Source organism: Microbacterium sp. CGR1 (assembly GCF_001266755.1).
In the GTDB taxonomy this organism is placed as follows: Bacteria; Actinomycetota; Actinomycetes; order Actinomycetales; family Microbacteriaceae; genus Microbacterium.
This window is the reverse complement of the sequence record NZ_CP012299.1, coordinates 676,831-905,256: the sequence shown is the minus strand read 5'-3', so window position 1 is coordinate 905,256 and position 228,426 is coordinate 676,831. Positions and strand designations below refer to the sequence as shown.

Here is a 228,426-nt window from a genome sequence, read left to right as displayed (position 1 = left end):
GTGCGCAGTCCATCGATGTGGGCCGCGAGATACGGGGTGAGGGTGAACCATTCGCCGCCCTCCCGGATGTCGGCGAACTCGCGGTGTCTCGATTGCTCCACCGCACGGCCACCCGGCTCGAACGCGAGGAGCTCGTCGTGGCGGATGCTCGCGAGTCGTTGACGCGGCCGGCGACTCGTGCCGATCTTCACCCGACGGTCGTAGCGGATGTAATAGACCACCTCGACCACCGGGCGGGGGAGGTCGGGGTCGGGGGAGTCGCCGTAACGCCACCCGCACCAGTCGCACAGCAGCGCGGTGGTCACGTGCACCGCGTCTCCATGGCCGCAGAGCGGACAAGGGCTCGGGAGCGGAGTGCGCGGCATGGTCGGAACGCTACCGCCGGCCACCGACGTCAGACCTCTCCGCGACTTCTCTTCACCCCGCGCGGCACCCATCTCCACCACATGAAGTGATGGTCCCCCTGCTCGACATCGAACAGCCTCCCGCACACGGCGCATTCGGTGACATAGGTCATCGACCAGCCAGGATCGCTCGTCGAGAGGATGCTGACGTGGCCGAGCGCCTGTTCCTTCTCGGGGTCATTCGTGAGCAGCCCGGGGTAAGCGGCGCACCAGCACTCCCTGTCGCGATACTGTTCGAGTTTGGTGAGCGCGTTCGCCAAATGGGCGTTGTTCGAATAGATCATCCCGCCCAGATCGAGCCTCGTCGCCTCGCGCCGGAGCTGCGGAAGCGCGGCGACGAGGGGGGCGAGAGTCGCGGCATCCCGCGAGCGGATCGTCTCCCACACCGCGTGCATCACGCGTCCGCGATCTCCGGAGAGGAAGTCGTCGAGCAGGGTGGGCATGCCGCAACGCTAGCAATCGAAAGATCGGCGCTGGCTCCCGCGCCCTCGCGACATGAGAAAACCCCGCGGCATCTCAGATGCGCGGGGTTCTGTGGTGGGCGATACCGGACTCGAACCGATGACCTCTTCCGTGTGAAGGAAGCGCGCTACCAACTGCGCCAATCGCCCATACCTGCGGGGTACGTCAACCGATACTACCCGACCGTCGGAGGCCAAGTTGACCACCCTGCGAGACACGCGCGAGATTCGGTTTCGGTTTGGACAGTCGCCGATCATCGGCTAATGTTTCATAAGTGCCCGGGACAACAACCGGGAACAACGCGGATGTAGCGCAGTTGGTAGCGCACAACCTTGCCAAGGTTGGGGTCGCGAGTTCGAGTCTCGTCATCCGCTCAAGTGCAGGGGCCTTCTTCGGAAGGCCTTCGGCACGTGGGGTCAATCCACACGGTGGCGTGGCCGAGCGGCTAGGCACCGGCCTGCAAAGCCGTTTACACGGGTTCGAATCCCGTCGCCACCTCTCAGTAACTGAATAGCCCCAACGGGCGCGATTGGCGCAGCGGTAGCGCGCTTCCCTGACACGGAAGAGGTCACTGGTTCGATCCCAGTATCGCGCACAGACAAAACCCCCGGTTCTCCGGGGGTTTTTTGTTGTCCCATGACGGGGCGCAGCCGTCACCGGCGGCGGTCACCCCGAGACCGGGGACGACCGCTTGACGACCTCGTACGCTGCGAGCGCCGCTTTGCGGGTGGCCGCGAGATCGACGATCGGCTCTGTCGGGGCATCCGACGCCCACTCCGAGATGTACAGGCCGTGCGGGTCGAACTTCTTCGCCTGCAGCTCGGGATTGAAGACGCGGAAGTACGGGGCGGCGTCGGCGCCGGATCCTGCCACCCACTGCCAGTTGAACGGGTTGCTCGCGCCGTCGGCGTCGACCAGGGTGTCCCAGAACCACTCCTCGCCGCGCCGCCAGTCGATGAGCAGGTTCTTCACGAGGAACGAGGCCGTCACCATGCGCACCCGGTTGTGCATGAAACCCGTGTGCCACAGTTCGCGCATCCCCGCATCGACGAGCGGGATCCCGGTATCGCCGCGCTGCCACGCCTCGAGTTCCGACGGCTTGAGCCGCGGCCAGGGGAAGGCGTCGTACTGACGGCGGAGGTTCTTCGTGGCGATGTCCGGTGCGTGGAACGTTGTGTGCCAGGCGAATTCGCGCCAGCCCAACTCCGAGAGGAACCCGGCCGCGCCATCGGCCTCCACCGCCGCGTGCCACACGGTGAACGGGCTCAGCTCGCCCCAGCGCAGACGCGGTGACAGCAGTGACGTCGCGCCCGCCGACGGCTCGTCCCGCGCGCGATCGTACGAGCCGATGTCGTCATGCAGGAACGTACGCAGCCGAGCTCTGGCCGCCGGCTCACCGGGCTCCCAGGCGTCGCGGAGTCCGCCCGCCCAGTCGGGGCGGGTCGGCAGCAGATTCCAGTCGACGAGATCGTCGGACGCCGGGGGCTGGGGCACCCCAGCGAGACTCCGGGGCGCAGGGAGGGGCGCTCGCGGCGTGGGGAGGGAGAGGCATGCCCGCCAGAACGGCGTGAACACCGAGAAGTGGGTGCCGCCGCCGGTCTTCACCGTCCACGGTTCGTGCAGCAGCGACGCCTGGAACGACGTGACCTCGTGGCCGTCCGCACGCAGCGCCGCCTTGAGCGCGGTGTCGACCTCGCGTTCGGCGCCCCCGTATCGCCGGTTCCAGAACACGGCAGTCGCGCCGGAGTCTGCGACGGTCTCGCGGACGATGCGTTCGGCAGGACCTCGACGCAGCGTCAGAGTGGCGCCGAGTTCCCGCAGCGCATCGTCCAAAGACGCGAGGGAGTGGTGGAGCCACCAGCGTGCGGCTCCGCCGAGCGGTCGGATGCCGGGGGACTCCTCGTCGAGGACGAACAGCACGACCAGTGGTTCACCGCGATCGATCGCCGCCCTGAGCGCCGGATTGTCGGCGAGTCGAAGGTCGTCGCGGAGCCAGACGAGCGAGGGAGAGGCCATGGCTCCATTCTGACGGGGTGGACGGAACGAGTGGGCGGGCTTGCGCTGCCGGCTGCTCAGCGGATACGAGGCACGGCGCGCATCCGCGGTCGAGCCGGCTCAGTCGTCGCCCACAGCGCCCAGACGACGAGAAGAGGCTGGAGGAAGAGTCGTCCCAGACGCCGCGCCTCGGTGTCGAGCCCCGGGGTGGACCGGTGAGTGCGCCACTGGTGCACGTTTCCCGGGAACACGGCGACGAAGAACGCGGCGGTGGCGATTCCGACACGCCGTCTCTCGTTCGGCAGCAGGAGCAGCCCGGCGGCGAGGGCGACCTCCGCCGCGCCCGACGCGATGATGATCGCCTCCTTGTCGAGACGAGTGGCCCGAGTCGCCCAGTCAGGCACGACGACGCGGAAACCGCGGGTGCTCGTGAAGTGGACGATGCCGATCGCACCCAGGGCGAGTGCGAGGATCCAGCGCGCCAGTGGTCTGATCATCCGCTCACGCTACCCCGGCGGAATCGGAGCTCACGGGTGTCGCCCGGGCGCGTCGCGGCAGGTCTGCCCGCCCAAGTGGCGGCCTTTGCCACACTGAGTGCATGACCGTCCTGCGCATCAGCATCCTCTTCGTGCTCGCCGCCGTCGCCGAGATCGGCGGCGCGTGGCTGATCTGGCAGGCCGTGAAGGAGAACCGTGGCTGGGTCTTCGCTGTGCTCGGCGTGATGGCTCTCGGTGCGTACGGGTTCATCGCGGCGCTCCAGCCTGACGCGAACTTCGGACGTGTGCTCGCCTCGTACGGCGGGGTGTTCATCGCCGGATCGCTCGCGTGGGGCATCATCGTCGACGGCTTCAAGCCGACCGTCTGGGACTGGGTCGGCTCGGCGATCGCGCTCGTCGGCGCGGCGATCATCATCCTCGCTCCCACGGCGGCGAACACCGAGTCTGAGGTGGCGTCGTAGCGGTCAGCGGCCCCCGGGCATGCGAGTAGCCTAGATCCAGACCCAGATGGAGTGTGCAGTGCCTGAAAATGCTCAGCCGAAAGACGGCTTCGCCCTGTTCTCTGACCGTTCAGTCGTCGCCATGCGCGTCAACGGGACCCTCAAGGACCTCGCCGCGACAGTGACGGATGCCGACGAGGTCGAGCCGGTCACGATCGACAGTCCCGACGGGCTGAACATCCTGCGTCACTCGGCCGCGCACGTGCTCGCGCAGGCGGTGCAGCGGATCAACCCGCAGGCGAACCTGGGCATCGGGCCGCCCATCACCGACGGCTTCTACTACGACTTCGGCGTCGACACCCCGTTCACGCCCGAAGACATCAAGGCCATCACGAAGGAGATGCAGCGCATCGTCCGTGAGGGGCAGCGCTTCGTGCGTCGTGTCGTCACGGACGACGAGGCGCGGGCAGAGCTGGCCGACGAGCCGTTCAAGCTCGAGCTCATCGGTCTCAAGGGCGGCAAGGAAGCCGCCGAGGGCGCCTCCGTCGAGGTCGGCGAGGGCGAGCTGACGATCTACGACAACACGACCCGCGACGGCGAGGTCGTCTGGAAGGACCTCTGCCGCGGGCCGCACCTGCCCAACACCCGCATGATCGGCAACGGCTGGGATCTGACCCGCATCGCCGCCGCATACTGGCGGGGCAGCGAGAAGAACCCGCAGCTGCAGCGGATCTACGGCACCGCCTGGCCGTCGAAGGACGAGCTGCGTGAGTACCAGCACCGCCTCGAGGAGGCCGCCAAGCGCGACCACCGCCGTCTCGGCAAGGAGCTCGACCTCTTCTCGTTCCCCGAGGAGATCGGTTCGGGTCTGTCGGTCTGGCACCCCCGTGGCGGCATCGTCCGCGGCGAGATGGAGCAGCACGCTCGCAGGCGCCACATCGAGGGCGGCTACACCTACGTGTACACCCCGCACATCTCGAAGGAAGACCTCTTCCTCACCTCGAACCACCTCGTGACGTACAAGGAGGGCATGTACCCGCCGATCGTCATGGACGAGGAGCGCGACGACGAGGGCAACATCACGAAGCAGGGCCAGGACTACTACCTGAAGCCCATGAACTGCCCGATGCACATCCTGATCTACAAGGAGCGCGCGCGCAGCTACCGCGATCTGCCCCTGCGGTTCGCCGAGAACGGCACCGTCTATCGCAACGAGCTCTCCGGTGCGCTGCACGGCCTCACCCGAGTGCGCGGCTTCACTCAGGATGACTCGCACCTGTTCGTCACCCCCGATCAGCTCGAGGGCGAGGTCGCGAAGGTCCTGGAGTTCATCCTGTCGATGCTGCGCGACTTCGGGCTCACCGACTTCGAGCTCGAGCTGTCGATGAAGGATGACGAGAAGTCCAAGTGGATCGGCTCGGACGAGTTCTGGGAATCGTCGACCGATGCTCTCCGCCGGGTCGCCGTGGCATCCGGCCTGAAGCTCACCGAAGTCCCCGGCGAGGCCGCGTTCTACGGACCGAAGATCGACCTCAAGACGCGTGATGCGATCGGCCGCACCTGGCAGCTGTCGACCGTGCAGGTCGACCCGAACCTGCCCGAGCGCTTCGAGCTCGAGTACATGGACAAGGACGGCCAGAAGAAGCGTCCGATCATGATCCACCGTGCGCTGTTCGGCTCGATCGAGCGGTTCTTCGCGATCCTCCTCGAGCACTACGCCGGCGACTTCCCGGTGTGGCTGTCGCCCGTGCAGGTCGTGGGAATCCCCGTCGCCGACGAGTTCGCCGACTACCTGGGCGAGATCGTCCAGACGCTGCGCACGCAGGGCGTGCGCGCCGAGCTCGACGCCTCCGACGACCGGATGCAGAAGAAGATCCGCACGCACACGACCGGCAAGGTCCCGCTGCTGCTGATCGCGGGCGAGAAGGATCGCGACGCGGGCACCGTCTCGTTCCGCTACCGCGACGGCACGCAGGAGAACGGCGTGCCGATCACCGATGCAGTAGCGCGCATCCGCGCAGCGATCGATGCACACACTCTCGTGCAGACAGCAGGGGACCTGGCGTGACGTCCTCGGAGTCGTGGGAGGACGCCGGCGAGTTCGCGGGCGTCCCCGACGAGTTCCAGCGGCTCTGGACGCCGCACCGGATGGCCTACATCCAGGCTGGTCCTGAGCCACTGCGCGAGGAGTGCCCGTTCTGCGAGGCTCCGAAGTTCCCGGATGCCGAGCGGCTGATCGTCGCCCGGGGGGAGACGGCCTATGTGCTGCTCAACCTTTTCCCGTACAACTCCGGACACCTGCTGGTGTGCCCGTACCGCCACATCGGCACCTACGACCAGGCAACACCCGAGGAGGTCGCCGAGATCGGGGCACTGACCCAGATCGGCATGCGCGTGCTCCGCGAGGTCTCGCGCTGCGACGGCTTCAACATCGGGATGAATCAGGGTGCCGTCGCCGGTGCCGGAGTCGACGGCCACCTGCACCAGCACATCGTGCCGCGGTGGACGTCGGACGCCAACTTCTTCCCGATCATCGCCAAGACCAAGGCCCTGCCCCAGCTGCTCGGCGAGGTGCGCGAAGCCGTGGCGAACGCCTGGCCGACGACGGCGTAGGCCACGGCTCGGAATCGCGGGTCAGCGCACCTGGCGTGCCGTGAACTGCATCCGAGGGTTGGCGTAGAACTCCTGCGCTTCGACGAGCTGCAGCTCGCGCGCACCCGACTCGAGGGTCGCGGCGAGCAGGTCGAACACGCTGGACGCGGTGCGCTCGAGCGCCGTCTTCGCGTCACCGGATCCGACATAGTGGGCCGTGAAGAGCGCCGCGGTGACGTCGCCCGAGCCGTTCGCCTTCATCGGAAGCCGAGGCGTCTGCACGATCCAGGCTCCTGCGGCGTCGGCCACGAGCATCTCGATCGTGTCGTCCTCACGGTCCGGCCGCTCGACGCTCGTGACCAGCACCGTGCTCGGTCCCATCGCCATGGCCAGGTCGACCGAGGCCAGGGTGGACTCGAGCGTGTCGGGCTCGGTGCCGGTCAGGAACCCGAGCTCGAACTGGTTCGGGGTGATGATGTCGGCAGCCGGCACGACCTTCTCGCGCAGCAGGATCGGGATGGCCGGGGCGACGAAGCATCCTGACTTCGCGTTGCCCATCACCGGATCGCAGGCGTACACGGCGGCGGGATTGGCGGCCTTGACGCGCGCCACGGCGTCGATGATCACCTCGCCGATGCCCTCGCCGCCCTGGTAACCGCTCAGCACCGCGTCGATCTCGCCGAACACGCCGCGCTCCTCGATGCCCGTGATGACCTCGCGCACGTCGTCCGGCGAGATGAGCGGACCGCGCCAGGCGCCGTAGCCTGTGTGATTGGAGAAGTTCACGGTGTAGACCGGCAGAACCTCGACGCCGATGCGCTGCAACGGGAAGACCGCGGCGGAGTTCCCGACATGCCCGTACGCGACGGCGGACTGGATGGAGAGGACCTTCATTCCCCGATCCTTTCTTTCAGAGCGGGAATGCTCCCGCGGCGGTGGGTCATCGTGCGGCCGATACGAGGTCGGCGACGAGTGTCGCAGTGTCGTCTTCGGACAGATCATGCACTGTGAGGCGCAGATGGCGCGACGGATCGGCGCGTTCGTCGAGGGCGAAGTCGTCGCCGGTTCGAGCGAGCCAGCCCCGACGCATGAGGCGTTCGGCGACGATGCGCGCCGGCTTCGGCAACTCGATCCACAGGCTCAGACCGTCGGTGGCGGGGGAGTCGAGGCCATGCTCACGCAGCCGCGACGCGAAGGCCGCATTGCGTGCCGCGTAGTGCTCGCGGGCGTCGGCGATGCGTGCGAGCACCGACTCGTCGGTCAGCTGAGTGAGGGTGAGACGCTGCAGCAGGTGGCTGACCCAAGTGGTTCCGGGACTCAGACGCATGGCGAGGCGCTCTGCCGTGGTGGCATCCGTCGCCGCGATGGCGAGGCACATGTCCGGCCCGAGGAACTTCGAGACCGAGCGCACCAGCGCGAACCGCCGGTGGTCCGGGCCGATCAGCGATTCGTATGGACGCTGCGACAGCATCGAGAAGTGATCGTCCTCGATGATCAGCACGTACGGATGAGCGGCGAGCACGGCGCGCAGCTCCGCCGCACGAGCGGCCGTGAGACTCGCCCCCGTCGGGTTCTGAGCGCGCGGGGTGCAGATCACCGCTCGCACGCCGGCATCCAAGGCGGCGCGCAGCCCCTCGACCGTCATCCCCTGTTCGTCCACCGGCACGGGAACGGCCCGATACCCGCCGAGTCGGACCGTGTGGATGCTCGCCAGGAAGCAGGGATCCTCGAGTGCGACGGCATCGTCGCGCATCAGCGCCTGCGCGAGCAGTCGCTCGACGGCGTCGACGGCGCCGCTCGTGACGGTGATGCCGAAGTCGAGGTGACCGAGATCATGCGCGATCCATTCGCGCGCCCAGTCCTGCAGCCCCGGGTCGATGACGGGCTCGCCGTAGAGCACCGGACGACCGGCCACCGTGGCCAGCGCAGGCGATGGATCGGGGATCAGTCGAGGGTCCGGGTTGCCGGTCCCGACGTCGCGCAGCACCGTATCGGAGGCGTAGCCCTCCTGGGCCACCGACTCGAGACCGGCGATGACCGTGCCGGCGCGACCTCGGGAGATCACGAGCCCGGCCTGAGCGAGCTGTCGGTATGCGGCGACCGCGGTGTTGCGATTGACTCCGAGGGTCGTGGCGAGCTCCCGCACGGGAGGGAGGGGACTGCCGGCGCGCAGCACACCGCGCTCGCGCAGACCGCGCACGCTGTCGGCGATGTCCGCTGCGGTCGTTCCGGTGATCTGGTCGCTCATGTGTCCTCACCACCGATTCTAGGTCGTTCCGGACAGTGCTACTGTTTGGCCTAGATCAAACGAGACATCGTTCGACACACTCATGCACATCGTGCTTCCCCGACAGGAGCTTTCATGACCGAACAGACCACCACCGGATCCTCGCGCGTCAAGCGCGGTCTCGCCGAGATGCTCAAGGGCGGCGTGATCATGGACGTGGTCACCGCCGATCAGGCCAAGATCGCCGAAGACGCGGGCGCCGTCGCCGTCATGGCGCTCGAGCGGGTTCCCGCCGACATCCGCGCACAGGGCGGTGTCTCGCGCATGAGCGACCCCGACATGATCGACAGCATCATCGCGTCGGTGTCGATCCCCGTCATGGCGAAGGCACGCATCGGCCACTTCGTCGAAGCGCAGGTGCTGCAGGAGCTCGGCGTCGACTACATCGACGAGTCCGAGGTGCTCTCTCCCGCCGACTACGTGAACCACATCGACAAGCACGGCTTCGCTGTGCCCTTCGTCTGCGGTGCCACCAACCTCGGTGAGGCGCTGCGCCGCATCAATGAGGGCGCGGCGATGATCCGCTCCAAGGGTGAGGCCGGCACGGGGGATGTCTCCGAGGCGATGAAGCACATCAGGAAGATCCGTGGCGAGATCGCGGCTCTCACGTCTCTTCCGAAGGACGAGCTGTTCGTCGCGGCGAAAGAGCTGCAGGCGCCGTACGAGCTCGTGGCCGAGATCGCCGAGACCGGCAAGCTCCCCGTCGTGCTGTTCGTCGCGGGTGGCGTCGCGACCCCCGCGGATGCAGCGATGATGATGCAGCTGGGCGCCGACGGCGTCTTCGTGGGCTCGGGCATCTTCAAGTCCGGCAACCCGGCGGAGCGCGCCAAGGCGATCGTCAAGGCGACCACCTTCTTCGATGACGCCAAGGTGATCGCCGAGGTCTCACGCGGACTCGGCGAGGCTATGGTCGGCATCAACGTCTCCGACCTCCCCGCGCCGCACCGCCTGGCCGAGCGTGGCTGGTAGTCCACGGGTCGGCGTCCTCGCGCTGCAGGGCGACGTGCGCGAGCACGCCGCCCTGCTCGCGGGACTCGGAGCCGAGGTGGCGCTGGTGCGCCGCCCGGAGGAGCTTGCGTCTGTCGACGGTCTCGTCATCCCCGGCGGCGAGTCCAGCGTGATCGACAAGCTGTCGCGCACATTCGGGATGCAGGAGCCGATCAGGGACGCGATCGCTGCGGGACTCCCCGTGTATGGGACATGCGCCGGGCTGATCCTTCTCGCCGATGAGGTACTCGACGGCATCGAGGGACAGCAGTCATTCGGCGGCCTGGACATCGCCGTACGCCGAAATGCCTTCGGACGCCAGACGGAGTCCTTCGAGATGGACCTCGACGTTCCGGCGCTCGGTGAGGTGCCCGTGCACGCGACGTTCATCCGAGCTCCGATCGTCGAACGCGCAGGCGAGCGGGTCGAGGTGGTCGCCTCGCTTCCGGACGGCAGAATCGTCGCCGTGCGGCAGGGGCCACTCGTCGGCACCAGCTTCCACCCCGAGGTCGACGGCGAGACGCGCTTTCACGAGCTGTTCCTCGCGGGAGTCCGGGAGCGCACCTCGCGCCGTTGACGCCATGCCGTGCGACCCGCCACGGACCGGCGCGTGACAGGCGAGGGCCCGAGGTCGGACTATTCTCGTTCGAGTGACTGGATCCAGGGCTGAGGCCGCGTATGCGCGTGCCGTCACCGCATTCAGCACCCCGACACTCGATCTGCTGCACGGTCGGTTCGCCCCGTTCGTGGTCGCGTCGCTCACTCTTCTGTTCACCGCCGACCGGGCGTCTGTCGCGGTCGCGGATGCGCACGCCGAGCTGGGCGAGGTGCTCGACGAACTCCGAGCGGCGGGGTACGACGACGACAGGCGGCTTCCGTCCGGGAGCGGCCGGGACGTGTGCCGGAACTGGGTGCGCCTCGGCTGGCTGATCCAGCAGATCGACGACGACGTCGAGGTCTACCGCCTGTCTGCGCATGCCGTCGCAGCACTCGAGATATCCGGCCGCACCGGCGGAGGGCGCACGCGCGTGTCGAACTCCCGCGTGCGCACCCTCCTCGACGCGGTCGACCACCTGTCGGTGAGCGCGGAAGTCGACCCGGTCCGGCGGCTGGCGCGGCTGTATGACGAACGCGATCTGCTCGACGCAGAGATCGCTCGCATCCAGGAGACCGGGCATGCCGACCCTGCCGACGATGAGGAGCTCCTCGAGGAGGCCGAGAACGTCCTGCACCTGGCACGCGAACTGCCCGCCGATTTCACGCGCGTCGCCGAGTCGCTCAGGTCGATGCAACGCGACGTCGTCGCCCACCTGCGCAGGGACGAGAGACCGACGAGCGAAGTGCTCCGCGAGTATCTGCAGCGCGCCCAGGATGTGATGCAGTCGACACCGGAGGGGCGCGCGTTCGCAGGAGCCCTGCGTCTGATCGGCGACCCCGATCGCATCGATGCCCTCACAGAGCAGCTTCGCGGACTGCTCGGCCGGCCCTTCGCCCGTATGCTCGACGGCGCGCAGCGCGCCGAGCTCGACGCCATCGGTCGACGCGTAGAGCAGGGGGTGGAGGAGGTGCTGGCCGCGCAGCGCCGCGCTTCGCACGTGATCACCGGCCAGGTGAAGACCCACGATCCGCTGCGCGATCGTCAGATCGACGACCTCCTGCGCGACGTCATCGCCGGGCTCCATGGGTGGTCCGGCCCGGCGACGGTCGTCGACCCGGTGCGCAGCATGCCGCTGATCGATCTCGGGCATCTGCGTCAGACCACCAGCGATATCCGCCCGCCGCGTGCACCGGCGCCCCTCGCCGACGCCGATGACGTCGACTTCCTCGATCACGACACGCGCGCCTGGGGTGGTCCGAGATATGCCGAGCTCGAGGAATACGTCGCCGGACTGGGGACGGACTTCGACCTCGCCGATGCCTTCCGGTCGGTGCCCGACGCGGCTCGGCGCCCTGTCGATCTGCTCGGTCTGCTCGAGATCGCGCACCGGAACGGCCTCACCGAGGGAGATGGCATCTCGACGGTCGAAGCATTGCGCCCGGACGGCACGAGCAGGCGATTCGCATTCGGCGCCGTGACCGCCCGCAGCACGAAAGAGGATTCAGATGATGAGTGACGACGACCTCACCACAGCCGGCGCGGATGAGGGGTTCATCGCTCCGACGGCGATGGAGGACGACCTCGAGGCGCACTTCCCCGGCGATCGCGGCACGCTCGATCCCGAGATCAGACGCGTGCTCGTGCACCTGCTCCAGCGGCGTTTCATCTCGATGGAGCGCAACCGACGTGAGTGGACGCTGCTGCTCGAGCACCAGCAGGTGATCGAGTCGCGGCTCAACGACATCTACCTGCGTCTGATCATCGATCACGCCAGAGGGTTCGCGTACAAGCAGCAGCTGCGCTCTGACGAGGTCGAGATGCCCGTGCTGCTGAAGGACTCTCCGTACTCGCGCGCCGAGACGCTCGTTCTCGTGCACCTGCGGACCGTCTACCAGCGCGAGTCCGCGTCCGGCGAGGGTTCAGTGCGGATCGACATCGAGGACGTCGAGCAGACCGTGCTGAGCTACTTCGCGGACGTCGACGGCGGAACCGCGAAGCAGCAGCGCGCCATCCGCAGCGCATTGGATCGGCTGGATCGAGAGGGCATCGTGCAGGAGGAGACCAGCGGACGCTACCGGATCACCGCGCTCGTCGAGGTGGTGCTCAGTGCGGAGACGCTCAAGGAGCTGCGGGAGTGGCTGCGATCCCAGGCGGTGGTGGCGCGATGACGATGATGGACACGCTCTTCGGGATGATCCCCGCGAGCTCACGCGGTCAGCAGTGGGTCGCGGAGGAGCTCCAGCTCATCAACTGGGGCGGCTACGACGGCGGTCCCCACCGCGTGCGGTTCTCGCCCGATGCGACCCTGCTGTGCGGCGGATCGGGGTCGGGCAAGTCGACGCTCATGGACGGCTACATCGCGCTGATGATGCCGCACACGACGCCCTTCAACGGCGCGTCCAACGGCGGCGTCACGGGCCGTCCCCGCGGCGACGAGCAGCGGAACATCCTGTCGTACGGGCGCGGCAAGATCGACGAGTCCCGCACCGAGGAGGGGACGAAGCTCCGCGTGCTGCGCGGCGACGGCGAGGACACCTGGAGCGCCGTCTCGATGACGTGGTTGGATCACGACGGCTCGCGCTTCACGGCGGTGCGCGGGTGGTACATCCCCGCGGACGCCCGCACCCTCGAGGACACCACGCGATTGCGGGCCACGATCGACGGCGCCTTCGACCTCTCGCAGCTCGAACGCGCTGCGGTCCAGCGACTCAGTGACGCGTCGGTGCGCGCCGTCGGGCTGGAGCCCGTGGCGACCGACCGCGAGTTCTCGGCTCGACTTCACGCCGTGCTCGGCATCGGCGCGGCCGGTTCGGGGGCGAAGGCGATCAGTCTTCTCGCCCGCATCCAGGCCGGTCAGCAGATCACGACGGTCGACGACCTCTACAAGAAGCTCGTGCTCGAGGAGCCCGAGACGATGGCGACCGCGGACGCGGTGGTCGCTCATTTCGATGAGTTGGAGAGCACCCGGACGCGGATGCTCGTCGCCAAGCAGCAGGTGGCGGCTCTCGAGCCGATCCGCGAGATCTCGCAGCGCATCGAGGCGGCGTCGGCGCGGATGAGCGTCGTGGACGAGGTCGGGGTCTTCTCGGAGCCGACCTCCCTCGCGTCCCTGTGGAGCGCCGAGCGCCGCCTCGATCTGCTGCGCGAGGTGGAGGCGGATCTGCGTGACCGCACCCAGGCGCTGCAGCTGGCCGTCCGCGAGAAGAACGCACTGATCGCCGCCGCCGAGGTCGAGCGGGAGGGGCTGCTCGACGTCCTGCGGCAGTCCGGAGGCGACCGCCTCGAGACCGCTCAGCGCGAGCTGCGGGGTGTCGAGCGCCGACTGGAGGACGTCCAGCGCGAGCGGGCGCGCTTCGACAGCGTCGCCAGGGAGCTCGGCGCCGAGGTGCGCACCGCATCCGATTTCGAGGAACTGCTCGCCCGCGTCGGCCGGGAGCTCCCGCAGAGCGGACTGCGCGGAGCCCGCGCCGCCTTCGCCGATGCAGAGTCGTCGCGCCGAGCGGTCGAGAGCGAGCTGAGTCGCGCGCGTGCCGAGCAGGACCGCACCCGTGAGCTCCGCGGGAGCATTCCCGCGCATCTGCATGAGGCGAGAACTCTCCTCGCCCAGGCGGCCGGGCTCACCCCGACGGATCTGCCCTTCGTCGGTGAGCTCATCGAGGTGCGCACCGAGTTCGAGCCCTGGCGGGACGCGTTCAACCTCGCCCTCGGCGGGTTCGCGCGGACATTGCTCGTCGATGTCGCGGACCTCGGGCGGTTCCGTGCGGCCATCGAGTCGGTGCGCATCGCTGAGCGGATCAGCTACGAAGGCGTCCCGACGGGCGTCGCCGAGTCTCGGACGGCGGACCCCCGCACGCTCCCCGGTCGTCTCGATCACCGATCGACGCCGTTCACCGGATGGCTTCAGCAGCGACTCCGTGAGCGGTTCGAGTACGTGTGCGTGGACTCGTCGACCGAGCTCGCCGAGCACCCTCGCGCGCTGACGCTCGCGGGGCAGGTGTCGCACGGAGACCGCGGGTCCCATGGCGGGCATGGCCGGGCGAACATGCTCGGATTCTCGAACGCGCGCCGTCTTCGCGAGCTCGACGAGCAGATCAGCCAGCTCGAGAGCCGCCGCGATGCTGCGACTCAGGCCGCTGCGGACGCCGAGGCCGACCTCGACTGGATCGAGGCGACGTCCAAGGCGCACGCGAAGATCGAGGACCTCACCTGGGATCAGATCGACGTCGAGGCCGTCACGGCGGAGCGCGCGCGATGGGTCGCAGTGGAGGCGGAGGTCACCGACGAGAACCCGAAGATCGCCGAGCTGAAGTCGCAGGCCGAGGAGCTCAGAAAACGGGTCGGCCGTCTGCGCGACGAGAGCTCCCGACTCGGGGGAGACCTCACACTCGCTCAGGACCGTTGGGTGGAGGTCACCGACCAGGTCGACGACTGTCAGCGGATCGTCGATGCGGCTGAGGCGGCCGAGATCGCGCTGGAGGAGCGGCATCGTTCGTTCCTCGACGCGCGCTTCCTCGGAGCAGACGCGGCCGTCAGCGTGACGGCGTCGGAGCGCCTCGCTCACCTCGACGCCGCATTGCGCACGGCCGCGACCAGACTGCTCGAGGACCGCACGTCGGCAGCCGCGGCGCACGCCGAGCAGCGTGAGCAGATGCGACGCCTGATGACCGGTTTCCTCGAGCGCTGGGATACGCTCACGATCCTCCCCGACCCCGACGAGTCGGTCGCGGAGTTCGAGAGCATCCTCGTGGCGCTCGAGACCAACGGCCTGCACGAGCTGGAATCCGAATGGCGAGACAGCCTCCTCAAGCTCTCCGGAAACGATCTGACGAGCCTGGATTCGACGCTGGGTCGTGCACTGCGCGAGATCAAGAACCGCATCGACCCGATCAACAGGATCATGGAGGAGCTGCCGTTCTACGACGATGATCACCGTCTTCAGATCACACCGCGCGAGAACCAGTCCGAGGCGCGCAGGCGATTCCGCAAGGAGCTTCGCGAGGTGCGCAGCCTCATCGACGCAGCGGAGACGGATGTCGATCGTGAGAGCGTCTACCGGAGGATGAGCCGTCTCATCGGTCGGATGCGACGCACAGCTCCCGACTTCGCCGAGCTCATCGACGTGCGCAACCATGTGCGGGTGAGCGCGGAGCGGGTCCATGCGACGACCCGGGAGCATGTCGCGCTCTACGACCACATCGGCGAGAAATCGGGTGGAGAGTCGCAGGAGCTGGTCGCCTTCATCGTGGGCGCGGCACTGCGCTACCAGCTCGGCGACGCGGGTGCCGAGCGTCCGAGGTATGCACCCGTGTTCATGGACGAGGCCCTGATCAAGGCGGACGCGCACTTCACGAAGCGTGCGATCGGAGCATGGCGGGGTCTCGGCTTCCAGCTCGTGATCGGTGCGCCGAACGACAAGTACAGCGCCATCGAACCGCATGTCGACGTGGAGTACGACATCCTCAAGGACACGCGCGGCCGCTCCTGGGCACGGCCGAAGGTCGGTCTGCCCGCCGAGTGACACCGGCGATGCTGGTCAGCGCGACACGAGAGTTCGGATCGCGCCGACCGTGCGGTCGATGTCGTCCCGGGTCGTCGCCCAGGACGACATCGAGCAGCGCAGCGCAGCGCGACCTCTCCACTCGGCCCCGGTCATGGCGGCGGTGCCCTCCACGAGCACGGCCTCACCCAGCCGTCGCGTCGCCTCATCGGAATCGAGACAGAACATGACCTGCGTGTAGTCGACGTCGTTGAGGATGCGGATGCCGTCGATCGTCGTGAGCCCCTCGGCCATCGCCACCGCGTTCTCGTGCAGCCTGTCGATCAGGTTCGAGATGCCGTCCCGTCCGAGGCTGCGCATCGCCGCCCACGCGGGCACGCCGCGTGCGCGACGGGACAGTTCCGGCGTCACGTCCCACGGGTCCAGACTCGTGTAGATGAGGTAATCGCCACCCGTGCGGAACGCGGCGATGGAGTCCGCAGGGTCGCGGACGATCGCCATGCCGCAGTCGTAGGGCACGTTGAGCGTCTTATGCGCATCTGTCGCCCACGAATCGGCGTCGGACATGCCCGCCGTCAGCGGCTGTAGCGACTCGGAGGCCGCGGCCCAGAGGCCGAATGCGCCGTCGACGTGCACCCAGGCTCCGTGCCGATGGGCTATCGGTATGAGGGCTGCGAAGTCGTCGAATGCGCCGGTGTGCACTTCTCCGGCCTGTAGACAGACGATGGTCGGTCCTGAGCCGTCCGCGAGGACGCTGTCCAGGGCGTCTGGTCGCATGCGCCCCTGCGCGTCGGATTCGACGGCAGTGATGCCGGTGCGTCCGATCCCGAGGAACCGCGCTGCACGGTCGATCGACCCATGGCGGTCGGCACCTACGACGAAGCGCATCTGCGGAGATCCGTGCAGTCCCTTCTCGCTGAGGTTCCAGCCGACTCGAGCGAGAACGGCGTTCCGTGCCGTCGCGAGGCAGGTGAAGTTCGCCATCTGGCCGCCGGTGACGAATCCGACGCTCGCGTCGTCGGGCAGGCCCAGGATGTCGAGCATCCACCGGCCGGCTATGCGCTCCAACGCCACGGTCGTCGGCGTGAGCAGTGCGGATCCCGAATTCTGGTCCCAGGCGGACACGAGCCAGTCGGCGGCGAGGGCAGCGGGATGCGTGCCGCCGATGACGAACCCGAAGAATCGTCCTCCGGGGATCGCGACGAGACCGGGGTCCGCCCGCGACACGATCTCGTCGATCACCTCTTCCGGGTCCATGCCTTCGGCGGGCAGGGGGCCGCCGAAGGCGTCGAGCATCTCGGCGAGGGTCGCCCGCGGCCACACCGGTCTGTCGTCGAGCGACCCGAGGAACTCGAGTGCTGCTCGGTGGGCGGCGTCCAGTCCGCGGATCCTGTCATCGTCGACGCTCTGGTCCATGTGTCAGGACTACACCCACGCCTGCCCTCACACCAGAGCGATCACGGGAACAGGAGGCCGCCGCTCCGTGTGCGGCCACAGGCCGCGGGCATGGTTCGATAGAATGGACGATGCCCTGGGCCGTGCCCACGGGCGGATACGACGAGCGGAGAATTATGTCCGGGCATTCCAAGTGGGCCACCACGAAGCACAAGAAGGCCATCATCGACTCCAGGCGCGCCAAGTCCTGGGCCAAGCTCATCAAGAACATCGAGGTCGCGGCCAAGCTCGGCGGAGCCGACCTGCAGGGAAACCCGACGCTGTTCGACGCGGTGCAGAAGGCGAAGAAGACGTCGGTCCCGAAGGACAACATCGATCGCGCAGTGAAGCGCGGCGCGGGCATCGGCGGCGAAGCGGTCGAGTACACCTCGATCATGTACGAGGGGTACGGACCCAACGGCGTCGCGATGATGATCGAATGTCTGACCGACAACAAGAACCGTGCTGCGGCCGAGGTCCGCACTGCTCTCAGCCGCAACGGCGGAACCCTCGCCGACCCGGGCAGCGTCGCCTACAACTTCAGCCGCAAGGGCGTGATCGTGGTCGGCTCCGAGGGGACCACCGAGGATGACGTGATGATGGCCGCGCTCGAAGCGGGGGCCGAAGAGATCGAGCCGCACGCCGAGGGCTTCGAGATCATCACCGAGGCCACGGATCTCGTGACCGTCCGCAGCGCGCTGCAGGAGGCGGGAATCGACTACGAATCCGCCGACGTCGAGTTCGTGCCGAACCTCAAGGTCGAGATCGACGCCGACACCGCTCGCAAGATCTTCCGCCTCATCGATGCACTCGAAGACAGCGAGGACGTGCAGAACGTCTTCACCAACTTCGATCTCACCGCCGAGGTGCAGGCCGAGCTCGAGAACGACGACGCGTAGGCGCGCCGACCGCGTGCCGTCGGACGAGACGCTTAGCCTGGGGGAGTGACCTCCTCCTCGCTTCGCGTGCTCGGCATAGACCCGGGTCTCACCCGGTGCGGCGTGGGGGTCGTCGACGTCGACCGGGCTCGACGAGGGACGCTCGTGCATGTTGGAGTCATCCGCTCGGCGCCCGATCTCCCGATCGGCGAACGACTCGCGATCGTCGCCGCAGGCATCCGAGAGGTGCTGGAGCTCCATCGGCCCGATGCTGTCGCGGTCGAGCGCGTGTTCGCGCAGCAGAACAGTCACACGGTGATGGGCACGGCCCAGGCGAGCGGCGTGGCTCTGCTGCTCGCTGCTGAGGCAGGACTCCCGGCGGCCACGCACACTCCGAGCGAGGTCAAGGCGGCGGTCACCGGCTACGGCTCGGCAGACAAGCGTCAGGTGCAGACCATGATCGCCCGGATCCTGCGCCTGGATGCGCCGCCGCAGCCGCCGGATGCCGCTGACGCCCTCGCGATCGCGCTCTGCCACGCGTGGCGTCGGGGCGCAGCGGGGGTCCCGGGCGTGGACGCGCTCACCCCGGCCCAGAAGGCATGGGCCGACGCGGAGCGTGTCGCTCGAACATATCTACGATCGGGTGCGTAGGCTGGGCGGATGATCTCCTCGCTGCACGGCGCTGTCCTCCACTCGACCGCCGATCAGGTCATCATCGACGTCGGGGGAGTCGGGTTCTCCGTCTCGGTGCCCGCAGACGTGGCTCACACCGCGACCGTCGGCGAGAAGCTGATGCTGCACACGAGCCTCATCGTGCGCGAGGATGCGTTGTCGCTCTACGGGTTCGCCGACCGCAGCGAGCTGGAGATCTTCGGCCTGCTGATCAGCGTGACCGGCGTCGGGCCGAAGTCGGCGCTGGGGGTACTGTCGCATCTCACCGTCGACCAGATCGCGGAAGCCGTGACATCGGAGGATGACGCCCCGTTCCGCCGTGTCTCGGGTATCGGCCCCAAGACCGCCAAGCTCATCGTCCTCCAGCTCGCGGGCAAGGTGCATCCGGTGGGCGCGGCGTCGAAGCCCGCCGCGAGCGGACCCGTCGACGTCGTCGATCAGGTCGCTGCCGCGCTCGTCGGTCTGGGGTGGTCCGAGAAGGTCGCCGCCGAGGCCGCCGCGCAGACCGCCGCGGAGGCCTCTGAGGCCGAGCGGGCAGCCGTCGCACCGCTGCTGCGCCGCACGCTCGCACTGCTGGGGCCGGCGCGTGTCTGACATCCGCGACGCCGCCGAGCCCTCCGACGACACCGAGCTGGCGATCGAAGGAGCCCTGCGACCCACGAGCCTGGGTGAGTTCGTCGGTCAGCAGAAGGTGCGGGGGCAGCTCCAGCTGCTCCTCGATGCCGCACGGATCCAGAATCGCCCGCCCGACCACATCCTGCTCGCGGGCCCGCCCGGGCTCGGCAAGACCACGCTGGCGATGATCGTCGCGCACGAGAGCGAACGTCCGCTGCGCCTCTCGAGCGGACCGGCGATCCAGCACGCCGGCGACCTCGCCGCGCTCCTCTCGAGCCTCGTGCCCGGCGAGGTGCTGTTCATCGACGAGATCCACCGGATGGCGCGGTCGGCGGAGGAGATGCTCTATCTCGCGATGGAGGACTTCCGCATCGACATCATGGTGGGCAAGGGCGCGGGGGCGACCAGCATCCCGCTGGACCTCGCACCGTTCACTCTCGTGGGTGCGACGACGCGCTCGGGTCTGCTGCCGAACCCGCTGCGGGATCGCTTCGGCTTCACCGGTCACCTGGAGTTCTACGAGGAGGCGGAGCTCGAGCGCGTCATCGCACGCTCGGCCCTCATGCTGGGCGTCGATCTGCCGCGGGATTCGCTGTCGGAGATCGCCCGTCGCTCGCGCGGCACTCCTCGTATCGCGAACCGCCTGCTGCGTCGAGTGCGCGACTATGCGCTCGTTCACGGCGGCGGCGCGGCCTCCCTGGTCGGGGTCAAGGCGGCGCTGGAGCTCTACGACGTCGACCCCATCGGACTGGACCGCCTCGACAGAGCGGTGCTCGAGGCGCTCGTTCGGCGCTTCCGCGGGGGTCCCGTGGGGCTCAGCACGCTCGCGGTCGCCGTGGGCGAGGAGGCCGAGACGGTCGAGAGCGTCGTCGAGCCCTATCTCGTGCGCATCGGGTTCCTGGGTCGCACACCGCGCGGTCGCGTCGCCATGCCGGAGGCCTACAGCCACCTCGGCATCGCGCACCCGGACGGGGCGCTCCGACTTGATGACCTATAATCGCTGAAGACTTCCCCTGATAGAACTGCGCGACCGTCCTGTGGTGCGCGCACCTGAGAAAGGCCCTTTGCCACCATGCCCATGGAAATCCTCCTCTTCGGCCTTCTCGCCGTTCTCGTCGTCTTCATGTTCGTCAACGGACGCAAGCGCCAGAAGCAGATGAAGGCTGAGCAGGAGGAGAAGGCGACCAAGACCGTTCCCGGGGTCAAGGTGCTCCTCCAGGGTGGTATCTACGGCACGATCGTGGCCTACGACCACGACGACCTCGACTCACCCGCGCTCGTCGAGATCGCTCCCGGCACCGTCATCGAGGTGCACAGCCAGGCGATCCTGCGCATCGTCGAGCCCAAGGACGCGATCGAGACCGACCCGGCAGTGCTCGCCGCCGAAGATGCACCGATCGTGAACGACGTTCCCGTCGTCGACGACGCTCCGGCCCTCGAGACTCCCGAGGAGACCCGTCGCCGTCTCGAGCGCGACGCCGACGACAAGTAGCCTTCGCGCTGCACCACCTCGGCACTCCGGCATCTTAGAAAGCTGATCACACGTGGCCACTTCTTCTCCGGTCCGTCATGCCTGGCGGGTCCTCATGGGCCTGCTCCTGGTGACGGGCGTCCTCTTCGGCATCAACGCGCTCGGCGTCCACGTGTTCGAGAAGAGCTCCTGGACCCCTGAGCTCGCGCTCGACCTGCAGGGCGGCACGCAGATCGTGCTCAGTGCCGAGACCGAGGACGGCGCTGCGCCCTCCCCGGAGCAGCTCGATCAGGCGGCCGCGATCATCCGCCAGCGCGTCGATGCATCCGGTGTGGCCGAGGCCGACATCACCACCGAGGGCGGCCGCAACATCGTGGTGCAGATCCCGGGTGTCGCGGACGAGCAGACGCGTGCGCGCATCCAGTCCAGCGCGCAGCTGGAGTTCCGCCCGGTGCTCGCCACGACGGCCGGCACGAATCAGTACGTGGGTGAAGACGGCAACGAGACGGCGTATCCGACCCCGGACGACTCGCTGAACGCGACGCCGACGGCCGAGCCGACGGATGCGAGCGACCTCGCCTGGGTGACCGACAGGCTCGCCGCGGAGTTCCAGGCCTACGACTGCGCCAACCCCGAGAACGACCCCTCGAATGCGCCCAAGGACCAGCCGCTCATCGCGTGCGATCCCTCGGGCCAGGCGAAGTACCTCCTCGGTCCGACCGAGCTCACGGGTGACGCCATCACCGACGCATCCGCGGGCCGCGACCCGAAGACGGGCGCGTGGCTCGTCCAGCTGACGATGAACGGCGACGGCGCCGAGGCCTTCGGCGAGGTGAGCACCCGCCTCAACCAGAACCGCCTCGCGGAGCTCTCGCCGCGTGATCAGTTCGCCTTCGTCCTCGACGGATCGGTGATCAGCGCACCGCGCATGAACGGACAGATCCTCGACGGTCGCCCGAGCATCTCGGGAGACTTCAACCAGGAGTCGGCGACCGCCCTCGCCGACCAGCTCAAATTCGGCGCCCTGCCCCTGAGCTTCGAGGTTCAGAGCTCCGACACCATCTCCGCGACCCTGGGCACCCAGCAGCTTCAGATCGGTCTCATCGCGGGCCTCATCGGTCTCGCACTCGTGGCGATCTACTCACTGATCGTCTATCGGGCGCTCGGCTCCGTGATCATCGCGTCCATCGCCGTGATGGCTGTTCTGACGTACATCATCATCTGCATCCTCGCGTGGCGATTGGGCTTCCGCCTGTCGCTCGCCGGCGTCGCGGGCCTCATCGTCTCGATCGGCTTCACCGCCGACTCGTTCATCGTGTACTTCGAGAGGATCCGAGACGAGCTCCGCGACGGAAAGTCGATCACCTCGGCGGTCGAAGACGGCTGGGGCAGAGCGAAGCGCACGATCTACATCTCGAAGTCGATCAACATCCTCGCGGCCGTGGTGCTGTACATCCTCGCGGACTCCACCGTGAAAGGCTTCGCCTTCACTCTGGGGCTCACGACCCTCATCGACGTGTTCATCTTCGTGATCTTCACGCACCCGGTGATGCAGCTGCTCGCCCGCACCAAGTTCTTCGGCGGGGGCCACAAGCTCTCCGGTCTCGATCCCGAATCGCTCGGTGCGGTGTACCGCAGCCGATCGCAGTTCCGTCAGGTGTCGACCGCCACCGCGGGCCGCGGCGCGAAGAACGCCAGAGCCAAGGGCGAAGCCGAGCGCCGTCAGACCATCGCAGAGCGCAAGCGCGCCGAAGCACTAGCCGGTGAGAGAACCACCCGCACCGGAAGCGAGGGGGACGCCTGATGGCTTCCATGAACGAGTTCGGTAACAACCTCTACACGGGAAAGACGTCCTTCCCGTTCGTCGGCAAGCGCCGCCTGTGGTTCATCATCGCGATCGTGCTGGTCGTCGGCTCGGCGCTGGTGCCGCTCATCCGCCCGATCCAGTTCTCGATCGAGTTCACGGGCGGGTCGCAGTTCACCGTGCAGGCGCCCGACAGCTTCGAGCAGGAGACCGCGAAGACCGCGGTGCAGTCGGTCGTACCCGGTGCGGCGACCAAGGTCGTCGTGGTGGGCGGCAACGACATCCGCGTCCAGACCGATCAGATGAGCGCTGCCGAGACGCAGCAGGTCTCCAACGCCCTCGCCGATGCCTATGGCGTCGAGCCCGAGAGCGTGACCTCGTCGTTCATCGGACCGGCGTGGGGTGAGAACGTCACCAAGCAGTCCCTCTGGGGTCTCGCGATCTTCCTCGCACTGACGTTCCTGATCCTCGCGATCTACTTCCGGACGTGGAAGATGTCCGCGGCAGCGATCCTCGGCCTGCTCGACGTCCTCGTCATCACGGTCGGCGTCTACGCCCTGGCCGGGTTCGAGATCTCACCGGCCGCGGTCATCGGATTCCTGACGATCCTCGCCTACTCGCTGTATGACACCACGGTGGTGTTCGACAAGATCAGGGAGAACACCACGGAGGACGGCGAGAACTCGACGCGAACCTTCGGCGAGTCGGTCAACCTGGCGGTGAACCAGACGCTCATCCGATCGATCAACACCTCGGTCGTCGCCGCGCTGCCGGTCGGCGCGGTCCTCTTCATCGGAGCCTTCTGGCTGGGAGCCGAGTCCCTCACCGACATCTCGCTCTCGATCTTCGTCGGCATCCTGGTCGCGACCTACTCGACCCTGTTCGTGGCCGCGCCGCTCTACTCGCTCTTCCGCGAGAACGAGCCGCAGATCGCGGCACGAGATGCCAAGATCCGCGAGGCACGAAGCCTCGCGACCGCAGAGGCCCGATAGTCCCCGCTCCGCGGGGCCGCACCCCGTGGAGCACGCGTAAGCTGTTGTGATTCGGAGGTGAGCGGATGGCGGAACCGCAGACGGCGTCGCAGGGCTCCAGCCTGAGACGACTGGTTCCCCGCATCTTCTCCCGCGCGCCCAGGATCAACGACCTCGACAACCTGATCCGCACGGTCCGTGCGAATCACCCGCGAGGCGATCTCGCCGTCATCGAGCGCGCCTACGCCGTGGCCAAAGAGAAGCACACCGGCCAGCAGCGCCAGAGCGGCGAGCCCTACATCACGCACCCGCTCGCCGTCGCGCAGATCCTCGCGGAGATGGGCCTGGGTCCTCGAGCCATCGCTGCGGCACTGCTGCACGACACCGTCGAAGACACCGGCTATGCGCTCACCGACCTCACGGCGGAGTTCGGCGACGAGGTCGCGATGCTCGTCGACGGCGTCACCAAGCTCGACAAGGTCAAGTACGGCGAGAGCGCCCAGGCCGAGACCGTCCGCAAGATGATCGTCGCGATGTCGAAGGACATCCGCGTTCTGCTGATCAAGCTCGCCGACCGCCTGCACAACGCCCGCACGTGGGGATTCGTCCCGCCCGAGAAAGCTGCGAAGAAGGCCAAGGAGACGCTCGAGATCTACGCGCCTCTGGCCAACCGCCTCGGTATCCAGGCGATCAAGTCCGAGCTCGAGGACCTCTCGTTCGCTGTGCTGCATCCGAAGATCTACAACGAGATCCACAACCTGATCGCCCAGCGCACCCCGCAGCGCGAGAAGTACCTCGCTCAGGTCGTCGAGGAGATCGACGAGGACCTGCGCGATCTGCGCATCCGAGGCAAGGTCGTCGGGCGTCCGAAGCAGCTGTACTCGGTGTACCAGAAGATGGTCGTACGAGGCCGTGAGTTCGACGACATCTACGACCTGATCGGCATCCGCGTGCTGGTCGCGTCGGTGCGCGACTGCTACGCGGTGCTCGGCGCCATCCACGCGCGCTGGACGCCGCTGCCCGGTCGCTTCAAGGACTACATCGCCACCCCGAAGTTCAACCTCTACCAGTCGCTGCACACCACGGTGATCGGACCGTCGGGTCGGACGGTCGAGATCCAGATCCGCACGCACGAGATGCACCAGCAGGCGGAGTACGGCGTCGCCGCGCACTGGATGTACAAAGAGCGGATGAACGGCGGCAAGACCGAGGTCCGCGCCGCCGACAACGACATGGCGTGGCTCGCGCACATCTCGGACTGGCAGGCCGAGACGGCGGATCCCGGCGAGTTCCTCGACTCTCTGCGCTTCGAGATCGGCGCGAAAGAGGTCTACGTCTTCACGCCGAAGGGGCGCGTCGTCGGGCTACCGGCGGGTGCGACACCGGTCGACTTCGCGTACGCGGTGCACACCGAGATCGGCCACCGCACGATGGGCTCGAAGGTCAACGGGCGCCTCGTGCCGTTGGAATCGGAGCTCAAGAGCGGTGACGTGGTCGAGGTCTTCACCTCGAAGAACCCCGACGCCGGCCCGAGCCAGGACTGGCTCGGCTTCGTCAAGAGCACCCGCGCACGCAACAAGATCCGCGGATGGTTCACGAAGGAGCGTCGCGAAGAGGCGATCGAGCAGGGCAAGGAGGCCATCGCTCGCGCGATGCGCCGCCAGAACATGCCGCTGCAGCGCCTGATGAGCCAGGACTCGTTCGCCGAGGTCGCACATCAGCTCCGCTATGAGGACGTCTCGGCGCTGTATGCCGCCGTGGGCGAAGGTCACGTCTCCACGCAGTCCGTGCTCGAGAAGGTCACCGCGCTGGTCGCGGCGACCGATCCCGCCACAGGTCCGATCGACCTCCCCGGCAGCATGCCGTCGCGGGAGCCACGGGCAGGGGATTCGGGTGTCCTGGTGCGCGGAGCATCGGACATCCTCGTGAAGGTCGCGAAGTGCTGCACTCCGGTTCCCGGAGACGAGATCGTCGGTTTCGTGACGCGTGGCAGCGGCGTGTCCGTGCACCGCACGGACTGCCCGAACGTCAAGGCGCTCGCGAGCGAGGAGGACCGCTTCGTCGAGGTGTCGTGGGCCCCGACGACGAAGAGCGTCTTCCGGGTGCAGATCCAGGTCGAGGCCCTCGACCGTTCGGGGCTGCTCTCGGATGTCACCCGGGTGCTGAGCGAGCATCACGTCAACATCCTGTCGGCGACCGTCAGCACCACCGACGAACGCCTCGCCATCAGCCGCTTCGTCTTCGAGATGGGCGATGCCGTCCACCTCGACCGGGTGCTGAACGCGGTGCGTCGCATCGACGCGGTGTATGACGTGTACCGCGTCACCTCGTCCTGACGAGAATCCTCTCGAGCGCGCCGCGTCCGGCGCGCTTTCCCGGCACGCGGGTCATGCGCTCGAGCTCCCGAAGCGCAGCGGATACGAGATCCGGTTCGGCGTCGGCGAGGAGCACCATCCACCGATGCAGGGATCCGTCGCGGTGGAGTCCGAGAGCGAGATCGACCATGGTGCGCTCCGGCGTCATCACCGGTACGCCGCCGATCACGACGAGATCCGACGGCGGCAACGCTGTGTCATGAAGGATCACTCGTGCGGGCAGTGCGGGGCGAATCCGATGGCTCACTGCGCGCCGGACGTGATGGCGTGCAGGGGGAGTGTCGCCGGCACCGTGGATCCAAGCTGCCGTCGGGCCGGAGGCGGCCGTGTCCGCAGGGACGAGGGGCGCGAGCGCGGCTGCTCTCGCGCTTGCGCTCTCGACGAGATCGGCGGGGATGTACCCCTCGCCCAGATCGACGAGATGCCCGTCGAGCCTCGCCGCGCTGAGTTCGGGGATCGTGAGGCGTTGGCCGGGCAGATACAGGAACGCGGGATGCATCACGCCAGTCTGGCGCGGTGCATCCCGCGTACTGATTCGATCCGGAGATCTGTGGAGAAGGTCAGCCGCCGAGGGCGTTGAGCCAGGTGCGGCGCGCTTCGAGAGCATCCGCCGCGGTCTTGGCGGCCTTCTTGTCTCCCGACTTCTCTGCGGCGGCCAGCTCGGACTCGAGCTTCTCGATCGCCTCGAGCAGCTGCGAGCTCATGTCGTTGGCGCGTGCCTTGGTCTCGGGGTTGTTCTTCTTCCAGTCGACCTCTTCGCGTGCCTTGAGCGCCTGCTCGATCACACGGAGACGATCGTCGAGAGCGCGCTCCTTCTCGCGGGGGAAGATGCGGCCGATCTCATCCCACTGGCGCTGGATGCCGGTGAGCAGCGCGCGGGCGCGCTTGATGTTCGGCTCGTCTGCGACTGCCTTGGCCTCTTCGAGAAGGGCCTGACGCGCTTCGATCTTCGGGGCGGAGTCCGCCTCTTCAGCCGCCGACTGCTCGGCACGAGCGGAGTACAGCGCGTCGCCGGCTGCCTTGAATCGCGCCCAGAGCGCGTCGTCGGCCTTGCGACCAGCGCGACCGGCGGCCTTCCACTCGTCGAGCAGACTGCGATACGCGGGGATGCCGTCGACTCCGCGAGGAGCGAGAGCCTCCGCGCGCTCGACCAGCCGCGTCTTGGCGTCACGAGCGGTCTTGTGGGTGTCGTCGAGCTCGGAGTAGAACGCGCGGCGTGCCTTGTCGACGGTGCCGCGCGCGTCACGGAACCGCTTCCAGAGCTGCTGGGACACCCCCTTCGACAGACGAGGGCCGTTCTGCTGCTGCGCCTGCCACGCGTCGAAGAGTTCGCCGAGCTCGGCGGTCACCTGCTTCCACTGCACCTTCGAGAGGTCGCGGGCTGCGATCGCCTCGGCGCGCTCGACGAGAGCCGTGCGCTCGGCGATGGCCTTGTCGACCAGCTCCTTGGCCTGCTGGGCCTCCTGAGCGGTCGCCTCGGAGAGCGAGGAGGTCAGCGTGTTCAGACGATCACGGAGTCCGGTGAGGTCGCCCACAGCGGCAGCGTCGGTGGCCTCGGTGAGAAGATGACCGGCCTGCTTGACCAGGTCACCCGCAGACGCGCCGCCGGCCTGGTGACGCTGCTCGAGCGTGTGCACCTTGAACGCGATGTCCTCGTACTTGCGCACGAAGTAAGCGAGTGCCTCGTCGGGGGTGCCGTCGGGATACTGCCCGACCACGCGCCACTCGTCGCCCTCGCGAACCTCGACCGTGCCGTCTTCGGCGACACGGCCCCACTTCGCTGCCTCGGCACTCGATGCGGAGGTCGCGGGCGATGCTGCGGCTGCGGGAGTCGCTGCAGTGGGCTTGGTCAGCTTTCGCGGCAGCGGCGCTGCCGGGGGAGCGGGAATGGGGGGAGTCGGCTTGGACGGCTCAGACACGGTGATTCTCCTTGCGCGGTAGGGCCCGCGGGAGGCGGAAAGGACGAGCTTCAGCCTAGTACGAGAGCGAGGTTGCAGTGTGGTCGTCGAATCTCACAATGGCCGTTACCGTTCTGTGAGCGAATCGTTCGACGCACGAAACACCGCGCGTCACATGCGGGAAACACCAGGCTCCTATCGTCGCCATCACGACGTCCCCCGGCGATTGGAGCAACATGAGCGAGGTCCTCCTCACACCCCAGGAGATCGTGGTGGTCGGTGCAGGGATGGTCGCGCATCGATTCGTGGAGAGCCTGATCAGCCGGGCCGAGACGCCGATGCATGTGACGGTGATCGGAGACGAGGCGCGTCGACCGTACGATCGGGTCGGACTCACCGGGTTCTTCTCGGGGGCGACTCCCGAGGAGCTCGAACTCGATCGCTCGGTGTTCGACGACTTCCGCGTGCGATTCCTCGCCGACGACAGAGTGCTGCGGATCGATCGCTCGGCCCGCACCGTCACGACGAGGTCGCGCACGAGCATCCCGTACGACACCCTGGTGCTCGCGACCGGCTCCTACGCCGCGAAGGTCGCCGTGGACGGTGCGGACCTGCCCGGCTGCTTCGTCTATCGCACACTCGACGATGTCCAGGGCCTCAAGGACTTCGTCGAGCGGCGAGGACGCATGCTCGGTCGTCCGCTGCGCGGCGCGGTGATCGGCGGAGGGCTCCTCGGCCTCGAGGCCGCCGGCGCTCTGCAGGGAATGGATGTCGACGCCACCGTCGTGCAGTACTCCGATCGCCTGATGTCCGCTCAGCTCGACTCAGCGGGTGGAGGGATGCTCAAGCGTCTGCTCGAAGCGCGTGGCATCTCGGTGCGCACCGGATCGAGGACGACTCGGCTGGACCCGGATGACTCCGGCGCGGTCACGGCTCTCGAGTTCCAGGACGGATCGATCGAACGGGCGGACGTCGTGGTCTTCACCGTCGGCGTGCGTCCCCGGGACGAGCTGGCGCGCAATGCGGAGATGCAGGTGGACCCCCGCGGCGGTGTGATCATCGACGATCGGTGCTCGACGTCCGACCCCCACATCCTGGCGATCGGCGAGGTCGCGAACTTCGACGGTCGCTGCGTCGGACTGGTGGCTCCCGGATACGCCATGGCAGAGGTGGCGGCGACGCGCCTGCTCGGGGGCGATGCGGCGTTCCCCGGCTACGACGACTCCTCCAAGCTGAAGCTCTCGGGCGTCGATGTCGCGAGCTTCGGCGATGCGATGGCCACGACTCCCCATGCGCTCGACGTCGTCTATGCGGATCCTGTCGCCGGTGTCTATAAGAAGCTCGTGCTGTCGGATGACGCTCAGACGCTGCTCGGTGGGATCCTCGTCGGCGATGCGGCGGCCTACGGCGCGCTGCGTCCCCTCGTCGGCGCGAAGCTCGGCGCCGACCCGGCCGCCTACCTGCTGCCGGAAGGCGGGAACGAGGCTCCTGGTGGCGAGCTGCCGGATGAGGCCGTGGTCTGCTCGTGCTCGAATGTGACCGCCGGGCGCATCCGCCGGGCGGTGCACGACGAGGGGTGCACGGACGCCGCCGCGGTGAAGGGCTGCACGAAGGCCGGGGCGACCTGCGGATCCTGCGTGCTGATGGTGAAGAAGGTCGTGGGGCAGGAGCTCACCAAGCTCGGCCAGACCGTGTCGCATGCCCTCTGTGAGCACTTCGATCTCTCGCGGCGCCAGCTCTTCGACGCGGTACGGGTGGCTCAGCTCACGACGTTCAGTGGCATCGTCGAGCGCTTCGGGCGCGGCCGAGGGTGCGACATCTGCAAGCCGGCGATCGCCAGCATCCTCTCGGTGCTCGTGGGCGCGCACGTGCTCGACGGCGAGAACGCCACGCTGCAGGACACCAACGACCACGTGATGGCCAACATGCAGAAGGACGGCACGTACTCCGTCGTCCCGAGGATGGCCGGTGGCGAGGTCACACCGGAGGGACTGATCGCGATCGGGCAGATCGCGAAGGACTTCGCGCTGTACACGAAGATCACCGGCGGGCAGCGGATCGACATGTTCGGAGCGCGGCTCGAACAGCTTCCGGTGATCTGGCAGCGTCTGGTCGACGCGGGCTTCGAGTCGGGGCAGGCGTACGGCAAGTCGCTGCGCACGGTGAAGTCGTGCGTCGGGTCGACGTGGTGCCGCTATGGCGTCCTCGACGCGGTCGGCATGGCCGTCAAGCTCGAACTGCGCTATCGGGGGCTCCGTGCTCCCCACAAGCTCAAGCTCGGCGTCTCGGGCTGCGCTCGTGAATGCGCGGAGGCGCGGAGCAAGGACGTGGGAGTCATCGCCACCGAGACGGGGTGGAACATGTATGTCGGCGGCAACGGCGGCTTCACGCCGCGGCACGCGCAGCTGCTCGCGTCGGACCTCGACGACGAGGGTCTCATCAGGGCCATCGACCGCTTCTTCATGTACTACATCCGCACCGCCGATCGTCTGCAGCGCACGGCTCCCTGGTGCGAGGAGCTCGAGGGCGGACTCGACGGGCTGCGGAGTGTGATCTTCGACGACAGCCTGGGCATCTGCGCCGACCTCGATGCCTCGATGGCGCAGCACGTCGATCGCTACGAGGACGAATGGGCGGCCACCCTCGCTGACCCCGTGAAGCTCGAACGGTTCCGGTCGTTCGTCAACGCGGCCGATACGGCGGATCCGTCACTCGCCTATGTCTCTGAGCGCGGGCAGATCCGCCCGGCGTCGCCGGAGGAGCGTCGCGCCGGAGGCGTCCTGATCGCCGGAACCGCTCTGGAGGTGCGCCGATGACCGTCGCGATGGACTCCACCACGCATGTGCGGGTATGCACGCTCGAGGACCTCGAGGTCGAACGAGGGCGAGCCGCTCTCTTGGACGGACAGCAGGTGGCGCTGTTCCTCCTCTCGGACGGCACCGTGCTCGCAGTCGACAATCTCGACCCGTTCAGCGGAGCCAATGTCATCTCCCGCGGGATCGTGGGAAGTCGTGGGGATGTCCCCACGGTCGCATCCCCACTCCACAAGCAGATCTTCGATCTCCGCACCGGTGAGTGCATCGAGACCCACGGCAAGCCCCCCGCAGCACTGCGGGTGTGGCCGGTCGCGATCGACGACGGCGTCGTGTACGTCCGGATGCCGGAGAGCGTCGGATCATGAGGCGGACGCGTGTGGGCAGGGTCGACCTCGTCGGCGGTGGGCCGGGTCCCGCCGACCTCATGACGGTGCGCGCCTATCGCCTGCTGATGGCGGCCGACGTCGTGGTCGCCGATCGCCTCGGTCCGTTCGCGGAGCTCCGGAACGAGCTCCCGTCGCACGTCGAGGTCATCGATGTCGGCAAACGACCGGGTCACCACCCCGTCCCTCAGCACGAGATCGATGCCCTCCTCGTCGAACGCGCCCTCGCCGGCCACCGCGTGGTGCGGCTGAAAGGCGGCGATCCCTTCGTGCTCGGTCGCGGGGGAGAAGAGGTTCTCGCGTGTGAGGCCGCCGGTGTGCCGGTCAGTGTGACCCCGGGCGTCAGCAGCGCGATCTCGGTGCCTCAGGCCGCGGGGATCCCGGTGACCCATCGCGGCGTCGCGTCAGCGGTGCACATCATCAACGGGCACGGCGACCTCACCCCGAGTGCGCTCGCATCTCTGTCCGATCCGACGGTCACCACCGTCGTCCTGATGGGCGTGGCCTCGCTGCCTCGCCTCGCAGCCTCGGCCGCGTCGCACGGGGTGTCCGGCGACATCCCTGTGGCGATCGTCGAGAACGGTCACACCGAACGACAGCGGACCATCCGCAGCACCCTGGCGACGGCGGCGCAGGACGCGGCCGCTGCGCAGGTCGTGAACCCGTCCGTCATCGTGATCGGCGAGGTGGCTCGCGCGGGACTGCTACTGCCGACGAGGGCGATGATCGCGGAGAGCGCCACATGACGACCGCGCGCACGCTCGACTCGGCGCTGGCCGGATGCACGATCATCGTCGCCGCAGACCGCCGCTCGATCGACCTGGCGACAGCCCTCGAGCGTCGCGGTGCGGTGGTCCATCGCGCGCCGGCGCTGAGCATCGTCACCAACTCCGACGACGCGCAGCTTCTCGCCCGCACCGAGCAGGTGATCGCCGCTCCTCCGGACATCGTGATCGTCACCACGGGCGTCGGGTTTCGCGGATGGATGGATGCCGCGCACGAGCACGGCCTCGACGGACAGCTCGACGCGGCACTGCAGGGCGCGCACTTCGTCGCACGGGGACCCAAGGCGCACGGCGCGATCCAGCAGGCGGGTTTCACGGCTGACTGGGTCGCCGAATCCGAGACGTCGGCCGAGGTCGGCGAGTACCTCCTCGCCTCCGGGGTCGCGGGCAAGCGGATCCTCGTGCAGCATCATGGCGCCGGATCGGACGGCCTCGACGAGTTGCTGGCGGATGCCGGAGCCGAGGTGCTGAGCATCACGGTCTACCGGTGGGGGCCGCCGCCGGATCCTGAGGTGGTGCGGCGTTCGGCATTGCAGGCGGCGGCCGGCGAGGCGGACGCCGTGCTGTTCACCTCGGCACCGGGAGCGGCGTCGTGGATCGCGGTGGCAGAGGAGTCCGGCGCGCTCGAGCGCATCAGGAGACGCGCGGAGTCGGGCCGCCTCCTCCTGGCGTGCGTGGGCCCGATCACGGCCGCGCCGCTGCACGGCGCGAACCTCCGCACCACGATCGCCGACCGGGGGCGACTCGGATCCCTCGCTCGAACGGTCATCGCGCATTTCGGCGGCGGGAGGGCACCGTCACTCCCGACCGACGCGGGTCTGGTCGAGGTACGCAGCGGCGGAGTCCTCGTGGACGGCGTGTTCATCCCGCTCTCGCGGTCGGCTGCCGCCTTGATCGAGGCTCTCGCCTCTGCGGGCGGGCGTGTGCTCTCGCGCGCCGAGCTCGGGGGCGTTCTCCCCGGCGCCGAGCGCAACGGACATGCGGTCGAGGTGGCCGTCGCACGGCTGCGGGAGGCTCTCGGCGGCAACGAACTCGTGCACACGGTGGTGAAACGCGGCTACCGCCTGGCGGTCACCGAGTACTGAGCGAGGTGCGCGCGGGGGAGTGCGGGCAGTGAACGCCCGTGTCCGCCACCCACAGGGACCGTGGTCTATCCGGCGGGGGCCTCAGTGGGTGCAGGCTCCGGCGTCGCGGGGTCTGTCGGCACGGGCGCCTCCGTCGGCTCGACGGTAGGCGAAGGCGAGGGGGCCGGGGGATTCACCTGCGCGTGAACGACCTGGCTCACCACGGCTCCGGCGACGATGAGCACTCCGGCGACGACGGCGATCGTGTTGTCGCGGGTGCGACGCCGGATCTGACCCTCATGCCACGTCTTGCGGGCGGTGTGCAGACGTGCGCGCTCCACCTCGGTGCGCGACTGCTGCGTGCTCTTCCCGCGTCCGGCCATTGCGTGCTCCCTTACTGGACGTGAATGTGCAACGTCGCCTGAGAGCCTACCGTCGAGATCGCGTCACGCCGTTCCCACCCGAAGTGTCGGTGCCCCGCGTTAGCCTGGACGGATGACCTCCGCCTCCGCACTGCTCTCCGGGCAGACGCCTCTCGCCGTGCGAATGCGCCCCGTGTCGCTCGATGAGGTCGCCGGTCAGAAGCACCTGCTGCGCGCGGGTTCCCCGATCGTCGCACTCGCCGACCCTGCCGCGACATCCCCGGGTGCCGTCTCGATCATCCTGTGGGGTCCGCCCGGCACCGGCAAGACCACTCTGGCGCAGGCGATCGCACGCTCATCGGGCCGCCGGTTCGTCGAGCTCTCCGCGATCACCGCCGGCGTGAAGGACGTGCGCGAGGTCATGCAGGAGGCGATCACCCAGCGCGACCTCTATGGCCAGACGACGATCCTCTTCCTCGATGAGATCCATCGGTTCACCAAGGCGCAGCAGGACGCCCTGCTCCCGGGCGTCGAGAACGGCTGGGTGCTGCTGATCGCGGCGACCACCGAGAATCCCTCGTTCTCGGTGATCTCGCCGTTGATGTCGCGATCGCTGCTCCTCACGCTCCAGCCGCTGACGGATGACGACATCGGGCTCCTGGTCGATCGGGCGGTGACCGATGCGCGCGGACTCAATGGCGCGGTCACCCTGGCCGACGACGCGCGCGCGGCGCTGATCCGGCTGGCGTCGGGCGATGCGCGGCGTGCGCTCACCGGACTCGAGGCGGCAGCGGCCGTAGCCCTCTCGAAGGGGGAAGAAGGCGCGGTGCCCGCCGCGACGGCGGACGACGTCGCTCAGGCCGTCGACAAGGCGCTGCTGCGATACGACCGTCAGGGAGACGAGCACTACGACGTCATCAGCGCGTTCATCAAGTCGATCCGAGGATCCGACCCGGATGCGGCCCTGCACTATCTCGCGCGGATGATCGAGGCGGGGGAGGACCCTCGCTTCATCGCTCGGCGCCTGGTCATCTCGGCCTCCGAGGACGTGGGCCTCGCCGACCCGCAGGCGCTCTCCATCGCGGTCGCGGCCGCGGACGCCGTCGCGTTCATCGGAATGCCGGAGGGGCGGATCCCGCTCGCCGAAGCGACCGTCTATCTGGCCACGACAGCCAAATCGAATGCGGCGTACGTGGGAATCGACCAGGCGATCGCCGACATCCGCTCCGGGGGGTTCGGACGCGTCCCGCTGCATCTGCGAGACGCGCACTATCCGGGCGCGAAGCGGCTCGGTCACGGCCGGGGATACGTCTACCCGCACGACAGCGAGTTCGGCATCCTGCCGCAGCAGTACCTCCCTGACGAACTGCGCGGAAAGCGGTACTACGAACCCAAGAACCTGGGTGCCGAGCGCGACATCTCGGCTCGCCTCGAGCGCATCAGACGCATCCTCGACGGGCGCTGACGCGAATCTGTTAGACTTGATCGGCTCGAAACCGTGTTTTCGGGCATCTCCTCGTTCACACCACACCTTGCTGGCGCCCCGGCGTGCGCTCCAAGGCAGAACGCGGACGATACGTCCGTGAGTCGTGAAAGACGCGACCACGTCATCGGAAGGAACACTTCGTGACCACGAAGTCCCAGGACCGCCGCAAGGTACGTCTGAGCCGTGCCCTCGGCATCCCGCTCACCCCGAAGGCCGCCCGCTACCTCGAGAAGCGTCCCTACGCTCCGGGTGAGCACGGCCGCACCAAGCGCAAGGCAGACAGCGACTACGCCGTCCGTCTGCGTGAGAAGCAGCGTCTGCGCGAGCAGTACGGCATCCGCGAGAAGCAGATGCGCAACACGTTCAACGAGGCTCGCCGTCAGGACGGCCTGACCGGTGAGAACCTGGTCGAGCTGCTCGAGATGCGTCTCGACGCCCTCGTCGTGCGTTCGGGCTTCGCCCGCACCACCGCGCAGGCTCGTCAGCTCGTCGTGCACCGTCACATCCTCGTCGACGGCCAGCTCGTCGACCGCCCGTCCTTCCGCGTGAAGCCGGGTCAGCTCATCCACGTCAAGGCCAAGAGCGAGGGCACCGAGCCCTTCCAGGTCGCAGCGGCCGGCGGTCACGCCGAGGTCCTGCCTCCCGTTCCCGGCTACCTCGAGGTCGAGCTCGACAAGCTCCAGGCTCGCCTGGTTCGTCGCCCGAAGCGCGCCGAGGTCCCCGTGACCTGTGAAGTGCAGCTCGTCGTCGAGTACTACGCAGCTCGCTGAGTTCCAGCTTTTCCGCAGAAGGCGTCGGGGTCACCCGACGCCTTCTGTCGTTTGCGCATACGATGGTGACACCGCGCCTTCGCGGGTCAGAGGCAAGGATGACGACATGAAGAACGTGCTGTGGTTCCTGATCGGTGTGATCGGCGGATTCGTCGCTGCGCATTTCATGAACAAGGACCCGCGCGGTCACGACATCCTCGCCGAGGTCGACGCTCGCTTCAACGAGTTCACCGGCATCATCGGCGACTCGTACCGCGAGCAGCAGGCGCGACTCGTAGACCCCGCGGACGACTGATCGCGCGCGGTCTCCCGGCCGCTGCCGCATCATCGTCCCGCCCCTCCACACCCTGTACGCAAGGACACCTGGCACCCCTATGAAAACTGCGGAGATCGCGCAGCGCTATCTCGACTTCTTCGAGAAGAACGACCACGTCATCGTCCCCTCGGCCTCTCTGGTCAGCGACGATCCGTCGCTGCTGTTCACGGTCGCCGGAATGGTGCCGATGATCCCGTACCTGACCGGAGTCGTGCCCGCGCCGCACCCGCGCATCGCGGACCTGCAGAAGTGCATCCGCACCAACGACATCGAAGAAGTCGGGAAGACCGCGCGTCACGGCACCTTCTTCCAGATGATGGGCAACTGGTCCTTCGGCGACTACTTCAAAGAGGGCGCGATCCGCTACGCGTGGGAGCTGCTGACGAGCTCGGAGGCAGACGGCGGCCTCGGTTTCGACGAGAAGGACCTCTGGGTCACCGTCTACGAGACCGACGACGAGGCTGAGGCCATCTGGCGCGACATCATCGGCCTGAAGCCGGAGCGCATCCAGCGTCTGGGGCGTGCGGACAACTACTGGAACACCGGCCAGCCCGGTCCCGGTGGCCCCGACAGCGAGATCTTCTTCGACCGAGGTCCCGCGTACGGCAAGGACGGCGGCCCCGCGGCCGACGACTCGCGGTTCCTCGAGATCTGGAACCTCGTGTTCATGCAGGACTTCATCGACAACATCCGCGGCAAGACCGAGTTCGACATCGTGGGCGAGCTGCCACAGAAGAACATCGACACCGGCATGGGACTCGAGCGCGTCGCGTTCCTCAAGCAGGGCGTCGAGAACATGTACGAGACGGATCAGGTGCGCCCGGTCCTCGATCGCGCGGTCGAGCTCTCCGGCCGCCGTTACGGTGCAGTCCACGAAGACGACGTGCGCTTCCGCGTCGTGGCCGACCACGTGCGCTCGTCCCTCATGCTGCTGTCCGACGGCGTCCGCCCGTCCAATGAGGGCCGCGGATACATCCTCCGCCGCCTCATGCGGCGCACGGTGCGCTCGATGCGTCTGCTCGGCGTCGACGAGCCGGTCTTCCCCGAGCTCTTCGCCACGTCCCGTGATGCCATGAAGTCGGCATACCCGGTGCTCGAGAAGGAATGGTCGACTCTCTCGGCCTCCGCCTTCGCAGAGGAGGAGACCTTCCGGCGCACTCTGGCGCAGGGGTCGACGATCCTCGATCTCGCTCTGGACGAGACGAAGAAGGGCGGCGGGGCGGCGCTGAGCGGCTCCGAGGCGTTCCTGCTGCACGACACGTACGGCTTCCCGATCGATCTCACGCTCGAGGTCGCTGAGGAAGCAGGTCTCGCGGTCGACCGTGAGGCGTTCGACACCCTGATGCAGGAGCAGCGCTCGCGCGCCAAGGCGGACGCTCGCAACCGCAAGCGTCAGCTCGCGGACGTCTCGGTGTACCGCGATCTCCGTGCGCTGGGCGAGACGGGCTTCGACGGCTACTCCGAGCTGGAGGTCGACTCGCGCATCCTCGGCATCCTGGTCGACGGGCAGCCGGCCCGCACCGCCTCAGAGGGGCAGATCGCCGAGGTCGTGCTCGCCGAGACGACTCTCTACGCCGAGTCCGGCGGTCAGGTCGCCGACAAGGGCGTCATCGTCGGGCCGGGCTACGAGCTCGAGGTGCTCGATGTGCAGCGTCCGGTGCCCGGTCTGATCAGCCACACGGTCGAGGTCACTCGCGGGGCTGTAGCCGTGGACGACCCCGCGACCACGGTCGTCGACGCCGCCAACCGACGCGCCGCCAGGCAGGCGCACTCGGCGACGCACCTCGTGCATGCGGCGCTGCGTGACACGCTCGGACCGACCGCCACGCAGGCGGGTTCGCTCAACCGTGCCGGGTACATGCGTTTCGACTTCTCGTGGTCTCAGGCTCTCTCGGCCGACACGCGCACCGAGATCGAGGAGATCACCAACCGCGCGGTCAACGACGCCCTCGAGGTCACGACTCGCATCGTGACGCTCGACGAGGCGAAGGAGGCCGGTGCTATGGCGCTCTTCGGCGAGAAGTACGGCGACGTCGTGCGGATGGTCGACATCGGCGGTCCGTGGTCGCGCGAACTCTGCGCGGGCACGCACGTCACCACGAGTGCCGAGATCGGCCTCGTCAGCGTCGTCGGCGAGTCGTCGGTCGGCGCGTCGAACCGCCGCATCGAGGCCCTGGTCGGCCAGGACGCGTTCCGCGAGCTCGCTGCAGAACGCGCGCTCGTGTCGCAGCTGACCACCTCGCTCAAGACCCCTCGCGACCAGCTCGCCGAGCGCATCGCGGATCTCTCCGCCAACCTCAAGGCGGCCGAGAAGCGCATCGCCCAGTTCGAGTCCAAGGAGCGCGCGGGCCGTGTCCCGGCCATCGCCGATGCCGCGAACCGCGTCGGCGCGTTCCGTGTGGCCGCGCAGTCGCTCGGTGAGGTGGCGTCGGCCGACGATGTGCGCGAGCTCGTCCTCGGCGTCCGCGACCGTCTCGGTTCCGACCCCGCCGTCGTCGCTCTCGGCGCTGTCGTGAACGGACGCCCGGTGGTGGTCGTCGCGACGAACGATGCCGCACGCACCGCCGGAGCGAAGGCCGGTGCCCTCGCGAAGCGCGCCGCCTCCGTACTCGGCGGCGGCGGAGGAGGTCGTGACGACGTCGCTCAGGGTGGTGGCACAGATGTCGCGGCCCTGCAGGCAGCGCTCGAGGCCGTGTCGCAGGAGCTGCAGTCAGCGTGAGCGGCTTCCGCCGCGGCGTGCGGCTCGGTGTCGATGTCGGGCGTGCCCGGGTCGGCGTCGCCCGCTGCGATCCAGACGGCATGCTCGCGGTGCCGGTCGAGACCGTGCAGCGCAACGACACGTCGATCGACAGGATCGCCGCGATCGCCGAGGACTTCGACGTGCTCGAGTTCGTGGTCGGGCTGCCGGTCAATCTACAGGGCGCCGACACCGCGTCGACGACCGACGCTCGCGAGTTCGCCGCGGCTCTGCAGGCGCAGACGGGCACTCCCGTCCGGCTCGTCGACGAGCGCCTCAGCACCGTCACCGCACACGCCGCTCTGCGTTCTTCGGGCAGAACACAGAAGAAGTCTCGTAGCATTGTGGATCAGATCGCCGCGGTGATCCTGCTGCAGCAGGCGATCGACACGGAGAAGAGCACCGGAAACCCGCCCGGTGCCACGATTCCGCTCGACGAGGAGTCCCCCCGATAATGCCCGAACGCGAGAGCGCTTCGCCTCAGCACGATCCGGATGCCCGTCTGGGCGATCTGTTCGAGAACCTTCCCGACCCGTCGCCGCAGATCCCGACGGTCGACAACACCCCGCCCGCTCCAGGGTCGCGCCGGGCGGCGCGTGAAGCCGCGGCTGCGCAGCCGGGGGCTCCGACCGGGCCAGCCGGCACCCCCGCGGACCGCTCGTCGTCGGACGATGCGTCGACCAGGGCGATGCCCGCACTGTCCGCGGACGAGCCCGTTGCCGCCCGACTTTCCGAAAGCGAGTCCTCCGTCGGCGAGGCTGCCGCGGACCGAGCCGAATCCGGCTCGGGGTCGGAAGCATCTGCCGGCGCCGCGGTGGGCGCCGCGTCGGGGAGCGCGGCAGCAGGCGGACGCCTCGAAGACCTCTTCCACGCGCATCCGGAACACGATGCCGGCCACCCAGCGCCCGCGAAGAAGAAGCGCCGCACGGGCTGCCTGGTGGCGCTCGTCATCGTCCTCGCCGTGATCGGCGGCATCGTCGGCGCGGGATTCTGGGCGTGGGGCACCTACGGCGACAAGGTCAGCGAGGCGCTCGGATGGGGCGATCCCAAGGACTGGGAGCCCGGGCTCGCATCCGGCGAGGTGCTCGTCACCATCCATGAGGGCGACACCGGCGCTCCCGTGTCCACCGCGCTCTACGAAGCGGGCGTCACGCGCACGGAGGACGTCTTCTACGACTACCTGGTCACCGAGAACGTCGCGGTCACCTTCTATCCGGGCATCTACAGCCTGAAGGAGAAGATGACAGCCGAGGCGGCGCTCGAGGCGCTGCAGGACCCCGCCAACAAACGCGAGAACTCTGCGAGCGTGGGCGAGGGCGCGACCATCGAATCCTCCCTGCCCGACATGGCCGAATCGCTCGGCATGCCCATCGAGGAGCTCCAGGCGGCGGTCGACGCCGACCCTGCGACCTACGGCGTGACCGCGCAAAGCCTCGAGGGGTGGCTGTTCCCGGCCGTCTACACGTTCGATCCGGGAGTCACCGCCACCCAGGTCATCCAGCGGATGATCGACCGCACGAAGGAATCGCTGACAGAGGCCGGGGTGCCGGCGGAGGACGCTCAACGCGTGCTCACGATCGCCTCGATCATCCAACGTGAGGGCCTCACCGCAGACTTCCCGAAGGTGTCTCGTGTGATCGAGAACCGCCTCGACATCGACATGAAGCTGCAGATGGACTCGACGGCGCAGTACGGCTACGGTTCGCTGCACGAGGGCGTCGTGTCGAGTTCGGCGGAGGCGCTCGAGGACGACAATCCTTGGAACACCTACGTGCACACCGGCCTGCCGGTCACGCCGATCGCGAGCCCGAGCTTCGCTGCGATCGACGCGGCGATGCACCCCGCAGACGGCCCTTGGCTCTACTTCGTGACGACGAACCTCGCCACCGGAGAGACCCAGTTCTCGGTCACCTACGAGGAGCACCTGCAGGGAGTCGAGAAGTGGGAGCAGTGGTGTCAGGAGAACCCCGACGGGGGTTGCTCGGCCGGATGAGCTCCCCGCGGCTCGCAGTCTGGGGCGACCCGATCGCGCACTCCAAGTCTCCGCAGCTGCACGCGGCCGCCTACCGTGCGCTGGGCCTCGATTGGGAGTACACGCGTCGCCAGGTCGACGACGTGGCGTTCGACACGACTCTGGCCACTCTGGACGATTCGTGGCGGGGGCTCTCGCTCACGATGCCGCTGAAGGAGAAGGCGCACAGCGCGTCGGTCACGCACGACCGCTATGCCGACCTCACCGGAGCAGTGAACACGCTGCTGCTCACCGACGGCATCCGCGGCTTCAACACCGATGTCGGCGGGATCCTCGACGCCCTGGGCGAGCAGGACCTTCGGGGAATCGGTGATGTCCGCATCCTCGGCGCCGGCGCCACGGCATCCTCGGCTCTGGTCGCGTGCGTCGAGGCCGGGGCCCGCACTGTCGATGTGAGGGCGCGCCGTCCCGAACGGGCAGCCGGACTGGTGGCTCTCGGACGGAGACTCGGCGTCTCGATCACGACCTCGACGTTCGATGCCGACGCCGACGATGTCGGGCTCACCGTCGCGACGCTCCCCGGAGGCTCCGTGCTGGACGAGGCGACGTCAGCGCGCCTCAGCGAGAGCGGGGGCGCGCTGTTCGACGTCGCGTACTCACCCTGGCCGTCGGCGCTCGCATCGGTGTGGCGCGGGGGGCGGGCCGTCTCCGGGGAGGCGATGCTGCTGCGTCAGGCCGTGCGCCAGATCCGCATCTTCCTGCACGGAGACCAGAGCGTTCCGCTCCCCTCGGAGGAGGTCGTGGTCGCCGCGATGGAAGCCGCCCTGTAGTCACCGGCCGTCACGCGGCACGATCCGAGGCGAAACGCGTGGGAGACTAGACCAATGCTCCGCGTGCTCACGGCCGGCGAATCGCACGGCCCAGAACTCATTGCCGTCATGGAGGGTCTGCCTTCGGGCGTCCCGGTGTCCTCCGAGGCGATCCAGGCCGATCTCGCACGACGCAAACTCGGCTACGGTCGAGGCTCGCGCATGAAGTTCGAGCAGGACGAGCTGACGATCTCGGGCGGCGTCCGCCACGGCAAGACGCTCGGAAGCCCGATCGCTCTTCGCATCGGCAACACGGAGTGGCCGAAGTGGATCGAGGTCATGAACCCGGAGCCGGTCGAGCTGACAGACAGGTCGCGTGGCCGGAGCGCACCGCTGACCCGCCCGCGGCCGGGACACGCCGATCTCGTCGGCATGCAGAAGTACGACTTCGACGAGGCTCGACCCATCCTCGAACGCGCCAGCGCCCGAGAGACGGCGGCCAGGGTGGCGCTCGGCGCCATCGCGCGCTCGTTCCTCGGCGAGCTGGGCATCCGTCTCGTCAGCCACACCCTCTCGATCGGACCGGTGCGCGTGCCCGACGGCGCCGCGCTGCCGACCCCGGACGACGTGGACCGGCTGGACGCCGATCCGCTGCGCTGCTTCGACGCGTCGACCTCCGCCCTGATGGTGGCCGAGGTCGATGACGCGAAGAAGGACGGCGACACGCTCGGCGGGATCGTCGAGGTGCTCGCCTACGGTCTTCCGCCCGGACTCGGCTCGCACGTCCACTGGGATCGCCGTCTGGACGCGCGGCTGGCGCAGGCTCTCATGAGCATCCAGGCCATCAAGGGCGTGGAGGTCGGCGACGGCTTCGAGACCACACGACGACGCGGATCCGCGGCTCACGACGAGCTGTTCGCGACGGCAGACGGCATCTCGCGCGGCTCCGACCGCGCCGGAGGCACCGAGGGCGGGATGTCGACGGGCACGGTGTTGCGCGTCCGTGCAGGCATGAAGCCGATCGCCACCGTGCCGCACGCGCTGCGCACGATCGACATCGCGTCCGGCGAGGATGCCACGGCGCACCATCAGCGATCCGACGTGTGCGCCGTGCCTGCGGCAGGCGTCGTGGCCGAGGCCATGGTCGCCGTCGAGCTCGCCAACGCCGTGCTCGAGAAGTTCGGCGGCGACAGCATCGGCGAGACGCGCCGCAACCTCGACACCTACCTTGCTGCGATCCCGGCCGAGCTGCGGACGACGCCTGCGTCCGAGGCGGCGCTCATCGCGCATGACGAGCGCGGCTGACCCGCTGTCGCTGGTGCTCGTCGGCCCGATGGCGGCGGGCAAGACCAGCGTCGGTCGTCGTGTCGCGCGCAAGCTCGGCGTCCCGTTCGTCGACACGGACAAGCGGGTGGTCGCGGTGCACGGCCCGATCCCCCTGATCTTCGAGGAGCACGGGGAGTCGCATTTCCGCGCGCTCGAACGGGCCGAGGTCGCAGAGGCGCTGCGTGCGGGCGGCGTGATCTCGCTGGGCGGGGGAGCGGTGACCGACCCTGAGACCAGGAGGCTGCTGCTCGACCACCCGGTCGTCTTCCTGACGGTCACCCCCGCAGCGGTGGCTGACCGCATACAGAGCGGCGGCCGACCGCTGCTCGCGGGCGACGACCCTGTCGGGCGATGGACGCAGATCTTCGAAGAACGTCGAGACTGGTATGACGAGGTGGCATCCGTGACGTTCGACACGTCGCGGCGCCCCATGCAGCGCATCGCCGACGACATCGCGGCGTGGAGGAGAGAACTGGGATGACTACGACAACCATCAGCGTGACGGGCGAGAACCCCTACGACATCGCCATCGGGCGGGGGATCCTCGATCAGGTGTCCGCGGCACTCGATCCCGGAGTCCGCAAGGTGCTGGTCGTCCACCCGCCGACCCTGGCCTCGCGTGCGGCAGAGCTTCGTGACAGGCTGCTCGCGGATGTCGAGAACGGTCCGCGGGAGGTCCTGCTCGCCGAGGTGCCGGATGCCGAGCAGGGCAAGCGCATCGAGGTCGCCGCCTTCTGCTGGCAGGTCATGGGGCAGGCTGACTTCACGCGCTCGGACGCGGTCGTCGGATACGGCGGAGGCGCCGTGACCGACCTCGCCGGATTCGTCGCGGCGACCTGGCTTCGCGGCGTGCAGCTCGTGCAGGTGCCCACCACCGTGCTCGGCCTCGTCGATGCCTCCGTGGGCGGCAAGACGGGGATCAACACCGCTGAGGGCAAGAACCTCGTCGGAGCGTTCTGGGCTCCCCGTGCGGTGATCGGCGATCTCGACGAGCTGGCGAGCCTCAGCCCGAACGAGGCGACCGCCGGATTCGCCGAGGTGGTGAAGGCGGGGTTCATCTGGGCACCGGAGATCCTCGACATCATCGAAGCCGATCCGGTGCGCGCCGTCGACTCGACCACACCGGAGTTCCGGCGTGCGGTCGAGCTCGCGATCGACATGAAGGCCCAGGTCGTCTCGGACGACTTCCGCGAGGCGGGGCAGCGCGAGATCCTCAACTACGGCCATACGCTCGGCCACGCCATCGAGCATGCCGAGCGCTACCGCTGGCGGCACGGCGCGGCGGTCTCGATCGGCATGCTGTACGCCGCCGAGCTGTCGCGACTCGCGGGGCGACTGTCCGACTCCGCAGCCGAGCGCCACCGCACGATCCTCGAGTCGCTGGGCCTTCCGACCGGCTACCGTGCCGGTGCGTGGCCGCAGCTGCTGGCGACGATGCAGCGCGACAAGAAGAGCCGCGGCGGCATGCTGCGCTTCATCCTTCTCGACGACATCGCGAAGCCCACCGTGCTGCAGGCACCCGATGAGTCGCTGCTCTTCGCCGCGTACCAGGAGATCGGCGAATGACCCGCCGCATCCTGCTCGTCAACGGGCCGAACCTCAACCTGCTCGGCAGTCGCGAGCCCGAGGTCTACGGCACGGCGACGCTCGCCGATGTGGAGCGACTCACCGCTGAGGCGGCCGCAGCCGAGGGCTTCGAGATCCGCGCTGTGCAGAGCAATCACGAGGGTGTGCTGATCGACGAGATCCATGCCGCGCGCGCGGACTGCGCGGCGATCATCATCAATCCGGGCGGGCTCACGCACACGAGCGTGTCGCTGCGCGATGCGCTCACGGGAGTCGCGCTGCCGTTCGCCGAGGTGCACATCTCCGACGTGTACGCACGTGAGGAGTTCCGGCACCACTCGTACCTGCACGATGTCGCTGCGGTGCGGGTCATCGGCGAGGGTGTCGACGGCTACGCGAGCGCTGTGCGGCAGCTCGCAGCGCTGATCCCGTAGAATCGACTCTCGGCCCACCCCAGTCCAGACCGGACGCGAGCGGCCCCCAGACTCGAGAAACGGAAAGTCCAGCGCATGGCATCTACCGCAGACATCAAGAACGGCGTCGTCCTGAGCATCGAGCGGCAGCTCTGGAGCGTCGTCGAGTTCCAGCACGTCAAGCCCGGCAAGGGTGGCGCCTTCGTGCGCACCAAGCTGAAGAACGTCATGACCGGAAAGGTCGTCGACAAGACGTTCAACGCCGGTGCCAAGGTCGAGATCGAGAACGTCGACCGTCGCGATTTCACCTACCTCTACACCGATGGTGACGGGTACGTGTTCATGGACCAGACGGACTACGACCAGATCACGGTCCCCGCTGCGACCGTCGGCGACGCGAAGAACTTCCTGCTCGAGAACCAGCAGGTCACGATCGCGCTCAACAACGGCAACCCGCTGTACATCGATCTCCCCGCGTCCGTGATCCTCGAGATCACCTACAGCGAGCCCGGTGTGCAGGGCGACCGCTCGTCGGCGGGAACGAAGCCGGCCACGCTCGAGACGGGCTACGAGATCCAGGTGCCGCTCTTCGTCGAGACCGGCACCAAGGTCAAGGTCGACACGCGCACCGGCGACTACCTCGGTCGCGAGAAGTAAGGCGTGAGCGCCCGTACGAAAGCGCGCAAGCGCGCACTCGACATCCTGTTCTCCGCCGACGTCCGTGGAGACGAGATCGCGGTGACCCTGGCCGCAGAGGCCAAGCGCGCCGCGAGCGAACCCGCTCGCGAGGCCTCCTGGCTCTACGCCCGTGAGGTGGTGGACGGCATCATCGACCACCACGACGAGATCGACGAGCAGATCACGACGCACAGCCGCGATTGGAGGATCGAGCGCATGCCCGCGGTCGATCGCGCGCTGCTGCGCATCGGCGTCTGGGAGATCCTGTTCAATGACGCGGTGCCGACCGCTGTCGCCATCGATGAGGCGGTCGAACTCGCCAAGGAGTTCTCCACCGACGATTCGGGCGCGTTCGTGCACGGCGTGCTCGCACGCGTCTCTCGCGCGGCCTGAGCGACGACTCGGGACGCGGTCTCCGAGATGTCGGAGGCCGCGGGAAGGATGGGGCCATGCCCGCGCCGCACGTCGATCTTCGCGACCTCATGCAGATCACCGATGTCGGGGGCTACCAGCGCGGTCTCGCGTACTTCCGCGAGGGCAATGTGCTCGACGTGGTGTGGCACGAGGATCTGCTCGAGCTCGAGGGCCATGTGCGCGGCAGCTCGGACGCCCAGTATGTGACCGAGATCGTCTTCCTCTCGTCCAACGGGACGAGACGGGTTCGGACGACCCGCTGCACCTGCCCGGTGCGGAGCGGCTGCAAGCACGTGGTCGCCACGCTGCTCGCGTCCAATGTGCACGAGTACTCGCAGCAGGCCGCGGCTCTCCAGCGGCAGCCCGACGCGGAGCAGAAGCCCGCCGCACTGCGCACCGCCGCAGTGGCGTCGTGGCGGACCCTGCTCGACCCTGCGGTGTCGCAGCACCCGCAGCGCCTCGCTCTCGGCATCGAACTGCGTCACCGTGAGTCTCGGAGCGAGAACCACTGGGGGCCGCGCCCCGTCCGGGCGGCGACCGCGCGCGATCTCGCCCGCCCGAGCGGTGAGCTGCTTCTGGCGATCCGCCCGATGATGCGCAGCGCGCAGACCGGTGCATGGATACAGGGCGGCGCAGGCTGGGATGCGGTCCGTCGCGACGCCTCGCAGTTCGGTCGCGACCAGAACCGCTGGTTCGGGGATCTCCTCAGCATCTCGCGGGACTCGCTGCTCTCCGGCAATGCCGGCGAGTGGCTCGTGCTCGACCAGGTCGAGTCGCCGCTGCTGTGGAGGCACCTCCGATCGGCCACCGACGTCGGAATCCCTCTCGTTCCCAGTCAGAAGAGCGCCTCGGTGCGGATCGCATCCGCGGCCGACGTCTCCGCGAAGATCAGTCGCACCGAGGAGGGTGCTCTGGAGGTCGCCGCCGAGGTGCGCATCGACGATCGAGTGATTCCCGCCCGCGAGGTGCATCCGATCGGTCGTACGGGTGTCTACGCGGCGAGCCTCGTGGGTGCGCGGATCGAGGTCGTCCTCGCCGAAGTGTCGTTGAGCGAGCAGACACGTGCCCTGCTCGCGGCCTCCGACCCTATCCTCGTGCCGGCCGACGACGAGCAGGCGTTCATCGCCGACGCCTATCCGCTTCTGGCCCGGCGCAGCACCGTGCGCACGGTCGGGGAGGTCGCGCTTCCCGACGTGCCCGAACCGGAGGCGGTGCTCACGGTCAGCTACGAGCGCGGCGACGTCGTCAGCTACGCATTCGAGTGGTCGTACGGTCCGTTCGGCCGAGTGCCGTTCGCGTGGAATGACGCAGCGGTGCGAGATGCCGAGAGCGAGACGACCAGACGCGCGGCGATCGAGGCGGCATGGCAGGAGTTCCGCACGACGAGCTTCCGCCCGAGCGGTTCGTTCCACGACATCGATGCGGCGGCGTTCATCGCGGAAGGCGTTCCCGCGCTCGAGGCTGTGGGCGTCCGCGTCGAGTCCCACGGAGAACGCAAGGCGTATCGCGAGCTGACGGGGGATCCTGAGGTCAAAGTCACGACCGTCGAATCGACCGACTCGGACTGGTTCGATCTCGGCATCCTCGTGACGATCGACGGTCGACTCATCCCGTTCGGACCGCTGTTCACGGCGCTGAGCAGGGGGCGCAAGAAGCTGCTCCTCTCCGACGGCGGCTACTTCTCGCTCAACCACCCGTCGCTGGATCGTCTGCGTGATCTCATCGAGGAGGCGGGCGAGCTCGACGAGTGGGAGACCGGTCCGCGCATCAGTCGCTACCAGACCGATCTGTGGGAGGAGTTCGAAGACCTCGCCGACGAGGCCCAGCCGGCTGTCAGCTGGCGCGCCACGGCCGACGGGCTCCGTCAGGCCACGGGGGTTCCGCCGACGCCCGTTCCTGCGGGAGTGCAGGCCGATCTCCGCCCTTATCAGAAGGCCGGCTTCGACTGGCTTGTCTTCCTGTGGCGTCACCGACTGGGCGGGATCCTCGCCGACGACATGGGTCTGGGCAAGACCCTGCAGCTCCTCACGTTCGTCCAGCACACGCGGGATGCCGGCGAGACGAGACCGTTCCTGGTGCTGGCCCCCACGTCTGTCCTGAGCACCTGGCGGTCGGAGGCGGCCCGATTCACGCCCGGGCTTCGTGTGTCCATCGTCGACAGCACGAGCGGAAAACGGGCTGACGTCCTGAGGGCGGCGGCCCGGTCGAGCGATCTCGTCGTCAGCTCGTACACGGTCGCCCGACTCGACGAAGAGGAGTTCCGCGAGATCGAGTGGGCCGGACTGATCCTCGATGAGGCCCAGTTCGTCAAGAACCCCAAGACGCGGCTCCACCGCGCCATCTCGACATTCCATGCCGACGTCACGTACGCGGTCACGGGAACCCCGATGGAGAACAGCCTCTCCGAGCTGTGGTCGCTGCTCAAGCTCGCCGCCCCCGGCCTGTTCCCCTCGGCTCGGAAGTTCAAGGACCGCTACATCCAGCCGATCGAGAAGGGCAAGGTGCCCGAGAACGAGGAGGGCGGCGAGTATCGCGCGCGGCGCCTCGCTCAGCTGCGTCGTCGTGTGAGACCCCTGATGCTGCGACGTACCAAGGAGCTCGTCGCTCCCGACCTGCCGGCGAAGCAGGAGCAGCTGCTCGAGGTCGAGCTGAGCCCGGCGCACAGGGCCCTCTACGACGTCGTACTGCAGCGCGAACGGCAGAAGGTCCTGGGGCTGATCGACGACCTCGATCGCAATCGCTTCATCGTGTTCCGCTCGCTCACCCTGCTGCGCATGCTGAGCCTCGCTCCCGCGCTCGTCGACGAGGCCGACGCCGAGATCGGGTCGAGCAAGCTCGACACACTGCTCGAGCGCGTCGCTGAACTGCAGGCCGAAGGGCACCGTGCTCTGGTCTTCAGCCAGTTCACGTCGTTCCTCGACCTCGCGGCTGCCCGGCTCGAGGCCGCCGGCATCCCGTATGCGCATCTCGACGGCTCGACGCGCCGCAGAGAGCAGGTGATCGACGGCTTCAAGTCGGGGGAGCAGCCGGTCTTCCTCATCAGCTTGAAGGCGGGTGGGTTCGGACTCACGCTGACGGAAGCCGACTACGTGTTCCTCCTCGATCCGTGGTGGAATCCCGCGGCCGAGGAGCAGGCGATCGACCGGACGCACCGCATCGGTCAGACCAATCAGGTGTTCGTCTACCGGATGATCTCCACCGGCACGATCGAGGAGAAGGTGCTCGAGCTGCAGCGCCGCAAGGCCAGGCTCTTCACCGCGGTGATGGACGACGACGAGCTGTTCGCGCAGTCCCTCACCGCAGACGACATCAAGGGCCTGTTCGACGGCGCGTGATTTCTCCCGGCCGAGTCACCGCGTCCGCCCAGGACCCCGTCGGTAGAATCGAACGGTTCACTTCAGGAGGAATGCATGCGGATCACGGGACTCGGCCACGCCGGGATGTTCATCGAGACGGTCGGCGGGAACATCATCTGCGACCCGGTTCTCGGGCCCTCGTTCTTTGGCTCGTGGTTCCCGTTCCCCGACAACCGCGGGCTCGACTGGGAGCGTTTCGGCCGCGAAGCGGACTTCCTGTACATCTCGCACCGGCACCGCGACCACTTCGATCCCCGGCTCCTCGAGCGCTACATCCGCAAGGACATCGAGGTGCTGCTGCCCGAGTACCCGATCGATGACCTCGAGCAGGACATCAGGGCGCTGGGCTACACGAACATCACCTACGCCCCGGCCGGCGAGATCATCGAGCGCGGCGATCTGAAGATCATGATCACTCCGCTGCGCGCTCCGAGCGACGGACCCATCGGAGACTCGTCGCTGAGCGTCGACGACGGCACCGGCTCGGTGCTCAACCAGAACGACTCGCACCCGCTCGATCTCGACACGCTGCTGCACTTCGGCAAGCCCGACGCGTACTTCACGCAGGTCTCGGGTGCGATCTGGTGGCCCATGGTCTATGACCTGCCGCTGGATGCGAAGCAGAACTTCGCGAAGCTCAAGCGCGACGCGCAGAACAAGCGGGCGATGTACTACATCGACAAGGTGGACGCCCCTCATGTCTTCCCGATGGCCGGTCCGCCGATGTTCCTGCGCGACGACCTCTTCGATTTCAACGGAGTCGGCCGCAACGGCGAATCGATCTTCACCGACCAGAAACAGTTCCTGGCCCACATGAAGGAGCTCTCGCCCCAGTACGACGGACATCTGTTCGTGCCGGGCACGGTGGTCACCGTCGAGGGCGGCTCTGTGTGCACCGAGCAGTCGCTCTACACCGAGGCCGAGCTCGCCCACATCTTCGACGAGAAGTGGGACTACCTCGAGGAGCAGCGCGCCTCCCGACAGCGGGAGATCCGTGACGAGGAGGCGTCGCGCGCCCAGGTCATGCCCGCCGCCGAGATGCTCGAGGAGCTCAAGACCTGGTGGGAGCCGCTGCTGAAGAAGTCGCGCACCATCCGGCTCGGAGTCGGGGGATGCGTGCGCTTCAGGATCGGCGACCTCGACATGGTCGTGGACTTCCCCCGCGCGAAGGTTCGCGAGTACGCGGGCGAGGAGTGCATCTACTGGTACACGATCCCCGCCGACCTCGTCTCAACGAACATCCGCGACCACGAGATCGACTGGTCGAACTCGATCTTCCTCTCGATGCAGTTCGAGGTGGGGCGCAGCGGAAAGTTCAACGAGTTCCTCACGACGTTCCTCAAGTGCCTCTCGGTCGATCGCATCGAGTACGTCGAGAACTGGTATCAGGAGCAGACGGACCAGACCGAGGATGCCGAGATCGGCGACTGGGTCGTGCAGCGTCGCTGCCCCCACCTGCGCGCCGACCTGACCAAGACCGGAAAGGTCGACGACGACGGCATCCTGACCTGCAGCATGCACGACTGGAAGTGGGACCTCAACACAGGCCGCTGCCTGTCGACGAGCGGCCACCCGATCCGCTCCACGAAGATCGACGAGGTCACCGACGCAGTGCTTCGCGAGGCCAGCTGACGTGGTTCGTTCCTCGCACCCGCACGGATCGGGGCGCGACGCTCGAACGCCGATGCCGATGTTCACGGGGCCTCTCCGCGGGGCTCGATGGATCACCCGCTCCACGCCGGAACGGCTGATCCGGGTGGCCGTGGAATTCCTCGAGGACGCCGGTTTCGAGCAACGGCATGATGGCTTCGACGAGAAGCTGAGAGGCCGCGGATCCGAGTGGACGGCCGTCGCGCTGGAGATCGGGGACGAGGAGAAGTCGAAGAGGCGCGCACTGCTCGGGCTCGTGATCGACGAACTCCCGTTCCCCGTCCCCCGGGCGTTCCAGCGTGTGCTGTCGCCGACGCTGGTCGTCGTCGCGTCCCGTCCCGTCGGACCCCTCGTGTCGGAGCTGATCGTCTTTCCCCACACCTCGCGTCGCGGTGCGCCGCCCTACTCGAGAGCCGCGGCTCCTCGCGTGCGCGACGCCCTCGAGCAGATCACCGCGGCAGCGGGCCTGGAAGGCGCGATGCTCTCGCACGAATCGCTCGCCGGAGTCCCGGATGACGGTTCCCCCGTCTCGCAGGCGGTCGTCCGAGAGGTCCTGGGCTGGCACTGACGCACGCTAGACTGGTGCCATCAAGCAACCTTTAACACCGTCCTGTGAGGCGGAGAAGGGAGCGGCCGATGTCTGCACGAACCGTGCTGCACGAAGCCGATATCTCGCGGGCGCTCACCCGTATCGCGCACGAGATCCTCGAATCCAATCGAGGGGCTGAGAACCTCGTCCTGCTGGGCATTCCGACCCGCGGCGTCACTCTCGCCCACCGCCTGTCCGCAGCGATCGGCGCCATCGCGAAGACCACCGTTCCGGTGGGGGCTTTGGACGTCACCCTCTTCCGTGACGACCTCGCCTCGCAGCCAACGCGTTCTCCGCGGCCCACGGACATCCCTGCCGGCGGGATCGACGGCAGGACCGTCGTCCTCGTCGACGACGTGCTGTTCTCCGGCCGCAGCATCCGCGCCGCACTCGACGCGCTGCAGTCGATCGGTCGCCCGTCGATCGTCCGCCTCGCGATCCTCGTCGATCGCGGCCACCGGGAACTCCCGATCCGCCCCGACTTCGTCGGCAAGAACATCCCGTCGTCTCGCCAGGAGCGCGTCAACGTCCGGCTGACCGAGCACGACGGCACCGAAGAGGTGACGATCGAAGCATGAGACACCTGCTGGATACCCGCACCCTCGACCGAGAGTCGGCTCTACGCATCCTCGATGTCGCCGAAGACATGTCCGACACCCAGTCGCGCGAGGTCAAGAAGCTTCCGACCCTTCGCGGCAAGACGGTCGTGAATCTGTTCTTCGAGGACTCGACCCGCACCCGCATCTCCTTCGAAGCCGCTGCGAAGCGCCTCTCAGCCGATGTGATCAACTTCGCAGCCAAGGGCTCGAGCGTGTCGAAGGGCGAGAGCCTCAAGGACACCGCCCAGACGCTGCAGGCGATGGGAGCGGATGCGGTCGTCATCCGCCATCCAGCCTCCGGCGCCCCGCAGACCCTCGCGACCAGCGGGTGGATCTCCGCCGGAGTCGTGAACGCCGGCGACGGCACGCACGAGCATCCGACCCAGGCTCTCCTCGACGCGTTCACGATCCGCAAACGGCGCTTCGGCGCCGACAGCCGCGGTCGTGATCTCGCCGGCATCCGGGTCGTGATCGTCGGCGACGTGCTCCACTCCCGCGTCGCACGGTCGAACGTCTGGCTGCTCGCCACGCTCGGCGCCGAGGTCACCCTGGTCGCGCCGCCCACCCTGGTGCCGCAGAACGTCTCGCTCTGGCCTGCGAAGGTCGTCTACGACCTCGATCAGGCTCTGGCAGACGGTCCGGACGCCGTGATGATGCTCCGCATCCAGCTCGAACGGATGAGCGCTGCATATTTCCCTACTGAGCGGGAGTATTCCAGGCGATGGGGTCTGGACGCACTGCGTGTGGCCGGCCTTCCGGACGGTAGCATTGTGATGCACCCCGGACCCATGAACCGAGGGTTGGAGATATCCTCCGAAGCCGCAGATTCCCCGCGCTCGACAGTGCTGGAACAGGTGACGAACGGGGTGTCCATCCGCATGGCGGTGCTGTACCTGCTCCTTGCAGGAGAACGAGACGACGAACGAGGGGGAGACCAGTGAGCGAGACCCTCGTCATCACCGGAGCACAGCTTCTCGGTGCCGAGCGCGCCGACATCATCGTGGAGAACGGGCAGATCTCCGAGATCGGCACCGGACTGAGCCGCTCCGGTGCGCGAGTCATCGACGCCGACGGCCTGGTGGCCCTTCCCGGACTCGTCGACCTGCACACCCACCTCCGGGAGCCGGGCTACGAAGCCTCCGAGACGATCCTCACCGGGACCCGTGCTGCGGCGGCAGGCGGGTTCACGGCGGTGTTCGCGATGCCGAACACCTCGCCGGTCGCGGACACGGCCGGTGTGGTCGAGCAGGAGCTCGCCCTGGGCGAGGCCGCCGGGTACGCGACCGTGCAGCCCATCGGCGCCGTCACCGTGGGGCAGAAGGGCGAGCGCCTCGCCGAACTCGGTGCGATGGCCACCTCGCGCGCCCAGGTGCGCGTCTTCAGCGACGACGGCTTCTGCGTCTTCGATCCGCTGATCATGCGGCGCGCACTCGAGTATGTGAAGTCGTTCGACGGAGTCATCGCGCAGCACGCTCAGGATCCACGCCTCACCGAGGGCGCCCAGATGAACGAGGGCACAGTGTCGGCCGAGCTCGGACTCACCGGATGGCCGGCGGTCGCGGAGGAGTCGATCATCGCTCGCGATGTGCTCCTCGCGGAGCATGTCGGATCCCGACTGCACGTGTGCCACCTGTCGACCGCAGGCTCTGTCGACATCATCCGCTGGGCGAAGAAGCGGGGGATCAACGTCACGGCCGAGGTCACCCCGCACCACCTCCTGCTCACCGATGAACTGGTGCGCGGCTACGACGCCCGCTACAAGGTCAACCCGCCGCTGCGCCGTGAGGAAGACGTCATGGCGGTGCGCGAGGGCCTCGCCGACGGCACCATCGACATCGTGGCGACCGATCACGCCCCGCACCCGAGCGAGCACAAGTCGTGCGAGTGGCAGGCCGCAGCCAACGGCATGGTCGGACTCGAGAGCGCCCTGCGCGTCGTGCACCAGTCGATGGTGCAGACCGGCCTGATCGGCTGGGAGGACGTCGCCCGGGTGATGAGTGCGGCCCCCGCACGGATCGGACGTCTGTCCGATCATGGGCTGCCCCTGCAGGCCGGTGCTGCTGCGCAGATCACCCTCTACGACCCGTCCGCCGCCGGCGTCTTCACCGAATCCGACCTGCACGGTCGGAGTGTGAACTCGCCGTATCTCGGTCGCGACCTCCCCGGCCGCGTCGAGTTCACGATCCACCGCGGGCTGCTGACGGTCGACGGCGGATCCGTGGTCGAGGAGCTGAACGCATGAGCACGCGCGACATCGCCATCGCGATCACGATCGCCGTGGCGGCACTCGTCCTGGTCGCCATGTTCACGGCGTGGCGCCGACGACTCCGACGCGACTCGGGTCTGGCGGCTCCCTTGGGCGTGCCGGAGCATGCGGAGGTCCTCGACCGTCACGAGGTGCTCTACGTCTCGACGACGAAGCACGATCAGCCGCTGGAGCGCCTCGCCATCCAGCCGCTCGCTTATCGCGCCAGGGGAGAGGCTGCGGTCACCGATCGCGGACTCGCACTCTGCCTCGACGGTGCGCCGACCGTTTTCCTCGCCTCTGCACGACTCGCGAGCGTCGACCGCGCCACGGTGACGATCGACCGCGTCGTCGAACCGGGTGGACTCGTCCGCGTCGCCTGGAATGCGGACGACGACACGATCGTCGACTCGTATCTGCGGGTCACCGACGGCGATCCCCAGAACTTCATCTCAGAACTGCAGCGCCTCGTCCCCGCCACGGACGACACCGCCGCCCCCGACACAGGAGCAACGTCATGACAGCCCTCCCCGAACCCGCCGTCCTCGTCCTCGAAGACGGGACCCGCCACGTCGGCCGTGCATACGGCGCGCTGGGCACCACCTTCGGCGAGGTCGTCTTCTCGACCGGCATGTCCGGATACCAGGAGACGCTCACCGACCCGTCGTACGCGGGCCAGATCGTCCTGCAGACGGCCCCGCACATCGGCAACACCGGCATGAACGACGAGGACCCCGAGTCCCGTCGCATCTGGGTCGCCGGCTACATCGTGCGCGACCCCTCACGAGTCGTCTCGAACTGGCGTGCGACCGCTTCGCTGGACGAGATCCTCGAGCGGGACGGCATCGTCGGCATCAGCGGCATCGACACCCGATCGATCACGCGGCACATCCGCTCTGCCGGGTCTATGCGCGGCGGCGTCTTCTCGGGCGAGGCCGCGCAGATCGACGCCGACGAGCAGCTGCGCCTCGTGCGCGAGGCGCCTCAGATGGCCGGCCAGAACCTCTCGGCGCAGGTCTCGGTCGACGTCGCCACGGTCACGACGGCGATGGGGGAGCGGGTCGGCAATCTCGCCGTCCTCGACCTCGGCGTCAAGCAGGCCACGATCGACAACCTGGCGGCCCGTGGCTTCGAGGTGCACGTCCTGCCTCAGAACGTCACGATCGATGACATCCGTGCGATCGATCCCGTCGCCGTCTTCTACTCGAACGGCCCTGGCGACCCCGCAGCCTCCGGCGACCACGTCGAGCTGCTGCGCTCGGTGCTCGACGACGGGCTGCCCTTCTTCGGCATCTGCTTCGGCAACCAGCTGCTCGGCAGGGCGCTGGGTCTCGGCACCTACAAGCTGCCGTTCGGGCACCGCGGCATCAACCAGCCCGTACTCGACAAGTCCACCGGACGCGTCGAGATCACCGCGCACAACCACGGGTTCGCCGTGGAGGCGCCGCTGGAGGGCTCGTTCGACAGCCCCCACGGCTACGGCAAGGTCGAGGTCAGCCACATCGGCCTGAACGACAACGTGGTCGAGGGTCTCCGCGCTCTCGACATCCCGGCGTTCTCGGTGCAGTACCACCCGGAGGCTGCGGCCGGACCGCACGACGCCAACTATCTCTTCGACCGGTTCCGTGACATGGTCATCGCCAGCAAGAAGGACACCAAGTAATGCCCAAGCGCGACGACATCAACTCCGTTCTCGTCATCGGCTCCGGCCCGATCGTCATCGGTCAGGCGTGCGAGTTCGACTACTCCGGCACCCAGGCCTGCCGCGTCCTGCGCGAGGAGGGCGTGAGGGTCATCCTGGTCAACTCCAACCCGGCGACGATCATGACCGACCCCGACTTCGCCGACGCGACGTACATCGAGCCGATCACCTGGCAGGTCATCGAGACGATCATCGCGAAGGAGCGTCCCGACGCGATCCTGCCGACCCTCGGCGGGCAGACGGCCCTGAACGCCGCGATCGAACTGCACAACCACGGCATCCTCGAGAAGTACGACGTCGAGCTGATCGGTGCGAGCTTCGAAGCCATCAACAAGGGCGAGGACCGCCAGATCTTCAAGCAGCTCGTCCTCGATGCCGGCGCCGACGTCGCCCGCAGCATCATCGCGCACACCATGGACGACCTGCTCGAGGGAGCGGCCGAGCTGGGCTACCCGCTCGTCGTGCGCCCCTCGTTCACGATGGGCGGTCTCGGGTCCGGCTTCGCCTACGACGAGGCGGATCTGCGTCGCATCGGCGGTGCCGGTCTGCGCGACTCTCCGACCACGGAGGTGCTCCTGGAGGAGTCGATCCTCGGCTGGAAGGAGTACGAGCTCGAGCTCATGCGCGACACCGCCGACAACACGGTGGTCGTCTGCTCGATCGAGAACGTCGACCCCGTCGGCGTGCACACGGGCGACTCGATCACCGTGGCTCCCGCTCTGACGCTCACGGACCGCGAATACCAGAAGCTCCGCGACATCGGCATCGACATCATCCGCGCGGTGGGCGTCGACACCGGCGGCTGCAACATCCAGTTCGCCATCGACCCGAGCAACGGGCGCATCATCGTCATCGAGATGAACCCTCGCGTCTCGCGCTCGAGCGCCCTGGCCTCCAAGGCCACGGGGTTCCCGATCGCGAAGCTCGCCGCGAAGCTGGCGCTCGGCTACCGTCTCGATGAGATCCCGAACGACATCACGGGTGTCACCCCCGCGAGCTTCGAACCCACGCTCGATTATGTCGTCGTCAAGGTTCCGCGGTTCGCGTTCGAGAAGTTCCCGGCCGCTGACGCGACGCTGACGACCACCATGAAGTCGGTCGGCGAGGCGATGGCGATCGGCCGCAACTACGCGACCGCGCTGCAGAAGGCGCTGCGCTCGCTCGAGAAGCGCGGTTCCAGCTTCCACTGGGGCGCGGAGAGCCGTTCCGTCGACGAGCTGCTCGAGATCTCGAAGGTCCCGACGGACGGTCGGATCGTCACCCTCCAGCAGGCGCTGCGCAAGGGCGCGACGGTCGAGCAGGCGTTCGAGGCCACGGCGATCGATCCCTGGTTCATCGACCAGATCGTCCTGATCAACGAGGTCGCCGAGATCGTGCGCACGGCACCGGAGCTCGACGCGGCCACGCTGCGCTACGCCAAGGAGCACGGCTTCTCCGACGCGCAGATCGCGGAGCTCCGCGGCGAGAAGGAAGCGGAGATCCGCGGCGTGCGCCACGGACTCGGCATCCGTCCGGTGTTCAAGACCGTCGACACCTGCGCCGGCGAGTTCCCGGCTCTCACGCCGTACCACTACTCGAGCTACGACTTCGAGACCGAGGTCACACCGTCCGATCGCACCAAGGTCGTGATCATCGGATCGGGTCCGAACCGCATCGGTCAGGGCGTCGAGTTCGACTACTCGTGCGTGCACGCGTCGTTCGCCCTCTCGGATGCCGGCTTCGAGACCATCATGGTCAACTGCAACCCCGAGACGGTGTCCACCGACTACGACACGTCCGACCGGCTCTACTTCGAGCCGCTCACGCTGGAGGACGTGCTGGAGGTGCTCGACGCGGAAGCCGCGAGCGGCACCATCCTCGGAGTCGTCTGCCAGCTCGGCGGCCAGACGCCGCTGGGGCTCGCAAAGGGCATCGAGGCAGCCGGCTACCAGGTGCTCGGCACCAGCCCGGAGGCCATCGACATCGCCGAGGAGCGCGAGCTGTTCTCGCAGCTGCTCGACACGGCAGGCCTCATCGCCCCGCGCCACGGCACCGCTGTGGACGCGGACGGCGCGGTGGCCGTCGCCGAGGAGATCGGATACCCGGTGCTCGTGCGTCCGAGCTTCGTGCTCGGCGGACGCGGCATGGAGATCGTCTACAGCTCCGAGTCGCTGCGCGAGTACTTCGTGCGCACGGCGGGCGAGGTCATCATCGAGGAGGGCAAGCCCCTGCTCGTCGATCGCTTCCTCGATGACGCGATCGAGCTCGATGTCGACGCCCTCTACGACGGCACCGAACTGTTCATCGGCGGCGTGATGGAGCACCTCGAAGAGGCCGGCATCCACTCGGGCGACTCGAGCTGCACCCTTCCGCCCGTCTCGCTCGGCCGCACCGACATCGACCGGGTGCGCGAGGCGACACTCGCGATCGCGAAGGGCGTGGGCGTCCGTGGCCTGCTCAACGTGCAGTTCGCGATCAGCGCCGGCGTCCTCTACGTGATCGAGGCGAACCCGCGCGCGAGCCGCACCGTGCCCTTCGTCTCGAAGGCGCTGGGCATCCCGATGGCCAAGGCCGCGAGCCGTGTGATGGTGGGGTCGACGATCGCGGAGCTCCGCGCCGAGGGCATGCTGCCCGAGCAGGACGGCTCGCGAGTGCCCCTCGACGCCCCCGTCTCGGTCAAGGAGGCCGTGCTTCCGTTCAAGCGGTTCCGTACGGCCGACGGCAAGACCGTCGACTCGATCCTCGGCCCGGAGATGCGCTCGACCGGCGAGGTCATGGGCATCGACCGCGACTTCCCGACCGCGTTCGCCAAGAGCCAGGCGGCCGCGTACGGCGGAATGCCGACCTCCGGCACGGTGTTCATCTCGGTCGCGGACTCCGACAAGCGCGCCGTGATCCTGCCGGCGCATCGCCTGCAGCAGCTGGGGTTCACGATCGTGGCCACCGAGGGCACTGCCGAGATCCTCTCGCGCAACGGCATCGCGGTGACGGTGGTCGAGAAGTACAGCGAGACCCAGGAGTCCGGCGCGACGAACATCGTCGACCTCATCAACGACGGCTCGATCGACATCGTCGTGAACACCCCGTCCGGGGGCGCGGCGCGTGCAGACGGCTATGAGATCCGCGCGGCGGCTGTCGCGGCCGACAAGGCGCTGTTCACCACGATGGCGGTGCTCGGCGCCGCCGTGAGCGGTATGGACGCAGCGCACGAGGGCTTCCAGGTGAAGAGCCTGCAGGAGTACGCCCTCGACCGGAAGGCCGCAGTGTGAGCGCACGCTTCGGCGAACGGGTCCGTGTCGCCCTCGCGGCGCACGGCCCGCTGTGCGTGGGCATCGACCCGCACGCCGCCCTGCTCGGATCCTGGGGCCTCGGCGACGACGCCTCGGGCGTCCGGGAGTTCGGGCTGCGCACGGTCGAGGCCGCGGCGGGCCGTGCCGCGATCGTGAAGCCTCAGGTGTCGTTCTTCGAGCGCTTCGGATCCGCAGGATTCGCGGCGCTCGAAGAGGTCATCGCAGCTGCGAGGGACGCCGGCCTCCTCGTGATCGCGGATGCCAAGCGCGGCGACATCGGGTCGACCATGGACGCCTACGCGGCTGCCTGGCTCACCCCGGGGTCTCCGCTCGAGGCCGACGCCCTCACCGTGAACCCGTTCCTGGGTGTCGGCGCGCTCGACGGCGCCTTCGCCCTCGCCGATCAGCACGACAAGGGTCTGTTCGTGCTGGCTGCCACGAGCAACCCCGAAGCCGAGGTCCTGCAGCGCTCGATCTCCGAGACCGGCCGTGCCGTCTCGGCGGACATCGTCTCGGTGGTCTCGGCGCGCAACACCGAGCACACGCCCGCAGGGGAGTGGGGGAGCTTCGGCTTCGTCATCGGCGCGACCGTGGACTGGACGGATGCCGGCATCGCCGCCTTCGCACCGGTGGCACCCATCCTCGCTCCGGGATTCGGCACGCAGGGTGCGACGCCGTCAGACCTGCACCGCCGGTTCGGTTCGATGAGCGCCGCCGTCATCGCGAGCGAGAGCCGCAGCATCCTCTCGGCCGGACCCGCCGGTCTCGCCGCCGCCATCGACGCCCGCGTCGCAGAGTACAGGGAGGCCGGCCGTGGCTGAGTCCCGTCCCGTCCCCGAGGTCGACCGCGCTGCCGCCGCACGCAAGGCGGTCGAACGGCGCCGCGCCCGCGCATCGCTCAAACGCGATCTGACCACGCGTGTCGTCACACCGCAGGCCGTGCTCGAGCGGGCGACCGCAGACCCGGACTCGGTCGAGGGGTCCATGCGCATCACGGACTTCCTGCTCGCTCTCCCCGCGATCGGCGCGGGCAAGCGCGACCGCATCCTGGCAGAGCTGCACATCTCGCCGGTCAAGCGACTGGGAGGGCTCGGCGTCCGCCAGCGGGTGGCGCTCTCGCAGTGGCTCGACGCGCGCTTCCCGCTGCTCGAGCCGCGTGGCGCGCGAAGCCGTCTGCTCGTGCTCGCCGGGCCCACGGCAGTCGGCAAGGGCACCGTCGCCGCCCACATCCGTGAGCACAACCCCGAGATCCATCTGTCGGTCTCGGCGACGACGCGCGCACCGCGACCTGGCGAGATCGATGGCGTGCACTACTACTTCGTCGACGATGCGGAGTTCGACCGTCTGATCGGAGACGACGAACTCCTGGAGTACGCCGTCGTCCACAACAAGTCGCGCTACGGCACGCCGCGGGCTCCGATCGACGCCGCTCTCGCTGCAGGCAAGACCGTGCTGCTCGAGATCGACCTGCAGGGCGCGCGCCAGGTGCGCAAGGCGGAGCCTGCTGCCACGCTCATCTTCCTGCTGCCTCCGACCTGGGACGAACTCGTCCAGCGGCTGGTCGGACGAGGCACGGAGGGCGCGGAGGAACGAGCTCGCAGACTGCGCACCGCGAAGGTCGAATTGGCGGCGCAGAACGAGTTCGACCACCTCATCGTGAACGAGGACGTCGCCGCTGCGGCCGCGGAGGTCGTAGAATTGTCTTCGAGCTCTGCGCGCTGAGCGTCTTCGTGCGCCCGCATCACCGTCTTCGCGACGATCCCGTCGCCTGATCAGGAGGTCCCACCATGGCCGGACACCACACCAACGGAATCATCGATCCCCCCATCGACAACCTGCTCGACCGGGTCGACTCGAAGTACGAGCTCGTGATCTACGCCGCGAAGCGCGCCCGTCAGATCAACGACTACTACTCCGACCTCCACGAGGGCAACCTGTTCGACAACGTCGGGCCGCTCGTCGACTCGTCCGTCGAGGACAAGCCGCTGACCATCGCTCTGCACGAGATCAACGAGGACAAGCTCCGCCTCCGTCACGCCGAGTGACGTCCGATGACCGCACCGCCGACTGATGTCGGCGGTGCGGTCCATCATGGGAGCCACCCCCTTCCTGCTGTCCGATTCCGTTCTGGAGCCCTGATGAGCGCGCTGCGTCTGTTCACGTCCGAGTCCGTCACCGAGGGGCACCCCGACAAGATCTGCGACCAGATCTCGGACAGCATCCTCGACGGACTCATCGCGAAAGACCCCGGCTCCCGGGTGGCCGTCGAGACGCTGGTGACCACCGGTCTCGTCCACGTCGCCGGCGAGATCCGCACGGAGGCGTACGTCGACATCCCGACGATCGTCCGCCAGGTGGTCAACGGCATCGGCTACACCTCGAGCGAGACCGGCTTCGACGGAGACTCCTGCGGTGTGAGCATCTCGGTGGGAGAGCAGTCGACCGACATCGCCCACGGCGTCGACAACGCCCAGGAGCACCGCGACGGCGGCTCCATCGATCCTCTCGACGGCCTCGGCGCTGGCGACCAGGGCATCATGTTCGGCTTCGCGACGAACGAGACCCCGCAGCTCATGCCCATGGCTGCGTGGACCGCGCATCGCATCGCGGAGCGGCTCAGCGAGGTCCGACGATCGGGTGCGCTGCCGTTCCTGCGCCCGGACGGCAAGACCCAGGTCACTCTCGGATATGAGGGCTTCACCCCCAAGACCGTGGATGCCGTCGTGCTGTCGACCCAGCACCACCCCGACATCTCGCAGGACGACCTCAAGGCTCAGGTGCGCGAGCACGTGATCGATCCGATCCTGGCCTCCACGGGGCTCGATCTCGGCGACCTCACGTACTACATCAACCCCGCCGGTCCGTTCGTGACGGGCGGCCCCAAGGGCGATGCCGGACTCACCGGACGCAAGATCATCATCGACACCTACGGCGGAGCGGCGCGACATGGTGGCGGTGCCTTCAGCGGCAAGGATCCGTCGAAGGTCGACCGCTCCGGCGCCTATGCCACGCGCTGGGTGGCCAAGAACGCGGTCGCCGCAGGACTCGCCGACCGTCTCGAGGTCCAGGTCGCCTACGCGATCGGGGTCGCTCGTCCGGTCGGTCTCTACGTCGAGACATTCGGCACGGGCAAGGTGTCCGACGAGGTGATCACGCGCGCCATCGACGAGGTCTTCGATCTGCGTCCCCAGGCGATCATCGAGCAGCTCGACCTCCTGCGCCCGATCTACGCGCAGACCGCCGCCTACGGGCACTTCGGACGGGAGCTGCCGGAGTTCACGTGGGAGCGCACCGACCGCGCGGAAGAGCTGCGGCGCGCTGCAGGACTCTGAGGGCCGCATGCCTGATGGCGTCCCTTCTCCTCTGACATCGCAGAGTCGGAGGATCGCGCGCGTGCTCTTGGACTCGCCGCTTCCACAGTTGGATCGTCTCTTCGACTACGCCGTGCCTGCGGAGCTCGGAGACGTCCCTCTGGGCGTGCGCGTGCGTGTGCCCCTGCGTACCGCCGGTCGTGTCATCGACGGCTACGTCGTCGAACTCGACACCGAACACGATGGCGACAGGCCACTGTCCGAGGTCGACAGCGTCGTATCCCCTGTGGCGGTGCTTCCGGAGCGTCTCTACCGCCTCGCGCGCCGCGCCGCCGATCGCGCTGCGGGCTCCGCCTCCGACGTCCTGCGGCTCGTCATCCCGAAGCGCCAGGTGCGGGTGGAGAAGGCCTGGAGCGACGACTCCCCGGAGCTCGCCCCATCAGACGAAGCACTCTCGGCCGCATCCGAGCTGATCGCGTCCTACGACTCGCTCGCCGATGTGCTCGATGCGGGCGGCCGGGCCGCGGTCGAGGCGATCCCCGTGCGCCATCATGACGATCCCGGGTGGGCGGCTCTTCTCGCGTCCGCAGCGGCGCGGACGCTGGCAGCGGGCCGCTCCAGTGTTCTCGTCGTGCCTGACCACCGCGACCTCGATCAGCTGCTCGCCGCTCTCGGCTCGTATGTCCCTGACCAGGCCGTCGTGCGCTTCGACTCGCGCCAGACGAACCCCGATCGGTACCGCGCGTTCCTCCGCTCGCTCGAGGACGCGCCGTGCATCGTGGTGGGCAATCGTTCTGCGGTGTACGCGCCGGTTCGTGCGGGCGTCGTCGCTGTGTGGGACGACGGCGATCCTCTCCTCGGCGAGCCGCTCGCGCCGTACATCAACGCACGGGACGCTGCTCTCCTCCGTCAGGAGCAGGAGCGATCCGCACTGCTGTTCGTCGGCCACACCCGCACCACCGACGTCGAACGCCTCGTCGCCCACGGATGGCTGCAGGATGTCCGGGCCGCGCGTCGGGTGCTGCCGCGCGTGATCCTCAGCACATCACAGGAGATGGATGCTCCGACTGCACAGCGGATGCCGTCGTCCGCGTTCCTCTCCGCGCGCAATGCAGCAGCCGAGGGACCGGTGCTGGTGCAGGTGTCACGACCGGGGTTCGCCCCGTCGCTGGTCTGCGCCGAATGCCGGGCGCCTGCACGGTGCGCCCACTGCGGCGGACCGCTCGGAGCCAAGCACCGTGGTGCCGTGCCGGTGTGCGCCTGGTGCGGCAGGGGAGCCCGAGCGTGGGCGTGCCCGGCGTGCTCGTCGACCAAGCTGCGCCTCGCCTCCTCGGGCAGCGAGCGGACGGCGGATGAGCTGGGCAAGGCGTTCCCCGGAATCCGGGTCATCGTGGCAGACAGCGCTCATCCGGTCGAGCGCGTCGCCGACAAGCCGGCCCTCGTCGTCGCGACACGGGGGGCCGAGCCGCTGGCGGAGGGCGGATACCGTGCCGTGGTCCTGCTCGACGGACCGAGGATGCTCCAGGCCCCCGACCTGCGGATCGGCGAGTCCTGTCTGCGGTGGTGGTCGAACGCGGCTGCACTCGCGGCTCCCGGTGCTCCCATCCATCTGGTCGGCGTCGACGGAGCGATCGCGCGAGCGCTTGCCACCTGGAGCCAGTCCGCCTATGCGAGGACCGAGCTCTCCGAACGTGCGCCGTTGCACATGCCGCCGGCTGCGAGGGTCGCGCTGGTCGAGGGGTCGACGGCATCCGTGGCGAGAGCGCTGGGGTCGCTGCAGGAGCTCGCTCTGCCCTCCGACGCGGTACTCGGCCCGGTGCCGATCGAGTCTGACGACTACCCGCCGCGTGTCAGGGCCCTGATCCGGTTCGACTACAGCGCGGGTGCCAGGGTCGCCACCACGTTGCGGGCCGCGGTCGTCGCCGAAGCGGTCAGCAACCGGCGGGGCAAGGGCAAGTCGACTCGGAGCGCCCTCACGGTTCGACTCGATATCCTCGATCCGGAACTCTGAACGCGAAGAACCACCTCGCGCTCCGATTTCACCCGATCCACCCCCGCATCCCTCCGGAGCACCTTCATGCGTCTCGTCTTCGCCGGCACACCGTCGGCAGCCGTCCCCACACTCCGCCGCCTCGCGGCCGAGCACGACATCGCTGCGGTCGTCACCCGCCCGGACGCGCCGCTGGGCCGCAAGCGGCTGCTCACGCCGTCGCCTGTCGCTCACGCCGCCGACGAGCTCGGACTGCCGGTCATCAAGGCGGCTCGCCTCGACGACGACGCGACGGCCGCCATCACCGCGCTCGGTGTCGAGCTCGGTGTGATCGTGGCGTACGGCGGACTCGTTCGCGAGCCGCTGCTCTCCGCACCGACGAAGGGCTGGATCAATCTGCATTTCTCGCTCCTCCCGCAGTGGCGCGGTGCCGCACCCGTGCAGCGCGCACTGATCAATGGCGATGCGCAGATGGGTGCCAGTGTGTTCCAGCTCGTTCCCGCGCTCGATGCCGGTGATGTCTTCGCGACGCGGGTCGTCGCGGTCGCTCCCGAGGCGACGGCGGATGCCGCACTCGACGCACTCGCTCTCGATGGCGCCGAACTGACGGCGGAAGTGGTCGCGGCCATCGCCGACGGCACTGCGCGCGCAGTGCCCCAGGAGGGGGAGGCGTCGCTGGCCCCGAAGCTGACTCTCGACGATGGTCTGCTCGATTGGAGCCGCCCGCTCAGCGAGGTGTTCGCGCGGTTCCGTGGAGTCACCCCCGAACCGGGCGCCCACACGACCGTCGACGGGATCCGCCTCAAGGTGCTGGAGGCCACTCCCTCGGAAAGCGACGTCGCCCTCGCGCCGGGCGCGTTCACCGCGACCAAGTCCGCTCTCCTCATCGGAACGGCCTCGGCCCCGCTCGCGGTCACGCGTGTGCAGCCCTCGGGCAAGGGCGCGATGAGCGCGGTCGACTGGTGGCGCGGGCAGCGCGACACCGAGAACCTGCGAGCCGGCGCATGAGCGGGCGGCAGGACGACGGCGCACGTCGCGAGCCGCGTCGCGGCGAGTCCGGCCGCGGATCCCGTTCGGGACCGAGCACGCCGCGCGATCAGCGTCCACGTGACGGCCAGGCTCGGGGCGGGAAGCGCGACGGACAGTCCCGCGGCCCGCAGCGCACGGCGCCGCAGCGCACGGTGCAGCCTGCGCGGCGCGTGGCCTACGACGTGCTGCGGGCGGTGTCGGAATCGGATGCCTACGCGAACCTGATCCTTCCGGCCGCGATCGCGGACGCAGGACTCACTCCACAGGACGCCGCTCTCGCCACAGAACTCGCCTACGGCACACTGCGACGCCGCGGAACGTATGACGCGATCATCGCCGCGGCCGCCGACAGGCCTGTCGAGGAGATCGACGCCGGTGTGCTCGACGCGCTGAGACTCGCGACCCATCAGCTGCTCGCGACCCGCGTCGCGTCGCACGCGGCCGTCAACGAGTCGGTGAACATCGTCGCCGCCACCCAGGGCCGCGGTGCATCCAGCTTCGCGAACGCCGTGCTGAGGCGAATCTCCCGCGAGACGCCGGGGGAGTGGGAGCAGCGCATCGAGTCCTCCGCGCGGTCGGACGACGAGCGGCTGGCGCTGCGCTCCGCTCACCCCGTCTGGGTCATCCGTGCCCTGCGTCGCGCGTTGGCCGCTGAAGGTCGCGTCGAGGAGCTCGACGACCTCCTCGACGCCGACAACGCCTCGCCCGAGGTCACTCTCGTCGCTCTGCCCGGCCTCGCCGAGCCCGGGGAGCCACGTCGACGGTATGCGCCGACGGCCTACGGATCTCCGGGCGGCGACCCGCACCACGTGATCGCCTCCTCGGGCGGCACGGTGCGTGTGCAGGATGAAGGGTCGCAGCTCGTCGCACTGGCTCTCGCCGAAGCTGCGCCGATCCGTTCCGGCGAACGCTGGCTCGACCTGTGCGCAGGCCCCGGCGGCAAGACGGCGCTGCTCGCCGCGATCGCGCGACAGCACGATGTGTCGCTGGAGGCGAACGAGGTGGTGCCCACCCGTGCGCGACTCGTCCGCAACGCCCTGCGCGCCGTGCCTGCCGATGTCGTGGTCCATGAAGAGGACGGCCGCACGTTCGGCACCTCCCACGCGGGCCAGTTCGATCGCATCCTCGTCGATGCGCCGTGCACGGGACTCGGGGCTCTGCGGCGGCGGCCCGAGGCGAGATGGCGCAAGACCCCCGGTGATGTCGCCGAGCTGGTGCCGCTGCAGGTCGAACTGCTCTCGGCGGCCCTCGACGCGCTGGCGCCCGGCGGCATCGTCGCGTACGCGACCTGCTCGCCGCATCTCGCCGAGACAACGGGCGTCGTCCAGGAGGTGCTCCGTGGCCGCACCGACATCACCGAGCTCGATGCGCGTGCGGTCCTCGAGGGTGTCGTGACCTCACCGATCGATCTCGGCAGCGACGGCACCGGGCGGGTCCAGCTGTGGCCACACCGGCACGGGACCGATGCGATGTTCCTCGCGCTCCTCCGACGAGCCGACACCGATCAGCGCGACGCCAGCGCCGAGCAAGGAGACTAGAGAGTGGACCTGCCCCGCGCACCGCGCATCAACCCCAGCATCCTGGCCGCCGACTTCGTGAACATGCAGCGTGATCTCGCCAAGATCGCCACTGCCGACTTCGCGCATGTCGACGTCATGGACAACCACTTCGTCCCGAACCTCACGTTCGGGCCGCAGATGGTCGAGCGGATCCAGGCGACCAGCCCGATCCCGCTCGACGTGCATCTGATGATCACCGACCCCGAGCGGTGGGCTCCCGCGTATGCGGAGCTCGGTGCCGCGAGCGTCACTTTCCACCTCGAGGCCGCCGCCGATCCGATCTCGCTGGCCCGCACTCTGCGCAGCATCGGGGCGAGGGCCGGAGTGGCGATCAAGCCGGACACACCCGCGGACGGTCTCTACAGCGTGCTCGAGGAGTTCGACCAGATCCTCGTGATGACCGTCGAACCAGGGTTCGGCGGGCAGGGATTCATGCCCGAGACGATGCCGAAGCTGCGCGCTCTCGCCGACGAGGCGAAGCGGCGAGGGTCGAACGTCTGGCTGCAGGTCGACGGCGGGATCTCCGATGCGACGATCGAGGCGGCGGCCGCCGCCGGCGCAGACACCTTCGTCGCAGGATCCGCGGTCTACGGCGCCGACGACGTCGAGGCGGCCGTCACCCGGCTCAGAGACCGCGCCAGAGCCGCTAGCCTGGAATCGTGAAGACTTTCGACGAGCTGTTCGCCGAGCTCAGCGTCAAGGCCGAGACCCGCCCCGAGGGATCAGGCACGGTTGCAGAGCTCGACGGCGGCGTGCACACGATCGGCAAGAAGATCGTCGAGGAGGCTGCCGAGGTCTGGATGGCGTCCGAGTACGAGTCCGACGAGGCCGCTGCAGAGGAGATCTCGCAGCTGCTGTACCACGTGCAGGTGATGATGCTCGCGAAGGGCCTGAGCCTGCAGGACGTCTACCGACATCTGTGAAGCGCTCCGCCCCACTCGCTTCGATCTGAAGGCATCCCATGCTGCGCATTGCTGTTCCCAATAAGGGCTCTCTCTCCGAGACGGCCGCCGACATGCTCGCGGAGGCCGGCTACGCCGGTCGCCGTGACCCCAAGACGCTCCACGTCGTCGACAGCGACAACGACGTCGAGTTCTTCTACCTCCGTCCGAAGGACATCGCGACGTACGTCGGCTCCGGCGCCATCGATGTCGGCATCACCGGTCGCGACCTGCTTCTCGACGCCCGCATGCCCGGCGCCCGCGAGATCGAGGCGCTCGGCTTCGCCGGCTCGACGTTCCGCTTCGCCGCGCCCTCGGGGCGCTACACCGAGGTGTCCGAGCTCGACGGTCTGCGCATCGCGACGTCGTATCCCGGTCTCGTCGACGCGTTCCTCGATGAGCGCGGAATCGCGGTCGACCTCGTGCCGCTCGACGGTGCGGTGGAGTCCGCCGTGCGCCTCGGTGTGGCCGACGCCGTGGCTGACGTCGTCGAGACGGGCACGACACTGCGTCAAGCGGGGCTCGACGTCTTCGGTCCCGTGATCCTGCAGTCCGAGGCCGTGCTGATCGCCGGTCCGCAGGATGCCGAGGGATCCGAGACGCTTCTCCGCCGTCTCCGCGGCGTCATGGTGGCCCGCCGGTTCGTGATGATCGATTACGACCTGCCGCTCGCTCTGCTCGACGACGCCGTGAAGATCGCCGGCGGCATCGAGTCTCCCACCGTCTCGCCCCTGCGCGACCCCGAGTGGGTCGCGGTGCGGGTCATGGTGGCCCGCGCGCGGGTCAACCCCGTGATGGATGCGCTCTACGCTCTCGGTGCCCGAGCGATCCTCGTCACGGCGATCCACAACGCGAGGCTCTGATGGCGCTCGCGAGTCGCGTCATCCCCTGCCTCGACGTCGCCGCCGGCCGCGTCGTCAAGGGAGTCAACTTCGAGAACCTGCGCGACATGGGCGACCCGGTCGAGCTTGCCCGCCACTACGCGGCGCAGGGCGCCGATGAGATCACCTTCCTCGACGTGACCGCGACGGTCGATGCACGCGCGACGACCTACGACGTCGTCCAGCGCACCGCCGAGCAGGTGTTCGTGCCGCTGACGGTCGGCGGGGGAGTCCGCAGCGTCGACGACGTGTCACGCCTGCTGTCCGTCGGAGCCGACAAGGTCGGTGTGAACTCCGCTGCGATCGCGCGCCCCGAGCTGATCGGCGAGATCGCCGACCGCTTCGGGGCGCAGGTGCTCGTGCTGTCGCTCGATGTCAAGCGGGCCGACACGACCGCATCCGGCTTCGTGGTCACCACCCACGGCGGACGCACGCAGACCACCCTCGACGCACTCGACTGGGCGCGAGAGGCCGCTGAACGCGGCGCGGGCGAGCTGCTCGTCAACTCGATCGACGCCGACGGCACGCGAGACGGCTTCGATCTCGAGCTGGTGAAGCTGATGCGCGAGGCAGCCTCGGTGCCCGTGATCGCGTCGGGCGGAGCAGGCAAGGCCGCAGACTTCGCTCCGGCGATCAAGGCCGGGGCGGATGCGGTTCTGGCAGCCAGCGTGTTCCACACCGGCGCGCTCACGGTCGGCGACGTGAAGGATGCACTGCGTGCGGAAGGAGTGCTCGTCCGATGAGCGACGTCGAAGAGCGCATCGCGCAGGTCGCCTTCAATGACGACGGTCTCGCACCGGTGATCGTGCAGCAGTGGGACACTGCAGAGGTCCTGATGCTCGCCTGGGTGGATGCCGAGGCGCTGCGACGTACCCTCACCACCGGACGTGCGGTCTACTGGTCTCGATCCCGCCGGGAGTACTGGCGCAAGGGCGACACCTCGGGCAACATCCAGGTGGTGCACGAGGCGCGGCTCGACTGCGACGGCGATGCGATCCTGCTCCGTGTCGACCAGACGGGACCGGCCTGTCACACGGGCACGCGCACCTGCTTCGACACGACCGACCTGCGTGCCGTCGAGGGGGGCTCCGCAGAATGACGCTCGCACGCAGAGGCCGGTCGATCGCCGTCTCGGGGTTCCTCCTCTCCGGTGCGATCGGCATCATCTCGTCGACGCAGACCTGGCTGACCGTCGCGCGCACCGATGCGGGAGAGGCGATCCTCGTGCCAGGGGCGTCCGCGCTGCCCTTGCTCGCGCCTCTCAGCCTCGCCGTGCTGGCGCTCGGCATCGCGCTCTCGATCGTCGGTCCCGTGCTCCGGCTGATCTTCGGCGTGCTCGCCACCGCTGCCGCGCTCTTCCTCGGGTGGACGACGCTCCAGTTGGTGCTGACCGAGCCGCTGAGCGCCGTCGGCCCCACCGTCACCGAGACGACCGGTCTCGCCGGGAGCTCGGCGATCACGGACGTGGTCGCCGGCATCGAGCTCTCCGCCTGGCCCGTCATGACGCTCATCGGCTGGGTCATCCTGCTCGCGGCATCCCTCGTCGTGCTCGTCACGTGGCGCCGCTGGAAGCGCGGCGGCCGCCGCTACCGCACCGATGCCGCACATGTGGACGCGACCGCCGGCCCCGTGGACGCGATCGATTCGTGGGACGACCTGTCTCGCGGAACCGACCCGACCCGATGACCCCGATAGACTTGACTCGAACCAGCACGTCGTCCCCCGGAGGAGACCATGACCAACCCGATCGCTGACCCCGGCCACGGACACTCGCCTGCCGCATGGACGGGCGTCATCATCATGCTCGCCGGCTTCACGATCGGCACGCTGGCGTTCTGCCTCGCCGAGTTCAGCCCCGTCTGGGTCGCCCTGATCTGGGTCGGCGCGGCCATCATCCCGATCGGCGCGCTCGTGGGCTGGCTGCTCGCGAGGGCCGGCTACGGCGTGAAGGGCCCCAAGTACTCGCCGAAGGCGCACTAATGGTGCTCGCCGACCTCACGGCCGGCGCAGTCGCAGACGCTGAGCGTCGCGCTCTCACCAGGCCACTGGCCGAGGTGGAACGCGATGCTCTCGCACGCCCCGCCGCCAAGGACGCCCTGGCGTTCCTCGCTCCCGCCGAGCGCGTGAAGATCATCGCCGAGGTGAAGCGCGCGAGCCCGTCGCGTGGCGCCCTGGCCGAGATCCCGGATCCCGCTTTCCAGGCGTCGCTGTACGAGACGGGCGGCGCGTCGGCGATCAGCGTCCTGACCGAGGAACGCCGGTTCGGCGGCAGCCTCGCCGATCTCGAAGCCGTCACCGCGCGCGTGTCCCTTCCCGTGCTGCGCAAGGACTTCATCGCGAATCGATATCAGGTCCTCGAAGCACGAGCCGCCGGTGCCGATCTCGTGCTGCTGATCGTCGCGGGGCTCGAGCCGCATGTGCTCCGTGAGCTCTTCGGCTTCATCACCGAGCTCGGCATGACGCCGCTCGTCGAGACGCACTCGGCCGACGAGCTCGAGGTCGCGATCGATCTCGGGGCATCGCTGATCGGCGTCAATGCGCGCGACCTGAAGACCCTCGAGCTCGACCGCGATCTCTTCGGCCGTCTCGTCGACCGGATCCCTGAGACCGCGGTCAAGATCGCGGAATCCGCGGTCCTCACACCTGAAGACGTCAGGCACTACCGCTCAGCGGGCGCTGACGTCGTCCTGATCGGGGAGGCGCTCGTCACGGGCGACCCGGTCGCCACACTCAAGAGCTTCCTGGAGGCGTGATGAGCCTGCGAGACCAGCACGGTCCACTGTTCGGCGACTACGGCGGACGCTACATGCCCGAGTCGCTGATCGCCGCGATCGACGAGCTCTCGGCGGCATACGCCGACGCGATCGTCGATCCGGTCTTCCGCGACGAGCTGGCGTCTCTGCTCAGCTCCTACGCCGGGCGCCCGTCGCCGCTCACCGAGGTCGCCCGGTTCGCCGAGCACGCCGGCGGAGCGCGAGTGTTCCTCAAGCGCGAGGACCTCAACCACACCGGCTCGCACAAGATCAACAACGTGCTGGGGCAGGCGCTGCTGACGAAGCGCCTCGGCAAGACCCGCGTGATCGCCGAGACGGGGGCAGGCCAGCACGGCGTCGCCACGGCTACCGCTGCCGCTCTCTTCGGCCTCGACTGCACCATCTACATGGGCGAGGTCGACACCGAGCGCCAGGCGCTCAACGTCGCGCGGATGCGACTGCTCGGCGCCGAGGTGATCGCGGTCACCTCCGGATCGCGCACGCTGAAGGACGCGATCAACGACGCGTACCGCGACTGGGTGGCGAGCGTCGAGACGACCAACTACATCTTCGGCACCGCGGCGGGGCCGCACCCGTTCCCCGCGATGGTTCGGGACTTCCAGAAGATCATCGGCGAAGAGGCTCGCCAGCAGCTGCTCGACGAGGTCGGCCGGCTGCCTGACGCGGTCATCGCGTGCGTCGGAGGCGGCTCGAACGCGATCGGAATGTTCGATGCGTTCCTCGACGACGCCGGCGTGAAGCTCTACGGAGTCGAGGCGGCCGGCGACGGCGTCGACACACCTCGCCACGCGGCCTCCATCGAGCGTGGGCGTCCCGGCATCCTGCACGGCGCGAAGACCTACGTCCTCCAGGACGAAGACGGCCAGACGGTCGAGTCGCACTCGATCTCCGCAGGTCTCGACTACCCGGGCGTGGGCCCGGAGCACTCCTGGCTCGCCGACATCGGTCGCGCCGAGTACATCCCGGCGACCGACGACGAGGCCATGCAGGCGCTGCGCCTGCTGAGCCGCACCGAAGGCATCATCCCCGCCATCGAGTCCGCCCACGCCCTCGCGGGCGCCCTGCGCCTCGGACGTGAGATGGGTCCGGACGCCGTGCTCGCGATCTGCCTGTCGGGTCGCGGCGACAAGGACATGGACACCGCAGCCCGCTACTTCGACCTCTACGACGCCGAGGCGCTCGCGCACGATGTCGCCGACGAGAGCGACGCCGAAGCAGCCGCGTCGAAGGGGGAGCCGGAGCTGTGAGCCGCGTCGAACAGGCGATCGCCGCCGCCCATGACGCGGGCCGCAGCGCTTTCGTCGGATACCTCCCCGTCGGCTACCCCGACCTCGAGACGAGCATCCGCGCCGCCATCGCCCTCGCCGAGAACGGCGTCGACATCATCGAGCTCGGACCGCCCTACAGCGACCCGGTGATGGACGGCGCCGTGATCCAGGAGGCGACCACCGCGGCTCTCGCGAACGGCTTCAAGATGAAGGACCTCTTCACGGCCGTGCGCGCGATCACCGACGCCACCGATGTGCCCGTCCTGGTCATGACGTACTGGAATCCGGTGTTCCAGTACGGCGTCGATCGCTATGCGGACGACCTGCTGGCCGCGGGGGGAGCGGGCCTGATCACGCCCGACATCACCCCTGACGTGGCAGGGGAGTGGATCGCAGCGAGCGAGCGCACGGGCCTCGACCGCGTCTTCCTCGCCGCGCCCACCTCGACCGACGAGCGCCTCGACCTCGTCGTGAAGTCGTCCACCGGCTTCGTCTACACCGTCTCGACCATGGGCATCACCGGTGAGCGCACCGAGCTCGACCGCGCTGCGCGCACCCTGGTCGGACGCCTTCGCGAGCACGGCGACATCCGCGCCTGCGTCGGGATCGGCATCTCGACCGCCGAGCAGATCGCCGGAGTCTCCGAATACGCGGACGGCGCCATCGTCGGCACCGCACTCGTCCGCGCCCTCCGCGACGGCGGCATCCCCGCCCTCGCAGAGGTCACCCGAAACCTGGCGGTCGGCACGTCGTCGGCACGCCCCGTACACGAGAACTAGAATCGCACTCATGTCCCTCGCGCTCCACAGCACCTTCAGCGGCGTGCTCGCCAGCATCCCGAGCCCCACGGTCTCCTACATCGACCTCGGCCCGCTCCGGATCCACTTCTACGCGCTCTGCATCATCGCCGGCATCATCGCGGCGGTACTGCTCACCAACCACCGCCTCACCAAGCGCGGTGCAGAGCCGTGGGTCGTGATCGACATCTCGATCCTCGCCGTTCCGCTCGCCATCATCGGCGCGCGCATCTTCCACGTCCTGACCCACCCGAACTTCTACTTCGGCGAGGGCAGGAACACCTGGAACCCCTTCGAACCCGGATCCGTCTGGGCCATCTGGGAGGGCGGTATCGCCATCTTCGGCGCCCTCATCGGCGGCGCGGTGGGCGCGTACCTCGGATGCCGCTGGACCGGCATCCGCTTCTGGACCTTCGCCGACGCACTGGCACCCGGGCTCCTGCTCGCACAGGCCATGGGCCGTTTCGGCAACTGGTTCAACAACGAGCTCTACGGTCTGCCCACCGACCTGCCGTGGGGCCTCGAGATCCCCTCCGACAACTCCGCGTTCCCTCCCGGCCTTCCCGAGGGCACGCTCTTCCACCCCACGTTCCTGTACGAGGTGATCTGGAACGGTCTCGGCGTGATCGTGCTGCTCTGGCTGAGCCGCAAGGCGACCGCGTTCCAGTGGGGAAAGCTCTTCGCCATCTACCTCATCTGGTACAGCGCCGGACGTGTGGTCTGGGAGTCGATCCGCATCGATCCGAGCGAGATCATCCTGGGTCTCCGCAGCAACGTGTGGGCCGCCATCATCGGCATCATCGTGGGCATCGCGATCCTCATCGTCCAGTCTCGCCGTCACCCCGGTCTCGAGCCGTCGCCCTACCAGCCCGGCCGCGGCCGGAAGGACCTCGACGCTGATGTAGAATCGCAGAACAATCCCTCCGATTTCGTGGACGTGAGTGAGCCTCCGTCCGAAGAAGTCGCCGCAGGAGCCAGCGCCACAAGCACCGCTCCCACGGACTCGGAAGGCGCTCGATAGCCCACCGGTCCGTGCGGACCCCATCGCATCCACCCGGCCAATGACGCCCCCGGGTCATCCGAAGATCTGAGGACGGTACTGGTGTATTTTCAGCCTCCCTACGGCGCTTCCGGCGCTTACCCCCCGAAGCAGGGCATGTACAACCCGGCGTTCGAGAAGGACGCCTGCGGCCTCGCCATGGTCGCGACCCTCCGCGGCGAGGCGGGCCACGACATCATCGCGCTCGCGCTCGAAGCGCTGCGCAACCTGGAGCACCGCGGGGCGATCGGCTCGGATGCCGGCACCGGAGACGGCGCGGGCATCCTGACGCAGATGCCGGACGCGTTCCTGCGCGCCGTCACCGACTTCGAACTGCCCCCGGTCGGCGAGTACGCCGCGGGCCTGGCATTCCTGCCGCGCGATTCCAGCGAGCGCCGCCAGCAGAAGGCCGGCATCGAGAAGATCGCCCGCTCGGAGGGACTCCGCGTCCTCGGCTGGCGCGAGGTTCCGACGGTCAACGACAACCTCGGAAAGCTCGCCGACGAGGCGCGTCCCGCCTTCGAGCAGCTCTTCGTGAGCGCCGGGGGAGCGACGCACTCGGACGCCCCGCTCACCGGCATCGCCCTCGACCGCGTCGCATACCGACTGCGCAAGCGCGCCGGTCACGAGCTCGGCGCCTACTTCGTGACGCTGTCCGCCCGCACTCTCGGCTACAAGGGCATGGTCACGACGCTGCAGCTCGAGCCGTTCTACCCCGACCTGCAGGACGAGCGCTTCATGTCAGAGCTCGCGGTCGTGCACTCCCGCTACTCCACGAACACGTTCCCCTCCTGGCCGCTCGCTCAGCCGTTGCGCATGCTCGCGCACAACGGCGAGATCAACACGGTCGGCGGCAACCGCAACTGGATGCGGGCTCGCCAGTCGCAGCTCGAATCCGAGCTGCTGGGCGACGTCGCGCCGCTGCTGCCGATCTGCACCGACGGTGCCAGCGACTCCGCGTCGTTCGACGAGGTGCTCGAGCTGCTCACCCTCACCGGTCGCAGCCTGCCGCACGCCATCATGATGATGGTCCCCGAGGCATACGAGAAGCAGTCCGACATCTCTCCGGAGCTTCGTTCGTTCTACGAGTACCACTCGAACCAGATGGAGCCCTGGGACGGCCCCGCGGCGCTCATCTTCACCGACGGCACCGTCGTCGGCGCGACCCTCGACCGCAACGGGCTCCGCCCCGGGCGCTGGACCGAGACGACCGACGGCCTCATCGTCATCGGCTCGGAGACCGGTGTGCTCACCTTCGAACCCGAGCGGATCAAGCGTCGCGGACGCCTGCAGCCCGGCAAGATGTTCCTCGTCGACACGTCGCAGCGACGCATCATCGAAGACGAGGAGATCAAGCACGATCTCGCGACCATGCACCCGTGGCAGGAATGGCTGGATGCCGGTTCCGTGCGGCTCGCCGACCTCCCCGAGCGGGAGCACATCGTGCACCCGCCCGCATCTATCACCCGCCGTCAGCGCACCTTCGGCTACACGGAGGAGGAGGTGCGCATCCTGCTGACCCCGATGGGCCAGAACGGTGTCGAGCCTCTCGGCGCGATGGGATCCGACACTCCGATCGCGGTGCTCAGCAAGCGTCCCCGCCTGCTCTTCGACTACTTCACTCAGCAGTTCGCGCAGGTGACCAACCCGCCGCTCGACTCGATCCGCGAAGAGGTCGTCACGAGTCTGAAGCTCGGTCTCGGCCCCGAGAGCAATCTGCTCACCTGGGGTCCCGACCACACGCGCACGGTGTCGCTCGACTTCCCGGTCATCGACAACGACGAGCTCGCGAAGATCCGTCACATCGACAAGGCTCTTCCCGATCGCTCCAGCGTGACGATCAGGGGCCTGTACCACTTCGACGCCGGCTCTAACACGCTCGAGAAGCGTCTGACCGAGATGTGCGACGAGGTCGATGAGGCCATCGAGAGCGGTGCCGAGTTCATCATCCTGTCGGATCGCGACTCGAACAAGGATCTGACCCCGATCCCTTCGCTTCTCATGGTCTCGGCCATCCATCACCACCTGATTCGTCGTGAGAACCGCATGAAGGTCGGTCTGATCGTGGAGGCGGGTGACGTCCGCGAGGTGCATCACGTCGCGACGCTGATCGGATACGGCGCGTCGGCCGTGAACCCGTACCTCGCGATGGAGACCGTGGAGCACCTGGTGCGCACCGGCTACATCACCGGCATCAGCCCCGAGAAGGCCGTCCGCAACCTGATCTACGCGCTCGGCAAGGGCGTTCTGAAGATCATGTCGAAGATGGGCATCTCGACCGTCTCGTCGTACGCCGGCGCACAGGTCTTCGAGGCCGTCGGTCTGAGCGAGGAGTTCATCGACAAGTACTTCACCCGCACCGAGTCGAAGCTCGGCGGCATCGGGATCCAAGAGATCTTCATCGAGAATCAGGCTCGTCACGATTACGCCTACCCGGAGGATGAGGCTGCTCGCGCTCACGAGCGCCTCTGGACCGGTGGCGAGTACCAGTGGCGTCGCGACGGTTCCCCGCACCTCTTCAACCCGGAGACGGTGTTCAAGCTGCAGCACGCCACACGCGAGCGCCGCTACGACATCTTCCGCGAGTACACCAGGATGGTCGACGATCAGGCGGCGGAGCTCAAGACGCTGCGCGGTCTGTTCTCGCTGCGGACCGGTACGCGCAAGCCCGTGCCGCTCGACGAGGTCGAGCCGGTCTCGGCGATCGTCAAGCGGTTCTCGACCGGCGCGATGAGCTACGGATCGATCTCGAAAGAGGCACACGAGACTCTCGCGATCGCCATGAACAGGCTCGGCGGCAAGTCCAACACGGGTGAGGGCGGGGAGGATGCCGACCGTCTGCTCGATCCCGAGCGCCGCAGCGCGATCAAGCAGGTCGCCTCGGGACGCTTCGGCGTCACCAGCCTGTACCTCACCGAGGCCGACGACATCCAGATCAAGCTCGCCCAGGGTGCGAAGCCCGGCGAGGGCGGTCAGCTGCCTCCGCAGAAGGTGTATCCGTGGGTAGCGCGCACGCGCGGCGGAACACCCGGTGTGGGACTCATCTCGCCCCCGCCGCACCACGACATCTATTCGATCGAAGACCTGAAGCAGCTCATCTTCGACCTGAAGCGGGCCAACCCCGAGGCGCGGATCCACACGAAGCTCGTCAGCCAGTCGGGCATCGGCGCGGTCTCGGCGGGTGTCGCGAAGGCGCTGAGCGACGTCATCCTGGTCTCAGGCCACGACGGCGGCACGGGGGCGAGCCCGATGAACTCGCTCAAGCACGCGGGAACGCCGTGGGAGCTCGGGCTCGCCGAGACCCAGCAGACGCTGATGCTCAACGGCATGCGCGACCGCGTGGTCGTGCAGGTCGACGGCCAGCTCAAGACGGGACGCGATGTCATCATCGGCGCTCTGCTGGGCGCGGAGGAGTTCGGGTTCGCGACGGCTCCGCTCGTCGTCAGCGGCTGCATCATGATGCGCGTCTGCCACCTCGACACCTGCCCGGTGGGCGTCGCGACGCAGAACCCCGTGCTGCGCGAGCGCTTCACCGGCAAGCCGGAGTTCGTCGTGAACTTCATGGAGTTCATCGCCGAAGAGGTGCGCGAGATCCTGGCCGAGCTCGGCTACCGCTCGATCGATGAGATCGTCGGCCGCACTGAGCTGATCGAGGCGAACGCCGCACTCCAGCACTGGAAGGCGGAGGGCCTCGACCTGAGCCCCGTGCTCGAGGGACCGGCATTCCCGGCGAGCGAGCCGCGTCGCAGCCGCCGCACGCAGGATCACGAGCTCGAGAAGCACTTCGACGTGCAGCTCATCGACATCGCCAAGCCGGCGCTCCTCAACGGCGAACCGGTGGTGGTCGAGCTGCCGATCGCGAACACCGAACGCGCCGTCGGGACGATGCTGGGTCACCAGGTCACCTCCCGACACGGCGCCGCGGGGCTTCCCAGCGGCACCATCGACGTCACGCTGCACGGCACCGCCGGTCAGTCGCTCGGCGCTTTCCTGCCTTCTGGGATCGTGCTTCGACTCGAGGGCGACGCGAACGACTACGTCGGCAAGGGGCTCTCGGGCGGCGACATCTCGATCCGTCCCGCTCGCGGGGCTGCCATCGCTCCGCACGAGAACGTGATCGCCGGCAACGTGATCGGCTACGGCGCGACGTCCGGGACCATGTATCTCTCCGGGGTGGTCGGCGAGCGATTCCTCGTGCGCAACTCCGGCGCGACCGCCGTCGTCGAGGGAGTGGGCGACCACGCGCTCGAGTACATGACGGGCGGCGTCGCGGTGATCCTCGGCTCGACGGGTCGCAACCTCGGCGCCGGCATGTCCGGGGGAGTGGCCTACATCCACTCGCTCGACAGCGGCAAGATCAACGCCCAGTCGCTCGGCAGCGGCGAGCTCCGACTCGAACCGCTCGACCGAGCCGACCTCGAAGTGCTGCGGAGCCTGATCGCGGCACACGTGGAGCGCACGGCCTCGCCGCTCGGCTCCGACATCCTGGCACGGTTCGATGAGACCGCAGGCCAGTTCACGAAGGTGCTTCCTCGCGACTACGCGGCAGTCCGCAGCATGCGCGAAGAAGCAGTCGCTGAGGGCATCGACCCCGACGGCGACATCGTCTGGAACCGCATCCTGGAGGTGACCGGTGGCTGATCCCAAAGGTTTTCTGAAGGTCACAGAACGTGAGCTTCCCCCGCGTCGCCCGGTGCCGGTGCGCATCATGGACTGGAAAGAGGTCTACGAGCCCGGCGACCAGGCCGTCCTGAAGCGGCAGGCAGGTCGCTGCATGGACTGCGGCGTGCCGTTCTGTCATCAGGGCTGCCCGCTGGGCAACCTGATCCCCGAGTGGAACGACCTGACCTGGCGCGGCGAGGGCCGTGCGGCGATCGATCGCCTGCACGCGACCAACAACTTCCCGGAGTTCACCGGTCGCCTGTGCCCGGCACCGTGCGAGAGCTCCTGCGTGCTCGGCATCAACCAGCCTCCTGTCACGATCAAGCAGATCGAGGTCTCGATCATCGACGAGGCGTTCGCCAAGGGCTGGGTCGAACCGCAGCCACCGGCCCGCCTGACGGGCAAGACCGTCGCGGTCGTCGGGTCCGGCCCTGCCGGTCTCGCCGCTGCTCAGCAGCTCACGCGCGCCGGTCACACGGTCGCGGTGTTCGAGCGCGACGACCGCATCGGCGGCCTGCTGCGTTACGGGATCCCCGATTTCAAGATGGAGAAGGGGCAGCTCGAGTCGCGCCTTCGCCAGATGCAGGAAGAGGGAACACGCTTCCGCGCCGGAGTAGAGATCGGCAAGGACATCTCGTGGGCCGACCTCCGCGCCCGCTACGACGCCATCGTGATCGCCACCGGTTCCACGGTTCCGCGCGACCTGTCGATCCCCGGTCGCGACCTCGACGGAGTGCACTTCGCGATGGAGTACCTGGTCGAGTCGAACCACGCGGTCGCCGGTGACAAGGTGCCGGAGCAGATCACCGCCGAGGGCAAGCACGTCATCGTGATCGGCGGCGGTGACACCGGTGCGGACTGCATCGGCACCGCACACCGTCAGGGCGCGATCAGCGTCACGAACCTCGCGATCGGCAAGCAGCCAGGCACCGAGCGACCGGGCCACCAGCCCTGGCCGATGATGCCGACGCTGTTCGAGATCTCCTCGGCACATGAAGAGGGCGGCGAGCGGGTCTTCCTCGCCTCGACCGTCGAATTCCTCTCGAACGATGTGGGCGAGGTGCGCGCGCTCCGCGTCGCCGAGACCGAGTTCATCGACGGCCGCCGGGTTCCCAAGAGCGGGACGGAGCGCGAGATCCCCGCAGATCTCGTACTGATCGCGATGGGCTTCACCGGCCCGGAGCAGGACGGCTACTCCGAGGACACCCTCCCGCAGGTGACCGACCGCGGTGCCTTCCGACGTGATGACAGCTACGAGTCCACGGTTCCCGGCGTCTTCGTTGCCGGCGATGCCGGTCGCGGACAGTCGCTGATCGTCTGGGCGATCGCCGAGGGCCGCGCGGCTGCGGCGAACGTCGACCGATTCCTCATGGGGACCACCGTGCTGCCCGAGCCGGTGCGACCACATGAAGTCGCTATCGGTCTCCAGCCCGCGTAGGCTGAGCGGCGGCACCGTCGCCTGATTTCCATCCCCCACTACCCTGGAGCAATCTTTGAGACGCGCGAAAATCGTCGCCACCCTGGGCCCCGCCACCTCCACGTACGAGACCGTGCGTGCACTCATCGACGCCGGAGTGGACGTCGCCCGTCTGAACCTCAGCCACGGTGACTACTCCGTGCACGAGAACAACTACGCCAACGTCCGTCGCGCTGCCGACGATGCGGGCCGCGCCGTCGCCATCCTCGTCGACCTTCAGGGGCCGAAGATCCGTCTCGGCAAGTTCGAGAACGGTCCCTACGAGCTCGCCGAAGGCGACATCTTCAAGATCACGACCGAAGACATCATCGGCAACAAGGAGATCTCGGGCACGACGTTCAAGGGCCTGCCCAACGACGTCAAGCCGGGCGACTTCCTGCTGATCGACGACGGCAAGGTCCGCGTCGAGGTCGTCGAGACCGACGGAGTCACCGTCACGACGCGCGTGATCGTCGCGGGCGCCGTCTCGAACAACAAGGGCATCAACCTGCCCGGCGTCGCCGTCAACGTCCCCGCGCTCAGCGAGAAGGACGAGGACGACCTCCGTTGGGGCCTGCGCATCGGCGCCGACCTCATCGCCCTGTCGTTCGTCCGCAACGCCGAAGACGTCAGCCGCGTGCACGAGATCATGGCAGAAGAGGGCGTCAAGGTCCCCGTCATCGCCAAGGTCGAGAAGCCGCAGGCCGTCGACGCTCTCGAGGAGATCGTCGACGCGTTCGACGCGATCATGGTCGCCCGTGGCGACCTCGGTGTCGAGCTGCCTCTGGAGGCCGTGCCGATCGTCCAGAAGCGCGCTGTCGAACTGGCACGCCGCAACGCGAAGCCCGTCATCGTCGCCACTCAGATGCTCGAGTCGATGATCAACAGCCCGGTGCCGACGCGTGCCGAGACCTCCGACGTCGCCAACGCCGTGCTCGACGGCGCGGATGCCGTGATGCTCTCGGGCGAGACCAGCGTGGGTGACTACCCGGTCGTCGTCGTCGAGACGATGGCTCGCATCATCGAGTCCACCGAAGAGCACGGACTCGAGCGCATCGCTCCGCTGACGAACAAGCCGCGCACGCAGGGTGGTGCGATCACTCTCGCCGCTCTCGAGGTGGCCGAGTTCGTCGACGCGAAGTTCCTCTGCGTGTTCACCCAGTCGGGTGACTCGGCGCGTCGTCTCTCGCGTCTGCGCTCGCGCATCCCGATGATCGCGTTCACACCCGAGCCGAGCATCCGCCGTCGCATGGCGCTCACCTGGGGCATCCGCTCGAAGCTCGTCGACATGGTCCAGCACACGGACCTGATGTATCTGCAGGTCGACGACTATCTGCTCAGCAGCGGCCTCGCCGTCGAGGGTGACAAGGTCGTCGTGATCTCCGGTTCCCCTCCCGGAATCGTCGGCTCGACCAACGACATCCGCGTGCACAAGGTCGGAGACGCCGTGAACGGCGCGGCTCCGATCTACAAGGAAGCCACGGTCTGATCCAGGCATGAGGCGAAGGGGCGGAGCCACGGTTCCGCCCCTTCGTCGTATCCGTCGCCCGGGGGTGCCTGGCGGTTGGTATCGTCTGGCGTGACGGATGCTGCGCGGTGGCGACCGGGGGAGGGGACATCATCGATCTCGTGAGACGGGCCCGCTGGTGGATCGCGGACTACGCCTATGCCGCCTACTGGCAGGTGCGCTCGGCCTTCGATCGCCGCGATCCGTCTTCGTTCGCCGGGGGCCATGCCGCTCCGATCGTCATCCTTCCCGGGGTCTACGAGACATGGCGCTTCATGCAACCGCTGATCACGGCCCTGCATGATCGCGGCCATCCGATCTACGTGGTCGATGCCCTGAGACGCAATCAGCGTCCCGTGCGGGATGCAGCGCGGGTCGTGACGGCCTTCCTCGAGCGCGCGGACCTGTCCGACGTGCTGCTCGTCGCGCACAGCAAGGGTGGACTCGCGGGCAAGCTCGCGATGGCCGGCCCGGCGGGGACTCGAGTACGCGCCATGTTGGCGGTCGCGACTCCTTTCGGTGGTTCGCGGTACGCACGGATACTCCCTGTCCCGTCCCTGTGGGCCTTCGCCCCCTCGCACCCCTCGATCGTGGAGCTCGCTCGGCATCAGGACGTGAACGAACGGATCGTATCGGTGTACGCCACCTTCGATCCGCATATCCCCGAGGGCAGCGAACTGCCGGGTGCGCGCCGGAACGTCCGGCTCGACACAGGCGGGCACTTCCGGATCCTCGCGGATCCTCGCGTCCTCGGCGAGGTCGCGTCTCTCTCCGAACCCTGAGCCGCTCGGCCTCGGCGCCCGCGGGCACCGTCTCGGGACCGGTCGGCGCCGCGACATGACGGATTCTCAGCGCATGACGGATACTCTGGGGCTGGCGCACGCCGTGACAGACCACGCGGGCGCCGTGCCCATGGATGAAGCGACCATCGAACCCGCCACGGACGCGCGCCTCGACAGCGCCCGGCCGCCGTGCGGCGTGCCCGGTGCGGGTCGTTCGGTGGCCCCGGTCGACCCTGCTGCGGTGATGGCTGATCCGATGACGTCGGCGAAGCCCGGCAGCATCGGAGTCCGCTACCGCCTCAAGCGTCGATTCCGAACGTGCGACGCGATCGCGTGCGTGCCGGTGCCGCTCGCGCAGACGCGCATCGCCGAGACGATCGCGGCGGACGACGGAGCCCGCATCTACGGTGGCGGCACCTACATGCCCGTGCTGCGTGACGGAGCCCCGGTTGACGCCTCCGACGAGAACCTCGACGCGATCATCCGTGCGGCGGTGCCGACACGGGTCGTGCTCGCAGAGCATCCTGCCGTCGCGGAGCGCGAACTGCACGCGGCCATGCGGCCCGCACTGGATCGCTACCTCCTCATCGACGATGAGATCTGGTCACTCGTCTGAGGGCTGTTCTCTGATGTGCCGGCGGTGGGACTCGAACCCACACGCCCTTTCGGACAAAGCATTTTGAGTGCTCCGCGTCTGCCATTCCGCCACGCCGGCTCGTGTGTCGCGTCTTCGACTTTAGCGCAGCGGATCAGTGTCGATCCTCACGCGCCGCGGCATCGGGGGACCTCAGAGGCGCTCTCCACTAGGATGGATCTGTGACCGAGCAAGAACAGGCAGCCGAGCAGCCCACGTCATCCGCACCCCGACGCGTCGTCGTCGCCGAGGACGAGTCGCTGATTCGTCTCGACATCGTCGAGATCCTTCGCGACAACGGCTTCGATGTCGTCGGTGAGGCCGGCGACGGAGAGACCGCCGTGGCGCTGGCGACCGAGCTGCGCCCCGATCTCGTCATCATGGACGTCAAGATGCCGCAGCTCGATGGCATCAGCGCCGCCGAGAAGCTGCACAAGGGCAACATCGCACCCGTCGTCCTCCTCACGGCATTCAGCCAGAAGGAACTCGTCGAACGGGCCAGCGAGGCCGGCGCCCTGGCCTATGTGGTCAAGCCGTTCACGCCGAACGACCTGCTGCCCGCCATCGAGATCGCTCTCGCTCGCCACGAGCAGATCATCACGCTCGAGGCCGAGGTCGCCGACATGGTCGAGCGCTTCGAGACCCGCAAGCTCGTCGACCGGGCCAAGGGACTGCTCAACGAGAAGATGGGCCTTTCCGAGCCCGAGGCGTTCCGCTGGATCCAGAAGGCATCGATGGACCGCCGTCTGACGATGCAGGACGTGGCGAAGGCGATCATCGAGCAGCTCGCTCCGAAGAAGTAGCCTTTGCTTCCACTCGACGCAGAGCATGTTCTGCGTCCGGTCCGGATCGGCGACGGCGCGGCCCTCGCGAGAGCGTACTCCGCGAATCGTGACCATCTCGCGCCGTGGGAACCGCTCAGGGCTCCGGAGTTCTTCACTCCGGAGTGGCAGGAGTTCCATGCGGAGCAGTGCGTCATCGAAGCGTCGGCCGGTCGGAACATCCGGTTCGTGATCGAGTCGTCCGATGGGGAGATCCGCGGAAGGATCAACCTCAACAACATCGTCCGCGGGGCTTTCTGGAATGCGGATCTGGGCTACTGGGCCGACAGGACGCGTCTGCGGCGGGGACTCGCTTCCCGCGGCGTCCACCGGGTCGCCGAGTACGCCCGCGACGAGGTGCAGCTGCACAGGCTGCAGGCAGCGACCCTCCTGCACAACTCTGGTTCACAGCGTGTGCTCGCCGACAACGGCTTCGAGCGCATCGGAATCGCGTCGCAGTACCTGCGCATCGCGGGGGAGTGGCAGGATCACCTGCTGTTCCAGTTGCTGCTGGTCGAGCCGCTCAGCCTGCCGCGGGAGCGTCCTTGATCATGTTGGTGATCCGGATGGTCGAGCAACGACGCCCCTGATCGTCGGTCACGATGATCTCGTGCACGGTGATGCTGCGGCCGAGATGGACGGGTGTGCAGACGCCCGTCACGACACCCGACGTGGCGGAGCGCGTGTGGGTGGCGTTGATGTCCACCCCGACCGCGAGTCGGCCCGGGCCGGCGTGCAGGTTCGCCGCCATCGAGCCGAGCGACTCGCCGAGAACCACGTAGGCACCGCCGTGCATGAGGCCGACGGGCTGTGTGTTCCCCTCGACCGGGAGCGTCGCGACGCATCGCTCGGTGGTGAATTCGAGGAACTCCATGCCCATCTTCTGAGCGAGAGCACCCATTCCGCGGGCTGTCGCCCAGTCGAGTCCTGCACTGGTGGCGGTGTCGCTCATGGTTCCTCCTCAGCGGGTGTCTGTCGTCCTCGTTAGGCTGACAGGGTGACGGACTCCGCAAAGCCTACCCTCATGGTCGTCGACGGCCATTCGCTCGCCTATCGTGCCTTCTTCGCCCTCCCGGTCGAGAACTTCACGACGAAGGACAATCAGCACACGAACGCCATCTACGGCTTCCTGTCGATGCTGGTGAACCTCATCAAGGCCGAGCAGCCGACGCACATGGCGATCGCGTTCGACACCTCCCGTCATTCGTTCCGCACCGATCAGTACCCCGAATACAAGGCGACGCGGTCGGAGTCCCCGCAGGAGTTCCGGGGTCAGATCCCGCTGCTGCAGGACTGCCTCGCGGCGATGTCGATCCCGGTGCTCACCAAAGAGGGCTTCGAGGCCGACGACATCCTCGCGACGCTCTCGACGCAGGGCGCGGAGCAGGGATACGACGTCCTGGTGGTCTCCGGAGACCGCGACACGATCCAGCTGGTCACCGACGACGTCACGCTGCTGTACCCGTCCGTGCAGGGCGTCTCGCAGCTCAAGCGCTACGACCCGGTGACCGTGCAGGAACGCTACGGAGTGCGGCCCGAGCAGTATCCCGATATCGCGGCTCTCGTGGGCGAGACGAGCGACAATCTCCCCGGCGTGCCCAAGGTGGGGGAGAAGACCGCCGTCAAGTGGCTGACGCAGTTCGGTTCGCTCGACGACCTGCTCGAGCGAGCCGATGAGATCAAGGGGGTCGTGGGCGGCAACCTGCGCGATCACATCGAGGACGTGCGCCGTAACCGTCGGCTCAACCGACTGCTGCGCGACGTCGAGCTTCCCGTCGCTCCCGACGACCTCGCGGTCGCCCCGATCGACGCTCAGGCCGTGCGCGACATCTTCGCCCGCCTCGAGTTCCGCACCCTGCTGCCCCGTGTCTTCGAAGCAGTCGGCGCCGGTGAGGTCGCCGACGATCCGGCCGCGACGGTGGTGCTGCCCGAACCGACGCAGGTCACCGCAGCAGAGTTCGTCAGCTGGGCCGACGCGCAGACGGGCGACGTCGCACTGCGTATCGTCGTGCAGGGCGGGGCACCGACGCGTCTCGGCGCCGCGACCGCGAGCGAGCTCCGCGAACTCGACTGGAACGATGACGACATCGAGGTGCTGAGACCGTGGCTCGAGTCGACGCGCCCCAAGGTGCTGCATGATGCGAAGCCCCAGGTGAAGGCGCTGCTGCGCCTCGGCATCCGACTCCAGGGACTCGCTTACGACACCAGTCTCGCCGGCTGGCTGCTGCGACCGAGCTTCCCCGACAAGACCCTGTCCGACCTCGTCGAACGGTATCTCGGAGAGAAGCTGCCCGAGGCGGATCCCTCGCAGCTCGTGCCGGAGACGGAGGGCGCCACCCCATCGCAGGAGGCCTGGTTCGCGCTCCGCGTCGCCACGGCTCTGCGTGACGACATCCCCGAGTCGGTCGCCGCTGTGCTCACCGGCATCGAGCTTCCGACCCTGCTCACCCTGGCCGACATGGAGGTCGCGGGAGTCGCGGTGTCGCACGACGTCCTCTCGACGTTCTCGGGCGAGCTGGCGACGCGCGCGGACCGCCTCGCACAGGAGGCGTTCGGGATCGTCGGTCGCGAGTTCAATCTCGGATCTCCGAAGCAGCTCCAGGAGGTGCTGTTCGACGACCTGCAGCTGCCCAAGACCCGCAAGACGAAGACCGGATACTCCACGGATGCTGCGGTGCTCGCCGATCTCCAGGAGTCGCATCCGCATCCTTTCCTCGGTCTGCTGCTGCAGCACCGTGAGGCCACGAAGCTCCGTCAGATCATCGAGTCGCTCGACACCGCGATCGGAACCGATCACCGTGTGCACACGACGTATGTGCAGACCGGAAGCCAGACCGGGCGCCTGTCGAGCACAGACCCGAACCTGCAGAACATCCCGGTGCGCACCGAGGAGTCGCGTCGCATCCGCAGCGCGTTCCAGGTGGGAGAGGGGTACGAGTCGCTGCTCACCGCCGACTACTCGCAGATCGAGATGCGCATCATGGCCCATCTGTCCGGCGACGAAGGCCTCATCGAGGCGTTCAACAGCGGTGAGGACCTCCACCGCTTCGTCGGCGCGCGAGTGTTCGGGGTCGAACCGAGCGAGGTGACGTCCGCGATGCGCACGAAGGTGAAGGCGATGTCCTACGGCCTCGTCTACGGTCTCTCCGCGTTCGGCCTGTCGAAGCAGCTCCGCATCGAGCAGTCCGAGGCGAAGCAGCTGATGGTCGAGTACTTCGCGCGGTTCGGAGCGGTACGCGACTACCTCCGGGCATCTGTCATGAAGGCCAAAGAGGTCGGCTACACCGAGACCATCTTCGGACGGCGGCGACCCTTCCCCGACCTCGCGAGCCCCAACCGCGTGCTGCGCGAGAACGCAGAGCGCGCAGCGCTCAACGCACCGATCCAGGGCAGCGCGGCCGACATCATGAAGATCGCGCTGCTGCACATCCACGAAGACCTCAGGTCGGAGGGACTCGCCTCGCGTGCGCTGCTGCAGATCCACGACGAACTCGTCGTCGAGGTCGCACCGGGGGAGTGGGACGCGGCCGAGCGGATCGTTCGGACTCGCATGGGCGATGCGGCGGATCTCACCGTGCCGCTCGACGTGCAGGTCGGGCGCGGGCAGGACTGGAACGAGGCGGCGCACTGATTCCGACCGCGCGTCCGTGACGACGGATGCGACCGCGAGGGCCGACAGCCCCGGCGACGGGTACCAATATCCTGCGCCGGGGCGCAGGGCTACGCTGGAGGGATGACCTCTTCCTCTCGCACACCGTCTGCCATCGACAGAGTCGCCGATGAGTGGGTCGACACCATCGCGGTGCTCGCTCCGACGCTCGGCACTTACATCGGCCGGGACGACGTCAACGACCGTTTCGGCGACCTGAGCCCCGAGGGGCACGAGGAGATCGTGCGAGCGACTCGTTCGACCCTCGCCGCGCTCGAAGCGCTCGAACCCGTGGACGCGATCGATGAGGTCACCAAGACCGATCTGGCCGCCGAGCTGAGTCTCGACCTCGAACTGCACGATGCCGACTGGCACCTGCGCGACCTGAACGTCATCGCGTCGGCGGCGCAGGACGTGCGGTCGGCATTCGACCTGATGCCCACCGCGACGGCGGACGACTGGAGCGTCATCGCCACCCGCCTCGCCGCGGTCCCTGATGCGCTCCGGGGCTACACCGAGACCCTCCGTGCAGGCATCGCCGCCGGAGTGACCCCCGCACGCCGTCAGGTCGTGGAAGTCGCGACGCAGATCGATCGCTATACCGCCGACGACGGATTCTTCGCTGCATTCGTCGCCGAGGCAGCGCCTCAGGAAGGCAATCTCCCCGCATCGCTCGCCCGTACTCTGGCTGACAACTCGGCCGCCGCTCGGGTCGCCTACGACGAGCTCCGCAGCTTCCTCGCTGACGAGCTGGCACCGGCAGCGACTGAGACGGACGCCGTCGGCCGAGAACTCTACGCGCTCAACTCGCGACGTTTCCTCGGAGCGACGATCGACCTCGACGAGACCTATGAATGGGGCCGTGAAGAACTCGCCCGCATGGTCGCGGAGCAGACCGCGATCGCGAACGAGATCCTGCCCGGAGCCACCGTCGAAGAGGCTGTCGCCCATCTCGAGGCCGACCCGTCCCGCAAGCTCGTGGGCACCGATGCTCTACAGCGCTGGATGCAGGAGACGAGCGACCGTGCCGTCGCAGAGCTCGGCGCGACGCACTTCGACATCCCGGAGGCGATCCGCACCCTCGAGTGCATGATCGCTCCGACGCAGGAGGGCGGCATCTACTACACCGGCCCCACCGACGACTTCTCGCGCCCCGGCCGGATGTGGTGGTCGGTGCCCGAAGGCGTCACCGAGTTCGACACCTGGCGGGAACTGACGACCGTCTACCACGAGGGCGTCCCGGGGCACCACCTGCAGATTGCCCAGGCGGTCTACAACCGCGCGGAGCTCAACTCCTGGCGCCGTCTGCTCGCAGGGACGTCGGGACACGCCGAGGGATGGGCGCTGTACGCCGAACGTCTGATGCAGCAGCTCGGCTACCTCGACGACCCGGCGGACAGGCTCGGCATGCTCGACGGTCAGCGGATGCGCGCAGCCCGCGTCGTGCTCGACATCGGTGTGCACCTCGGCAAACCTCGTCTCGACGGTCAGGGCACGTGGGATGCCGACTACGCCCTGGACTTCATGCGCAAGAACGTCAACATGTCCGATCAGTTCGTGCAGTTCGAGGTCAACCGGTATCTGGGCTGGCCTGGGCAGGCTCCGTCGTACAAGGTCGGGCAGCGCATCTGGGAGCAGGTGCGCGATGCGTATCAGGCGGAGCGTGGCGCGGACTTCGATGTGAAGGAGTTCCACAAGCGCGCGCTCGACATGGGTGGGGTCGGACTCGACACGCTCCGCACGGCACTTCTGAATCGCTGAGGGAATGCGCCGCCCGTGTGCGCTGTTTATTCAGCTGAATAGAAAGGGCTGACATGAGCATCGAGTTCGGACTGGACACCTTCGGAGACATCACGAGAGGCAACGACGGCGAGCTCCTGACCGGCGCGCAGACGATCCGCAACATCGTCGAGCAGGCGGAGCGAGCCGACAGCGTCGGTGTCGACTTCTTCGGTGTGGGGGAGCACCACCGCGAGGAGTTCGCGGTGTCGTCCCCGGAGATGGTGCTCGCCACCATCGCAGGGCGCACAGAGAACATCCGCCTCGGCACCGCCGTCACCGTGCTCTCCTCCGACGACCCGGTGCGCGTCTTCGAACGGTTCTCGACACTCGACGCGCTCTCCAACGGACGCGCCGAGGTCGTGCTCGGGCGCGGATCGTTCATCGAGTCCTTCCCGCTCTTCGGATACGACCTCCGCGACTACGACGCGCTCTTCGAGCAGAAGCTCGACCTCTTCGTCGAGCTCCTCAAGGAGGAGCCGGTGACCTGGTCCGGCTCGATGCGCGCATCGCTCGAGAACGCGAATGTCTTCCCGAAGACGGAGAACGGTCTGCGCACCTGGGTGGGTGTCGGCGGCAGCCCCGAATCCGTCGTGCGGGTCGCCCGCCACGGACTGGGCCTGATGCTCGCGATCATCGGAGGTCCTGCGGGGCGATTCCGTCAGTTCGTCGACCTCTACCACCGCTCGATTGCGTCCTTCGGCACGACGTCGCATCCGATCGCGGTGCACTCGCCTGGTCACATCGCCGATACCGACGAGGAGGCGTGGGAGGCCGCGTACTCCGGTTTCGAGGCGATGAACAACACCATCGGTCGCGAGCGCGGGTGGCCTCCCTACAGCCGGGCGCGGTTCCAGAACGACGTCGGTCCCGCGGGTGCCCTCTACGTCGGTTCTCCCGACCGGGTCGCGGCCAAGATCGCCGACACCGTCACGACGCTCGGACTCGGGCGCTTCGACATGAAGTACGCCACCGGCACGCTGTCGCACGACTCGATGATGCGCAGCATCGAGCTCTACGGGTCCGAGGTCATCCCTCGGGTGCGCAAGCTGCTGGCCGCCCAGGACTGACGCGGGACTCGGCAGCGCGACGCTCCCCTCTACGATGAGGGGATGGCCAACACCGCGCTGCCGAGCCGGGCGTCCATCGCCGGGCGTCTCGATGAGCTTCCGTTCACGCGCCGCCACCTTCGTCTGCTCACAGGATCAGGCGTGGGGTGGGCTCTGGATGCGATGGACGTGGGACTCATCTCGTTCATCCTCGCCGCACTCACCCAGCAGTGGGGCCTGACGAAGGCGGATGCCGGGTGGATCGCCTCCGTCGGCTTCATCGGAATGGCGATCGGCGCAACGCTGGGCGGACTTCTCGCCGACCGGCTCGGACGGCGCCAGGTCTTCGCTCTGACGTTGCTCATCTACGGCATCGCCACCGGAGCGAGTGCGCTCGTGAGCGGCCTCGCCGCGCTTCTCGTGCTGCGCTTCCTGGTGGGGCTGGGGCTCGGCGCCGAGCTTCCCGTGGCGTCGACGTACGTGAGCGAGTTCGCGCCGGCGCGCATCAGAGGCCGACTGATCGTCATCCTCGAGGCGTTCTGGGCGGTGGGATGGACGGCGGCCGCACTGATCGGCTTCTTCGTGATCCCCGCGTCCGACGCCGGCTGGCGCTGGGCGTTCGCCCTCGGCGCGATCCCCGCGGTCTACGCACTGATCGTGCGCTGGGGACTGCCGGAATCGCCTCGGTGGCTCGCGTCGCGCGGGCGCATCGCCGAGGCCGATCGCATCGTCTCGGCGTTCGAGGCCGACGCCGGTGTCGAGCCGGGGCCTGCGATCAGACGCGAGCCGATGTCGCGGGCGATCGCCGTGACGACGCGAGCTCGTCTGACGACACTGTGGAACGGCGAGTTCCGCGTGCGCACCCTGTGTCTATGGGTCGTCTGGCTGTGCGTGAATTTCGCGTACTACGGCGCCTTCATCTGGATCCCCAGCATCCTGGTCGATGCAGGCTTCGATCTCGTCCGCTCGTTCGGTTTCACTCTCATCATCACGCTCGCGCAGCTTCCGGGTTACGCCGTCGCCGCGTGGCTCATCGAGGTGTGGGGTCGACGCACGACGCTGTCGGTCTTCCTGATCGGCTCGGCGGTCTCGGCCGTCTTCTTCGGCACGTCGACGACCGAAGCCGCGATCATCGCCTCGGGCATGGCTCTCTCGTTCTTCAACCTGGGCGCATGGGGTGCGCTGTACGCGGTCACCCCGGAGATCTACCCGACCTCGCTTCGCGGCACCGGCGCGGGATGGGCCGCCGGAGTGGGGCGTATCGCGTCCATCATCGCTCCGCTCGCGGTGCCGGTCGTTCTCGTCGCCGTGGGCGCGCCGGTGCTGTTCGCGGTGTTCGGCGCGTGCTTCGTGGTCGCGGCCGCGGCGGCGTGGGGCCTGGTCGATCGCGGCGGGATGGCGCTCGACGACCGCTGATGCGCCTGGTGTCGGCGAGCGGGAATAGGCTGTCGAGGTGACAGACGTTCGCTATGTGGCCATCGGAGATTCCTTCACCGAGGGAGTGGGTGATGTGCTGCCCGACGGCCGCGAGCGAGGCTGGGCCGATCTCGTGGCTCAGGGGTGGGCCGATGCCGCCGGCCATTCGATCAGCTATGCCAACCTCGCCATCCGCGGCAAGCTGGCTTGGCCGATCGTCGAGCAGCAGCTGGAGCCGGCGCTCGCGCTGCGCGCGACCCACCTGTCGTTCAACGGCGGAGGCAACGACATGCTGCGGCCGCGGACCCACCTCGAGCACATCGCTGACGCGTTCAGCCGGGTCCTGCGCCGCTGCGACGAAGAAGGCGTCACTCTGATCCTCCTCTCCGGAGCGAATCCGAGCGGCCAGCTCCCGATGGGATCGCTCGTGCAGCGGCGAGGCGACCAGCTCTCGGATGCCGTGCTTCGACGCGTCGAAGGGCGCGACGATGTCGTGCGCGCATTGAACTGGCCCGACCGCGAGTTGGCAGATGCGAAGTACTGGTCCGAGGACCGCCTGCACATGAACGCCGCCGGTCACCACCGAGTCGCCGCACGGGTGCTGCAGGGGCTGGGCTACGAGCCTCCGTCGACCTGGTGGTCACCGACAGCCCTCACCGCGGGTGGCCCCGCGGGGCTCGCCTACTATCGAGAGTTCGTCGGCCCGTGGGTCAGGCGACGCGTCACGCGCACCTCGTCCGGTGACGGACGTGCCGCGAAGTACCCCGACTGGGTCGAGAGGGTGCCGCAGGCGTGACCGATATCGAGATGCGACCGATCCGGGGCGGGTCGGTCACACTGCATGATGCGCGCCGAAAGGTGGAACGCACCGTCAGTCTCGAGGATTTCGAGATCGGCGTCTTCCCGATCACCGAGGAGCAGCTGGCGGAGATCCTTCCGATCTCCTCACGCCATCCCCGTCGACCGGCCGCGGACCTGAGCTGGTTGCGCGCGATCCACTTCTGCAATGCCGCATCGGAGTGGGAGGGATTCGACCCGGTCTACCGATTCGACGGCGAGGACGTCACGTGGGACGTGACCGCAGACGGCTATCGTCTCCCGACTGAAGCCGAATGGGAGTACGCGTGCCGGGCAGGGTCGACGGGGCCGCACTATGCACCTCTCGCCGAGGCCGCGTGGACGAGTGCCGACGGTGTGTCGGCTCCCCAGGAGGTCGGCGGCAAGCTGCCCAACCTCAACGGGCTGTTCGACATGCTCGGCAACGTGTGGGAGTGGTGCTGGGATCTGCTGGATCCCGCGCGATACGACGACTATCGCGTGTTCCGCGGGGGCGGCTTCGCAGACGATTCGTGGAGCGTCCGCGCCTCGGTGCGTCGCGGGGGAGGACCCCGCATGCACCATGAGGACGTCGGGCTTCGAGTCGCGCGCGGCGCGTATGAGACTCCGGGAGAAGCTCAGGGGTGGTCGACGCGCGCCGACCAAGAGAGAGCAGCGTTCGACGGCCCGGTGCCGTTCGGCTGGACGCCGTTGCGGCGCCCGGGGCGCTGAATCGCTCGAGGCCGTCTCATCGCGACATGGGCCTGATCATGTACCGGCTCGGTCCCTCCGGCTCGGAGAAGCCCAACTTCGCGTAGAGGCCGTCCGCATCGCTGGTGGCGAGCATGATGCGCTTCACGGTCGAGGTCTCCTGCAGATCATCGACGATGCCCTGCACGAGCATCCTTCCGATTCCGATTCCGAGTCCTCGTTCGAGAAGGTGAAGCTCGGGGGCATGAGCACCATCCGCGGATTCCTCAGCGTCGCCGCTCAGGATCCAGCCCCATCCGGATGCGGGTGCGCTTGCGTTCGATCACGATGAAGGTGACACCGAGGATCCACAGCGGGATGGGCATGAGGAACGCCACTCGGAACGCCTCCAGCGAGTAGGTCTCCGGCGTCCCCGCGCCCTGCAGGTCGAGTGCGAGACCGATGAGGAAGATCGCGATGAGAGCGGCGATGAAGCCACCGGCATTCGTCACTCCTGTGGCCGTGCTGAGACGATGCGAGGGGTTGTGCGTGCGCGCGTGGTCGAAGGCGATCATGCTCGCCGGGCCTCCCGTCGCGAGCGCCACGGCGAGGACGTAGAGCAGCCAGAGCGGAGCCGGTTCGGGCAGGGCGAGGACGGCGACCCATGCGACGACCTGCACCCCGACGGCCGGAAGGACGAGTGCGAGCGAACGCTGATTCGGCAGCCGACGCGAGAGGTCTCCGATGATGGGGCCCAGTGCCATTCCGGCGATCACATACACCGAGATGATGCCCGCAGCATGCGCCGTGTCCAGCCCCTGCGCTGCGGTCAGGAAGGGCATTCCCCAGAGGAGGATGAACGCCGTGCCCGCGAAAGGTGTCGTGAAGTGCGACCAGAACGCGAGGCGGGTGCCGGGGTGCGCCCACGCGGCGCGGATGCCGACACCGGTGTCGATCGCCGACGTGACGACGCGGATGACACCCGTGTCGGTGTTGACCGTCACGTCGGCCCCACGCTCCGCCGGGTGATTGCGGATGACGAGCGCGACGAGAATGGTGAACAGCACGCCGAGCCCCGCGATGCTGCCGAAGGTGATCGTCCACGTCGTCGCGTGCAGGAGTGCGGCGAGGGGCACGAGTGCGATCAACTGTCCCGCCTGCCCGATGATGCCGGTGAACTGGACCATGATCGGCCCGCGCTGCGCAGGGAACCAGGTCGCCACGAGCCGCAGCACGGCCGGGAAGATCGCCGCGTCGCCGGCGCCGAGCAGGATGCGCGCGAAGATCGCGATGCCGATGCCGGGGGAGAGTGCCATGGTGAGCTGACCTGCAGCCATGAGCAGCATGCCGATCGTCATGATCGGGCGCGAGCCGAAACGGTCGAGCAGGATGCCGATCGGAATCTGCATTCCGCCGTAGACGGCGAGTTGGACCACGGCGAACAGCGCGAGGGTCGACGCGTCGGCCTGGAATCGATCCGCGGCCTCCACCCCGACGGCGCCGAGGGAGGTGCGGTTCGTGATCGCCAGGACGTACGCCGCGACGCCGACACCCCAGATGAGCCAGGCTCTCCATCCCGGGGCGGTCACGGGGGAGCGGGGAACCTGATGCACTCCTCCCACGGTACTCCTGGTCGCGACCTCCCCTGTCGCGCGGCCCGCCCTCTCGGTTGTCTGGCGCATGTCGGATGCTGTCGCTAGCGTGGCCGCATGACACCCGCACCCGTGCACCACGCCATCAACTACGTCGAACTCGTCGTCAATGATCTCGAGACGGCGAAGCGCTTCTACCGCGACGCCTTCGGATGGGTCTTCGTCGACTACGGTCCCGCCTATGCAGGGATCGCCTCGCCCACAGGCGACGGATCCGAGGTCGGCGGGCTGCTCCTCTCCGATCAGGGGCGCCCGCCCGGTGGCCCTCTCGTGCTGTTGTACTCCGACGATCTGGATGCCACCCAGGTGGCGATCACCGAGGCCGGCGGTGCGGTCGTGCAAGGTCCGTACGAGTTCCCCGGCGGCCGCCGCCTGCACTTCCTCGACCCCAGCGGCAACGAGCTCGGCGTCTGGTCCTCACGCTGAGGGCAGAATGAACCTGTGACCGAACAGCCTGATCTCGACACACTCATACGCCCCGAGCGCGCCTCTGTCCGCATCCGGCGGACGAACCTGCACGGTTCCGACGCGGTTGCGGTGACCCATCTCGTGCGGACGTACCTCCTACAGACCGAGGACGAGAAGCGGGAGCACGGGATCGCAGTGCCATCCCCGCCCGGCACGCTGCCGCCGCATTACAGGCAGGAGGCTGATGACCCCGCTCTGGCGTACGCCGGGTGCGTTGTGCTCATCGCAGAGCTGGACGATCAGCCCGTGGGAGTGGTCGTCATCCGGCCGGTCGCCGGAGAAGCAGAGGTCAAGAGGTTCTGGACGGATCCGAGCGTGCGGGGACGAGGCGTCGGCGGTGCTCTGCTCGATGCCGCCCTGGAGGTCGCGGGTTCCCCTGTCCGGCTGTCCGTCTGGCATTGGTGTGATGCGGCGATCCGTCTGTATGAATCCCGGGACTTCCTGCGTGTCGAATCCTGGGAGGATCGCGAGGCCCTCGTGTGCATGGTGCGACAGCGCGACACTTTGCCCTCGCGCTAACCGTCGAGGTGCAGAATACTTTGCTCCATGGCTAACCATGACGACGTGAACGGAGTGTTCCTCGCGCTCGCGGACCCGACGCGGCGGGAAGTGATCCGGATTCTCGGATCGGGTCCGGCGAGCGTGGGGGAGTTGGCGAAGTCGTTCGCGATCACGCTGCCCTCTTTCATGAAGCACGTGCGCACGCTGGAGGGGAATGGTCTCATCCGCACGACCAAGCGCGGACGCGTGCGCACCTGCAGCCTCGACCGCGATCGACTCGCCACCGTGGGGGACTGGCTCGACGCTCAGCGCCGAATCTGGGATTCCCGTACCGATCGACTCGAAGTGGTCGCTGCAGGACTGGAGGAGCGCCGATGATCGACACGCTGGCGGCCGAGAACCCCGAGGCCCCGTGACGAACACATCCGGCCGAGCGGGCGCAAGACCCCTTCCTGGTCGCCTGCGGACGGCGCGCCTGATCCTTCGGCCGCAGACCGCCACCGACGCGACCGTCTTCCACACGCTCTGGACCGAGCGGGATGAGCGCGTGCCGGCGCACCGGAAGCTGGACCCAGCCGGACACCCTACGGCGTCCGACATCGCCGCGCACATCACCGATCCGGCCTCGGAGCGATCGAGCCTGCTCACAGTGGAGGACGCGGTGTCAGGGGAGGTTTACGGATACTGCGGGCTCGTCTTCGACGCGAACGGCAACGATGAGGAGCCCGAGGTAGCGTTCGAGATCCTCCAGGCCGTGCACAATCGCGGATATGCCACGGAGGCCGCGACGGCGGTCCTGCGGTGGGCTGCCGAAGCGGGCTATCGCCGTGCGTGGGCGGGAGTCTGGGAGTGGAACGTGAGTTCGCGTCGCGTGCTCGACAAGCTGGGGTTCGTGGATTCGGGCCGATCGGGCCGCGTCAGCGAGCACGGTCGCACCCTCATCACGGTCCGCGACCTCGGGACCGAGCACACCCCGATCGAACGCACCGAGCTCGTCGAGCATCAGGATCTTTCCACATCGCAGTTGTCAGCGCTCGGCAAACTCTTCGACTCCGAGTACCGCGTGACGCACGGCGCCTGGAATCCTGACCGCCCGTACGGGTATTCGCCGGCGCATGTTCATGTGATGCTGTCGATCGGCCGGATCGTGATCGCGCATGTCGGCTTTCAGCGACGCACGATCAGTGCAGGCGGCCACGAGATCGTCGTCGCCGGAACCGGGGGAGTCCTCGTGCATTCCGACTGGCGCGGCAGTGGGGTCGGGCGACGGGTGATGGCGCGTGCCCAGCAGGCGATGCGGAACGACGCGCTGGTCGACTTCGGATACCTCGGATGCCGTGAGGCGGTCGTGCCTTTCTATGAGAGCACCGGCTGGAGGCGGATCCGCGCGCTAGAACGTCACATATCGATCGCCGACGGTTCCGACGCGACCGAGCCCCTCGGAGCTCCCATACTCATCTACGACGCATCTGACTCGCGATGGCCGCCGGGGGGCGTCGATCTGAGGGGTACGCCCTGGTGACGCTCAGGCCTCCGGGAGAGGGCGCTTCTCCCTCGACCTGACATAATGTGCATTATCGGCTATTACCCGTTTCGATGGCCACCGCTGCGCCGTCGTCCAGAACGCCGCGGGACGGCCGGTGTCATTCGAGGTCGTATCCGGGTGGATACTCGATCTCCAGCGGCTGACTCGTCGGAGACTCGATAGAACGGGTGCGCTGTCGCAGTCGCTCGACGAGTTCGGGATCCTCGATCTCCGGACCCTCGCCAGCGGCCTCCTTGGACACGATCTGGCTCGCTGGACCGATGAGGAACTTCGCGACTGCTGTGCCGCCGTCGTTCTCCCGCACCGGGATCTCGACGATCTCGGCACGCTCATCGTCTCCCAGTGCTCGGCTGTAAGCCAGCAGCGCATCGGCGATCGCATCTCCAGTGAGGTACTCATCTCCGGCGTAGATGATCTTCTGCATGCTGCTTTTCTAGAGGATGTCGCCGTCGACAAGATCTCCCTTGATCCGCGACTCGTCATTTGCTACGAGAACGATGCGAGCGCATCGCTAGGCTCTAGGCGTGAACGGTAGCAACATCGACATCGATTGGACGGTCGCCCGCGACGCCAATCAGGACAACTGGAACGATCGCGTCCCGCTGCATGAGGTCGCCTACGGTCTCGACGCGTTCGACGATCCTTCGCATCTCAGCGACGTCGTCAGTGCCGATCTCCCGGTGCTTCGCCGATTCCTGCCCGACGGCAGAATCACGGGACTCGACCTGTGCCATCTGCAATGCCATATCGGTACCGACTCCGTCTCGCTGGCCCGTGCGGGAGCGACCGTCACCGGCGTCGACTTCTCGGCGCCGGCCCTTGCTGCGGCCGAAGCGCTGGCCGAGCGCACGGGGGTTTCGGCGACATGGATCGAGACGGACGTCCTCGACGCACGCGCAGCCGTGACGGGTGACTTCGATGTCGTCTACACGAGCATCGGCACGATCACCTGGTTGGACGACCTCGACCGCTGGGCCGCTCAGATCGTCGGCCTGCTGCGTCCGGGAGGCACGTTCTTCATCCGCGACGGACATCCTGCTCTGTACGCGCTCGACGAAGATGCGCCGACGCTCGTGACCCGCTACCCGTATTTCGGTGACGGCCGGGCGCAGCGATGGGACGACGAATCGACCTACGCCGGAGACGGCAAGGTCGCGCACCCGCGCACGTACGAATGGCCGCACCCGCTCTCGGAGATCCTGGGGTCGCTGTTGAAAGCGGGCCTTCGTCTTCTGCACTTCGACGAGGGGCGAACACTCCCCTGGCGGTTCAGTCCTCGGATGGTCGAGGTCCCCGGCGGGTATGCCTGGCCTGAAACGGAACGGAACCTTCTCCCCTGCACGTACACCGTGGTCGCACGCAAGGACTGATCGCTCGTCGCGAAGGTTCGTACTCATCTGGCGACACGGCTCGTGACATGGCGCCAGCCGCCCGCTCTACGCGCCGACGTACTCTGCCAGATGCTCGCCCGTGACCGTCGATCGCGCAGCCACGAGTTCTGCGGGGCTTCCCTCGAAGACGATGCGGCCGCCATCGTGGCCCGCGCCGGGACCGACGTCGATGATCCAGTCGGCGTGCGCCATCACAGCCTGGTGATGCTCGATCACGATCACGGTCTTTCCGGATTCGACGAGTCGATCGAGCAGTCCGAGGATGTTCTGGACGTCAGCGAGGTGGAGCCCCGTGGTCGGCTCGTCGAGCACGTAGGTGTCGCCCTTCTCCCCCATCTGGATGGCCAGCTTGATGCGCTGGCGTTCGCCTCCGGACAGAGTGGACAGCGGCTGTCCCAGCGACAGGTAACCGAGGCCCACATCTTCGAGGCGTCCGAGGATCGTCGCTGCCGCCGGCAGCTTCGCCTCCCCCTCCGAGAAGAACACCCGTGCCTCGGCGACCGGGAGATCCAAGACCTGGGTGATGTCCTTGCCCGCCAGCTTGTACTCGAGGACGGCAGCCTGGAAGCGCTTGCCGCCGCAGTCCTCGCAGGGTGTCTCTATCGTGTCCATGAACCCGAGTTCGGTGATGATGACACCGGCGCCCTTGCAGGTCGGGCAGGCACCCTCGGAGTTCGCGCTGAACAGGGCCGGCTTGACGCCGTTGGCTTTGGCGAAAGCTTTGCGGATCGGTTCGAGCATGCCCGTGTAGGTGGCGGGATTGCTGCGCCGTGATCCCTTGATCGCGCCCTGGTCAATCGCCACGACCCCCTCGCGCTTCGACACGGACCCGTGGATCAGGGAGCTCTTGCCGGAACCCGCGACCCCGGTCACGACGGTGAGGATCCCGGTGGGGATGTCGACATCGACGTTCTGCAGGTTGTTGGCCGAGGCGCCTCGGATCTCGATCGCGCCGGTGGCACTGCGCACCGAATCCTTCAGCGCGGCTCGATCGTCGAGGTGGGCGCCGGTGCGGGTTCCGCTGGCCTTCAATCCCTCGATGGTCCCCTCGAAGCAGATCTCACCACCGGCGCTTCCTGCGCCGGGACCGAGGTCCACCACGTGGTCTCCGATGGCGATGGTCTCCGGCTTGTGCTCCACCACCAGCACGGTGTTGCCCTTGTCGCGCAGGCGCAGCAGGAGGGTGTTCATCCGCTGGATGTCATGCGGGTGGAGGCCGATGGTCGGCTCGTCGAACACGTACGTCACATCGGTGAGAGACGAGCCGAGGTGACGCAGCATCTTGATGCGCTGCGCCTCTCCCCCGGACAGCGTCCCAGATGGACGCTCGAGGCTGAGGTATCCCAGGCCGAGCGTGACGAACGCGTCGAGGTTCGCGCTCAGCGCCTCGAGCAGGGGCGCCGCCCCGGGGAGCTCCAGGCCTCTCACCCACTCGGCGAGATCGGTCACCTGCATGCGGCAGGCATCGGCGATGCTGATGCCGTCGATCTTGGAGGACCTCGCTCCTTCGGTGAGGCGGGTGCCATCGCACTCCGGGCATGTCGCGAACGTCGCCACGCGTTCGACGAAGGCGCGGATGTGCGGCTGCAGCGCGTCGAGGTCTTTCGAGAGCATCGACTTCGTGATCTTGGGGATCAACCCCTCGTACGTCATGTTGATGCCCGAGATCTTGACCTTGGTGACCTCGCCGTAGAGGAAGAGCTGTCGCTGCTTCTCGGTGAACTCCGAGACCGGCTTGTCGGCGGGATAGAAGCCCGATGCGGAGAAGCCCTTCACCATCCAGCCGTCCGCCGTGTAGCCGGGAACCATGATTGCTCCCTCGTCGAGAGACTTCGACTCGTCGACGATCTGCGCGAGGTCGAGATCCGACACCGCTCCCCTGCCCTCGCATCGAGGGCACATGCCGCCGAGGTAGATGGCGTCCTTGACGATCTTCTTCTCGCCGCCCGGCCCCGTCATCACTCCGCTGGCCTTCTGAGTCGGGATGTTGAACGAGAACGCCGTCGGGCCTCCGATGTAGGGGTCACCGAGCTTGCTGAAGAGGATGCGCAGCATGGCGTTCGCATCGGTGACCGTTCCGACGGTGGATCGCGGATTCGCGCCGAGACGCTCCTGATCGACGATGATCGAGGTCGTGAGTCCCTCGAGCACGTCGACGTCCGGACGCGGGACCGACGGCATGAAGCCCTGGACGAACGCGCTGTACGTCTCGTCGATCATGCGCCGTGACTCGGCGGCGATCGTGTCGAAGACCAGCGAGCTCTTGCCGGATCCGGAGACGCCGGTGAACACGGTGAGGCGACGCTTGGGAATGTCGACGCTCACCTCTTTGAGGTTGTTCTCGCGCGCACCCTGTACGCGGATGATGTCGTGGCCGTCAGCGGGGTGCGTCGTCATGGTGATCCTCGAGTAGTGACCGGGGTCAGCCGGCCTGGTTGATTCGGAGCAGGTTGCCTGCGGGGTCTCGGAAGGCGCAGTCGCGCACGCCGTAGGGCTGATCCATGGGCTCCTGCACCACATCGGCGCCGTTGTCGACAAGTCGCTCGAACACCGCGTCGAGATCGTCGCTCGCGAGAGTCAGCGCGCCGTAGCTGCCCTTCGCGATGAGTTCGAGGATCGTCTGGCGCTCGGCGTCCGTGATCCCGGGATCGGTTGCCGGTGGGTGCAGCACGATCGATGTCTCCGGCTGCCCCGCGGGACCGACCGTGAGCCACCGCAGGCCGTCGTAGCCGACGTCGTTGCGCACCTCGAAGCCGAGGGCGTCACGGTAGAAGCCGAGAGCCGCATCGGCATCGGTGTGCGGAAGGAATGCGTAGTGGATGCTGATGTTCATGAGACTCACGTTAGGTGCGCGCCCGTGCGCGGCGCTTCTTGATTCCTGATCGGTCGGATGACGTGCTTCGCCTGGAACGTCGGAATGCCGTCGACGTCGGCGGCGCGCTCACGATACACGCGGGGTGGGACACCGACCAGTTCCGTGAATCGAGTGCTGAACGTGCCCAGCGATGAGCATCCGACTTCGAAGCACACCTCGGTGACGCTGAGGTCGCCGCGGCGCAGCAGAGCCATGGCACGCTCGATCCGCCGCGTCATCAGATAGGAGTAGGGCGACTCGCCGTAGGTCTCCTTGAAGCGCCTGCTGAGATGCCCGGCCGACATGTGTGCTCCGCGGGCGAGCGCCTCCACATCGAGAGGTGTGGCGTACTCGCGGTCGATCCGATCCCGCACCTTGCGCATCACGACGAGTTCGCGGAGCCGCGCGTCATCGTCCGAGGTCACCCCCTGATTTTGCCATGACCGCGCGTGACGGAGTGTGAACGTCGGCGACATATCGATATCGGGTTCCCCCATCCGTCACCGGACAGCGCTACTCTGTCAGCATCCCTCACAGGATTTTCTCAGAAAGGGTCCCCACCATGACTGATTCCCTCGCTTCCGAAGCGAAATCGCTGTTCAAGTCCATTCGAGTCGTCCTGGCCGTCTCCGGTGTCATCGCACTGATCGCGGGCATCGTCCTGCTCGTCTGGCCCGCCAAGTCCGCCGTCATCGTGACGGGCATCTTCGCCACCTACCTCGTGATCGCGGGCCTCGTCTACATCGGGCTCGGCATCTTCTCCCGCGTGAAGGGCGGGTGGGCTCGAGTCGGCCACATCGTGCTGGGCCTCGTGTACATCGTGGCCGGCGTCATCGCGTTCGCGAACCTCGGCGTGGCCGCTGCAACTCTCGCGCTCGTCGTCGTCATCTTCATCGGCATCAGCTGGATCGTCGACGGAGTGGTGGCGTTGTCGCTTCTCGGAAAGGACGGCTCGCGAGTCTGGACGCTGCTCTACGCTCTGCTCAGCATCATCGCCGGTATCGTCGTCCTCTTCTCGCCCCTGTACGCGGCAGCCGTGCTCTGGCTGGTGCTCGGCATCTCGCTCGTCGTCCTCGGGATCGTGCAGATCGTGCGCGCGATCACACTGGGCAAGGACGCGAAGGAGTTCGTGGCATCGGCGAAGGCCGACTCCGCGCTCTGATCCTCCCCGTAACGCGAAGAGCCCCGTCCACGCGGACGGGGCTCTTTCGGTGGTATCAGCCGCTCACTCCGCGGCGAATGCGCTCACATCGCCGACGAGACGCGTGTTGTCGGCGGGGACAGCGTCGATTGCCGCGCGAGCGACCTCCGCGGCGAACTCCGACACGTTGTAGAGCTTGCCGGCGGATTCGCGCCGCTCCGCGATCGCTCCGGGGTTGGCGCGCTCGAGCAGAGTCGCGGTGATCGTGCCTTCGATCATGTCTCCGGACACCACGGTGAAGCCGATGCCCTTCTCTGCGAGGCCGGGGATCCGCTCGCGGAGCGCGTCTTCTCCGGCGCGCTTCGACAGGGCGACGGGCTCGTACTCCGGCATGGTCGGGGTGGTGCGGATGAAGTGCGCCTGGTGGCTCGTGACGAAGACGACCCGCGCGCCGTCGCCGAGCAGCGGAACAGCCGCATCGAGGACGTTCAGCTGCGCGTCGCGGTTGAGGGCCAGGGCGTAGTCCTCGGCCATTCCCGATTCCATGCCGCCGGAGGCATTGAGGACGAGGACGTCGAGGCGTCCGAACTCGGCCTTCACCGCATCGAACATCTCGCCGACGGACGCGGGATCGGTCAGGTCGGCACCGACGACCAGCACGCGGCGGCCCAGCTCGCGCAGCTGCCCGGCGAGCTTCTCTGCACGTGGGGCCTTGTTGCGGAAGTTGATCACCACGTCGGCGCCGGCCTCGGCGAGGTAGCGCACGGTGTCCGCCCCGATGCCTCGAGACGAGCCGGTGACGAGGGCGACCTTGCCCTCGAGAGAACCTGCGGGAAGAACGTCGGTCACAGTGACTCCTCTGATGCGTGATTCGCCGTGATGACACGGCGCTTTCAGACTATCAAGCCGGCCCCGTCCAGCCGGGACCGCGCTCGACCTGCGTGATAGGTTGACCGCAAAGGAGGCCGCATGGACAACTTCGCGACATTCGTTCAGTTCATCGACCAATGGGCATGGATCGGTTGGCTGATCCTGATCGCCATCTTCCTCGTGATCGAGATGCTGACTCTCGACTTCACCTTCCTGATGCTGAGCTTCGGCAGCGTCGTCGGGCTCGTCACGGACTTCCTCGGCATTCCGGTCTGGGTACAGGTGCTGATAGCCGCCGCGGCGGCCGCGCTCTTCATCCTGTTCCTGCGTCCGCCGCTGATCAAACGCCTGCATCGGGGCGAGGACCCGACCAAGTCCAACGTCGACGCGCTTCTCGATCTCCGAGGCATCGCGCTGCAGGACATCACCCAGATCTCCGGCCAGGTGAAGCTGAGCAACGGCGACACCTGGACCGCCCGCACCGCCGGAGCCGTGCCGATCCCGCAAGGATCACCGATCGCCGTCATGACGATCAACGGCGCGACCGCGACCGTCCGTCCCGTCAACGACTAGGAGAGTCTCTTGGACGATGCATCGTTCATCCCCGCAGCGATCGGGTGGATCCTCGTCATCGCGATCATCATCTTCGTGGTGGTCACGCTGGCTCGCTCCATCCGCATCATCCCCCAGGCCACGGCCGGCGTGGTCGAGCGCCTGGGCCGATATCACAAGACACTGACGCCGGGTCTGAACATCCTGGTGCCGTTCATCGACCGGCTGCGTCCCCTCATCGACATGCGCGAGCAGGTCGTGTCCTTCCCACCGCAGCCCGTGATCACCGAGGACAACCTGGTGGTCTCGATCGACACCGTCGTCTACTTCCAGGTGACCGATGCTCGCGCTGCGACATACGAGATCGCCAACTACCTGGGCGCCGTCGAGCAGCTGACGACGACGACACTGCGAAATGTGGTCGGTGGACTCAACCTCGAAGAGGCCCTGACCAGTCGCGACAACATCAACGGACAGCTTCGCGTCGTGCTCGACGAGGCGACGGGCAAGTGGGGAATCCGCGTCGGCCGCGTCGAGCTGAAGGCCATCGACCCGCCCATCTCCATCCAGGACTCGATGGAGAAGCAGATGCGCGCCGAGCGGGACCGTCGAGCGGCGATCCTCACGGCTGAGGGAACCAAGCAGTCGGCGATCCTCGAGGCCGAAGGTGCGCGACAGGCCGAGATCCTCCGGGCAGAGGGCGACAAGCAGGCCGCCGTGCTGCGCGCCCAGGGTGAGGCCGAAGCGATCCAGAACGTGTTCACCGCCATCCACCAGGGCGAGCCTGACGACAAGCTGCTCGCGTACCAGTACCTGCAAATGCTTCCGAAGATCAGCGAAGGCCAGTCGAACAAGCTCTGGATCATCCCGAGCGAGCTGACCGAGGCGCTCAAAGGCATCGGCACCGCGTTCACCCCGCGACCGGGACAGCCCCCGACGAACCTGCCGGGCGCGTGACGCACCCGTATTTCGTCAAGGCGCGTCACCCCCGAGTCCTCGCTCACCGCGGTCTGATCACCGCGGCGGGCGGGGACTCCGGTGTCTGGGAGAACTCGGCCGCCGCCGTCGCCGCCGCTCATGCCGCCGGAGCAGAGTACATCGAGACCGACTGCCGGGTGACGGCCGACGGTGACGTCGTGCTCTTCCACGACGCGACGCTGCACAGACTGGCCGACGATCCCCGTCCCGTCGGTGAGGTGCGCACCCGCGAACTCGCCGCGATCTTCTCCGACCACGGCGGGCTACTCACGGTCGCTGACGCACTCTCCGCCTTCCCGACCACGCGCTTCAACATCGACGTCAAGACCGTCGACGCGGCAGCACCCCTCGGCCCCCTCCTGGCGGAACACACGCATCGAGTTCTCGTGACCAGCTTCTCCGATGCGAACCGACGTGCGACGATCGCAGCGGTCCTGCGCGCGGGGGCTCCGCTCCGACCGGCGACGTCGGGCGGCAGCCGCACCATCGCCGCGGTCCGCGCTCTCTCCGCTCTGCGCCTCTCCCCCGGCCGCGCTCTGCTCGACATCGACGTGCTGCAGATTCCTGAGCGGCATCGCGGCGTGAAGGTGCTGACGCCTGCACTCCTCCGAGCGGCGCACCGGCGCGGCGTCGAGGTGCACGTGTGGACGGTGAACGACGCGGACTCCATGCGACGACTCGTCCGGCTCGGTGTCGACGGCATCGTCACCGACCGCGCCGATCTCGCGCTGGTCACGATCGGCCGCTGAGACCGCCACGCCGCCATTACGCTGTGGCGCTGGGATTCCGCTGTGAATAGCGCCGAGAACGCGCTCGTATGGATGAAGCGCACAGGCTGGAGCGTTATACCTGACAGCGACGAGAGGACCACACAATGGCAGATCGCAGCCTACGCGGCATCCGACTCGGCGCCCAGAGCCTACAGAGCGAAGAGGGCGTCGTTTTCATGGAGCGCCGTGAAACCACCTACATCTGTGACACCTGCGGCCATGTCACGAACCTGATGTTCTCGGCGGACGCAGAGCCGCCCCAGACGTGGGAATGCCGTTCCTGCGGAGCGGACGCGCGCCTGAACGTCGACGGCCAGGCCGTCACGCTCGATGCCACGGACGAGAAGGCCGCCCGCACACACTGGGACATGCTTCTCGAGCGTCGTACCCGCGCAGAGCTCGAGGAGCTCCTCGAGGAGCGACTCGCCTTCATCCGTGCCCGCCGCGGCGCAGGTGAAGACCCGACCCGCGAGAAGATCGGCGCCTAGCGCCTGCGGGCGCGCAAGCACCCGAAGGCCAGCGCGCCCAGTCCGCCCCAGACCAGAAGACCTTGGATCCAGGGTCCCAGGACGACTCCAGCAGTCAGGCCGGAGCGCAGCTCGACATCCTCGAGCAACGCTCCGGCCTTTCCTGCATCCAGGCTCGAGACCGTCGTGCCATCCGCGCGGATCACCTGGCTGGTGCCGACCGTCGAGATGTTCACGACGCTGCGGCCGGTCTCGATCGCACGCATCCGCGCGACGGCGAGTTGCTGCAGATTCTCATTCGTCCCACGGAAGTCCGCGTTGTTCGTCTGGAAGACGAGCACTTCGGCACCGTCTGCCATGCCCTCGCTGATCACGTCGTCGTAGATCACGTCGAAGCAGATCGCCAGCCCGACCTTCACACCGTCGACGTCGATGACCGGCGGATTCGAGCCCGGGGTGTACTCGCGCTGGATCAGACCGATCAGATCGGGTGCGAGCGCGTTGAAGAAGGCGCGGTCGGGGACGTACTCCCCGAAGGGGACCGGATGCCGCTTGTCATGGACCTGCCCGTCGGCGCCCTCTTCCGTCCAGAGCATCGACGTGTTGTAGAACAGACCGTCTCGTTCCGTGGCGGCGTTCGCCAGCAGCGGTGCGCCGACACGCGAGGCGATCGCGCTCATTCTTCTCGCCAGAGAGTCCGATTGGAACGGATCGAAGTCGAGCGACCCCTCGGGCCAGACCAGCAGGTCGACGTCCTCGCCGTAGAGCGGTTCGGTCGCGTCGGTCTGCGCGTCGATGAGCGAGTAAGGCTCGCGCTCGTCGAAATACCCGCTCGGCCCGTTCCCCTGCACCGCCGCGATGCGCAGCGACCCGCTGGTGGTCGTGGGGAAGAGCGGTGTGAGCAGCAGAACCACGGTCACGACGACCGGTGCGATCAGCGCAGCCGGCCGGCGCCACAGTCGTTCGCGCACCACCTGGATCACGAGGGCGACGAGGAACACCATCAGGAAGCTGAGACCGCTCACGCCGGTCCAGGACGCGACGTGAGCCAGCGGGCTCTCGGCCTGGCTCATGCCCAGACGAGCCCAGGGGAACCCTCCATAGGGCCAGGAGCCGACGAACACCTCGCGCCCGACCCAGAGCGCCGCCACCACGGCCGGAAGGAGCAGGAGCCGCGCCCAGACGCTCGGGAAGGCTCGGGGCATCCAGCGATAGGCGAGGGTGATCAGGATCACGGCCGCCGCCGTGAGCACGCCTTCCAGGACACTCAGCGCCGCCCAGGGCAGCGGGCCCAGGTAGCGAGACGTGAAGGACACGAGCAGTCCGAAGAAGAGCACACCGTAGACGAGTCCGACCGCCAGAGCTCCGCCGGCCCCTCGACCGATCAGCGCCACGAGCAGCAGCGCGGTGGCCGGGAATGCCAGCACCCACACCGCAGTGGACGGATAGGACAGATTCATCAGGAGCGCGGCCATCGCCGCAGCGGGGAGGGCGAGCGAGAGCGGCAGGAGGGGGCGCTGCGGCACGCGGGGTTCGGGCATCCTTCCTATTCTCACATCGAGGAATAGGCGACGATGCCGCGACGGACGCCGTCCAGAGCCACGCGGGCGTTGCGGGCCAGCGCACCGTCTTCCGCGACGATCGAGAGCTGATCGAGCAGATCGATCGTCTGTTTGGCCCATCGCACGAAGTCGCCGGCCGCCATGTCTGCGTCCACGAGGACGCGGTCCAGCATCCCTCCTCGCGCCCACGAGTGCATCGCACCGGCGAGGCCGGCCGACAGAGGCTCGGATCCCGGCAGATGGTGGTCCTTCTCGAGGTCGTCCAGCTCGGCCCACAGGGTCGTCGTCTTCTCGTACGCTGCGCGGAAGGCACCTCGGGGCAGGTCCCGCTCCCCCGCATTCGCCTCGTCGCGACGAGGCTCGTAGACGAGGCAGCACGCCATCGCAGCGAGGGACGGCGCGTCGAGACCGTTCCACAGCCCCTGCCTGAGAGATTCGGCCACCAGCAGATCGCGTTCGCCATAGATCCGGCGCATCGTCCGCCCGGCCTCGGTGAGCGTTGTCTCCCCCTCGTCGTCTCGGTGGAGATAGTCCAGGGTCTCGAGCACCTCGACGACGCGATCGAAGACGCGCGCCACCGTGCCGGTCCTCGTCTCGATCTGTCGGCGGATGCGATCGTTCTGACGCTTGAGCTTCCAGTACCGTTCGGCCCAGCGCGCATGGGCTTCGCGATCAGGGCATCGATGGCATCCGTGACGCTGCATGCGCGTGCGGAGGCTGTGGATCTGCTTCATGCGCTTGTCGCGCGATGTGCGCGGCGCGTTCGAGTCCTGGCGGTTCTTCTTCTCGAGATCGCTCAGCTCGCGGCGTATCGAGGCGTAGTCCAGGAAGTCGCCGTGATCGCAGACCATCGCCGCCTTGTACCCGTCCAGCGACTCCTCCGCTTCGCGGACCTGTCTCGCCAGTCCGACGACTGCGCGGTCGGCCTGGAACTGCGCGAAAGACGACTCGAGCACTTCGCGGGCCCGGGGCTTGCCGAACAGATCGATCAGGTTGACGGCCATGTTGTACGTCGGCCGGAAGCTGGAGTTCAGCGGATAGGTGCGGCGAGAGGCGAGGGCCGCGACCGCCTGCGGATCCATGCCCTCGGTCCACTGCACCACCGCGTGACCTTCGACGTCGATGCCGCGTCGTCCCGCCCGACCGGTGAGCTGCGTGTACTCCCCCGATGTGATCGCGACTCGGGCCTCGCCGTTGAACTTCTCCATCTTCTCGAGAACGACGGTTCTCGCGGGCATGTTGATGCCCAGAGCCAGGGTCTCGGTGGCGAAGACGACCTTCACGAGCTTGCGCTTGAAGAGGTCCTCGACGACCTCCTTGAAGGCCGGCAGCAGACCCGCATGATGCGCAGCCACACCGCGCTCGAGGTTCTCGAGCCACTCCCAGTAGCCCAGCACACCGAGGTCCTCATCCTGCAGCGAACGGGTCCGGTCCTCGACGATCGCTCGGATCTCCGCGCGCTCCTCGGTCGACGTCAGCCGCACGCCCGATCTCCGGACCTGCTGCACCGCCGCGTCGCACCCGACTCTGCTGAAGATGAAGAAGATGGCAGGCAGGAGATTGGCCTGCTCGAGCAGCCGCACCACGTCCGGGCGATCCATGCGCTCGATCCGACGCACATTCGCGGAACGGACGGGGCGACGTCCGCCTCGTGGCGGGCGCTGCGCCTGTCGGCCGGCATGACGATTGCTGCGATACTCCTGCGCCGAACGATTGTTGTCGTAGTTGGAGCCGGTGAAGGAGCGGATCCGCATCAGCTCCTGATTGACCTGTGCGGTCGCGATCCCCGCCCGATCGTCGAAGAGCGGCAGCAGATCATCACGGACGAGCACGTGCTGCTCGAGCGGAACCGGACGGATCTCCGAGACGATCACCTCGGTGTCCCCGCGCACGGTGTCGAGCCAGTCCCCGAACTCCTCGGCGTTCGAGACGGTGGCGCTCAAGGAGACCAGCCGTACGTGCTGCGGCAGGTGGATGATCACCTCTTCCCACACTGCCCCGCGGAAACGATCCGCGAGGTAGTGGACCTCGTCCATGATGACGTAGCGGAGGTCCCGGAGCGCGGCCGAGTCGGCGTAGATCATGTTGCGCAGCACCTCGGTCGTCATCACGACGATCCGGGCGTTGCCGTTGATGTTCGTGTCGCCGGTGAGCAGACCGACGTCGTCCGGGCCGTACACATCGACCAGCTCGCGGAACTTCTGATTCGAGAGCGCCTTCATCGGCGTCGTGTAGAAGGCCTTGTCCCGTGGAGTCTGCATCGCGAGATGGATCGCGAACTCGCCGACGATCGTCTTGCCTGCACCGGTCGGCGCGGCGACGAGCACGCTCTGGCCGTCTTCGAGTGCGTGGCATCCTTCGACCTGGAAGGGGTCGAGCTCGAACTTCTGGTTCGCAGCGAAGGCGACGGTCGCCGGGTGCCCTGCGGCCTGTTGAGCCGCGGCGTATCGTTCGGCCGGCGAGCTCATACGGCCACGGGTTCGATGCCTGCAGCGGCGTCGCGCTTGCGCTTGCGTCGGTCGAAGAGCATCGAGATGAAGGTCGCCGCGAAGTACAGCACGATCATCGATCCCATCAGCAGCAGCATCGAGAACACATCGGCAGGCGGAGTCGTGACGGCGGCGAAGATCGTGCACACCAGGATGGCGACTCGCCAGCCCTTCAGGATGTCGCGGCCGGATACGATTCCCGCGACGTTCAACGCGACGAGGAAGACCGGGAGCACGAAGGCGATGCCGAGCACGAGCAGGAACTTGAAGACGAAGTCGTAGTAGGTGGAGTAGTCGAAGAACTGCGCCATGCCGGTGGGGACGAACGACGCCATGACTTCGATCACATGCGGAAGCACGAAGAACGCGACGGTGCAGCCGCCGAAGAACAGCGGGATGGCCGCCCCGAGGAATCCCCAGGTGTACTGGGTCTCCTTCTTGGTGAGGCCGGGCATGACGAAGGCCCACACCTGCCAGAGCCACACGGGCGCCGAGAGCAGCAGACCGATGGCGAACGCGATCCGCATCCGCAGATCGAACCCGCTCGTGACGGTCGTGAAGTTGAGACCCGTGTACTCGCGCCCGGCTTCTGCAGCGATCGTGCGGATCGGCACCGAGAGGAGCTCGATGATCGGCTCCGTCACGAAGAAGGCGATGATCATGCCGACCACCAGGGCACCTGCCGCGATGAACAGACGCTTACGGAGCTCGATCAGGTGCGCGCCGAGAGACATCCGCCTGTCACGGCCCGGCGTCTCCTGGTCGGCGGAATCGAGAGCGGACACGAACTAGGCGGATCGAGGAGGCTGACCCGGATCCGTGTCGCGAGCCGTCACCGTGGTGTCTGCGACCGAGGTCGTGGTGGTCGGGGATGCCGGATCTGCGGCATCAGTCGCGTCCTCGTTCTTCATCGCCTTCATCTCGCCCTTGAACACCCGGGCGGACTGACCGAGGCTCTTCGCCAGTGCCGGCAGCTTCGCCGCACCGAAGAGCAGCAGGATGACGGCGAGGATGATCAGCAGATGTGGCCAACCGAAAGCGCCCATGATTCTCCTTCGTCGTTTGGTGAAAGTCTAACGGGCGTTGTCGCCTTCGGGGTGGCGATACAGGGCGAGTCCGGCCGCAGCCCATTCCCGCGCCGCAGTTCGAGCGACGCCGGGATCCACCACTTCGAGGGCGCCGCCGAACTTCGCCGCCAGTCGCTTCACTCCCCGAGGGTCTGCGAGATGCAGCCGAACGGTGACGATCCCATCGCTGACGTCGGAGTTGTCGGCCGTCAGGAAGTCTCCGAGCAGGGGCGCCATCCGCTCGGGCACCCGCACTCGCACCTCCCCCTCGTCCTCGACGGCCGAGAAGGCCTCAGGGACGTGCTCGCCCGCGTGCGTGATCGGGATGTCGGTCAGCCGGGCATCGCTCACGCGATCCAGGTGGAAGGTGCGCATGGCCTGTCGCATGTGGCACCACCCCTGCAGATACCACTGCGCGTTGGTGATGAGCACCTGCACGGGATCCACGGTGCGCGTCGTGGGCGCGGCATCGGGGGCCTGATACGTGAACGACACGGCGACGCCGTTCTGCACGGCCCTCGACACCACCTGGCGGACCTCGTCGACGGCGCTCGGCGCGACGACGACCTCGGCCGGCGCATCGGCCGCGCCGCGCGAGAGCTTCGAGATGAGGCCGCTGACCAATCCCGAGTCGGAGACCGCCGGCACGGCGGCGACCATCTGCAGGCCCGCGAGGAGCGCGGCGGCTTCTCGGGCCGTGAATCGAGGAACCCGGCGCAGAGCGACGTCGTTGGTGATCTCGATGATGTCCTCTTCGTCGAGGAGGTCCCAGTTGATGTCGAACATCTCCTGCGGCTGCTGCCAGAAGCCGGAATCACCGGGCAGACCGATGACCGTGAGCTTCTCGACCATCTGCCGCATCTCGGTCGAGGTCACACCGAACTCGGCAGCCGCCTCGGCGAGCGAGACCTGTCCGTGCTCGAGGAGATAGGGCACCAGAGTCAGATAGACGCGGACTCGGTCGGCGGCGAGCAGCGGCTTGCCTTGGGCGCTCATCGGACCTCCCCCTCCTCCGAATTCGTCGCCACGACCGCGGTCAGGCGATCGACGACGGCCGAGCGGAGCTCCGCAGGCTCGACAACCCGCACCTCGGGACCGTACGACGCGAGCTCGTCGGCGAAGATGTGCAGGTCCACGAACGGGACGAGGATGCCCTGGGTCGCCGCCGGAGTCGCCCGGCGTCCGAGCCGCAGCGACGCCTCGGTGCCCGGTGTGACCTCGAGCAGCGCAGAGTTCTGAGCGGCGACGCGCTCGAGACCGGCCAGGGCACGCTCCCCCGCGCCCTCGCGCAGCGCAGGGTCGAATGCCTTCGCCGTGATCTTCACACCGCCGACGATCCTGCTGAGCAGGAACATGCGGTCCTGCTCGATGTCCACATCGACGCCGAACACGTGCCATCTCGCTTCATAGTCGACGAGTGCGAGCGGGCGGATGCTGCGGCGCCGCGGTGCGCCCTCCCCCGGCTTGAGGTAGTCGAAGACGACCACGCGGCTCTTCTCGATCGCATCCTGCAATGGAGGGAAAGCGGCATCGCGCGCGGTGATCCGCGGCGCGAACCCGATGATCGGTTCGTCGCCGTCGATCCCGAGCGCCCGGATCTTGCGCACGCCGGCCTTGGCGTCGCCGGATGCGGACTCGGCGCTCCACACGCTCCCCGCCAGCTGCAGCACGGCGAGCTCGGCGGCCGTGAACTCGATATCGCTGGGCAGGTCGTATTCCGCCTGCGGAATACGGTAACGCGCTTCGCGGAGGTCATTCGGATCGGCCTGATCCCCGATCGTCTCGACGGGGACGCCGAGAGTGCGCAGCTCATCCTTGTCGCGCTCGAACATCTTCTCGAGTGCATCCGAGCGCACGCCCGCATCGGCGCGCTGACGGTAACCCGACACGTTGTCGAGGATCTGCTGCTTGGTGAGCCCGATCTCCGTGGCCATGAGCGCCACGACGAGATTCGTCAGGCGCTCTTCCGCGGGAATACGGGCCGCCATCACTGCTCCGGGACGGGAACGACGCCCAGGATGTCGACCACGATCGCGGTCGCCGGGTTTCCGTCTGCCTCGGGCACGACGACCAGGAGCTGGGAGCCGACCGTCGCGCCGACGAGCTCCTTCGCTGCCGGGCCGATGTTGGGCTCGGCACCCCACGTGCTCGAGGTGACCGTCTTGTCGTCCCATCCGAGCGCCATGATGTTGGTCACGATGGTCGATTCCTTCTCGACCTTCTCCCCGTCGCCCTTGATGAGCGTCTGAGTGACGGTCTCGGTGGGGGCGTCGCTGTCGGGGATGATCACTCCGGGGGTGCCATCGGGAGCGCGGACGACCGTCGGCAGGCCCCGGGCGTCGTTGAACTGCGATGAGCCCTCGGCGTGAGCGAGGTAGACATCCTGGAGGTCGATGATGGCGACCACGTTCTCATCCTCTTCGAGACCGAAGGCCTCGACATTCGCCTCGCCGAAGTCCTCGGGGGTCAGCACCGCGACGATCCGGCTGCCTCCGGTCGCGCACTCCAGCACGGTCTCGAGACCGGCGGACCGCTCTGCCCAGTAGGAGATGCTGTGCACACGGCTCGGGTCGCCGTTGAACTCGGACTCGTAGAGCTTCTCGCCGCTCTCGCCGCCATAGAAGGCGATGTCGAGCACCATCGGCTGGGAGGTGGTGGTGAGGGTGTTTCCCTCGCCGGTCACCACGTCGGCGAAGGACGTCTCGTCCGCCTTCACCGGGCTGTACACGGTGACGTCCGGAGCCTCTCCGAGGTCGCCCTCGACGGTGACCGAATCCTTCACGGATGCGGTCGATGCCGCCGCCCGATCGCACGCATCACCGGCGAACGAGGGCGCTGAGGCGCATCCGGTCAGAGTGAGGACGGCGAGGCTGATGGTTGCCAGAACGGCGGACGTTTTACGCACGCGCTCCAGTCTATTCCGTCGGTGGCTCGGATTCGCGCGAACCGGCGGCGAGACGGGCGCCCTCGGCGGCCTTCGCGGCCTCTCTCGCCCGCTTGCGCAGATTCTTGTCGTTGATCTCGCGATCGCCGACAGCCCCCGGCGTCCACGCCTCGACATCCGCATCGCCGTAGCTGCTCTTCGATGCCCTGCGCTTCACCTGAGGGGCCACGGCGCCCGGCGCCAGCCGACGAGCCGTGAGGAGGAAGCCGGTGTGCGCCACCATCCGGTGATCGGGCCGCACGGCGAGACCCTCGACGTGCCAGCCGCGAACCATCGTCTCGGACGCCTCGGGATCCGTGAACAGGCCCGTGCTCCGGATGTACTCGGCCACCCGCGAGAGCTGCGTGGCGGTGGCCACGTAGCACAGCACGACGCCGCCGGGGGTGAGTGCGTCGGCGACGACATCCATGCATTCCCACGGCGCGAGCATGTCGAGTACGACACGGTCGACCGTGCCCGCCGGGAACTCCGCCGGCAGCGCATCCGCGAGATCTCCCACCACGACGTCCCAGGTGTCCGGCGTCTCGCCGAAGAAGGTCTCGACGTTGCCCCGTGCGACCTGGGCGAAGTCCTCACGACGCTCGAACGACACCAGCCGGCCGACCGGACCGATGGCCCGCAGGAGCGAGAGCGAAAGGGCACCGGACCCGACACCCGCTTCCACGACGACGGCACCGGGGAAGATGTCGGCCTGCATCACGATCTGCGCGGCGTCCTTGGGGTAGACGATCGCGGCGCCGCGCGGCATCGACATCGCGAAGTCGCGGAGCAGAGGCCGGAGCGCGAGGTACTCGTGTCCCGAGCTGTTCGCGGCCACTGAGCCGTCGGGCAGACCGATGAGGTCGCGGTGCCGGAGCACGCCCTGGTGCGTGTGCAGCTCGCCGTCCTCTCGGAGGGTCACGGTGTGCAGGCGACCCTTGGGGCCGGTCAGCTGCACCCGATCGCCCTCGCGGAACGGCCCGCTCGGCCGCTGTGAGGTGGTGTCGGTCATCGGGTGGCTCCCGTCATGGAGGTCTTTCGGTCGAAGAGTTCGATCAGGTCGGCGGCGGTGCGCCCCTCGAGGCTCGGCCACAGCTCATGCGCGCCCACGTGATCGAGCGAGACGATATGCGGCACGCCGAGGGCGACGGCGCCGGATGCGATGCCCGCGCGGAGCCCGGTCGGCGAGTCCTCGATGACCACAGCATCGGCGATGTCGATCTCGAGCAGGGATGCCGCGTGGAGGTAGGGCTCGGGGTGGGGCTTCGGGTTGGTCACATCATCGCCGGCGACGACGATGTCGAAGGCCTGGAACTCGATCAGGTCGACGACGCTCAGCGCCATGCGACGCAGCGACATCGTGACGAGTCCTGTGGGGATCCCCGCTGACCTCAGGTCCTGCAGCAGCTCGCGGGCGCCGGGGCGGAAGGGCACTCCCTGCGTGCGCAGTGCATCCTGCACGCCGTCGGTGAGGAGCGAGATGATCGCCTCGGCATCCATGTCGACGCCCGCGTTCTGAAGGATGATCGCGCTGTCGATGAGTCCGTTGCCGACGAGCTGAAGCGCATCCTCGTGGGTCCACGTGCCGCCGAAGGATTCGACCAGCGCGGTCTCGGCCGCCATCCAGTACGGCTCGGTGTCGACGAGTGTTCCGTCCATGTCCCAGAGGATCGCGCGGGGCTGTCTGCTCACCGAACCATGTTACCCGTGGCTCCACCCCGTCCCCGCGCCGTCGGACTAGCCTGGAGGGATACCGATCCGGAATCCACGAAGGGAGCCCACGATGGATGGCCTCGGTTCACGCATCGTCATCGTCGCCTTCGACGGGTGGAACGACGCAGGGGAAGCCGCGAGCGGCGCGGTCGCCGCACTGCGCGAGACGACGGACTACGACCTCGTGCACTCGATCGACCCGGAACTGTACTTCGACTACCAGTACACGCGCCCTGCGACGAAGATGGACGCCGAAGGGCGTCGCCAGCTCACCTGGCCCGAAGCCGGACTCTGGCGCCCGCGCGACCCGGGTCCCGGTCCCGAGTTCTGGATCCTCACGGGCGTGGAGCCTGCGCGCACCTGGCAGGCTTTCGCGTCGGAGTTCATCGACGTCGCTCTCCGCGACGACATCACGGGCTTCGTGACGCTCGGCGCGATGCTCTCCGATGTGCCCCACACCCGCCCCATCTCGATCTTCGCCTCGAGCCAGAACGAGCAGGTCCGCGAGGCGCACGGCCTCGAGCGCTCGCTCTACGAAGGCCCCGTCGGAATTCTCAGCGTCATCGAGCACTTCGCCGAGAGCGCCGGCATTCCGACCGCCAGTCTGTGGGCGAGCGTGCCGCACTACGTCGCCTCCGCCACACCGTCGCCCAAGGTGACCCTCGCACTTCTCGATCGACTCGAGGAGCTGACCGGCGTGGATGTGCCTCGCGACCACCTGCGCACCGAGGCCGCCGCCTGGGAGGCATCGATCGATGCCGCCGCCGCGGACGACGAGGACATGACCGAGTACATCCATCAGCTCGAGCGCACGCGCGACACGTGGGACTCCCCCGATGCGTCGGGCGATGCCATCGCTCAGGCCTTCGAGCGCTATCTCAAGCGCCGTGGCGACGGCCCCGGCGACCACAAGCGGTAGTCGCCGGGGTCCTCGTCATCACGCCGCGATGACGCCGGTCCCCAGCAGCACCAGGAGGACGGTGCCCAGGAGGATGCGGTAGATCACGAACGGCAGGAAGCTCCGCTTCGAGATGTAGTTCATGAAGAAGGCGATCACGCCGAGCGCAACGACGAATGCGATGCCCGTCGCCGCAAGCGTGTCTCCGAAGGAGAAGAACGACGGCTCGTCCCAGCTCTTGAACACCTGGTAGAAGCCACTGCCGAACACGGCGGGGATCGCGAGCAGGAACGCGTAGCGAGCGGCAGCGGCACGCTCGTAGCCGAGGAAGAGTCCCATCGTGATCGTTCCACCGGAGCGCGAGACTCCAGGGATCAGCGCCAGAGCCTGCGCGAAGCCGTACGCGATGCCGTGCGGGTAGGTGAGCTGATCGAGCTTGCGCCGCTTCGCGCCGACGTGGTCGGCGATCCCGAGCAGGATGCCGAAGACGATCAGCATGATCGCGACGATCCAGAGGGAGCGGAAGACGGTTTCGATCTGGTCCTGGAAGAGCAGCCCCAGGACCACGATCGGGATACTGCCGATGATGATCATCCATCCCATGCGCGCATCCGGATCGCTGCGCGGGACCCTGCCGGTCAGCGACCGGAACCACTGCGCGATGATCCGCACGATGTCGCGCCAGAAGAACACCACGACCGCCGCCTCCGTGCCGATCTGGGTGATCGCGGTGAACGCGGCACCGGGATCCTCGCCCGACGGCAGGAAGGTGCCGAGGATGCGCAGATGGGCGCTGGAGGATATCGGGAGGAACTCGGTGAGTCCCTGGACGATGCCGAGGATGAGCGCTTCGAACAAGTGCATGGAGGAGCTTTCTGAGTCGTGGTGCGCGGACGTGGAGCCGAGAGCTCAATACGTGCGCAGCAGATCGGCCAGCACCCGCTGACCGAAGACAAGCGATTCTACGGGCACCCGCTCATCGACCCCGTGGAACATCCCGGTGAAGTCGAGGTCTGCGGGAAGCCGGAGAGGCGCGAACCCGTACCCGGTGATTCCGAGATACGCGAGCGCCTTGTTGTCGGTTCCTGCACCCAGCAGGTACGGGATGACCGGCACACCGGGGTCATGCCAGCCGAGACTCGCGACCATCGCCTCGACGAGCTCGCCGGCGAAAGGCGTCTCCATGCCGATGTCCCGCACCACCGTCTGGATCTCGATCTCGTCGCCGACGATCTGCTGCAGCTCTGCGAGCACGTCGTCTTCGGTTCCGGGGATCACCCGCACGTCGATCAGCGCCTCGGCACGCTCGGGGATCACGTTGTGCTTGTATCCGGCGGACAGGGCGGTCGGGTTCGTCGTCGTGCGGAACGACGAACGGAGGAAGGCCTCGGCGGGCCCTGCAGCCGCCGCGAGGGCATCCGGGTCGTCGACGGAGCGCCCGGTGAGATCGCTCAAGCCCTGCAGCAGTGCCTCGGTGGTGAGAGTGAGTCGCAGGGGCCACCGCGTGCGACCCAGGGCCGCCACGGCCTCCGCGAGCTTCGTGACCGCATTGTCGTCGTGGAGACGGCTTCCGTGGCCGGCGCGGCCCTTCGCCACGAGGCGTATCCAGATGAGCGCCTTCTCCCCCACCTGCAGCAGGTAGGCGCGGCGATCGTCGACCGTGATCGAATAGCCGCCCACCTCGCTGATCGCCTCGGTCGCGCCCTCGAACCACTCGGGGCGGTTCTGCACCACGAGAGCCGATCCCTCCACTCCGCCGTTCTCCTCATCGGCGAAGAAGGCGAGCACCAGGTCGCGTTCGGGCTGCTCGCCCGCTCGCAGCAGGTCGCCGACCGCCGTCAGGATCATCGCGTTCATGTTCTTCATGTCGACGGCGCCCCGCCCCCAGAGCATGCCGTCCTTGACGACGCCCGCGAAAGGATCGACGGTCCAGTCCTCGGCCATGGCCGGGACGACGTCGAGGTGGCCATGCACCACGAGCGCCGGCTTGCTCCGGTCGCGTCCGGGCACCCGCGCCATGACGTTCGTGCGCCGCGGGATGGGCTCGTAGTACTCGACTCCCAGGCCGAGATCCTGCAGATAGGCGCCGACATACTCGGCCGCTTCCCGCTCGCCCTTCGCGTTGCCCCCGCCGAAGTTCGAGGTGTCGAATCGGATCAGGTCGCGCGCGATGCGAACCACCTCGGGCAGAGACACGTCAGTCATGGAGTCCAGGCTATCGAAAGGCCGTGGCGCGCCCGGGCGTCGCCGTCGGTTTCTGAGTGCCCCGAAGCTCGTGCTAATGTAAATCTTCGTTCGGCAACGAACATCCAACACCTGCGCGGGTGGCGGAATGGTAGACGCGCTACGTTGAGGTCGTAGTGCCCGTAAGGGCGTGGGGGTTCAAGTCCCCCTCCGCGCACAGACAGGCCCCGGATATCCACATGATATCCGGGGCCTTCTTCGTTTCCGATGTCGCCGTGTCGTCGGACAGGACTCGCGTGGATCGTCGAGTCCTGTCCGACGCGGTCGGGCCGGCGCCTGTCAGACCGCGCCGACGCCGAACACCAGACCGAGCACGTACGTGACCGCTGCGGCTCCGAAACCGATCGCCAGCTGACGCAGCGCACGACGCAGGGGCGGCCCTCCGGACAGGATGCCGACCATCGCTCCCGTCGACAGGAGCGCGATGCCTACGAGCACGAGAGCGACGACCACCGCTGTGGTCCCCTCGAGCCCGAAGAGCCACGGGAGCACGGGGATGATCGCGCCGGATGCGAAGAGCAGGAAGCTCGAGATCGCAGCGGGCCAGTCGCTGCCGACGATCTCGTGGTCGTCTCCGGCATGGACGTGGACCGGCCCTGTGGCGGTGCGTTCCACGCCGGCGCGCGCGGCATCGACGATGCGCCGTGCGCGCTCCAGAGCCTCCTGCTGGCCGATCCCGCGCGCCCGGTATACCAGAGCGAGCTCGTTCTCATCGATGTCGAGGTCGGCGGCGGATGCCGCGGCATCCTCGTTGGCCTCCGTCGACGCGAGCAACTCTCGTTGAGACCGCACGGACACGAACTCCCCCGCCCCCATCGACAGCGCCCCGGCGAGCAGGCCTGCGATGCCGCTGAACAGGACGAAACCCGAACTGACGCCCGTGGCGCCGATGCCGAGCACGAGCGCGAGGTTGCTCACGAGGCCGTCGTTGGCCCCGAAGACCGCTGCGCGGAACGAGCCCGACAGGCGACGCCGGCCCCGCGCAGCGAGACCGCGAACCACCTCGTAGTGCACTTTCTCGTCAGCGCGCATCGCCGGCGTCGCGTACTGCTCCGAGTCGTACGGTGAACGTGCCTCGGCGCTCTGCGCGAGGGCGAGCACGAAGATGGATCCGAAGCGGCCCGCCATCCAGCCGAGGAGGCGGGAGCGGATGCCGGCGCGTGGCAATCGGACCGGTTCCGCGCCGAGCAGATCGAGCCAGTGCTGCTCATGGCGCCGCTCGGCGTCGGCGAGGCTGAGAAGGATCTCACGCTCCTCACCCGTGCGTCGGCTCGCGAGCTTCTGGTACACGTGTCCTTCGGCGCGTTCCTCGACGAGGTACCGCGCCCAGCGGCGGCGGTCTGCGGTGGTGGGCTCGGCGGCAGCGGGGGCTGTCATGAAGTCTCCTGATCGACGGTCCCCGTTCTCGGGGCAACCGTTCAACGCTAGCTTCGGGAGCCCGTCTCGGTCGCACCCGGCGATGGTATTGCCAGCTTTTCGGGTCTCCGAACCGACGCCAGGGTTCAGGAGCGGACGCGCTTGCGGAGTACGTCGATACGGGACTGCAGCTGCGTCACGGTCGCCTGGGCGACTGCTGGTCCACCGCAGATCCGGCGCAGCTCGGCATGGACCACACCATGCGGTTCGCCCTTCTGACGGGCGTACAGCCCAACGAGGCTGTTCAGCAGCTGCCGCTGCTCGCGCAGCGTGCGGTGCAGGGGCGCAGGGAGCGTCGTCGTCTCGGTGGGACCCGCCTCGGCTTCTCTCGTCTCTCGCAGTCGCGTCTGCCGTGCCTGTCGCTGCATCAGGAGCTCGTGCACGTGCTCGGGCTCGAGAAGACCGGGAAAGCCGATGAACTCCTCTTCTTCGGGGGTGCCCGGTTCGGCCAGCTGACCGAACTCCTGGCCCTCGAACACGACCCGGTCGAAGTGGGCCACCGACGAGAGCGCCTGATAGCTGAATTCCTCGGTCAGCGCGTCGGACGCGTCGTCCTCGCGGTTCGCGGAGTCGAGCAGCGAGTCCTCGAGCCCATCGTCGTCCTTCGACTGACGGTCGAGCGCGTGATCGCGCTGCTTGTCCATCTCGTTCGCGAGACCCATCAGGACCGGCACCTGAGGGAGGAATACGCTCGCGGCCTCGCCACGGCGGCGTGCTCGCACGAATCGGCCGATGGCCTGAGCGAAGAACAGCGGCGTCGACGACGACGTGGCGTAGACGCCGACCGCGAGGCGCGGCACGTCCACCCCCTCGGACACCATGCGCACCGCGACCATCCAGCGGTCCTCGCTGTTGCTGAACTTCTCGATGCGTTCGGAGGCCGTCGCGTCATCGGACAGGACGATCGTCGGCTGCTGACCGGTGATGCTGTGCAGGATCTTGGCGTAGGCACGCGCGACGGTCTGATCGGTCGCGAGCACCAGGCCGCCGGCATCCGGAACGTGATGCCTGATCTCGGTCAGACGACGATCGGCTGCGGACAGCACAGCCGGCATCCACTCGCCCTCGGGGTCGAGCGCCGTGCGCCAGGCCTGCGAGGTCATGTCCTTGGTGTTGTCCTGCCCGAGATGCGTCTCGAGTTCGTCTCCGGTGCTCGTGCGCCATCGCATCTTGCCGGCGTACATGTGGAACAGCACGGGGCGGACGACGCCGTCGGCCAGGGCGCGACCGTAGCCGTAGTTGTAGTCGGTGCGGGAGATCCGTGCACCGGACTCGTCAGGGTGGTACTCCACGAACGGGATCGGTGCGGTGTCGCTGCGGAAGGGCGTCCCGGACAGCAGCAGTCGGCGCTTCGCCGGCCCGTACGCGTCTCGGATCGCATCACCCCAGCTGAGGGCGTCTCCGCCGTGATGCACCTCGTCGAGGACGACGAGGGTCTTCGCATCCTCGGTCAGATGACGGTGGACCGACGACTTCGCCGCGACCTGCGCGTAGGTCACGACGGCGCCGTGGTAATGCCGCGCCGGCGCCCAATGACTGTTGCGGAACCGGGGATCCAGACGGATGTGCACCCGCGCTGCTGCATCGGCCCACTGCGTCTTGAGATGCTCGGTCGGCGCGACCACGATGATCCGGTTGACCTCCCCCATGCGCATGAGCTCGACCGCGAGGGTGAGCGCGAAGGTCGTCTTGCCTGCACCGGGTGTCGCCGCGACGAGGAAGTCACGCTGATCCGCCTGGAAGTACTGTTCGAGCGCCTCCTGCTGCCAGGCGCGCAGCTTGTTCGCAGTACCCCAGGGGGCGCGCTGGGGGAAGGACGGAGAAAGCATCGAGTCAACGATAATCGCTGCCGCCGACACTCGGCACGCTCACGCGATCCGCCGCGCGCGTCCTCCCCACAGGCCACGCACCCGAGTAGGCTCGGTCACTGCGTGGCCGCCCCAGATGGGCCGCGTTCGTTCGCGAAGGAGAGCTGGATGACAGACCAGGATTCGATCCGAACCCCGGAACTCGACAACGAGAATCCGCACCCCTGGCGGAGGTTCGTCGCGATCGGCGACTCGTTCACCGAGGGGATCGGCGACCCCGACCCCTCGCAGCCCGGCAGCCACCGCGGCTGGGCCGACCGCGTCGCCGAGGTGCTCTCGCGTCAGGTCGACGACTTCGCGTACGCCAACCTCGCCGTGCGCGGCAAGCTGATCGCCCAGATCGTGCGCGACCAGATCGAACCCGCCGTGGCGCTGCATCCCGACCTGATCTCGATCTGCGCGGGCGGCAACGACGTGATCCGTCCGGGCACCGACCCCGACGCCATCGCCGTCCAGCTGGAGGACGCCGTCGCACGCCTGTCATCGACGGGTGCCGCCGTGCTGCTGTTCACCGGGATCGACACCGCCTTCACTCCTGTCTTCCGAGCGTTCCGCGGCAAGGTCGCGATCTACAACGAGAACGTCCGCGCGATCGCCGAGCGCCACGACTGCATCGTCGCCGACCAGTGGGCGCTCAAGGTCGTGCAGGACATGCGGTTCTTCGATGACGACCGTCTGCACTACAACTCGCTGGGCCATCATGAGGTCGCCCGCATGGCGCTGCGCGCGCTCAACGTGCCCAACGACCTCGAGTCCATGCAGCCCGAGCCGCTTCCGCTGCGCACCTGGCGGGAAGCGCGCTCCGAAGACCTCGGCTGGGCGCGGGAGCATCTGGTTCCGTGGGTGCTGCGGCGTCTTCGCCATGAGTCATCCGGTGATCACATCGTCGCGAAGCGTCCCGAGCCCTCGCCGATCATCTTCCCGTCGTCCGACTGACCATCTCATCTCATCCCGTCAGCGGCGTCCGAGCGCCCACAGCGCCACGGCCGCGGCAGACGCCACGTTCAGCGAGTCGACGCCTCCCGACATGGGAATCGTCACCACGGTGTCTGCCTCGTCGAGGGCGGTGCGTGAGAGTCCGTCGCCTTCGGATCCCATGACGAGAGCGACGCGCTCGGGACGGGACGCGACGTAGGCGTCGAGAGTCACCGCGTCGTCGCTCAGCGCGAGGGCTGCGACGTCGAACCCCGCGGCATGAAGGTCGGTGACGGCGGACGCCCAGTCCGTGATCCGGGTCCACGGCACCTGGAACACCGTTCCCATGCTGACGCGCACGCTGCGCCGGTACAGGGGGTCGGCTCCCCCGGGAGACACCAGCACGGCATCCGCTCCGAGCGCGGCGGCCGCACGGAATGCGGCGCCGACATTCGTGTGATCGCCGACGTTCTCGAGAATCAGCACGAGCGTGGCGGAGTCGATGACCTCACGCACCGTCGGCAGGTCAGGACGATGCATCGAGGCGATCGTGCCCCGGTGCACGGCGAAACCGGTCAGCGCCTCCGCCACGTCGTCCGGGACGACGTACACAGGTACATCGAGTTCTCCGACGATCGCTCGGATGTCCTCCACCCGCCGCTCCTGAACGAGGACCGATCGCGGACGATGCCCCGCAGCGACTGCTCGCGCGATGACTTTCGTCGATTCGGCGATGTACAGCCCGCCGGCCGGGTCGCTCACACTTCGGAGCGCGGTGTCGGTCAGTGCGCGATAGTCGTCGAGTCGTCGATCATCGGGATTCGTCACGCGCAGCAGTTCCACGAGCCCCAGTCTGCCATCGCTCTCCGAGTCGCCGTCGCGGTCGGCCGCGAGGCGTCGGGCGGCCTGCACACGCCGTAGACTCGCACAGGGAGGTCCTGTGAGCGCATCGAGTCCGGTCGAACTGTCGACCACCATCGCTCGCACCGCCGAACTCCTGCGCGGTCGAAAGATCGCCTTGCTCACCGGCGCCGGGATCTCCACGGACTCGGGAATCCCCGCTTACCGCGGCGAAGGGTCACGCAACCGGACTGATCCCATGACGATCCAGCGGTACCTGGCCGATGAGACGGCGCGGCGTCGTTATTGGGTCGGCGGGCATCTCGGCTGGCGGGCGTTCGCCCGCGCCGAGCCGAACCCCGGCCATCTCTCTCTCGCCGCCATGGAGTCCTCCGGACACGTCACCGGCGTCATCACCCAGAACGTCGACGGACTGCATCTGCGCGCGGGCAGCTCGCACGTCATCGAGGTGCACGGCACCATGCGCAGGGTTCTCTGCCTGAAGTGCGGCCAGGTCTTCGATCGCCGCGACATCGCAGTGCAGATCGAAGAGCGCAATCCGTGGATCTCCGTCCCCGAGAACGTGGCGCTCGCTCCCGACGGCGACGTGCTCCCCGAGAGCACCGACGGCTTCATCGTGCCGGTGTGCACGGTGTGCGAAGGGATGCTGAAGCCCGACGTCGTGTTCTTCGGCGAATACGTGCCGCAGGGGCGCTTCAAGGCCGCGGAGTCGCTGCTCCGGGCGAGCGATGCGCTGATCGTCGCCGGCTCATCCCTCGTCGTCAACTCCGGTGTGCGCCTCGTCGAGCGCGCACGACGCCGCAGCATCCCCCTCATCATCATCAACCGCGAGCCGACGCGCGCGGATGTCTGGGCCGATGCCACCATCGCCGCAGGCACCAGCGACGTGCTCCCCGCGATCCAGGAGCTCCTTGAATGACTCTGCTCACGCTCATCCGCCACGGCCAGACGGATTGGAACCTCGCCCGACGGATCCAGGGCTCCACCGACATCCCCCTGAACGAGAAGGGCCGTGCGGACGCACGCACCGCCGCGGATCGTCTCGAGGGCGTGACACATCACTCGATCTACGCCAGCCCGCTGAAGCGGGCGCGGGAGACGGCAGAGATCATCTCCGAAAGCCTGGGCCTCGGTGCTCCCGTGCTGGTGCCGGACATGCGCGAGCGCGAGTTCGGTGAGGGCGAGGGCATGCTCGTGTCCGACTACATCGAGAAGTACGGCGATTGGCTCTCGCCGGTTCCCGGCGCGGAGACCCTGGAAGGGGTCGCCGAACGGGCGCTGGTCGCCCTCGACGCGATCGCCCGCGATGCTCGCCGTCGCTCCGCACCGGTGGCGGAGTCCGTCATCGTCGTGACGCACGGCGGCGTGATCCGGTCACTGATCAACCACGTCTCGGGCGGCACGCTGCCGCGCGTCGGCGAGGTGCTCGCGAACGGTTCCGCCCACCGTTTCGAGGCCTCCCCCGGATCTCTGCGTCTCATCGACCAGGCGATCCTGGTCTGAACGACAGACCGCCACAGGTCGTTCGATCAGCGGGTGCGACCGAGCAGCGACCGAGCATGCCTCAGCACGGGCTCGTCTATCATGCGTCCGTCGAAGCGGAACACGCCTCGCTCGCTCGCTGAGGCGGCGAGAACCCGGCGGGCCCACTCGAGAGTCGCGTCGTCCGGAGCGTACGCCGCGCGGATGACCGCCACTTGACTCGGGTGGATGCACGCGGTCGCGACGAACCCGGACGCGGCAGCGTCGACAGCCTCGGCCTCCTGACCTGCGACATCGCCGATCTCGATGTGCACGGCGTCGATGGCGCCCTTGCCCTGTGCCCCCGCTTCGAGGAGAACGCGGGAGCGGGCATAGCGCGCGATGTCTCGATAGCCACCCTCCGGTGTGCGGCTCGATGTGCCGCCGAGGGAGGCGACGAGATCCTCCGCGCCCCACATCATCGCGACGACCTGCGGATGTGCTGCGATGCGATCTGCCGCGTGGATCCCCTTCGCCGTCTCGCACAGGGCGATCAACGAGAACCTCTCGTCGAAAGCGGTGAGGCTCTCAGCGCTCTCGGTCTTCGCGACCATCACGGTGCGGAAGGCGGTCTGAGAGAGCATGGCGACGTCTGAGACGAAGGCGTCGGAACCCGGTGCGTTCACGCGGACGATCACTCGATCGGGGTCCAGGTCGGCATCGACGAGATTGTCGCGAGCTGCGGCCTTCGCCTCGGCCAGCACCGCGTCTTCGAGGTCGAGGATGACAGCGTCCGCCTTCTCGAGGGCGCCGCGGAACCGTTCGGGTCGATCGGCAGGGCAGAAGAGCAGTGCCGGTCCGAGATCGAAGCTCATCGTTCCCCCTCGGGAAGACAGTGCACGAGCACCGTTCGGGTCGCGGTGGCGACGACTGTGCCGTCCTGGTTGCGTCCGGTATGCGCGATGGTCACGATCCCCTGCCCCGCTCGTGACGTCGAGAGCCGCTTGTCGACGACCACGCTCTCGGTGTACAGCGTGTCACCGGCGAACAGCGGATGCGGGAAGGCGATCTCGCCCAACCCGAGCTGAGCCACCAGGGTGCCTTGCGTGAGCTGCGCGACGGATGCCCCGACCATGGTCGAGAGCGTCCACATCGAGTTGATCAGACGCACACCGAACGGCTGCTGCCCGTCGGCGAAGGCGGCGTCGAGGTGCAGCGCCTGGGTGTTCATCGTGAGCGTCGTGAAGAGGACGTTGTCGGCCTCGGTCGCGGTGCGCCCAGGGCGATGAAGATATCGGGCATCGGTGACGAACTCCTCGAAGAAGAGACCGCGCTGGACGATGTCGTGCATGATCACCTCACCTCCTCGGTTCGCTGAGCGGATGGCATCCTGCCACGCTACCCGGCGAGCCCCAGCGCTCGCGCGATCACGAGGAGCTGCACCTCGGTGGTGCCCTCGCCGATCTCGAGGATCTTCGAGTCGCGATAGTGACGGGCCACCGGGAACTCGTTCATGAAGCCGTTGCCGCCGAAGATCTGCGTCGCGTCCCTGGCGTTGTCCATCGCGGCCTCGCCCGCCACGAGCTTCGCGATCGCCGCCTGCTCCGCGAACGGCCGCCCGGCGTCACGGAGCCGTGCCGCATGGTGCCAGGCGAGCCGTGCCGTGTGCACTCGGGCACGCATGCGCGCGAGGGTGAACTGCGCGTTCTGTCGCGTGCTGAGGGCGCTGCCGAAGATGGTGCGACTCTTCGCGTAGTCGACGGCTGCCTCGAGGCAGCCCTCCGCGGCGCCGGTCGACAGTGCGGCGATCGCGATGCGGCCCTCGTCGAGGATGCTCAGGAAGTTGCGGAAGCCGCTCCCCTGCTCGCCCAGGAGGTTGCCGGCGGGGACCCGTGCCCCGGTGAAGCTGAGCGGATGCGTGTCGGACGCGTTCCACCCGACCTTGTCGTACGGCGCCTCGACGGTGAAACCGGGTGTGCCGTTGGGCACGATGATGGTCGAGATCTGCTTGCGGCCCCCCTCGTTCCCGGTGACCGCGGTGACCGTGACGAAACGCGTGATGGGCGTTCCTGAATTGGTGATGAACTGCTTCGACCCGTCGATGACCCATTCGTCGCCGTCGAGCCGGGCGGTGGTCCGGGTCGCTCCCGCGTCGCTCCCGGCCTCCGGCTCGGTGAGGCCGAAGCCCGCGAGCGCTCGGCCGGCGAGCAGGTCCGGCAGGTACTCCTGCTTCTGCTCTTCGGTGCCGAAGCGGAAGACGGGCATCGCACCGAGGCTGACTCCGGCTTCGAGCGTGATGGCGATGGACTGGTCGACGCGTCCGAGCGCCTCGATCGCGATGCCCAGCGCCATGTAGTCGCCGCCCTGACCCCCGTACTCCTCGGGGAACGGCAGGCCGAACAGCCCGAGGTCACCCATCTGGGCGACCACGTCCATCGACAGCGTGTGCGTGCGGTCCGCCTCGTAGGACTGCGGCGCGACGACCGTCTCGGCGAACTCGCGCACCATCGCCGCGAGTTCGCGCTCTTCATCGGTCAGCTCATGCATCGTCACTTCTCCTCCGTCGTCATGTGCGCGACCGGCTGGTCGCGTCGAACCTGATCGCCGACGGCGACCAGGAGGCGCACCGTCCCGTCCTGGGGCGCCAGCACCGGGTGCTCCATCTTCATCGCCTCGATCGAGACGAGCGGCGTGCCGGCGGTCACGACGTCGCCATCGCGGACATGCACGGCCACCACGCTTCCCGGCATCGGGGCTCTCGCATCCGGACCGTTCGCGGACTCGCTCTGCTCCCTCTGCTGCAGACGGTGCAGCAACAGGGCTCGGCGATCGAGAGGCTCCAGGCGCACGGTGCGTCCGTCCTCGCTGACCCAGACCGCACCGTCGTCGTCCACCGCAGCCATGGCGCGCGACCGCGAGCCGCTGGATGCAGGCGCGGGGACGACCTCGCCGCGTTCGGTCCGGAAGGAGATCTCGCGCCGATCGTCCTGCGTGAGGTCCTGCCACACCGCGCCCGCTCGCTGACTCGCCCTGGTCGCGCCGACCGCGTCATCCGTGCCTGAGACGGTTCGCCGTGCGGCGGCCAGCATCGTCGGCGATGGCGGCTCCTCGACGAGCGGCAGAAGCGTCTCGATGAGTCCCGTGTCGAGGTCCCCGGCCGTGACCCGCTCATCGCGGCAGAGTGTGCGCAAGAACCCGATGTTCGTGTCCACACCCAGCACGACGGTCCTGCTCAGAGCCTCATCGAGCAGGCGGAGCGCGGTGGTCCGGTCGTCAGCGAACGCGATGATCTTCGCGATCATCGGGTCGTAGAATCCGGTCACGTCGTTGCCCGTCTCCACGGCCGCATCGACCCTCACGCCGCGCGGCGGATCGAACAGCAGCACGCGTCCGGTCGAGGGCAGGAATCCGCGCTCCGGCGATTCCGCGTACACGCGCGCCTCGACGGCGTGACCGTGCAGACCCGGCGCAGGGTCGAGACGTCCGCCTGCCGCGACGTGGATCTGCAGGGCGACGAGGTCGAGGCCGGTGACCTCCTCGGTGACGGGGTGCTCGACCTGCAGACGGGTGTTCATCTCGATGAAGAAGACCTGGTCCGGAACATCGGCGTCGATGAGGAACTCCACGGTTCCGGCGCCGACATACGAGACGCTCTGTGCGGCCTGCGTGGCGGCTTCGAGGAGTCGGTCCCTCGTCGACTCGGGGATCCCCGCAGAGGGAGCCTCCTCGATCACCTTCTGGTGACGTCGCTGCAGCGTGCACTCGCGCTCGCCGAGGGTGATCACCGTTCCGTGAGCGTCGCCGAACACCTGCACCTCGATGTGCCGGGGGCGTCGGATGAGCCGCTCCAGGATCAGGGAGTCGTCACCGAACGCCGAACGCGCCACCCGTCGAGCGGACGCCAGTGCGGCGCTGAGCCCGGATGCCGCCTCGACGACCTCCATACCCTTGCCGCCGCCGCCCGCACTCGGCTTGACGAGCAGCGGGTAGCCGACAGCGTCGGCCTCGTCCGCGATCTCCGCGTCCGACAGTCCTCTCGCATCGAAACCCGGCACCACCGGGACCCCGGATCTCACGACATGGTCGCGGGCCTTCGCCTTGTCTCCCATGATCTGGAGTGCGTCGACCGACGGACCGATGAAGACGATGCCGCTCTCCGCGCATGCCTCGGCCAGCCCGACGCTCTCCGAGAGGAATCCGTAGCCCGGATGGATGGCCTGCGCTCCGGTCGCGCGGGCTGCGGCGATGACGGCATCGATGTCGAGGTACGACTCGGCGACGGGCGCCGGGCCGATCCGCATGGCTTGATCGGCCTCGCGCACATGGGGGGCGTCGGCATCCGCATCGCTGTAGACGGCGACGCTGCGGATGCCCATCGCACTGAGAGTGCGGATGACCCGGCGTGCGATCTCGCCTCGATTGGCGACGAGGACGCTGTCGAAACGATGGGAGGTGGGGACACTGTTCGTCATTGCGGTCACATCCGGAAGAGGCCGAAACGCGGCTCGGGCAGAGGGCTTCGCGCGACCACATCGAGGGCGAGCCCCAGCAGGTCACGGGTCTGGGCGGGGTCGATGATGCCGTCGTCCCACAGGCGCGCGGTGGCGTAGTACGGCTCACCTTGGGTCTCGTACTGCTCCCGGATGGGCTGTTCGAACGCGAGCCTCTCGTCGGTACTCCACGCCTGTCCGCGAGCCGTCAGCTGGTCGTCCTTCACCGTCCCGAGAACGGAGGCCGCCTGGGCGCCGCCCATCACCGAGATACGGCTGGCCGGCCACGTCCACAGGAAGCGAGGCGAGTACGCACGTCCGCACATGGAGTAGTTGCCGGCCCCGAAGGATCCGCCGATGATGACGGTGAGCTTCGGCACGCGGGTGCTGGCGACGGCGGTGACCATCTTCGCTCCGTCCTTCGCGATGCCGCCCGCTTCGGCTTCCGATCCGACCATGAAGCCGGAGATGTTCTGCAGGAACACCAGAGGGATGCCGCGTTGGTCGCAGAGCTCTATGAAGTGCGCGCTCTTCAGGGCGGATTCGCTGAAGAGCACTCCGTTGTTCGCGACGATCCCGACCGGGTGCCCGTGCAGGCGCCCGAAGCCGGTGACGAGGGTCGTGCCGTACTCCTTCTTGAACTCGCGGAACGTGTCGCCGTCGATCAGCCGATCGATCACCTCGTGCACGTCGTACGGGGTGTTGACGTCGACCGGGACGACGTCATAGAGCGAGCCGGGTTCGGACGGCCGACGCGACTCGACCACGTCCCAGACCGGAGCGAGGGGCGACGGCAGGGTGGCGACGATGTCGCGCAGGATCTCGAGTGCGTGCTCGTCATCCTCGGCGAGATGGTCGACCACCCCGCTGCGCCGGGCGTGCAGTTCGCCGCCGCCGAGCTCCTCCGCCGACACGATCTCACCGATCGCCGCTTTCACGAGCGGAGGGCCGCCGAGGAAGATCGTCCCCTGGCCACGCACGATGACGGTCTCGTCACTCATCGCGGGGACATAGGCTCCGCCCGCCGTGCACGAACCGAGCACGGCGGCGAGCTGCGGGATCCCCTCCGCGGACATCCTGGCCTGGTTGAAGAAGATGCGTCCGAAGTGCTCGCGGTCCGGGAACACCTCGTCCTGCTTGGGGAGGAAGGCGCCGCCGGAGTCGACGAGGTAGAGACACGGAAGTCGATTCTCGAGCGCTATCTCCTGTGCGCGCAGGTGCTTCTTGACCGTGAGCGGATAGTAGGTTCCGCCCTTGACTGTCGCGTCGTTGCACACGACCATCACGTGCCTGCCGTGGACGAGGCCGACCCCCGCGATGACTCCTGCGGCTGGCGCCTCTCCCCCGTACAGTCCGTCGGCCGCCAACGGGGCGATCTCGACGAAGGGGCTGCCCTCGTCGAGGAGTCTGGTCACGCGATCACGCGGGAGGAGCTTGCCGCGCGCGACGTGCCGTTCCCGGGATGCCTGCGGCCCCCCTTGAGCGGCGACGGCCAGTCGTTCGTGCAGCTCGGCAGCGAGAGACTGCTGGGTTGCGGGCATCGTGACGTCCTCCTCGACCACATCGCGCCGGCGTCATCGCCCTGGCGCATTCGATGCTTTCTCGGTTAGTGTTCACTAACCGGTCGCATCAGGTTAGCGAGGATTAACTGAGATGACAAGCCCTCCCACTGCGCGAGACCGCGCCAAGGCGGAGCGGTCTGACGCGATCCTCCGAGAAGCCGCACGGCTCTTCGCCGAGAGCGGATACAACGGTGTGAGCCTCGAGGACATCGGCGCCGCCGTAGGCGTTTCCGGACCGGCCGTCTACCGCCACTTCGCCGGCAAGCAGGCGCTGCTCGGCGCCGTGCTCGTCCAGGTGAGCGATGACCTGGTCTCGGGCGGCACGAGTGTCGCGGCTGGCGGGTCCACACCCGAGGAGCGCATCCGCGCGCTCGTCGCCTTCCACGTGGAGTTCGCGCTGGGTCACGCGGATGTGATCCGAGTGCATGACCGGGACGTCGCGCATCTCGCCGCTCAGGATCATGCGGAGGTCCGCCGGCTGCAGCGCGCATACATCGAGCTCTGGATCGAGACCCTGAGCCCTCTGGTCGATGCCGACGCCGACGAGCTTCGCCTGCGGGTGCAAGCGTGCTTCGGGCTCATCAACTCGACACCGCACAGCACGCGCGCGGCGTCCCGGCAGCGCTCCGCCACCGCGACAGTGCTCGCCGCGATGGCGGAATCAGCGCTCCGAGCGACTACCTGAGCAGCATCGCCCTCCCCGGTTCCTCCAACACGTCCGCGACGTCCTTGAGGAACCTCGCTCCCTCCGCCCCGTCGACGATCCGGTGGTCGAAGGACAGGCTGAGAGTCATCACCTGGCGAAGGGCGATCTCGCCGCGGTACTCCCACGGACGGCGCCGGACGGCGCCGACGGCGAGGATTCCCGACTGCCCCGGAGGCAGGATGGGGGTGCCCGCGTCGATGCCGAACACGCCGATGTTCGAGATGGAGAAGGTGCCGCCCGCCAGCTCGACAGGAGATGTGCGTCCTTCCCGCGCGGTGACGGCGAGAGATCCCACCGCATCCGCGAGCTCCGTGAGTGTCAGAGACGCGGCGTCGCGGATGTGAGGCACGATGAGTCCCCGCTCGGTCGCTGCGGCGATCCCGAGGTCCACGTATCCGAACTGCACGATCTCGCCCGCGGACTCGTCCCATCGGGCATTGAGCCCGGGCGTGCGACTCAAAGCGAGACAGGCCGCTTTCGCCACCACCGCAAGCGGACCGATCCGATGCTCCGAGAGTGAGCGGTCGCCCCGCAGCGAGGCGATGAGGTCCATCGTCGCCGTGACATCCACCGTGTGGAAGACCGTGACGTGCGGTGCGGTGAACGCGCTCTCGACCATCGCCGCAGCCGTGTGCTTGCGAACTCCGCGGATGGGGATCCGCGTCTCCCGAGAGCCACTACCGAGGCTCGCGGCATCGTCCGGAAGCCGCAGTCGGGGAGGCGCGGGATCGACCTGCTCTGCGGTCGTCGCCGTGCGAGACGCGTAGTCGTCGACATCCCCGCGGGTGATCACGCGATCCCCCACCGTCGCCGCCACCAGCACGAGATCGATCCCGAGACGCTTGGCATACGCACGCACGGGCGGAGTGGAGCGCGGCCGCTCGGCGACGACCTCGACGCTCACGGTCGGCGACGCGTCGTGCGGCGCCGCTTCGAGCACGGCCGTGTCGGTCGCTGCCCGTCCGCCGACCGCACGTCTGGCACGTCGGGCCGGTCGCCCGGATGCTGATGGCGCAGCTCCGTAGCCCACGAGGTTAGGCTGCGCCTTCTCCTCAGCACCGCCGCCATCCGAGGCGGCAGACGGAGCGTCGTCGGCGCCCTCGACATCGAACTCGATCAGCGGCGCGCCCACCGCGACGGTCTCCCCCGCCGCAGCATGCAGGGCTGTGACGACGCCTGCGTGCGGAGAAGGCAACTCGACGATCGCCTTGGCGGTCTCGACCTCGGCGAGAGTCTGGTTGAGCGCGACGACATCGCCGGGAGCGACGAGCCACTGGACGACCTCCGCCTCGGTCAGTCCTTCTCCGAGGTCGGGCAGTCTGAACTCCGCGTTCACGCGTCTGCTCCCGTCAGGCTGTTCGGACGGTCGAGCACCCGGTCGACGGCGTCCAGCAGTCGGTCGAGATCCGGCAGATGGGATTTCTCGAGCTTCGCCGGCGGATACGGGACATCGTGTCCGGTCACGCGCAGCGGCGCCGACTCGAGGTACTCGAAGCAGCGTTCCGTGACGCTCGCGATCACCTCAGCCGCCATACCGGCCTCTCGCGACGCCTCGTGCGCGACGACGACACGTCCGGTCTTGCGGACCGACGTCGCCACGGTGTCGTAGTCGACCGGCGACAGCGAGCGCAGATCGATGACCTCGAGCGAGATGCCATCGTCTTCGGCGGCCTCGGCGGCCTGCAGCGCGGTCGTCACCATCGCCCCGTAGGTGATGAGCGTCGCATCATCGCCTGTGCGGACGACTCGCGCGAGTCCCATGGGGGCGGCATCCGCGAGCGGGGCGTCGAGATCGACATCGCCCTTGTGGTGGTAGAGCCGCTTCGGCTCGAAGAAGATCACAGGGTCGTCCGACGCGATCGCCTGGCGAAGACTCCGGTAGGCGTCTTCCGGATTGGAGACCGCGATCACACGGAGCCCTGCGGTGTGCACGAAGTACGCCTCAGGCGATTCCGAGTGATGCTCGGCAGCACCGATGCCTCCCGCCCAGGGGATGCGGATCGTTATCGGCATCTTCACCCGGCCCTGCGTCCGGTAGTGCAGCTTCGCCACCTGCGCGACGATCTGGTCGAAGGCCGGATAGACGAAACCGTCGAACTGGATCTCGACTACAGGCCGATAGCCGCGGAACGCCAACCCGACCGCCATGCCGACGATGCCGGATTCAGCGAGGGGCGTGTCGATGACACGCTGGGGCCCGAACTCGTCGAGGAGTCCATCCGTGATGCGGAAGACGCCTCCGAGCTTGCCGATGTCCTCGCCCAGCAGCACGACCTTGTCGTCGTCGCGCATCGCCCGTCGTAGACCTGCTCCGAGCGCCTTTCCGAGAGTGATCTGAGTCATGCTCACGCCTCGCCGTCGAACGACGCGAGGTACGCGGCGTACTCGTCGCGCTGCCGCTCGAGGCCGGAGTGCGGCTCTGCGTAGACGCCGTCGAACACCGCGAGCGGAGGACGCGTCACCATGCCCAAGCACTCGGCGCGCATGTCTCGAGCCGCGGCGTCCGCCGCTCTCTGCGTGTCCGCGAGCTGGTCGTCGTCGAGCTCGCCGATCGAGCGCAGGTATGCCTCCAGCCGGGCGATCGGGTCACGCTCACGCCATGCGTGGAGTTCGTCGTCGCTGCGGTAGCGGGTCGGGTCGTCGGCTGTCGTGTGCGGCCCCATGCGATATGTGACGGCCTCGATGTAGGCGGGGCCCTGTCCGGACCGCGCGTGCGCGAGAGCCCAGCGCATCGCGGCCATGCAGGCCAGCACGTCGTTGCCGTCCACGCGCAGGCTCGGGATGCCGAAGCCGGGCGCGCGTCCGGCGATCGGATACTGCGATTGCACCGACACCGGCTCCGAGATGGCCCAGTGGTTGTTCTGGCAGACGAACACCACCGGAGCCTGATACGAGGACGAGAAGATCATCGCCTCGTTCACATCTCCCTGGCTCGTGGCACCGTCGCCGAAGTAGGTGACGGCGACCTCGTCCGCATCTTCGTGACGGATGCCGAGCGCATACCCCACCGCGTGGAGCGTCTGCGCTCCGATGATGATCTGCAACGGAGCGACGCGGAGCGCTGCGGGGTCGTGACCCGCGCCCTCTTCACCACGCCACATACGGACGAAGTCGCCCGGCTGCGCGCCACGTGCATAGATGACACCCGTTTCGCGGTAGCTCGGGAAGACGTAATCCTGCGGTGCGAGCGCCCTCGCGGTTCCGATCTGGGTCGCCTCCTGCCCCTGGCACGGCGCCCAGAGACCCAGCTGGCCCTGGCGCTGGAGCGCCACGCCCTCCGCGTCGATGCGCCGGAGGATGACCATGTCGCGGTGGAGCGCGCGCAGTCCGGCACCGTCGACGTCGGCGACGAACCCGTCGAGACGAGTGTTCGCGACGCGCTCGCCGTCCGGCGCGAGGATGCGCTCCGCGAGTTCGAGATCCTGCGCCATGTCGGCGATCGGAGTGATCTGGGGTGACATCGTCGTCCTCCTCGTTCGTGGCCGTCGTCACGGGTTCTACGCGCGGCCCCGGCCTCAGCGCCGGTTCACTTGAGAGTACGTCCGCTCATCACCTCGCTCAAGCAATCGAGAGCGGCTTGAGCATGTTGCCAAATCTGGGGTACATCGTGCCTGCTATCGTTTGGCACTATGGCCGGACTTGACCGCATTGATCTGGAACTTCTTGCCGCACTCGCCGATGACCCTCGCGTGACGATCGTGGCGCTGGCAGAGAATCTCGGACTCTCCCGCAACACCATCCAGGCGCGCATGGCGCGACTCGAGCAGACAGGGATCTTCCAGTCGTACGAGCGGTCGTTCTCGACCGACGTGCTGGGGTTCCCCCTTCAGGCGTTCGTGAGCATCGGCGTGCGTCAGACCGAATTGCCGCGGATCATCAACGAACTGGCGCGCATTCCCGAGGTCGTGCAGGCGCACGGACTCAGCGGATCGATCGACCTGCTGGCACGCGTCGCGTGCAGGGACGCCCGCCACCTGTTCGACACCGATGCGCGCATCCTGTCGATCGACGGAGTCGAGCGGACCGAGACCTCCCTGGCCATGGGCGAGGTCATCCCCTTCCGGGTTGCCGGCCTCATCGGGCTCGCGAGACGGGAATCCTGAGGAATCGTCGTACGGCGCCTGCAGCCTCGGCAGGCGTCTCGTAATGGATCAGGTGTCCGACCTCGGCGATCTCCACGAGGGTCGCGTCATCGAATCTGGTGGCGAGCTCCCGCTCGACCTCGATCGGTGTGATGTCGTCGCGCTGAGCGGCGATGAGCAGAGTCGGGGTCGGGATCGAGCGGGCGAATTCGCTCACATCATGCGACACGCTCGTCACGAACGCGTCCCGCAGGACATCGCGGTCGGCGAAGCGTGAGAAGTAGGTGTCGTGCTGATCGTGGATGAAACGGCGCAGCTGCGGGTCCGACGTCTTCGCCATCGTGATGCTCATGACTCTGACGATCAGTCGATTCCGCAGCAAAGCAGTGCCCAGCCGCTCGGGCAGCCGCGCCCCGAGCGAGTAGTACAGCACGGCCAGCCGCGTCATGATGCCCTTGGGGCCCTCGAGGGCGGGTGCTCCGATCGGATTGATGAGGATCAGCCGCGGAGTCTCGAGCCCTGCCGCTACGGCCGCGGAGGCGACGATCGATCCGAAGGAGTGCCCGAGGATCACCGCCCCGGGGGCCACCGCAGCGGCGAACTCGGTCAGCCACGCGACATACTCATCGAGATCGTACGAGCGCCCGGCGACGGGCGCCGTCTCTCCGAAGCCGGGAAGGTCGGGAGAGATGACCCGGACCTCGGGAAGGAACGCGAGAACCGGCTCGAGACCGTGGTGCTCGCCTCGGAATCCATGCACGGCGACGACTGTCACATCTGCATCGGAGGGACCGTACTCCCAGTACACGGTCGTCCCGCCTCTGACCTCGACCTCATGACGCACGACCGGCAGTCGGCTCAGACGGTCGGCATACGGAGAGGGCGCTGGCATGGATCAAGTCTAGGGTCGTCGCATGCGGGATCCCCGTGTGCCTCCGCCCCGATGTCGGAGCCCGGTTCTACGGTGAGATCATGCCCCCGGCACCCTCGCTCCCGCACTGGATCACTCGCGTAGGCGTGTTCGACCTCGAGACGACCGGTGTGGACGTGGAGCACGACCGCATCGTCAGCGCACACGTCGGGCTCCTCGACGCCGGCGGCCGCGAGATCGCCGCACGGGACTGGCTCGCGGATCCCGGCATGCCGATTCCGGACGGCGCCACCGCCGTGCACGGGATCACGACCGAGCACGCGCGCCGCCACGGACGGCAGGGCGCCGAGGTGGTCCGAGAGGTCACGGCGGCCCTGCGATCCCTGCTTTCTCAAGGTGTGCCGATCGTGGCCTACAACGCCGCATACGATTTCTCCCTCCTGGCGCACGAGGCGCACCGCCACGGCATCCCGCCACTGGAGGACCCTTCACCGATCATCGACCCGCTCGTGATCGACAAGGCCTATGACCGCTATCGTCCGGGCAAGCGCACGCTCGAGGTGGTCGCAGCCCTCTATGCGGTGCGCCTCGAGGACGCCCACGAAGCGGCGGCGGATGCCGTGGCCGCCGGCCGGGTCGCGCAGGCTCTGGCCCGCCAGTTCGTGCTTCCGGATACCCTGGAAGAGCTGCACACACGCCAGATCGGGTGGGCCCGCTCTCAGGCGGCGAGCCTCACGGAGTACTTCATCCGGATGGGCCGCATCGAACCTGATGAGCGCCTCGACGGAACCTGGCCGGTCCGTGCACGTCGAACCGTTCAGGAGGTGCCCCGCGATGCGATTCCGTACCAGTGACGTCTCGCGTGTCGAGAGCACCTGGAAGCAGTTCGTCCCGTCCGCCGTACTGCACGACGTCGACCCGCAACGCTTCCGCTTCGACTGGCACTCTGCCGATCTCGGTGCCGTGAGTCTCGTGCGCTACGACCTCGCCGCCGAGGTGCGCTCGACAGCCGAACCACAGGACCAGGTGCTGGTCTGCCGTGTCGATGGGCCCGATGCCCGGGTGTACTCCGATCGAGGAGATCTCGATGCGAGTCTCCCCTGGATCTCCGATGGTCCGAGAGTGCGCGCCCGCTGGGATGCGGGAGCGAGGGTCACGGCACTCGTCTTCGAGCGGGACACCCTGACCCACCTCGCGAAGAGGATCAGTGGCGACGACGGCGTATCCGTCCGCGTGGGCGATCTCGCTCCGCGCTCCGCGCACGCCGGGGCTGCCTGGGATCGCATGTTCGCGTATCTCGAGATGAGCGCCGCGGATCTCGTCGACGATGCGGACGATGACGATCTCGTGCGCAGCGAACTGGCCCGCCATGCCGCGGCGACGACGCTCGCGGCCTTCGCGACGACGAGTCGCCTGCAACGGCATCGGCCGGCGCAGAGCACGCCGGCGCCGGCGACGGTGCGTCGCGCCCTCGCCTTCATCGCCGAGAACTCGCACCGGCCGATCACGGTCGACGACGTCGCCGCTGCCGTCCACATCTCGACGCGAGGCCTTCAATACGCCTTTCGGCGCGCGCTCGACACGACGCCGGCGGAGTCGCTGAGGCAGGCGCGCCTCGATGGAGCGCACCGCGACCTGCGTACGGGCTCACCGACGACGGTCGCCGCGGTGGCCCGCCGGTGGGGTTTCTCGCATCCGTCTCGCTTCGCCGCGGCGTATCGCGAGAGCTTCGGCGTGCTTCCTTCTGTGACGGCGGCGAAGCACCGTCGATGACACTATGCGAACAGATTGTTCGCACGTGTCGCGCGCCGCGACCAGCACGCCGAGAGCGGCGCCGACTGAGACATATATTCCGAGATATGGGTTCTCTCTATTACGGCGGCTCGGAGCCGATCCATATCGAAGATCGGGCGCTCGCGCACCTCAAGGTCGTCGTCGCGACGAAGTTGCGTCGCAACGAGAGCTTCACACTCACGTGGAAGCATCCCGACGGTGACACCGAAGGCCGTTCGACGGTCTGGCTGCATCCGTCGATCCCGCTGCGGTTCGTCTTCGACGAGAGCGAGACGCCCGAGCTCAGCCGCCGATGGATCGAGGATCTCGCTCATTCGGCCAACTCGAGCGGGGGCATCACGCTCGTCGACGAGGTCATCGACCCCTCGCCCGACCTCGACGCCGCGGGCACTCACTGACGTCCACAGGCATCGGCACGCACCTGCCGGTGTCAAGTCCCTCGCCCCCGACGTCGGGTGATGCCACGATCGAACGGATGACGGCACGCACCGAGGGGCACACGATGGAGACGGTCGAGGGCATTCCGTCGACGGCGAATCAGGGCACACGGCTCACCACGTCAGTGGTCATCCCGGTGAAGGACGATGCCGAGCTGCTGGCGCGCTGCCTGAGCGCTCTGCACGCCCAGGACCAGCCGGCCGACGAGATCATCGTCGTCGACAACGGCTCATCCGACTCGTCGGCCTCCGTCGCCCTCGCCTGGGGTGCGCGCGTGCTGACGTGTCTCGATCCCGGCATTCCCGCTGCAGCGTCGACCGGGTATGACGCGGCTCTCGGCGAACTGATCCTGCGCCTCGACGCGGACTGCGAACCGGATGCTCAGTGGATCACAGCCATCGTCTCGGCCTTCGACGACGACGAGCGCCTTGGGGCGATCACCGGGCCCGCACGCTTCACGGACGGCCCGGCAGCACTGCGCACGCCGCTCTCGCGGCTCTATCTCGGCGCCTATATGACCCTCTTGAGCGTCACTCTCGGACATCTGCCCCTCTTCGGATCCAATCTCGCGTTCCGCAGGGAGGCCTGGCAGGCCGTGCGGTCCGACGTGCACCGAGGAGACCCCGATATCCACGACGACCTCGACCTCGCCTTCCACCTCGGCGAGAACCACCGCATCGCCCGGCTCCCGCACACCACGATGGGGATGTCGATGAGGCCGCTCACCGCAGGACAGTTCGGTCGACGCGTGCACCGAGGCGTCCGTAGCGTGCTCGTGCACTGGCCCCGCGACTTCCCACCCGTGCGTTGGGGACGGCTCATCGTTCGCCGCCGCCTGTTCAGCACCGCGGGACGGAGCGCCCGGTGACGGTCGTGCCGCTGATCGGTCCCGCTGCTGCACCGGACCTGCACGTGATGTCGTTCAACATCCGTCGCGCGATGGAAGGCGCCCTGCGTCGGAAGCGTGACCGCTGGAGCCATCGCGAGCCTGCGGTCGCCGAGATGGTCCGCTCGGAGCGGCCGACCGTCCTCGGACTGCAGGAAGTGCTCCCCCGATCGCTGAAGGCCGTCACGGACGCGCTCGGGCGGGACCATCGGTTCGTCGGCAGAGGGAGGAACCGCGATGGCACGGGTGAGGGAACACCCATCCTCTACGACGCATCGCGGCTGGAACTGCGCGGGTGGGACCAACACGCTCTCTCGACACGGATAGACGAGCCGGGCAGCCTGTCATGGGGAGCGCTCTTTCCTCGCATCGTCGTCTCCGCGGAGTTCAGGGACAGGTCGACAGGGGTCGCGTTCCTGGTCGTCAACACCCATCTCGATCATCTCTCGCGTCGGTCTCGGCGACGTTCTGCCCAGGTCATCGCCGCACTGGTTCGCGCGCGCTCCCTTCCGACGGTCGTGATGGGAGACCTGAATGCGGGCCCCGGCTCCCAGGCCCTGCGCACACTCGTCTCGCGCGCCGATCTGAGCGACTCCTGGGGCGCGGCAGACGATCGGCTGACGCCCCTGTGGAGCACCCTCAGCGGATATCGGCGTCCGAAGGTCGGCGGTCGACGCATCGATTGGCTGCTCGTCAGTCCGGAGGTCCGAGTCCGTGCCGCTGCAGTGAACGCACACGTCTTCGACGGGATCGCACCCTCGGATCATCGCCCGGTGCAGGCGCTCCTGCGCCTGACGGGGAGGACACCGTGAAAGAGGACTTCCTGCGACCGCCGCGCACCGTCACGGAGTGGTCGGCCGACTTCGTGCGGGCGGTGGGCATCATCGGGGTCGCCGTCGCGCTGGTATGGCTCGCCCCGACCGACGCCGGCATCGCGGCGCTTGCGCTTCCCGCTCTGATGCTGCCGCGAGTTCTGGGCATGCGCGGGTGGTTGGACCTCACCGTGTGCGCCACCGTGCTCGTGGCGGCGTGGAGCAATGTGCTCGACCTGTACCGGTCGATCCCCGGATGGGACCTGCTCCTGCACCTGATCTGCACGGGGGTTCTCACGGTCGTCGCCGCACTGATCCTCACCCGGGCAGATGTCGTGCCCCTGACTCGCGACTCGGGCGCCAGCCGACGCACCTCGCTGATCCTCGCGCCCGTCCTGGCGCTGGCGCTGAGCGCGGTGTGGGAGATGATCGAGTGGCTCGGCTGGGCCTACCTCAGTGACGAGATCTTCGTCACCTACCAGGACACGATCGGCGACATGGTCTTCGGCGCCTTGGGCGGGATCGCCGCCGGAACAGTCCTCGCGACGTCGTCCCTCGATCGACAGCGGTCGACCGATGACGTCGCCGCGGAGCGGAGCAGGAGTAGGGCGGGCGGGACTTGAACCCGCGATCGTTGGGTTATGAGCCCACTGCCTTAACCAGCTTGGCCACCGCCCCGTGAGGACCAGCCTATCGGTCGATTCCGATCAGATCGGTGTCGCCGCGGCGTGGGTCCGGGCGTGCGCGAGGTAGACGTCGGCGTTCGCGATCAAGTCGGCGCGCTCCTGGTCGCTGAGCGCTCGGCGCACCTTCGCGGGCACCCCGGCCACCAGTGATCCGTCTGGCACCTCTGTGCCTCCGAGCACGACGGCTCCACCGGCGATGAGACAGCCGGCGCCGATGACGGCCCCGCTGAGCACGACGGCTCCCATGCCGATGAGCGAACCGTCTCCGATCGTGCACCCATGGACGACCGCGTTGTGACCGATCGACACCTTCGCGCCGATGACGACCGGATGCGCCGCGTCGACATGGACCGAGACATTGTCCTGGACGTTGCTGTCGCGTCCGACCGCGATGGAGGCAGAGTCGCCTCGAAGGACCGCGTTGTACCAGACACTCGCACCCTCGGCCAGCGACACGTCTCCCACGATGCGTGCGCCCTCGGCGATGAACGCGTCGGCGGCGATCCACGGGGACTTCCCCGGCAGGGCGAGGACGGAGGCTCCGGCAGCGATGCTCATCAGGTGAGACTATCCTCCCAAGCCCGGATTTCCGCGTGATTCCGGGCCACTAAGCCGAGCCTTCGCTTGCTTGCGGAATGATTTCAGACGAGTAGCGTTGTCCTCATCAGGCACGAAGAGACAACTCCGGAGGAGTCACAATGAGCAAGGTACAGACCGTTTCCACCACCGCCAGCGACCCGACCGTGGCCGCTGCAGCGTCTCAGTTCCTCTCACCCGTCGTGCTCGGTCTCCAGGCGCTGACGATCGACGGCAAGCAGGCGCACTGGCATGTCCGCGGCGCCAACTTCGTCGGAGTTCATGAGCTCCTCGACACCATCGTCGCGCACGCCGGCGACTTCGCCGACACGGCCGCCGAGCGGATCGTCGCCCTCGGTCTCCCGATCGACGCGCGCATCAGCGCCGTCGCCGCCAAGGGCGGTGCGACGTCGGTTCCGGCTGGCTTCACCCAGTCCGATGAGCTCGTGCGCGCCGTCATCTCCGACATCGACGCGATCCTCGTCGACGTGAAGGCAGCGATCGACGGGCTCGACGAGGTCGACCTCACGAGCCAGGACGTCGCGATCGAGATCATGCGCGGGCTCGAGAAGGACCGCTGGTTCCTCGTGTCGCACATCGCAGCCTGAGCACCCACGCGACCAAGAAGGGCACCGGGCTTCCGGTGCCCTTCTTCGTTCTCGCGCTCATCCGCCGTAGGTCAGCCGCCCGGCGACCATCGTCGCCATGACCGGCATCCCTCGCAGATCCGCACCTGATGCGGAGAGCGGGTCGTAGCCGCACAGGGCGATGTCTGCGGCCTCCCCCGGACGCAGAGCCGTGCGGACGCTCGCCTGGATCGCCTGTTCCCTCGTCAGTCGCTCTTCGGGGTGCCAGGGGTCGCGATCATCGTCCGTGCGGGTGACCGCCGCGGCGATCGCCTGCCAGGGATCGAGGGGAGCCACGGGAGCGTCGGATCCGAAGCGGATCTCCACACCGGCGTCTCGGAGGGCACTGAGCGGATAGCCGATCGACGTCTGCCCGGCCCAGTGCCGGCCGACCAGATCCCTGTCATCGAGCGCGTGCTGCGGTTGCACACTCGCGATGACGCCGAGCCTGCCGAACCGCGCGAGGTCGGAGTGCCGCACCAGCTGAGCGTGCTCGATGGTTCCGACGGCACCCGACACCGTGAAGGCGTCCAGCGCCCCGGTGACGGCGCGATCACCGATCGCATGCACCGCGACCGAGAGCCCTGCGCCGGTGGCGGTCGTGAGCAGCTCGGCGAGCTCGGCGGTCGGCACATTGAGCACCCCGAAGTTCTCGGGATCGCCAGGATACGAATGCGAGCAGGCCGCGGTGCGCGTGCCCAGCGAGCCATCGCTGATGATCTTCAGCGGCCCGATCCGGATCAGGCCGCGCCCGGCTTCCGGTGCGTCCGCCGCCTCGTGCAGCTCGCCCGACCGGAGCCCGGCGCGGATCGCACATCCGAGGTCGAAAGGGTAGATGGCGAACTCGACACGATGGGCAGCGAACCCGGCGCCGATACGCCGCGGCCAGGCATCGGCGTTCCAGGCCATGTCGAAGTCCACCAGGCCGGTGATGCCTCGAGAGGCGGCCCTCTCCCCCGCGTCGCGGACCGCTCTGTCGCCGCGTTCCGGGTCGACGGCGTTCAGGCGACGGGAGATCTCGAAGGCTTGCTCCTCTCTGAGCATCCCGTCCGGACTGTCGAAGCCCTCGAGCCGCAACGCCGCCGAGTTGAGCCACGTGCTGTGCACATCCGCGTTGATGAGATAGGTGGGCACTTCTCCCGTGGCGCTGTCGAGAAGTGCGAGCGAGGGCTGATCGGGCCACATCGCATCACGGAACCCGCTGCCGACCTTCCGCCCGTCCGGGAGGGGCGCCGCGGAGGACATGATCGCAGCCGCCTCCGACGCGGAGCCCGCGCCACCGAGAGCGACGCGTTCGGCGGCCAGAGCCCACTGCACCGTGTGCACGTGGTTGTCCCAGAGGCCCGGCACGGCCCACGCTCCGTTGCCGTCGAGGATGCGCCCCAGTGGCGGCAGCGCTCCGGCGGGGGCGATGTCGCTGATCCGGCCGTCTGCGATGAAGATGTCGACGGGCTCGTCGTCGATCAGGAACTCCTTGCCCGGTCCTGAGACCCGGACGCCCGACAGGGTGGCCACGCTGTCTGCGGCTCCGGTCACGAGCGGGCTCCGACGCGCGCCTGCTGGGCGCGACGCATCTCGGCGGCGAGGGCGGGCTGTGCGTACGGCCCATCGGCCTCGAGTTCGGCGATGATGGTCTCCACTGTCTCGGCCGGCTTGTTCTGACTCAGTTTGCGTTTGGCGACGACGCGTGTCGGGGTGAGCCTGAATCCCACCGTCCCTGCGGCCAGCCGTGTGATGAACGCGGGGTCGTTCGGCCGTTCCCACATCTGCCGCGGCTCCGGCATCCGCCCCTCGAAACGGTCGACGAGTCGATCGAGAACGGCGAGATTCTCTTCGTCGCTGAGTATCTCGGGAACTCCGGCAAGATGAACGGCCGTGTAGTTCCACGTCGGAACGGACGGGACATCGCCATACCAGCCCGGTGAGATGTAGCCGTGCGGCCCCTGGAACACGATGAGCAGTTCCCTCTCGCCCAAGCCGTGGATCAGGTCGTCGGGCCGGCCGACGTGACCGACGACCGTGAGATCATCGCGATCCTGGTCGAGCAGCACGACGTAGTGAGAGGAGACGAGGCCCTCCGGTCCGTCGCTCACTATGGTCGCCCACGGATCGGCATCGATGACCCGACGGATCTCGGCCACATCAGCGAGCGTGAAACTGGGGTTCTGACGCATCCTCTCAGCCTACGGCTGACCGGTCAGGCCTGGCAGCGCGGGCACCAGTACAGCTTGCGGGCGCCGATCTCCTCGAGGGCGATCTCGGTGCCGCAGATACGACACGGCAGACCGGCACGATGGTAGACCCAGTGGCGATCGTCGCGGCTCGCCATCGCCGCCCGATAGGCGTCGGGCGACAGATCATCCATGGTCATCATCTGGCCGGTCTCCACACCGACGGACAGCAGCCGCACCCAGTCGCGCCACAGTGCTCGCACGACCTCCTCGGGCACCTCGCGGCCGGGCGTGTGGGGGTTCAGCCGCTGTCGGAACAGCATCTCCGCGCGATACACGTTTCCGATGCCGCTGACCACGGCCTGATCCATCAGCAGAAGTGCGATCACCGTCTGCTTCTTACGCACCGCCTGCACGAAGCGCTCCTCGTTCTGCGCGGGATCCCCCACGAGGGGATCCGGGCCGAGCTTGGCGACGCTTGCGAGCATCTCCTCCGGACTCTGGAGCACGCAGGCCGTGGGGCCGCGCAGATCGGCAGCCGTGATGTCGGTCATCAGACGCAGTCGAACCTGTCCGACGACCGGTGGGGGCCATTCGAGTCCCTCGTCGGCGAGCCCCTTCGTCTGCTCCGACATGCGCACGTGCACCCGAGTCCGGCGGGGTGCGCCGATCGAGGCGAGCGAGTTCTCTCCGGCATCGTCGAGGATCTCCTCGTCGACCACAGTTCCGCGCTGGTTCGTCTGGCCCATGCGGCCGTTCGCAGAGGCGATCGTCGGGTCGACCAGGATGTCGCCGGCGAAGTCCCACGCTCCGTAGAGGCCGAGGTGCACCCGAAGCCACACATCGCCTTCGGCCTCGAGGAACATCTGCTTCCCGACCGCCTGCACGCTGATCGCCTCACGACCGTTCAGGACGGCCGCCCCCTCGGCGAATCGTCCCTGGGGGCTCGAGGCGAGCATCTGCTTCCCGACGAAGTTACGGTCGAACTGGCGCGCGATGCGGTGGACCGAATGTCCCTCGGGCATCTCAGGCTCTCGGATCCGGGAGCAGCGAGCCGTTGCGCTCGAAGTCCGCGATCTGACCGATTCGGCGGATGTGGCGCTCGTCCTCCGAGAACGGCGTCGCGATGAAGGTGTCGATGAACGAGGTGACCTCGTCGAAGGAATGCTGCCGCGCCCCGATCGAGATCACGTTCGCGTCATTGTGCTGGCGGGCCAGCTCGGCGGTCGACGTGTTCCACACCAGCGCGGCACGGACGCCCTCGACCTTGTTCGCGGCGATCTGCTCGCCGTTGCCGGAGCCGCCGAACACCACACCGAGCGTCTCGACACCGGCCGCCTGATCCGCGACGACGGCCTGCGCCGCACGGATGCAGAATGCGGGGTAATCGTCGAGCGCGTCGTACTCGATCGGCCCGTGATCCACGACCTCGTGTCCCGCGCCGCGGAGGTGATCCTGTAGCTGCGTGGAGAAGTCGAGACCGGCGTGATCGGTGGCGATATGGATGCGCATGGCATCCATCCTAGAAGCGCCGCGGGTCAGCGGGTGCTCACGGGGCCACGCCGGCGGCGGCCGGCTTGAATCCGGCGCGGACGTTCTCGCAGCAGCCCGGACGGCACACGTCGAACGCACCCGGCAGCGACGTCACATGAGGGCGCTCCTCGTTGGGGCGGCCTTCCAGCCGCTCGACGATCAGGTCGACGATGCCGGTGACGAATGACGGCGCCACCCCGGGCGTGGGAGTGCGTGTGAAAGCCAGTCCGGCCTCTTCCGCCGCTTCGGCCGCCTCGGTGTCGAGGTCCCAGAGGACCTCCATGTGGTCGCTCATGAAACCGACCGGCACGACCGCCACGGCTTTCCGACCGCGCTCGGGGAGTTCGCCGATGACGTCGCACACATCCGGCTCCAGCCACGGCTGCGAGGCGGGACCCGAACGGGACTGGTAGACGAGCTCCCACGACACGTCCGCCGCCTCGGGGATGGTCTCGCGGACTCGATCCATGACCCACGCGGCGACCGCGAGGTGCTGCGCCGCGTAGGCGCCGCCCTCGCCCCAGTCGATGTCCCGCGCACCGGAGCGCTCCGCGTCGGCCGTCGGGATGCTGTGGGTCGAGAACAGGATCTGGATGTCCGCGGGGGCGATGCCCTGTCCGAGGAACGCCTCCACGGCCTCGCGGACGCCCGTCTCGAACGACTCGACGAATCCGGGGTGGTCGTAGAAGGGACGGATCTTGTCGATCGTCACCGTCTCGCCGAGCTTCGTCTCCTCGAGCACGCGTGCGAAGTCCTCGCGATACTGCCGGCAGCTCGAGAACGAGCTGTAGGCACTGGTGGCGAACGCGAGCAGCGTCGTCTTCCCGTCGGCGGCCGCCTCGGTCACGACCTCCTCGAGGTACGGACTCCAGTTGCGGTTGCCCCAGTACACCGGAAGATCGATGCCGCGGCGTGCGAGCTCGCCCTCCAGAGCCTCCTTGAGGATGCGGTTCTGACCGTTGATCGGGCTCACGCCACCGAAGTGACGGTAGTGATGCGCCACCTCTTCCAGTCGTTCATCGGGGATACCGCGACCGCGCGTGACGTTGCGGAGGAACGGGATGACGTCGTCCTGTCCCTCGGGCCCTCCGAATCCGGCGAGCAGGATGCCGTCGTACGCCGTCGGCGTCGATACGTAGGGCGCACCTTCGGCAGCGGCAGCAGAGGCAAAGAGGACGTGGTTCGGCTCGATCGCAGTCACCCCTCCATCCTTTCACCTTCCAGACGTGAGACAGGCCGCCGTGCTGGCGTAGGCTGTCATGGTTGCCGTGGGCGCCAACTGCGCTGGGTTGCGGCAGCATCCCCTCACCCCTGGGAGTACAGCTGTGCCTGGAGAGAACCTCACCCGCATCGAAGCGCAGGAGCGCCACGACGTCATCGACACTCAGTCGTACGAAGTCTCGCTCGACCTGACGAAGGGTGCGGAGGTCTTCGGCTCCCGCAGCGTCGTCCGGTTCACCGCGACGCCGGAGAGCACCACCTTCATCGATCTGATCGCCCGCGACGTGCGCGAGATCTCGCTGAACGGCGAGCAGCTGGACCCCGACGAGGTCTTCGCCGACTCGCGCATCGCACTCGCCGGTCTGCAGGCCGAGAACGTTCTCGTGGTCGACGCGGACTGCCTCTACACGAACACCGGAGAGGGACTCCACCGGTTCGTCGATCCCGTGGACGGCGAGGTCTACCTCTACTCGCAGTTCGAGGTCCCCGACTCCCGACGCGTGTTCGCGGTGTTCGAGCAGCCCGACCTCAAGGCGACGTTCCAGTTCACGGTCACCGCACCGGCGTCGTGGAAGGTCGTCTCCAACTCCCCCACGCCCGAGCCCATCGTGCACGACGACCACTCGGTCGCCACCTGGGGCTTCGAGCCCACCCCGCACATCTCCTCGTACATCACCGCGCTCGTCGCCGGGCCCTACGAAGCGACGTTCTCTGAGCTCACCAGCGCCTCGGGCCGGGTGATCCCGCTCGGCGTCTACGGACGCAAGAGCCTCTGGCAGCACCTCGACGCCGACTACATCTTCGACAAGACCCGCGAGGGATTCGCATACTTCGAGTCGAAGTTCGGCGTCCCCTACCCGTTCGCGAAGTACGACCAGCTCTTCGTCCCGGAGTTCAACGCCGGCGCCATGGAGAACGCGGGCGCGGTGACCTTCACCGAGACCTACGTCTTCCGCAGCAAGGTGACCGACGCCGTCAAGGAGCGTCGCGTCGTCACGATCCTGCATGAGCTCGCACACATGTGGTTCGGCGACCTCGTCACGATGAAGTGGTGGAACGACCTCTGGCTGAACGAATCGTTCGCCGAGTGGGCGTCGACGATCGCGACCGCCGAGGCCACCGAGTGGACCGAAGCATGGACCACGTTCAACGCGATGGAGAAGACCTGGGCCTACCGTCAGGATCAGCTTCCGTCCACCCACCCGATCGTGGCCGAGATCAACGATCTCGAAGACGTGCAGGTGAACTTCGACGGCATCACCTACGCGAAGGGCGGCTCGGTTCTCAAGCAGCTCGCCGCCTGGGTCGGCATCGAGGAGTTCTTCGCGGGTGTCTCGCAGTACTTCCAGAAGCACTCGTGGGGCAACACCGAGCTGAGCGATCTGCTCACCGAGCTCGAGGCCACCAGCGGTCGCGATCTGAGCACCTGGTCGAAGAAGTGGCTCGAGACCGCGGGCGTGAACACGCTCGAACCGGTTATCGCCGACGACGTCGACGGCACCATCACGCGGTTCGCCGTGACGCAGACTGCTCCCGCGGACTACCCCACCATCCGCCCTCACCGCCTCGGCATCGGCTTCTACAATCTCCAGGACGGCGCACTCGTGCGGTCGCACTATGCCGAGGTCGACGTCGACGGAGACCGCACCGAGGTCCCCGAACTGCACGGCCTCAAGCGCCCCGACCTGGTGCTGCTCAACGATGACGATCTCGCCTACGCGAAGATCCGCCTCGATGACCGTTCCCTCGCCACGGCGATCGAGCACCTCGCAGACATCCGTGATCCCCTCGCACGCTCGCTCGTGTGGGGAGCGGCGTGGGATCAGACCCGCGACGCCGAGACCGCCGCATCCGATTACATCGATCTGGTGCTGGGGAACATCGGCCGCGAGACGGAGTCGACCACGGTCCGTACGACCCTTGCGCAGCTGCGCACGGCTGCGACGCTCTACGTCACGCCGGAGGACCGCCTCGCGGCCCGCCAGAAGGTCGCCGACGGTCTCTGGGCACTCGCAGAATCCGCCGAATCGGGCAGCGACAGCCAGCTCCAGTTCGTGACGGCCTTCGCGAACGCGCTCGTCACTCCCGAGCACGCCGGCATCGTGGGTCGACTGCGCTCCGGCGAGGAGACGCTTCCCGGTCTCGAGATCGACGCGGACCTCAGCTGGCAGCTCCTTGTGGGCCTCGCCACGATCGGAGCGACGGACGCAGCATCCATCGATGCCGCGCTGTCCTCGGACAACACCTCGAAGGGCGGCGAGTTCGCCGCGCAGGCCCGTGCCGCGCTGCCGGACTCCGCCTCGAAGAAGGCCGCGTGGGCCTCGCTGATCGATCGTGACGACGCTCCGAACACGATCGTGCGTTCGGCCGCACTCGGCTTCGTCCACCCGGCGGGCGCCGAATCGCTCCGCGAGTTCGTTCCGGCGTACTTCGACATGCTCGTGCCGATCTGGGAGTCCCGCAGCTACCAGATCGCGCAGTACCTCATCGTCGGCCTGTTCCCCACCGCCATCGCGGATGTCGAACTGCGTGACGCGACGCGGGCCTGGCTGTCCGCGAATCAGGACGCCGCACCGGCACTCCGTCGTCTCGTGCTCGAGAACCTCGCAGACGTCGAGCGGTCGCTCGCCGCGCAGTCTCGCGACGCAGAGGACTGACCCGTCTCTCCCGATCAGGCCTCTGTGCGGTGCATCCAGCCCGCGCAGAGGCCTGATCGCTACTCTGGAGGGGATGATGCAGCCATTCGATACGAACCCTGACCCTGCAGAGACCCCACTCCCCGACTGGTGGATGGATGCTGTCACCGTGCTCCGGGACGTGGGCCTCCAAGCTCTCGGGGTCGTCGCGATCGTCGGCGGCTGCATCCTGATCGGTCTGGTCCTCCGGGTGGTCATCCGACGCGTCGTGCACCGGATCGTCGACAGTGCGAAGAGCAAGGCAGACGTCGACGACACCCAGGCCCTCGAGCGATCTCCGCTCGCCGACATGCGCCTCGTGCAGCGGACGCGTACTCTCGGGACGATCCTGCAGAACATCGTCAATGTGATGCTCGTGGTGATCGCGATCGTGCTGGTGGTCAACCATCTGTCCCCCACCCTGCTCGGTTCCCTCACCCTGCTCACTGCGGCGGTCGGCGCGGGCCTCGGCTTCGGCGCTCAGAACATCGTCAAGGACGTGCTGAACGGCATGTTCATCGTCGCGGAGGATCAGATCGGCATCGGCGACGTCGTCGATCTCGGTCTCGCGTCAGGCGTCGTCGAGTACGTGAGTGTGCGCATCACCCAGGTCCGTGATGTGAACGGCACCCTCTGGTACGTCCGGAACGGCGAGGTGCTCCGCATCGGCAACATGTCCCAGGGTTGGGCGCGCGCGATCATCGATGTCGGTGTGCCCGTCGACTCGGACTTCGACAAGGCCGAGCAGACCATGTTGGACACCGCGCTGGCGCTGGCCAAGGATCCGAAGTGGCGAACTCGCATCGTCGAGAAGCCGGAGCTGTGGGGTCTCGAGTCGATCGACGGCGACGCCCTGGTCATCCGTCTCGTCATCAAGGCTCGCGCGAACGCCAAGGACGACGTGGCGCAGGAACTGCGCAAGCGTCTGCGGTCGGCCCTGCTCGAGAACGAGATCGCGCTCCCGAGCATGACGACGGTCGTGCCCACCGGTCTCGACGGTGCACGCCGGGTTCGGGGTGCGAATCCGCCCAAGACCCGTCCGAACGCGGTCACCGGCGTGCCTGTGATCCCGGACAGGGGAATCTGGCGACGCAAGAAGACGAACGACGACGGGAGCCCCCAGAAGTGACTTTCTACGACGAGGTCGGCGGTCGCGACACCTTCGCGAAGATCGTGTCGGTCTTCTACCGCGAGGTCGCACTCGATCCTGTCCTGAAGCCGATGTATCCCGAAGAGGATCTCGGCCCCGCCGAGGAACGCCTGCTCCTGTTCCTCGAGCAGTACTGGGGCGGCCCCACGACGTACGGCGAGACTCGTGGCCACCCCCGCCTCAGGATGCGCCACATGCCGTTCCACGTCGACCCCGACGCGCGTGACCGGTGGCTCCGGCACATGCGAACGGCCGTGGACGAGGCGGAGTTGTCGCCACTCCACGAATCGACGCTCTGGGACTACCTGGAACGAGCCGCGTATGCCATGGTGAACACATTCGAGCCGTCCGGCATCGGCGCACCCTCCGCCGGGCGTCCCACGCTCGAGACGCGATCACGTCAGGAATCAACGGAGAGCACATGACGACCACGCCCCTGTCTGCAGACGTACTGGTCATCGGATGGGGGCTTGCCGGGCTCGTCGCGGCGAGTGAGGCGTTGGATGCCGGGCGTCGCGTGATCCTCGTCGACCAGGAGCCGCGCACGAATCTCGGCGGGCAGGCGTGGTGGTCGTTCGGCGGACTCTTCTTCATCGATTCGCCCGAGCAGCGACGGATGGGGATCCGGGATTCGCTCGCGCTGGCGACCCAGGACTGGTTCGGAACGGCCTCCTTCGACCGCCCGGAGGATCACTGGCCGCGCCGGTGGGCCGAGGCCTACCTCCAGTTCGCGGCCGGTGAGAAGCGCGCGTGGCTGCGCGAACGCGGCGTCGCGTTCTTCCCCGTGGTCGGATGGGCCGAGCGAGGCGGATACGGTGCACTCGGTCCGGGCAACTCGGTTCCGCGATTCCACATCACCTGGGGCACCGGGCCCGGTGTCGTGGCTCCGTTCGCCGCAGCAGTCGAACAGGGTGAGCGCGAGGGCCGGATCACGATCCTGCCCCGCCACCGGGTGACCGAACTCGTCACCACCGACGGAGCCGTCACCGGCGCACGGGGAACGATCCTGGAGTCGAGCCCCGCGCTTCGCGGCGTCGAGTCGTCACGGTCCGCGATCGGCGACTTCGAGATCAGCGCCGGAGCGACGATCGTCTCCTCGGGCGGCATCGGCGGCAACCACGATCTCGTGCGTGCGGCATGGCCTGCGAGCCTCGGCGTGCCGCCCGAGCACATGCTGACGGGGGTGCCCGCGTACGTGGACGGATCGATGCACGCCGTCTCGGACGCGGCGGGGGCTCGCCTCGTGAACGGTGACCGGATGTGGCACTACGTCGAAGGCATCACGAACTGGGATCCGGTCTGGCCGTCCCACGGCATCCGCATCCTCCCCGGACCCTCGTCGCTGTGGCTCGATGCCACGGGGACGCGATTGCCTGTCCCCCTGTTTCCTGGCTTCGACACGCTGGGCACGCTCGCCCACCTCCGCCGCACCGGCTACGACCACTCGTGGTTCATCACCTCTCGTCAGATCGTCGAGAAGGAGTTCGCCCTCTCGGGAAGTGAGCAGAACCCCGACCTGACGGGCAAGGACGTCGGTCTGCTGGTGAAGTCCCGACTGGCGAAGGGACCGACCGGCCCGGTGCAGGCATTCCTCGACGAGGGTGAGGACTTCATCGTCGAGAACGATCTCGAGTCCCTGCTCGAGCAGATGAAGCGGCATCCCGGCGGCGAATCGCTCGACATCGACCACGTCCGACGGGAGGTCGTGGCGCGCGACCTGGAGATGGACAACGAGTTCTCGAAGGACGCCCAGATCGGCATGCTTCGCTCCATGCGCGGATATCGTGGCGACAGGCTGATCCGCACCGCCGCACCGCACCGGCTCCAGGATCCGGCAGCAGGTCCGCTCGTCGCTGTGAAACTGCACGTCCTCACGCGGAAATCACTCGGCGGAATCAATACCGATCTCGACGGCCGTGCTCTCGGAGCCGACGGCGAACCGATCCCCGGCCTGTATGCCGCGGGCGAGGCGAGCGGCTTCGGCGGCGGCGGGATGCACGGCTACCGCGCACTCGAGGGCACGTTCCTCGGCGGATGCCTCTTCTCGGGTCGTCAGGCCGGGCGCGCTGCCGCGCGGTGAGCTCGTACGCGTCTACTGTGCGGAGCCCGTACCCCTGACGGCGGTCAGGCCCGACGCAACGGGACCTCGAGAGAGAACGTGTCCGCGACGGAAGGCGAGCCGAGTCCATCGCCCCGATTGCATGACCGGAACGTCCTCCTCGCCGGAGATGAAGCCGAACGCGTCCGCCGCGAATGCCACTCCGCGCGGCAGACCGCCGAGATCGTCATCGGGCTCGCCCCAGATGGCCGCACGGAGGGCTCTGACCGCATCCTCGCCCGCGCCCGGCGTCGCTCCACGAGCAACGGCGCTGATCCCCCACTGGGCGCGTCGGGCGATCACGGATGCCGGCAGGGTCGACGTCGCCTGCCAGGGACCGCGCGGCGGGGCGACCCCGGCCCACGCGGGTGAGAGCCCGGTCTCCGGCAGCGTCAGGGCGCGCTCGTCGTCCGTCGCTGTGAGCGCGGCGACGACGACGTCGCACTCGAGTTCGGGGTCCGCCTGGACGACTCGCATCGCCAGCACGGTCGGAGTCTGATCGAACAGGCCGTGGGGAGAGAGCGCGGCGCCCGTCAGCGCGAGAACTCCCCTCGCTGCCTGCAGCCGAACCCCTTCATCGGAGATGCGGGTCGCTCGTCCGAGGAAGGTCAGAACGTCCTTGGCGGTCTCGGCGTCTGCGAGAAGAAGCTGGTGGGGCACACCCTCTAAACTAGCAACGCCAGATGCATCCGCAGTCGCGGGAAGGAAGTCATGACCGCCGACGCCCACGCGATCCGCACCGTCGAACAACTCCTCGACGTGCTCGATCTCGACTCGACGCAGGCTCGCACCACCGAGGACATCTTCACCGGTTCGTCGCATCCGATGCCGTCCGGACGGATCTACGGTGGCCAGGTGCTCGCGCAGACCCTGCTCGCCGCGGAGCGCACGCTTCCGGAGGATCGGGCCGTCCACTCCATGCACGGCTACTTCCTGCGGCCGGGCGACGCGAGTCAGGGAATCACGATCGCCGTGGATCGCATCCACGACGGGCGATCCTTCTCGACTCGCCGATCACAGGCCTATCAGAACGGCGTACCGATCTTCTCGATGATCGCGTCCTTCCAGGACGAGGATCCGGGACTCGAGCATGCCGTCCCCATGCCCGCCGATGTCCCCGGTCCCGACTCCTTGCTCCCCGATGAGCAGCGCGTCGACGGTCTGCCCTCCGGCGTCGTGCGGATGCTCAGTGATCGCGCGGCCGACGTGCGCCACATCGACTCGCCTCTGTTTCTGCCGAGCGCAGACGACCGCGTCCCTCAACAGGGTGTGTGGATGCGCATGAAGGCGCCGCTTCCCGATGACCAGCGCATCCACAGGGCGGCTCTCGCATACCTGAGCGACATGACGATCCAGGAATCGATCCTCCGGGCCCATGGCGTCTATTGGGGCCTGCCCGGGCTCAAGGTGGCGAGCCTGGACCACGCGATGTGGTGGCACCGTCCCGCACGTGTCGACGAGTGGTTGCTCTATCTACAGGAGTCCCCGAACGCGCGCGGCGGCCGTGGACTCGCCCAGGGACGCATCTACACGCAGTCGGGCGACCTCGTCGCCTCGGTCGCGCAGGAGATCATGGTCAGGGTGCCGGCACCGGCGTGATCCGGCCGGCGCCGACGAGTCGGCTCACCTCACCGGTGGGCGTACTCGATGGACGGCCCGACGTGCGGTTCCCAGGCCTCGCGCATCTCCTGCGTGAGCCGCGTGGGTCGTCCGGTCTTCGCATCGACGAGCACGATGATGGCGGTGGAGCGCGCATAGATCGTACGAGGTTCCGCCGTCGGGTCGTTGTGCACCTCGTAGCAGACCTCGACGCTGGAGCCGCCGAGCTTGCCGAACCACATCTGCACCTCGAGCGGGCGCCGTTGATACGGCACCGGTGCGAGATACTCGATCTCCTGACGAGCGATGAGCGTCAGCGTTCCCTCGTCGATGCCTGAGTCGAGCACAGCCGTGGATGGCGCCTGCTCACCGGGACCCGCACGCCAGAACGCGCGTACGCGCGCCTCCTCGAGGAGCTTCAGCATCGAGGTGTTGTTGACGTGATTGAAGGCGTCCAGATCCCCCCAGCGGAGGTGGATCGGGATGTGCAGCCGGGATCCCGGTGTCAGGTCGGACATCGGGCGGTCAGTCGCGCGTGAGCTTGCGGTGCGTCGAGCGGTGCGGCTTCGCCGCGTCTGCACCGAGGCGCTGGATCTTGTTCTCCTCGTACGCCTCGAAGTTACCCTCGAACCAGTACCACTGGTCGGGCTTCTCGTCGGTACCCTCGTACGCGAGGATGTGCGTCGCGATGCGGTCGAGGAACCACCGGTCGTGGGTAATCACGACTGCACAGCCGGGGAACTCGAGCAGCGCGTTCTCGAGGGAGCTCAGCGTCTCGACGTCCAGGTCGTTGGTGGGCTCGTCGAGCAGCAGCAGGTTGCCGCCCTCTTTCAGGGTGAGGGCCAGGTTCAGTCGGTTGCGCTCACCACCGGAGAGCACACCGGCCTTCTTCTGCTGGTCCGGTCCCTTGAAGCCGAACTTCGAGACGTACGCGCGCGAGGGGATCTCCGTCTTGCCCACGGTGATGAAGTCGAGCCCGTCGGAGACGACCTCCCACAGCGTCTTGTCCGGGTCGATGTTCGACCGGGACTGGTCGACGTAGCTGATCTTGACCGTCTCACCGATCTTGAGATCGCCCGCGTCGAGCGGCTCGAGGCCGACGATCGTCTTGAACAGCGTCGTCTTACCCACACCGTTCGGGCCGATCACGCCGACGATGCCGTTCGGCGGAAGGCTGAAGCTAAGGCCGTCGATGAGCGAACGCCCGTCGAACCCCTTCTTCAGGTTCTTCGCGTCGATGACGACACTCCCGAGTCGGGGACCCGCCGGGATCGTGATCTCCTCGAAGTCCAGCTTCCTGGTCCGCTCTGCCTCGGTCGCCATCTCCTCGTACCGCGCGAGACGTGCCTTGGACTTGGTCTGACGGCCCTTCGCGCTCGAACGCACCCACTCGAGCTCCTCCTTGAGGCGCTTGGCGAGCTTGGCGTCCTTCTTGCCCTGGATCTCGAGGCGTTCGCCCTTCTTCTCCAGATAGGTCGAGTAGTTGCCCTCGTACCCGATGAGCCGACCACGGTCGACCTCGGCGATCCACTCGGCGACGTGGTCGAGGAAGTACCGGTCGTGGGTGATCGCGATCACCGCGCCCTTGTACGCCTGCAGGTGCTGTTCGAGCCAGAGCACGCTCTCGGCGTCCAGGTGGTTGGTGGGCTCGTCGAGCAGCAGAAGATCGGGCTTCTGGAGCAGGAGCTTCGCCAGCGCGACTCGGCGCTTCTCTCCACCGGAGAGAGGCGCGATGGCGGCATCGGCCGGCGGCGTGCGGAGGGCGTCCATCGCCTGCTCGAGCTGCGAGTCGAGGTCCCAGCCATCGGCTGCATCGATCTCTTCCTGCAGTGTGCCCATCTCGGCCAAAAGCGAGTCGAAGTCCGCATCCGGGTCGGCCATCAGCATCGAGATCTCGTTGAAGCGGTCGACCTTCGCCTTGATGGCGATGCCGTCCTGGATGTTCTCGATGACGGTCTTGCTCTCGTCGAGCTCGGGCTCCTGCATCAGGATCCCGACGGAGAAGCCGGGAGACAGCTTCGCCTCGCCGTTGGACGGCGTGTCCATGCCGGCCATGATCTTGAGGATCGTCGACTTGCCGGCGCCGTTCGGACCCACCATGCCGATCTTGGCACCGGGGAGGAATGCCATGGTGACGTCATCGAGGATGAGCTTGTCGCCCACCGCCTTGCGCGCACGAACCATCGAGTAGATGTACTCAGCCACCGAAAACCGCTCCTTCTGTTGGCGTCGAAGATCGACACTCCAGCCTACCGGCGATCGCAGGGCTCGCTACCGGAGCCGCCGTATCACCAGTCGATTGCCCGCGTCGCACCGACGAGACAGCGTCCCTCTGCGAGCTGGGGCATCACGACGGCGACGGGCTCGCCGGTCGACGGTCCCACCTGACCGACGAGGCACTCCGCGTCGCCCCAACGCACCGCGAACTGCAGGCTCTCGACCGGGTTTCCGACCGTCGTGACGTCTGCGGTCACCTGCATGGCGGCCTTGTCGAAGCCGGCCGCTGTCAGGGCATCGATATACGCGCGGCCGGAAACCCTCTGCTCGGATGCCCATACGCCGTCGGTCACGGCTGCGAAGAGCGGCAGGTTGTCCTCCGCACTGCCGTCCGCCACGAACACGGGACCTGCCGGAGATGCCGACGGCCCCGGCGACGCAGCGGCGTCGGTCGGACCCAGTGCCGGTGCGGGCGAGGCTGTCGGACCGCACGCCGTCAGCAGCAGCACCAGAGTCGTGCCGATGCCGACTGCGATCGCTGAACGCGGTGCGGAGGAGTCCGGTCGTCGAAGCACGAACCGAGTCTACGGGCGTCCTCCTCCGCACGCGTCCGGCTCACCACGATCGAGTGCGTCGGACGCAGTCCTCACCCGCCCTCAGGACGCACCGGAACCTGAGGGAAACGAACCCACGAGGTCGCTGCCTGATCCCGCAGGCTCGGCGTCGTTCGCGGCCCACGACGTGTCGATGTCCTTCATCTCATCGCTCGAGCCCAGGCTCCCCGCGTCGTCGCTGACCGCATCCGACGGCGCCGCGCCACCTCGCGGAGGCGCGTCGACGGTCGATCTGGAACTACGGCGATACGCGGTCGTGCCCCAGCGGAGGTCGTGGCCGATCGCATCCGCGTCGATGTCGACGCTGGTCCCCTGCTTGCCGTTGTTCTCCCATGCGCGGATCTTCATCCTCCCGGTGACGATCACGCTGTCGCCCGCCCGCAGCGAGGCCTTAGCATGCTCTCCCAACTGGCGAAAAGCCGCGACCGAATACCAGTTCGTGACCACGTCGATCCAGGTCCGCGTCGATTCGTCGAACCGCCTGTGAGTGCTGGCGAGTCGGAAGTTCGTGACAGGGATCCCGCTGGTCGTGCGCCCCTGGGTGGGATCGGTCGCAACGTTTCCCACGATCGTCACTGTGTCGTACATGTTCGCTCCTCTGTGCCCGGAACGTGCGTCCGGCTCGCTACAGAGTGCGCGACGGCGGTGCTTCCTGCGCACGCGGAACACCAGATCCTGAACAACCAGAATCGACGTCCGCATGTGCAGAAGAACTGCGCTTGCCGCCGCATCATGCCACCCGCGCAATGTCGGTGGTCGGTCATACGTTCGAATCAGGAAAGGAGATTCGATGTCCGCCACCCTGATCACGTCCGTCCCCGAGGTTCCCCACGCGACGCCGCGGCTGTCGGCGAAGAAGGAGCACCTTGTGCGCGCCTCAGCCCATCTCTGGCGGGTGCAGGACGCGAAGGACCGGGTCCTCGGGCATCTGCGCCTCGTCCCGGATCCCCTCGGGGTCAGGTATCGGGCGGAACGCCTCCACCTCGCCACGTCGTCTTTCCGACTCGTCGGAGACTTCTGGAGCGCAGACGATGCGGTGGCCGCGCTGCGGAACGGATGAGCCTCCGCACACGGGCCCAGGCGATGGTGCCCCCGGCAGGATTCGAACCTGCGACCAAGAGATTAGAAGGCTCCTGCTCTATCCCCTGAGCTACGGAGGCGCACAGAACTACCGTACCGCGCCCGACTCGGATGTCGGAGCCGTCGATAGGATGGCGACATGGTATCTGCCTCAGAGAACGACCGCCTCGTCTGGATCGACTGTGAGATGACCGGTCTCGATCTCTCCGTCGACGAGCTCGTCGAGATCGCCGTCGTCATCACTGATTTCGAACTGCGTCCGGTCGATCCCGGCTTCCAGATCGTGATCCGACCGAGCGACGCAGCACTCGAGAACATGAACGACTTCGTGACGAAGATGCACGAGTCGTCCGGGCTGATCACAGAGATCCCGCATGGCGTCTCGCTGGCCGAGGCCGAGGAGCAGACGCTCGCCTACATCAAGCGGTTCGTCCCCCTCGAACGCAAGGCTCCGCTCGCAGGCAACACCATCGGCACCGACCGCATGTTCCTGGCGAAGTACATGAGCCAGGTGGACCAGTGGCTGCACTACCGCAACGTCGACGTCTCCAGCATCAAGGAGTTGTCGCGTCGGTGGTACCCGCGGGTGTTCTTCCAGGCGCCGGCGAAGGACGGCGGACACCGCGCCCTCGCGGACATCCTCGAGTCGATCCGAGAGCTGCGGTACTACCGTGAGGCGGTCTTCGTCGACGAGCCCGGACCGTCGAGTGACGACGCTCGCGACATCGCCACTCGCACCGTGTCAGAGTTCACCCCGAACATGTAATAGACTCGTCTGGTTGCCAATCGCGATTGGCACATGGTGGGTATAGCTCAGCTGGTAGAGCGCTGGCTTGTGGTGCCGGATGTCGCGGGTTCGAGTCCCGTTACTCACCCCACTCAGAAGAAGGTCCGAGTCGAGAGACTCGGACCTTCTTCTGTTCTCCTCGTCGGATGACGCCTCGGTCCTCAAGCCCAGGCGGCCGTGATCGAGAGCACGCTGAGCTGCCCCTAGGATTGCGGGGTGTCGCTCGCCGTGTGGTTCTCGCTTCTGACCGCCTGCGTGGTGATCAGCTTCACGCCGGGCGCCGGTGCCATCAACACGATGTCGAACGCTCTGAGTCAGGGCTGGCGCCGATCGATCTGGGGCATCCTCGGGCAGCAGCTGGCTCTCGTCCTCCATGTCGTGATCGTCGCCGCGGGCCTGGGGCTTCTCGTCTCGCAGTCCGAAGTCCTCTTCAACGTGATCAGGTATGCCGGTGCGGCGTACCTGGTCTTCCTCGGAATCCGACTGATCCTCACGAGGCCTCGACGTGCCGCCGATGAAGACGGGACGGTCGTCGACCTGCACGAGGGCCACTGGTCGATGATCAGACGCGGATTCTGGGTCAACCTGCTCAATCCCAAGGCGATCGTCTTCTTCCTCGCCTTCATCCCGCAGTTCATCCGACTGGACGAGCCCCAACTCCCCCAGTACCTCACTCTCATCGGCACCGTCATCATCGTCGACATCGTGGTGATGTGGGGATTCTTTGCCACAGCGGCCGGACCGTTCCGCAGGCTCACGAGATCCTCGCGGGGGCAGCGGACGCTCAACAGTCTCTTCGGCGTCCTCTTCATCGCCGTCGCGGGCCTCCTCGTCTTCCTCCACTGACACGCAGCTCCCCCAGCCGGCAATAGGCTGGAGCTGATGGAGATGGATGCAGCGGACTTCGAAGAGCTCGTGATCGACGAGCTCGATCGCCTGCCCGACGAGATGGTCGACGGGCTGGAGAACGTGGTGTTCGTCGTCGAGGATCGTCCGGAGGATGGAAGCCTCGACCTGCTCGGACTCTATGACGGCTTGGCCCTGACGGAGCGCACGCAATACGGCTCCGGGGAGCTCCCGGATCGGATCGTCGTCTATCGCGAGTCTCATCTGGCCGCCTGCGACAGCGATGACGAGCTTCGCGACGAGATCCATACGACCCTCGTGCACGAGATCGCGCACTTCTACGGCATCGACGACGAGCAGCTCCACACGCTGGGGTGGGCATGAGTCCCCTCGCTACACCTGACATCGACGAACAGCTCGATCTCTCGGCCGCCCCGCTCGAGCCCTGGGAGGTCGTCGTGTGGAACGACCCGGTGAATCTGATGAGCTACGTCGTGCGGGTCTTCCGCACCTATTTCGGATATTCGCTCGAGCGAGCCACGATGCTGATGCGACAGGTGCACCACGACGGTCAGGCCATCGTCGCTACGGGCCCGCGCGAGACGATGGAGGTGCACGCGCAGGCGATGCACGACTACGGCCTCTGGGCGACCGTCCGAAAGGCTTCGAGGTGACCGACCTGACCGTACGGGTGCGGATGGCCCGCGTCGAGGGTGCGCAGCTGGTGCACCTGGTCGACGACTTCCGTGAACTCGTGGGAGCGAACCGCGACGTCGAGGATCCCGCGATCGGTCGCCTGATTCCAGACCCCTATCCCGAAGACGAAGACTCGTCGCGCGCGTTCCGTGACGCGACCCGAGACGATCTCTTGGATCGACGCGCTCTGGACGCGGACATCGTCCGTACCGCACTCGCCGGGATGCGCGGGGACCTCGGCGACATGCCCCGGGACGAAGCCTTCGCAGAGCACGATCTCGACATCCCCCTGTCTGATGTCGACGCGTGGATGCGCACGCTCACCGCCCTCCGACTCGTCATCGCCGAGCGTCTCGGCATCCAGACCGATGACGATCATGATCCCGACGACCCGAGGTACGGCGTCTACGACTGGCTCGGATATCGTCTCGAGCTGACTGTCGAAGCGGCGGACCGCCTCCTCTGAGCTACGGCACTTCGACGACCCTGGTCGCCAGGGAGCGGGGATCATCGCGCGCGATGTGATCGCTTTCCTGCCGCGCCCACTGCTCCCAATGAGGCCGGTACGTCTCCCCATCCCGCGCCAGAGCCCGCGCCTTGCGGCCGGTTTCGGCGGACTCGATCCAGACGCGCACGTCCGCGATCACCGCAGTGGCCGGCGTCAGTATCCCGCTCCCCTCGATGAGCACGCCCAGCGAGGGGTCTACCGCGTGAGTCTCAGCCTCGGCGCCCTTCGCCCAGTCCCAGCGTCGCCACTCCCCGAGGTACCCGCGACCATGCGGACGCAGAATACCGTTCAGTGCTCGCTCCACTCCGTCGCTGAGGCCGTCCCAACCGGGGTAGATGGAGTCGAGAGCGACGAGCTGCACCCGTCCGGCGATCGGCCAGCGCTGGACGAGCATCCGGGCGAGAGTCGTCTTACCGGCACCGCTGCGACCGTCGATGAGGACGACCGGATTGGCCGCAGACAGCATCCGGATGTCCTCGACGATCTGGGTCGCTGCGCGCTCGAGCGCGACAGCGACCGGGTCGTCACTTCTTGAGTGCACGGATGATGCGAGAGAGCGCGCGCCCGGTGACCCAGATGAACGGCACGGCGACGACGAGCAGCGTCACGATGTTGGGCTCGAATCGGAGTCCCTCCTCGCGGCGGACGTAGACGCCGACCGGCACGGAGACACCGCCGCCACCACCGCCTTCGGCGCCGTCACCGCTGCCTCCGCCGAAGCCGGAGTAGGTGAAAGCGACAGGAGTGATGCTCACTCCATCGACATCCTGCTGTTCGCCGTACGCGCTCTTCACGCCGAACGCGGCGGCCTGCTTTCCGAGTTCCAGTGCAATGTTGGGCATGGCTCCACGCTAGTCCAGGAATCGTCCGCGACAAGCGTCAATCCAGTCCATGGGCCTTGGGATGCTGGGCAGCGCCGCGGCCGTCACCGCGCCCTATGTGGCGCGCTCGACTGATCGTGGCGCTCCCGAACCGTGCCACGGCGTCGTCGACCGCGCCCTCGACGCGTCGCCAGTCCTCATCGTCGTCCCACAGGCCGAACCCGCCACCGCCGGCGGGGCGCAGCTTCTCTGCGCGCACCCCGACGAGCCGCACAGGATCGCGTCGCTCGATCTGATCGAAGAGCGTCTGAGCCGCTTCGCCGATGCGCTGCCCCACCGCGGTGGGTTCCGGGAGCGTCTGTGAACGGCTGATGGTGCGGAAGTCGTCGAACCTGATCTTGATGGCGACGGTCGAGGTCTCCCACTCTGCTTTCCGCAGACGCGCCGCGACGCGGTCCGCGAGTCGCAGCAGCTCAGCCCTGAGGAACGATCGGTCCATGATGTCCGTGTCGAAGGTCTCCTCGTGCCCGATGCTCTTCTCCACCCGCTCGGTCTCGACTGCACGGGGGTCCTCCCCGCGGGCGAGTTCCGAGAGCCGAGCGCTCAGAGCCGGTCCGACGGCACGGTCGAGAATCGCCTGCGACGAGGTGCGGATGTCCCGCACTGTGCGAATTCCTCGTCCCTCCAGCGCTTCGGCGGCTTTCGGGCCCACACCCCACATCGCACGCACTGGGCGCGGATCGAGGAAGTCCTGGGTTTCCGATGCGGCGATGACCAGCATCCCGTCAGGTTTCGAGATCGTCGAGGCCATCTTCGCCACATGCTTGGTCGCAGCGACGCCGACGCTGCAGGTGATCCCGACCTCTTCTCTGACTCGCTCGCGAACGAGGTGCGCGATTCTCGCAGGGCTTCCCCACAGACGTCGGACTCCCCGCACATCGAGAAACGCCTCGTCGACAGAGAGCGGCTCGACGAGAGGCGTGAACGACTCGAAGATCGCCATGACCTGTCGCGAGACGGCGTGGTATCGATGGAAATGCGGAGGGACGATGCGCGCAGAAGGACACAGGCGCAGAGCCTGAGAGACCGGCATAGCTGCGCGAACGCCGTAGCGACGAGCCTCGTACGATGCGCTCGACACCACCGAGCGACCGTCAGGCGCTCCGATGATCAACGGCAGTCCTCGCAGGCTCGGATCATCGAGCACCTCGACGGCCGCGTAGAACGCATCCATATCGACGTGCAGGATGCTCGTGCCGGTGTCGTCGGCATCCGCGGACGACACGATGCGCCCTCTGCCGTCACCGTGACCCATGACACCATTCTCCCCCGGGCCTCGGACATGAGGCCCGGGGGAACCGGTTACTGCGCAGCGCGCTCGAGGACGAGTTCGCGGACACGGGCGGCGTCCGCCTGGCCCTTCATCGCCTTCATCACAGCGCCGATAACGGCCCCGGCGGCCTGGACCTTTCCGTCCTTGATCTTGGCCAGCACATCGGGCTGCGCTGCGAGTGCGTCGTCGATCGCTGCGATCAGCGCACCGTCATCCGAGACGACCGCGAGTCCGCGGCCGTCGACGACCTCCTGAGGCGTGCCCTCGCCCGCAATGACGCCCTCGAGCACCTGACGCGCGAGCTTGTCTGTGAGCGTTCCAGCGTCGACGAGTTTCTGCAGGGCCGCGACGTTCTCCGGCGAGACCAGCTCGGTGACGTCCTTCTCCTGTGAGTTGGCGAGGCGCGTGATCTCGCCCGTCCACCACTTCCGGGCCGTCGCCGGAGTCGCGCCGGCGGCGATCGTCGCTTCGACGACCTCCAGCAGCCCTCCATTGCGCACGTCCTGGAACTCCAGGTCCGTGAAGCCCCACTCGGCCATCAGACGGCGTCGACGGGCGACGGGCTGTTCCGGGAGCTCGGCACGCAGGGCTTCGATCAGCTCTGCTGCAGGCTCCACCGGCAGGAGGTCGGGCTCAGGGAAGTAGCGATAGTCGTCCGCATCCGACTTCGGACGACCGGGCGAGGTCGTCCCGGTGTCCTCGTGCCAGTGTCGCGTCTCCTGAGTGATGGTCCCGCCATCGGCGAGGATCTGCGCCTGACGCTGGATCTCGTACCGGACGGCACGCTCGACCGAGCGCATCGAGTTGACGTTCTTCGTCTCGGTGCGGGTGCCCAGCTTCTCCTGTCCGCGGGGACGCAGCGACACGTTCGCGTCGCAGCGCAGGTTGCCTCGTTCCAGACGCGCCTCGGAGATCCCGAGGCTGCGCACGATGTCACGGATCGTCGCGACGTATGCCTTGGCGACCTCGGGGGCGCGGTGCTCGGTGCCGAAGATCGTCTTCGTCACGATCTCGACGAGCGGCACACCGGCGCGGTTGTAGTCGACGAGCGAGTATTCGGCTCCCTGGATGCGTCCGGTCGCGCCACCCATGTGGGTGAGCTTGCCGGCGTCCTCCTCCATGTGGGCGCGCTCGATGGGGATCTGCACGATCGTGCCGTCCTCGAGCTCCACCTCGACGGAACCCTCGAACGCGATCGGCTCGTCGTACTGGGAGATCTGGTAGTTCTTGCCGAGATCCGGGTAGAAGTAGTTCTTCCGGGCGAAGCGGCTCGACGGTGCGATCGAGCATCCGAGAGCGAGACCGAGACTGATCGACGAACGGATCGCCGTCTCGTTCACGACCGGGAGCGATCCGGGCAGGCCCAGATCCACCGGCGCGATCAGCGTGTTGGGCTCGGCGGCGTGGTAGAGCTCGTTCGCCGGGTTCGGCGCGTCCGAGAACATCTTGGTGTGCGTGTTGAGCTCGACGTGGACCTCGAACCCGAGCACGGGCTCGTACAGTTCGAGCGCTTTGTCGAAGTCCATGAGCTTGGCGGTGGCCATCAGCGGGTCCCTCCCACGAGCTGGGGTGCACGCGTGAGAAGCGGCGCTCCCCACGAATCGACGAGCAGCGTCTCGACGGCGGCGCCCACCTTGTAGAGTCGCGCATCCTCCCGGGCCGGTGCGATGAACTGGATGCCGACGGGCAATCCGTCTTCCGACGCGAGTCCGCTGGGAACCGAGATGCCGGGAACGCCCGCGAGGTTGACGGGAATGGTCGTGATGTCGTTCAGATACATCTGCAGCGGATCGTCGATCTTCTCGCCGATCTTGAACGCAGTGGTCGGAGCCGAGGGCGTCGCGATGACGTCGACCTCCGCGAAGGCGTTCGCGAAGTCCTGCTGAATGAGCGTGCGCACCTTCTGAGCACTGCCGTAGTACGCGTCGTAGTAGCCGGCCGACAGCGCGTAGGTGCCGAGGATGATGCGTCGCTTCACCTCGTCGCCGAACCCGGCGTCACGCGTGGCGGACATGACGTCCTCGACGGTGGGGGTGCCGTGGGGCGTGACGCGCAGGCCGAAGCGCACCGAGTCGAACTTCGCGAGGTTGCTCGACGCCTCTGCAGGCAGGATCAGGTAGTAGGCCGCGACGCCGTACTCGAAGTGCGGAGCGCCGATCTCGACGATCTCCGCGCCCTGCGCCTCCATCATCGCGAGCGCGCTGCGGAACGATTCCGCGACACCGGGCTGGAACCCGCTGTCCGGCAGCTCTCGGATGACACCGACCTTGAGCCCCTTGAGCACGTCACCGCGCGCGCCCTCACGGGCCGCGTCAGCGAATGAGGGCCACACGTCACGCAAAGACGTGGAGTCCTTCGGGTCGTGCCCGCCGATCGCATCGTGCAGGAGACCCGCGTCGAGCACTGTACGCGTGACGGGTCCGACCTGGTCGAGGCTGGAGGCGAGTGCGATGGCCCCGTAGCGGCTGACGCCGCCGTAGGTCGGCTTGACGCCCACCGTGCCGGTGACATGAGCAGGCTGACGGATCGAGCCGCCGGTGTCGGAGCCGAGTGCCAGCGGAGCCTCGAAAGCGGCGACTGCTGCCGCCGATCCGCCGCCGGAACCGCCCGGGATCCGGTCGAGGTCCCACGGGTTGCGGGTGGGACCGTAGGCGGAGTGCTCTGTCGAGGACCCCATGGCGAACTCGTCCATGTTGGTCTTGCCGAGCGGGATCAGCCCCGCCGCGCGCGAGCGGGCGACGACCGTGGCGTCGTACGGCGAGCGGTAGCCCTCGAGGATCCGCGAGCCGCTCGTCGTCGGCTGGTCGGTCGTCACGAGGACGTCCTTGATCGCGAGCGGCACGCCGGCGATCGGGCCGAGCTGCTCACCCGCCGCACGCTGGGCGTCGACAGCGGCGGCCGCCTCGAGCGCACCCTCGTTGATGTGCAGGAAGGCATGAACGTCGCCGTCGACGGCTGCGATGCGGTCGAGGTGAGCGCGAGTGGCCTCGACGCTCGAGATCTCGCGGCTGGCGAGCTTGTCGGCAAGCTCCGCCGCAGTCATGCGGATGATGTCGCTCACTGCTCTTCTCCCAGGATCGCGGTGACGCGGAATCGGCCGTCGGCCTGATCCGGCGCGTTCTGGAGCACCTGCTCGTGTGTGAGGGTCTCGCCCACCACATCGGGACGGTAGACGTTGCTCAGCGGAATCGGATGACTCGTCGCTGCGATGTCGGGGCCTGCGACCTCCGACACCTTCGCGATGTTGTCGACGATGGCATCGAGCTGGCCCGTGAGTCGGGACACCTCGTCGTCGTTGAGCTGGATGCGCGCGAGCACGCCGAGATGACGCACGAGATCAGGGGTGATTTCAGACACGGCCCCAGTCTAGTTGCCGTGCTCACCGGGTCCCTGCAGTCCGGCGAAGCCGCCCTATGCTGGGCGGGTGAGCTCGTACCAGCCTCCTCGCCCATGGATCGCCAGCTATGCCGCAGGCGTCCCGGAAGACCTCTCCCCCGTGTCCGGATCGCTGGTCGACATCGTCGCCGCGTCCGCCCGCGACTACCCGGATGCCCCCGCCCTGCAGTTCTTCGGTCGTGAGACGTCGTACTCAGAACTGCAGAATGCGATCGACCGAGCAGCCGCAGGACTGCGCGACCTCGGCGTGCGGGCGGGCGATCCCGTGGCGATCGTGCTTCCGAACTGTCCGCAGCACATCGTGGCGTTCTACGCGGTGCTCCGTCTCGGCGCCGTCGTCGTCGAGCACAACCCGCTCTACACTCCGCGTGAGCTGCGGAAGCAGTTCGAGGACCATGGCGCGAAGCACGCGATCGTGTGGAACAAGGTCGTCGCCACGGTGCAGGAGTTCCCCGCCGACCTCGCCGTGACGAACCTCATCTCCGTCGATGTGACGCGCGCGATGCCCCTCCTCACTCGTGTGGCGCTGCGGCTGCCGGTGGCCAAGGCCCGTGAGTCTCGCGCCGCTCTGACCGAGAAGGTGCGAGGAACCGTCACCTGGGACTCGCTGGTGCAGTCCGCCCCGATCCCTGCCGCGCACCCGAAGCCCGCCACCGACGACCTCGCGATCATCCAATACACGTCCGGCACGACGGGAACCCCCAAGGGCGCCGCCCTGACCCACGGCAACCTGCTCGCGAACGCCGCGCAGTCGCAGGCATGGGTTCCGTCGATCCAGCGCGGCAAGGGCTGCGTCGTGTACGCGGTGCTGCCGATGTTCCACGCATACGGTCTGACGCTCTGCCTGACGTTCGCGATGTCCATGGGTGCGCGCCTGGTGCTCTTCCCGAAGTTCGATCCGGATCTCGTGCTCGACGTGATGAAGAAGCACCCCGCCACCTTCCTTCCCCTCGTACCCCCGATCGCCGACCGCCTGCTGTCGGCGGCGAAGGCGAAGGATGTCTCGCTCGACGGCATCGAGGTCGCGATCTCCGGTGCCATGGCTTTGCCGCACGAACTCGTGGTGCCGTTCGAGGCGGCGACGCATGGCTTCCTCGTCGAGGGGTACGGACTCAGCGAGTGCTCCCCCGTGTTGATGGCGAACCCCGTAGCTGACAACCGCGTGCCCGGCACCGTGGGACTTCCTCTTCCGGGAACCGAATGCCGCGTCGTCGATCCCGAGAACCCGACCGTCGACGTTCCTGAAGGATCCGCGGGTGAGCTCCTGGTGCGCGGACCCCAGGTGTTCTCCGGCTACTACGGCAAGCCGGAGGAGACGGAGGCCGTCTTCGTCGACGGCTGGTTCCGCACCGGTGACATCGTGACGGTCGATGAGGCGGGTTTCATCCGGATCGTCGACCGCATCAAGGAGCTGATCATCACCGGCGGCTTCAATGTGGCCCCCACCGAGGTCGAGAGCGCTCTGCGTCAGCATCCTCAGGTCGTGGACGCTGCCGTGGTCGGTCTGCCGAGCGACCACTCCGGCGAGGAGGTCGTCGCCGCGATCGTCGTCGACGCGGGGGCAGACGTCGACGTCGAAGCGATCCGCGAGTATGCGCGCAGCATCCTCACCCCGTACAAGGTTCCGCGACGTCTGTTCATCGTCGACGAGCTGCCCAAATCGCTGATCGGCAAGGTGCTGCGTCGCCAGGTCAAGGAGAGACTGCTCACTCTGACTTCCGGCTCCTGAGGGCGCCCTCACAGGCGCGGAATCCCGCGAAGCGCTACCCTTGGTCAGTGACTCCTGAAGACGCTGTGCCCACCGACGCCCCCGAGACCCCTGGATTCGAGGAGCTCGGCATCACCGGCCCCGTCCTCAAGGCCATCAAGGACCTCGGCTACGAGACCCCCTCCCCCATCCAAGCCGCCACGATCCCGACCCTGCTCTCCGGTCGCGATGTCGTCGGTATGGCGCAGACCGGAACGGGAAAGACCGCGGCATTCGCGCTCCCCGTGCTCGAGCGCCTCGACGTGTCCCAGAAGACCCCGCAAGCTCTCGTGCTCGCTCCGACCCGCGAGCTCGCTCTGCAGGTGTGCGAGGCGTTCGAGTCGTACGCGTCGAAGATGAAGGGCGTCCACGTCCTCCCCGTCTACGGCGGACAGGGCTACGGCGTGCAGCTGTCGGCGCTGCGCCGCGGCGTGCACGTGATCGTCGGCACCCCCGGTCGCATCATGGACCACCTCGCCAAGGGCACCCTCGACCTGTCCCAGCTGCAGTACCTGGTGCTCGATGAAGCCGACGAGATGCTCAAGATGGGCTTCGCCGAAGACGTCGAGCAGATCCTCGCGCAGACGCCCGAGGAGAAGCAGGTAGCCCTCTTCTCAGCGACCATGCCCCCGCAGATCCGCCGACTCGCGCAGAAGTACCTGCGTGAGCCCGAAGAGATCAGCATCAAGTCGAAGACCGCCACCGGTACCAACATCACGCAGCGGTACCTCGTGGTGTCGTACGCGCAGAAGGTGGATGCGCTCACTCGCATCCTCGAGGTCGAGAACTTCGACGGCATGATCGTGTTCGTCCGCACCAAGAACGAGACCGAGACGCTGGCCGAGAAGCTGCGTGCCCGCGGATACTCCGCCGCCGCCATCAACGGCGACGTGCCCCAGGTCCAGCGTGAGCGCAGCGTCAACCAGCTCAAGGCGAGCAAGCTCGACATCCTCGTCGCGACCGACGTGGCCGCTCGCGGTCTCGACGTCGAGCGCATCAGCCACGTCATCAACTTCGACATCCCCACCGACACCGAGTCGTACGTGCACCGCATCGGCCGCACCGGCCGCGCGGGACGCACCGGAGACGCGATCAGCTTCATCACCCCGCGTGAGCGCTACCTGCTCAAGTCGATCGAGAAGGCCACGCGTCAGCAGCCCACTCAGATGCAGCTGCCCAGCCTCGACGACGTGAACACCACGCGCCTCGCCCGCTTCGACGACGCGATCACGACCGCGCTCAGCGATAGCACCCGCATCGAGAAGTTCCGCGACATCATCGACCACTACGTGCGCAACCACGATGTGCCCGAGGCCGATGTCGCAGCTGCGCTCGCTGTCGTCGCCCAGGGCGATACTCCTCTGCTGCTCGACCCGGCCGACGACGCCCTGTCGAAAGCGGTCGAGTACGACAACCGTCCGCCGCGCGAGAGCAACACTCGCGAGCGTCGCGAGACCCGCGAACCGCGCGAGCGCCGTGGGCGCGGCGACTACAAGCCGTACCGCATCGAGGTCGGACGCCGTCACCGCGTCGAGCCCCGTCAGATCGTCGGCGCACTCGCGAATGAGGGCGGCCTGGGTCGTGATGACTTCGGCGCGATCAACATCCGGCCGGACTTCACTGTCGTCGAGTTGCCGGCGAACCTCGACTCGTCCGTCCTGGAGAAGCTGAAGGACACCCGCATCTCGGGTCGGCTCATCGAGATCAAGCCCGACCGTGGGCCTGGAGCCCGTCGTAACGACGGCCCTCGTGACGGCGCCCGCGGTGGGTTCGAGCGCCGCGATGACCGTCCGCGCTACGACCGTGACGACCGTCCTGCTCGCACCGATGAGCGAGGCGAGAAGCCGTTCCGCAAGCCCCGACACAAGGGCTGATCAGCCGTAGAACGCATCGAGCGCGCCGTGCCCGGACGGAAGTCCGGGCACGGCGCGCTCGCGTGCACCGATGGGCAGCCATCCTGAAGGGCCAGCCTGCGCGTCAGGCTCCTGAAGGCCTGTGGCGAGCGAGACGCGCGGCCACGTCGATGAGCTGTTCAGGGCGCGCGAGCAACGCTCTCTGCTCCGGGTTGTCGATGAGATGCTGCAGCAGCCGGTGTGCCCCGTCCACCGTCGGTGTCCAGTAGCCGCCGACGTGGTGACGGCTCAGCGGTGCGATCGACGTTTCCCCGTCGGCCAGGAGCTCGACCGCGCCATCCTCAGGGTCGAATCCGAGATCGGACACGGCGAGGAACGTCAGGGCGCCGAGGACGAGCGTGCTCATGAGGCCGGGCAGACGGAACCGCGTGGTGGGCACGTCGAGGATCACTCGCTGCACCTGGGACCAGGGAATGATCCCCCGGTTCTCTGTGCCGTGGCGGATCAGCAGCGCATCAGGCGTCAGACGCAGGTGGTTCCGACCCGGGTCTCCCACAGCCATCGCGCCGGAGACGGCGATCAGTGGTCCATATCGCCTCATCCCAGAGCGTCCGGCCCCTCCGTGACGAGGATGTGGAACTGAGCGGCATCGAGGATGCGGATGCCCAGCTCCTCCGCCTTCCCCAGCTTCGACCCCGCTCCGGGACCGGCCGCGACGAAGTCCGTCTTCTTGGAGACGCTCGACGCGGCCTTACCGCCCGCCTTGAGGATGGCCTCCTGCGCTCCATCTCGGGTGTACCCGTCGAGCGAACCGGTCGCGACGACCGTGATCCCGTCCAACACACCGCCCTGGACGACTGCCGCGCCCGGACCGGGATGACCGGGCGTGGCCCACTGGACGCCTGCCTCGGCCCAGCGACGAACGATGTCCTGGTGCCAGTCGACATCGAACCACGCGAGCAGGGAGTCGGCGATGATGCCGCCGACTCCTTCCACAGCGGCGAGCTCGTCGCGAGAGGCCGCGCGGATCGCGTCGAGTGAACCGAACCACTGCGCCAGCGCCCTCGCCGCGACCGGCCCGACGTGACGGATGTTCAGTGAGACGAGCAGCCGCCAAAGGTCTTTGGTCTTCGCCTTCTCGAGTTCCGCGAGCAGAGTCACAGCTTGAGAGGAGGGCTGGGGGCCCTCCAGCCCCGACTTCTTCTCTGTCGCGGTCGGGTTGCGTCGGAATGGCGCCCTCGTCTTAACGAGACCGTCTTCGTCCTCCTTGGGCAGCCCCGTCTCGGCGTCGCGCACGACGAGCTCGATCGGCACGATCTCATCGAGCGTCAGCGCGAACAGTCCGGCTTCGGTCTCGAGAGGCGGTGTCGCCGGCGAGGTCGGCTGGGTGAGCGCGGCCGCCGTGACTTCTCCGAGCGCCTCGATGTCGAGGGCGCCCCGCGAACCGATGTGCTCGACACGACCGCGAACCTGGGCCGGACACGAGCGCGCGTTGGGGCAGCGCAGATCGATGTCGCCCTCCTTCATCGGACGCAGCGGCGTGCCGCACTCGGGGCATTCGATCGGCATCACGAACTCCCGCTCGGTACCGTCGCGTTTCTCGACGACCGGACCGAGGACCTCGGGGATCACGTCGCCCGCCTTGCGCAGGACGACGGTGTCGCCGATCAGCACTCCCTTGGCTTTCACAACGTCCTTGTTGTGCAGCGTCGCCTGCCTGACGACGCTCCCCGCGACCTGGGCGGGAGCCATCACCGCGAACGGCGTCGCCCTGCCGGTTCGACCCACAGACACGACGATGTCGAGCAGCTTCGTCTGCACCTCTTCGGGCGGGTACTTGTACGCGATCGCCCAGCGAGGCGCCCGACTGGTGGCGCCGAGCTCGTCGTGGAGGGACAGCTCGTCGACCTTGACGACGATCCCATCCAGCTCGTGCTCGATATCGTGGCGGTGCTCGCCGAAGTACTCGACGAACGCAACCACGTCGTCGATGCTCGTGCACACCCTGGTGTGCGGGCTGGTCGGCAGCCCCCAGTCCGACAGCTTGTCGTAGACCTGACTCTGTGCGGCGACCGGCGGATTCTGCCAGGCCCCGATGCCGTGCACGTACAGCGCGAGCGACTCGATGCGCAGCATCCCCGCCTCGAGTTCGAGCCCGTCCTTCTTGTCGATCTGCTGACGCAGGCCACCACTCGCCGCGTTCCGCGGATTCGCGAACGAGGGGAACCGTCGAGCCGCAGCAGTTCGCGCCTTCTCTTCGTCGAACGGCTTCTTCGCTCCGCTCCGAGCCTCCCAGCGGGCGAGAGCATCGGCGTAGGCCCGGTCGCGGAACTCCGCCTGTGCGGCATTCAGGCGCTCGAAGGCGGCCACGGGAATGAACACCTCGCCGCGCACCTCGACGATGGGAGGGTGACCTTCGCCGCTGAGCTCGAGGGGGATCTCGGGAAGGCGCAGCGCGTTCTCGGTGACGATCTCACCGACGCGCCCATCTCCCCGCGTCGCCGCAGACGTCAGCCGCCCGTTCTCGTAGCGGAGATTGATCGCGAGGCCGTCGATCTTGAGTTCGGTGAGCCAGTCGACAGCTCGCCCCGCAGAGGCGCGCGTCTTGGCGGCCCATTCCCTGAGCTCGTCGATCGAGAACACGTTGTCGAGACTCAGCATCCGCTCCGCGTGCTCGATGGTGGCGAGCCCGGTGGCCTCGGCCGCCCCCACCATCTGAGTGGGCGAGTCCTGACCCTGCAGCTCGGGATGCATCCGCTCCAGCTCTTCGAGCCTGTGCATCCACCCGTCGTAGGTGAAGTCGTCGACGAGTGAAGTGTCGCGCCCGTAGTACGCGTCCTTCGCTTCGAGGATTCGAGTGGTCAGCTCGTCCGCTTCGATACGGGCGTCTTCCAGCGAGATGTTCTCCGGCACCCCGCCAGTCTACGAGCGGGCGCCGACATCGAGAGGCAGGCGCTATGCGTCGACCGGCACTGCGGACACGGTGCGGTCGATCGTGAACTGGCCGAGCACGCGCGTTCCGACGTACAGCACGGCGGTCTGGCCCGGCGCGACCCCGTTGAGCGGCTGCTCGGGCACGACGCGCACGCCCTCGGGCGAGACGAATGCCCGGGCTGCTTCCGGCTCGGCGTGGGCACGGATCTGCACCTCGCAGTCGAACTCGGAGTCGACGGGCGCTGCGCCCGCCCAGCTGAATCGATCGCCCGAGATCTCACGCGTCGCGAGAGCCTCCTTCGGCCCCACGACCACCGTGTTGGACACCGGCCGCACCTCAAGCACGAAGCGGGGCTTGCCGTCGGCCGCCGGGACGCCGAGCTTCAGACCACGGCGCTGACCGACCGTGAAAGCGTGCGCGCCCTCGTGCGAGCCGACGACGGAACCCGTGCGGTCGACGATCTCACCGGTGGCGGTACCGACCTTCTCGGCCAGCCAACCTCGGGTGTCACCATCGGGGATGAAGCAGATGTCGTGGCTGTCGGGCTTCTGCGCGACACTCAGCCCACGCTCCTCCGCCTCGGTACGCACGACCGCTTTGGACGGAGTCGTTCCGAGCGGGAAGTAGGTGTGCGCGAGCTGCTCGGCGGTGAGGACGCCGAGCACATAGGACTGATCCTTGGCGTTGTCAGCGGCTCTGTGCAGCTCGAGACCGGCGTCCGTGGGGATCAGCGTCGCGTAGTGCCCGGTGCACACCGCGTCGAAACCGAGCTCGATGGCGCGCTCGAGAAGGGCGGCGAACTTGATCTTCTCATTGCAGCGCATGCAGGGATTGGGGGTGCGCCCTGCCTGGTACTCCGAGACGAAATCGGCGATCACGTCGTCGCGGAAGCGCTCGGAGAAGTCCCAGACGTAGAACGGGATGCCCAGGAGATCGGCCGCACGACGCGCATCGAGCGCATCCTCGATCGTGCAGCATCCCCGGCTTCCGGTGCGCAGCGTGCCGCCCGCCCGGGACAGCGCGAGATGCACGCCGACGACGTCGTGCCCCGCGTCCACGGCCCGTGCGGCCGCGACTGCGGAGTCCACTCCGCCACTCATGGCCGCAAGAATCCTCATGGGACCAGTCTACGAGCGTGCGGCTGAGCCGGAGCCGGAAGCCCGCAGGTAGGCCTCGCCGATGGATGCGAGGACGGCATCGACGTCGGCGTCCGTCGATGTGCGTCCCAGCGTGAATCGGAGCGCGCTGCGCGCGTCCTGCTCACTGCGCCCCATCGCCATCACGACATGCGATGGCTCCGCCACACCCGCCTGGCAGGCCGACCCGGTCGACGCGGCGATGCCTGCCATGTCGAGAAGGAAGAGCAGGCTCTCCCCCACCGCTCCGCGAAACAGTATGTGGGCGTTGCCGGGGAGCCGTCGCGAGCCGTCTCCCAGAAGCTCGGCCTGCGGCACCCGCGCCAGGATGCCGTCGATCAGCCGATCGCGCATCGTCGCCAGCCGTGCGGTCTCCGTCTCTCGCTCCGACTCGGCGAGCTCGAGCGCGGTGGCGAAGGCCGCGGCACCGGCCACGTCCTGCGTTCCGGCGCGAAGTCCGCGCTGCTGCGCGCCGCCGCGAAGGAGTGCGGAGAGCCGCGCGGTGCGAGCGACCACCAAGGCTCCGACGCCGACCGGCGCGCCGATCTTGTGTCCGGCCACGCTCATCGCGACAAGACCGACCGAGTCGGGCGCATCGCCTCTCAGCGCGCGGAACGACAGAGGCAGGTGTCCGAGGGCCGCGACCGCATCGAGATGGAGGGGAACGAGCGCCTGCGCGGTCGACGACGCCAGCATCGCGGCGTCGTTGATCGTCCCGGCCTCGTTGTTGGCGACGAGCGCGGTCGCCAGCGCCGCGCCCGGAAGCTGGGCAGTGAACTCGTCCACGTCGATGGCCGCCGAGCGATATACCGGAACAGCGCGCAGCACCGCCCCTGCCGCCACCAGGGCCTCGACGGTGTCCATCGTCGCGTGGTGCTCGGCATCCGGCATCACGATGGCATCCGACTCCGCCGGCCGCGCCTGCCACAACCCCTGAAGCGCGAGATTGATCGACTCCGTGCCCCCGGAGGTGAACACGACCTCGATGGGGTCGCAATCGAGCACTGCGGCCGAGCGCTCGCGTGCCTCCTCGAGCAGGCGCCGCGCGTCCTGGCCGGCACCGTGCGTCGATGACGCATTCCCGACCATCTCGCTCGCTTCGAGCCACGCCTCCCGCGCCTCGGGACGCAGCGGCGTCGTCGCGGCGTGGTCGAGATAGTGCTGCATCCCTCCACTCTCCCCCATTTTCCGCGCAGTGGCGTGCACATGGAACTGAGTGCATGCTGTCCTGAGACCCGAGCGCAGACCTCTATGGTGTACTCATGCCCGCGATCCGAGACATCACCGTGCCCGGCGGTACTGCACTCGACAACCTCGGTGTGCGCCTTCACGACGGCGTCGGAACCCTCCGCGTCTGGTCGCAGAACGCGTCCTCCATCGAACTCGTCGTCTTCGATGCCACCGACCTCGACTGGGTCATCGACCAGGTCGATCTCGCACGCCTTCCCGGCGGCATCTGGGAGGTGACGACAGAACTGCTCCAGCCCGGCACCCGGTATGCGATCCGCGTCGGAGGGCCACACGGGCCGGGGAACACGTTCAACCCCGAGACTCTGCTCCTCGACCCCTACGCTCGCGGTCTCGCGCAGGGCGACGGCTACGAGGAGTGGCGCTCCGTGGTGATCGTCGACGGGTTCGACTGGGGAGAGTCCGTCAAGCCACGGATACCGCTCGACCGCACCGTGATCTACGAAGGGCACCTGAAGGGGCTGACCAAGCGTCAGCCCGATGTGCCCCCGGCTCTGCACGGCACATACGCCGGACTCGCGCATCCCGCGATGATCGAGTACTTCCACTCGCTCGGGATCACCTCGATCGAGCTCCTGCCCGTCCAGGCGTTCGTTCCGGAGCCTCGCCTGCTCGAGCGCGGCCTCACGAACTACTGGGGCTACAACACCCTCAACTTCTTCACACCGCACAACGCCTACGCCACGGAGGACGCACGCAAGGGCGGCCCCGAGGCCGTTCTCGCCGAGTTCAAAGGCATGGTGCGACTGCTGCACGAAGCCGGACTCGAAGTCATCCTGGACGTCGTGTACAACCACACGTCGGAAGAGGGCCTCGGTGGACCTCGGTCCAGTCTGCGCGGCATCGACAACGCCAGCTACTACCGACAGGACGCATCAGGCGCGTACATCGACACGACAGGCTGCGGCAACACGCTCGACACCTCGACCGATGCCGGAGCGCGCCTCGTGCTCGACTCGCTGCGCTACTGGGCGCAGGAGATGCAGATCGACGGCTTCCGCTTCGATCTCGCGGCCGCGATCGCGCGCGACGGCTCGCACACCTATACGCCCGAGCACCCGCTTCTCACCGCCATCGCGAACGATCCGATCCTCCGCGACACCAAGCTCATCGCCGAGCCGTGGGACGTCGGTATGGGCGGCTGGCAGACCGGCAACTTCCCGAACGGCTGGATGGAGTGGAACGACCGCTACCGCGACCGGGTCAGGAACTTCTGGCTGAGCGACATCGACTATGCGCGTCGTGCGTCCGCTCCGGTCGGCATCGGGGGCTTCGCGACGCGTCTCGCCGGCTCGTCGAACACTTTCGCAGATGTTCGGGGACCGCTGGCCAGCATCAACTTCGTCACCGCGCACGACGGCTTCACCATGCACGACCTCGTGTCGTACGACGTCAAGCACAATGAGGCGAACGGCGAACAGAATCGCGATGGTGCCGACATGAATCGGGCTTTCAATCACGGTATCGAGGGGCCGACCGACGACCCTGCGATCCTCGCTGCCCGGCGAAAGGCGATGCGCAACCTGCTCGGCACCCTGCTGCTGTCCGCCGGGATCCCCATGCTCACGGCCGGCGATGAGGTCGGTCGGACGCAACGCGGAAACAACAATGCCTACGCCCAGGATTCGTCGATGACGTGGCTCGGCTGGGACGCGGAACCGTGGCAGGAGGACCTGCGCGCACACGTCGCTCGACTCATCCAGCTCCGTTCCGAGAATCCCGCCCTGCGTCCGAGCCGGTACGCCCGACTCGGTGAGCACATCCCCAACGCCTCTGTCATGGACTGGTTCGATCAGAACGGCGAGACGATGGAGAGCCAGCAGTGGACGGACCCTGGTAACCGCACTCTGCAGTATGTGGCGGCCTCGACCCCCGATCGCGAATCGGCCAATCGGATCCTCCTCATCGTGCACGGGACGGAGTCGCCCATCGACGTGCGTCTGCCCGACGACCTCGAGGAGGCGACGCGTTTCGTCTCGCTGTGGTCGAGCGCCGACGACCGCCCGCAAGACGGCGGCGAGGTGTTCGCCCCCGGCGACGTCCTTCCCATCCCCGGCACCTCCATGCGACTCTTCCGCGTGGAATGAACGGCGGCGCGCCGGGGCCCTCCGCGAGCTACCCGCTTCACGCCGCGAGCGGTACATTCGGGGGGTGGCCGCACGTATGAGCAGCATCAGTCCGAAGGCTCTCCGAAGCCCCGCGCAGATCCCGTCGCGCCCGCTGGGCGCCGTCTCGGACGGCCACGGACTCGTCGCGACGCGAATTCCTCTGGTGGGCGGCGCACCGTCCGTCCCCGGAGGCTTCGCGCCCAAGGCGTTCGTCGGCGAGGTGGTGCCGTTCAGCGTCGTCGCCTTCCGTGAAGGGCACGACCTGATCGGGGTGCAGCTCCGGTTGACGGCCCCGAACGGCGAGGAGTCCCTGCACCGATTGACGCCCTTGCTCGATGGGAGCGATCGCTGGGCAGCAGAGGTCGCTGTGGACATGCAGGGACAGTGGACGTTTCGCTTCGAGGCGTTCTCCGACGACTTCGCGACCTGGGCGCACGCCGCCGAAGTGAAGGTCGCCGCAGGCGTCGATGTGCCGGTCATGGCAGCCCTCGGCGCCGAACTTCTCGCGCGCGCAGCGAAAGAGAAGGATCGCCCTGCGGCTCAGCGCAGACGCATCAGCGAACTCGCCACCGCACTGGCGGGGGGCGATGCAGAGACCACCACCGCGGTCTCGACCGACGCCGAGCTGGGCGGTCTCTTCCATGAGCGGCCTCTCATGACGCTGCGTTCAGCATCTGCCACGCACACTCTGCTCGTGGAGCGGACCGCCGCAGGCGTCGGTGCTTGGTACGAGTTCTTTCCCCGCTCGGAGGGCGCGAAACGCCTGAAGGACGGCACTGTCAAGAGCGGTACGTTCAGGACAGCCGCCAAACGTCTTCCCGCTGTCGCCGCCATGGGCTTCGACGTCATCTACCTGGTGCCGATCCATCCGATCGGAACGACCAACCGCAAGGGACGCAACAACACTCTGACGACGGAGCCAGGCGATCCGGGCTCACCGTATGCCATCGGCTCCGTTGACGGCGGCCACGATGCGATCCACCCGGAACTCGGCAAGCCGGCCGACTTCCGCGCATTCGTCAGGGCGGCGAAGAACGAAGGGCTGGAGGTCGCTCTCGATCTCGCACTGCAGGCCTCTCCGGACCACCCGTGGGTCGATGAGCACCCCGAGTGGTTCACCACTCTCCCGGATGGCACCATCGCCTACGCAGAGAACCCGCCCAAGAAGTACCAGGACATCTACCCGCTGAACTTCGACAACGATCCCGCCGGTATCTACCAGGAGATGCTCCGCATCGTGCAGCACTGGGTTCGCGAAGGCGTGAAGATCTTCCGCGTCGACAACCCGCACACGAAGCCGCTGCAGTTCTGGGAATGGCTCATCGCGACCGTGAACGCCCAGGACCCGGACGTGATCTTCCTGGCCGAGGCGTTCACTCGACCCGCCGTGATGCGTGCGCTCGCGGCCGTGGGGTTCCAACAGAGCTACAGCTATTTCACCTGGCGCAACACCAAGGCGGAGCTCGAGGAGTTCCTCACCAGCGTCTCGCACGAGACGAGCGACTACATGCGGCCGAATCTCTTCGTGAACACGCACGACATCCTCACGGAGTACCTGCAGTTCGGCGGCCGCGCCGCCTATCGGATCCGCGCCTGCATCGCCGCCACCGCCGCCCCTGTGTACGGCGTGTACGCCGGGTACGAGCTCTTCGAGAACGTGGCGAGGCCCGGTTCCGAGGAGAACATCGACAACGAGAAATACGAGTTCAAGTTCCGGGACTGGGAGGGCGCGGAGGCATCGGGTGACTCGCTTGCGCCTCTCCTGCGCCGACTGAACGAGATCCGCCGTGAGCACCCGGCTCTTCGACAGCTCCGCAATCTCTCCGTGCACTGGAGCGACGACGACTCGGTGCTCGTCTACAGCAAGCACCTCGATGCCGCGTTCACCGGCACGGGCCACTCCGATACGATCCTCGTCGTCGCCAACGTCGATCCGCACTCCGTGCGTGAGACCACCGTGCACCTCGACACAACGATCTGGGGCGTACCACCTGGCGAGCCGTTCGAGGTGGAGGACCTGCTGACCGGTGCCGTGTGGACGTGGGCCGATCACAACTACGTGCGCCTCGACGCCTTCGCCGAGCCGGTGCACATTCTGAAGGTGAGGAGACGAGCATGAGCTACGTCGAAGATGCCACTACATCGCCGGACTGGGCGGCTGTCGCAGCCGGCGCCCATCACGACCCGCACGCGGTGCTCGGCTCCCACCCGTTCACGGATGCGAGTGACCGGACCGTCACGGTGATCCGCGCTCGCCGACCTCTCGCGTCCTCGGTCGCAGCCGTCTTCGAGGACGGGAGCCGATTGGAGCTCGATCACGTCGCACACGGCATCTGGGAGGCCCAGCACGACGGTGCCCCGGTGGCGTATCGCATCGCCACCGCGTACGGCGACGACGACGAGACGATCACCGGCGACCCGTACCGGCACCTCCCGACTCTGGGCGACGTCGATCTCCATCTGATCGCCGAAGGGCGGCACGAGCGGCTGTGGCAGGTGCTGGGTGCGCACGCGACGGTCGCAGACGCCGAAGACGGCGTCGCATTCGCCGTCTGGGCCCCGAACGCCACAGCCGTGCGAGTCGTCGGAGATCACAACGGGTGGAACGGCGAAGCGCACGCGATGCGCTCGATGGGCGTGAGTGGCGTCTGGGAGCTGTTCATCCCCGATCTCGCCGTCGGAACGACATACAAGTATCAGATCCGCACCCGCGGCGGCTCCTGGATCTTCAAGGCCGACCCGATGGCGCAGGCCGCGCAGGTGCCGCCCGAGACCGCATCGGTGGTCACGCGGTCGGACTACGCATGGTCAGACGGCGCGTGGATGACCCGCCGGGCAGCGACTCACGCGGTCGCTCAGCCGCTGTCGGTCTACGAGGTGCACCTCGGCTCCTGGCGCGGAGGCCTGAGCTACCGCGATGCCGCAGAACCGCTGATCGCACACGTCACCGAGGCCGGTTTCACGCACATCGAGTTCATGCCGCTCGCCGAGCATCCGTTCGGCGGCTCCTGGGGCTATCAGGTGAGCGGGTACTACGCGGCGACCAGTCGCTTCGGCAGCCCGGATGACCTGCGATACCTCATCGACCAGCTGCATCAGGCCGGAATCGGCGTGATCATGGACTGGGTGCCCGGGCACTTCCCCAAAGACGCGTTCGCCCTCGCGAGGTTCGACGGACAGCCGCTGTACGAGCACCCCGACCCTCGTCGCGGTGAGCATCAGGACTGGGGAACGCTCATCTTCGACTACGGTCGCCCTGAGGTGCGCGGATTCCTGGTCGCGAACGCACTGTTCTGGCTGAGCGAGTTCCATGTCGACGGCCTGCGAGTGGATGCCGTGGCGTCGATGCTGTACCTCGACTACTCGCGTAACGAAGGCGAGTGGGAGCCGAACATCCACGGGGGACGGGAGAACCTCGAAGCGATCCGCTTCCTCCAGGAGGTCAACGCGACCGCCTACCGCCTGCACCCCGGCGTGCTGATGATCGCTGAGGAATCGACGAGCTTCCCCGGTGTGACCGCACCCACCGACCACGCGGGTCTCGGCTTCGGGTTCAAGTGGAACATGGGCTGGATGAACGACTCCCTCCAGTACATCGAACGAGACCCGATGTATCGCGCGCACCACGAAGGTGAGATGACGTTCTCGTTCGTCTACGCGTTCGGGGAGAATTATCTGCTGCCGATCAGCCACGATGAGGTCGTGCATGGAAAAGGCAGCCTCGTCTCGAAGATGCCCGGTGACCACTGGCACAAGCTCGCCAATGTCCGCGCATACCTCGGATACATGTGGGGTCACCCCGGAAAGAAGCTCCTCTTCATGGGGCAGGAGTTCGGCCAGCTCGCCGAATGGTCGGAATCCCGCCAGCTCGACTGGTGGCTCCTCGACCAGCCGTCGCACGCGCAGCTGCAGGGTTTCGTCGGACAGCTCAACCGCACCTATCGCGCTCAGGCCCCGCTCTGGGAGCGGGACAATGACGGATCCTCGTTCTCACGCCTCGGCGCCCCGAGCTGGGATCCCAATGTCATCGCCTTCGAACGCCGCGACGCACATGGCGGCCGTCTCGTGGTGATCAGCAACTTCGCCGGCGTCGAGCGCAGCGGTTACAGCCTCGCGCTGCCGATCCCCGGCGTGTGGCAGGAGATCCTCAACACGGACGCCGCAGAATACGGCGGTCGCGGATCCGGCAATCTCGGCATGGTCGTCGCGCACTCGGAGGACGACGGACCGGCCGTGGCGACGATCACGGTTCCCGCACTGTCGACCATCTGGCTGCGCCACGAGAGCGACCCGCACGTACCCACGATCAGCCGCGGCTGACGGCCTCTGCCGATCAGCGAGACGGCCCCGGCCCGACAGAGCCTGGGCCGTCTCGCTGCACTCTCAGCTCAGAACAGCAGGGAAGACAGTCTGTTGCGCGCGGTGATGACGCGTGGATCTGCGACGCCGATCAGGCCGAACAGCTCGAGAAGACGCTCGCGCACGGGCGTTCGCTCATCCGAGGGCAGCTGGGCGAACAGGTCGAGAAGCCTTCCGAACGCATCTTCGACATGGCCTCCCGCGAGGTCGAGGTCGGCGACATCGAACTGAGCCTGGATGTCCAGGGGTCCGGATGCGGCCGCGGCCCGTGCATCCTGGAGATCGAGTTTCTGGACGCGGTCGAGCAGACGGACCTGGCCCAGGCCTGCGATCGCATCCTCATCGCGCGGATTCTCCGCGAGAGCCTTCTCGTATGCCACGACCGCCGCGGCGTAGTCGCCGTTCTCGATCGCGGCGAAAGCCTCCGCGTGCAGCGGCGGCATCGGCGGCTCCTCCGGCGTCTGCTCGCCCTCGGCCGCCTCTCCGACGTTCAAGGTGCCCGTCACTCCGTTCTGAGCAGCGAGCTGAAGCAGCTGCGCGAAGACCTCTCTGACCTGCTGCTCGGGCACTGCACCGGTGAACATCGGAACCGGCTGACCGGCGATGAGTGCCACGACCATCGGGATCGACTGCGCGCGGAATCCCTGGGCCAGCTGCGGGTTGGCGTCGACATCGACCTTCGCGAGAAGCACCCTGCCGCCGAGTTCACGCGTCACCTTCTCGATGATGGGGCTCAGCTGCTTGCACGGCCCGCACCATTCGGCCCAGAGGTCGACGACCACCGGCACTGTCCGGGAGAGCTCGAGGATCTGACCGAACGACTCGTCGGTCGCATCGACCACGATGTCCACGGCCCCCGGAGCAGGGCTCTGCGCTCCGGCGGCAGCAGCCGCGGGCCGGTTTCGCAGAGAGGAGAGGTCGACGGCTCCACGGAGCGCGGCGGGAGAGATATCGGTCATTTGATCACCTCGACGGAGAGTAGGTCCTGTCGGACCGCCATGAGTCGGATCTGCTCCGTCGAGCCCTGCGCGGGAACGGAGAAGAACAGCTGGAATTCGTACTTGGTCGTGAAGCCCTTCGCGGACTCCGTGACACCCGTCAGCGCCTTCGCCTGCGGATTCGCGTCTTCCAGTCGGATGACGGCGTCCGGTGACGTCGGGGTGACCGATTCGGTGTCGATGAGCGAGACGGCCACGATCGCACCGCTGTCCAGCGTGGTCATCGAGACCGGCTCGGAATCGGCCGGGAGGATGTCGAAGGCGGTCTGAGAAGTCTCCGCCGCTCCGTTGTCCGCCAGCGTCTGCACGACCGCCTGCCGGCTGTCGCGAATCGACTGGGCGAGGTTCTGCGAGATCTCGTCGAACATGCCGTACGAAGGGCTGGCCTCGCCCGCGTCGACGAAGTCGGCGAAGGTCTCCGCAAGCTCTCCCGGCGGGATGCTGAGGAATGCGGAATCGTCGGGAACGAGCGAGGTGCCGAGCCACGACGCAGCCACGTCGGGGAAGACGGCATCCGCAGACATCTCGGCCATGTTCGTGACCTTGTAGTTCGACCACGGATCCTGCTGCGTCATGGTCAGGATGACGGGGGGAACGGTGTCGTCGTCAGCGCTCTTCGAGAGCAGGAGCACCGTGCGCGGCCACCGGTCGGTGGCTTCGGGAAGCACGACCTCGACGTCATCGGTCGGGAGTGCGGCGGGCGGTGCGGTCTCCGGAAGAGCTGTCCGAAGCGCGTACTCGGTGGTGCGAGCCGTGAGCGCCGGGCCGTCCAGACGAGTGCCGGCCAGAGCGATGTCCATCGACGCGTCCGCGTCGGACAGGGTCGTCGACACTTCCTGCAGGATCCGCTTCGCCTGAGCCTCCGTCACTGCCGGGGGCTTCTGATTGTCCGGGGCGATCACCGTCGCGCTGGGAGACGGCGAGGGCGTTCCCTCTCCGAGCTGCGGCCATGAGTCAGGCGAGCAGCCGCTCGCGAGCAACGCGCTCACGGCGAGGGCGGGGACCGCGAGCAGGCGCCGTCGACGGTTCACAGGTCGCGCACGCATCTCCGTCTTCCGATCGGGGTCTGGGTTCTTCGGACCGGCGGCGTCGACTGCCCCCGGGTCACCGGCGGCTGCCGCGTCGGAGTCTGCGCCGGTCCGACCGGGCTCATCCCCGGCAGCGGTGGTCGAGGTGTCGTCGATCGCCGCGCGTTCCGATGGCGGCAGCTGAGCCACGTCGATCGGCTCGGTGGCCGGAAGGGGGCCGGGGCCCTTGCGCCGCGGTCCTCGCCCGCGACGCTGGTGCCGGATCGCGAGGACGTAGAGCACGAGTCCGACGAGAAGCATCGCCGCGCCCGCCGCCATGAGCGGTCCGGCGAGAGGGGTGGACGTGTCCAGCGGCCAGGACACCACGATGTCGTCCGGTGCGTCGGCGGTGCCGTCGTACGCGATGATCAGACTCACGCCCTCGGGCAGCTGCATGTTGTCTGCGATGAGTGTGTCGGTCTCGGTGAAGGAGTCCAGCCAGAGGTCGGAGCCGGCGGGGTTGCGGCCCGGCTCTGCGGCTGCATCGCCCTCGGCGGGCGTCTCCGCCGGTGCCGGGGTCTCGGCCGCGGCCGGTGTCTCGGCAGGGGCGGGGGTTTCGGAGGCCCCATCACCTTCCGGTGCTGATCCGGCGGGGACCAGCTCGACTTCCAGGTCACCATCGTCGCCGACCGTCACGCGGTTGTACGACGAGTCGGCAAGCCACGCTTCCATGTCGGCGGTGCGGCCATAGGCGGCGAAGATCTCGCCCTCTCCGCGCACCAGCAAGGTCTGAGATCCCGGGTGCTCACGAAGGACGTCACCGTCCATCAGCACAAACGGGGCGGGTTCCTCTGCAGCGACTGAGACCTCCTGAGTCGACGGACCCATGAAGATGGTTCGCTGCGCGATGCCCGCAGCGATCAGTCCCGCAGCCAGCACGAAGGCCACGACGGCCCATACGAAACGCACGAATAGTCTCCTCACACGGCCCGGACGCACGCCCGAGTCGCAACACTCGACATTTCAGACTAGCGAAATCACCTGTGTGTTGCCCACGAGGGGCATGCGGCACCACGTGCGGCACGTCGTCCCGGCCGGTCGTGGTGCGGTGGATACGCTTGCAGAGTCCCCCATTCCGAGGAGCAACGATGAAGATCCACAACCCGTTCCGCACCGCCCTCGTGGCGACGCTCGGCGTGGGACTGGGAATCCTGCTGATCGGAAGCGTGGAGAGCCTGTCGACCGTGCTGCTCTACGTCGGTACGGCTCTCTTCCTCAGTCTCGGCCTGGACCCGCTCGTCTCCTTCCTCGAGCGCAGGCGTCTCCCCCGCTGGCTCGCCGTGCTCATCACGATCCTCGCGGTGCTCGGGATCTTCGCCGGGATCATCCTGATCGTCATCCCCGTGCTGGTCGACCAGATCTCGCAGCTCATCGCCGAGATCACGGCCATCGTCCAACGCGGGACTTTTCTCCTCGACCTGCGCCAGTGGATGGTCGACACGTTCCCCAATCTCAAGGTGGATGACGTCTTCGCCTATGTGACCGACTGGCTGGAGACGAACCTCGCCCAGATCGGGGGGTCCATCGGGCAGGGCGTGCTCGCCGCCGGCGGGGCACTGCTGAGCGGACTGTTCGGCGCGTTCATCATCCTCATCCTGACGATCTATCTGACGGCCTCGACACCGTCGCTCAAGCGCGCCGTCTACCAGCTCGCTCCTGCATCCAAGCGCGAGCGCTTCATCGACCTGGCCGAGCAGATCACCGATTCGGTCGGCTACTACGTCATGGGCCAGGTCTCCCAGGGCGTCATCAACGGCATCCTGAGCATGATCTTCCTCACGATCATCGATGCGCCGTTCCCGGCCGTGCTCGCCGTCGTCGCCTTCTTCTTCTCACTGATTCCACTCGTCGGCACCCTCACGGGGTCGACCATCATCGTGCTCGTGTGCCTGATCCCCGGCCTGGGATCACCGGCGACAGCGATCGCCGCCGCCATCTACTACCTCATCTACATGCAGATCGAGGCGTACGTGATCTCGCCGCGCATCATGAGCCGGGCCGTGTCCGTACCCGGAGCGGTTGTCGTCGTCGCGGCGTTGGCGGGCGGAAGCCTCCTGGGGCTGCTCGGCGCGCTGATCGCGATTCCGGTGGCAGCCAGCATCCTGATCCTCTACCGGCAGGTGCTGATCCCTCGCATGAACGAGCTCTAGTCGGCGGGCCACTCCGTCGGCAGCGGAAGAGCTGCCGGGTTCACGGCAGCGACGATCTCGGTGAGGACTCTCCGAGTCTGGCTCTCCCCCACCCAGAGGTGCTTGCCACCCTCGACGGCGATCAGCTTCGCATGCGGAATCGCGGAGAAGCGCTCGCGTGCTTCGGCCGGGCGGAGGTAGTCGTCGAGCTCGGGTACCAGCACCACGACGTCAGCATCGGAGTCGGCCCACTCCGCCACCTCGGCGTCTGTGGCGCGGTGAAGTGGCGGGGACAGGAGGATGATCCCCTCGACATCGTGTTCCCGACCGTACTTCAGCGCGAGTTCGGTGCCGAACGACCAGCCGAGCAGCCACGGGCGCGGAAGACCGCGCTCGCGCACGAAGCCCATCGCCGCCGCGACGTCGAACTGCTCCGCCTCTCCCCCATCGAACGCGCCATCGCTGGTGCCACGCGGAGAGGTCGTCCCTCTCGTGTTGAAGCGCAGCACAGCGAGGTCCGCCAGCGCAGGCAGACGGGCAGCAGCCTTGCGGATGATGTGCGAGTCCATGAACCCGCCGGCCGTCGGGAGAGGATGCAGCGTGACGAGCGTGGCCACGGGCGCCGACGAAGCGGGAACCGCCAGCTCTCCGACCAGTGTCAGCTCGTCTACGGTCTCCAGTGCGATGTCTTCGCGCCGCGCAGGCAGCTCGATCGGTCCACGGATCTCCATGCTCACGCAATCCTCCAACAGTGTGTGTGCCAATGCCTGCGTGCCGCGAGGTCTGCGGCGTCACCGAGCACCCCGTCTGCGCGCCAGATCACGAGGTGAGCGGTCCCGGGAACAACCGATCGCCCGCACCCAGGACAGATGTACTCCTTCAGCGCCTGGGCTGCCGACACCGGCTGGACGGTCCACTCGGACCCACGACGGACTTCCGTGCGCTTCCAGGACGAGAGGAGTCGATCGAGCGAATCGTCGGTGTCAGGGCGCGTCGGACGGCGTCTGCGAGAGCGGGCCATGAGGCCGACTCACCACCAGTGGTTGTTCGTCCAGAAGGCGTGGGCGCCCGCCCAGCTTCCGTATCGACCCGTGGCGTAGCCCGTTGCCCAGCGCAGGTTGTCCACCGGGTCGTAACCATTGCCGGGAACCTTGCTGCATGGCAGAGCCTGGACGAGCCCACACGCTCCAGAGGACTTATTCGTCGCGTTCGGGTTCCAGCCGCTCTCGCGGGAGACGATGTAGTCGACGAAGCCCCAGTCGGACTCCGCGATGCCCGCTGCGGCCATCCACTCCGCAGGGGCTCCCCCGCCGGTGTAGTACAGAGGAGCGCTGGGACCGGGTTTCGATGACCCGGATGACCCGGACGACGCGGTCGTCGGTGTCGGGGTGGGAGTCGGCTTGGGCGTCACGTAGACCGAGAACGATCCACGCTGAACCGGTGCGATAGCGGCACCCTCTGCGGTCACCGTGAGATTCTGCGTCTCCGTGAGCGCCGCTGAGTACGCCGACTCGGGGCCTTCCGTCTCAGGCTGCTGAGCCAGCGCGACGCCGGTCGGGGCGACCATCGCGGCCGCGAAACCCACGACCGCGAGGGCGCTGACGAAACCGACGACGCCCCGTCGGCGGCTACCGCTGCGCGCCGAAAGCGCCGCCGATGCAGGCACCGGCGTGACGTCTTTGCGATGAGGTGTGATGTCGTTTCGGGAGTTCACGATGAGTGGCAGTCTACCCGGTGAGGCGTGAGTCGGCCATCAGAACGCTCAGCGAACCGCCAGGATCACATCGACGGTAGCGTCGAGAAGGGCATCCACCTGCTCTTCCCGGTACCCGCCGCGCTGCATGCGGAACGCCGCCGAACGCAGCTGCTCGGCCGTCAGCGGTTCGCCGTCGCGCAGATAGCGGGCGATGCGGGTGCCCACATGGTCGACCTCGTCGATGCGATACCCGAAGGTGAGGACGCCCGTGCGCGCGAAACGCTGACGCTTCGGACGCGCGAGGTGGTCGAGGATGATCTGGGCATCGTCTCGTGCCTGCTCGACCCATGCCCCCGCGCCCTGCGACCGGACGGCCCGGTCACGCGCGCGAGCCGCCAGCGCGTCCTCGACTCTCCCGAGCGCGGCATCGACCTCTGCCACGACATAGCCGTTCTTCACGAGCGGGAAGGACGCCACGCGTACGTCGGGTGCGCCGAGATCGTCTGCGTCGCCTTCGAATGCAGCCCGAGCGGCTGCCAGGAACGTGTCGACCGCTGCGCGGTGATAGCCGCGCACGCGACCGGTCGTCACAGAGAACGCGGCCGGAGGCTGAACCGAACCGTCCGATGTTCGCACGTCGTCGGAGACCATCACAGCACCACCCAGGAGGAGAAGAGGAAATACAGGCACAGCGCGGGCACCGTCGACGGAAGGATGCTGTCGAGTCGATCGAGGAGCCCGCCGTGACCGGGCAGCCAGGAGCTCATGTCCTTGATTCCGAGATCACGCTTGAGCATGGACTCCCCGAGGTCGCCGAGGGTCGCGGACAGCAGGATGGCGACGCCGAGGATCACGCCGATCCACCACGGCAGATGCAACAGGAAGATCGCGAGGAGGACACCCGCCGTGATGGAACCCACCACGGCTCCACCGAACCCTTCCCACGTCTTCTTGGGACTGATTCGCGGGGCCATCGGATGCCGGCCGAAGGCCAGCCCGGCGGCATACGCGCCGGTGTCCGCCACGACGGCGATGGCGATGAAGCTCAGCACCCACCACTGGCCACCCTCCTGCTTGAGCAGGATCAGGGCGACCGCCGCGAGGAACGGCACGTAGATCTGAACGAAGCCTCCGATGACGGCATCCGTCAGCACATCGCCGTAGGTTCTGCCGTCCTTGGCGACCATCTGGGCGACCAACCGCCACACGATCACGAATGCGACGGCGAAGAACAGCATCACCCAGACGAACCACAGGTCGAGGAAGAACGCGGACAGCACGAGCAGCGTCGCCGCCACGAACTGAGCGATCACGTCGATCCGCCGCCCAGACGCGCGCAGTGCCAGGGAAAGCTCGTACACCCCGAGCAGCGCCGCTGCCAACGCGAACGGCACGAAGAGGACCTTGATGAACAACAGGGAGGCGAGCAGGGCGGCGCCGAACGCCAGCCCGATCAGCGTCGCGAGGATCAGGTCACGCCCTGTGCGCTCCTTGATGCGCTCGTTCGCCTGGTCGAGCTGCCCGCGAGCATTCGTGACGTGGGTCCCGAACTCGTCGCGTGCGGCACGCCACTGCTCTCTGATCGCGTTGTGATCAGCTGTGTCCAACGGGGACTCCGTCATCGCGCGCTCCTCGGCGGGGAGAGGTGGACGTGGCGGGATGCTCGTCGCGTCGAACGCCGGGAAGGCGCCGTCGACCAGCGGCATGGCGCCGGTCGAGGTCGACGAGTCGCGCGCCTCCCGGCGCGTCTGCGGCTTGTCGGTGCCGTCATCGGTGCGTTCGTCGGACATGCCGCCTACACCTCGAGAAGCTCAGCCTCTTTGCGCTTGAGTGCGTCGTCGATGAGGTCGACGTGCTGGCGCGTGAGGGCGTCGAGTTCCTTCTCTCCGCGAGAGATCTCGTCTTCTCCGAGCTCGCTCTTGAGACCGTCGAGTTCGTCCTTGGCCTTGCGACGGATGCCGCGCACATGCACCTTGGCGTCCTCGGCCTTGGTCTTGACGAGCTTGACGTACTCCTTGCGGCGCTCAGCCGTGAGCTCGGGCATCGTCACGCGGACGAGGTTGCCGTCGTTCGTGGGGTTCGCGCCGAGGTTCGGCATGTCCCGGATCGCCTGCTCGATCCCCTTCAGAGCACTCTTGTCGTAGGGAGTGATGATGAGGGTGCGCGCCTCCTGGTTTGCCAGAGAGGCGAGCTGGGCGAGCGGCGTCGGCGTTCCGTAGTAGTCGACGAGCACCTTCTGGAAGAGCTGCGGGTTGGCGCGACCCGTGCGCACCGTGGAGAAGTCCTCCTTGGCGGCCTCGACCGCTCGTGCCATACGGGAGGTGGTTTCAGCGAGGACATCCGCGATCACGGTGACTCCTATCGTCGGGGTGTTCTGAAATTCTATCGGGCGCGGCGCGTGAGCACCGTCAGGGACTCAGGCGGTGACGAGAGTGCCGATCGGCTCTCCAAGGAGCGCACGCGTGACATTGCCCGCCGGCTCCATGCCGAACACCCTCATGTCCATGTTGTTGTCCATGCAGAGGCTGAACGCGGTCGAGTCGACCACCTTGAGGCCGCGCTGAAGGGCATCGCGGTAGGTCACGCGCTCGATGCGCTCGGCGTCGGCATGCTTGTTCGGGTCCGCGGTGTAGATGGCGTCGACGCCGTTCTTGGCCACGAGCACCTCCTGCGCCCCGATCTCCAGCGCGCGCTGCGCGGCGACCGTGTCGGTAGAGAAGTACGGGAGGCCCGCTCCGGCGCCGAAGATGACGACGCGGCCCTTCTCCATGTGCCGCTCGGCCCGCAGCGGGATGTACGGCTCGGCGACCTGCATCATCGAGATCGCGGACTGCACGCGGGTCGGCGCTCCGGCCTGCTCGAGGAAGTCCTGCAGCGCGAGGGCGTTCATCACCGTGCCGAGCATGCCCATGTAGTCGGCTCGCCCCCGGTCCATTCCGCGCTGGCTGAGTTCCGCTCCGCGGAAGAAGTTGCCGCCGCCGACGACGATCGCGATCTCTACGCGGTCGACGGCCGCGGCGATGTCACGGGCGATCTGGCTGACGACGTCGGGGTTGACGCCGAGCTGTCCGGCGCCGAACGCCTCACCGGAGAGCTTCAGGAGAACGCGACGGCGTCCGTTGCCTTCGGTCATGGGGGTGTTCCTCTCGTCCCGATTCAAGATAGTGCCTTCTGGGCATGAAGAAGGGGTTCGGATCATGTGATCCGAACCCCTTCGACGGTGTTACGCGCCGACCTTGAAGCGCGCGAAGTCCGTCACGGTGATACCGGCGTCCTTCGCCACCTGGGCGACGGAGAGCTTGTTGTCCTTCGCGTAGTCCTGCTCGAGCAGTGCGACCTGCTTGATGAACGCGGAGACACGGCCCTCGACGATCTTGGGCAGAGCCGCTTCCGGCTTGCCCTCGTTGCGGGAGATCTCGGTGACGATCTCGCGCTCCTTCTCCACGGCGTCAGCCGGGACGTCCTCGCGGGACAGGTACGACGGGTTCGCGAACGAGATGTGCTGCGCGATGCTGCGAGCGGTCTCGGCGTTGTCACCCGTGTAGGCGACGACGACGCCGATCTGCGGCGGGAGGTCCTTGCTCGTGCGGTGCAGGTAGACCTCGACGTTGTCGCCGGTGATCGTGCGAACGCGACGAAGTTCGACCTTCTCGCCGATGATCGCAGCCTCTTCCGAGATGACCTGTTCGACGCTCTTGTCGCCTGCCTGGGCGGCGAGTCCGGCCTCGACCGAGTCGGCCTTGACGGCCGCGACAGCGTCGGCGACCTTGTCGGCCAGTGCGATGAAGCGCTCGTTCTTCGCGACGAAGTCCGTCTCGCAGGCGAGCTCGATCAGCGTCACTGCGCCGTCCTGCTCGCGAGCGACGATGAGGCCCTCGCTGGTCGAACGGTCGGCACGCTTCGCGTTGCCCTTGGCACCCTTGAGACGCAGGATCTCGGTGGCCTTCTCGACGTCTCCGTCGGCCTCCTCGAGCGCCTTCTTGGTGTCGACCATTCCCGTTCCGAGCTGCTCACGCAGCGCCTTGAGGTCGGCGATGGTGAAGTTGGCCATGTGTGGTGGCTCCTTGCTTCGTGATGTGTGTGGTGGTCGCGGAATTACTTGGCGTCTGCTGCCTCGGCGGCGGCGACCTCAGCGGTCTCCTCGCCGGAAGCGGCAGCGATGGCCTCGTCGTGCGCCTCGGCGCCGGCCTCGTCAGCAGCGGTCTCGTCGGCAGCGGGGGTCTCGACGGTGGCAGCTTCGTCAGCTGCGGCGTCATCGACCTCTGCGGCGTCAGCCGACTCCTGGACGGGAGCCTCGAGGAGCTCCTTCTCCCAGTCGGCGAGCGGCTCAGCGTCGCCCGTCTCGGGGTTGTGCTTCTGCTGCAGGCCCTCTGCCGCTGCGTCCGCGATGATGCGGGTGAGCAGCGAGACGGAGCGGATGGCGTCGTCGTTGCCGGGGATCGGGTACTGGAAGTCGTCCGGGTCGGCGTTGGTGTCGAGAATGCCGATCACCGGGATGCCGAGCTTCTTGGCCTCGTCGATGGCGAGGTGCTCGCGCTTGGCGTCGACGACCCAGAGAGCGGACGGCGTCTTGGTGAGGTTGCGAATACCACCGAGCGACTTGTGGAGCTTGTCGAGCTCACGCTTCTTGAGAAGGAGTTCCTTCTTGGTGAAGCCCGAGGCAGCCGGGTTCTCGTAGTCGAGCTCCTCGAGCTCCTTCATGCGAGCGAGACGCTTCGCGATGGTCTGGAAGTTGGTGAGGAGTCCACCGAGCCAGCGCTGGTTGACGTAGGGCTGGCCGACGCGCGTGGCCTGCTCCGCGAGGATCTCCTGCGCCTGCTTCTTCGTGCCGACGAAGAGGATCGTGCCACCGTGCGCGACGGTCTCCTTGACGAAGTCGTAGGCCTTGTCGATGTAGCCGAGCGACTGCTGGAGGTCGATGATGTGGATGCCGCTGCGCTCCGTGAGGATGAAGCGCTTGACCTTCGGGTTCCACCGACGGGTCTGGTGTCCGAAGTGCACGCCGCTGTCGAGCAGCTGGCGGATGGTGACCACAGCCATGGTCGTCTCCTTGTTCCGGCGCGATTCTGCGCCCTTGAGGTTGTCGAGTCGATCGGATGACCGAACTCCCTGGTGCCCGGCGCACACCCGCCTGAGTGGAATCAGGACCAGTGGGAGTGGATGCCACGACCGAAGTCGCTCTGGGCACGCGTAGTCACCCCGAGATCGAGGTGCTCCAACAGCATACAGGATGCGGCGGCCTCACTCCTCCTGCACGATGCACCGAAGCCATGTCTTCCCCACATGGATCGCGGGGGTTGCGATGACGCGTCCCGCCGCCGGCGGGAGCGACGGACCATTGCCTCATGAACTCCCGCGTACGCGCGACCATCGCGTTCCTTCTGCTGGTCGCCCTGATTCTCGTCGCTCCGATCCCGGCGCGTGCGCGCGCGTCATCCGCGGAAGGTGCGAAGTATCCCGTCTGGCTCTGGCCGACCGATGAGCGCCGCGCGATCGCGTCGCCGTATCGCGCTCCCGGGCACGAGTACGGTGCCGGCCATCGAGGGATGGACCTCGCGACGACGCCGGGGGCTGTGATCCGCGCTCCCGCCGACGGGACGATCGCATTCCGCGGAACCGTCGTCGACAGGCCTCTGATCACGATCGAGCACCCCGGTGGCTACGTGTCGACGTTCGAGCCGTTGTCCTCCGAGCTCTCGCCGGGAGACGCGATCTCATCGGGGCAGGTGATCGGCACCGTGGCTGCCGGTGGCCACGCGGCGCCCGGCACTCTGCACCTCGGTGTGCGAATGGATGGCGCGTACATCAACCCGATGCTCCTCTTCGGCGCCGTACCCAGGGCGGTGCTGCTCCCCTGCTGCACGACCCCATGAATCGGTGACCGGGTGTTCAGGCGCGCGGGTGTGCGAGGCGATACGTCGCGGTCAGCCGTTCGGCGGACACGTGGGTGTAGATCTGGGTCGTACCGAGACTCGCATGGCCGAGGATCTCCTGCACCGCTCGCAAGTCCGCGCCGCCGTCCAGGAGGTGGGTCGCGGCAGTGTGTCTCAGCGCATGCGGGCCGACCGTGTCCGCCCCGATGAACGGTGCGAGCACGTCGGCGACGAGCGAATAGACCGCGCGCGGTCCGATCCGCGCGCCTCGACTGCCGAGTAGCAGAGCCGGCGACGGTCGGGCAGCTCGTGCGGCGAGTGAGGGGCGCCCTCGAGACAGGTAGGCACCGGTGGCATCACGTGCAGGAGCACCGTAGGGCACCACCCTCTCTTTCGCGCCTTTTCCCAACACGCGCGCCGTGCCCCGGTCGAGGTCCAGATCGTCGACATCGAGTCCGCACAGCTCGGAGACTCGGATCCCTGCCCCGTACAGCAGCTCGAGAATCGCATGGTCGCGGAGCGCGATCGGATCACCGGCGGCGGCGGCGTGCCGTTGCGCCTCGAGAAGAGTCGTCATCGCGTCCTGAGAGGCGATGACGGGCAGCGTCCGCCCCCGCTTCGGGGCTACCAGCCGGAGACTCGGATCGTGTGCGACGAGCTGCTGCTCCTGCGCCCAGCTGAAGAAGGACCGCGCCGCCGCGGCGCGCCGCGCGAGTGTTGACCGCGCGTCCCCCCGTTGAGTCGCGCGCCACAGCCAGTCGCGCAGTGTCTCGAGTGTGACGTCTTCGAGCTCGCGATCGCCGACGGTCTCCGCGAGATCACGGAGATCAGATCGGTAGGCCCGCACAGTCGCTGAAGACAGCCGACGCACTCGGGAGAGATGCTCGGTGAAGGCGTGTGCTGCTGCCTGGAACTGCATGGAACAAGTGTGCAGGAGCGCGAATCCGCGCGGTGTCAGCCGCGCCGCTCTCCGTCCGGCCGTTTCCGCCATCCGCTCTCGACGCGCGTGACAATCCCATCCAGCTCCAGGAGCCCGAGGAGGGCGCCGATCCTCTCGGGAGCGAGCCCCGATCTTCGGGACAGCTCGAGAACGGGTCGTGCGGAGCGACTGCTCAGGGCGTCGAGCACCCGAGACCGATCCGGGTCCGTGGCTCCGCCAACGGTCGTCCCGGGTGCGGCGTCACCCCACAACTCGCGTATCTCGGCGGTGGTCGTGACGCATCTCGCGTCGTATTCACGAAGAAGCCGATGACAGCCGGCCGACGATGCGGAGGTCACAGGCCCAGGCACCGCACCGAGCGGCCGTCCGAGCGCAGCCGCGTGTCCTGCGGTGTTCAGTGAACCGCTCCGCCACCCTGCCTCCACCACGACCGTCGCGTCGCCGAGAGCGGCGATGAGTCTGTTGCGCGAGAGGAATCGCCACTTCGTCGGCGCGGTGCCGCAGGGCACTTCGCTCACCACGGCTCCGGTCTCCACGATTCTCCGCAGCAGCTGCTGATGGCCTTGGGGATACGCGCGATCGACTCCCCCGGCGAGGAAGGCTACGGTCTTGCCGCTCACGGCGAGGGCGGCCCGATGGGCTGCCCCGTCGATGCCGTACGTTCTTCTACCCTCTCCTGCGTGTTGCGATGGGATCCGACGACACCACGGGATGCTCGCACCATGACTACCCAAGCGGACCGGTTCTGGAAGCTCTTTTTCGTACCGCGCTCTGTGCGCACGATCGATGAGCCGGTGTTCTCCAGAGCGCTGGACCTCTCCGACCAAAGTGTCGCGACGGTCCGCTTGCCTACCCGCCTAGCGTCGCGCCCCTTCCTGATCAGCGAAGCCGGTGAACTTCACAGTGCCGTGAACAGCTTCTTCGCTGGAGCAAAAATGCGTAATAGGGCCGAAGACACGAACAGAAGATACGCACGCTCACTTGCAGTCTGGGTTGAATTCCTGCACCGTCGCGGTGTGGCCTGGAACCTCGCAGACGAGGAGGCCGTCCTGGACTTCAAATTCTGGCGCAGGCACGATACCGAGAACCCGAAGAGGATATCCGGCTCGTCTTGGGCAAGCGACCTTGCCGCGCTCAGCGAGTTCTATAGATGGGCTCGTGGACGGTTAGACGGTCCTCCGCTGTTTGTATCCAACAGCTCGAACGTGCGCGCCCGCTCCTCGTTCAGTTCCCAGATGGGCGGCGAAACGACTGACTTGAGGCCGACGGCAGTTCGACGCGCGTCGGTGAAGTGGTTGACACCCGGCGCGGTAGCTCGCTGGAGGAACGTGGGGATACATGGTCTAACGGCGGACGGAGAGGAGCGAGTTCGGTGGAGGCCCCGTTCTCAATCCAGGGATGCCGCATTCGTCGATGGCCTATATGGCAGCGGGCTTCGAGTGCAGGAATGGAGCAGCATTCTTACCGAAGAAATCAGCCGACGCTCGAGCCGTGGCTATTCCACATTCAGGCTCGCAGACGCCTGCGCCAAGGGCGGAAGAGGGCATGCTTTCTGGCTTCGTGAGGACGCTCTGGATGCAGTTGCCTTGTATATGGAAACTGAGCGAGCTCAAGCAGTGCGGCGCGGACGCGACGCAGGATTGTATGAAAGCGACCAGTTCTCTCACGTCATCCGCGAAGTTCGAAGCAAGGAGATAGTGATTCTTAGCGATCGCCAAGACGAGTCGTGTACTTCCTCAGTTCGGTTGAATGAACTCAGTCCTGCCGAACGAAGTCGCCTCTTGGTTGTGAACGGGCGTGGCTATGCACCAGCGATGCTCTGGCTCAACGAAGACGGCACTCCGCGGAGAAAGGGCGCATGGACCAAGTCTTTCGAGCGTGCCAACGCTCGCGTTCGTCGAGCCGGAATCGACGGGCTTGTCTGCCACCCACACATGCTGAGGCACAGCTTCGCACTCCGCTGGTTCGCCGTTGGTCGAACGATCTGGTCACGACAAGGATCCGTGATGGATGCCGATCACGAGCGAGACTTCCGCGAACAATTTGGAGATACATGGTCACTTGTGCAGACGATGCTTGGACACGCTGACGTCTCCACGACAAGGGATACCTACTTGGAACCGTTCCGAAACCTCGAGGCGAAGCTGCTTCTCGAGTATGGGCGAACCGCCCTCGATTCTGACGCACTCTTCGGTCTACTCCAGAAGGATCCCCGAGTTCGATTTGCGGACGACGGGAGCTGGGAATGATGGCGCACGCTGCGATGCCTGAGGGCGGCTACTCCCGACCACCGGCGCTACATGACGACGGCAACCTCTTAACGGTCGAATTTCGACCGGAAGGCGGCGGAGCGGCGCGCACTTTCAGATTTGACACGCTACCTGGGATGCGTCCGATGCAACTCGCACTTGCGGAAGGTTTTGCACGCGTGTGCGGACCGGGAGGAACCCGGCGCACTGAGGAGTCGGCCCAAACCATCCACGCCCACGCTAGAACCATCCTCCGGCTGCTCTCCAAAGAGTCGCCGGTTCCCGGATCGCCTCAAGAACTCAGGCCAGTCCACTTGCGCGAGCTGCGTTTGATGCGCAGCCGCTACAGCTTGTCTCTACTTCATTCGTGGCGCGGGCTTCTTCGTGGGGAAGCGACGCTAACCGCTCAATTTCGCGAGGCATTGTTTGCGCCGCTTCCGCTCGGCGTCGAGAAGACGAAAGTCAGTGCCTACTCTGAAACTGAGTATCGGCAGATACGCCGGGCGGCTCGTAGACACGTTCGCCAGGCGGTGATGCGGGTCCGCGCAGCCGAGAACGAGCTGGCAGGCTGGCGTGCGCGAGCTACGACTGCATTTGACGGCGACCGAATGCGCGGGGCACTTTTAGACCATGTCGCCAAGTCGGGCGATGTACCTCGCGATCGCCGAGGGATGGTTCGCCACAACGTCGGCGACGTCGGGGCCGCGCAAGCGGCGAGAGATCTATTTCCCTCCTTCTCGGATGTCGCTGCACTTGCAGTCCTGATGATCTGCGCGACTGGGCAAAATTTGACCACGGTGCTTCGGCTCCCGTCAGCGCATCAACGAGCCGATAACCAACGCGACGAGACTCCTGTGACCCTCGCTCGCGCGTCGAAGCCTCGCCGCGGGCCAGAAAGATCGGAGATGGATCTTGCGTTCGTTGGCTCCGATCCAATCTTCCCGCGGAAGCTCGACCTCGAATCAGACTTCGGGCTCCACACGATCGCAACTGAGCTCTGTCGTCGCACGCGGCGTTTCGCTGGCAGTGATCTTCTCCTTGTGGCCTTCAGCCCCAAGGGACCGAATTCACCGGCACCGTTTCGTCCGCTCCCGCAAGGCATCTTCGAACAACTGACTCTGCATGCCCCTGATGGGACGGAATTGCCGCGAGTCGACGCACGCCGCTTACGGCGCTTCTATCTGATGCGACATCAAAAGCCCGTCGGCCACACCGCAGCCACGCTCGCAGATCACTACCAGAGGACGGAACCCAGCAGCGTTCGCGAGAGTCGCGTTCTCGTCTCCGAAACTCTTGAGAAAGAGGTACGCCGCCTGAAAGCAAAGAGTGCGGTAGTAACCCTCAGCTCATCCGAACTAGCGTCGATCGCCGTCGACCCAGCGCCAGCCGCCGCCCGACTGGGCATCGGCGAGGAACAGTTGCGCTTGCTCGTCCAGGGGCAACTCGACACTGTTGCGACGGCGTGCGTCGACAACCATCACGGCCCGGACAGCCCTTCTGGGAGCCCGTGTACTGCATCGTTCATGCTGTGCCTTGGCTGCCCGAACGCCCGATCAGAACCAAGGCATTTCCCGGTACAGGCGCTGCTCAGTCAAAGGCTACGCGACCGTCGCAGCGTCGCGTCGGAGGCGGAATGGGAAGCCCGGTTCCGTATTCCAGACGAACAGCTAACAGATCTGCTGCAGCGACAGCAGGTCGATGTCGCTAGATACGCGGCACTTGCAACCACAAAACAAGAGCATCTTGTTGAGTTGCTCTTAGACGGGAAGTTGGATCTGCGATGACCATGCATCAGTCTCGGGCTATCGATGTGATCTCGCCCGACGCACCAGTGTTTCATAGACGGCCAACCAGACCCGATGTGCCCGATAGCTCCCTTCCCCGCTTTCGTGATGACGTCTGGGATTTCAGCGTAAGCAATTTTGCTGATCACAGCATCAAGCAGCAGCTGAACTTTGCGTCATACTCGCCCGAATGGCGCACCCCGATGAAGACCTACTTCTGGATCTTGATCAACGAGGAGACGGCGCGCCCCATTCAAAATGGCCCCACCACGGGACGGCGAACCCTGACTTCGATACCGCTCATGCAAGCACCGCTCAAACGAATCCTCCACTGGATGGATACTCGCGAACTGACTGGCCTCCAGGACTTAACGCCTCGCAACCTAGATGAGCTATTGGTAGAGATGGCTGGACGTCGACTGCCTGATACCGCGATGCGTGGGATCATCACCGAGACGCGTCGGCTATGGAGGTACCGAGACCTGGTACCTCTCAAGGTTCGCCTACCGCCGGGATCGCCGTGGGAGGACTATCACCCCCGAGACTTGCTCCGTCTAGGGCCTACTTCGTCCACCAACCTCACGCCACGCATCGATGATGCGACGTTGGCGCCCTTGATGTCGTGGGCGCTTCGCTTCGTCGAGGACTTCGCCGACGACATCATCGCGGGATACCGCGATTATAAGGAGCTTCTTATCAATGAGTATCGGCACCGCGTTCCCGGGCCGGACCCATCGAAGCTGCCAGGCATGAGACGCACGAAACTCAGTGGCGTCCTTGAGGATCTTCGTTCGCAAGAGAAGGGGCTCCCGGGCCACACCGATCGGTCCGACGTCAATTGGGCGCACTTGGGTCGATTGACCGGCTATTTCGGCTCTGGGCACTCGGGCCCAGACCGGGCTCTTGTAGCGGCGAGTGAACTGCCGGTGGACGACGCATCGTACCTTCGCCCCCTTACCACGGGGCTCTTGGACGGCAAACCGTGGATGGGTCCCTCGATCCGATGGGCTGATGCCGTACCGCTATCGGCCCACCTCACCACGGCCTGCTTTGTCGCCATCTCATACCTCACGGGCATGCGCCCGGGCGAGGTTCTGAGTATCCGCCGGGATTGCCTCGAGTTCGATTCCGATGGCGGACTCTGGATTTTGCGCGGCGTCCGGTGGAAGTCTGCCACAGGCTCTGACGGAGCGAGGATGGACCATGGTGAGGTTAGACCGGCACCGTGGGTCATTCATCCAGTGGGAGCCCGCGCTGTGCGAGTCCTGGAGTTGCTGCACGACGGTGAACTTCTCTTCCCGAAAACGCTGCGACCGCCCACTCGCCGAGGATCGACTCCCTCAGGCAACTTGCGTGCTGGGACCGCGAAAACGTCGGCGCGGATGACGACGGACATCGCGCGTTTCATCGAGTGGGTCAACCGTTACTGCAGAGATGCCCACCGACCGGACAACATTCCGCGCGATCCCGCCGGCCCGTTAACGGGCAGCAGATTTCGGCGAACGCTCGCGTGGCACATCGTCCGGCGCCCCGGAGGGCTTGTCGCAGCGGCAGTTCAGTATGGCCATGTTGCGACACAGATCACGCAGGGCTATGCAGGCAACTACGCATCGGGGTTTCCCTCGGAGCTCGCGCTCGAGCGCTGGCTTGAGCGCGTGGACGATGCTGCCGATCTAGACCGCTACTTCAAGGCCGGCGGGCATGTTAGCGGACCCGCGGCCACAGAACTACGCGGACGAACCGCGCGCGCCGTCGCGAAGTACGTCGGTCGCACCATGCCCACCAGACGCCAGGCAGAAACGATGCTCGCAGACCCCTCCCTGCAGGTCTTCCAAGGCGATGGGGTGCACTGCGTTTTCAATATGGAGACGGCACTGTGCGCCCGGTCTGCCGCCGGCCCCGTGCTCGGCGACTGCCGCAGCGCCTGCAAAAATATCGCCCGCACTGACGACGACATTGACGACTTACGCGCCGCGATCTCCGACATCGAGCAAGACACGCTGGCACCACCCATTCGGCACAACCGCGCCTTGCAGCTCACACACGAGAAGCAGCAGATCATCGAAGCCCACCAGGGAGAGCGAAGCTTATGAGCATCAGCGACTCGTCGAGCGCGGGCGGTCCGAACGCATCGAACGAACGCGATGAGATTCGAGCACGACTGCAAAGAGCTGCGGACGACCTCCTCGAAGGTCGCGTGGCGGGGCCGCTTACCGGCCTGCGGCTGGTGGAGGTTGCAGGAGTCAAGCGCCATCGCCTCACCCACGACAATCCGGAAATCGCCCGGGCCTTTCTCGCTCGCGCCAGCGAAATCAATCGCACAAAACCCGAGGTAGAGCGCCTTAGAGCGCGCGTTGCGAAAGAAGAGGTACGCAATCGACGACTCGTTCGGGAACGTGATGCCCTCGCAGCGCAGGTCAAAGCGTACGCCGCCGCACTCCTGATCGTCACCGACGAGCGCGATCGGCTCCGATCGGGTTCCGTCCGGGCGCGGGTCACACCGATTCGATAGGACTATCGGTTTCGAGGGTCGGGGAACGTGACCGGAAGGAGTTGCTCCAGCGGCACGTCGAAAACCTGCGAGATCGCGATGATCGACCGCAGAGCGGGGTTCGACGGGGTGCCTCTGCGCGACTCACCCTTCTCGTACTGCCCATAGATGAAGCGGCTGAGGTTGGCACGGCTGGCGACTTCTTCCTGATCCAAACCGGATTCAACCCGTAACCGTCGCAGTTGGACAGCAAGGTGCCGGACAAAGACGCCCCACTCGTCGTCTGCGCCCGGCTTCATCCTGCTCACATCTCGAGCGTTTCGAGAAGCGCTTACCGGTATGGGCCTACGCGTATGCCGCGCTCAGACGCGACCTTGAGCTAGCAATCGCACACCTACAACGGCTCGCAGCAGAGAACGAAGCACTGCGGAGCGATGTGGTCACAGCAAGGAACATCGTCCACCTCCGCGACCGATAACCGTTACCGGCTGCGAAGGTCCGGAACGCCATCCGGAGTCATCTGCGCAAGATCGACGCCGAGTACCTGAGCCATGGCAAGAAGGGATCTCAGCGGCGGGTTTGCTGGGACACCTGCTCTGGACTCGCCACGCTCGTAACGCTGGTAGGTGTATCGCGCGATTCCGGATCGATAAGCCACGTCCTCTTGGCTCAGGCCTGCACTGGTTCGGAGCTGCCGGAGGTGAATCGCGAAACGGAGTGCGAAGTCAGCCCACTCGGCTTCGACCTGCACATCTCTCGCGACCACCCTTCAAGAGTTGCTTCAAGGCCGCACCCGTGTGGCCTAGTCTGTGTGGCATAATTTCGGTGGCCATACGAAACAATCGACTTACGCCGGATCCGTTCCACTCTGCACGTGTGCTGCCCGCCCTTCGGACACCGCGGTCGCACCGCAGGGCAGGCCCGATGCGTGCGACCGCGATTGTGATGGTGACCGTGCCGACCAATACCTGGACAGCTTGGTGGCGAGCGGGCGACTATCCCCCGCCTGCCACTTGGAGCTACGCCTTTGAAGAATTCACTCGCGACGAGCCTGCAGACGAGTGGGCGTTGGCGGCAGCGATCTTCATCGCTCAGTACCGTCGTCGCCACGCACAGGGACCAACCTTTCGAGAGCTTTTCGAACACTTGCTTCCAGATACAGGCGGGGTTCCATCTCGCCTTCCGATCGACTGGGACACGTTAGACCGGCGTCGCCGAAGCAACGACTTCCGTCGGTACGTAGTGATCGAGTGGCGCCGCCGCGGATACATCGGATACGACAAGCAAGTAACGCGCAGTCTTCGAGTTGGTCCGCGCTTTCGCGAGCAGTCTCGCGCGCTCAACGCGCGACCCAGCGAAAGCGACGATGTGTCGGGCGATGCGAGCCGAATACAGCCCAGTATCCTTGTGGATTGGCTGATGCGTGGGGAGCGATCCACATTAGATCGTGGAGCTTCTCGAGGCGTTGGAGGTGGCGATTGAAGAGCAAACCGCAGGACCGTGAGCTCTCCTGTCACCGGAAGCGAGAAGGGACGCCTGATCATCACGACGCAGTCACGCAGGAGCAGCTGGATTCATTGCTCGAGGAGTTCGGACGACTCGTACATGCGGCGGCAAATACTGGGCGGGGCGACGTGCTCAACAGGGCTCCCTCTGCTGCTCGTCGTGAACCGGAAACGGCGCTACCCGGTGTGGCAGTTCGACAGATTCCGCGGCGTGCTCGAGGGCGCCGCGCCGGTAGGGAGGACACTCCCGGAACCCTGGTCAGCTGGAACTGTGCGCGCGTTCATGACGGATCAACCCCCTGCGCTCAAGTCACCCAGGCGCAGTGGTTGCTCCTGAAGAGGGATCCGAGTTCGATTATCGCGGATCGCAAACTCCTGCGAAACGTGATCGGCTTACCTGACGAGCATCAAGCCATGACTCTTCGTCTATCTCGGACTTGGGGAAACGCCAGGACCCGGCCGACGAAGATCCAGGGGACTGCGCAGCAAGGCCCATCGAACGACGCACCGGCGTCGGGGCAGCGTACATTCGCCCTGAGGGACGACGTTCCGATACCGAAGCAAGAACACCATCGAGGTCCAATGAACAACGAGCCCGCAACGCCCCAGGAAGTGCGGAGGTCCCTCGCCGCTATTCAAAAAGGACACGAGCTCGGAGGGCATGAGTTGGCAGAGGAAGACCTGGATCGCGCTCGACGCATCCTCACCGGAGAACTCACTCCGGAAACGGCACGAACGGAATTGGATGCAGCGATTCAGGCGCTCGTCGACACCGAACGCGCCAACTAGCTATCCGCTGAAGGAACCGTCGACGAGCGCCTGGGCAGCGCCAGCAACTTCGTCGAAGCGCCCATCACGAATCGCAGTGACGGCAGTGCTGTTCCCCAGCCACGGATTTGCGCCGATGAACCACAGTCGGGCTATGTCGGGACCTTCGGCGTCGCATACTTTCCGCCACACCGCTTCGGCGCACTCAAGTCGACCTATAGCGTCAGCATCCGGATGAGGACCTTCCTCACTGCTCCAGGCGACCGCGGCACGCGTGTCCTTCGAACCGGCCAACGTCGATACGAGCGTCGGGCCGAGGACACTCGTGAGATGGCGGACAAGATCTGCACGGCGGGATGGAGCCATGCTGCGATCCTATTCCGGACCAGACCAACCGCCATGGTTCTAGTTCAAGCACAGTAGGTTCGCTGGCAGCCCCGGAGCCCACGCCGGTGTGCGCCGAGCTCGGCGAAGTCACAAGAGTTCCCCAAGTACACAAGAGTTCATCGAGTACACAAGGAATCACAGCGAAAGCGACAAACATCGGAACTCGAGATCACCGTCTCCCCGCGCGAGACACTCGTATGGGCTCCAGCGGCAAAGTCGGCTCAGGAGCTGGGGCACGATCTCACTAAGTCCGGCTACCTCGTGCAAGACGCCGACCCGCGGGCACTCGACAACGCCGGTCTCATCCCCGAGGGCGCGCGCCTTGAGTTCGACCCCGCGCGCATCTTCGACGTCGGGATCGGCGCGGACGCGAATGCTTCCCTGCATGCGCTCGTCGACTCCGGACACTCGCTCGTCTGGCACGGACGGCAGACGCGGCTCACACGGAAGGTCTGGGGCGTGCCCTGTGGCGATACCGCGCAAGGGCCGACCGCGCGCCCTCGGCACCGTGAGAGCCACGCACTTCGGCGCAGCGGTGCGTAGCCCTTTCCAGCTCGGGCTCCGCATCTCTCGCGAGACCTACGCGACGATCAACAAGCGCTCGTCGCTCCCGCGATGGCACCGTGAGGAAAACCCCGAGCTGTGGGACTCCCTCGACTGGTCGTACGAAGACGCCGAGCACCGCTTCCACTCCGACGAATGGTGCGAAGAGGATCGCGAAAAAGACGCCTTCAGTTTCGGTACGAGCTCCAGAATGTGCACGATCGTGTCGACCGCAGCGTCCGGCTCCGACGCCTTCGAAGCGCAGTTGTTGCGTTCGGTGTTAGCGGTATGTGTGACTCCCGACGCGGGTCAGGATCCAACGACGCTGTGACACCGCCGCGCTTTGGCGGCCGCGACATCGCGCGACGTCACTGACGCTGACGTTGATGAAGTCGGACTATGGCAAGCCTGATCAACGGGCCAGCTATCGCGGAGATGATCAAGACGAGCGCCGCGGCTGCAGCTGCGAAAAAGACCCAGGCATTCCTCCCCCAGAGGCGATCTGGATCGCTGGCGACAGCGATCCCGACGAAGACAAGCACCGCGGTGACGGTCGACCCGTAGGACCAGGATTCGACGCGGTCGGCAAGACTGGCGGTTTTCGCGACTGCCTTCCGAGCGACGGGGATCACCAGCTCTCCGCCATCTCGAAGCGAGGTAGCGTCTCTCCTCGGGTCACGATGACCTCAACTTTCGACCGGCCGAAACCATCCACCACGAGTCTCGGTACGTCGAGGCTTCGGCAGGGGGTTACGGCGGGTCGATCCTCGGCGTGTCGTGCCGTCGAACAAGGCAGGCGGTCACCCCGCCGCAAATGATCGTTTTCGGCAGCTCTCGCGTAAGGCTGAGGCGTAGGGTTGCCTGATCGCCCCGGACCCTGTCAACGGCGGTGGTCCGGTCCGCTCCTCGTGAGAGCGGTAGCCCGTCCGTCCACTCGTCGCAAGGGTGGTGCCGACGCCCGACTAATCGTCGAGACGGTCGAGAATCTCGTTCATCTGGTCGATCTCTTCCTGCTGTGACGAGATGATCTGCTCACAGAGATCTTGGATCTCCGGGTCGCTGATGTCTGATTGCTCACACACCAGAATCGCTCGAGAGTGATGCGGGATCATGGAACGGAGGAACTGGTCGTTACCGACGAACGCTTCCGAGCGTCCCATGAAGAAGGCGACAAGGAAAAGCGCGGCGAAACCGACGAGCAAGCTGATGTTCGCGGCCTTGTTCGGGAACATCTTCCACATGACGATGACCATGATGATACCCATGGGGAAGACCATCATCAGCGCCATGTAGAGGTTGCTGACGTTGAGGAAGAGATCGTCCAGGACGTTGATCATCGCGAACGTGAGGAAGTACATCACGACGAAGCTGAGTGATAGTGAGATGGCGAGCTTCACGTAGCTCGACATCCCACCCTGATTCTTCTCCTGGGAGTCGCCGGAGGGCGGGCGTGCACCGTTGTCGGCGCGCTGCCGTGTCATAGCGACTCCAGTAGTGCGACGCACGCCTGTTCGCAGCGTCGGCATGCCTCAGCGCAGATCGTGCAGTGTTCGTGCATGGTGTGCTGTTCGCACTCGTTGGCACAGCTCATGCACGCCGTTCGGCAAGCTTCGAGCGCGGCACGGGTGACGCTGGCGTCGTGCCCGGTGTGCCGGGAGAGGATCCGGGCGGTGGTTACGCAGAGGTCTGCACAGTCCTGGTTCGTGCGAATGCACTTGATCAGGTCAACAACCATGTCCTCGCTGAGGCAAGCGTCGGCACATGCGGTGCATGCTTGCGCGCACGCGAGACACGCGTCGATGCAGTCGACGAGCTTCCTCTGATCAATTCCGCCCAGATCTTTCGGGTGCGTGCGGAGCATTTCTTCGGTGACGGTCATGAGAGAACTCCTTTCGTGAGCCACGAAAGTACGCTCGCATCGCCCGCGCACTGAGGCCCTTGAATACCCCGCTGGGGTCTGGTAACCCGGAATTGATAAGCCGCCGCGCTGCGCAGGTCAGCCTGTGAGCTGAACAGAGTCGGCGACCACGTTCGCCTAGCGAGAACAGAATCGAAACCATTGAGTTGATACCCCCTGGGGGTATACTCGGGGCATGAACGGGTACGACGGAAGCAAAGACGACCTGCGCAAGCGGTTGAATCGCGTCGAAGGCCAGGTGCGGGGGATCTCCCGGATGGTCGATGAGGACAAGTACTGCATCGACATCCTTACGCAGGTCTCTGCGGCGACGAAGGCCCTGGAGACGGTGGCGTTGTCTTTGCTGAGCGATCATCTGAGTCACTGCGTCGCTCAGGCAAGTGCCGAGGGGGGCGACTTCGCAGCGGAGAAGGTTCGTGAGGCCAACGAAGCCATCGCCCGCCTGGTTCGTTCATGACCACACGTCTGATTAGTAGAGGAGAACACCATGACTGATCGCATCGAGCTGGGACTGACGGATGCGAACGCTGGCTGCGCATGCTGCGCTGCCCCATCGAACACAGAGACAACCGTGCACGACGATTCTGCGGTCACATCGGAGGTGCTCGTCGACGGGATGACATGCTCGCATTGCGCATCGAGCGTCAGTGAGGAGCTGGGCGCTGTCGACGGTGTCGAGTCCGTAACCGTGGATCTCAACGCGGGTGGCACCTCCCGGGTGACCATCCGCAGCACCGCCCCGGTCGACCCCGCCGCTGTGAAGGATGCGGTGGAAGAGGCCGGCTACGCTCTCGCGACCAGCGGCGTCTGAGTCGCATTTGACGGCGTCCGGCTTACCCGGGCGCATCCGAACAAGGAGTCCCCGATGAGCCAGCACGACGAACACACCGAACACACCGCGCACCGCAATCACACGGCGGCGGCCACGACGGAGCACCACCATGGGGCGATGAGCCACGATCACGCTGCACCGCACGAAGACACCGGGCACGCCGACCACGGCGGCCACGGCGGGCATGGTGGCCACGGCGGGCATGGTGGCCACGGTGATCATGTGGAACAGTTCCGGCGCCTGTTCTGGATCATGCTGCTCCTCGCCCTGCCGGTGGTCGGGTTCTCGATGATGTTCTCGATGATCCTGGGGTACTCGCTGCCGGACGTGGCGTGGGTCGCGTGGGTGTCGCCGGTTCTTGGGACAGTCATGTACGTGTGGGGCGGGGCCCCGTTCCTCACCGGCGCCGTGAGCGAACTCCGTGCCCGCAAACCGGGGATGATGCTGCTGATCGCCCTCGCGATCACCGTGGCGTTCCTCGCCTCGTGGGGGGCGAGCATCGGGCTGCTGCACCACGAGCTGGACTTCTGGTGGGAGCTGGCTCTGCTGATCGTGATCATGCTGCTCGGTCACTGGATCGAGATGCGCTCCCTTGCCCAGACGACCTCGGCATTGGACTCCCTCGCCGCATTGCTGCCCGACGAGGCGGAGAAGGTCGACGGAGACACCACCGTCACCGTCGCACCGGCTGATCTGCAGGTCGGAGACGTGGTGGTGGTGCGTCCGGGCGGGCGGGTCCCTGCGGACGGGCGGATCGTGCAGGGCTCGGCCAGCATGGACGAGTCGATGATCACCGGAGAGTCCCGCCCGGTGCGCCGCAGCGATGGTGACCCGGTGATCGCTGGCACCGTAGCCACCGATTCCGGGGTGCGGGTGGAGATCACCGCGATCGGCGAGGACACCGCTCTCGCGGGTATCCAGAGACTGGTCACGGAGGCGCAGGGTTCGTCGTCGCGGGCGCAACGACTCGCGGATAAGGCGGCGGGTTGGCTGTTCTGGTTCGCGCTCGGCGCTGCCGCGATCACCGCGATCGTGTGGACTCTCGTCGGCCAGCCCGACGCCGCGGTGATTCGCACCATCACGGTGCTGGTGATCGCCTGCCCGCACGCGCTGGGTCTCGCGATCCCACTTGTCGTGTCGATAGCGACGGAACGCGCCGCGCGTGGGGGCGTTCTGATCAAGGATCGTCTCGCACTGGAAAGCATGCGCACCGTCGACACGATCCTGTTCGACAAGACCGGCACGCTCACCAAGGGCACCCCCGCCGTAACCGCGATCGATCCCGTCGCAGGGACCGACGCCGATCAGCTGCTGGCGTGGGCGGCGGCCGCGGAAGCGGACTCCGAACATCCCCTCGCCCGTGCGATCATCAACGCGGCAAAGGAGAAGAATCTCACCGTTCCGCGCTCGACCGATTTTGAATCCTCCCCCGCTGTGGGGGTGCGTGCCCGTGTCGCCGGACACGTCGTGCAGGTCGGTGGCCCGTACATGCTCGAGCAAGAACACGTCGCCGAGCTGCCGGTGGCCGACGAGTGGCGGGCTGAGGGTGCGATCATCCTCCACGTGCTCATCGACGGTCAGGTGACGGGCGCGCTGCGCCTCGCGGATGAGATCCGCTCCGAGTCGCGTCACGCGGTCGATGCGCTTCACGAGCGCGGCGTGCAGGTGGTGATGATCACCGGTGACGCTGACGCGGTCGCCGCGTCCGTCGCCGGCGAGCTGGGTATCGACCGATACTTCGCCGGGGTCCGTCCGGAGGACAAAGCCTCCAAGGTGAAAGAACTGCAAAACGAAGGCCGCAAGGTCGCGATGGTCGGCGACGGCGTGAACGACGCCCCGGCCCTCGCCCAGGCGGACGTGGGGATTGCGATCGGTGCCGGAACGGACGTCGCGATCGCCTCCGCGGGTGTCATCCTCGCCAGCGACGACCCCCGATCGGTGATCTCCGTGATCGAGCTATCGCGTGCCAGCTACCGGAAGATGAAACAGAACCTCTGGTGGGCCGCCGGGTACAACCTTCTCTCAGTGCCGTTGGCTGCCGGTGTGCTCGCCCCCGTCGGGTTCGTGTTGCCGATGTCGGTCGGTGCGGTGTTGATGTCACTGTCCACGATCGTTGTCGCGCTGAATGCGCAGTTGCTGCGACGGCTGAAACTCAGCCCGGGCGCCGTCGTCGACAAGTAGGCGCATGGGCGGCGGCGACGTACCCTGGAACAAGTGGAGGTGGGACAGTGTTGATGACGATCGCACGGCGCGTGCATGACCGGCGCACCCTCACCCGTACCCTCCTGACCGTCGTCGCCGTCGCCTTTTCCGTGATCTTCGGGCTTCTGGCGATGCACTCGATGAACACGCACACCATGCCCTCCGGGCACAGTGAGACCATCGCCGTCGCACCCGCGCATGCCGACGCTCAACCGGCACACACCTCAGGCGACGCCGCAGCGATGGACGAGGCGGGGTGCGCCACGTGTTCTGACGATCACGGCATGGCGTGGATGGCCTGCGTTCTCGCGCTCCTCATTGCCATCGTGCTGCTCGCCCGGCCGTCCGCCTGGTGGCGAGCCGTCACACACTCCTCGGGAACGCCCGTGTCCCGCCTACACCTCCGGGATGCGCTGCATCCACTGCGGCCTCCGTCTCTCACCGTTCTCTGCATCAGTCGCACGTGATGGCAGGCGTGCCCGCCCTCGGCGGGTAACGCCCCTCGCCCAGCCTCTCTCGCTGGGCACCCTCATCGACTTTTGGAGAACCCATCATGAAGACCCGTTTTGCGGCGACCGCCGCACTCACCCTCGCCGCGTTGCTTGGACTCACCGGCTGCGCCGGTAACACCTCCGGCGGCGGCGACATGCCCGGTATGAACCACGAAAGCAGCAGCTCCGCCCCGGCCTCCGCGGATGCCAATGACGCCGACATCATGTTCGCCAGCATGATGAAGGAGCACCACGCCCAGGCCATCGACATGTCCGACATGCTTCTCAGCAAGGAGGGCGTCGACGAACGTGTCGTCGCCCTTGCGGAAGAGATCAAGGCCGCGCAGGAGCCCGAGATCCAGAAGATGGACCAGTGGCTCGAAGAGTGGGGCGCTGACACTTCCGACATGGAGGGAATGGATCACGGCGGCGGCATGATGTCCGAAGAGGACATGCAGGCTCTCGAGGACGCCACCGGTGCGGACGCCAGCCGCCTGTTCCTCGAGCAGATGATCCAGCACCACGAGGGTGCCGTCGAGATGGCCCAAGAAGAGGTCGACAACGGCCAGAACAGCGACGCGATCGCTCTGGCCGAGACGATCATCGAGGCGCAGACCACGGAGATCGCCACGATGACAGATCTCCTCGACGCACTCTGATCCACCTTCGGGGGTGCGGCGCTCGCCCGCACCCCCTAACTGGCCTTCTCGCAGTAACCCACGCCACCGCGCTGGCGCCATGTCGCGACTCTCATTCGCGTACCGCGCGCACCCGCATGCACTTCTTCACGTCGGAGCCTCATGAACCGCCACTCGCCCCTACCCGCTCTCGCGATCGCTCTCGTAGCCGTCGCCCTCACCGGCTGCGCCGCGCCGCAGGCCTCCGGCACCAACGCGGTGCCACCCGTCATCGAACACATTCACGGTGTTGCCGTTGACCCGCGCGGTGAGAACCTCTTCGTGGCTACCCACGGGGGAATCTTCACCCTCACGCCCGAGGGTGCGATCACCGGCCCCATCGGAGGCCACGACTTCGACGCGATGGGCTTCACCGTCCTCGACGATTCTCTCTTCGCATCCGGGCACCCCGGCACGCAGACACCTTCAGAGCTCGGCTCACCCCACCTCGGCGTCATTCGCAGTGACGACTTCGGGGAAACCTGGTCACCGATCGCTCTCAATGGCACCACGGACTTCCATGTCCTCACCGCAGGGCCTGACGGCGCTCTTTACGGGATTGCTTCCGACGGGGTCGACCTGCTCATCAGCACCGACAACGGTCGCGAATGGAGCCGCGGCGCAACACTTGCCGCGGCAGACCTCGCAGCTACCGGCGATGGTCTTTACGCGGCCGCGGAGGAAGGATTGCTGCTCAGCACCGATAACGGTGCCACCTTCACCCCCGTCGCCGCCGCCCCCCTGCTCTACATGCTGGACGCGCGACCCGATGGCTCGCTCGCAGGAGTCGGAACTGACGGCGCCCTCTGGTCGCAGAAAAACGAAGGAACATGGCAGCGCCTCGATTCTCTTCAAGGAGCCGCTCAGGCCTTCACCGCGATCAATGATGACCATTTCATCGTGATCGACGACCGCGGCATCGTCCAGATCACGCCCGACGACACCACAGTCCTCGCTCCCGCCCGATAGACGACACACACCAGAACGGCCGCCATGATCCAGCGCCGCAACCCATTCCGACGTATGTCTGTCTTCATCGCCTGCGCCACAGCCCTCGCCGTGATGCTCGCCATCGCGAGCTTCTATCTCATCGGAGCCTTATTCAGATGATCCGCCACCCGCACCGAGCTCGACACCGCTCCCAGTCACACATTCCCACCCCCTCAGCGCCGCGCACCACCCAGCCCTCCCGACACCGGCTTCACGATCGCCTCGTACGCGTTGGCGTCTTCCTCATCCTCGCCGCCGTCGCACTGATCGCAGCTCACCTCCTCATCGACGCAACCCCGCCCGACGAACAGTCACTCTGGATATACACGCTCGGAAGCTACGAAACGGCCTTCATCCTCACTATCGGTGGACTCGCACTGGTGTTGCGTGAGTCCCCGGGAAGCGACCATGATTCTCGATAGTTACTGGGCCAATGCCCTCTGGTCCATCATCCCAACCATCGGCGTCGTCGCCGCATTCTGGTTCGTCCTACGATCCATCATCCGAGCAGACCGCAACGAACGAAGCGCACACGCACGAATTGAACAGCAACTGCGCGCAGAACGACAGCGATCCCAAGAACGAACGCCTCCGGATGAAAAGTAAGCAGCGTATAGCCCCCTGTTAGCATGCGCGGCACCGCGACGAGTTGCAGACACTGCCATAAGGCCTGCAGCCGTCGACCGGGGCCGCTCTATACCCAGCATCCACGCAAGAAGAGAGGATCCTAAGAACCATGAAGATCGAACTGTTACACATCGCTGAATGCCCCAGCTGGATCGAAGCCGGGCACCGTGTCACCGCGGCCCTCCGAGAAGCGGGCTACGAAGCAACAGAACTGCGCTATCGACTCATCCGCACCGAAGAGGACGCAGCGGAAGTCCCCTTCGCGGGGTCCCCCACGATCACCCTGAACGGGAAAGACCTCTTCCCGGGTGCGGACCCCAGCGCCGACCTAGCCTGCCGAGTCTATGCGACCCCGGAAGGTCTGGCCGGTCTCCCAACGATCGATCAGATCCGAAACGCCATCCTCACTCATGGCAACTGACTCCGATCAGGTATGCGCATGCTGCGGGCGATCGCTTCCCCGTAGGAAGCTGCATGCCCTTCGCGACGACGGAGTGTTCATCTGTCGGCGCTGCGCATGGTGGGTGGCCCTACGCTTACGCCCGGACCATACGTCGGCGTGAGCACGGCATCCCATGGGGACCCGGGCGGGAAGGCGGAAGAGAGCTCTTTTCCCAATTCACCTCCCGCCGGAAACCCTATTATCGGCGGGCTCTCACACCGCCGATACCGACAGGCGCGTCTCACGCTCCCACGCCTGGGTTGCGACCTGCATGGCATCCCACGGGGAGCCGAGTGGAGGCGTGTAGGAGAGATCGAGGTCACTCATCGCCGCGACCGTCATGCCGTGATGCAGAGAGGTCGCGTATGTGTCGACGCGCTTGGCGATCTCCGCGCCGCGGGTACCGACGAGCTGCGCGCCGAGGAGGCGGCCGTCACGGGTGTCACCCGTGATGCGGATGCTGATAGGCGTCGCACCTGGGTAGTACCGCTTGTGATCGTCCGCGACCGCCGTATGGCTGTACGGTGCGAAGCCAGCTGCAGCAGCCTCATGATCGCGGAGACCCGTGCGAGCTGCGACGACGTCGAACACCTTCACGACCTGCGTGCCGAGACTCCCGGCGAATCGTGTATCCCCACCGATCGCGTTCTCCCCCGCGACGCGTCCCTGCTTGTGCGCCGTGGTGCCGAGAGGAAGGTATGTGACGCCCAGCAGGCGGTGGTGGGTGACCACTCCGTCGCCGGCCGCCCAGACGTGCGGCAGGCCGGTGCGCATCCGTTCGTCGACGACGACAGCGCCGCCCGCGCCCGTGGTTGCGCCGGCTGCGGTGAGAAGGCTGGTGTTGGGTCGCACGCCCACGACGACGAGCACCACGTCAGCGGTGCGGGAGAACGCTTCACCTTCGCGGGTTCCGAGCACGGCAATTCGTCCGGCTTCACGAGTGACGGCTTCGACGCGCGTGCCGGTGAGGACGTCGACGCCGTGGCGGGTGAGTTCGTCGTGGACGAGGGAGCCGAGTTCGGGGTCGAGTGTGGAGAGGACTTCGGGGCCGCGCTGCAGCTGGGTGACCTTAAGTCCCCTGACGGTGAGCGCTTCGGCCATCTCGAGGCCGACGTAGCCCGCTCCGACGATGATCGCCGTCTCGGGCTGATGCTCGTCGAGGTACTTCTCGAGCGCGAAGGTGTCGCCCATCGAGTGCAGCAGGTGCACGCCGTCGTCGGGGCCGAGCTGGTCAAGCCCTGCGATGCCGGCCGTCGACGGCGATGCCCCCGTGCCGACCATGAGCTCGTCGTACGCGATCGTCGATTCCGTGCCGTCAGCATTGCGGACGGTGAGCCGGCGGCTGTCGACATCGATGCCGGTGGCGAGGGTGTCAAGCCGGAGGTTCATACCGGTGGCTTCGAGATCCGCGTGGGTGCGGTGGGCGAGCGACTGCCAGGGCTGCACTTCGCGGGAGAAGTAGTACGGGATGCCGCAGATCGAGAAGTTCGGGTACGAGTCGGCGACCACGACAGTGACGTCGACGGATGGGTCGAGTTCGCGGGCGCGGAGGGCGGTGGAGATTCCGGCGTCGCTTCCGCCGATCGCTACAAGATGCATGAAGGCGCCTTTCAGGGCTGGGTTTCGAGTTTCTGAGGAACCACCACGTCGCCCGCGGTGCGGGCGGCGGTTGGATAGAGGGCGAGCAGCAGCGCGAGGCCGATGGCAGCTCCGGCAAGCTGTGCAGCGATGAACGGCGCGACAGACGACGGCGCGATACCGGCGAACGTGTCGGTAAACATGCGGGCGATCGTGACGGCGGGATTCGCGAACGACGTGGAGCTGGTGAACCAGTAGGCCGCGCCGATGTACGCCCCGACCGCGGCCGCGGTGGCCGAGCCCTTTCCGGTGCGGGCGAGCGCGAAGATCAGCAGCACGAGGCCGGCAGTGGCGACCACTTCCCCGACCAGGTGCCCGCCTGTGACCCGGTCATTGGACGAGAACGCGGGGCCGCTGTCGAACATGACCCCGGCGAGGAGGGTGCCGGCGATGCCGCCGAAGATCTGCGCGAGCACATAGGGAGCGACGTCGCGCAGCGGAAGACCGGTGCCGGCGCTGCGGCCAAGCAGCCAATCCGCGACCGTCACCACGGGGTTGAAGTGCGCACCGGACACCGGACCGAGCATCAGGATCAGGACCGTCAGACCGAGGGCGGTGGTCAGGCTGTTCTCCAGCAGCTGGAGGCCGACATCGTCCGGGGACAACCGCTGCGCGGCGATACCGGAGCCCACCACGATGGTGACGAGCAGTCCGGTTCCGAGGAACTCGGCGGCAGCGCGGCGCAGCACGTGTGGCCGCTCTGCTTCGGTGAGGGAGGGGTGAGAAGTTTTCATGTCGGCTCATCTTGACCTGAACGGGGTAGTTCAGTCAAGATTGAGACAATGAATATTGAACGAATTGATCAGGTAGAGGCGCGCGCGGCAAAGCATGCTGCGCTGAGCGACCCATCGCGCCTGCGAATCGTCGATCGCCTCACACTCGGCGACCTCTCCCCGACCGAAATCGGGGTGGCCCTAGGCCTCCCGTCGAATCTCATCACGCATCACTTGAATGTGCTGGAGTCCGTGGGGATGGTGTCACGCTCCCGCTCAGAGGCGGACAAGCGCCGCAGCTACGTCCATCTGACCGACGACGCTCTTCACGGACTCACTCCTGGACGGGCGGAACGCGCGAGCCGTGTCGTATTCGTGTGCACCGCGAACTCCGCGCGGTCGCAGCTCGCGGCGGCGTTGTGGTCGACCCACAGCAGCATCCCGGCGTCATCCGGAGGAACGCACCCGGCCGAACGGATAGATCCGGGCGCTGTGGCCGCAGCAGATCGCCACTCGCTCGCTCTGCGAGATGAATCACCCCAAGCCTTGACTTCCATCCTGAACGATTCAGATTTCGTGGTCACCGTATGCGACAGCGCCCACGAAGAAATTGGCGTTGCCGGACACCTGCACTGGTCGATCCCCGACCCCGTGCGGATCGGCACCGACGACGCCTTCGACACCACCTTTGACGAGCTGGAGCGCCGGATCGCGGAACTCGCGCCCCGGCTCGCCGCCAGCTGACTCACCCTGAAAGAGAACCCGTGACTGACACCACTCCGACCGTCCTTTTCATCTGCCAGCACAACGCCGGCCGCTCGCAGCTCGGTGCAGCCCTCCTGGAGCACCTAGCCGGCGACCGCTTCGCCGCGACCTCGGCCGGCCTTTCCCCTGCCGATGAAGTGAACCCGGCCGTAGCCGCCACCATTGCAGAGCTCGGAATGGACATCACCGACCGGGTGCCCCGCGCCGTCACCGTCGACGACCTGGACACTGCCGACATCGTGGTCCTGATGAAACCGGGACTCACGCTGCCGTCCACGCCCCGCGGAGAGGTTCTGGAGTGGTCATTCCCGAACCCGGAGTCCTGGGACGCCGACGCAGTGCGCCCGCTGCGCGAGGCCGTCTCCGAGAAGATCCAGACCGCGCTTCTCATCCGTTGAGCTGACTGGAGCGGAGCGTCAGAGCTCGATGCGCCTCCACCGAATATGCCTGCCGAAACCCGCTTACGGCGCACGTTTCTGGATCCCTGTACAGCGCTGCACGAGTCACCTCGCCGTAAACGATCGTTTACGGCGAGGTCAAGCTCGGGCAGGCGGCTACGTCCGAGACAGACGCAGGTGAGCCATCGCGAGCCGCTTGACTCGAATCGGCGGTTGCAGAGCAACCCTCTGCCCATGCAGCGGTACTCTTCCCCCATGGCGATGAGCGTTGACCTGGATCGTGTGCGTGGGCTGCTCGCGCGCGGCGCAGAATCAGACGATCTCGACTTCAAAGCGGAGTGGGACCCTAGTCAAAAGTCAGACCTCATCGAACTTTGTAAAGACATTGCTGCGATGGAATCCCTACCCGACGGTGGCTACATTGTCGTGGGCGCTGACGATCACGGGGCGCCGAGTGGCTTGTTTGCACCACGAGCTGTCCGCGACTTCGATGAGCAGAAGATCCGATCCAAAGTCGCGGCCGTGCTCGGCGAGCCCATCGACTTCAGCGCAGCCCTCCACCGCATCGAGTCCAACGACTTTTTCTTGATCGGTGTAGGCCCGAATCGCGACGGCATGCGGATCATGCCGAAGGATGGCGAGTACGCGAACAAGACCATCTGGCGCGCCTGCGATGTGTTCGTGCGTCGTGGTACCTCCAGCGTTCGCTGGAATCAGCACGACGCACGCGGCATCATCGAGCGCATCATCGCGGTACGCAAAGAGGAATGGCGACGAGACATCTTCGAGACGATCCGCGTCGCTACCCCAGCCTTCGAGCCGGGTGGCTTCGTGAACGTGAATGTAGAGATGCCCGCTGAGTCTTTCGGCGCGGCGGTCACCGAGCTAATCCGCCGCGCCGACGAAGTCGGGCTCGACCTACTTCTTCGAAAGACGATCGGCGACGCCGTCACCGTGGTCGATTCGGCCTCGGGGAAGGACGCTAGGGCTGCTGCGTCTGAACTCGGTGATCAGCTCGACCGACTCAATATCATCGCTGCGCTCACCGCGCGCTACTCAGCAGGCACAGTCTTCTCCCGAGCGATCCATGGTTACCAAGCTATCTACGAGGCGGTCGACGAAGAAATGGCCACCCACCCGCGCCGGTTCCCGCTCGGCCACAAGGAAGTACTGATGCACCTCTATGCCCTCGGCGCTGTCCTGGTGCGGGAGAAGCAGTGGGATGACTTGGCGGTTTTGGTCCGCCTCGCTCCCATCAGTACGTACGGTGGCTACTGGAAGTCACTGTTGCGAAAGGCCGAAGTCATGGTCGCTCGAGCCGAGCTGCTGACTGACGCAGAAGGTGTCCGGAGCGGTGTGATCGAGGCAGCCAAGCCGACAGCCGCCCATCTTTTCGACCTGATCGGCGCCGGCCAACCTTCAGACCTCACGAATCTGTTGGTCGAGTTCGATGTCTACCGCGGTATCGCTAACGCCGGAAAAGACGGAAATGACAAGCTCGGCGCGTACACGAACTTTGCCCTCTACTACTCGGCAAGGGCCGAGCCCGCGTTCCTGACCATTCTCAACGACTCTGTCGCGCGCGCCGCGCTCTTCGACGGCACCGACGCCCAACTCGCGGCCGTATACAGGCACATGGACGACACTGCAAGGAAAGAAGCTTCCGCCTTCAACGGCTGGGATGGTTTCGAGGACCAGCGCCTCAGGGCCTTTACCGACACCGTTGGGGACTGAGACGGTGTCGATGGGCGGTGCGATATTCCCGGATGGTGCTCGTCAAGAACCGGTTCCGCGTTCCACGACGGTTAGAGCATCCGCGGACCACTACATCGCTCGGACGCATATGCGTCGATGGGCGACCAACAATCGGGTGTCGGTGTTGAAGCGCGGTAGAAACGAACCGCAGCTTCTCGATGTCGGTAAGGCGGTCGCCGCTGAGCGTGGCCTCAACGACCCTTCGATCGAAGCTGCCTACGGACGCATTGAGAACGACTTCAGCAAGGCTCTAGAACGGCTACTTAATCGAAGCGCGAGCCCCACGGACCGCGACTGGAACGCGGTGAGGAAGTACGCGACTCTCGTGCATGACCGCTACCCCGCGTTAAGGGGGTCTGCGACTGAACCGAGGGGGTTGCCAGGCGGCAACATCATGATGGTGCCGAACCCGGCGAACTGGGGCGGCAGCGCGGTGTCTGACTCGCTGTATCACTTGGCCACATCGATGGATAGAGAGTCTTTGAAGGCCTTGCGTCTCCGGATGCTTGGCATCGCGGCGCAACTTCTTCCTCGGTTCCAACAGGTCTTCTACGTGGGGCCGATGCTCTTAGGTGACGCCGGGATCCACGCGATCACCCTGCACCCTGATGGGAGGACGGCTCGGTCTTATGTGGCGATGCCGCTCGCTTCAGATGCCATGATCGTTTTCGGTCACCGATTGGCCGAGGACAGCGAAGTGTCTCAGATTGCTCAGACACTCGTCATGAAGACTGCTCTGCATTCAACGGTCGTCATCGACACGATCGAAGCACCTGTGCTCAACACACTCGTTACGGACATGTGGAAACACCAGCCTGCACCGGTGGGGACGGGTACTCCGACAGCGATCCACCTTTACGACAGCTTGACTGACATCCCTCATTAGCCTCGAGAGTTCCAGCAACCGAAAAGGTCTGGCAGACCCAGCTTTCGGGGAGCAGTAAAGGCATCCTTCTCCGGATGCCAGGACGAAGAGCCGCAAACGATCGTTTCCGGCGATCGCTCAGCGCCGCCACGAAGTCCCACTCGGCCGCCGCGGCTGACGGATTCATCCCGCCATCGCACAACACATACCGGTGAGGAGTGTTCGTGAGACGGCGCCGCCCCCATGGGGCGGCGCCGCAATGCAGTGGCCGTCAACCCGCTGATGTATACAGATCTGCAGTTTCGCGCGCGATCTGCGAGTGTGCGTCGTCTAGTGCGCGGACACTCTCCAGAAAGTCATCCGGGTCGACATCTTGGTCACCGTCGCGACTGGGCCGCTGTCTCGTCACTCGCTCTCAGAGGCCGTCCTTTCCAACCGGTGTTGCGGCGCCGATTCGACACCCGCTTGAGCCGCGAGTTGAATCACCTTAACCGGCGCGAAGGTCCACTGATCGTCAGGATCGACCTGAGCGAAAGGGTTTCCTGATTCCACGAGACCGACGAACTGGCTCAGATCGGCATCGGGTTCGTGAATGTGAGATTCCATCTGCAGAAGAATCTGTCGCGCGACCCCCCATGATGCGGGGCCTTCCACCGGAAGATCAGGGAAAACCCGCTCGATGTGACGAGGTGCCGGCCAGTGTGCCGGACGGCGCGCCATTCGTACGCGGTCTCCGAAGACACCAGTCAAGACGGTCAGCGCTTCGGTGGCGTAACGCGTCCAACGCCCATCCGGCAAAGCAGCACCGACATTCTCGGCGAACCGATGGACGGTTTCGGGCCCCAACGGGAACGTCCGGTCGCGCTGGTGCGACATGTACCAGCCGCCGATGACGACCTCCTCGCTCAGGCTAAGGAAAAAGAGCCGGCATGTGCCAGCGAATGCCGGGTGAGAGCCGCTTAGTATCTCACCGACCACACCTACGTCCTCCTCCCGGACCGCCACGACGATCGCCCTCGTCTCTCGCGGCACGGTCGGATCCTCATCAGCGAACGTGGCCCCTCGTGCGACGATCCCGCTCGCACCGAAGACATCGAGAATGCCCGTCAGCTCCTGATCAGCGCGCCGATCAGCTTCCGCATTCACCCAAGAATCGACTTCCGAGAAAGCTAACGACCCGCCCGGAAACTCGGGCAGGTCCGCCGCGGACAGTGCACGGGCGGCGGTGCGGCAGCGATTGATGAGTTCGTCGGGCAGCACCTCCCCGATACCGGCGAACAACGGCATCGGGTACTGTGCGCGAGCGTCCACCAACTCACTTGCGGCAGCGAATAGACGCATTGCAGAACCGGCATACCGATAACCTGGCCGCGAGGTTGTGCGCTCCGCGCCGACCCCCTGGAGCATCGCCGAAGCCACAGTCTCTAGGCCCGCCTTCGCTCTGTCCTTCGACCGCTCCCGAAGATCGCCGTCGAGTTCAATCGATCGTGTCGCCTGAGGTTGTTCGACGCTCGAGGCCGAAGTCGGTGGGACGCCAGGGAGCGAGGAGATCGATCGCAGTGCGCTTGCAACGCGCTGGAGCCAAAGACGCCGTCGTGATGCGTTGTCTCTTACGCTCAAGCGGCTAGGAAGGTCTCCCAACAACTCAGTCAGCTCCACGACGACTTCCCGCTGAGCTCGGAGTCGTCTCGACCAACGCTCGCCTTGCGCGAGCTCGGCCACCACGGAACCCACGGCCACGTTGCGCTGGGTGTCAGCGTGGCGGGGCACAACTCCTGCTCGGATCCGTTTGTAGCCGTCCGGTTGGATCGAATCGTCAGAGTGGAACCCTGCACCCGCGGCGTCGATCACACGGGCGGTCACAACGTCGGCTTCCGGGCAAGCGTTGAAGAGACGGCGGACCAGCTGCATCACCTGCGCGTTAGAAGGGTTCTTCTCGTGCGTGGCGGATTCGAGGGAGCTACGGTGCAGTACTGGATCCGAGTCTCGTCTGAAGAATGTCGAACTGTCCACCTCGAGAAACTCTTCAGGCGAGACGGTCTCGACCCTGACCATCGCGCTCATTGTCGTGGGCAACTCCGCGATAGGCCGGCGACGAACCGTGCAGCTCAAAGCGAAGTCATCAGCTGCCACAGCTGCAATCGCTCGCTCGACAACCGGTCCTAGCGCGGTAGATGCTTCCTCTGGCGTGAGGTTCCCCAGGCGGAACAAGGACGCGATTAGCCGGCTACGATTCTCAATTCCTTCTATGTCGTCAGACGCGACGGCATGACTTTGCAGCACTTCCGCAATCGAAGATGGCGATGCATCGACCTCATACCCTTCAAGAGTTTCGCAGAAGTCTGCCGCGTCTTCGAGCGAGTTGGTTTTCAGGATGTCTGCTATCTCCGCCCACGGCATCTCGCGGAGGACTGCTATGGCGGAGGAATCACTCCAGTCGGGCAAAGCATTCGACGCAGTGTCGAGACTTTCAAGACCGAGGAGGTCGAGCGAGATGCCCGAGAAACGTTTGGCGAAAGCCATCAGGTAGAACGACTCGCGGTCCACCGCCGCCTGCGCATGACTGCAGACATCATCGCGTGTTGCGGACACGTATGCCACCACATCGCAGCGCTGCGCGCTCTCGAACAGGCCCCTGAGCACTGTCGCGCTTCCGTCTGCCTTCGCCAAACGAACGTCGCGTACGAGTGCGTTTCGAATCGGCGAGAGCAGTCTCTGCGTACGATCGAGGCGCTGTCCAGCTGGTGCCGTCGTCGCCCGCGATGTCGCCTCGCGAAGCAACCGCGACAATGCCCTCCTGTACAGCGAGGGACGGTCGCTCAGGGGCGCCGCGGCGATACAGGATACGTATGAATCGGCACGGGTCGGAGGAGGTGACTCGTGCAGCAGATCTTCCAAAGTCTCAGCACGCAAGTCGTGAATCGCGGTCCAGGCATCACCATCGTCGATCAGCACCAAATGCTCGTCGCGAAGGACTCGAAGGGCTCGACCGATGTCGGTCGGTACCGAATCGACCGTGGCGGATAGTTCATCAGGTCTCGTCTTCCGCCCCAATTGGTGCAGTGACACTACAACTCGAAGCGTCTCGATCGCTAGGGTTTGGCCGGCGTCCTCGAGTCGTTGCAGTTGCTCGGCCAGTACTTCGCGCAGGCGGCGCCCGGTTGTGGCGATCGCGATGAACTCCATTAGCAACCCGGATGCAAGTTGCAACGCCTCCTCACTCTCTACTGCGAGTTCGAGACCGGACTGGCGCATCCGCTCATAGAGCATCTCCGCGGAAGAGACAGTCAGTTCCGCGTTGACGACTGTTGCACCAACAGCGAGTCCAGGAGTGAACTCGTCATTGCGACAAGTGGCTACGAGACGCACGTGCGGTAGCTCGAGTAGCTGATCTCGGGCCATAGCCCACTCCGCGGTGTTTGGGCGCCCGAGATCGTCGACGCAGACGACGACGGGGCGATGCTCGGCGGGATCCAGGTGACGCACGAATCGAACGAGTATCGACACGTCTTCATGAGTAGCGACCCGGAGAAGACGGACGGCAATCTCTCCGCCAGTGAGCGACGCAACCCAGCGCCACATCAGCGTCGATTTTCCAGCTCCACTCTGCGCAGCGACGATCACGTTCCGTGATCTCATCGCAGCGTCCGCGAGTACCGCCTGCTCTTCCGCACGCACTACGTCGAGCCCCGCTGCGATATGCGATGGGCCCACCCTCACGCCCGCGTAAAAAGCTCCAACGGAGATCGTCGCTTCATCGAGATAGTTTGCGATCTCGCATACGCCGCTCTCGATTGCCTCGTCGAGAATGCCCGTGTCCGCGGCGAGTTGGACGCGTTGAACGAGCGCATCTACCTCGTGTTGAGACCTAGTCAAGGCTGACGCGACGTTCTCCCCGCGTTGACGAGCACCCAGTGCCGCGAGATCAGCGAACAGTTCGGCACGGACGAGATTTGCAACGCGATGCGAAAGTCGCCATTCCGTTGCGAGTGAGGCTGAACTTCTCTGGAACTCGTGCGCGTCCGCAACAACCAACCGGGCAAGCCGCACGATGGACTCAGCCTGCTCCTGAGTGGCCGCATCCCCGAGCCGGGTGCGCACCGCCTCGATCAATGGGGCAAGCGCCGGCGTGGGCCAACGATCCCCGAGCGACCTTTGCCAACCGGTTGGTGAGATGTCTTCGGGGAAGCGGCCGCTCGTCACAACCACGAGTCCGCTGACGTCGCCGTCATAGTCTCGAGAGAGCAAGGAGACACTCGCGTGAACAAGAATGTCCGCGAGCTCGGCAACACCTATGGGGGAACGTCCCGTAGAGCGTTGCTTGCACTGCACGAGCAGCCACGTGCCATCGGCAAGTTGACAATCGATGTCCTCGAAGCCCTCGGGGCGCAATTTTGTGACAACAGGCATTCCCGAGTCGGGATCCCGCGCCGCAGCGAGCAGCATCACACCGACGGCAATCTGGTAGGACACTCCGGCCATGTTGATCGCTCCGGACCGGAGTCGGGCATAGACCTCGTCCGAGGTGCGGGTCGCGGCACCCTGAACTGCCGATCTGGTTCGCTCGATCCCCGATCCGCGCGAATTAGGACTCAACAGGTACCACCGCCACATCTCGTGTCATGTTCATTCTTCCAGCTGCTTGCCGCAGCTCTGTTGGTCAACGCACCGGTGTCCCGCTGAATCCGAATCTCGGTGCTACTCAAAAGCGAGCGCTGTGAGCCGAGCACGGTGCGGTGCGTCAACCCCGGCAATAAGTTCAAACAGCCAGAGAGCCGCCTGTGGTTCGTCGTGCATCCTGCGCCGCCGATAGATAGGTCGGAGTGCGTCCACGATGGGATCAAGCTCTGACATCGCGTCAACACCGTCACGCATGCCAGCATCGACAAACGGGAAGGTCTGCGGCAACAACCAATGCACGATCGACAGCCGGTTTGCAAATACTCGAACGTTCTGGCGACGCGTAGGCTCATCGGGAGAGACCTTGACCAGCCAGCGAGTACAGGCGGAGACCCAAGCCTCCAGTCGGGGTCCATCTGCAGTCAGAGAGCCGGCCACCTCCATCGCAAAATCGAGTACTTCGTTCGCGCTGCGGCCACTCAAATACTCGATGACACTCGCGATCGCGATCGGTGCATCCTCGCGCAAGGTCATCGCGCGCCGATAAAGCTCCGGATCAAAGGGAATCTCTACGTAGCGTTCGACGAGAAGCTGACTGAGTATCGCGCCCGCCTGGCTAGCGCTAATGCGTTCTTGAGCTTGCAGAACCTCGACGAGAGCGATGGTCGAGAACGTCGCGACGCCGAGATCGGCCGCAAGCCTGTTCAGTGCGGCGTCGTCCGACCAGAGCGATCGGACAGCACCGGCTGTGTCTGCCGCAGCGAACCAAATGTCTTCGGTGATGTCTGGACGCTCGAGCGATGGCCGGCCCACCGGCCGAGCCTGCCGCTCGAGGGGACGAATAAGTTCGACCAATTGCTCGATTCGGGAAGGATCTAGGACCTGCTCTACCCCGGGCCGACCGCGCTGCGCGATGGGGCCGCGAAGACGACCGAGCCCGGGCCCCGCGGCGCCGAACCGTCCGATGGTCTGCGACGCCGCAACGGCATCCCTGAATTGATCGGCGGCGATGGTCAGGCCGGAAAACGCACCCATGAGGACGGCTCGTGCGTCCGGAGACAACACTGACAGCGCAAACAGAGCAGTCATATCCACGACGACGGATTGGCCAATGCTCTCCGCCGCCCGAACCCGTTCGTCCTCAAGCCCGGCCGACGCGAAGCGAACCCCGGCAGCATGGGAAAGAACAGCTTCGGTTAACGTGCCACCGTGTGCAAGAAGAATCATCCCGAGCGGGAAGTTTCCTCGAAAGACCTGTTCGTCAAGTTCTGAAGTGTCCGGTCGCTCACCCACGGCCGCTTCGAGCTGATCCAAGATTGACACATTCTCAGAAAGATCCATGCTCAGCCGACGGATCTCTCCATCAGGGAAGTCACGAAAGTAGTCCTCGATCAGGGAAGCCGGGATCGACTTCGGCACGTCTGACCCGTCGTCCTGTGTCGTCGGGGCCGACTCAGCAGGACCCCCATCGCGCTCCGACGACTCGCCACGTCGAGATCGATTGGGCAAGATCAGTAACCCAACGATTCTGCGTCTGATCTCTTCGTCCCGCGCCCAATCGGATGCCGCATCACGAAGATCCTCAAGTGAGGCGACTACCTCGCCAAACTGATGGTACAAACTCAACCACACCATCACGTGGGTGCGGTGAACCGGCCGCTCTCGGTCACTGAGCGTATCCCAGGTACGAAAAGCTTCGTCCAACTCACCTGCGTGGTGCTGACACGTGATCAACGTCCAAACGGCGTTGGCATCCTCCGGAAGAAGACGCACCAGGTGCTGCGCTTCGCGCGCGGCGCGATCCCAGTCAGGCACCCTCGAATACAGATCGACGAGCAGACCGCGAGTGCGTGCAAACGCCCCCCAGGAGTCTGGAGCCAGCCGCAAAGCTTCGTTCGCGCTGTAAATCCCGTCAGCAACGCGATCAACTCCCTTTTCGAGACTCGCGGTGGCCAACCAGATGTCAGCGTCGCCGAGTCTTGCAGCAGAAGCGCGAAGAGTCCGAAGCTGGAGGTCGGCTTGTCCCCGTGCCTCGTAAACCTGACTGACGATGAGACTGAGACGGGCGGACGAATGTGCAGCTGCGATTAGTCGATCAAGTCCGCCCTCGGTGTCTCCGAAGGCATCAGCGATGAGCGCAAGGTCGTCCGCGTACTCATCGTTCCCTGCGGCCCGCTGTTCCTCAACGAAGGGGTGAACAATGCCGAGGTACGCAAGACGAACCGCGAAGTGACCCTTCTGTTCGTAATCCGACGTACCGTCGAGCGCCTCCGCGTAGTAGGCCTTGACCGCCTCAATGTCGCCTTCCGTTTGAGCGATGAGAGCACGTAGGTGGGCGGCGGTGCCCTTTTCGAGCGCTTCTCCGGTGAGCAGCTCTCTCGCAAGGTCCAAGATGCCGTTATCAGCCAGCATGATGGCGCGGACAATGCGCAGGTCCAGGCTTGCTGCCTCGGTTGCTGTTGCTTCGCCGTCCGGTTCGGCCTGTGTCAATCCAAGCGCGCGGGCCGGATCGTTGAGCAGCCGCGCGGCCTCAACTGCAAGAGAAATCACCTCTATCGAGTTCTCGCCCCAGCTCCGGAGCGAGTCGCGCGTCCTTATGAGGAGACGGAACGCCGTCGGAAGATCGTCGGAGTGCAACTCCCTAGAACCGAAGGTGTGACGGGCGATCATCCCCCTTGCGGCAGAGATTGCCAAAGTCGGATTGCCCGTTTCTTCGTGAGCGCGCAACGCGAGCCGAATAGAAGTATCGAAATCTCGCGTGT

General features: G+C 67.0%; 214 protein-coding genes, 9 tRNA genes and 1 pseudogene (2 of these 224 cut by a window edge). 136 read left to right on the top strand and 88 right to left on the bottom strand.

The features are described 5' to 3' along the window. The 3 genes from AKG07_RS04265 to AKG07_RS04255 all read right to left on the bottom strand — a co-directional run. On the bottom strand, nt 1-305 hold the 5' portion of the coding sequence (locus AKG07_RS04265) for a GIY-YIG nuclease family protein (RefSeq protein ID WP_230101217.1). The gene continues 58 nt to the left of window position 1, outside the view; only the first 305 of its 363 coding nucleotides appear in the window; its start codon is at nt 303-305; its stop codon lies beyond the left edge, outside the window. An 89-nt stretch (nt 306-394) separates the two neighbouring features. Continuing rightward, the gene (locus AKG07_RS04260; protein ID WP_053096207.1) at nt 395-847 is read right to left on the bottom strand and encodes a hypothetical protein; all 453 of its coding nucleotides are present in this window, start codon (nt 845-847) and stop codon (nt 395-397) included. Nucleotides 848-939: 92 nt separating this feature from the next. Next, nucleotides 940-1,015 (bottom strand) — tRNA-Val (locus AKG07_RS04255). Between the two features lie 152 nt (nt 1,016-1,167). Here AKG07_RS04255 and AKG07_RS04250 point away from each other — a divergent pair. The 3 genes from AKG07_RS04250 to AKG07_RS04240 all read left to right on the top strand — a co-directional run bounded on the left by AKG07_RS04250 (nt 1,168) and on the right by AKG07_RS04240 (nt 1,461). Beyond that, a tRNA-Gly gene (locus AKG07_RS04250) sits at nt 1,168-1,240 on the top strand. Between the two features lie 53 nt (nt 1,241-1,293). Beyond that, a tRNA-Cys gene (locus AKG07_RS04245) sits at nt 1,294-1,364 on the top strand. A 25-nt stretch (nt 1,365-1,389) separates the two neighbouring features. Further along, nucleotides 1,390-1,461: transfer RNA gene (locus AKG07_RS04240), tRNA-Val, on the top strand. Nucleotides 1,462-1,532: 71 nt separating this feature from the next. Here AKG07_RS04240 and AKG07_RS04235 read toward each other — a convergent pair. Next, the gene (locus AKG07_RS04235; protein ID WP_053096204.1) at nt 1,533-2,882 is read right to left on the bottom strand and encodes a cryptochrome/photolyase family protein; all 1,350 of its coding nucleotides are present in this window, start codon (nt 2,880-2,882) and stop codon (nt 1,533-1,535) included. A 56-nt stretch (nt 2,883-2,938) separates the two neighbouring features. Next, the gene (locus AKG07_RS04230) at nt 2,939-3,358 is read right to left on the bottom strand and encodes a DoxX family protein (RefSeq protein WP_053096202.1); all 420 of its coding nucleotides are present in this window, start codon (nt 3,356-3,358) and stop codon (nt 2,939-2,941) included. 101 nt (nt 3,359-3,459) lie between these two features. On the opposite strand from AKG07_RS04230, the gene AKG07_RS04225 reads away from it, so the two are divergent. From AKG07_RS04225 to AKG07_RS04215, 3 genes are all read left to right on the top strand, one after another. Further along, complete coding sequence (locus tag AKG07_RS04225) at nt 3,460-3,819, top strand: YnfA family protein (RefSeq protein ID WP_053096200.1); 360 nt, start codon at nt 3,460-3,462, stop codon at nt 3,817-3,819. Between the two features lie 121 nt (nt 3,820-3,940). Further along, nucleotides 3,941-5,866 (top strand): threonine--tRNA ligase, encoded by a 1,926-nt coding sequence (gene thrS, locus AKG07_RS04220; RefSeq protein ID WP_232224560.1) that lies wholly within the window; start codon nt 3,941-3,943, stop codon nt 5,864-5,866. Beyond that, the gene (locus AKG07_RS04215) at nt 5,863-6,411 is read left to right on the top strand and encodes an HIT family protein (protein WP_053096196.1); all 549 of its coding nucleotides are present in this window, start codon (nt 5,863-5,865) and stop codon (nt 6,409-6,411) included. Before thrS ends, AKG07_RS04215 begins: the two co-directional genes overlap by 4 nt. A 21-nt stretch (nt 6,412-6,432) precedes the next feature. Here the strand turns inward: AKG07_RS04215 and pdxY are convergent, their stop codons facing one another. Next, nucleotides 6,433-7,284: a pyridoxal kinase PdxY gene (pdxY, locus tag AKG07_RS04210; protein ID WP_053096194.1), complete on the bottom strand. Its 852-nt coding sequence runs from the start codon at nt 7,282-7,284 to the stop codon at nt 6,433-6,435. Nucleotides 7,285-7,330: 46 nt separating this feature from the next. Next, on the bottom strand, nt 7,331-8,638 hold the full coding sequence (locus AKG07_RS04205; protein WP_053096192.1) for an aminotransferase class I/II-fold pyridoxal phosphate-dependent enzyme: 1,308 nt from the start codon (nt 8,636-8,638) through the stop codon (nt 7,331-7,333). A 114-nt stretch (nt 8,639-8,752) separates the two neighbouring features. Here AKG07_RS04205 and pdxS point away from each other — a divergent pair, with 114 nt between their 5' ends. The 5 genes from pdxS (at nt 8,753) to AKG07_RS04180 (ending at nt 15,780) form a co-directional block, all read left to right on the top strand. Continuing rightward, a complete protein-coding gene (gene pdxS, locus AKG07_RS04200; protein WP_053096190.1) occupies nt 8,753-9,646 on the top strand; it encodes a pyridoxal 5'-phosphate synthase lyase subunit PdxS in 894 nt (297 codons plus the stop codon). Next, on the top strand, nt 9,636-10,241 hold the full coding sequence (gene pdxT, locus AKG07_RS04195) for a pyridoxal 5'-phosphate synthase glutaminase subunit PdxT (RefSeq protein ID WP_053096188.1): 606 nt from the start codon (nt 9,636-9,638) through the stop codon (nt 10,239-10,241). The genes pdxS and pdxT overlap by 11 nt, the downstream gene beginning before the upstream one ends. A gap of 73 nt (nt 10,242-10,314) precedes the next feature. Further along, the gene (locus tag AKG07_RS04190; RefSeq protein ID WP_053096186.1) at nt 10,315-11,778 is read left to right on the top strand and encodes a DUF3375 domain-containing protein; all 1,464 of its coding nucleotides are present in this window, start codon (nt 10,315-10,317) and stop codon (nt 11,776-11,778) included. Further along, on the top strand, nt 11,771-12,430 hold the full coding sequence (locus tag AKG07_RS04185; protein ID WP_053099121.1) for a DUF4194 domain-containing protein: 660 nt from the start codon (nt 11,771-11,773) through the stop codon (nt 12,428-12,430). Before AKG07_RS04190 ends, AKG07_RS04185 begins: the two co-directional genes overlap by 8 nt. Then, nucleotides 12,427-15,780: an ATP-binding protein gene (locus AKG07_RS04180; protein WP_053099120.1), complete on the top strand. Its 3,354-nt coding sequence runs from the start codon at nt 12,427-12,429 to the stop codon at nt 15,778-15,780. The genes AKG07_RS04185 and AKG07_RS04180 overlap by 4 nt, the downstream gene beginning before the upstream one ends. A gap of 15 nt (nt 15,781-15,795) precedes the next feature. Here the strand turns inward: AKG07_RS04180 and AKG07_RS04175 are convergent, their stop codons facing one another. Beyond that, nucleotides 15,796-17,175 (bottom strand): pyridoxal phosphate-dependent decarboxylase family protein, encoded by a 1,380-nt coding sequence (locus tag AKG07_RS04175; protein ID WP_053096184.1) that lies wholly within the window; start codon nt 17,173-17,175, stop codon nt 15,796-15,798. 155 nt (nt 17,176-17,330) lie between these two features. Between AKG07_RS04175 and AKG07_RS04170 the strand changes: the two genes are divergently transcribed. The 8 genes from AKG07_RS04170 to AKG07_RS04135 all read left to right on the top strand — a co-directional run bounded on the left by AKG07_RS04170 (nt 17,331) and on the right by AKG07_RS04135 (nt 25,940). Next, nucleotides 17,331-18,092, top strand: a complete 762-nt coding sequence (locus tag AKG07_RS04170; RefSeq protein ID WP_053096182.1) for a YebC/PmpR family DNA-binding transcriptional regulator — start codon at nt 17,331-17,333, stop codon at nt 18,090-18,092. A 45-nt stretch (nt 18,093-18,137) separates the two neighbouring features. Beyond that, nucleotides 18,138-18,722, top strand: a complete 585-nt coding sequence (gene ruvC / locus AKG07_RS04165) for a crossover junction endodeoxyribonuclease RuvC (RefSeq protein WP_053096180.1) — start codon at nt 18,138-18,140, stop codon at nt 18,720-18,722. A 9-nt stretch (nt 18,723-18,731) separates the two neighbouring features. Further along, nucleotides 18,732-19,337 (top strand): Holliday junction branch migration protein RuvA, encoded by a 606-nt coding sequence (gene ruvA / locus AKG07_RS04160; RefSeq protein ID WP_053096177.1) that lies wholly within the window; start codon nt 18,732-18,734, stop codon nt 19,335-19,337. Then, nucleotides 19,330-20,355, top strand: a complete 1,026-nt coding sequence (gene ruvB / locus AKG07_RS04155; RefSeq protein ID WP_053096175.1) for a Holliday junction branch migration DNA helicase RuvB — start codon at nt 19,330-19,332, stop codon at nt 20,353-20,355. Before ruvA ends, ruvB begins: the two co-directional genes overlap by 8 nt. 75 nt (nt 20,356-20,430) lie before the next feature. Then, nucleotides 20,431-20,850, top strand: coding sequence for a preprotein translocase subunit YajC (locus AKG07_RS04150; protein ID WP_308418036.1), 420 nt, complete (start codon nt 20,431-20,433; stop codon nt 20,848-20,850). A 52-nt stretch (nt 20,851-20,902) separates the two neighbouring features. Next, on the top strand, nt 20,903-22,633 hold the full coding sequence (secD, locus tag AKG07_RS04145; protein WP_053096171.1) for a protein translocase subunit SecD: 1,731 nt from the start codon (nt 20,903-20,905) through the stop codon (nt 22,631-22,633). Then, complete coding sequence (gene secF / locus AKG07_RS04140; RefSeq protein WP_053096169.1) at nt 22,633-23,625, top strand: protein translocase subunit SecF; 993 nt, start codon at nt 22,633-22,635, stop codon at nt 23,623-23,625. The genes secD and secF overlap by 1 nt, the downstream gene beginning before the upstream one ends. Nucleotides 23,626-23,690: 65 nt before the next feature. Continuing rightward, on the top strand, nt 23,691-25,940 hold the full coding sequence (locus AKG07_RS04135) for a RelA/SpoT family protein (RefSeq protein ID WP_053096167.1): 2,250 nt from the start codon (nt 23,691-23,693) through the stop codon (nt 25,938-25,940). Here AKG07_RS04135 and AKG07_RS04130 read toward each other — a convergent pair. After that, the gene (locus AKG07_RS04130) at nt 25,927-26,478 is read right to left on the bottom strand and encodes a type IV toxin-antitoxin system AbiEi family antitoxin (RefSeq protein WP_053096165.1); all 552 of its coding nucleotides are present in this window, start codon (nt 26,476-26,478) and stop codon (nt 25,927-25,929) included. The two genes, AKG07_RS04135 and AKG07_RS04130, sit on opposite strands and share 14 nt — an antisense overlap. A 61-nt stretch (nt 26,479-26,539) precedes the next feature. After that, nucleotides 26,540-27,904, bottom strand: coding sequence for a DUF349 domain-containing protein (locus tag AKG07_RS04125; protein ID WP_082297814.1), 1,365 nt, complete (start codon nt 27,902-27,904; stop codon nt 26,540-26,542). 209 nt (nt 27,905-28,113) lie between these two features. Between AKG07_RS04125 and nirB the strand changes: the two genes are divergently transcribed. Genes nirB through AKG07_RS04105 form a run of 4 tightly spaced genes read left to right on the top strand, consistent with a single transcriptional unit; the run spans nt 28,114 to nt 32,946 of the window. Next, on the top strand, nt 28,114-30,693 hold the full coding sequence (gene nirB / locus AKG07_RS04120) for a nitrite reductase large subunit NirB (protein WP_171821917.1): 2,580 nt from the start codon (nt 28,114-28,116) through the stop codon (nt 30,691-30,693). Then, a complete protein-coding gene (nirD, locus tag AKG07_RS04115) occupies nt 30,690-31,058 on the top strand; it encodes a nitrite reductase small subunit NirD (RefSeq protein WP_053096163.1) in 369 nt (122 codons plus the stop codon). Before nirB ends, nirD begins: the two co-directional genes overlap by 4 nt. Continuing rightward, a complete protein-coding gene (gene cobA, locus AKG07_RS04110) occupies nt 31,055-31,822 on the top strand; it encodes a uroporphyrinogen-III C-methyltransferase (protein WP_053096161.1) in 768 nt (255 codons plus the stop codon). Before nirD ends, cobA begins: the two co-directional genes overlap by 4 nt. Further along, nucleotides 31,819-32,946, top strand: a complete 1,128-nt coding sequence (locus AKG07_RS04105; protein WP_053096159.1) for a uroporphyrinogen-III synthase — start codon at nt 31,819-31,821, stop codon at nt 32,944-32,946. The genes cobA and AKG07_RS04105 overlap by 4 nt, the downstream gene beginning before the upstream one ends. Nucleotides 32,947-33,011: 65 nt before the next feature. Here the strand turns inward: AKG07_RS04105 and AKG07_RS04100 are convergent, their stop codons facing one another. Then, nucleotides 33,012-33,308 (bottom strand): hypothetical protein, encoded by a 297-nt coding sequence (locus AKG07_RS04100; RefSeq protein WP_053096157.1) that lies wholly within the window; start codon nt 33,306-33,308, stop codon nt 33,012-33,014. Between the two features lie 112 nt (nt 33,309-33,420). Between AKG07_RS04100 and AKG07_RS04095 the strand changes: the two genes are divergently transcribed. From AKG07_RS04095 to AKG07_RS03875, 45 genes are all read left to right on the top strand, one after another. After that, nucleotides 33,421-34,752 (top strand): replication-associated recombination protein A, encoded by a 1,332-nt coding sequence (locus AKG07_RS04095; RefSeq protein ID WP_082297813.1) that lies wholly within the window; start codon nt 33,421-33,423, stop codon nt 34,750-34,752. 161 nt (nt 34,753-34,913) lie between these two features. Then, nucleotides 34,914-35,543 (top strand): 30S ribosomal protein S4, encoded by a 630-nt coding sequence (gene rpsD, locus AKG07_RS04090; protein ID WP_052677824.1) that lies wholly within the window; start codon nt 34,914-34,916, stop codon nt 35,541-35,543. Between the two features lie 106 nt (nt 35,544-35,649). Then, nucleotides 35,650-35,838 carry a hypothetical protein gene (locus AKG07_RS04085; RefSeq protein ID WP_053096155.1) on the top strand — a complete coding sequence of 63 codons (189 nt, stop codon included), beginning with the start codon at nt 35,650-35,652 and terminating at the stop codon, nt 35,836-35,838. Nucleotides 35,839-35,917: 79 nt separating this feature from the next. After that, nucleotides 35,918-38,578, top strand: a complete 2,661-nt coding sequence (gene alaS, locus AKG07_RS04080) for an alanine--tRNA ligase (RefSeq protein WP_053096153.1) — start codon at nt 35,918-35,920, stop codon at nt 38,576-38,578. Next, nucleotides 38,575-39,051 (top strand): Holliday junction resolvase RuvX, encoded by a 477-nt coding sequence (ruvX, locus tag AKG07_RS04075; RefSeq protein ID WP_053096151.1) that lies wholly within the window; start codon nt 38,575-38,577, stop codon nt 39,049-39,051. The genes alaS and ruvX overlap by 4 nt, the downstream gene beginning before the upstream one ends. Then, nucleotides 39,051-40,589: an endolytic transglycosylase MltG gene (mltG, locus tag AKG07_RS04070; RefSeq protein ID WP_053096149.1), complete on the top strand. Its 1,539-nt coding sequence runs from the start codon at nt 39,051-39,053 to the stop codon at nt 40,587-40,589. Before ruvX ends, mltG begins: the two co-directional genes overlap by 1 nt. Continuing rightward, on the top strand, nt 40,586-41,398 hold the full coding sequence (locus AKG07_RS04065; RefSeq protein WP_053096147.1) for a shikimate dehydrogenase: 813 nt from the start codon (nt 40,586-40,588) through the stop codon (nt 41,396-41,398). The genes mltG and AKG07_RS04065 overlap by 4 nt, the downstream gene beginning before the upstream one ends. Nucleotides 41,399-41,452: 54 nt before the next feature. After that, a complete protein-coding gene (aroC, locus tag AKG07_RS04060) occupies nt 41,453-42,682 on the top strand; it encodes a chorismate synthase (protein WP_053096145.1) in 1,230 nt (409 codons plus the stop codon). Beyond that, nucleotides 42,666-43,184: a shikimate kinase gene (locus tag AKG07_RS04055; RefSeq protein WP_053096143.1), complete on the top strand. Its 519-nt coding sequence runs from the start codon at nt 42,666-42,668 to the stop codon at nt 43,182-43,184. The genes aroC and AKG07_RS04055 overlap by 17 nt, the downstream gene beginning before the upstream one ends. Then, entirely contained in the window at nt 43,181-44,269 is a 1,089-nt protein-coding gene (gene aroB / locus AKG07_RS04050) for a 3-dehydroquinate synthase (RefSeq protein ID WP_053096141.1), read from the top strand. The genes AKG07_RS04055 and aroB overlap by 4 nt, the downstream gene beginning before the upstream one ends. Next, nucleotides 44,266-44,703, top strand: a complete 438-nt coding sequence (locus AKG07_RS04045) for a type II 3-dehydroquinate dehydratase (protein ID WP_053096139.1) — start codon at nt 44,266-44,268, stop codon at nt 44,701-44,703. Before aroB ends, AKG07_RS04045 begins: the two co-directional genes overlap by 4 nt. Nucleotides 44,704-44,778: 75 nt before the next feature. After that, a complete protein-coding gene (gene efp, locus AKG07_RS04040; RefSeq protein WP_053096137.1) occupies nt 44,779-45,339 on the top strand; it encodes an elongation factor P in 561 nt (186 codons plus the stop codon). Between the two features lie 3 nt (nt 45,340-45,342). Further along, nucleotides 45,343-45,753, top strand: a complete 411-nt coding sequence (gene nusB, locus AKG07_RS04035) for a transcription antitermination factor NusB (protein WP_053096135.1) — start codon at nt 45,343-45,345, stop codon at nt 45,751-45,753. Between the two features lie 56 nt (nt 45,754-45,809). After that, the gene (locus AKG07_RS04030) at nt 45,810-49,109 is read left to right on the top strand and encodes a DEAD/DEAH box helicase (protein WP_233277321.1); all 3,300 of its coding nucleotides are present in this window, start codon (nt 45,810-45,812) and stop codon (nt 49,107-49,109) included. A 75-nt stretch (nt 49,110-49,184) separates the two neighbouring features. Next, on the top strand, nt 49,185-50,762 hold the full coding sequence (locus AKG07_RS04025; protein WP_053096134.1) for a Rieske 2Fe-2S domain-containing protein: 1,578 nt from the start codon (nt 49,185-49,187) through the stop codon (nt 50,760-50,762). 52 nt (nt 50,763-50,814) lie between these two features. Then, complete coding sequence (locus AKG07_RS04020; RefSeq protein ID WP_150115069.1) at nt 50,815-51,348, top strand: hypothetical protein; 534 nt, start codon at nt 50,815-50,817, stop codon at nt 51,346-51,348. A gap of 68 nt (nt 51,349-51,416) precedes the next feature. Beyond that, nucleotides 51,417-51,947 (top strand): bifunctional pyr operon transcriptional regulator/uracil phosphoribosyltransferase PyrR, encoded by a 531-nt coding sequence (gene pyrR / locus AKG07_RS04015; RefSeq protein ID WP_053096130.1) that lies wholly within the window; start codon nt 51,417-51,419, stop codon nt 51,945-51,947. Continuing rightward, entirely contained in the window at nt 51,944-52,909 is a 966-nt protein-coding gene (locus tag AKG07_RS04010; RefSeq protein WP_053096128.1) for an aspartate carbamoyltransferase catalytic subunit, read from the top strand. The genes pyrR and AKG07_RS04010 overlap by 4 nt, the downstream gene beginning before the upstream one ends. Further along, nucleotides 52,906-54,210 carry a dihydroorotase gene (locus tag AKG07_RS04005; protein ID WP_053096125.1) on the top strand — a complete coding sequence of 435 codons (1,305 nt, stop codon included), beginning with the start codon at nt 52,906-52,908 and terminating at the stop codon, nt 54,208-54,210. Before AKG07_RS04010 ends, AKG07_RS04005 begins: the two co-directional genes overlap by 4 nt. Next, the gene (locus AKG07_RS04000) at nt 54,207-54,734 is read left to right on the top strand and encodes a PH-like domain-containing protein (RefSeq protein ID WP_053096123.1); all 528 of its coding nucleotides are present in this window, start codon (nt 54,207-54,209) and stop codon (nt 54,732-54,734) included. The genes AKG07_RS04005 and AKG07_RS04000 overlap by 4 nt, the downstream gene beginning before the upstream one ends. After that, on the top strand, nt 54,731-55,876 hold the full coding sequence (gene carA, locus AKG07_RS03995; protein ID WP_053096121.1) for a glutamine-hydrolyzing carbamoyl-phosphate synthase small subunit: 1,146 nt from the start codon (nt 54,731-54,733) through the stop codon (nt 55,874-55,876). The genes AKG07_RS04000 and carA overlap by 4 nt, the downstream gene beginning before the upstream one ends. Continuing rightward, nucleotides 55,876-59,163, top strand: coding sequence for a carbamoyl-phosphate synthase large subunit (gene carB, locus AKG07_RS03990; protein WP_053096119.1), 3,288 nt, complete (start codon nt 55,876-55,878; stop codon nt 59,161-59,163). The genes carA and carB overlap by 1 nt, the downstream gene beginning before the upstream one ends. Then, on the top strand, nt 59,160-60,005 hold the full coding sequence (gene pyrF / locus AKG07_RS03985; RefSeq protein WP_053096118.1) for an orotidine-5'-phosphate decarboxylase: 846 nt from the start codon (nt 59,160-59,162) through the stop codon (nt 60,003-60,005). Before carB ends, pyrF begins: the two co-directional genes overlap by 4 nt. Beyond that, complete coding sequence (gmk, locus tag AKG07_RS03980; protein WP_053096116.1) at nt 59,998-60,906, top strand: guanylate kinase; 909 nt, start codon at nt 59,998-60,000, stop codon at nt 60,904-60,906. The genes pyrF and gmk overlap by 8 nt, the downstream gene beginning before the upstream one ends. Before the next feature lie 65 nt (nt 60,907-60,971). Further along, the gene (rpoZ, locus tag AKG07_RS03975; RefSeq protein WP_042536631.1) at nt 60,972-61,229 is read left to right on the top strand and encodes a DNA-directed RNA polymerase subunit omega; all 258 of its coding nucleotides are present in this window, start codon (nt 60,972-60,974) and stop codon (nt 61,227-61,229) included. 93 nt (nt 61,230-61,322) lie between these two features. Continuing rightward, a complete protein-coding gene (gene metK, locus AKG07_RS03970; RefSeq protein ID WP_053096114.1) occupies nt 61,323-62,516 on the top strand; it encodes a methionine adenosyltransferase in 1,194 nt (397 codons plus the stop codon). A gap of 7 nt (nt 62,517-62,523) precedes the next feature. Continuing rightward, complete coding sequence (locus tag AKG07_RS03965; RefSeq protein ID WP_053096112.1) at nt 62,524-64,506, top strand: primosomal protein N' family DNA-binding protein; 1,983 nt, start codon at nt 62,524-62,526, stop codon at nt 64,504-64,506. A 66-nt stretch (nt 64,507-64,572) separates the two neighbouring features. Next, a complete protein-coding gene (gene fmt, locus AKG07_RS03960; protein ID WP_053096110.1) occupies nt 64,573-65,493 on the top strand; it encodes a methionyl-tRNA formyltransferase in 921 nt (306 codons plus the stop codon). Next, entirely contained in the window at nt 65,490-67,052 is a 1,563-nt protein-coding gene (locus AKG07_RS03955) for an RsmB/NOP family class I SAM-dependent RNA methyltransferase (RefSeq protein WP_233277320.1), read from the top strand. Before fmt ends, AKG07_RS03955 begins: the two co-directional genes overlap by 4 nt. Nucleotides 67,053-67,055: 3 nt before the next feature. Next, a complete protein-coding gene (gene rpe / locus AKG07_RS03950; protein WP_053096108.1) occupies nt 67,056-67,736 on the top strand; it encodes a ribulose-phosphate 3-epimerase in 681 nt (226 codons plus the stop codon). Next, nucleotides 67,733-67,996 carry a phosphoribosyl-ATP diphosphatase gene (locus tag AKG07_RS03945; RefSeq protein WP_017202142.1) on the top strand — a complete coding sequence of 88 codons (264 nt, stop codon included), beginning with the start codon at nt 67,733-67,735 and terminating at the stop codon, nt 67,994-67,996. Before rpe ends, AKG07_RS03945 begins: the two co-directional genes overlap by 4 nt. 38 nt (nt 67,997-68,034) lie before the next feature. Then, the gene (gene hisG, locus AKG07_RS03940; protein ID WP_053096106.1) at nt 68,035-68,877 is read left to right on the top strand and encodes an ATP phosphoribosyltransferase; all 843 of its coding nucleotides are present in this window, start codon (nt 68,035-68,037) and stop codon (nt 68,875-68,877) included. Further along, nucleotides 68,877-69,638 carry an imidazole glycerol phosphate synthase subunit HisF gene (hisF, locus tag AKG07_RS03935; protein WP_053096104.1) on the top strand — a complete coding sequence of 254 codons (762 nt, stop codon included), beginning with the start codon at nt 68,877-68,879 and terminating at the stop codon, nt 69,636-69,638. The genes hisG and hisF overlap by 1 nt, the downstream gene beginning before the upstream one ends. Next, nucleotides 69,635-69,994 carry a phosphoribosyl-AMP cyclohydrolase gene (gene hisI / locus AKG07_RS03930; RefSeq protein WP_053096102.1) on the top strand — a complete coding sequence of 120 codons (360 nt, stop codon included), beginning with the start codon at nt 69,635-69,637 and terminating at the stop codon, nt 69,992-69,994. The genes hisF and hisI overlap by 4 nt, the downstream gene beginning before the upstream one ends. Next, nucleotides 69,991-70,581, top strand: coding sequence for a Trp biosynthesis-associated membrane protein (locus AKG07_RS03925; protein WP_053096100.1), 591 nt, complete (start codon nt 69,991-69,993; stop codon nt 70,579-70,581). Before hisI ends, AKG07_RS03925 begins: the two co-directional genes overlap by 4 nt. A 48-nt stretch (nt 70,582-70,629) precedes the next feature. Continuing rightward, entirely contained in the window at nt 70,630-70,875 is a 246-nt protein-coding gene (locus AKG07_RS03920; RefSeq protein ID WP_053096098.1) for an HGxxPAAW family protein, read from the top strand. A gap of 2 nt (nt 70,876-70,877) precedes the next feature. After that, nucleotides 70,878-71,648, top strand: coding sequence for an indole-3-glycerol phosphate synthase TrpC (gene trpC / locus AKG07_RS03915; RefSeq protein WP_053099114.1), 771 nt, complete (start codon nt 70,878-70,880; stop codon nt 71,646-71,648). Continuing rightward, nucleotides 71,648-72,916 carry a tryptophan synthase subunit beta gene (gene trpB, locus AKG07_RS03910; protein ID WP_053096096.1) on the top strand — a complete coding sequence of 423 codons (1,269 nt, stop codon included), beginning with the start codon at nt 71,648-71,650 and terminating at the stop codon, nt 72,914-72,916. Before trpC ends, trpB begins: the two co-directional genes overlap by 1 nt. Further along, nucleotides 72,913-73,716, top strand: a complete 804-nt coding sequence (gene trpA / locus AKG07_RS03905) for a tryptophan synthase subunit alpha (protein ID WP_053096094.1) — start codon at nt 72,913-72,915, stop codon at nt 73,714-73,716. The genes trpB and trpA overlap by 4 nt, the downstream gene beginning before the upstream one ends. 10 nt (nt 73,717-73,726) lie before the next feature. Then, a complete protein-coding gene (lgt, locus tag AKG07_RS03900) occupies nt 73,727-74,755 on the top strand; it encodes a prolipoprotein diacylglyceryl transferase (RefSeq protein ID WP_053096092.1) in 1,029 nt (342 codons plus the stop codon). Between the two features lie 135 nt (nt 74,756-74,890). Next, on the top strand, nt 74,891-79,414 hold the full coding sequence (gene gltB, locus AKG07_RS03895) for a glutamate synthase large subunit (RefSeq protein ID WP_150115068.1): 4,524 nt from the start codon (nt 74,891-74,893) through the stop codon (nt 79,412-79,414). Then, complete coding sequence (locus tag AKG07_RS03890) at nt 79,407-80,873, top strand: glutamate synthase subunit beta (RefSeq protein ID WP_053096090.1); 1,467 nt, start codon at nt 79,407-79,409, stop codon at nt 80,871-80,873. Before gltB ends, AKG07_RS03890 begins: the two co-directional genes overlap by 8 nt. Before the next feature lie 55 nt (nt 80,874-80,928). Beyond that, a complete protein-coding gene (gene pyk / locus AKG07_RS03885) occupies nt 80,929-82,380 on the top strand; it encodes a pyruvate kinase (RefSeq protein ID WP_053096089.1) in 1,452 nt (483 codons plus the stop codon). A gap of 140 nt (nt 82,381-82,520) precedes the next feature. Beyond that, on the top strand, nt 82,521-83,180 hold the full coding sequence (locus AKG07_RS03880; protein WP_230100793.1) for an esterase/lipase family protein: 660 nt from the start codon (nt 82,521-82,523) through the stop codon (nt 83,178-83,180). 73 nt (nt 83,181-83,253) lie between these two features. Continuing rightward, nucleotides 83,254-83,796 carry a hypothetical protein gene (locus tag AKG07_RS03875; RefSeq protein WP_053096088.1) on the top strand — a complete coding sequence of 181 codons (543 nt, stop codon included), beginning with the start codon at nt 83,254-83,256 and terminating at the stop codon, nt 83,794-83,796. A 16-nt stretch (nt 83,797-83,812) separates the two neighbouring features. Here the strand turns inward: AKG07_RS03875 and AKG07_RS03870 are convergent. Beyond that, nucleotides 83,813-83,895: transfer RNA gene (locus AKG07_RS03870), tRNA-Leu, on the bottom strand. Nucleotides 83,896-83,996: 101 nt separating this feature from the next. Between AKG07_RS03870 and AKG07_RS03865 the strand changes: the two genes are divergently transcribed. Next, nucleotides 83,997-84,617, top strand: a complete 621-nt coding sequence (locus tag AKG07_RS03865; RefSeq protein WP_042536652.1) for an ANTAR domain-containing response regulator — start codon at nt 83,997-83,999, stop codon at nt 84,615-84,617. Between the two features lie 3 nt (nt 84,618-84,620). After that, a complete protein-coding gene (locus tag AKG07_RS03860; RefSeq protein WP_053096087.1) occupies nt 84,621-85,184 on the top strand; it encodes a GNAT family N-acetyltransferase in 564 nt (187 codons plus the stop codon). Here the strand turns inward: AKG07_RS03860 and AKG07_RS03855 are convergent. After that, nucleotides 85,159-85,587, bottom strand: a complete 429-nt coding sequence (locus AKG07_RS03855; RefSeq protein ID WP_053096086.1) for a hotdog fold thioesterase — start codon at nt 85,585-85,587, stop codon at nt 85,159-85,161. The two genes, AKG07_RS03860 and AKG07_RS03855, sit on opposite strands and share 26 nt — an antisense overlap. A gap of 45 nt (nt 85,588-85,632) precedes the next feature. Here AKG07_RS03855 and polA point away from each other — a divergent pair, with 45 nt between their 5' ends. The 6 genes from polA (at nt 85,633) to AKG07_RS03825 (ending at nt 94,076) form a co-directional block, all read left to right on the top strand. Continuing rightward, a complete protein-coding gene (polA, locus tag AKG07_RS03850; protein WP_053096085.1) occupies nt 85,633-88,266 on the top strand; it encodes a DNA polymerase I in 2,634 nt (877 codons plus the stop codon). Nucleotides 88,267-88,368: 102 nt separating this feature from the next. After that, nucleotides 88,369-90,045: a DUF885 domain-containing protein gene (locus AKG07_RS03845; RefSeq protein ID WP_053096084.1), complete on the top strand. Its 1,677-nt coding sequence runs from the start codon at nt 88,369-88,371 to the stop codon at nt 90,043-90,045. A 53-nt stretch (nt 90,046-90,098) separates the two neighbouring features. Beyond that, entirely contained in the window at nt 90,099-91,133 is a 1,035-nt protein-coding gene (locus AKG07_RS03840) for an LLM class flavin-dependent oxidoreductase (RefSeq protein ID WP_053096083.1), read from the top strand. A 42-nt stretch (nt 91,134-91,175) separates the two neighbouring features. Beyond that, the gene (locus AKG07_RS03835) at nt 91,176-92,528 is read left to right on the top strand and encodes an MFS transporter (protein WP_053096082.1); all 1,353 of its coding nucleotides are present in this window, start codon (nt 91,176-91,178) and stop codon (nt 92,526-92,528) included. 37 nt (nt 92,529-92,565) lie between these two features. Continuing rightward, on the top strand, nt 92,566-93,324 hold the full coding sequence (locus AKG07_RS03830; RefSeq protein WP_053096081.1) for an SGNH/GDSL hydrolase family protein: 759 nt from the start codon (nt 92,566-92,568) through the stop codon (nt 93,322-93,324). An 11-nt stretch (nt 93,325-93,335) separates the two neighbouring features. Then, complete coding sequence (locus AKG07_RS03825; protein ID WP_053099112.1) at nt 93,336-94,076, top strand: formylglycine-generating enzyme family protein; 741 nt, start codon at nt 93,336-93,338, stop codon at nt 94,074-94,076. A 16-nt stretch (nt 94,077-94,092) separates the two neighbouring features. Here the strand turns inward: AKG07_RS03825 and AKG07_RS17805 are convergent, their stop codons facing one another. Then, complete coding sequence (locus AKG07_RS17805; RefSeq protein WP_171821916.1) at nt 94,093-94,242, bottom strand: hypothetical protein; 150 nt, start codon at nt 94,240-94,242, stop codon at nt 94,093-94,095. 79 nt (nt 94,243-94,321) lie between these two features. Continuing rightward, nucleotides 94,322-95,647 (bottom strand): MFS transporter, encoded by a 1,326-nt coding sequence (locus AKG07_RS03820; protein WP_053096080.1) that lies wholly within the window; start codon nt 95,645-95,647, stop codon nt 94,322-94,324. Between the two features lie 96 nt (nt 95,648-95,743). On the opposite strand from AKG07_RS03820, the gene AKG07_RS03815 reads away from it, so the two are divergent. Genes AKG07_RS03815 through AKG07_RS17420 form a run of 4 tightly spaced genes read left to right on the top strand, consistent with a single transcriptional unit; the run spans nt 95,744 to nt 98,177 of the window. Continuing rightward, a complete protein-coding gene (locus AKG07_RS03815) occupies nt 95,744-96,112 on the top strand; it encodes a VOC family protein (RefSeq protein ID WP_053096079.1) in 369 nt (122 codons plus the stop codon). A gap of 15 nt (nt 96,113-96,127) precedes the next feature. After that, nucleotides 96,128-96,673: a GNAT family N-acetyltransferase gene (locus AKG07_RS03810; RefSeq protein WP_233277319.1), complete on the top strand. Its 546-nt coding sequence runs from the start codon at nt 96,128-96,130 to the stop codon at nt 96,671-96,673. A gap of 27 nt (nt 96,674-96,700) precedes the next feature. Then, nucleotides 96,701-97,033, top strand: coding sequence for an ArsR/SmtB family transcription factor (locus AKG07_RS03805; protein WP_053096078.1), 333 nt, complete (start codon nt 96,701-96,703; stop codon nt 97,031-97,033). Nucleotides 97,034-97,067: 34 nt separating this feature from the next. Continuing rightward, complete coding sequence (locus AKG07_RS17420) at nt 97,068-98,177, top strand: GNAT family N-acetyltransferase (protein ID WP_082297810.1); 1,110 nt, start codon at nt 97,068-97,070, stop codon at nt 98,175-98,177. 121 nt (nt 98,178-98,298) lie between these two features. Here AKG07_RS17420 and AKG07_RS03795 read toward each other — a convergent pair whose 3' ends face one another. Beyond that, the gene (locus AKG07_RS03795; RefSeq protein ID WP_053096077.1) at nt 98,299-98,625 is read right to left on the bottom strand and encodes a hypothetical protein; all 327 of its coding nucleotides are present in this window, start codon (nt 98,623-98,625) and stop codon (nt 98,299-98,301) included. A gap of 100 nt (nt 98,626-98,725) precedes the next feature. Here AKG07_RS03795 and AKG07_RS03790 point away from each other — a divergent pair, with 100 nt between their 5' ends. Then, nucleotides 98,726-99,571, top strand: coding sequence for a class I SAM-dependent methyltransferase (locus tag AKG07_RS03790; protein WP_053096076.1), 846 nt, complete (start codon nt 98,726-98,728; stop codon nt 99,569-99,571). A 66-nt stretch (nt 99,572-99,637) separates the two neighbouring features. Here the strand turns inward: AKG07_RS03790 and AKG07_RS03785 are convergent, their stop codons facing one another. From AKG07_RS03785 to AKG07_RS03775, 3 genes are read right to left on the bottom strand one after another with little or no spacing between them, the layout of a single operon-like run. Beyond that, the gene (locus AKG07_RS03785) at nt 99,638-101,989 is read right to left on the bottom strand and encodes an ATP-binding cassette domain-containing protein (RefSeq protein WP_053096075.1); all 2,352 of its coding nucleotides are present in this window, start codon (nt 101,987-101,989) and stop codon (nt 99,638-99,640) included. 25 nt (nt 101,990-102,014) lie between these two features. Continuing rightward, on the bottom strand, nt 102,015-102,425 hold the full coding sequence (locus AKG07_RS03780) for a VOC family protein (RefSeq protein WP_053099110.1): 411 nt from the start codon (nt 102,423-102,425) through the stop codon (nt 102,015-102,017). Nucleotides 102,426-102,430: 5 nt separating this feature from the next. After that, nucleotides 102,431-102,829: a helix-turn-helix transcriptional regulator gene (locus tag AKG07_RS03775; protein WP_232224559.1), complete on the bottom strand. Its 399-nt coding sequence runs from the start codon at nt 102,827-102,829 to the stop codon at nt 102,431-102,433. 179 nt (nt 102,830-103,008) lie between these two features. On the opposite strand from AKG07_RS03775, the gene AKG07_RS03770 reads away from it, so the two are divergent. Beyond that, entirely contained in the window at nt 103,009-103,608 is a 600-nt protein-coding gene (locus AKG07_RS03770; protein WP_053096073.1) for an HdeD family acid-resistance protein, read from the top strand. A 63-nt stretch (nt 103,609-103,671) separates the two neighbouring features. Here AKG07_RS03770 and AKG07_RS03765 read toward each other — a convergent pair whose 3' ends face one another. Next, complete coding sequence (locus AKG07_RS03765) at nt 103,672-104,436, bottom strand: SDR family oxidoreductase (RefSeq protein ID WP_053096072.1); 765 nt, start codon at nt 104,434-104,436, stop codon at nt 103,672-103,674. Between the two features lie 120 nt (nt 104,437-104,556). On the opposite strand from AKG07_RS03765, the gene AKG07_RS03760 reads away from it, so the two are divergent. The 4 genes from AKG07_RS03760 (at nt 104,557) to AKG07_RS03745 (ending at nt 107,245) form a co-directional block, all read left to right on the top strand. After that, on the top strand, nt 104,557-105,030 hold the full coding sequence (locus AKG07_RS03760) for an NfeD family protein (RefSeq protein ID WP_053096071.1): 474 nt from the start codon (nt 104,557-104,559) through the stop codon (nt 105,028-105,030). Nucleotides 105,031-105,039: 9 nt separating this feature from the next. After that, complete coding sequence (locus AKG07_RS03755; RefSeq protein ID WP_053096070.1) at nt 105,040-105,966, top strand: SPFH domain-containing protein; 927 nt, start codon at nt 105,040-105,042, stop codon at nt 105,964-105,966. Further along, nucleotides 105,963-106,736, top strand: coding sequence for a glycerophosphodiester phosphodiesterase family protein (locus AKG07_RS03750; RefSeq protein WP_053096069.1), 774 nt, complete (start codon nt 105,963-105,965; stop codon nt 106,734-106,736). The genes AKG07_RS03755 and AKG07_RS03750 overlap by 4 nt, the downstream gene beginning before the upstream one ends. A gap of 125 nt (nt 106,737-106,861) precedes the next feature. After that, nucleotides 106,862-107,245, top strand: coding sequence for an RNA polymerase-binding protein RbpA (locus AKG07_RS03745; protein WP_053096068.1), 384 nt, complete (start codon nt 106,862-106,864; stop codon nt 107,243-107,245). Here AKG07_RS03745 and lnt read toward each other — a convergent pair. Genes lnt through AKG07_RS03700 form a run of 9 tightly spaced genes read right to left on the bottom strand, consistent with a single transcriptional unit; the run spans nt 107,242 to nt 116,957 of the window. Continuing rightward, nucleotides 107,242-108,765, bottom strand: a complete 1,524-nt coding sequence (lnt, locus tag AKG07_RS03740) for an apolipoprotein N-acyltransferase (RefSeq protein ID WP_053096067.1) — start codon at nt 108,763-108,765, stop codon at nt 107,242-107,244. The two genes, AKG07_RS03745 and lnt, sit on opposite strands and share 4 nt — an antisense overlap. An 11-nt stretch (nt 108,766-108,776) precedes the next feature. Further along, entirely contained in the window at nt 108,777-111,254 is a 2,478-nt protein-coding gene (locus AKG07_RS03735) for a DEAD/DEAH box helicase (RefSeq protein WP_053096066.1), read from the bottom strand. Then, the gene (gene tatC, locus AKG07_RS03730; RefSeq protein WP_053096065.1) at nt 111,251-112,009 is read right to left on the bottom strand and encodes a twin-arginine translocase subunit TatC; all 759 of its coding nucleotides are present in this window, start codon (nt 112,007-112,009) and stop codon (nt 111,251-111,253) included. The genes AKG07_RS03735 and tatC overlap by 4 nt, the downstream gene beginning before the upstream one ends. A 54-nt stretch (nt 112,010-112,063) precedes the next feature. Beyond that, complete coding sequence (tatA, locus tag AKG07_RS03725) at nt 112,064-112,321, bottom strand: Sec-independent protein translocase subunit TatA (RefSeq protein ID WP_053096064.1); 258 nt, start codon at nt 112,319-112,321, stop codon at nt 112,064-112,066. Between the two features lie 27 nt (nt 112,322-112,348). Then, a complete protein-coding gene (locus AKG07_RS03720; RefSeq protein ID WP_053096063.1) occupies nt 112,349-113,338 on the bottom strand; it encodes a helix-turn-helix transcriptional regulator in 990 nt (329 codons plus the stop codon). Next, nucleotides 113,335-114,330 carry a helix-turn-helix transcriptional regulator gene (locus tag AKG07_RS03715; protein ID WP_053096062.1) on the bottom strand — a complete coding sequence of 332 codons (996 nt, stop codon included), beginning with the start codon at nt 114,328-114,330 and terminating at the stop codon, nt 113,335-113,337. The genes AKG07_RS03720 and AKG07_RS03715 overlap by 4 nt, the downstream gene beginning before the upstream one ends. Further along, entirely contained in the window at nt 114,330-115,247 is a 918-nt protein-coding gene (locus AKG07_RS03710; protein ID WP_053096061.1) for a hypothetical protein, read from the bottom strand. The genes AKG07_RS03715 and AKG07_RS03710 overlap by 1 nt, the downstream gene beginning before the upstream one ends. Before the next feature lie 10 nt (nt 115,248-115,257). Further along, on the bottom strand, nt 115,258-116,277 hold the full coding sequence (locus AKG07_RS03705) for a tRNA (adenine-N1)-methyltransferase (protein ID WP_053096060.1): 1,020 nt from the start codon (nt 116,275-116,277) through the stop codon (nt 115,258-115,260). Further along, entirely contained in the window at nt 116,274-116,957 is a 684-nt protein-coding gene (locus AKG07_RS03700; RefSeq protein ID WP_072591272.1) for an HAD family hydrolase, read from the bottom strand. The genes AKG07_RS03705 and AKG07_RS03700 overlap by 4 nt, the downstream gene beginning before the upstream one ends. Nucleotides 116,958-117,048: 91 nt before the next feature. Between AKG07_RS03700 and AKG07_RS03695 the strand changes: the two genes are divergently transcribed. Beyond that, a complete protein-coding gene (locus AKG07_RS03695) occupies nt 117,049-117,897 on the top strand; it encodes a PAC2 family protein (protein ID WP_053096058.1) in 849 nt (282 codons plus the stop codon). Nucleotides 117,898-117,915: 18 nt separating this feature from the next. Here AKG07_RS03695 and AKG07_RS03690 read toward each other — a convergent pair whose 3' ends face one another. Both AKG07_RS03690 and AKG07_RS03685 read right to left on the bottom strand, forming a co-directional pair. Further along, complete coding sequence (locus tag AKG07_RS03690; protein WP_053096057.1) at nt 117,916-118,740, bottom strand: undecaprenyl-diphosphate phosphatase; 825 nt, start codon at nt 118,738-118,740, stop codon at nt 117,916-117,918. Nucleotides 118,741-118,785: 45 nt separating this feature from the next. Then, on the bottom strand, nt 118,786-120,081 hold the full coding sequence (locus AKG07_RS03685) for a M20/M25/M40 family metallo-hydrolase (protein ID WP_053096056.1): 1,296 nt from the start codon (nt 120,079-120,081) through the stop codon (nt 118,786-118,788). Nucleotides 120,082-120,194: 113 nt separating this feature from the next. Between AKG07_RS03685 and AKG07_RS03680 the strand changes: the two genes are divergently transcribed. Further along, nucleotides 120,195-120,277, top strand: a tRNA-Leu gene (locus AKG07_RS03680). 122 nt (nt 120,278-120,399) lie between these two features. On the opposite strand, the gene AKG07_RS03675 is transcribed toward AKG07_RS03680, so the two are convergent. Together AKG07_RS03675 and AKG07_RS03670 are read right to left on the bottom strand one after the other, a co-directional pair. Continuing rightward, nucleotides 120,400-121,497, bottom strand: a complete 1,098-nt coding sequence (locus tag AKG07_RS03675; protein WP_053096055.1) for a VIT1/CCC1 transporter family protein — start codon at nt 121,495-121,497, stop codon at nt 120,400-120,402. A 125-nt stretch (nt 121,498-121,622) separates the two neighbouring features. Continuing rightward, entirely contained in the window at nt 121,623-123,365 is a 1,743-nt protein-coding gene (locus tag AKG07_RS03670; RefSeq protein WP_150115066.1) for a DEAD/DEAH box helicase, read from the bottom strand. A 147-nt stretch (nt 123,366-123,512) separates the two neighbouring features. On the opposite strand from AKG07_RS03670, the gene AKG07_RS03665 reads away from it, so the two are divergent. After that, nucleotides 123,513-124,340 (top strand): SGNH/GDSL hydrolase family protein, encoded by an 828-nt coding sequence (locus AKG07_RS03665; protein WP_053096053.1) that lies wholly within the window; start codon nt 123,513-123,515, stop codon nt 124,338-124,340. Nucleotides 124,341-124,358: 18 nt separating this feature from the next. On the opposite strand, the gene AKG07_RS03660 is transcribed toward AKG07_RS03665, so the two are convergent. Then, complete coding sequence (locus AKG07_RS03660; RefSeq protein ID WP_053099109.1) at nt 124,359-125,162, bottom strand: TrmH family RNA methyltransferase; 804 nt, start codon at nt 125,160-125,162, stop codon at nt 124,359-124,361. A 97-nt stretch (nt 125,163-125,259) separates the two neighbouring features. Between AKG07_RS03660 and AKG07_RS03655 the strand changes: the two genes are divergently transcribed. Beyond that, entirely contained in the window at nt 125,260-126,099 is an 840-nt protein-coding gene (locus AKG07_RS03655; protein WP_053096052.1) for a Sir2 family NAD-dependent protein deacetylase, read from the top strand. Then, nucleotides 126,096-126,683 carry a histidine phosphatase family protein gene (locus AKG07_RS03650; RefSeq protein WP_053096051.1) on the top strand — a complete coding sequence of 196 codons (588 nt, stop codon included), beginning with the start codon at nt 126,096-126,098 and terminating at the stop codon, nt 126,681-126,683. Before AKG07_RS03655 ends, AKG07_RS03650 begins: the two co-directional genes overlap by 4 nt. A gap of 26 nt (nt 126,684-126,709) precedes the next feature. Here the strand turns inward: AKG07_RS03650 and AKG07_RS03645 are convergent, their stop codons facing one another. Genes AKG07_RS03645 through AKG07_RS03625 form a run of 5 tightly spaced genes read right to left on the bottom strand, consistent with a single transcriptional unit; the run spans nt 126,710 to nt 132,672 of the window. After that, a complete protein-coding gene (locus tag AKG07_RS03645) occupies nt 126,710-127,516 on the bottom strand; it encodes an HpcH/HpaI aldolase/citrate lyase family protein (RefSeq protein ID WP_053096050.1) in 807 nt (268 codons plus the stop codon). Further along, on the bottom strand, nt 127,513-127,992 hold the full coding sequence (locus AKG07_RS03640) for a MaoC family dehydratase (RefSeq protein WP_053099108.1): 480 nt from the start codon (nt 127,990-127,992) through the stop codon (nt 127,513-127,515). The genes AKG07_RS03645 and AKG07_RS03640 overlap by 4 nt, the downstream gene beginning before the upstream one ends. A 47-nt stretch (nt 127,993-128,039) precedes the next feature. Next, nucleotides 128,040-129,188 (bottom strand): acyl-CoA dehydrogenase family protein, encoded by a 1,149-nt coding sequence (locus AKG07_RS03635; protein ID WP_053096049.1) that lies wholly within the window; start codon nt 129,186-129,188, stop codon nt 128,040-128,042. Nucleotides 129,189-129,190: 2 nt separating this feature from the next. Next, nucleotides 129,191-131,113: an acetyl/propionyl/methylcrotonyl-CoA carboxylase subunit alpha gene (locus AKG07_RS03630; RefSeq protein WP_053096048.1), complete on the bottom strand. Its 1,923-nt coding sequence runs from the start codon at nt 131,111-131,113 to the stop codon at nt 129,191-129,193. Nucleotides 131,114-131,118: 5 nt separating this feature from the next. Then, nucleotides 131,119-132,672, bottom strand: a complete 1,554-nt coding sequence (locus AKG07_RS03625) for a carboxyl transferase domain-containing protein (RefSeq protein WP_053099107.1) — start codon at nt 132,670-132,672, stop codon at nt 131,119-131,121. 112 nt (nt 132,673-132,784) lie between these two features. Between AKG07_RS03625 and AKG07_RS03620 the strand changes: the two genes are divergently transcribed. Then, nucleotides 132,785-133,378 (top strand): TetR/AcrR family transcriptional regulator, encoded by a 594-nt coding sequence (locus tag AKG07_RS03620; protein WP_053096047.1) that lies wholly within the window; start codon nt 132,785-132,787, stop codon nt 133,376-133,378. On the opposite strand, the gene AKG07_RS03615 is transcribed toward AKG07_RS03620, so the two are convergent. Genes AKG07_RS03615 through pdhA form a run of 3 tightly spaced genes read right to left on the bottom strand, consistent with a single transcriptional unit; the run spans nt 133,371 to nt 136,860 of the window. After that, entirely contained in the window at nt 133,371-134,735 is a 1,365-nt protein-coding gene (locus tag AKG07_RS03615) for a dihydrolipoamide acetyltransferase family protein (protein WP_053096046.1), read from the bottom strand. The genes AKG07_RS03620 and AKG07_RS03615 overlap by 8 nt on opposite strands. After that, on the bottom strand, nt 134,732-135,742 hold the full coding sequence (locus AKG07_RS03610; RefSeq protein WP_053096045.1) for an alpha-ketoacid dehydrogenase subunit beta: 1,011 nt from the start codon (nt 135,740-135,742) through the stop codon (nt 134,732-134,734). The genes AKG07_RS03615 and AKG07_RS03610 overlap by 4 nt, the downstream gene beginning before the upstream one ends. Before the next feature lie 2 nt (nt 135,743-135,744). Then, nucleotides 135,745-136,860, bottom strand: coding sequence for a pyruvate dehydrogenase (acetyl-transferring) E1 component subunit alpha (gene pdhA, locus AKG07_RS03605; protein ID WP_053096044.1), 1,116 nt, complete (start codon nt 136,858-136,860; stop codon nt 135,745-135,747). A 168-nt stretch (nt 136,861-137,028) separates the two neighbouring features. Between pdhA and AKG07_RS03600 the strand changes: the two genes are divergently transcribed. Continuing rightward, nucleotides 137,029-137,502, top strand: a complete 474-nt coding sequence (locus tag AKG07_RS03600) for an Lrp/AsnC family transcriptional regulator (RefSeq protein WP_053096043.1) — start codon at nt 137,029-137,031, stop codon at nt 137,500-137,502. Here AKG07_RS03600 and AKG07_RS03595 read toward each other — a convergent pair. Further along, nucleotides 137,474-138,373 carry an alpha/beta fold hydrolase gene (locus AKG07_RS03595; protein WP_053096042.1) on the bottom strand — a complete coding sequence of 300 codons (900 nt, stop codon included), beginning with the start codon at nt 138,371-138,373 and terminating at the stop codon, nt 137,474-137,476. The two genes, AKG07_RS03600 and AKG07_RS03595, sit on opposite strands and share 29 nt — an antisense overlap. A gap of 80 nt (nt 138,374-138,453) precedes the next feature. On the opposite strand from AKG07_RS03595, the gene AKG07_RS03590 reads away from it, so the two are divergent. From AKG07_RS03590 to AKG07_RS17415, 6 genes are all read left to right on the top strand, one after another. Further along, complete coding sequence (locus AKG07_RS03590) at nt 138,454-139,206, top strand: exonuclease domain-containing protein (RefSeq protein ID WP_053099106.1); 753 nt, start codon at nt 138,454-138,456, stop codon at nt 139,204-139,206. Next, nucleotides 139,187-140,125, top strand: a complete 939-nt coding sequence (locus tag AKG07_RS03585) for a helix-turn-helix transcriptional regulator (protein ID WP_053096041.1) — start codon at nt 139,187-139,189, stop codon at nt 140,123-140,125. Before AKG07_RS03590 ends, AKG07_RS03585 begins: the two co-directional genes overlap by 20 nt. 86 nt (nt 140,126-140,211) lie before the next feature. After that, complete coding sequence (locus tag AKG07_RS03580) at nt 140,212-140,544, top strand: DUF7882 family protein (protein WP_053096040.1); 333 nt, start codon at nt 140,212-140,214, stop codon at nt 140,542-140,544. Nucleotides 140,545-140,621: 77 nt separating this feature from the next. Continuing rightward, nucleotides 140,622-141,452 (top strand): glycosyltransferase family 2 protein, encoded by an 831-nt coding sequence (locus tag AKG07_RS03575; RefSeq protein ID WP_233277318.1) that lies wholly within the window; start codon nt 140,622-140,624, stop codon nt 141,450-141,452. Beyond that, nucleotides 141,449-142,282, top strand: coding sequence for an endonuclease/exonuclease/phosphatase family protein (locus AKG07_RS03570; RefSeq protein WP_233277317.1), 834 nt, complete (start codon nt 141,449-141,451; stop codon nt 142,280-142,282). The genes AKG07_RS03575 and AKG07_RS03570 overlap by 4 nt, the downstream gene beginning before the upstream one ends. Then, the gene (locus tag AKG07_RS17415) at nt 142,279-142,905 is read left to right on the top strand and encodes a hypothetical protein (RefSeq protein WP_082297809.1); all 627 of its coding nucleotides are present in this window, start codon (nt 142,279-142,281) and stop codon (nt 142,903-142,905) included. The genes AKG07_RS03570 and AKG07_RS17415 overlap by 4 nt, the downstream gene beginning before the upstream one ends. Here the strand turns inward: AKG07_RS17415 and AKG07_RS03565 are convergent. Both AKG07_RS03565 and AKG07_RS03560 read right to left on the bottom strand, forming a co-directional pair. Next, nucleotides 142,887-142,960 (bottom strand) — tRNA-Ile (locus AKG07_RS03565). The two genes, AKG07_RS17415 and AKG07_RS03565, sit on opposite strands and share 19 nt — an antisense overlap. Before the next feature lie 29 nt (nt 142,961-142,989). After that, nucleotides 142,990-143,526 (bottom strand): gamma carbonic anhydrase family protein, encoded by a 537-nt coding sequence (locus AKG07_RS03560; protein WP_053096039.1) that lies wholly within the window; start codon nt 143,524-143,526, stop codon nt 142,990-142,992. A 140-nt stretch (nt 143,527-143,666) separates the two neighbouring features. Between AKG07_RS03560 and AKG07_RS03555 the strand changes: the two genes are divergently transcribed. After that, a complete protein-coding gene (locus AKG07_RS03555) occupies nt 143,667-144,152 on the top strand; it encodes a Dps family protein (protein WP_053096038.1) in 486 nt (161 codons plus the stop codon). A 57-nt stretch (nt 144,153-144,209) separates the two neighbouring features. Here the strand turns inward: AKG07_RS03555 and AKG07_RS03550 are convergent, their stop codons facing one another. Genes AKG07_RS03550 through AKG07_RS03530 form a run of 5 tightly spaced genes read right to left on the bottom strand, consistent with a single transcriptional unit; the run spans nt 144,210 to nt 149,075 of the window. Then, nucleotides 144,210-145,706 (bottom strand): amidohydrolase, encoded by a 1,497-nt coding sequence (locus tag AKG07_RS03550; RefSeq protein ID WP_053096037.1) that lies wholly within the window; start codon nt 145,704-145,706, stop codon nt 144,210-144,212. Further along, nucleotides 145,703-146,344 carry an FMN-binding negative transcriptional regulator gene (locus tag AKG07_RS03545; RefSeq protein ID WP_053096036.1) on the bottom strand — a complete coding sequence of 214 codons (642 nt, stop codon included), beginning with the start codon at nt 146,342-146,344 and terminating at the stop codon, nt 145,703-145,705. The genes AKG07_RS03550 and AKG07_RS03545 overlap by 4 nt, the downstream gene beginning before the upstream one ends. 23 nt (nt 146,345-146,367) lie before the next feature. Next, nucleotides 146,368-147,366, bottom strand: coding sequence for an Fpg/Nei family DNA glycosylase (locus AKG07_RS03540; protein ID WP_053096035.1), 999 nt, complete (start codon nt 147,364-147,366; stop codon nt 146,368-146,370). A gap of 1 nt (nt 147,367) precedes the next feature. Further along, nucleotides 147,368-147,853, bottom strand: coding sequence for a ribose-5-phosphate isomerase (locus tag AKG07_RS03535; RefSeq protein WP_053096034.1), 486 nt, complete (start codon nt 147,851-147,853; stop codon nt 147,368-147,370). 37 nt (nt 147,854-147,890) lie between these two features. After that, entirely contained in the window at nt 147,891-149,075 is a 1,185-nt protein-coding gene (locus tag AKG07_RS03530; RefSeq protein WP_053096033.1) for a ferrochelatase, read from the bottom strand. 124 nt (nt 149,076-149,199) lie between these two features. On the opposite strand from AKG07_RS03530, the gene pepN reads away from it, so the two are divergent. From pepN to AKG07_RS03510, 4 genes are all read left to right on the top strand, one after another. Next, entirely contained in the window at nt 149,200-151,752 is a 2,553-nt protein-coding gene (gene pepN, locus AKG07_RS03525; RefSeq protein WP_053096032.1) for an aminopeptidase N, read from the top strand. A gap of 73 nt (nt 151,753-151,825) precedes the next feature. After that, on the top strand, nt 151,826-152,899 hold the full coding sequence (locus AKG07_RS03520; protein ID WP_053096031.1) for a mechanosensitive ion channel family protein: 1,074 nt from the start codon (nt 151,826-151,828) through the stop codon (nt 152,897-152,899). Then, the gene (locus tag AKG07_RS03515) at nt 152,854-153,345 is read left to right on the top strand and encodes a globin (RefSeq protein WP_222839269.1); all 492 of its coding nucleotides are present in this window, start codon (nt 152,854-152,856) and stop codon (nt 153,343-153,345) included. The genes AKG07_RS03520 and AKG07_RS03515 overlap by 46 nt, the downstream gene beginning before the upstream one ends. Further along, nucleotides 153,342-155,000 (top strand): FAD-binding dehydrogenase, encoded by a 1,659-nt coding sequence (locus AKG07_RS03510; protein WP_053096029.1) that lies wholly within the window; start codon nt 153,342-153,344, stop codon nt 154,998-155,000. The genes AKG07_RS03515 and AKG07_RS03510 overlap by 4 nt, the downstream gene beginning before the upstream one ends. A gap of 12 nt (nt 155,001-155,012) precedes the next feature. Here the strand turns inward: AKG07_RS03510 and AKG07_RS03505 are convergent, their stop codons facing one another. Continuing rightward, nucleotides 155,013-155,678 (bottom strand): hypothetical protein, encoded by a 666-nt coding sequence (locus AKG07_RS03505; RefSeq protein ID WP_053096028.1) that lies wholly within the window; start codon nt 155,676-155,678, stop codon nt 155,013-155,015. A 51-nt stretch (nt 155,679-155,729) separates the two neighbouring features. On the opposite strand from AKG07_RS03505, the gene AKG07_RS03500 reads away from it, so the two are divergent. After that, nucleotides 155,730-156,617 (top strand): acyl-CoA thioesterase, encoded by an 888-nt coding sequence (locus tag AKG07_RS03500; protein ID WP_053096027.1) that lies wholly within the window; start codon nt 155,730-155,732, stop codon nt 156,615-156,617. A gap of 29 nt (nt 156,618-156,646) precedes the next feature. Here the strand turns inward: AKG07_RS03500 and AKG07_RS03495 are convergent, their stop codons facing one another. The 4 genes from AKG07_RS03495 to AKG07_RS03480 all read right to left on the bottom strand — a co-directional run bounded on the left by AKG07_RS03495 (nt 156,647) and on the right by AKG07_RS03480 (nt 160,036). Then, nucleotides 156,647-157,135, bottom strand: coding sequence for an acyl-CoA thioesterase (locus AKG07_RS03495; protein ID WP_053096026.1), 489 nt, complete (start codon nt 157,133-157,135; stop codon nt 156,647-156,649). 7 nt (nt 157,136-157,142) lie between these two features. Next, nucleotides 157,143-158,822 (bottom strand): energy-dependent translational throttle protein EttA, encoded by a 1,680-nt coding sequence (gene ettA, locus AKG07_RS03490; RefSeq protein ID WP_053096025.1) that lies wholly within the window; start codon nt 158,820-158,822, stop codon nt 157,143-157,145. A gap of 83 nt (nt 158,823-158,905) precedes the next feature. Then, nucleotides 158,906-159,409, bottom strand: coding sequence for a DUF6993 domain-containing protein (locus AKG07_RS17800; RefSeq protein WP_233277316.1), 504 nt, complete (start codon nt 159,407-159,409; stop codon nt 158,906-158,908). Nucleotides 159,410-159,490: 81 nt separating this feature from the next. After that, nucleotides 159,491-160,036, bottom strand: coding sequence for a single-stranded DNA-binding protein (locus AKG07_RS03480; protein ID WP_053096024.1), 546 nt, complete (start codon nt 160,034-160,036; stop codon nt 159,491-159,493). 202 nt (nt 160,037-160,238) lie between these two features. On the opposite strand from AKG07_RS03480, the gene AKG07_RS03475 reads away from it, so the two are divergent. Continuing rightward, complete coding sequence (locus AKG07_RS03475; protein ID WP_053096023.1) at nt 160,239-160,508, top strand: hypothetical protein; 270 nt, start codon at nt 160,239-160,241, stop codon at nt 160,506-160,508. Nucleotides 160,509-160,532: 24 nt separating this feature from the next. On the opposite strand, the gene AKG07_RS03470 is transcribed toward AKG07_RS03475, so the two are convergent. After that, nucleotides 160,533-160,608: transfer RNA gene (locus AKG07_RS03470), tRNA-Arg, on the bottom strand. A gap of 59 nt (nt 160,609-160,667) precedes the next feature. On the opposite strand from AKG07_RS03470, the gene orn reads away from it, so the two are divergent. The 6 genes from orn to AKG07_RS03440 all read left to right on the top strand — a co-directional run bounded on the left by orn (nt 160,668) and on the right by AKG07_RS03440 (nt 163,323). Further along, nucleotides 160,668-161,294, top strand: coding sequence for an oligoribonuclease (gene orn / locus AKG07_RS03465; RefSeq protein ID WP_053096022.1), 627 nt, complete (start codon nt 160,668-160,670; stop codon nt 161,292-161,294). 36 nt (nt 161,295-161,330) lie between these two features. Next, a tRNA-His gene (locus tag AKG07_RS03460) sits at nt 161,331-161,406 on the top strand. 125 nt (nt 161,407-161,531) lie between these two features. Beyond that, entirely contained in the window at nt 161,532-162,161 is a 630-nt protein-coding gene (locus AKG07_RS03455; protein WP_053096021.1) for a LysE family transporter, read from the top strand. Between the two features lie 36 nt (nt 162,162-162,197). Next, on the top strand, nt 162,198-162,545 hold the full coding sequence (locus AKG07_RS03450) for a metallopeptidase family protein (protein WP_053096020.1): 348 nt from the start codon (nt 162,198-162,200) through the stop codon (nt 162,543-162,545). Beyond that, nucleotides 162,542-162,835, top strand: coding sequence for an ATP-dependent Clp protease adapter ClpS (clpS, locus tag AKG07_RS03445; protein WP_053096019.1), 294 nt, complete (start codon nt 162,542-162,544; stop codon nt 162,833-162,835). The genes AKG07_RS03450 and clpS overlap by 4 nt, the downstream gene beginning before the upstream one ends. Further along, nucleotides 162,832-163,323 (top strand): DUF2017 family protein, encoded by a 492-nt coding sequence (locus AKG07_RS03440; RefSeq protein WP_053096018.1) that lies wholly within the window; start codon nt 162,832-162,834, stop codon nt 163,321-163,323. The genes clpS and AKG07_RS03440 overlap by 4 nt, the downstream gene beginning before the upstream one ends. 1 nt (nt 163,324) lies before the next feature. Here the strand turns inward: AKG07_RS03440 and AKG07_RS03435 are convergent, their stop codons facing one another. Genes AKG07_RS03435 through gatC form a run of 6 tightly spaced genes read right to left on the bottom strand, consistent with a single transcriptional unit; the run spans nt 163,325 to nt 168,876 of the window. After that, nucleotides 163,325-163,906, bottom strand: coding sequence for a hypothetical protein (locus AKG07_RS03435; protein WP_150115065.1), 582 nt, complete (start codon nt 163,904-163,906; stop codon nt 163,325-163,327). Further along, nucleotides 163,890-164,207: a hypothetical protein gene (locus AKG07_RS03430; protein WP_053096016.1), complete on the bottom strand. Its 318-nt coding sequence runs from the start codon at nt 164,205-164,207 to the stop codon at nt 163,890-163,892. Before AKG07_RS03430 ends, AKG07_RS03435 begins: the two co-directional genes overlap by 17 nt. A 37-nt stretch (nt 164,208-164,244) precedes the next feature. After that, nucleotides 164,245-165,501, bottom strand: coding sequence for a DNA polymerase IV (gene dinB, locus AKG07_RS03425; RefSeq protein ID WP_053096015.1), 1,257 nt, complete (start codon nt 165,499-165,501; stop codon nt 164,245-164,247). 47 nt (nt 165,502-165,548) lie between these two features. Beyond that, nucleotides 165,549-167,063 (bottom strand): Asp-tRNA(Asn)/Glu-tRNA(Gln) amidotransferase subunit GatB, encoded by a 1,515-nt coding sequence (gene gatB, locus AKG07_RS03420; RefSeq protein ID WP_053096014.1) that lies wholly within the window; start codon nt 167,061-167,063, stop codon nt 165,549-165,551. Beyond that, a complete protein-coding gene (gene gatA, locus AKG07_RS03415) occupies nt 167,063-168,580 on the bottom strand; it encodes an Asp-tRNA(Asn)/Glu-tRNA(Gln) amidotransferase subunit GatA (protein ID WP_053096013.1) in 1,518 nt (505 codons plus the stop codon). The genes gatB and gatA overlap by 1 nt, the downstream gene beginning before the upstream one ends. Beyond that, nucleotides 168,577-168,876 (bottom strand): Asp-tRNA(Asn)/Glu-tRNA(Gln) amidotransferase subunit GatC, encoded by a 300-nt coding sequence (gene gatC / locus AKG07_RS03410; RefSeq protein ID WP_053096012.1) that lies wholly within the window; start codon nt 168,874-168,876, stop codon nt 168,577-168,579. Before gatC ends, gatA begins: the two co-directional genes overlap by 4 nt. Nucleotides 168,877-168,943: 67 nt before the next feature. Here gatC and AKG07_RS03405 point away from each other — a divergent pair, with 67 nt between their 5' ends. Together AKG07_RS03405 and AKG07_RS03400 are read left to right on the top strand one after the other, a co-directional pair. Then, nucleotides 168,944-170,644 carry a long-chain-fatty-acid--CoA ligase gene (locus tag AKG07_RS03405; protein WP_053096011.1) on the top strand — a complete coding sequence of 567 codons (1,701 nt, stop codon included), beginning with the start codon at nt 168,944-168,946 and terminating at the stop codon, nt 170,642-170,644. A 47-nt stretch (nt 170,645-170,691) separates the two neighbouring features. After that, nucleotides 170,692-172,536 (top strand): DEAD/DEAH box helicase, encoded by a 1,845-nt coding sequence (locus tag AKG07_RS03400; RefSeq protein ID WP_053096010.1) that lies wholly within the window; start codon nt 170,692-170,694, stop codon nt 172,534-172,536. 103 nt (nt 172,537-172,639) lie between these two features. Here the strand turns inward: AKG07_RS03400 and AKG07_RS03395 are convergent, their stop codons facing one another. Genes AKG07_RS03395 through AKG07_RS03380 form a run of 4 tightly spaced genes read right to left on the bottom strand, consistent with a single transcriptional unit; the run spans nt 172,640 to nt 177,753 of the window. Then, on the bottom strand, nt 172,640-173,077 hold the full coding sequence (locus AKG07_RS03395; RefSeq protein ID WP_053096009.1) for a hypothetical protein: 438 nt from the start codon (nt 173,075-173,077) through the stop codon (nt 172,640-172,642). A 35-nt stretch (nt 173,078-173,112) separates the two neighbouring features. Then, the gene (gene ligA, locus AKG07_RS03390; protein WP_053096008.1) at nt 173,113-175,428 is read right to left on the bottom strand and encodes an NAD-dependent DNA ligase LigA; all 2,316 of its coding nucleotides are present in this window, start codon (nt 175,426-175,428) and stop codon (nt 173,113-173,115) included. A 42-nt stretch (nt 175,429-175,470) separates the two neighbouring features. Further along, nucleotides 175,471-176,568 carry a tRNA 2-thiouridine(34) synthase MnmA gene (mnmA, locus tag AKG07_RS03385; protein ID WP_082297806.1) on the bottom strand — a complete coding sequence of 366 codons (1,098 nt, stop codon included), beginning with the start codon at nt 176,566-176,568 and terminating at the stop codon, nt 175,471-175,473. Between the two features lie 9 nt (nt 176,569-176,577). Continuing rightward, nucleotides 176,578-177,753, bottom strand: coding sequence for a cysteine desulfurase family protein (locus AKG07_RS03380; protein ID WP_053096006.1), 1,176 nt, complete (start codon nt 177,751-177,753; stop codon nt 176,578-176,580). Nucleotides 177,754-177,848: 95 nt separating this feature from the next. Between AKG07_RS03380 and glgX the strand changes: the two genes are divergently transcribed. The 3 genes from glgX to glgB all read left to right on the top strand — a co-directional run bounded on the left by glgX (nt 177,849) and on the right by glgB (nt 184,262). Further along, nucleotides 177,849-179,921: a glycogen debranching protein GlgX gene (glgX, locus tag AKG07_RS03375; protein WP_053096005.1), complete on the top strand. Its 2,073-nt coding sequence runs from the start codon at nt 177,849-177,851 to the stop codon at nt 179,919-179,921. Between the two features lie 76 nt (nt 179,922-179,997). Next, nucleotides 179,998-182,061 carry an alpha-1,4-glucan--maltose-1-phosphate maltosyltransferase gene (locus AKG07_RS03370; RefSeq protein WP_082297805.1) on the top strand — a complete coding sequence of 688 codons (2,064 nt, stop codon included), beginning with the start codon at nt 179,998-180,000 and terminating at the stop codon, nt 182,059-182,061. Further along, a complete protein-coding gene (gene glgB, locus AKG07_RS03365) occupies nt 182,058-184,262 on the top strand; it encodes a 1,4-alpha-glucan branching protein GlgB (RefSeq protein WP_053096004.1) in 2,205 nt (734 codons plus the stop codon). The genes AKG07_RS03370 and glgB overlap by 4 nt, the downstream gene beginning before the upstream one ends. 68 nt (nt 184,263-184,330) lie before the next feature. On the opposite strand, the gene AKG07_RS03360 is transcribed toward glgB, so the two are convergent. Together AKG07_RS03360 and AKG07_RS03355 are read right to left on the bottom strand one after the other, a co-directional pair. After that, a complete protein-coding gene (locus AKG07_RS03360) occupies nt 184,331-185,260 on the bottom strand; it encodes a tetratricopeptide repeat protein (RefSeq protein WP_053096003.1) in 930 nt (309 codons plus the stop codon). Further along, nucleotides 185,257-187,275: a hypothetical protein gene (locus AKG07_RS03355; RefSeq protein WP_053096002.1), complete on the bottom strand. Its 2,019-nt coding sequence runs from the start codon at nt 187,273-187,275 to the stop codon at nt 185,257-185,259. Before AKG07_RS03355 ends, AKG07_RS03360 begins: the two co-directional genes overlap by 4 nt. A gap of 179 nt (nt 187,276-187,454) precedes the next feature. Here AKG07_RS03355 and AKG07_RS03350 point away from each other — a divergent pair, with 179 nt between their 5' ends. Continuing rightward, nucleotides 187,455-188,516, top strand: a complete 1,062-nt coding sequence (locus AKG07_RS03350) for an AI-2E family transporter (RefSeq protein WP_053096001.1) — start codon at nt 187,455-187,457, stop codon at nt 188,514-188,516. On the opposite strand, the gene AKG07_RS03345 is transcribed toward AKG07_RS03350, so the two are convergent. The 9 genes from AKG07_RS03345 to rpsB form a co-directional block, all read right to left on the bottom strand. Then, nucleotides 188,513-189,226: an alpha/beta hydrolase gene (locus tag AKG07_RS03345; RefSeq protein WP_053096000.1), complete on the bottom strand. Its 714-nt coding sequence runs from the start codon at nt 189,224-189,226 to the stop codon at nt 188,513-188,515. The two genes, AKG07_RS03350 and AKG07_RS03345, sit on opposite strands and share 4 nt — an antisense overlap. Before the next feature lie 2 nt (nt 189,227-189,228). After that, nucleotides 189,229-189,516, bottom strand: coding sequence for a hypothetical protein (locus AKG07_RS18010; protein WP_082297804.1), 288 nt, complete (start codon nt 189,514-189,516; stop codon nt 189,229-189,231). Nucleotides 189,517-189,525: 9 nt separating this feature from the next. Further along, on the bottom strand, nt 189,526-190,209 hold the full coding sequence (locus tag AKG07_RS03340; RefSeq protein ID WP_232224549.1) for an aggregation-promoting factor C-terminal-like domain-containing protein: 684 nt from the start codon (nt 190,207-190,209) through the stop codon (nt 189,526-189,528). Between the two features lie 48 nt (nt 190,210-190,257). Beyond that, nucleotides 190,258-190,842 (bottom strand): DivIVA domain-containing protein, encoded by a 585-nt coding sequence (locus AKG07_RS03335; RefSeq protein ID WP_053095999.1) that lies wholly within the window; start codon nt 190,840-190,842, stop codon nt 190,258-190,260. Next, nucleotides 190,842-191,981 carry a phosphatidate cytidylyltransferase gene (locus AKG07_RS03330; protein WP_053095998.1) on the bottom strand — a complete coding sequence of 380 codons (1,140 nt, stop codon included), beginning with the start codon at nt 191,979-191,981 and terminating at the stop codon, nt 190,842-190,844. The genes AKG07_RS03335 and AKG07_RS03330 overlap by 1 nt, the downstream gene beginning before the upstream one ends. Before the next feature lie 5 nt (nt 191,982-191,986). Beyond that, nucleotides 191,987-192,541, bottom strand: a complete 555-nt coding sequence (gene frr, locus AKG07_RS03325; protein WP_053095997.1) for a ribosome recycling factor — start codon at nt 192,539-192,541, stop codon at nt 191,987-191,989. 66 nt (nt 192,542-192,607) lie between these two features. After that, a complete protein-coding gene (gene pyrH / locus AKG07_RS03320) occupies nt 192,608-193,324 on the bottom strand; it encodes a UMP kinase (protein ID WP_053095996.1) in 717 nt (238 codons plus the stop codon). 90 nt (nt 193,325-193,414) lie between these two features. Continuing rightward, on the bottom strand, nt 193,415-194,242 hold the full coding sequence (tsf, locus tag AKG07_RS03315; RefSeq protein WP_053095995.1) for a translation elongation factor Ts: 828 nt from the start codon (nt 194,240-194,242) through the stop codon (nt 193,415-193,417). A gap of 44 nt (nt 194,243-194,286) precedes the next feature. Further along, nucleotides 194,287-195,231: a 30S ribosomal protein S2 gene (gene rpsB / locus AKG07_RS03310; protein ID WP_053095994.1), complete on the bottom strand. Its 945-nt coding sequence runs from the start codon at nt 195,229-195,231 to the stop codon at nt 194,287-194,289. A 305-nt stretch (nt 195,232-195,536) separates the two neighbouring features. Here rpsB and AKG07_RS03305 point away from each other — a divergent pair, with 305 nt between their 5' ends. Beyond that, nucleotides 195,537-196,064: a murein hydrolase activator EnvC family protein gene (locus AKG07_RS03305; RefSeq protein WP_053095993.1), complete on the top strand. Its 528-nt coding sequence runs from the start codon at nt 195,537-195,539 to the stop codon at nt 196,062-196,064. A gap of 16 nt (nt 196,065-196,080) precedes the next feature. On the opposite strand, the gene AKG07_RS03300 is transcribed toward AKG07_RS03305, so the two are convergent. Next, nucleotides 196,081-196,983 (bottom strand): tyrosine-type recombinase/integrase, encoded by a 903-nt coding sequence (locus AKG07_RS03300; RefSeq protein ID WP_053095992.1) that lies wholly within the window; start codon nt 196,981-196,983, stop codon nt 196,081-196,083. Nucleotides 196,984-197,018: 35 nt separating this feature from the next. Continuing rightward, a pseudogene (locus tag AKG07_RS03295) lies at nt 197,019-197,663 on the bottom strand (DNA-processing protein DprA); the annotation flags it as partial. Nucleotides 197,664-197,726: 63 nt separating this feature from the next. Between AKG07_RS03295 and AKG07_RS17405 the strand changes: the two are divergent. From AKG07_RS17405 to AKG07_RS17615, 4 genes are all read left to right on the top strand, one after another. Then, nucleotides 197,727-199,253 carry a site-specific integrase gene (locus tag AKG07_RS17405; protein WP_233277315.1) on the top strand — a complete coding sequence of 509 codons (1,527 nt, stop codon included), beginning with the start codon at nt 197,727-197,729 and terminating at the stop codon, nt 199,251-199,253. A gap of 905 nt (nt 199,254-200,158) precedes the next feature. After that, nucleotides 200,159-201,037, top strand: a complete 879-nt coding sequence (locus AKG07_RS17620) for a hypothetical protein (protein WP_150115064.1) — start codon at nt 200,159-200,161, stop codon at nt 201,035-201,037. A 1,382-nt stretch (nt 201,038-202,419) separates the two neighbouring features. Then, nucleotides 202,420-203,130 (top strand): hypothetical protein, encoded by a 711-nt coding sequence (locus AKG07_RS17795; protein WP_171821913.1) that lies wholly within the window; start codon nt 202,420-202,422, stop codon nt 203,128-203,130. Beyond that, nucleotides 203,127-203,549, top strand: a complete 423-nt coding sequence (locus AKG07_RS17615; protein ID WP_150115062.1) for a hypothetical protein — start codon at nt 203,127-203,129, stop codon at nt 203,547-203,549. Before AKG07_RS17795 ends, AKG07_RS17615 begins: the two co-directional genes overlap by 4 nt. Nucleotides 203,550-203,551: 2 nt before the next feature. On the opposite strand, the gene AKG07_RS03280 is transcribed toward AKG07_RS17615, so the two are convergent. Both AKG07_RS03280 and AKG07_RS18005 read right to left on the bottom strand, forming a co-directional pair. Further along, the gene (locus AKG07_RS03280; protein WP_150115175.1) at nt 203,552-203,827 is read right to left on the bottom strand and encodes a helix-turn-helix domain-containing protein; all 276 of its coding nucleotides are present in this window, start codon (nt 203,825-203,827) and stop codon (nt 203,552-203,554) included. 182 nt (nt 203,828-204,009) lie between these two features. Further along, on the bottom strand, nt 204,010-204,279 hold the full coding sequence (locus AKG07_RS18005; RefSeq protein ID WP_445928302.1) for a helix-turn-helix domain-containing protein: 270 nt from the start codon (nt 204,277-204,279) through the stop codon (nt 204,010-204,012). Between the two features lie 1,336 nt (nt 204,280-205,615). Between AKG07_RS18005 and AKG07_RS17610 the strand changes: the two genes are divergently transcribed. Then, nucleotides 205,616-205,822 (top strand): hypothetical protein, encoded by a 207-nt coding sequence (locus AKG07_RS17610; protein ID WP_150115061.1) that lies wholly within the window; start codon nt 205,616-205,618, stop codon nt 205,820-205,822. 832 nt (nt 205,823-206,654) lie between these two features. Then, nucleotides 206,655-207,062 (top strand): hypothetical protein, encoded by a 408-nt coding sequence (locus tag AKG07_RS03270; RefSeq protein ID WP_233277314.1) that lies wholly within the window; start codon nt 206,655-206,657, stop codon nt 207,060-207,062. 37 nt (nt 207,063-207,099) lie between these two features. On the opposite strand, the gene AKG07_RS18000 is transcribed toward AKG07_RS03270, so the two are convergent. The 3 genes from AKG07_RS18000 to AKG07_RS03255 form a co-directional block, all read right to left on the bottom strand. After that, a complete protein-coding gene (locus AKG07_RS18000) occupies nt 207,100-207,363 on the bottom strand; it encodes a hypothetical protein (protein WP_053095986.1) in 264 nt (87 codons plus the stop codon). A 330-nt stretch (nt 207,364-207,693) separates the two neighbouring features. After that, nucleotides 207,694-208,212 (bottom strand): DUF305 domain-containing protein, encoded by a 519-nt coding sequence (locus AKG07_RS03260; protein ID WP_233277313.1) that lies wholly within the window; start codon nt 208,210-208,212, stop codon nt 207,694-207,696. Next, complete coding sequence (locus tag AKG07_RS03255; protein ID WP_053095984.1) at nt 208,209-208,610, bottom strand: ferredoxin; 402 nt, start codon at nt 208,608-208,610, stop codon at nt 208,209-208,211. The genes AKG07_RS03260 and AKG07_RS03255 overlap by 4 nt, the downstream gene beginning before the upstream one ends. 214 nt (nt 208,611-208,824) lie before the next feature. Here AKG07_RS03255 and AKG07_RS03250 point away from each other — a divergent pair, with 214 nt between their 5' ends. From AKG07_RS03250 to AKG07_RS03220, 7 genes are all read left to right on the top strand, one after another. Next, nucleotides 208,825-209,106, top strand: a complete 282-nt coding sequence (locus AKG07_RS03250; RefSeq protein ID WP_053095982.1) for a metal-sensitive transcriptional regulator — start codon at nt 208,825-208,827, stop codon at nt 209,104-209,106. A gap of 30 nt (nt 209,107-209,136) precedes the next feature. Then, entirely contained in the window at nt 209,137-209,460 is a 324-nt protein-coding gene (locus tag AKG07_RS03245) for a heavy-metal-associated domain-containing protein (protein ID WP_053095980.1), read from the top strand. Between the two features lie 54 nt (nt 209,461-209,514). Beyond that, nucleotides 209,515-211,662 (top strand): heavy metal translocating P-type ATPase, encoded by a 2,148-nt coding sequence (locus AKG07_RS03240; protein WP_171821911.1) that lies wholly within the window; start codon nt 209,515-209,517, stop codon nt 211,660-211,662. Between the two features lie 53 nt (nt 211,663-211,715). Next, nucleotides 211,716-212,150 carry a DUF6153 family protein gene (locus AKG07_RS03235; protein WP_150115060.1) on the top strand — a complete coding sequence of 145 codons (435 nt, stop codon included), beginning with the start codon at nt 211,716-211,718 and terminating at the stop codon, nt 212,148-212,150. An 86-nt stretch (nt 212,151-212,236) separates the two neighbouring features. Beyond that, entirely contained in the window at nt 212,237-212,833 is a 597-nt protein-coding gene (locus AKG07_RS03230) for a DUF305 domain-containing protein (protein ID WP_053095976.1), read from the top strand. A 237-nt stretch (nt 212,834-213,070) separates the two neighbouring features. Continuing rightward, entirely contained in the window at nt 213,071-213,820 is a 750-nt protein-coding gene (locus tag AKG07_RS03225) for a F510_1955 family glycosylhydrolase (RefSeq protein WP_233277312.1), read from the top strand. Nucleotides 213,821-214,577: 757 nt separating this feature from the next. Next, nucleotides 214,578-214,889, top strand: a complete 312-nt coding sequence (locus AKG07_RS03220) for a hypothetical protein (RefSeq protein WP_053095972.1) — start codon at nt 214,578-214,580, stop codon at nt 214,887-214,889. A 234-nt stretch (nt 214,890-215,123) separates the two neighbouring features. On the opposite strand, the gene AKG07_RS03215 is transcribed toward AKG07_RS03220, so the two are convergent. Next, complete coding sequence (locus AKG07_RS03215; protein ID WP_053095971.1) at nt 215,124-216,509, bottom strand: FAD-dependent oxidoreductase; 1,386 nt, start codon at nt 216,507-216,509, stop codon at nt 215,124-215,126. An 11-nt stretch (nt 216,510-216,520) separates the two neighbouring features. After that, on the bottom strand, nt 216,521-217,282 hold the full coding sequence (locus AKG07_RS03210; protein WP_053095969.1) for an MIP/aquaporin family protein: 762 nt from the start codon (nt 217,280-217,282) through the stop codon (nt 216,521-216,523). Between the two features lie 48 nt (nt 217,283-217,330). On the opposite strand from AKG07_RS03210, the gene AKG07_RS03205 reads away from it, so the two are divergent. The 4 genes from AKG07_RS03205 to AKG07_RS03190 all read left to right on the top strand — a co-directional run bounded on the left by AKG07_RS03205 (nt 217,331) and on the right by AKG07_RS03190 (nt 221,065). Further along, on the top strand, nt 217,331-218,005 hold the full coding sequence (locus AKG07_RS03205) for an arsenate reductase/protein-tyrosine-phosphatase family protein (protein WP_053095967.1): 675 nt from the start codon (nt 217,331-217,333) through the stop codon (nt 218,003-218,005). 20 nt (nt 218,006-218,025) lie between these two features. Further along, nucleotides 218,026-218,424, top strand: coding sequence for an arsenate-mycothiol transferase ArsC (locus tag AKG07_RS03200; RefSeq protein WP_053095965.1), 399 nt, complete (start codon nt 218,026-218,028; stop codon nt 218,422-218,424). Between the two features lie 255 nt (nt 218,425-218,679). After that, a complete protein-coding gene (locus AKG07_RS03195) occupies nt 218,680-220,158 on the top strand; it encodes an AlbA family DNA-binding domain-containing protein (protein ID WP_171821910.1) in 1,479 nt (492 codons plus the stop codon). After that, nucleotides 220,106-221,065, top strand: a complete 960-nt coding sequence (locus tag AKG07_RS03190; protein WP_150115059.1) for a DUF4238 domain-containing protein — start codon at nt 220,106-220,108, stop codon at nt 221,063-221,065. Before AKG07_RS03195 ends, AKG07_RS03190 begins: the two co-directional genes overlap by 53 nt. A gap of 384 nt (nt 221,066-221,449) precedes the next feature. Here the strand turns inward: AKG07_RS03190 and AKG07_RS03185 are convergent, their stop codons facing one another. Together AKG07_RS03185 and AKG07_RS03180 are read right to left on the bottom strand one after the other, a co-directional pair. Beyond that, nucleotides 221,450-225,517 carry a hypothetical protein gene (locus AKG07_RS03185; RefSeq protein WP_150115058.1) on the bottom strand — a complete coding sequence of 1,356 codons (4,068 nt, stop codon included), beginning with the start codon at nt 225,515-225,517 and terminating at the stop codon, nt 221,450-221,452. A 225-nt stretch (nt 225,518-225,742) separates the two neighbouring features. Then, nucleotides 225,743-228,426, bottom strand: partial view of a PIN domain-containing protein gene (locus AKG07_RS03180; RefSeq protein WP_053095958.1) — the 3' portion only. 856 nt of this gene lie beyond the right edge of the window; 2,684 of the gene's 3,540 nt are visible here — the last part of the coding sequence; its start codon lies beyond the right edge, outside the window; the stop codon is at nt 225,743-225,745.

What these genes read in the sequence shown, in the direction of transcription:
- AKG07_RS03825 (WP_053099112.1), top strand. Translation starts at nt 93,336, where the DNA reads ATGCGACCGATCCGGGGCGGGTCGGTCACACTGCATGATGCGCGCCGA.
- tsf (WP_053095995.1), bottom strand. Translation starts at nt 194,242, where the DNA reads ATGGCCAACTTCACCATCGCCGACCTCAAGGCGCTGCGTGAGCAGCTC.
- AKG07_RS17795 (WP_171821913.1), top strand. Translation starts at nt 202,420, where the DNA reads ATGACGACGGACATCGCGCGTTTCATCGAGTGGGTCAACCGTTACTGC.
- AKG07_RS03245 (WP_053095980.1), top strand. Translation starts at nt 209,137, where the DNA reads ATGACTGATCGCATCGAGCTGGGACTGACGGATGCGAACGCTGGCTGC.
- cobA (WP_053096161.1), top strand. Translation starts at nt 31,055, where the DNA reads ATGAGGCGGACGCGTGTGGGCAGGGTCGACCTCGTCGGCGGTGGGCCG.
- AKG07_RS04150 (WP_308418036.1), top strand. Translation starts at nt 20,431, where the DNA reads ATGCCCATGGAAATCCTCCTCTTCGGCCTTCTCGCCGTTCTCGTCGTC.
- AKG07_RS03705 (WP_053096060.1), bottom strand. Translation starts at nt 116,277, where the DNA reads ATGACCGACACCACCTCACAGCGGCCGAGCGGGCCGTTCCGCGAGGGC.
- AKG07_RS03955 (WP_233277320.1), top strand. Translation starts at nt 65,490, where the DNA reads ATGAGCGGGCGGCAGGACGACGGCGCACGTCGCGAGCCGCGTCGCGGC.
- AKG07_RS04065 (WP_053096147.1), top strand. Translation starts at nt 40,586, where the DNA reads ATGAGCTCCCCGCGGCTCGCAGTCTGGGGCGACCCGATCGCGCACTCC.
- AKG07_RS03695 (WP_053096058.1), top strand. Translation starts at nt 117,049, where the DNA reads ATGGATGGCCTCGGTTCACGCATCGTCATCGTCGCCTTCGACGGGTGG.
- pdxS (WP_053096190.1), top strand. Translation starts at nt 8,753, where the DNA reads ATGACCGAACAGACCACCACCGGATCCTCGCGCGTCAAGCGCGGTCTC.
- AKG07_RS17620 (WP_150115064.1), top strand. Translation starts at nt 200,159, where the DNA reads ATGGATCTTGCGTTCGTTGGCTCCGATCCAATCTTCCCGCGGAAGCTC.
- AKG07_RS03780 (WP_053099110.1), bottom strand. Translation starts at nt 102,425, where the DNA reads ATGAACATCAGCATCCACTACGCATTCCTTCCGCACACCGATGCCGAT.
- AKG07_RS03395 (WP_053096009.1), bottom strand. Translation starts at nt 173,077, where the DNA reads ATGGCTGTGGGAGACCCGGGTCGGAACCACCTGCGTCTGACGCCTGAT.
- AKG07_RS03510 (WP_053096029.1), top strand. Translation starts at nt 153,342, where the DNA reads ATGACGACCACGCCCCTGTCTGCAGACGTACTGGTCATCGGATGGGGG.
- mnmA (WP_082297806.1), bottom strand. Translation starts at nt 176,568, where the DNA reads ATGAGGATTCTTGCGGCCATGAGTGGCGGAGTGGACTCCGCAGTCGCG.
- AKG07_RS03965 (WP_053096112.1), top strand. Translation starts at nt 62,524, where the DNA reads ATGCCTGATGGCGTCCCTTCTCCTCTGACATCGCAGAGTCGGAGGATC.
- pdxY (WP_053096194.1), bottom strand. Translation starts at nt 7,284, where the DNA reads ATGAAGGTCCTCTCCATCCAGTCCGCCGTCGCGTACGGGCATGTCGGG.
- AKG07_RS03210 (WP_053095969.1), bottom strand. Translation starts at nt 217,282, where the DNA reads ATGAAAACTTCTCACCCCTCCCTCACCGAAGCAGAGCGGCCACACGTG.
- lgt (WP_053096092.1), top strand. Translation starts at nt 73,727, where the DNA reads ATGTCCCTCGCGCTCCACAGCACCTTCAGCGGCGTGCTCGCCAGCATC.
- AKG07_RS03575 (WP_233277318.1), top strand. Translation starts at nt 140,622, where the DNA reads ATGACGGCACGCACCGAGGGGCACACGATGGAGACGGTCGAGGGCATT.
- AKG07_RS04085 (WP_053096155.1), top strand. Translation starts at nt 35,650, where the DNA reads ATGAAGAACGTGCTGTGGTTCCTGATCGGTGTGATCGGCGGATTCGTC.
- AKG07_RS03760 (WP_053096071.1), top strand. Translation starts at nt 104,557, where the DNA reads ATGGACAACTTCGCGACATTCGTTCAGTTCATCGACCAATGGGCATGG.
- AKG07_RS03925 (WP_053096100.1), top strand. Translation starts at nt 69,991, where the DNA reads ATGACGCTCGCACGCAGAGGCCGGTCGATCGCCGTCTCGGGGTTCCTC.
- AKG07_RS03335 (WP_053095999.1), bottom strand. Translation starts at nt 190,842, where the DNA reads ATGGTCTCCGACGACGTGCGAACATCGGACGGTTCGGTTCAGCCTCCG.
- pyrH (WP_053095996.1), bottom strand. Translation starts at nt 193,324, where the DNA reads ATGACCGAAGGCAACGGACGCCGTCGCGTTCTCCTGAAGCTCTCCGGT.
- AKG07_RS03300 (WP_053095992.1), bottom strand. Translation starts at nt 196,983, where the DNA reads ATGCAGTTCCAGGCAGCAGCACACGCCTTCACCGAGCATCTCTCCCGA.
- lnt (WP_053096067.1), bottom strand. Translation starts at nt 108,765, where the DNA reads ATGCCCGAACCCCGCGTGCCGCAGCGCCCCCTCCTGCCGCTCTCGCTC.
- AKG07_RS03255 (WP_053095984.1), bottom strand. Translation starts at nt 208,610, where the DNA reads ATGACCGTCACCGAAGAAATGCTCCGCACGCACCCGAAAGATCTGGGC.
- AKG07_RS04105 (WP_053096159.1), top strand. Translation starts at nt 31,819, where the DNA reads ATGACGACCGCGCGCACGCTCGACTCGGCGCTGGCCGGATGCACGATC.
- AKG07_RS04180 (WP_053099120.1), top strand. Translation starts at nt 12,427, where the DNA reads ATGACGATGATGGACACGCTCTTCGGGATGATCCCCGCGAGCTCACGC.
- AKG07_RS03875 (WP_053096088.1), top strand. Translation starts at nt 83,254, where the DNA reads ATGACGGATACTCTGGGGCTGGCGCACGCCGTGACAGACCACGCGGGC.
- tatA (WP_053096064.1), bottom strand. Translation starts at nt 112,321, where the DNA reads ATGGGCGCTTTCGGTTGGCCACATCTGCTGATCATCCTCGCCGTCATC.
- AKG07_RS03380 (WP_053096006.1), bottom strand. Translation starts at nt 177,753, where the DNA reads ATGCAGCACTATCTCGACCACGCCGCGACGACGCCGCTGCGTCCCGAG.
- AKG07_RS17610 (WP_150115061.1), top strand. Translation starts at nt 205,616, where the DNA reads ATGAACAACGAGCCCGCAACGCCCCAGGAAGTGCGGAGGTCCCTCGCC.
- AKG07_RS03670 (WP_150115066.1), bottom strand. Translation starts at nt 123,365, where the DNA reads ATGCTTTCTCCGTCCTTCCCCCAGCGCGCCCCCTGGGGTACTGCGAAC.
- ruvA (WP_053096177.1), top strand. Translation starts at nt 18,732, where the DNA reads ATGATCTCCTCGCTGCACGGCGCTGTCCTCCACTCGACCGCCGATCAG.
- AKG07_RS04130 (WP_053096165.1), bottom strand. Translation starts at nt 26,478, where the DNA reads ATGCATCCCGCGTTCCTGTATCTGCCCGGCCAACGCCTCACGATCCCC.
- secF (WP_053096169.1), top strand. Translation starts at nt 22,633, where the DNA reads ATGGCTTCCATGAACGAGTTCGGTAACAACCTCTACACGGGAAAGACG.
- AKG07_RS03685 (WP_053096056.1), bottom strand. Translation starts at nt 120,081, where the DNA reads ATGACTGACGTGTCTCTGCCCGAGGTGGTTCGCATCGCGCGCGACCTG.
- dinB (WP_053096015.1), bottom strand. Translation starts at nt 165,501, where the DNA reads ATGGGTCACGGTGACGGCAGAGGGCGCATCGTGTCGTCCGCGGATGCC.
- AKG07_RS03745 (WP_053096068.1), top strand. Translation starts at nt 106,862, where the DNA reads ATGGCAGATCGCAGCCTACGCGGCATCCGACTCGGCGCCCAGAGCCTA.
- fmt (WP_053096110.1), top strand. Translation starts at nt 64,573, where the DNA reads ATGCGTCTCGTCTTCGCCGGCACACCGTCGGCAGCCGTCCCCACACTC.
- rpsB (WP_053095994.1), bottom strand. Translation starts at nt 195,231, where the DNA reads ATGGCTGTGGTCACCATCCGCCAGCTGCTCGACAGCGGCGTGCACTTC.
- glgX (WP_053096005.1), top strand. Translation starts at nt 177,849, where the DNA reads ATGCCCGCGATCCGAGACATCACCGTGCCCGGCGGTACTGCACTCGAC.
- AKG07_RS03620 (WP_053096047.1), top strand. Translation starts at nt 132,785, where the DNA reads ATGACAAGCCCTCCCACTGCGCGAGACCGCGCCAAGGCGGAGCGGTCT.
- AKG07_RS03500 (WP_053096027.1), top strand. Translation starts at nt 155,730, where the DNA reads ATGACCGCCGACGCCCACGCGATCCGCACCGTCGAACAACTCCTCGAC.
- AKG07_RS03540 (WP_053096035.1), bottom strand. Translation starts at nt 147,366, where the DNA reads ATGCCCGAGGGACATTCGGTCCACCGCATCGCGCGCCAGTTCGACCGT.
- metK (WP_053096114.1), top strand. Translation starts at nt 61,323, where the DNA reads ATGAGCGCGCTGCGTCTGTTCACGTCCGAGTCCGTCACCGAGGGGCAC.
- clpS (WP_053096019.1), top strand. Translation starts at nt 162,542, where the DNA reads ATGAGTCCCCTCGCTACACCTGACATCGACGAACAGCTCGATCTCTCG.
- nirD (WP_053096163.1), top strand. Translation starts at nt 30,690, where the DNA reads ATGACCGTCGCGATGGACTCCACCACGCATGTGCGGGTATGCACGCTC.
- AKG07_RS03840 (WP_053096083.1), top strand. Translation starts at nt 90,099, where the DNA reads ATGAGCATCGAGTTCGGACTGGACACCTTCGGAGACATCACGAGAGGC.
- AKG07_RS04030 (WP_233277321.1), top strand. Translation starts at nt 45,810, where the DNA reads ATGCCCGCGCCGCACGTCGATCTTCGCGACCTCATGCAGATCACCGAT.
- AKG07_RS03855 (WP_053096086.1), bottom strand. Translation starts at nt 85,587, where the DNA reads ATGAGCGACACCGCCACCAGTGCAGGACTCGACTGGGCGACAGCCCGC.
- AKG07_RS03775 (WP_232224559.1), bottom strand. Translation starts at nt 102,829, where the DNA reads ATGCGCAAGGTGCGGGATCGGATCGACCGCGAGTACGCCACACCTCTC.
- hisF (WP_053096104.1), top strand. Translation starts at nt 68,877, where the DNA reads ATGGCGCTCGCGAGTCGCGTCATCCCCTGCCTCGACGTCGCCGCCGGC.
- hisG (WP_053096106.1), top strand. Translation starts at nt 68,035, where the DNA reads ATGCTGCGCATTGCTGTTCCCAATAAGGGCTCTCTCTCCGAGACGGCC.
- AKG07_RS03645 (WP_053096050.1), bottom strand. Translation starts at nt 127,516, where the DNA reads ATGAGCTTCGATCTCGGACCGGCACTGCTCTTCTGCCCTGCCGATCGA.
- AKG07_RS03555 (WP_053096038.1), top strand. Translation starts at nt 143,667, where the DNA reads ATGAGCAAGGTACAGACCGTTTCCACCACCGCCAGCGACCCGACCGTG.
- AKG07_RS04205 (WP_053096192.1), bottom strand. Translation starts at nt 8,638, where the DNA reads ATGAGCGACCAGATCACCGGAACGACCGCAGCGGACATCGCCGACAGC.
- AKG07_RS04225 (WP_053096200.1), top strand. Translation starts at nt 3,460, where the DNA reads ATGACCGTCCTGCGCATCAGCATCCTCTTCGTGCTCGCCGCCGTCGCC.
- AKG07_RS03195 (WP_171821910.1), top strand. Translation starts at nt 218,680, where the DNA reads ATGGCGATGAGCGTTGACCTGGATCGTGTGCGTGGGCTGCTCGCGCGC.
- AKG07_RS04175 (WP_053096184.1), bottom strand. Translation starts at nt 17,175, where the DNA reads ATGGACCAGAGCGTCGACGATGACAGGATCCGCGGACTGGACGCCGCC.
- AKG07_RS04235 (WP_053096204.1), bottom strand. Translation starts at nt 2,882, where the DNA reads ATGGCCTCTCCCTCGCTCGTCTGGCTCCGCGACGACCTTCGACTCGCC.
- orn (WP_053096022.1), top strand. Translation starts at nt 160,668, where the DNA reads ATGGTATCTGCCTCAGAGAACGACCGCCTCGTCTGGATCGACTGTGAG.
- AKG07_RS03640 (WP_053099108.1), bottom strand. Translation starts at nt 127,992, where the DNA reads ATGCACGACATCGTCCAGCGCGGTCTCTTCTTCGAGGAGTTCGTCACC.
- AKG07_RS03770 (WP_053096073.1), top strand. Translation starts at nt 103,009, where the DNA reads ATGACTGATTCCCTCGCTTCCGAAGCGAAATCGCTGTTCAAGTCCATT.
- AKG07_RS04135 (WP_053096167.1), top strand. Translation starts at nt 23,691, where the DNA reads ATGGCGGAACCGCAGACGGCGTCGCAGGGCTCCAGCCTGAGACGACTG.
- AKG07_RS03835 (WP_053096082.1), top strand. Translation starts at nt 91,176, where the DNA reads ATGGCCAACACCGCGCTGCCGAGCCGGGCGTCCATCGCCGGGCGTCTC.
- AKG07_RS18010 (WP_082297804.1), bottom strand. Translation starts at nt 189,516, where the DNA reads ATGGCCCGCTCTCGCAGACGCCGTCCGACGCGCCCTGACACCGACGAT.
- rpoZ (WP_042536631.1), top strand. Translation starts at nt 60,972, where the DNA reads ATGGCCGGACACCACACCAACGGAATCATCGATCCCCCCATCGACAAC.
- AKG07_RS03650 (WP_053096051.1), top strand. Translation starts at nt 126,096, where the DNA reads ATGACTCTGCTCACGCTCATCCGCCACGGCCAGACGGATTGGAACCTC.
- AKG07_RS03475 (WP_053096023.1), top strand. Translation starts at nt 160,239, where the DNA reads ATGTCCGCCACCCTGATCACGTCCGTCCCCGAGGTTCCCCACGCGACG.
- alaS (WP_053096153.1), top strand. Translation starts at nt 35,918, where the DNA reads ATGAAAACTGCGGAGATCGCGCAGCGCTATCTCGACTTCTTCGAGAAG.
- AKG07_RS04185 (WP_053099121.1), top strand. Translation starts at nt 11,771, where the DNA reads ATGAGTGACGACGACCTCACCACAGCCGGCGCGGATGAGGGGTTCATC.
- AKG07_RS17405 (WP_233277315.1), top strand. Translation starts at nt 197,727, where the DNA reads ATGACTACCCAAGCGGACCGGTTCTGGAAGCTCTTTTTCGTACCGCGC.
- AKG07_RS03735 (WP_053096066.1), bottom strand. Translation starts at nt 111,254, where the DNA reads ATGAGCTCGCCGGCCGAACGATACGCCGCGGCTCAACAGGCCGCAGGG.
- AKG07_RS03720 (WP_053096063.1), bottom strand. Translation starts at nt 113,338, where the DNA reads ATGAGCGCCCAAGGCAAGCCGCTGCTCGCCGCCGACCGAGTCCGCGTC.
- thrS (WP_232224560.1), top strand. Translation starts at nt 3,941, where the DNA reads ATGCGCGTCAACGGGACCCTCAAGGACCTCGCCGCGACAGTGACGGAT.
- AKG07_RS03480 (WP_053096024.1), bottom strand. Translation starts at nt 160,036, where the DNA reads ATGTACGACACAGTGACGATCGTGGGAAACGTTGCGACCGATCCCACC.
- glgB (WP_053096004.1), top strand. Translation starts at nt 182,058, where the DNA reads ATGAGCTACGTCGAAGATGCCACTACATCGCCGGACTGGGCGGCTGTC.
- AKG07_RS03520 (WP_053096031.1), top strand. Translation starts at nt 151,826, where the DNA reads ATGATGCAGCCATTCGATACGAACCCTGACCCTGCAGAGACCCCACTC.
- gatB (WP_053096014.1), bottom strand. Translation starts at nt 167,063, where the DNA reads ATGGCCACCGCCAAGCTCATGGACTTCGACAAAGCGCTCGAACTGTAC.
- aroC (WP_053096145.1), top strand. Translation starts at nt 41,453, where the DNA reads ATGCTCCGCGTGCTCACGGCCGGCGAATCGCACGGCCCAGAACTCATT.
- pyrR (WP_053096130.1), top strand. Translation starts at nt 51,417, where the DNA reads ATGTCTGCACGAACCGTGCTGCACGAAGCCGATATCTCGCGGGCGCTC.
- AKG07_RS03590 (WP_053099106.1), top strand. Translation starts at nt 138,454, where the DNA reads ATGCCCCCGGCACCCTCGCTCCCGCACTGGATCACTCGCGTAGGCGTG.
- AKG07_RS03235 (WP_150115060.1), top strand. Translation starts at nt 211,716, where the DNA reads ATGACGATCGCACGGCGCGTGCATGACCGGCGCACCCTCACCCGTACC.
- AKG07_RS03715 (WP_053096062.1), bottom strand. Translation starts at nt 114,330, where the DNA reads ATGGCGGCCCGTATTCCCGCGGAAGAGCGCCTGACGAATCTCGTCGTG.
- AKG07_RS03220 (WP_053095972.1), top strand. Translation starts at nt 214,578, where the DNA reads ATGAAGATCGAACTGTTACACATCGCTGAATGCCCCAGCTGGATCGAA.
- AKG07_RS04025 (WP_053096134.1), top strand. Translation starts at nt 49,185, where the DNA reads ATGCGGATCACGGGACTCGGCCACGCCGGGATGTTCATCGAGACGGTC.
- AKG07_RS03430 (WP_053096016.1), bottom strand. Translation starts at nt 164,207, where the DNA reads ATGCCCAACATTGCACTGGAACTCGGAAAGCAGGCCGCCGCGTTCGGC.
- AKG07_RS03190 (WP_150115059.1), top strand. Translation starts at nt 220,106, where the DNA reads ATGGTTTCGAGGACCAGCGCCTCAGGGCCTTTACCGACACCGTTGGGG.
- AKG07_RS03370 (WP_082297805.1), top strand. Translation starts at nt 179,998, where the DNA reads ATGAGCAGCATCAGTCCGAAGGCTCTCCGAAGCCCCGCGCAGATCCCG.
- efp (WP_053096137.1), top strand. Translation starts at nt 44,779, where the DNA reads ATGGCATCTACCGCAGACATCAAGAACGGCGTCGTCCTGAGCATCGAG.
- AKG07_RS03585 (WP_053096041.1), top strand. Translation starts at nt 139,187, where the DNA reads ATGCGATTCCGTACCAGTGACGTCTCGCGTGTCGAGAGCACCTGGAAG.
- AKG07_RS17615 (WP_150115062.1), top strand. Translation starts at nt 203,127, where the DNA reads ATGAGCATCAGCGACTCGTCGAGCGCGGGCGGTCCGAACGCATCGAAC.
- AKG07_RS03675 (WP_053096055.1), bottom strand. Translation starts at nt 121,497, where the DNA reads ATGACAGCCCCCGCTGCCGCCGAGCCCACCACCGCAGACCGCCGCCGC.
- AKG07_RS03450 (WP_053096020.1), top strand. Translation starts at nt 162,198, where the DNA reads ATGGAGATGGATGCAGCGGACTTCGAAGAGCTCGTGATCGACGAGCTC.
- carB (WP_053096119.1), top strand. Translation starts at nt 55,876, where the DNA reads ATGCCCAAGCGCGACGACATCAACTCCGTTCTCGTCATCGGCTCCGGC.
- AKG07_RS03240 (WP_171821911.1), top strand. Translation starts at nt 209,515, where the DNA reads ATGAGCCAGCACGACGAACACACCGAACACACCGCGCACCGCAATCAC.
- AKG07_RS04010 (WP_053096128.1), top strand. Translation starts at nt 51,944, where the DNA reads ATGAGACACCTGCTGGATACCCGCACCCTCGACCGAGAGTCGGCTCTA.
- AKG07_RS03360 (WP_053096003.1), bottom strand. Translation starts at nt 185,260, where the DNA reads ATGACCGATATCTCTCCCGCCGCGCTCCGTGGAGCCGTCGACCTCTCC.
- AKG07_RS04055 (WP_053096143.1), top strand. Translation starts at nt 42,666, where the DNA reads ATGACGAGCGCGGCTGACCCGCTGTCGCTGGTGCTCGTCGGCCCGATG.
- mltG (WP_053096149.1), top strand. Translation starts at nt 39,051, where the DNA reads ATGCCCGAACGCGAGAGCGCTTCGCCTCAGCACGATCCGGATGCCCGT.
- AKG07_RS04095 (WP_082297813.1), top strand. Translation starts at nt 33,421, where the DNA reads ATGACCTCCGCCTCCGCACTGCTCTCCGGGCAGACGCCTCTCGCCGTG.
- AKG07_RS03230 (WP_053095976.1), top strand. Translation starts at nt 212,237, where the DNA reads ATGAAGACCCGTTTTGCGGCGACCGCCGCACTCACCCTCGCCGCGTTG.
- AKG07_RS03665 (WP_053096053.1), top strand. Translation starts at nt 123,513, where the DNA reads ATGACAGACCAGGATTCGATCCGAACCCCGGAACTCGACAACGAGAAT.
- nirB (WP_171821917.1), top strand. Translation starts at nt 28,114, where the DNA reads ATGAGCGAGGTCCTCCTCACACCCCAGGAGATCGTGGTGGTCGGTGCA.
- AKG07_RS03635 (WP_053096049.1), bottom strand. Translation starts at nt 129,188, where the DNA reads ATGCATGAGCTGACCGATGAAGAGCGCGAACTCGCGGCGATGGTGCGC.
- AKG07_RS03630 (WP_053096048.1), bottom strand. Translation starts at nt 131,113, where the DNA reads ATGACGAACAGTGTCCCCACCTCCCATCGTTTCGACAGCGTCCTCGTC.
- AKG07_RS03920 (WP_053096098.1), top strand. Translation starts at nt 70,630, where the DNA reads ATGACCAACCCGATCGCTGACCCCGGCCACGGACACTCGCCTGCCGCA.
- AKG07_RS03785 (WP_053096075.1), bottom strand. Translation starts at nt 101,989, where the DNA reads ATGACGACGCACCCCGCTGACGGCCACGACATCATCCGCGTACAGGGT.
- AKG07_RS03805 (WP_053096078.1), top strand. Translation starts at nt 96,701, where the DNA reads ATGGCTAACCATGACGACGTGAACGGAGTGTTCCTCGCGCTCGCGGAC.
- AKG07_RS03560 (WP_053096039.1), bottom strand. Translation starts at nt 143,526, where the DNA reads ATGAGCATCGCTGCCGGAGCCTCCGTCCTCGCCCTGCCGGGGAAGTCC.
- AKG07_RS03580 (WP_053096040.1), top strand. Translation starts at nt 140,212, where the DNA reads ATGGGTTCTCTCTATTACGGCGGCTCGGAGCCGATCCATATCGAAGAT.
- AKG07_RS03215 (WP_053095971.1), bottom strand. Translation starts at nt 216,509, where the DNA reads ATGCATCTTGTAGCGATCGGCGGAAGCGACGCCGGAATCTCCACCGCC.
- hisI (WP_053096102.1), top strand. Translation starts at nt 69,635, where the DNA reads ATGAGCGACGTCGAAGAGCGCATCGCGCAGGTCGCCTTCAATGACGAC.
- AKG07_RS04230 (WP_053096202.1), bottom strand. Translation starts at nt 3,358, where the DNA reads ATGATCAGACCACTGGCGCGCTGGATCCTCGCACTCGCCCTGGGTGCG.
- AKG07_RS03350 (WP_053096001.1), top strand. Translation starts at nt 187,455, where the DNA reads ATGAAGATCCACAACCCGTTCCGCACCGCCCTCGTGGCGACGCTCGGC.
- AKG07_RS03610 (WP_053096045.1), bottom strand. Translation starts at nt 135,742, where the DNA reads ATGACTCAGATCACTCTCGGAAAGGCGCTCGGAGCAGGTCTACGACGG.
- AKG07_RS03625 (WP_053099107.1), bottom strand. Translation starts at nt 132,672, where the DNA reads ATGCCCGCAACCCAGCAGTCTCTCGCTGCCGAGCTGCACGAACGACTG.
- tatC (WP_053096065.1), bottom strand. Translation starts at nt 112,009, where the DNA reads ATGTCTCTCGGCGCGCACCTGATCGAGCTCCGTAAGCGTCTGTTCATC.
- trpB (WP_053096096.1), top strand. Translation starts at nt 71,648, where the DNA reads ATGAGCCTGCGAGACCAGCACGGTCCACTGTTCGGCGACTACGGCGGA.
- AKG07_RS03815 (WP_053096079.1), top strand. Translation starts at nt 95,744, where the DNA reads ATGACACCCGCACCCGTGCACCACGCCATCAACTACGTCGAACTCGTC.
- AKG07_RS04260 (WP_053096207.1), bottom strand. Translation starts at nt 847, where the DNA reads ATGCCCACCCTGCTCGACGACTTCCTCTCCGGAGATCGCGGACGCGTG.
- gltB (WP_150115068.1), top strand. Translation starts at nt 74,891, where the DNA reads ATGTACAACCCGGCGTTCGAGAAGGACGCCTGCGGCCTCGCCATGGTC.
- AKG07_RS04170 (WP_053096182.1), top strand. Translation starts at nt 17,331, where the DNA reads ATGTCCGGGCATTCCAAGTGGGCCACCACGAAGCACAAGAAGGCCATC.
- carA (WP_053096121.1), top strand. Translation starts at nt 54,731, where the DNA reads ATGACAGCCCTCCCCGAACCCGCCGTCCTCGTCCTCGAAGACGGGACC.
- AKG07_RS03535 (WP_053096034.1), bottom strand. Translation starts at nt 147,853, where the DNA reads ATGCGCATCCATATCGCCACCGATCACGCCGGTCTCGACTTCTCCACG.
- AKG07_RS04020 (WP_150115069.1), top strand. Translation starts at nt 50,815, where the DNA reads ATGCCGATGTTCACGGGGCCTCTCCGCGGGGCTCGATGGATCACCCGC.
- AKG07_RS03845 (WP_053096084.1), top strand. Translation starts at nt 88,369, where the DNA reads ATGACCTCTTCCTCTCGCACACCGTCTGCCATCGACAGAGTCGCCGAT.
- AKG07_RS03545 (WP_053096036.1), bottom strand. Translation starts at nt 146,344, where the DNA reads ATGCGTCAGAACCCCAGTTTCACGCTCGCTGATGTGGCCGAGATCCGT.
- aroB (WP_053096141.1), top strand. Translation starts at nt 43,181, where the DNA reads ATGACTACGACAACCATCAGCGTGACGGGCGAGAACCCCTACGACATC.
- AKG07_RS03495 (WP_053096026.1), bottom strand. Translation starts at nt 157,135, where the DNA reads ATGTCCGACCTGACACCGGGATCCCGGCTGCACATCCCGATCCACCTC.
- AKG07_RS03250 (WP_053095982.1), top strand. Translation starts at nt 208,825, where the DNA reads ATGAACGGGTACGACGGAAGCAAAGACGACCTGCGCAAGCGGTTGAAT.
- pdhA (WP_053096044.1), bottom strand. Translation starts at nt 136,860, where the DNA reads ATGTCACCCCAGATCACTCCGATCGCCGACATGGCGCAGGATCTCGAA.
- AKG07_RS03795 (WP_053096077.1), bottom strand. Translation starts at nt 98,625, where the DNA reads ATGCAGAAGATCATCTACGCCGGAGATGAGTACCTCACTGGAGATGCG.
- AKG07_RS03205 (WP_053095967.1), top strand. Translation starts at nt 217,331, where the DNA reads ATGAATATTGAACGAATTGATCAGGTAGAGGCGCGCGCGGCAAAGCAT.
- AKG07_RS03280 (WP_150115175.1), bottom strand. Translation starts at nt 203,827, where the DNA reads ATGAAGCCGGGCGCAGACGACGAGTGGGGCGTCTTTGTCCGGCACCTT.
- AKG07_RS03305 (WP_053095993.1), top strand. Translation starts at nt 195,537, where the DNA reads ATGAACTCCCGCGTACGCGCGACCATCGCGTTCCTTCTGCTGGTCGCC.
- AKG07_RS03600 (WP_053096043.1), top strand. Translation starts at nt 137,029, where the DNA reads ATGGCCGGACTTGACCGCATTGATCTGGAACTTCTTGCCGCACTCGCC.
- AKG07_RS03690 (WP_053096057.1), bottom strand. Translation starts at nt 118,740, where the DNA reads ATGCACTTGTTCGAAGCGCTCATCCTCGGCATCGTCCAGGGACTCACC.
- AKG07_RS03595 (WP_053096042.1), bottom strand. Translation starts at nt 138,373, where the DNA reads ATGCCAGCGCCCTCTCCGTATGCCGACCGTCTGAGCCGACTGCCGGTC.
- AKG07_RS04100 (WP_053096157.1), bottom strand. Translation starts at nt 33,308, where the DNA reads ATGGCCGGACGCGGGAAGAGCACGCAGCAGTCGCGCACCGAGGTGGAG.
- AKG07_RS03260 (WP_233277313.1), bottom strand. Translation starts at nt 208,212, where the DNA reads ATGACACGGCAGCGCGCCGACAACGGTGCACGCCCGCCCTCCGGCGAC.
- AKG07_RS04000 (WP_053096123.1), top strand. Translation starts at nt 54,207, where the DNA reads ATGAGCACGCGCGACATCGCCATCGCGATCACGATCGCCGTGGCGGCA.
- AKG07_RS03330 (WP_053095998.1), bottom strand. Translation starts at nt 191,981, where the DNA reads ATGTCCGACGAACGCACCGATGACGGCACCGACAAGCCGCAGACGCGC.
- AKG07_RS03345 (WP_053096000.1), bottom strand. Translation starts at nt 189,226, where the DNA reads ATGGAGATCCGTGGACCGATCGAGCTGCCTGCGCGGCGCGAAGACATC.
- AKG07_RS04045 (WP_053096139.1), top strand. Translation starts at nt 44,266, where the DNA reads ATGACCCGCCGCATCCTGCTCGTCAACGGGCCGAACCTCAACCTGCTC.